Origin of the sequence: Ferruginibacter sp. SUN002, from assembly GCF_050611725.1 — a bacterium.
In the GTDB taxonomy this organism is placed as follows: domain Bacteria; phylum Bacteroidota; class Bacteroidia; order Chitinophagales; family Chitinophagaceae; genus Ferruginibacter.
Window position 1 is genome coordinate 2,333,957 of sequence record NZ_JBODJB010000001.1, and the last position, 230,686, is coordinate 2,564,642.

Annotated in this window: 159 protein-coding genes, 2 tRNA genes, 1 other RNA gene and 1 riboswitch (2 of these 163 cut by a window edge); of the genes, 61 read left to right on the forward strand and 101 right to left on the reverse strand. The window is 37.4% G+C overall.

Annotated elements, in window-relative coordinates:
• A protein-coding gene (locus ACQ33O_RS10295) for a BT_3928 family protein (protein ID WP_430995495.1) crosses the window boundary here: on the reverse strand, positions 1-906 show its 5' portion. Its footprint begins 321 nt before the window's first position; 906 of the gene's 1,227 nt are visible here — the first part of the coding sequence; the start codon lies at positions 904-906; its stop codon lies off the left edge, out of view.
• Positions 907-917: 11 nt separating this feature from the next.
• Positions 918-1,460, reverse strand: a complete 543-nt coding sequence (locus ACQ33O_RS10300) for a DUF1599 domain-containing protein (RefSeq protein ID WP_430995496.1) — start codon at positions 1,458-1,460, stop codon at positions 918-920.
• Between the two features lie 41 nt (positions 1,461-1,501).
• On the opposite strand from ACQ33O_RS10300, the gene folP reads away from it, so the two are divergent.
• A complete protein-coding gene (folP, locus tag ACQ33O_RS10305) occupies positions 1,502-2,323 on the forward strand; it encodes a dihydropteroate synthase (protein WP_430995497.1) in 822 nt (273 codons plus the stop codon).
• A gap of 48 nt (positions 2,324-2,371) precedes the next feature.
• On the opposite strand, the gene ACQ33O_RS10310 is transcribed toward folP, so the two are convergent.
• Positions 2,372-3,400, reverse strand: coding sequence for an FKBP-type peptidyl-prolyl cis-trans isomerase (locus ACQ33O_RS10310; protein ID WP_430995498.1), 1,029 nt, complete (start codon positions 3,398-3,400; stop codon positions 2,372-2,374).
• A 10-nt stretch (positions 3,401-3,410) separates the two neighbouring features.
• Entirely contained in the window at positions 3,411-4,430 is a 1,020-nt protein-coding gene (locus ACQ33O_RS10315) for a DHH family phosphoesterase (protein WP_430995499.1), read from the reverse strand.
• Positions 4,431-4,662: 232 nt separating this feature from the next.
• On the opposite strand from ACQ33O_RS10315, the gene ACQ33O_RS10320 reads away from it, so the two are divergent.
• Complete coding sequence (locus ACQ33O_RS10320) at positions 4,663-5,079, forward strand: nucleoside-diphosphate kinase (protein ID WP_430995500.1); 417 nt, start codon at positions 4,663-4,665, stop codon at positions 5,077-5,079.
• 36 nt (positions 5,080-5,115) lie between these two features.
• Here the strand turns inward: ACQ33O_RS10320 and ACQ33O_RS10325 are convergent, their stop codons facing one another.
• The 9 genes from ACQ33O_RS10325 to ACQ33O_RS10365 form a co-directional block, all read right to left on the reverse strand.
• A complete protein-coding gene (locus tag ACQ33O_RS10325) occupies positions 5,116-5,679 on the reverse strand; it encodes a DUF6804 family protein (protein WP_430995501.1) in 564 nt (187 codons plus the stop codon).
• 131 nt (positions 5,680-5,810) lie between these two features.
• Positions 5,811-7,328 carry a right-handed parallel beta-helix repeat-containing protein gene (locus tag ACQ33O_RS10330; protein ID WP_430995502.1) on the reverse strand — a complete coding sequence of 506 codons (1,518 nt, stop codon included), beginning with the start codon at positions 7,326-7,328 and terminating at the stop codon, positions 5,811-5,813.
• 221 nt (positions 7,329-7,549) lie between these two features.
• Entirely contained in the window at positions 7,550-12,733 is a 5,184-nt protein-coding gene (locus tag ACQ33O_RS10335) for an autotransporter-associated beta strand repeat-containing protein (protein ID WP_430995503.1), read from the reverse strand.
• Between the two features lie 316 nt (positions 12,734-13,049).
• Complete coding sequence (locus ACQ33O_RS10340; RefSeq protein ID WP_430995504.1) at positions 13,050-14,897, reverse strand: UbiD family decarboxylase; 1,848 nt, start codon at positions 14,895-14,897, stop codon at positions 13,050-13,052.
• Between the two features lie 57 nt (positions 14,898-14,954).
• On the reverse strand, positions 14,955-15,860 hold the full coding sequence (locus ACQ33O_RS10345) for an alpha/beta hydrolase (protein WP_430995505.1): 906 nt from the start codon (positions 15,858-15,860) through the stop codon (positions 14,955-14,957).
• A gap of 9 nt (positions 15,861-15,869) precedes the next feature.
• On the reverse strand, positions 15,870-17,528 hold the full coding sequence (locus ACQ33O_RS10350) for a glycoside hydrolase family 43 protein (RefSeq protein ID WP_430995506.1): 1,659 nt from the start codon (positions 17,526-17,528) through the stop codon (positions 15,870-15,872).
• A 5-nt stretch (positions 17,529-17,533) separates the two neighbouring features.
• Positions 17,534-19,207, reverse strand: a complete 1,674-nt coding sequence (locus ACQ33O_RS10355) for a sodium/sugar symporter (RefSeq protein WP_430995507.1) — start codon at positions 19,205-19,207, stop codon at positions 17,534-17,536.
• 24 nt (positions 19,208-19,231) lie between these two features.
• A complete protein-coding gene (gene xylA, locus ACQ33O_RS10360) occupies positions 19,232-20,560 on the reverse strand; it encodes a xylose isomerase (protein ID WP_430995508.1) in 1,329 nt (442 codons plus the stop codon).
• Between the two features lie 11 nt (positions 20,561-20,571).
• Positions 20,572-22,044, reverse strand: coding sequence for a xylulokinase (locus ACQ33O_RS10365; protein WP_430995509.1), 1,473 nt, complete (start codon positions 22,042-22,044; stop codon positions 20,572-20,574).
• 129 nt (positions 22,045-22,173) lie between these two features.
• Between ACQ33O_RS10365 and ACQ33O_RS10370 the strand changes: the two genes are divergently transcribed.
• Positions 22,174-23,025, forward strand: a complete 852-nt coding sequence (locus ACQ33O_RS10370) for an AraC family transcriptional regulator (RefSeq protein WP_430995510.1) — start codon at positions 22,174-22,176, stop codon at positions 23,023-23,025.
• Between the two features lie 48 nt (positions 23,026-23,073).
• Here the strand turns inward: ACQ33O_RS10370 and ACQ33O_RS10375 are convergent, their stop codons facing one another.
• Positions 23,074-24,657, reverse strand: a complete 1,584-nt coding sequence (locus ACQ33O_RS10375) for an MFS transporter (RefSeq protein ID WP_430995511.1) — start codon at positions 24,655-24,657, stop codon at positions 23,074-23,076.
• A 132-nt stretch (positions 24,658-24,789) separates the two neighbouring features.
• Positions 24,790-25,452, reverse strand: a complete 663-nt coding sequence (locus ACQ33O_RS10380; protein ID WP_430995512.1) for a bifunctional 4-hydroxy-2-oxoglutarate aldolase/2-dehydro-3-deoxy-phosphogluconate aldolase — start codon at positions 25,450-25,452, stop codon at positions 24,790-24,792.
• Positions 25,453-25,633: 181 nt separating this feature from the next.
• Between ACQ33O_RS10380 and ACQ33O_RS10385 the strand changes: the two genes are divergently transcribed.
• The 3 genes from ACQ33O_RS10385 (at position 25,634) to ACQ33O_RS10395 (ending at position 28,325) form a co-directional block, all read left to right on the forward strand.
• Positions 25,634-26,659, forward strand: coding sequence for a PfkB family carbohydrate kinase (locus tag ACQ33O_RS10385; RefSeq protein ID WP_430995513.1), 1,026 nt, complete (start codon positions 25,634-25,636; stop codon positions 26,657-26,659).
• A gap of 378 nt (positions 26,660-27,037) precedes the next feature.
• Positions 27,038-27,583, forward strand: a complete 546-nt coding sequence (locus tag ACQ33O_RS10390; RefSeq protein ID WP_430995514.1) for a hypothetical protein — start codon at positions 27,038-27,040, stop codon at positions 27,581-27,583.
• 295 nt (positions 27,584-27,878) lie between these two features.
• Positions 27,879-28,325, forward strand: a complete 447-nt coding sequence (locus ACQ33O_RS10395) for a YhcH/YjgK/YiaL family protein (protein ID WP_430995515.1) — start codon at positions 27,879-27,881, stop codon at positions 28,323-28,325.
• 56 nt (positions 28,326-28,381) lie between these two features.
• On the opposite strand, the gene ACQ33O_RS10400 is transcribed toward ACQ33O_RS10395, so the two are convergent.
• The 19 genes from ACQ33O_RS10400 to ACQ33O_RS10490 form a co-directional block, all read right to left on the reverse strand.
• Positions 28,382-28,873, reverse strand: a complete 492-nt coding sequence (locus tag ACQ33O_RS10400) for a hypothetical protein (protein ID WP_430995516.1) — start codon at positions 28,871-28,873, stop codon at positions 28,382-28,384.
• A gap of 121 nt (positions 28,874-28,994) precedes the next feature.
• Positions 28,995-38,201: a beta strand repeat-containing protein gene (locus ACQ33O_RS10405; RefSeq protein WP_430995517.1), complete on the reverse strand. Its 9,207-nt coding sequence runs from the start codon at positions 38,199-38,201 to the stop codon at positions 28,995-28,997.
• A gap of 358 nt (positions 38,202-38,559) precedes the next feature.
• Positions 38,560-43,536 (reverse strand): beta strand repeat-containing protein, encoded by a 4,977-nt coding sequence (locus ACQ33O_RS10410; protein WP_430995518.1) that lies wholly within the window; start codon positions 43,534-43,536, stop codon positions 38,560-38,562.
• A gap of 308 nt (positions 43,537-43,844) precedes the next feature.
• A complete protein-coding gene (locus ACQ33O_RS10415; RefSeq protein ID WP_430995519.1) occupies positions 43,845-48,779 on the reverse strand; it encodes a gliding motility-associated C-terminal domain-containing protein in 4,935 nt (1,644 codons plus the stop codon).
• Between the two features lie 484 nt (positions 48,780-49,263).
• Positions 49,264-49,527 carry a hypothetical protein gene (locus ACQ33O_RS10420; protein ID WP_430995520.1) on the reverse strand — a complete coding sequence of 88 codons (264 nt, stop codon included), beginning with the start codon at positions 49,525-49,527 and terminating at the stop codon, positions 49,264-49,266.
• A 29-nt stretch (positions 49,528-49,556) separates the two neighbouring features.
• Entirely contained in the window at positions 49,557-59,789 is a 10,233-nt protein-coding gene (locus tag ACQ33O_RS10425; RefSeq protein ID WP_430995521.1) for a sugar-binding protein, read from the reverse strand.
• A gap of 553 nt (positions 59,790-60,342) precedes the next feature.
• Positions 60,343-67,068 carry a sugar-binding protein gene (locus ACQ33O_RS10430; RefSeq protein WP_430995522.1) on the reverse strand — a complete coding sequence of 2,242 codons (6,726 nt, stop codon included), beginning with the start codon at positions 67,066-67,068 and terminating at the stop codon, positions 60,343-60,345.
• A gap of 446 nt (positions 67,069-67,514) precedes the next feature.
• Positions 67,515-68,540: a PorP/SprF family type IX secretion system membrane protein gene (locus tag ACQ33O_RS10435; protein WP_430995523.1), complete on the reverse strand. Its 1,026-nt coding sequence runs from the start codon at positions 68,538-68,540 to the stop codon at positions 67,515-67,517.
• Between the two features lie 113 nt (positions 68,541-68,653).
• A complete protein-coding gene (locus tag ACQ33O_RS10440; protein ID WP_430995524.1) occupies positions 68,654-69,556 on the reverse strand; it encodes a PorP/SprF family type IX secretion system membrane protein in 903 nt (300 codons plus the stop codon).
• A gap of 35 nt (positions 69,557-69,591) precedes the next feature.
• Positions 69,592-74,049, reverse strand: coding sequence for a gliding motility-associated C-terminal domain-containing protein (locus ACQ33O_RS10445; protein ID WP_430995525.1), 4,458 nt, complete (start codon positions 74,047-74,049; stop codon positions 69,592-69,594).
• A 283-nt stretch (positions 74,050-74,332) separates the two neighbouring features.
• Positions 74,333-75,979 carry an endo-1,3-alpha-glucanase family glycosylhydrolase gene (locus ACQ33O_RS10450; protein WP_430995526.1) on the reverse strand — a complete coding sequence of 549 codons (1,647 nt, stop codon included), beginning with the start codon at positions 75,977-75,979 and terminating at the stop codon, positions 74,333-74,335.
• A 113-nt stretch (positions 75,980-76,092) separates the two neighbouring features.
• Positions 76,093-77,265 carry an IPT/TIG domain-containing protein gene (locus ACQ33O_RS10455; protein WP_430995527.1) on the reverse strand — a complete coding sequence of 391 codons (1,173 nt, stop codon included), beginning with the start codon at positions 77,263-77,265 and terminating at the stop codon, positions 76,093-76,095.
• A gap of 70 nt (positions 77,266-77,335) precedes the next feature.
• Positions 77,336-79,441: a glycoside hydrolase family 97 protein gene (locus tag ACQ33O_RS10460; RefSeq protein WP_430995528.1), complete on the reverse strand. Its 2,106-nt coding sequence runs from the start codon at positions 79,439-79,441 to the stop codon at positions 77,336-77,338.
• A 16-nt stretch (positions 79,442-79,457) separates the two neighbouring features.
• On the reverse strand, positions 79,458-80,687 hold the full coding sequence (locus ACQ33O_RS10465) for a glycoside hydrolase family 71/99-like protein (RefSeq protein ID WP_430995529.1): 1,230 nt from the start codon (positions 80,685-80,687) through the stop codon (positions 79,458-79,460).
• 39 nt (positions 80,688-80,726) lie between these two features.
• On the reverse strand, positions 80,727-82,559 hold the full coding sequence (locus ACQ33O_RS10470) for a RagB/SusD family nutrient uptake outer membrane protein (protein ID WP_430995530.1): 1,833 nt from the start codon (positions 82,557-82,559) through the stop codon (positions 80,727-80,729).
• Positions 82,560-82,582: 23 nt separating this feature from the next.
• On the reverse strand, positions 82,583-85,705 hold the full coding sequence (locus tag ACQ33O_RS10475) for a SusC/RagA family TonB-linked outer membrane protein (protein WP_430995531.1): 3,123 nt from the start codon (positions 85,703-85,705) through the stop codon (positions 82,583-82,585).
• Between the two features lie 312 nt (positions 85,706-86,017).
• Positions 86,018-87,676 (reverse strand): DUF6377 domain-containing protein, encoded by a 1,659-nt coding sequence (locus ACQ33O_RS10480; RefSeq protein WP_430995532.1) that lies wholly within the window; start codon positions 87,674-87,676, stop codon positions 86,018-86,020.
• A 426-nt stretch (positions 87,677-88,102) separates the two neighbouring features.
• A complete protein-coding gene (locus ACQ33O_RS10485) occupies positions 88,103-89,206 on the reverse strand; it encodes a hypothetical protein (RefSeq protein WP_430995533.1) in 1,104 nt (367 codons plus the stop codon).
• A gap of 75 nt (positions 89,207-89,281) precedes the next feature.
• Positions 89,282-91,684, reverse strand: coding sequence for a hypothetical protein (locus ACQ33O_RS10490; RefSeq protein WP_430995534.1), 2,403 nt, complete (start codon positions 91,682-91,684; stop codon positions 89,282-89,284).
• A gap of 549 nt (positions 91,685-92,233) precedes the next feature.
• On the opposite strand from ACQ33O_RS10490, the gene ACQ33O_RS10495 reads away from it, so the two are divergent.
• The 5 genes from ACQ33O_RS10495 to ACQ33O_RS10515 all read left to right on the forward strand — a co-directional run bounded on the left by ACQ33O_RS10495 (position 92,234) and on the right by ACQ33O_RS10515 (position 101,637).
• Positions 92,234-93,925, forward strand: a complete 1,692-nt coding sequence (locus ACQ33O_RS10495) for a DUF6377 domain-containing protein (RefSeq protein ID WP_430995535.1) — start codon at positions 92,234-92,236, stop codon at positions 93,923-93,925.
• Positions 93,926-94,382: 457 nt separating this feature from the next.
• Positions 94,383-97,361, forward strand: a complete 2,979-nt coding sequence (locus tag ACQ33O_RS10500) for a SusC/RagA family TonB-linked outer membrane protein (RefSeq protein WP_430995536.1) — start codon at positions 94,383-94,385, stop codon at positions 97,359-97,361.
• A gap of 18 nt (positions 97,362-97,379) precedes the next feature.
• Positions 97,380-98,981: a RagB/SusD family nutrient uptake outer membrane protein gene (locus tag ACQ33O_RS10505; RefSeq protein ID WP_430995537.1), complete on the forward strand. Its 1,602-nt coding sequence runs from the start codon at positions 97,380-97,382 to the stop codon at positions 98,979-98,981.
• A gap of 83 nt (positions 98,982-99,064) precedes the next feature.
• The gene (locus ACQ33O_RS10510; RefSeq protein ID WP_430995538.1) at positions 99,065-100,453 is read left to right on the forward strand and encodes an alpha-amylase family glycosyl hydrolase; all 1,389 of its coding nucleotides are present in this window, start codon (positions 99,065-99,067) and stop codon (positions 100,451-100,453) included.
• 32 nt (positions 100,454-100,485) lie between these two features.
• Positions 100,486-101,637 carry a SusE domain-containing protein gene (locus ACQ33O_RS10515; protein WP_430995539.1) on the forward strand — a complete coding sequence of 384 codons (1,152 nt, stop codon included), beginning with the start codon at positions 100,486-100,488 and terminating at the stop codon, positions 101,635-101,637.
• Between the two features lie 154 nt (positions 101,638-101,791).
• Here ACQ33O_RS10515 and ACQ33O_RS10520 read toward each other — a convergent pair.
• Positions 101,792-101,876 (reverse strand) — tRNA-Ser (locus tag ACQ33O_RS10520).
• 143 nt (positions 101,877-102,019) lie between these two features.
• Here ACQ33O_RS10520 and ACQ33O_RS10525 point away from each other — a divergent pair.
• Together ACQ33O_RS10525 and msrA are read left to right on the forward strand one after the other, a co-directional pair.
• Positions 102,020-102,457, forward strand: coding sequence for a CBS domain-containing protein (locus tag ACQ33O_RS10525; RefSeq protein ID WP_430995540.1), 438 nt, complete (start codon positions 102,020-102,022; stop codon positions 102,455-102,457).
• Complete coding sequence (msrA, locus tag ACQ33O_RS10530; RefSeq protein ID WP_430995541.1) at positions 102,444-102,992, forward strand: peptide-methionine (S)-S-oxide reductase MsrA; 549 nt, start codon at positions 102,444-102,446, stop codon at positions 102,990-102,992. Before ACQ33O_RS10525 ends, msrA begins: the two co-directional genes overlap by 14 nt.
• Before the next feature lie 7 nt (positions 102,993-102,999).
• On the opposite strand, the gene ACQ33O_RS10535 is transcribed toward msrA, so the two are convergent.
• Positions 103,000-104,658, reverse strand: a complete 1,659-nt coding sequence (locus tag ACQ33O_RS10535; protein WP_430995542.1) for an ABC transporter substrate-binding protein — start codon at positions 104,656-104,658, stop codon at positions 103,000-103,002.
• Between the two features lie 48 nt (positions 104,659-104,706).
• Between ACQ33O_RS10535 and ACQ33O_RS10540 the strand changes: the two genes are divergently transcribed.
• Positions 104,707-106,395 carry a M1 family metallopeptidase gene (locus tag ACQ33O_RS10540; RefSeq protein ID WP_430995543.1) on the forward strand — a complete coding sequence of 563 codons (1,689 nt, stop codon included), beginning with the start codon at positions 104,707-104,709 and terminating at the stop codon, positions 106,393-106,395.
• Positions 106,396-106,414: 19 nt separating this feature from the next.
• Positions 106,415-107,929, forward strand: a complete 1,515-nt coding sequence (locus ACQ33O_RS10545; RefSeq protein WP_430995544.1) for a lipopolysaccharide biosynthesis protein — start codon at positions 106,415-106,417, stop codon at positions 107,927-107,929.
• Between the two features lie 29 nt (positions 107,930-107,958).
• On the opposite strand, the gene ACQ33O_RS10550 is transcribed toward ACQ33O_RS10545, so the two are convergent.
• Positions 107,959-108,654, reverse strand: coding sequence for a C40 family peptidase (locus ACQ33O_RS10550; protein WP_430995545.1), 696 nt, complete (start codon positions 108,652-108,654; stop codon positions 107,959-107,961).
• Positions 108,655-108,952: 298 nt separating this feature from the next.
• On the opposite strand from ACQ33O_RS10550, the gene dnaE reads away from it, so the two are divergent.
• Positions 108,953-112,573, forward strand: coding sequence for a DNA polymerase III subunit alpha (gene dnaE / locus ACQ33O_RS10555; protein ID WP_430995546.1), 3,621 nt, complete (start codon positions 108,953-108,955; stop codon positions 112,571-112,573).
• A 98-nt stretch (positions 112,574-112,671) separates the two neighbouring features.
• Here dnaE and ACQ33O_RS10560 read toward each other — a convergent pair whose 3' ends face one another.
• Positions 112,672-112,971, reverse strand: a complete 300-nt coding sequence (locus ACQ33O_RS10560) for a hypothetical protein (RefSeq protein WP_430995547.1) — start codon at positions 112,969-112,971, stop codon at positions 112,672-112,674.
• Between the two features lie 298 nt (positions 112,972-113,269).
• Between ACQ33O_RS10560 and trxA the strand changes: the two genes are divergently transcribed.
• Both trxA and ychF read left to right on the forward strand, forming a co-directional pair.
• Complete coding sequence (trxA, locus tag ACQ33O_RS10565) at positions 113,270-113,587, forward strand: thioredoxin (protein ID WP_430995548.1); 318 nt, start codon at positions 113,270-113,272, stop codon at positions 113,585-113,587.
• 191 nt (positions 113,588-113,778) lie between these two features.
• Positions 113,779-114,879, forward strand: coding sequence for a redox-regulated ATPase YchF (ychF, locus tag ACQ33O_RS10570; RefSeq protein ID WP_430995549.1), 1,101 nt, complete (start codon positions 113,779-113,781; stop codon positions 114,877-114,879).
• A 99-nt stretch (positions 114,880-114,978) separates the two neighbouring features.
• Here the strand turns inward: ychF and ACQ33O_RS10575 are convergent, their stop codons facing one another.
• The gene (locus tag ACQ33O_RS10575; RefSeq protein ID WP_430995550.1) at positions 114,979-115,860 is read right to left on the reverse strand and encodes a DMT family transporter; all 882 of its coding nucleotides are present in this window, start codon (positions 115,858-115,860) and stop codon (positions 114,979-114,981) included.
• 118 nt (positions 115,861-115,978) lie between these two features.
• Here ACQ33O_RS10575 and ACQ33O_RS10580 point away from each other — a divergent pair, with 118 nt between their 5' ends.
• Complete coding sequence (locus ACQ33O_RS10580) at positions 115,979-116,491, forward strand: hypothetical protein (RefSeq protein WP_430995551.1); 513 nt, start codon at positions 115,979-115,981, stop codon at positions 116,489-116,491.
• A gap of 69 nt (positions 116,492-116,560) precedes the next feature.
• Here ACQ33O_RS10580 and ACQ33O_RS10585 read toward each other — a convergent pair whose 3' ends face one another.
• Together ACQ33O_RS10585 and glgB are read right to left on the reverse strand one after the other, a co-directional pair.
• Entirely contained in the window at positions 116,561-117,580 is a 1,020-nt protein-coding gene (locus ACQ33O_RS10585) for a tetratricopeptide repeat protein (protein ID WP_430995552.1), read from the reverse strand.
• Between the two features lie 85 nt (positions 117,581-117,665).
• The gene (gene glgB, locus ACQ33O_RS10590; protein ID WP_430995553.1) at positions 117,666-119,633 is read right to left on the reverse strand and encodes a 1,4-alpha-glucan branching protein GlgB; all 1,968 of its coding nucleotides are present in this window, start codon (positions 119,631-119,633) and stop codon (positions 117,666-117,668) included.
• A 131-nt stretch (positions 119,634-119,764) separates the two neighbouring features.
• Here glgB and ACQ33O_RS10595 point away from each other — a divergent pair, with 131 nt between their 5' ends.
• Positions 119,765-120,493: a pyridoxine 5'-phosphate synthase gene (locus ACQ33O_RS10595; RefSeq protein WP_430995554.1), complete on the forward strand. Its 729-nt coding sequence runs from the start codon at positions 119,765-119,767 to the stop codon at positions 120,491-120,493.
• Here the strand turns inward: ACQ33O_RS10595 and ACQ33O_RS10600 are convergent.
• From ACQ33O_RS10600 to ACQ33O_RS10645, 10 genes are read right to left on the reverse strand one after another with little or no spacing between them, the layout of a single operon-like run.
• On the reverse strand, positions 120,486-121,586 hold the full coding sequence (locus tag ACQ33O_RS10600; protein WP_430995555.1) for a redoxin domain-containing protein: 1,101 nt from the start codon (positions 121,584-121,586) through the stop codon (positions 120,486-120,488). The two genes, ACQ33O_RS10595 and ACQ33O_RS10600, sit on opposite strands and share 8 nt — an antisense overlap.
• A gap of 46 nt (positions 121,587-121,632) precedes the next feature.
• Entirely contained in the window at positions 121,633-122,406 is a 774-nt protein-coding gene (trpA, locus tag ACQ33O_RS10605) for a tryptophan synthase subunit alpha (protein ID WP_430995556.1), read from the reverse strand.
• A gap of 4 nt (positions 122,407-122,410) precedes the next feature.
• Positions 122,411-123,589, reverse strand: a complete 1,179-nt coding sequence (gene trpB / locus ACQ33O_RS10610; protein ID WP_430995557.1) for a tryptophan synthase subunit beta — start codon at positions 123,587-123,589, stop codon at positions 122,411-122,413.
• A gap of 10 nt (positions 123,590-123,599) precedes the next feature.
• On the reverse strand, positions 123,600-124,094 hold the full coding sequence (locus tag ACQ33O_RS10615) for a GNAT family N-acetyltransferase (protein ID WP_430995558.1): 495 nt from the start codon (positions 124,092-124,094) through the stop codon (positions 123,600-123,602).
• A 5-nt stretch (positions 124,095-124,099) separates the two neighbouring features.
• Positions 124,100-124,729, reverse strand: a complete 630-nt coding sequence (locus ACQ33O_RS10620; RefSeq protein WP_430995559.1) for a phosphoribosylanthranilate isomerase — start codon at positions 124,727-124,729, stop codon at positions 124,100-124,102.
• Complete coding sequence (locus ACQ33O_RS10625; protein ID WP_430995560.1) at positions 124,729-125,364, reverse strand: phosphoribosylanthranilate isomerase; 636 nt, start codon at positions 125,362-125,364, stop codon at positions 124,729-124,731. Before ACQ33O_RS10625 ends, ACQ33O_RS10620 begins: the two co-directional genes overlap by 1 nt.
• A complete protein-coding gene (trpC, locus tag ACQ33O_RS10630; protein ID WP_430995561.1) occupies positions 125,364-126,152 on the reverse strand; it encodes an indole-3-glycerol phosphate synthase TrpC in 789 nt (262 codons plus the stop codon). The genes ACQ33O_RS10625 and trpC overlap by 1 nt, the downstream gene beginning before the upstream one ends.
• Before the next feature lie 5 nt (positions 126,153-126,157).
• Complete coding sequence (gene trpD, locus ACQ33O_RS10635) at positions 126,158-127,147, reverse strand: anthranilate phosphoribosyltransferase (protein ID WP_430995562.1); 990 nt, start codon at positions 127,145-127,147, stop codon at positions 126,158-126,160.
• Positions 127,148-127,150: 3 nt separating this feature from the next.
• The gene (locus ACQ33O_RS10640) at positions 127,151-127,732 is read right to left on the reverse strand and encodes an anthranilate synthase component II (RefSeq protein WP_430995563.1); all 582 of its coding nucleotides are present in this window, start codon (positions 127,730-127,732) and stop codon (positions 127,151-127,153) included.
• Between the two features lies 1 nt (position 127,733).
• A complete protein-coding gene (locus ACQ33O_RS10645; protein WP_430995564.1) occupies positions 127,734-129,152 on the reverse strand; it encodes an anthranilate synthase component I family protein in 1,419 nt (472 codons plus the stop codon).
• A 335-nt stretch (positions 129,153-129,487) separates the two neighbouring features.
• Here ACQ33O_RS10645 and ACQ33O_RS10650 point away from each other — a divergent pair, with 335 nt between their 5' ends.
• Together ACQ33O_RS10650 and ACQ33O_RS10655 are read left to right on the forward strand one after the other, a co-directional pair.
• The gene (locus ACQ33O_RS10650; RefSeq protein WP_430995565.1) at positions 129,488-130,117 is read left to right on the forward strand and encodes an NAD(P)-dependent oxidoreductase; all 630 of its coding nucleotides are present in this window, start codon (positions 129,488-129,490) and stop codon (positions 130,115-130,117) included.
• 69 nt (positions 130,118-130,186) lie between these two features.
• Positions 130,187-130,555, forward strand: coding sequence for a hypothetical protein (locus tag ACQ33O_RS10655; protein ID WP_430995566.1), 369 nt, complete (start codon positions 130,187-130,189; stop codon positions 130,553-130,555).
• Positions 130,556-130,608: 53 nt separating this feature from the next.
• Here the strand turns inward: ACQ33O_RS10655 and ACQ33O_RS10660 are convergent, their stop codons facing one another.
• The 4 genes from ACQ33O_RS10660 to ACQ33O_RS10675 form a co-directional block, all read right to left on the reverse strand.
• On the reverse strand, positions 130,609-131,109 hold the full coding sequence (locus tag ACQ33O_RS10660; RefSeq protein ID WP_430995567.1) for an energy transducer TonB: 501 nt from the start codon (positions 131,107-131,109) through the stop codon (positions 130,609-130,611).
• Between the two features lie 3 nt (positions 131,110-131,112).
• Positions 131,113-131,766 (reverse strand): fructose-6-phosphate aldolase, encoded by a 654-nt coding sequence (gene fsa, locus ACQ33O_RS10665; RefSeq protein WP_430995568.1) that lies wholly within the window; start codon positions 131,764-131,766, stop codon positions 131,113-131,115.
• Positions 131,767-131,915: 149 nt separating this feature from the next.
• An RNA gene (gene ffs, locus ACQ33O_RS10670) (signal recognition particle sRNA small type) lies at positions 131,916-132,014 on the reverse strand.
• Positions 132,015-132,120: 106 nt separating this feature from the next.
• Positions 132,121-133,413, reverse strand: a complete 1,293-nt coding sequence (locus ACQ33O_RS10675; RefSeq protein ID WP_430995569.1) for a DUF5103 domain-containing protein — start codon at positions 133,411-133,413, stop codon at positions 132,121-132,123.
• A gap of 105 nt (positions 133,414-133,518) precedes the next feature.
• Here ACQ33O_RS10675 and ACQ33O_RS10680 point away from each other — a divergent pair, with 105 nt between their 5' ends.
• On the forward strand, positions 133,519-134,739 hold the full coding sequence (locus tag ACQ33O_RS10680) for an ABC transporter permease (protein ID WP_430995570.1): 1,221 nt from the start codon (positions 133,519-133,521) through the stop codon (positions 134,737-134,739).
• Between the two features lie 76 nt (positions 134,740-134,815).
• Here ACQ33O_RS10680 and ACQ33O_RS10685 read toward each other — a convergent pair whose 3' ends face one another.
• Positions 134,816-135,691: a TrmH family RNA methyltransferase gene (locus ACQ33O_RS10685; protein ID WP_430995571.1), complete on the reverse strand. Its 876-nt coding sequence runs from the start codon at positions 135,689-135,691 to the stop codon at positions 134,816-134,818.
• Here ACQ33O_RS10685 and ACQ33O_RS10690 point away from each other — a divergent pair.
• Entirely contained in the window at positions 135,639-138,083 is a 2,445-nt protein-coding gene (locus ACQ33O_RS10690; RefSeq protein WP_430995572.1) for a BamA/TamA family outer membrane protein, read from the forward strand. The genes ACQ33O_RS10685 and ACQ33O_RS10690 overlap by 53 nt on opposite strands.
• Here ACQ33O_RS10690 and truB read toward each other — a convergent pair.
• From truB to ACQ33O_RS10720, 6 genes are all read right to left on the reverse strand, one after another.
• On the reverse strand, positions 138,080-138,862 hold the full coding sequence (gene truB, locus ACQ33O_RS10695) for a tRNA pseudouridine(55) synthase TruB (protein ID WP_430995573.1): 783 nt from the start codon (positions 138,860-138,862) through the stop codon (positions 138,080-138,082). The two genes, ACQ33O_RS10690 and truB, sit on opposite strands and share 4 nt — an antisense overlap.
• A 14-nt stretch (positions 138,863-138,876) precedes the next feature.
• Positions 138,877-140,214, reverse strand: a complete 1,338-nt coding sequence (locus ACQ33O_RS10700) for a DUF58 domain-containing protein (RefSeq protein WP_430995574.1) — start codon at positions 140,212-140,214, stop codon at positions 138,877-138,879.
• 10 nt (positions 140,215-140,224) lie between these two features.
• Positions 140,225-141,202 (reverse strand): AAA family ATPase, encoded by a 978-nt coding sequence (locus tag ACQ33O_RS10705; RefSeq protein ID WP_430995575.1) that lies wholly within the window; start codon positions 141,200-141,202, stop codon positions 140,225-140,227.
• 2 nt (positions 141,203-141,204) lie between these two features.
• Positions 141,205-142,338, reverse strand: a complete 1,134-nt coding sequence (locus ACQ33O_RS10710; protein ID WP_430995576.1) for a DUF4350 domain-containing protein — start codon at positions 142,336-142,338, stop codon at positions 141,205-141,207.
• A gap of 81 nt (positions 142,339-142,419) precedes the next feature.
• Positions 142,420-143,196 (reverse strand): hypothetical protein, encoded by a 777-nt coding sequence (locus ACQ33O_RS10715; RefSeq protein ID WP_430995577.1) that lies wholly within the window; start codon positions 143,194-143,196, stop codon positions 142,420-142,422.
• Positions 143,189-144,211: a stage II sporulation protein M gene (locus tag ACQ33O_RS10720; protein WP_430995578.1), complete on the reverse strand. Its 1,023-nt coding sequence runs from the start codon at positions 144,209-144,211 to the stop codon at positions 143,189-143,191. The genes ACQ33O_RS10715 and ACQ33O_RS10720 overlap by 8 nt, the downstream gene beginning before the upstream one ends.
• 115 nt (positions 144,212-144,326) lie before the next feature.
• Between ACQ33O_RS10720 and ACQ33O_RS10725 the strand changes: the two genes are divergently transcribed.
• Entirely contained in the window at positions 144,327-145,109 is a 783-nt protein-coding gene (locus ACQ33O_RS10725) for an RDD family protein (RefSeq protein WP_430995579.1), read from the forward strand.
• Positions 145,110-145,219: 110 nt separating this feature from the next.
• Here the strand turns inward: ACQ33O_RS10725 and ACQ33O_RS10730 are convergent, their stop codons facing one another.
• The 4 genes from ACQ33O_RS10730 to ACQ33O_RS10745 form a co-directional block, all read right to left on the reverse strand.
• Complete coding sequence (locus tag ACQ33O_RS10730; RefSeq protein ID WP_430995580.1) at positions 145,220-147,070, reverse strand: glycoside hydrolase family 13 protein; 1,851 nt, start codon at positions 147,068-147,070, stop codon at positions 145,220-145,222.
• A 7-nt stretch (positions 147,071-147,077) separates the two neighbouring features.
• Positions 147,078-148,409: an MFS transporter gene (locus ACQ33O_RS10735; protein ID WP_430995581.1), complete on the reverse strand. Its 1,332-nt coding sequence runs from the start codon at positions 148,407-148,409 to the stop codon at positions 147,078-147,080.
• A 107-nt stretch (positions 148,410-148,516) separates the two neighbouring features.
• Positions 148,517-149,794 carry a glucose-1-phosphate adenylyltransferase gene (locus ACQ33O_RS10740; RefSeq protein WP_430995582.1) on the reverse strand — a complete coding sequence of 426 codons (1,278 nt, stop codon included), beginning with the start codon at positions 149,792-149,794 and terminating at the stop codon, positions 148,517-148,519.
• A 96-nt stretch (positions 149,795-149,890) separates the two neighbouring features.
• Positions 149,891-151,306: a glycogen synthase gene (locus ACQ33O_RS10745; protein ID WP_430995583.1), complete on the reverse strand. Its 1,416-nt coding sequence runs from the start codon at positions 151,304-151,306 to the stop codon at positions 149,891-149,893.
• 121 nt (positions 151,307-151,427) lie between these two features.
• Here ACQ33O_RS10745 and ACQ33O_RS10750 point away from each other — a divergent pair, with 121 nt between their 5' ends.
• Both ACQ33O_RS10750 and ACQ33O_RS10755 read left to right on the forward strand, forming a co-directional pair.
• Positions 151,428-153,122 (forward strand): MFS transporter, encoded by a 1,695-nt coding sequence (locus ACQ33O_RS10750; protein WP_430995584.1) that lies wholly within the window; start codon positions 151,428-151,430, stop codon positions 153,120-153,122.
• Between the two features lie 47 nt (positions 153,123-153,169).
• Positions 153,170-154,129, forward strand: a complete 960-nt coding sequence (locus tag ACQ33O_RS10755; RefSeq protein WP_430995585.1) for an ROK family protein — start codon at positions 153,170-153,172, stop codon at positions 154,127-154,129.
• Here ACQ33O_RS10755 and ACQ33O_RS10760 read toward each other — a convergent pair whose 3' ends face one another.
• The 6 genes from ACQ33O_RS10760 to ACQ33O_RS10785 all read right to left on the reverse strand — a co-directional run bounded on the left by ACQ33O_RS10760 (position 154,130) and on the right by ACQ33O_RS10785 (position 158,803).
• The gene (locus ACQ33O_RS10760; RefSeq protein WP_430995586.1) at positions 154,130-154,264 is read right to left on the reverse strand and encodes a hypothetical protein; all 135 of its coding nucleotides are present in this window, start codon (positions 154,262-154,264) and stop codon (positions 154,130-154,132) included.
• 163 nt (positions 154,265-154,427) lie between these two features.
• Positions 154,428-155,009: a hypothetical protein gene (locus ACQ33O_RS10765; protein WP_430995587.1), complete on the reverse strand. Its 582-nt coding sequence runs from the start codon at positions 155,007-155,009 to the stop codon at positions 154,428-154,430.
• A 63-nt stretch (positions 155,010-155,072) separates the two neighbouring features.
• Positions 155,073-156,242 carry a hypothetical protein gene (locus tag ACQ33O_RS10770; protein WP_430995588.1) on the reverse strand — a complete coding sequence of 390 codons (1,170 nt, stop codon included), beginning with the start codon at positions 156,240-156,242 and terminating at the stop codon, positions 155,073-155,075.
• Positions 156,243-156,254: 12 nt separating this feature from the next.
• Positions 156,255-157,004, reverse strand: a complete 750-nt coding sequence (locus ACQ33O_RS10775) for a 4-hydroxy-tetrahydrodipicolinate reductase (RefSeq protein ID WP_430995589.1) — start codon at positions 157,002-157,004, stop codon at positions 156,255-156,257.
• A 58-nt stretch (positions 157,005-157,062) separates the two neighbouring features.
• Positions 157,063-157,992, reverse strand: a complete 930-nt coding sequence (lipA, locus tag ACQ33O_RS10780; RefSeq protein WP_430995590.1) for a lipoyl synthase — start codon at positions 157,990-157,992, stop codon at positions 157,063-157,065.
• A gap of 25 nt (positions 157,993-158,017) precedes the next feature.
• Complete coding sequence (locus ACQ33O_RS10785; protein ID WP_430995591.1) at positions 158,018-158,803, reverse strand: hypothetical protein; 786 nt, start codon at positions 158,801-158,803, stop codon at positions 158,018-158,020.
• Positions 158,804-158,945: 142 nt separating this feature from the next.
• Here ACQ33O_RS10785 and ACQ33O_RS10790 point away from each other — a divergent pair, with 142 nt between their 5' ends.
• Complete coding sequence (locus ACQ33O_RS10790; protein ID WP_430995592.1) at positions 158,946-159,350, forward strand: OsmC family protein; 405 nt, start codon at positions 158,946-158,948, stop codon at positions 159,348-159,350.
• Between the two features lie 3 nt (positions 159,351-159,353).
• Here ACQ33O_RS10790 and ACQ33O_RS10795 read toward each other — a convergent pair whose 3' ends face one another.
• The 7 genes from ACQ33O_RS10795 to ACQ33O_RS10825 form a co-directional block, all read right to left on the reverse strand.
• Complete coding sequence (locus ACQ33O_RS10795) at positions 159,354-160,613, reverse strand: DUF2851 family protein (RefSeq protein ID WP_430995593.1); 1,260 nt, start codon at positions 160,611-160,613, stop codon at positions 159,354-159,356.
• Between the two features lie 100 nt (positions 160,614-160,713).
• Positions 160,714-161,277 carry a Maf family nucleotide pyrophosphatase gene (locus ACQ33O_RS10800; protein WP_430995594.1) on the reverse strand — a complete coding sequence of 188 codons (564 nt, stop codon included), beginning with the start codon at positions 161,275-161,277 and terminating at the stop codon, positions 160,714-160,716.
• A gap of 3 nt (positions 161,278-161,280) precedes the next feature.
• Positions 161,281-162,231 carry a geranylgeranylglycerol-phosphate geranylgeranyltransferase gene (locus ACQ33O_RS10805; protein WP_430995595.1) on the reverse strand — a complete coding sequence of 317 codons (951 nt, stop codon included), beginning with the start codon at positions 162,229-162,231 and terminating at the stop codon, positions 161,281-161,283.
• 55 nt (positions 162,232-162,286) lie between these two features.
• Positions 162,287-162,808, reverse strand: a complete 522-nt coding sequence (locus ACQ33O_RS10810; RefSeq protein WP_430995596.1) for a KdsC family phosphatase — start codon at positions 162,806-162,808, stop codon at positions 162,287-162,289.
• Between the two features lie 105 nt (positions 162,809-162,913).
• Positions 162,914-163,153 carry a Fe-S cluster assembly protein IscX gene (iscX, locus tag ACQ33O_RS10815; protein WP_430995597.1) on the reverse strand — a complete coding sequence of 80 codons (240 nt, stop codon included), beginning with the start codon at positions 163,151-163,153 and terminating at the stop codon, positions 162,914-162,916.
• Between the two features lie 142 nt (positions 163,154-163,295).
• Positions 163,296-163,631, reverse strand: coding sequence for a 2Fe-2S iron-sulfur cluster-binding protein (locus ACQ33O_RS10820; protein WP_430995598.1), 336 nt, complete (start codon positions 163,629-163,631; stop codon positions 163,296-163,298).
• A gap of 66 nt (positions 163,632-163,697) precedes the next feature.
• Positions 163,698-164,456, reverse strand: coding sequence for a Rossmann-like and DUF2520 domain-containing protein (locus tag ACQ33O_RS10825; RefSeq protein ID WP_430995599.1), 759 nt, complete (start codon positions 164,454-164,456; stop codon positions 163,698-163,700).
• A 72-nt stretch (positions 164,457-164,528) separates the two neighbouring features.
• Here ACQ33O_RS10825 and ACQ33O_RS10830 point away from each other — a divergent pair, with 72 nt between their 5' ends.
• From ACQ33O_RS10830 to ACQ33O_RS10870, 9 genes are all read left to right on the forward strand, one after another.
• The gene (locus ACQ33O_RS10830) at positions 164,529-165,323 is read left to right on the forward strand and encodes an alpha/beta hydrolase (RefSeq protein WP_430995600.1); all 795 of its coding nucleotides are present in this window, start codon (positions 164,529-164,531) and stop codon (positions 165,321-165,323) included.
• 489 nt (positions 165,324-165,812) lie between these two features.
• Entirely contained in the window at positions 165,813-168,359 is a 2,547-nt protein-coding gene (gene topA, locus ACQ33O_RS10835; RefSeq protein ID WP_430995601.1) for a type I DNA topoisomerase, read from the forward strand.
• 309 nt (positions 168,360-168,668) lie between these two features.
• Positions 168,669-169,559, forward strand: a complete 891-nt coding sequence (locus tag ACQ33O_RS10840) for a glycine-rich domain-containing protein (RefSeq protein ID WP_430995602.1) — start codon at positions 168,669-168,671, stop codon at positions 169,557-169,559.
• A 506-nt stretch (positions 169,560-170,065) separates the two neighbouring features.
• Positions 170,066-170,476 (forward strand): hypothetical protein, encoded by a 411-nt coding sequence (locus ACQ33O_RS10845; protein WP_430995603.1) that lies wholly within the window; start codon positions 170,066-170,068, stop codon positions 170,474-170,476.
• A gap of 55 nt (positions 170,477-170,531) precedes the next feature.
• The gene (locus ACQ33O_RS10850) at positions 170,532-171,674 is read left to right on the forward strand and encodes a hypothetical protein (protein WP_430995604.1); all 1,143 of its coding nucleotides are present in this window, start codon (positions 170,532-170,534) and stop codon (positions 171,672-171,674) included.
• 180 nt (positions 171,675-171,854) lie between these two features.
• Entirely contained in the window at positions 171,855-173,171 is a 1,317-nt protein-coding gene (locus ACQ33O_RS10855; protein ID WP_430995605.1) for a hypothetical protein, read from the forward strand.
• A gap of 93 nt (positions 173,172-173,264) precedes the next feature.
• The gene (locus ACQ33O_RS10860; protein ID WP_430995606.1) at positions 173,265-173,807 is read left to right on the forward strand and encodes a hypothetical protein; all 543 of its coding nucleotides are present in this window, start codon (positions 173,265-173,267) and stop codon (positions 173,805-173,807) included.
• Positions 173,808-173,893: 86 nt separating this feature from the next.
• Positions 173,894-174,763 carry a transglutaminase family protein gene (locus ACQ33O_RS10865; RefSeq protein ID WP_430995607.1) on the forward strand — a complete coding sequence of 290 codons (870 nt, stop codon included), beginning with the start codon at positions 173,894-173,896 and terminating at the stop codon, positions 174,761-174,763.
• Positions 174,760-175,065, forward strand: coding sequence for a DUF952 domain-containing protein (locus ACQ33O_RS10870; RefSeq protein WP_430995608.1), 306 nt, complete (start codon positions 174,760-174,762; stop codon positions 175,063-175,065). The genes ACQ33O_RS10865 and ACQ33O_RS10870 overlap by 4 nt, the downstream gene beginning before the upstream one ends.
• Here the strand turns inward: ACQ33O_RS10870 and ACQ33O_RS10875 are convergent.
• Positions 175,062-175,352: an ArsR/SmtB family transcription factor gene (locus ACQ33O_RS10875; RefSeq protein WP_430995609.1), complete on the reverse strand. Its 291-nt coding sequence runs from the start codon at positions 175,350-175,352 to the stop codon at positions 175,062-175,064. The genes ACQ33O_RS10870 and ACQ33O_RS10875 overlap by 4 nt on opposite strands.
• 68 nt (positions 175,353-175,420) lie before the next feature.
• Between ACQ33O_RS10875 and ACQ33O_RS10880 the strand changes: the two genes are divergently transcribed.
• On the forward strand, positions 175,421-175,933 hold the full coding sequence (locus tag ACQ33O_RS10880) for a methylated-DNA--[protein]-cysteine S-methyltransferase (RefSeq protein ID WP_430995610.1): 513 nt from the start codon (positions 175,421-175,423) through the stop codon (positions 175,931-175,933).
• Here ACQ33O_RS10880 and ACQ33O_RS10885 read toward each other — a convergent pair.
• The 6 genes from ACQ33O_RS10885 to ACQ33O_RS10910 all read right to left on the reverse strand — a co-directional run bounded on the left by ACQ33O_RS10885 (position 175,925) and on the right by ACQ33O_RS10910 (position 188,087).
• Positions 175,925-176,410, reverse strand: coding sequence for a cytidine deaminase (locus ACQ33O_RS10885; protein WP_430995611.1), 486 nt, complete (start codon positions 176,408-176,410; stop codon positions 175,925-175,927). The two genes, ACQ33O_RS10880 and ACQ33O_RS10885, sit on opposite strands and share 9 nt — an antisense overlap.
• 92 nt (positions 176,411-176,502) lie before the next feature.
• Complete coding sequence (lepB, locus tag ACQ33O_RS10890; protein WP_430995612.1) at positions 176,503-178,092, reverse strand: signal peptidase I; 1,590 nt, start codon at positions 178,090-178,092, stop codon at positions 176,503-176,505.
• Between the two features lie 182 nt (positions 178,093-178,274).
• The gene (locus ACQ33O_RS10895) at positions 178,275-179,675 is read right to left on the reverse strand and encodes a T9SS type A sorting domain-containing protein (RefSeq protein WP_430995613.1); all 1,401 of its coding nucleotides are present in this window, start codon (positions 179,673-179,675) and stop codon (positions 178,275-178,277) included.
• A gap of 407 nt (positions 179,676-180,082) precedes the next feature.
• Entirely contained in the window at positions 180,083-184,039 is a 3,957-nt protein-coding gene (locus tag ACQ33O_RS10900; RefSeq protein WP_430995614.1) for a hypothetical protein, read from the reverse strand.
• A gap of 268 nt (positions 184,040-184,307) precedes the next feature.
• Complete coding sequence (locus tag ACQ33O_RS10905) at positions 184,308-186,845, reverse strand: reprolysin-like metallopeptidase (protein WP_430995615.1); 2,538 nt, start codon at positions 186,843-186,845, stop codon at positions 184,308-184,310.
• A 72-nt stretch (positions 186,846-186,917) separates the two neighbouring features.
• On the reverse strand, positions 186,918-188,087 hold the full coding sequence (locus ACQ33O_RS10910) for a sigma-54-dependent transcriptional regulator (RefSeq protein ID WP_430995616.1): 1,170 nt from the start codon (positions 188,085-188,087) through the stop codon (positions 186,918-186,920).
• Between the two features lie 69 nt (positions 188,088-188,156).
• Between ACQ33O_RS10910 and ACQ33O_RS10915 the strand changes: the two genes are divergently transcribed.
• The gene (locus ACQ33O_RS10915) at positions 188,157-188,939 is read left to right on the forward strand and encodes a DUF4846 domain-containing protein (RefSeq protein ID WP_430995617.1); all 783 of its coding nucleotides are present in this window, start codon (positions 188,157-188,159) and stop codon (positions 188,937-188,939) included.
• A 45-nt stretch (positions 188,940-188,984) separates the two neighbouring features.
• On the opposite strand, the gene ACQ33O_RS10920 is transcribed toward ACQ33O_RS10915, so the two are convergent.
• Entirely contained in the window at positions 188,985-190,031 is a 1,047-nt protein-coding gene (locus tag ACQ33O_RS10920) for a pyruvate dehydrogenase complex E1 component subunit beta (RefSeq protein WP_430995618.1), read from the reverse strand.
• A gap of 8 nt (positions 190,032-190,039) precedes the next feature.
• Positions 190,040-191,218: a thiolase family protein gene (locus ACQ33O_RS10925; RefSeq protein WP_430995619.1), complete on the reverse strand. Its 1,179-nt coding sequence runs from the start codon at positions 191,216-191,218 to the stop codon at positions 190,040-190,042.
• Positions 191,219-191,310: 92 nt separating this feature from the next.
• Here ACQ33O_RS10925 and rluF point away from each other — a divergent pair, with 92 nt between their 5' ends.
• Together rluF and ACQ33O_RS10935 are read left to right on the forward strand one after the other, a co-directional pair.
• Positions 191,311-192,057 (forward strand): 23S rRNA pseudouridine(2604) synthase RluF, encoded by a 747-nt coding sequence (gene rluF, locus ACQ33O_RS10930; RefSeq protein ID WP_430995620.1) that lies wholly within the window; start codon positions 191,311-191,313, stop codon positions 192,055-192,057.
• 148 nt (positions 192,058-192,205) lie between these two features.
• Complete coding sequence (locus ACQ33O_RS10935; RefSeq protein ID WP_430995621.1) at positions 192,206-197,044, forward strand: gliding motility-associated C-terminal domain-containing protein; 4,839 nt, start codon at positions 192,206-192,208, stop codon at positions 197,042-197,044.
• On the opposite strand, the gene rlmB is transcribed toward ACQ33O_RS10935, so the two are convergent.
• The 4 genes from rlmB to ACQ33O_RS10955 form a co-directional block, all read right to left on the reverse strand.
• Entirely contained in the window at positions 197,037-197,807 is a 771-nt protein-coding gene (gene rlmB, locus ACQ33O_RS10940; RefSeq protein WP_430995622.1) for a 23S rRNA (guanosine(2251)-2'-O)-methyltransferase RlmB, read from the reverse strand. The genes ACQ33O_RS10935 and rlmB overlap by 8 nt on opposite strands.
• 88 nt (positions 197,808-197,895) lie before the next feature.
• Complete coding sequence (metK, locus tag ACQ33O_RS10945) at positions 197,896-199,149, reverse strand: methionine adenosyltransferase (RefSeq protein WP_430995623.1); 1,254 nt, start codon at positions 199,147-199,149, stop codon at positions 197,896-197,898.
• Between the two features lie 95 nt (positions 199,150-199,244).
• Entirely contained in the window at positions 199,245-200,774 is a 1,530-nt protein-coding gene (locus ACQ33O_RS10950; RefSeq protein ID WP_430995624.1) for a DUF4270 family protein, read from the reverse strand.
• 35 nt (positions 200,775-200,809) lie between these two features.
• The gene (locus tag ACQ33O_RS10955; RefSeq protein WP_430995625.1) at positions 200,810-201,622 is read right to left on the reverse strand and encodes a glycogen/starch synthase; all 813 of its coding nucleotides are present in this window, start codon (positions 201,620-201,622) and stop codon (positions 200,810-200,812) included.
• Between the two features lie 108 nt (positions 201,623-201,730).
• Here ACQ33O_RS10955 and panC point away from each other — a divergent pair, with 108 nt between their 5' ends.
• From panC to ACQ33O_RS11010, 11 genes are all read left to right on the forward strand, one after another.
• Positions 201,731-202,579 (forward strand): pantoate--beta-alanine ligase, encoded by an 849-nt coding sequence (gene panC, locus ACQ33O_RS10960; RefSeq protein ID WP_430995626.1) that lies wholly within the window; start codon positions 201,731-201,733, stop codon positions 202,577-202,579.
• Between the two features lie 18 nt (positions 202,580-202,597).
• On the forward strand, positions 202,598-203,608 hold the full coding sequence (locus tag ACQ33O_RS10965; protein WP_430995627.1) for a lysylphosphatidylglycerol synthase transmembrane domain-containing protein: 1,011 nt from the start codon (positions 202,598-202,600) through the stop codon (positions 203,606-203,608).
• Positions 203,601-204,092, forward strand: coding sequence for a D-glycero-beta-D-manno-heptose 1-phosphate adenylyltransferase (rfaE2, locus tag ACQ33O_RS10970; protein WP_430995628.1), 492 nt, complete (start codon positions 203,601-203,603; stop codon positions 204,090-204,092). Before ACQ33O_RS10965 ends, rfaE2 begins: the two co-directional genes overlap by 8 nt.
• A gap of 62 nt (positions 204,093-204,154) precedes the next feature.
• The gene (ppk1, locus tag ACQ33O_RS10975; RefSeq protein WP_430995629.1) at positions 204,155-206,218 is read left to right on the forward strand and encodes a polyphosphate kinase 1; all 2,064 of its coding nucleotides are present in this window, start codon (positions 204,155-204,157) and stop codon (positions 206,216-206,218) included.
• Positions 206,219-206,307: 89 nt separating this feature from the next.
• The gene (locus ACQ33O_RS10980; RefSeq protein ID WP_430995630.1) at positions 206,308-207,186 is read left to right on the forward strand and encodes an exopolyphosphatase; all 879 of its coding nucleotides are present in this window, start codon (positions 206,308-206,310) and stop codon (positions 207,184-207,186) included.
• Positions 207,187-207,300: 114 nt separating this feature from the next.
• A complete protein-coding gene (gene panB / locus ACQ33O_RS10985; protein WP_430995631.1) occupies positions 207,301-208,116 on the forward strand; it encodes a 3-methyl-2-oxobutanoate hydroxymethyltransferase in 816 nt (271 codons plus the stop codon).
• Positions 208,117-208,231: 115 nt separating this feature from the next.
• Positions 208,232-209,209 (forward strand): biotin synthase BioB, encoded by a 978-nt coding sequence (gene bioB, locus ACQ33O_RS10990; RefSeq protein WP_430995632.1) that lies wholly within the window; start codon positions 208,232-208,234, stop codon positions 209,207-209,209.
• Between the two features lie 76 nt (positions 209,210-209,285).
• Positions 209,286-210,395: an aminotransferase class I/II-fold pyridoxal phosphate-dependent enzyme gene (locus ACQ33O_RS10995; RefSeq protein ID WP_430995633.1), complete on the forward strand. Its 1,110-nt coding sequence runs from the start codon at positions 209,286-209,288 to the stop codon at positions 210,393-210,395.
• Positions 210,392-211,003 (forward strand): dethiobiotin synthase, encoded by a 612-nt coding sequence (gene bioD / locus ACQ33O_RS11000; RefSeq protein ID WP_430995634.1) that lies wholly within the window; start codon positions 210,392-210,394, stop codon positions 211,001-211,003. Before ACQ33O_RS10995 ends, bioD begins: the two co-directional genes overlap by 4 nt.
• A gap of 1 nt (position 211,004) precedes the next feature.
• The gene (bioA, locus tag ACQ33O_RS11005; protein WP_430995635.1) at positions 211,005-212,279 is read left to right on the forward strand and encodes an adenosylmethionine--8-amino-7-oxononanoate transaminase; all 1,275 of its coding nucleotides are present in this window, start codon (positions 211,005-211,007) and stop codon (positions 212,277-212,279) included.
• Between the two features lie 59 nt (positions 212,280-212,338).
• Positions 212,339-212,947: a hypothetical protein gene (locus ACQ33O_RS11010; RefSeq protein ID WP_430995636.1), complete on the forward strand. Its 609-nt coding sequence runs from the start codon at positions 212,339-212,341 to the stop codon at positions 212,945-212,947.
• A 69-nt stretch (positions 212,948-213,016) separates the two neighbouring features.
• Here the strand turns inward: ACQ33O_RS11010 and ACQ33O_RS11015 are convergent, their stop codons facing one another.
• Both ACQ33O_RS11015 and ACQ33O_RS11020 read right to left on the reverse strand, forming a co-directional pair.
• The gene (locus tag ACQ33O_RS11015; protein WP_430995637.1) at positions 213,017-215,365 is read right to left on the reverse strand and encodes a ribonucleoside-diphosphate reductase subunit alpha; all 2,349 of its coding nucleotides are present in this window, start codon (positions 215,363-215,365) and stop codon (positions 213,017-213,019) included.
• Positions 215,366-215,413: 48 nt separating this feature from the next.
• Entirely contained in the window at positions 215,414-216,385 is a 972-nt protein-coding gene (locus ACQ33O_RS11020; RefSeq protein WP_430995638.1) for a ribonucleoside-diphosphate reductase small subunit, read from the reverse strand.
• Between the two features lie 100 nt (positions 216,386-216,485).
• A riboswitch (cobalamin riboswitch) is annotated at positions 216,486-216,687 on the reverse strand.
• A 130-nt stretch (positions 216,688-216,817) separates the two neighbouring features.
• On the opposite strand from ACQ33O_RS11020, the gene amaB reads away from it, so the two are divergent.
• On the forward strand, positions 216,818-218,350 hold the full coding sequence (amaB, locus tag ACQ33O_RS11025; protein ID WP_430995639.1) for an L-piperidine-6-carboxylate dehydrogenase: 1,533 nt from the start codon (positions 216,818-216,820) through the stop codon (positions 218,348-218,350).
• A 226-nt stretch (positions 218,351-218,576) separates the two neighbouring features.
• On the opposite strand, the gene ACQ33O_RS11030 is transcribed toward amaB, so the two are convergent.
• On the reverse strand, positions 218,577-219,059 hold the full coding sequence (locus ACQ33O_RS11030; protein WP_430995640.1) for a VOC family protein: 483 nt from the start codon (positions 219,057-219,059) through the stop codon (positions 218,577-218,579).
• Positions 219,060-219,277: 218 nt separating this feature from the next.
• Here ACQ33O_RS11030 and rocD point away from each other — a divergent pair, with 218 nt between their 5' ends.
• The 8 genes from rocD to ACQ33O_RS11070 all read left to right on the forward strand — a co-directional run bounded on the left by rocD (position 219,278) and on the right by ACQ33O_RS11070 (position 224,127).
• On the forward strand, positions 219,278-220,516 hold the full coding sequence (gene rocD, locus ACQ33O_RS11035; RefSeq protein WP_430995641.1) for an ornithine--oxo-acid transaminase: 1,239 nt from the start codon (positions 219,278-219,280) through the stop codon (positions 220,514-220,516).
• A 25-nt stretch (positions 220,517-220,541) separates the two neighbouring features.
• Entirely contained in the window at positions 220,542-221,510 is a 969-nt protein-coding gene (locus ACQ33O_RS11040) for a tetratricopeptide repeat protein (protein ID WP_430995642.1), read from the forward strand.
• A gap of 14 nt (positions 221,511-221,524) precedes the next feature.
• Complete coding sequence (locus ACQ33O_RS11045) at positions 221,525-222,235, forward strand: VIT1/CCC1 transporter family protein (RefSeq protein ID WP_430995643.1); 711 nt, start codon at positions 221,525-221,527, stop codon at positions 222,233-222,235.
• Between the two features lie 33 nt (positions 222,236-222,268).
• Positions 222,269-222,880 carry a Crp/Fnr family transcriptional regulator gene (locus tag ACQ33O_RS11050; RefSeq protein WP_430995644.1) on the forward strand — a complete coding sequence of 204 codons (612 nt, stop codon included), beginning with the start codon at positions 222,269-222,271 and terminating at the stop codon, positions 222,878-222,880.
• A gap of 62 nt (positions 222,881-222,942) precedes the next feature.
• Entirely contained in the window at positions 222,943-223,152 is a 210-nt protein-coding gene (locus tag ACQ33O_RS11055; protein ID WP_430995645.1) for a YgaP family membrane protein, read from the forward strand.
• Between the two features lie 2 nt (positions 223,153-223,154).
• On the forward strand, positions 223,155-223,616 hold the full coding sequence (locus ACQ33O_RS11060; protein ID WP_430995646.1) for an OsmC family protein: 462 nt from the start codon (positions 223,155-223,157) through the stop codon (positions 223,614-223,616).
• A gap of 2 nt (positions 223,617-223,618) precedes the next feature.
• Positions 223,619-223,801 carry a DUF6132 family protein gene (locus ACQ33O_RS11065; protein WP_430995647.1) on the forward strand — a complete coding sequence of 61 codons (183 nt, stop codon included), beginning with the start codon at positions 223,619-223,621 and terminating at the stop codon, positions 223,799-223,801.
• A gap of 11 nt (positions 223,802-223,812) precedes the next feature.
• A complete protein-coding gene (locus tag ACQ33O_RS11070; protein WP_430995648.1) occupies positions 223,813-224,127 on the forward strand; it encodes a rhodanese-like domain-containing protein in 315 nt (104 codons plus the stop codon).
• Positions 224,128-224,130: 3 nt separating this feature from the next.
• On the opposite strand, the gene ACQ33O_RS11075 is transcribed toward ACQ33O_RS11070, so the two are convergent.
• The 6 genes from ACQ33O_RS11075 to ACQ33O_RS11100 all read right to left on the reverse strand — a co-directional run.
• Entirely contained in the window at positions 224,131-225,015 is an 885-nt protein-coding gene (locus tag ACQ33O_RS11075; RefSeq protein ID WP_430995649.1) for an aldo/keto reductase, read from the reverse strand.
• Positions 225,016-225,113: 98 nt separating this feature from the next.
• On the reverse strand, positions 225,114-225,866 hold the full coding sequence (locus ACQ33O_RS11080; protein ID WP_430995650.1) for a DUF2490 domain-containing protein: 753 nt from the start codon (positions 225,864-225,866) through the stop codon (positions 225,114-225,116).
• Positions 225,867-225,942: 76 nt separating this feature from the next.
• Positions 225,943-227,154, reverse strand: a complete 1,212-nt coding sequence (locus ACQ33O_RS11085; protein ID WP_430995651.1) for a sterol desaturase family protein — start codon at positions 227,152-227,154, stop codon at positions 225,943-225,945.
• A 94-nt stretch (positions 227,155-227,248) separates the two neighbouring features.
• A tRNA-Cys gene (locus tag ACQ33O_RS11090) sits at positions 227,249-227,322 on the reverse strand.
• 78 nt (positions 227,323-227,400) lie between these two features.
• A complete protein-coding gene (locus tag ACQ33O_RS11095; protein WP_430995652.1) occupies positions 227,401-229,986 on the reverse strand; it encodes a TonB-dependent receptor in 2,586 nt (861 codons plus the stop codon).
• Between the two features lie 280 nt (positions 229,987-230,266).
• Positions 230,267-230,686, reverse strand: the 3' portion of a protein-coding gene (locus ACQ33O_RS11100; RefSeq protein ID WP_430995653.1) for a chromate transporter. It continues 753 nt past the right edge of the window; the window shows 420 of its 1,173 coding nt (coding positions 754-1,173); the start codon falls outside the window, past its right edge; the stop codon is at positions 230,267-230,269.

Below are 230,686 nucleotides of genomic sequence, written 5' to 3' on the forward strand. Positions count from 1 at the left end.
GAGAATAGCTTCAGTTGAATCTGCACTTACTTCTTTTCTTTCCACAAAGGTCCAACTACTATCAGGAATTTCATTCATTGAGTATTCTGCCGCATTGCCATCTTTTTCGTATGTAAAAACGGAATTAGTAGTAGTAAAAGTAAAATCGTTTATCAGCGGTATATTATTTTTCCCTTTTTGAATTAGTACTTGTTTACGATCAACATATTCCCAAGTACTATCCGGTAAATTGTTCATGGTAAAATCTTTTTTCTCTGTCCCCTTTTTATAGGTGAAAACAAAATCGTATTTATCCGGTATTGCACCTTCGGGCATTTTACGCAACTTTAAAATATCATTGCCCACTTTAAAAGGAAGACAATCTTTAAGGGGTAAATGTTTTACCACATATACTTGTAAAAATATTGTACCGACAGTAGCAAGCGATACAAGTATCAAAGGAATGGGATCCTTGAAAATAGGGTTAATATATTTTTGCTTAACCAGCAAGAGTATAACCAGCAACAGCAGAATTATATCTTTTGAAAAAGTTTGTATCGGCGTAAGTGGAATGCAATCACCAAAGCAACCACAGGCTCTTATCTTACCACTAAATAAAACATAGCTTGTTAGGAAAGTAAAAAACACGATCAGCAACAATAGTATTGAAAGAGACCACTTCTTTTTCCAGCCTACGAGCAATGCTACACCTACTGCTACCTCCAATGTGATCATAATAACTGAAAACAGATAACTATGTCCATGAAACCAGTTCATCAAAGATGGTAGGTATTTTTCTGCAGCCCATACTTCAAAAAACTCTTCCATTTTGTAGCTTAAACCTAAAGGATCGATCGCTTTTACAAGGCCGGAAAAAATAAATAATCCGCCTACAAGTATTCTGGCAATGTTTACGAGAAATTTCATGTGAAATATTTTTAGTGTTTTCCTTCTTCAATTAATATCAACGCAAACGCTGAATAGTTAATAATATCGAAATAATTTGCATCTATCCCCTCACTCATGAGTGTTTTACCATCGTTTAACAAAATTTGTTTGATGCGTAATAATTTGGCGAGGGTTAGATCAACAAAACTTTCTTGACTCATTTCACGCCATGCTTCGCCGTAATCATGGTTTTTATCCTGCATTAATTTTTTGGCTATACTCACTTTTTCGTTGTAACGTTTCTCCACTTCAGCAACCGGCAGATCTTCTACTTCATCATCGTTAATATCTAACTGAATTAAGCCAATGATGGCATAGTTTAAAATGCCTTTAAATTCACTCAGTATATCATCTCCAATCTTCTGCTCTTTCTTTTCCTGTATGGTACGAATGCGTTTGGCTTTGATATAGATCTGGTCAACAACTGAAATTGTTCGATACACTCTCCAGGAGGTTCCGTAGTCTTTTGTCTTCTTCAAAAAAATATCTTCGCAAGATTGTATTGCCAGATCGTATTGTTCGTTGGTATTCATTCTCTATTTTTGTTATTGTCAAAATTAATTGATTATAGCCGATGTACACACTTAACTGTAAAGGAAAATTATTGGTGATCGACAAACCCCTGATCATGGGTATCATAAATGTTACGCCGGATTCTTTTTACAAAGGCAATATCGATGACGATTTGATATTGATGGCTGAAAAAATGCTTAATTCAGGAGCCAATATACTTGATCTTGGCGGACAAAGTACCCGACCGAAAAGCATCCGTATCTCTGTTGAAGAGGAATTGCAGAGAGTACTACCGGCAATAGAGAATATTCATAAAAACTTCCCGGAGGCTATTATTTCAATTGATACATATTACAGTGATGTTGCAAAGGCTGCTGTAAACGCCGGTGCATCAATAGTGAATGATATCAGTGCAGGCAACATGGATGTCCAGATGATTAAAACCGTAGCCGGTTTAAAAGTTCCTTATATCTGTATGCATATGCAAGGCTCACCTGACACCATGCAAGAGAACCCACAATATAATAATGTAACCAAAGCCGTTACTGAGTTCTTTATAACGAAGATCAACGAGTGTAAAAATGCCGGCATCACAGATATCATCGTTGATCCCGGATTTGGATTTGGTAAAACCGTTGAGCAGAATTATGAGTTACTCAGAAACTTATCTTCCTTAAAAATATTAGATAAGCCAATACTAGCCGGGCTATCACGAAAAAGTATGATCTGGAAAGCATTGCATACAACTGCCGAGAATGCTTTAAACGGCACGATTGCGCTGAATACAATTGCTTTATTAAATGGCGCTTCGATTTTAAGAGTACATGATGTGAAAGAAGCCAAAGATGTAGTTGACATTTTAAACATATATTCTAATGCATAAAAAAACGTCCTGCAAAACAGGACGTTTTTTTTAGAACAATTTCTATTGTTATTTAGCTTTTACAGTGTCGGCTCCACCTTTAGACATTGCTTCTTTCATTTTCTTCTCCATCTCAGCAAATTTTTTCTTTTCTGCTTCTGCCTCTGCGGCTACTTGTGCTGCCGTTAAAACATCCACTACTTCAATTTCAAAAAGCAAATTATCATTTGGTTTTATATCGCCACCACCACGAGATCCGTACGCCAAAACAGACGGAATAAAGAATACTGCTTTACTGCCTTTTTTCAACAAGGTTAAACCGTCTGTCCACCCTTTTATAACACTATTACGTCCTGCTTTTGCAGGATTCATAATAACTTTAAGTGGTTCTTGATGATTAAACGCAGGATCAGTGTTTGAATCGAATGTTTTACCACTTGACATTACCTTTCCGGTATAATTTACTTTTACTACTTTGCTTGTATCAATGAGGTCGCCTGTTCCTTGAGTTAAAATCTGCACATAAGTTCCGGCAGGTGCTTTCTTTGCAGAATCGATCTTATTCTTCAATAAATATTCGGCAATAACTTTATCGTCTTTAACCAATTGAGCGATGGCTTTTACCGAATCTCTTGCTCTTACCATTTCAAACTGAGCTTTACCGGCACTATCGGCCTGACCTCTATCAGTAAACACGTTAACTATTTTATAGCTGGAAATAATGAACGCTCCTTTTTTCATAAATGGCGGAGTATTTCCAATATTGTTTTTAAGGATGCTATCAGTTGGCTGTTTAATGATAACGCTATCGCCGTTTCGTGTTTGTGAAAATATCTTGTAATAAACAGGAGGTATTTGTAATGAATCCATTGGAATAATTTCATGTCCGCCTGTTTCCGATGAAGACAATAATGTATCAAGATTTTTCCCTTTGTATCTTGTTTCAAATTTAATTTCAAGAAAATTTCCGTTTACAACTTTTGCTCCTTTGTTATCAGAAACAATTTTATATAGCAATCCTTCTTTTGTTTTCTTGAAACTTTTACATCCCGATATCAGGACAGTGGCACATGCAAGTGCGTAAAAAATTCTCTTCATTTTTTTATATTTAAAATTGATAATTACTTAATTGATCTTTATTTTCCTTCATTGCTTCTTTAAACTTTGCTACAACAGCCTCCAAAGGTTCTCTACTTTGTCCGCCTGCAGCGTTGAAATGTCCTCCACCGTTGAAATATTTTCTTGCAAAAGTATTTACATCAAAATCGCCTTTGCTTCTGAACGAACTTTTTCTTTCATCACCTCTATCGATAATAATTGCAGCCAACTTAATGCCTTGTATGCTTAAAGGATAGTTTACCAATCCTTCAGTATCACCGGTACGAATATTATATTTAATAAGATCTTGCTGTGGAACCGCTATCAATGCCGTGTTGTATTCGTAAAATACTTCCATCCTATTCAAGAGTACATTCCCGATGAACTTAAATCTGTTCTCTAGAAAATTATCAAATAACTCTTCGTGTACCTTGCTATGATTCAATCCTTTTTCTTTTAAGGTTGCGACCATTCTATGTACACTTGCTGTTGTAGACGGGAACCTGAAAGAACCTGTGTCGGTCATTACTCCTGCGTACAAACATTCAGCAACTTGTACGTTTATTTTATCGGCATTGCCTGAGTTGGTTATAAAGTCATACACCATTTCGCAGGTTGAACTTTTACCCGTATCACTAATACCGTAAGCAAATTTTTCTGATTGAGGTTCCTGATGATGATCGATCAATATTCTTTGCCCAGCAGCGTTGCCGAGTTTTTCTTCCATACGCTTGGTTCTGACAAGTGTATTAAAATCGAGACAAAATATCCAATCAGCCTCATCAATAGCAGCGTTGGCTTTTTCTGTTTGTGCCTCATAATCCAACACAAGTTTAGTATCGGGCATCCAGTTTAAAAAAGCCGCCCAGTTGGTTGGTGATATTACTGTAACAGCATGGCCAAATTGTTTCAGAAAATGATACAGACCCAGCGAAGACCCCATAGCATCTCCATCCGGCTTTTGGTGTGTAGTAATAACAACTTTTTTGGGTTGTGATAATAAAGGGAATATTTCTTCTATTGATTGCATAAAGCGGTCGCAAAAGTAGTTGTAATTGCCCAATTAGCCAATTAATTAGCTATAAGTCGCAAGCTTCAAGCGATAAGTCAATTAACCTTATGCTTCTCCTCTTGTAGCAAATTGCTTAATTCTAATGTTATTCATACAAACTTTAAGGAACAAATCAACAAATTTCATACTTCCTTCTTGAAGCTTGTGGCTTGCAGCTAATTTTCGTATCTTTGCGCCTCAAAAAAAATATATGGGTAATAGAACATTTACAATGATTAAACCGGATGCTACAGAGAAAGGTTATACCGGGGCTATTTTGGCAAAGATCAACGAAGCCGGATTTAGAATTGCGGCAATGAAAATGATACATTTAAGTGAAGCTAAGGCTGGTGAGTTTTATGCTATTCATAAAGAAAGACCATTCTTTGGTGAGTTGGTAGAATTTATGAGCCGTGGGCCTATTACCGCCGCCATTTTGGAAAAAGATAATGCAGTAGAAGATTTCAGAACTTTGATTGGAGCTACAAATCCGGCTCAGGCTGCAGAAGGTACCATTCGTAAATTATATGCAGCCTCAATTGGAGAAAATGCAATCCACGGCAGTGATAGTGATGAAAATGCAATTATTGAAGGAGACTTTTTCTTCAGTAAATTAGAGCAATATTAAAATTTGTATAGAAAGGCTACAGTGATGTAGCCTTTTTTAATCTTCCAATGGCTCATCATGCAGTGCCGTTCTCGTAATTTTTTTCTTTTCTTCCGGAGATAATGTTTTATACCAGCTGTACATAGACCCCAGGTTACTTTTGTACATATATTTTCTAAGTCCTTTTATCATTGAAGGAGGAATACTATACGTAACCGAAGAATCAGTAACCTCATATTCCTTGGTTTTTTTATTCCGTTTTAATGCATTCAATATACCTCTTCCCTTTTTGGGCACTACAAAATAGTTATACAGATCAATGGCTATCCATACCATTAAAACTCCTATCAACATCCACTCAACTAGATCCCAGTTTTGGCCGGTGAATCTGGGTTTTTTAAAAGGATTAAAGATCAAAAGCCCCATAATGGCAATCAAACATGAAAAATATTTATTCTGACGACCTGCAATGAACGCAATTATTATAAAAAGTACAAACGTAATCCTACGTTGCTGTACATAATACATATAACTCATCCCTTCTGTCAGTGCAAATTTGAATAAGATAATGAGAAATATTTTAGCCGCTACGCTTATTTTAAGGTTAATATCTTTATACATGTTGTTAGTTTCGAATGGCAAATGATGATTACATCATTCGTCTAAATTACATCAAAATACTAAAATAACATTATATAAAAAGCCGCTATTTTTCAAGCGGCTTCGGGTTATTAAGGTTGTATTTTAAGGTTTTAATCAACAATTTGAAGATAACCAGGTATTCTGAAAACCTTACCGGTAATTACTGTAAGCGTTGTATTAGGAGCAAGCTTGTAGTATTTATTCAATACACATTCGCCTCCCACTATTGGATCAATAATAATTTGTGAACCTGCTGTTATCACATCCGGAGGGATGGTGCTGTTTAACCAGTTAGCGGCTACATCCCAATTACCATTTCCTGTAAAAGTATAAGTAGTCGATACAGAAGTAACTTTTTCAAAAGGCCCCAGATCCGGAGCAGAACCAGAATACGCCAATCCTACATTTTGCCCACCATCAATAAAATCACTGCCGTTTGCCAATTTACCAAAAACAACATCAGGCAAACTGCCGTCAGCCTTTCTTGGGCCTCTCATACCTATGGTATCTACACTCAAAAAATCTGTAAGATTTGCAGTAAAAGGACTTTGCCAACTGTTATTTTCAACAATGGCTCCTGAAGCAAACTGTACTGTGCCCGTACCGGTACCTGCAGCGTTCAAAGCTATACAGTTTTTTACTGTCATGGTATGTCCGGCAGACAATGCAATTGAATTCATTACAAAATTACTAGCATTGGCATAAGCAAAATTATTATACAATGTCATTGATCCTCTGTTGTTGTTCTGATCAAAGCCCCTTCTTCCATTATAAACTGCAATGCAATGTGTAAGTGTCATATTGTGACTAAGATCTGTTGCATCACTACCTCCCATTTTAAATCCGTTACGATCGCCGTTTGCTCCACTTGTAGCTCCTGATTCAAGATAACCGTTACGTATTGACCAACAACTATCTAATGTTGTAACAATCTCATCAGACGGACGCAAATAACCATCCCACCCATCATCTGAATTTTGCCAAGCCCTGCAACCCCGGAATTTATTACCGGTTCCAACATCTAACTTACATGCAAAACCATCTGCATTTTCACTTGTTGCATCTTTGTTATAATATGAATCGCAGTTTAAGATCAAATTATTATTTGCGCCACCGCTCAATTGCAAACCACTATCATCATTTCTGTAGAATGCACACCATTCGATAGTATTGTAAGATGCATTGGTTTGTAATAACATTCCATTATCACCGGCATTGGTAAAATCTATTCCTTTGATATGCCAGTAACTTGCACTCATACTTAATCCTCTTGATGAAGAATTATTTTGTGTCTGCGTTGCAAAATCAATGATAGCTCTTTCGCCGGGGTAGCTATATAACTTATGTATTTTTGTAGTAGTCCCCGATTTAGATGAACCTATGGAAATGGTAGCAGCAGATGGATATACTCCTCCACGCATATAGATTGTAATACCACTTACCGAACTAGCGGTTGTAGAACTTGTTACTTTTGTCAGCGCTTGAGTAAGCGTTTTAAAAGGTGCTGCTTCTGTACCGGCGTTAGCATCATTACCTGTTGTAGAAACATAATAAGTTTGTGCTTCCAAGTAATCTGGAGTAATAAAACCAATGATCAGAAAGAGAATAAAAGATAAATTTAATTTCATGCAAGCAATCTTTTTCCTGTTAGGAGTATTTTCCTTTTAAAAAGGTTGCCCAAGTTACTCCCAAAATGATGCCCAAACTGCGTTTTAGCGGAAACTATTTACGCAAACGATGTCATTTCTAAACGTTTTGTTAATATCCGCAGTAAATAGGTAATCATTATGAAAGCATAAAAAAAACTGCCACCGAAGTAGCAGTTTTTTCAACGTGTTTATTGCTGATCTTATTGAAGTATGATCTTGTTGATTATTTTTTTGCCTGAAGGGGTTTGAATCTCAACATTGTAAGCGCCTTTTTGTAAAGATGAAGGAAGTGATAAAGCCTCTGTCCATACATTACTTTGTCCGTTCACTTCATTTCTATGTACAAGTTGTCCTGCATGGCTATATAATTTGACAATGTATTTACCGAATGCCTGATTGTTGAACTGAATGTTCATAGTGTTATTTTCAACAACTGTAGGGAAAACTTTAATTGAGTTTGATGTACTAGAAGCTTTTACAACTACAACCTGACTATATGTTACAGCACCTGATTGATCAACCAAAACAATTCGGTAATAATTATCTGTTTTGTTAGGAGCAACATCCAACCAGCTATATGATTCATTCGTTGTATTAGCAACAGCCTGCGTATTTACTTTTGTAAAATGAACTCCATCGGCTGATCTTTCAACTTCAAATGATTTTGCGTTCACTGCATTTTCAATTTTCCATTGTACTGCTATTGCATCAATTTGTTTGGATGCTTTTACATTACTGAATTTTACGGGCAACGTTGTTGATGGCCTCAGCACAACCATGAACCTGTCAGATCTTTTAGATTGAACATCTCCGGTAACTGTAAATTCATAAAAAGTTGAATCTGTATTTCCTATTATGATTGGAGTTTCCGTAACCAGATATTTATCTACCAAAAGAGCTGATGAACTCGGCACAAAATATTTTGACGAAACAACTACTCTGTGATTTCCATTATTTAAGTTAGACAAGTATAACTGAACTGTATCATCAGCATCGATGATCGGTTCTCTATTGGTTGACAACTGATACCCATCTTTCAAAATTCGTATCTCTGCTAAAGCACTACCCACCGGTGAAATATTGTCTTCACCGACAATCACATTTTTATTAAACGCAGGATTAAAATATGAGTTTGCACCTGAAGTATAATTAAATTTATGAGAAGGATTGTCGTAGAACTGAAGATCTACCTGAAGCTTTGCAAAAGGATTTCCCTGTGGCCTGTTACCTGCTACAGGACGGCTCTGAATACCGTTAAGTGTACTTGCTCCGGTTACTTTATCTGACTCATGAAAAACAACTGATGTACCCGGTACCGTATTGTATGTTAAAAAAGCTTCGCTTGATTCAACTGTACCCGGATATGCCCAGGTAGTTGTAGGGCCGTTGTTCACATCATAGCCGGCACCATTCCAATTGAAGAAAATATATTTTCCCGTATTTGAATAATTGGAGAATGCCTTAGGATCCCATAATTTAAAATCTTGTTGTGTAAAGCCTGCAATACTAACACCAGCCATATTGATCTGACAAGGATAAGGATTACCTACAACATTTGTTCTATTGGCAACTATAGTAGATGTAACATCTCCAATATTGATCTTTCCTTTTGGTTCGAGTATTGTACTTGCAGAACTTGCATATTGATCGCCAATTACAAAACCTCTATCTCCTCTTATAAAAATACCCCATGCTAACTGGCTCATCAATGTGGTAGATTTTGTATTAGCAGGATAACTCAATTTTGTACTAGCACCCGTATTGTCAAAATATTCAATTGAATAACCATTGTTACCCAGTCCATGATCAAATCCTTTTGCTGCATCATAAGCACTATTCGGTCCGGTAATATGTGTTCCAAAACCTGGTGATGGGTTCGTGGCATTAGGCGTTGTTCTATCCGGATTAACTTGTCCTTCCTGCCATGCATCATTAATGGTTAATGGATCGCTAGCTTGCAATGGAGCAGTTAAAAATCTCCATGTACGAACCGAACTTGTATTACCAACATACCGCTGTATGATAAATCTACCTGTTGAAGAATAGGTTATGTCAGCATTGGTAGTATTAACTGAAGCCAGATCGGCAGTTGATGTTGCATTTGAAGGCAACAACACATCAGACGAATTTAACTCTAAAGTTCCTGTTGTTAATGTTAGTGTTTTGGTAACCGTTAGGTTAGACGATAAATTAAGTTTTGTTGCTTTAGCATTTTTATTTAACACTAAATAATGAAAGGTTTCCCCTCCATATGCTCCATTAGCATCTCTGGTTCCGCTTGAAGGGGCTGAAATAGCACTTGCAGAAGAGCCCGTAAAAGTAACTGTGTTATTATTTGCATTAAACAATGGTCCTGAATTTCGTGTCCAGTTAGTTGCCACCGAAATATTTCCACCTAATGTTTTAGTTCCTGAGCCTGATAAAACTATATTACCATAGCTCTGTGAAGAATTTAATGTAGCTATGGATTGATTTGATCCGGCATATTCAATCGTACTTGTGCTACCAATAGCATGAGTAGAATAATTTGCAGGAATACTGTTAGTACTGCCAATTTTTAAAGTAGCACCGTTTGATAAAGTAAGCGTACCCCCTGCGCTTGCTCTATCAATAGTATAGGTAGACATATCTAATGTTCCTGAAGAAACTGTTAGATTCCCTGCAACACTGATATTGGCTGTTTGAGTTACTGTTGCTGAACTAGCCGCTTCAAAATTTGTAAGCGTATTTGCGGTACCGTTATTAACCGTTACACCAGAGCCTGGAAATGAAACTGCCCCACCATTTAATTTAATTGTACCCTGATCGTTAATTGTTCCGGTAGTTGCGCTGTAGGATCCTGTAATGGTGTAGGTTTTACTTGCATCTACCAGCAAGACTCCTGTTCCGGAAGTACTTGTAAAATTGGCAATGCTTTGATCCTGGCTGATTTGTAAAGTACCTGTTCCATTTATTTCTACCGAATTGGTAGAAGGTATTGTAGTCCCTCCGGTTTTGTTTAATTGTAATGTACCGGCACTTACTGTTGTAAGCCCTGTATAAGTATTAGCATTTGTTAATGTCAATGTACCGGAACCAATTTTAGTAAGTGTCCCACTTGTACCACTGATTACGGCAGCATAAGCACCAGGACTAGTGTTGTCTCCTCCAATTGTAAGTGTTGCACTACCAAGTACAACATTTCCACCAGTAGTACCCCCGCCGGTTAAAGAACCGATCGCATTATTAAAGCCGTTAATATCCAAAACGGCGCTGGAAACATTTGTCATAATAACAGCTGAATTAGAACCAAATGCATTGGTTGCAACACCCGCTTTTAATGTTCCGGCATTTACTAATGTAACACCGCTATAAGTGTTAGCGCCACTTAAGGTCCAAATTCCGTTTGCAGTTACTTTACGAACCCCACCTGTGCCACTGATCACTCCGCTAATACTTCCACCTGTTGAGTTACCACCTAGGGTAACCAAATAACCAGCTGTAACTACAGCCGATGCATTATTGATTGTAAAATTCCCTGATTGATTTCGGATGGTAGCATCTGCGGCAAGGGTTATTGTACCTCCCCAGGTATTGTTACCGCTCACATTATCTAATGCAGCATTACCGCTAGGGCCCGTTCCGGAAATGGTCAATGCTTCGGCACCAACGGTAATACCTCCTTGTAATTCCAATGAAGCGCCTGATGAAACTGTAACACCACCAGCAGTAGTACCAGTACCTTGTGCATTTCTAACATTTAATACGCCGGCAGACACAACTGTTGCTCCTGTATAGGTATTGGTTCCTGAAACAGTTAAAGTTCCATTACCATCTTTTGTTAAAGTACCGCTTGTGGTAGTAATGGTTCCAGAAATATCAGTATTACCAGCTCCGCCTACTGTTAAATTAATAGCAGTGGCCGTAATAGCATTTGAAGCATTTAAAGTTAGGGTTCCTGCATCTGAATTTATTCTTACAGCATTTGTTGAAAGGGTAATTGTACCTCCCCAAGTGTTGTTACCACTTATATTTCTTAACGAACCTCCGCTGCTTATACCAGCATTATTTAAAGTCAGTGCTTCAGCACCTACCGTAATATTTCCTTGTAATTCAAGAGCAGCTCCAGACGCAACTGTTACGCCTCCTGCAGTTGTACCTGTACCTTGTGCATTTCTAACATTTAATACGCCGGCAGACACAGCTGTTGCTCCGGTATAAGTATTGGTTCCGGAAACAGTTAAAGTTCCATTACCATCTTTTGTCAGAGTACCGCTAGTGGTAGTAATAGTTCCTGAAATATCGGTATTACCAGCTCCGCCTACTGTTAAATTAATAGCAGTGGCCGTAATAGCATTTGAAGCATTTAAAGTTAGGGTTCCTGCATCTGAATTTATTCTTACAGCATTTGTTGAAAGGGTAATTGTACCTCCCCAAGTGTTGTTACCACTTATATTTCTTAAGGAACCTCCGCTGCTTATACCAGCATTATTTAAAGTCAATGCTTCAGCACCTACCGTAATGTTTCCTTGTAATTCAAGAGCAGCCCCGGACGCAACTGTTACACCTCCTGCAGTTGTACCTGTACCCTGTGCATTTTGAATATTTAAAGCACCTGCAGATATTGTAGTTAAACCTGCATAAGTATTTGTACCGCTAAGTGTTAAAGTACCCGTTCCATTCTTTGTAAGAGTTACTACACCAGTACTCGTCTGACTTATTACACCTGAGAATGTAGTACTTGCATTATTACCTCCCACAGTTAGTAAACGTGCTGTGGTTCCAGTAACTGCAACAGTACCGGAGCCTTGCAAGTCACCTACAGTTAAAGGGCCTGCATTAAAATTAAGAGTTGTATTTGCTCCAACATTTAACGAATTAGAGACTGTTTGTGTTGCAGCAGTAGTTTTAGTATTACCGTTACTAACTGTTAAGTTATAATAGTTACCTAAGCCACTAGTTACCGTTTGAGCCCCAGAACCATTATATTCGATTGTTCCGGTTCCAGCAGTAAAAGTATTTAGGTTTGATATTGTGAACGCCCCGGTTAATTGCAAAGTACCGCCGGAGCTCATATCAATAGAACCGGCTCTGTTTCCACTACCTCCAATAGTAACGTTTCCCAAAACTGCAACTACACCCCCACTAGTGAAGGCCAAGGTTCCTGTTTGGTTATTATTACTTGGATTAATTGCCATGGAAAGGCAAGTAGCATTTGAAACATTGACAGTAACGGTGACATTACCATTAATCGTAACAGCATCTGTAGATGTAGGTACAGAAGCTCCACCCCAGGTAGCAGTATTATTCCAGTTTCCGCTGACTGATGCTGTTCTTTGTGCTAAAACATTGGTAGCACTAACCATTAAGAGTAAAAAGGTAATAGAATGTAAAAGAATTTTCATAAAGATTAATAAGGGTTCGTGTAAAATTATACCTTACGTAAAACGTATACAGTTGGTTTTTACTAACATTGGCCAAAAAAAGTGAATAACGTATTTATACAAAGAATATTGAACAACAGATTAAAATTATCAGACAATTAAAATATTATAATATTAACTATCTGTTCTCATGGGGCAATTCAAATCGCAGTAATCAGGAAAGTTTTAATTAGTTTTCATTATAAAAAACCTCAAAACCCTTAGTGGTAGGCACTAATGCTAAGATAAATAATGTTTGGGAATATAACAACAATAAAATGTTAAAAGCGCATTCTCCTTATTTATTGAAGATAAATAAACTTCCTCCTTTATTAAATATTTTTTGAATATATTCTTCTGTTTCAGCACTTTTCTCTACAGGAGGCGCATGATGAGGCTTTATTCTGGCATCAAATATTAGTGATCCGGTGCAGCCCCAATGTTTATTTATACTAAAACTTCCTATCCCATATATATCATGAGACGGGTTGGATCTGGTGAATGTTACCCATAGAAAATTATTCAAATGTGATGCTATGAAACTGGCATCATCACAAATAATGATAATTGGGAACTCATTTAATAAAGAAATGTTTTGGGCAGATGAAAGCTGATCATTCAAAGATTGCATTTCTGTTTCAGCATTTTCATAATTTGTAAATGCTTTAGTTTGCAAAGCAATAATACCTGGTAATATGACAACCGGGTTTTCAAATGTTTTCAAATTTCTGAAGCATTCCGGAATTTCCGTAGATAAATTTCTTACTACATCTCCATATGCTGCAAAAACAACTTTACTCCCACTATTTAGAGATGTTCCGGAATAATCCAATGTATCAATCGTAGTATTGGTATAAAAATGTACATCTCGTGACAGATCGATCCTTTCCAGAATGAATTTTAAATATGATTCAATATTATGGGTAGACACTTGATTGGTTTCATCAGCAGTAATAAATAAAAATTTGGCTAGACTCAATTGCCCTGTTCCCAAAATATGATTTGCAATGGTAAGAATTTCAGCCGGTTGTTTGGTTTGTTGATAGGGTGTGTAACGTTCGCTGCCTATCGCTAACAGTAAAGGATGAACGCCAGCTGCATCTACCGCATGCACTTCTTTCAAACCCGGTATTTCTTTTTGAATAGCTGAGCCTGTAATTTCATGTATCAAATTTCCAAAGCTGGTATCTTCTTGCGGCGGACGACCAACAACCGTAAAAGGCCATATCGCATTTTTCTTTGCAAACACCTTATGTACTCTCATTACAGGGAAAGGATGTTTAAGACTGTAGTAGCCTAAATGGTCTCCAAAGGGCCCTTCAGGCTTATTTTCATCCGGATATACTTCGCCTGTAATAACAAAATCAGCATCAGTACTAATCGCATATCCATCTACGTGAGTATACCTGAATCTTCTTCCACCTAACACTCCAGCAAATGTCATCTCACTGATCCCTTCCGGTAAAGGCATAACAGCTGCAACACTGTGCGATGGCGGTCCGCCGACAAATATGCTGACTTTCAAAGGCAAACCTTTTTTATTTGCTTTAGTTTGATGTACACCTATACCTCTATGCAATTGATAATGCAATCCAACTTCTTTGTTAAGTTCATATTCATTGCCGGAAAGCTGAATGCGATACATTCCAAGATTTGCATTCATGATTCCGGGCTTATCAATATCTTCTGTATATACTTGCGGTAATGTTACAAATGCTCCGCCATCTTTTGACCAATGATGTATTTGTGGCAAATCGGAAATCTGTATTTCTTCAAATAAGACAGGTTTTGAAAAAGGATCTTTTAACGGTAATGCCTTAAGTGCTGCTAATCCTGCAGCAAAATTTTTGATGGGATGTTTGATGGCTTTGATCGGATCATTTCTTAATTCGATCAATTGCTGAACCGATGATAGTGTATCTCTGAAAATAAATTTACTCCTTTCAAGCGTTCCGAAAATATTTGATACTGTTCTGAATTTACTTCCCTTTACATTTTCAAATAAGATTGCCGGCCCACCTGCTTCGTGTACACGTAAATGTATGGCTGCCATTTCAAGATATGGATCTACTTCTTCTTTGATACGAACAAGTTGCCCTGCTCTTTCAAGGTCCAGTAAACATTCTTCCAGAGATTTGTACGCCATTTAGAGTATTTGACTACAAAAGTAAAACACTAAATCGGTAGAATTGTTTTTTAATGATTATTTCAATGTTTTGATCCAGTTGGCTAACCGATCGATCCACTTATCTTTTGTAGTAGTATTCTCCAAACCAAAGCCATGACCACCTGCAGGGTATATGTGCATTTCTGCCTGAACTTTATTTTTTATACAAGCCTGATAAAATCGAATGCTGTTTTCAACCGGAACAGTTGCATCATCACCTGCATGAACAATAAATACGGGCGGGCATTCCTTTGTTACCTTCAATTCATTTGAAAATAATTCAGTCATTTCTTTTTTGGCATCTTTTCCGATCAATCTGTCACGTGAACCCTGATGTGCAATTGAATCAGCAAAACTAATAACGGGATAGATCAATATGGCAAAATCCGGTCTTACAGATATGCTATCATTGATCGTTCTTTCAGCAGTAAAATTAAAATGTGTAGCGGCAGTTGAGGCTAAATGCCCACCTGCAGAAAACCCCATGATACCAACTTGCTTTTTATCCAATTTCCATTCGACAGCATTTTTACGTACAATTCTTATTGCTTGCTGAGCATCTTGCAAAGGGCCAATCGTTTTATCGATCATAATTGTATCGTTAGGCAAACGATATTTCAAGACGAAAGCAGTAATAACCAGTTTGTTCAATTCTTTCGCAACAAAAACGCCTTCATTATCAATTGACAATCGTTGGTATCCGCCACCCGGACAAATGATCACAGACTTCCCATTCGGATGTTTTGGAAAAAAAACTGTTAGTGTTGGCTTAACGACTGTATAAATTCTTCTTGTACCATTGACTAAAATTGTTTTTTCTCCAACAGTAGCTTTTATCGAATTTGGCACAATACTATCATACAAGGGCATCTCCATATTTTTTTGTCCAAGAATATTAGTGGAAATAAACAAGATGAGTATAGAATAAAAATATTTTTTCACTTTTGTGCTCTAATTCTTTGTAATTCTAAACCAGTCAATATCTGCATAGCCTGCATCGTTGGTCTTTTTATCTCTCGTGCAGAAATAACCAATTTTAGCACCTATCCACTTGCCGGGTTCTGCAGTAAAAATATCAGGAATTTGTTTAAATACGGCTCCATCAGTACTATAATAAAGTCTGTATGATGCTCCGCCTGTTATTTTTCTAACTACATCGATCTTAAAATATATATTGTTAGATTGCATCGATTCAATAACATGTGGTACATCTCGAGCACCTTTATCAGCGCTCCGGCAAGTAGAATAACTTAAATAAATACTATCCGATACTTTTGTCAGCGTCAGGAATGTATAATCTAAACCCATTACACCAAAGCCAAATTGCTCTCCATCTATTTTCGGATGAAAAGAAAATTTAGTTGTAGCAGTAAATATTTCTGCAGGAAATTTTTGCAATAAAACATTTGGTAAAAACCAATAATTTTTCATACTGTCCGGCATGGTTGAACTATACAATCGTAATGCTCCATTTGCCTGATTAGTGAATGCCCAGGTTGCCTGTGGATTTGCCTGCCATTGCCATTGCAATCCCAATTTATTATCATTAAATTCATCGCTCTCTTGCGGTGTAACGATCGGATATACTTTTCCAACATTAGGTTTTTGATACTCAAGAACAGGTTCTCCTTTACCATCTATATCTTTATCAACACCAATGACGGGCCAGTCATTGATCCACTTCATCGGTTGCAAATGCACCACTCTTCCATAAGCCTCTTTATCCTGAAAATGTATGAACCAATTCTCTCCTGTTTTTGTATCTACCCATGCGCCTTGATGTGGCCCGTTGATCTTTGTTTTACCCTGATCCATTACAACTTTACGTTCATAAGGTCCATAAATATTTTTACTTCGTAGAACCAATTGCCATCCTGTACCTACCCCGCCGGCAGGTGCAAAAATGTAATAATAACCATTACGTTTATGGAATTTAGGCCCTTCAATCGTTGGATCCGTTTCATGTCCATCATATACCAATACGCCGGCATCGATCGTTTTATCGAACGTTGCATTTAATTGCTTTACAACGATCACCGATTTAATCCCCGCTCTACTTCCTGCATATGCATGTACCAGGTATGCTTTACCGTTATCATCCCATAGAGGACAAGGATCTATCAGTCCTTTACCTGCTTCTACCAATACCGGATCGGTCCATGGCCCTCTTATGTTTTTTGCTTTGGTAAGATAGATACCAAAATCAGGATCGGGATAATAGATATAAAATTCTTTATTGTGATAGCGAATGGCCGGAGCCCAAACGCCATTACCATGTTGTGTTTTTGAAAAATGTTCAAATGGTGGTTGACGCAACAATGCATGACCAATAATCGTCCAGTTTACTAGATCTTTTGAATGCAGGATCGGCAAACCGGGGACTGCATCAAAACTCGAAGCGATCATGTAATAATCATCGCCAACCCGTATAGCATCGGGGTCGCTATAATCTGCATGAATGATGGGATTTTTGAAAGTGCCATCGCCATTGTCCGCTACCCATACTTTCGACACATACAAGGTATCTGATGCAACAATCTTTCTTTGTATCTGTGCATTTACAGAAACAAAAAGAAACAAACCCACAAAATTGATCAATACTACTTTCATAAATTTTACCAGTAAATTGTATACAAGGCCGCTAAAATTCCACAAACAATTAATGCACCTGCTGCAAAACCCGGTGATAGTTTAAACATTTTTCTATCTACTTCCAAACCATGAGGCCGTACACCTTTTCTGTTGTCCCATAAACTGATCAGTACCATCCCAATCACACATATAGCAAATACAAAACCCATTCTATCTAAAAAAGGAATTTCATATACACCTTTATCATTTGCTTTAGAAAATCCGAATTGTGCCAAGAATGAAAGATCCATTATACCCGGCAGAAATTTAAAGAAAAGCGAAAATGCAAATCCACCGATCGTTGCAAACAGTGCAGCGTTGGATGTTGTTTTCTTCCAGAAAAAACCAAGAATAAACATGGCAAAAATACCCGGGGATACAAAGCCGGTATATTCCTGTATGTATTGGAATCCTCCTTTTTTATCGATACCCATTAACGGGGCAATGATGATTGCTATAAGCATAGCCGTTAGTACTGTCCATTTCCCTATATTTACCATCTTCTTCTCATCGGCATCAGGGTTTATTCTTTTCTTATAAATATCTAATGTAAAAATGGTAGAAATGCTGTTTGCTTTACCGGCTAACGATGCAACAATAGCAGCCGTTAAAGCCGCAAAGGCAAGTCCTTTAAGCCCTGCAGGCAATAGGTTTAACAAAACGGGGTAAGCTTTATCGGGATTTAATTCTCCACCTTGTAACATTTCGGTTTGAAAATTCCCTTGCTGATGTAATACATATGCCGCTATACCCGGAAGTACAACAATTACAGGCATCAACAATTTTAAAAATGCGGCAAATAAAATTCCACTTCTTGCAGTTTTTATATCGGCACCTAATGCTCTTTGAGTAATGTATTGGTTGCATCCCCAGTAATTCAGATTTACGATCCACATACCGCCAATCAAAATAGTAAGCCCAGGCAGATCCATATAATTAGGGTTATCTTTTTTAAAAACCATGTGAAAATGATCATCGGCATGTTCCATCAGCAATTTAAATCCATTAACAGTACCTGTCGTTCCAAATTTTTCAGAAACCAGATTCAATGCCAAATAAGTTGTAACCAATCCACCAAGAATTAAAAAGAAAACCTGAATCACATCTGTATAGCCGATCACTTTCATTCCGCCTAATGTGATAACTACAGCAAATGCAGCCAGCACATACATACAAAGTGTTGTATTGATTCCTGATATTGCATTAATGGCTAAAGCACCCAAATATAAAATTGATGTGAGGTTTACCACAACATATAATAATAACCAGAACACAGCCATGATCATTGCCACTGTTCCATTATACCGCTGATTTAAAAATTGTGGCATGGTGTATATTTTATTCTTCAGATAAACAGGAATGAAGAATATTGCAACGATCATCAATGTTGCTGCTGCCATCCACTCATAAGTTGATATAGCCAATCCCATTTTGAAACCACTCCCACTCATACCGATAAATTGCTCCGCAGAAATATTAGAAGCAATTAACGAGGCGCCGATTGCCCACCAGGTAAGTGAACCTTCTGCCAAAAAATAATCATGTGAAGCGGTTACTGTTGCTTTTTTCTTTTTTCTGTATATCCAATAACCGTAACCGGCCACTACAACAAAATAAAAAAGAAATACTAAATAGTCGAATTGGTGCAGGCTTTGCATATCGTTTGTTGTTTTAAATTATCATTAAATATAGCGATTAATAATATTCTCAAGATATTCCTGCTTACCACTGATCAACTCAGGTTCCCCATTTTCAATTGCATATGTTCTCAGATCCTCTAAGGTTAATTTTCCTGCTTTGAAAGCTTTACCTACTGAGCTATCAAAACTTGCATATCGTTCTGCTCGTATTTTTTTGTACTCCGATTTTTGTAGAATATTATCTGCAATGATCAAGGCTCTGGCGAATGTATCCATAGCACCGATATGTGCATGAAACAGATCCGCAGCATCTGTGCTGTTTCTTCTTCTTTTAGCATCAAAATTAATTCCACCCGGAGTTATCCCTCCTGCTTCTACTATGACTAACATCGCTTCTACGATCTCATTGATATTATTCGGAAACTGATCTGTATCCCAGCCATTTTGATAATCTCCTCTATTGGCATCAATACTTCCTAACACGCCTGCATCTGCAGCAACTTGCAATTCATGCTGAAATGTATGACCGGCTAGTGTTGCATGATTCACTTCTATGTTTAATTTAAAATCATCCAACAAATGATATTGCCTTAAAAATCCAATAACAGTAGCACTATCATAATCGTATTGATGTTTACTTGGTTCACAAGGTTTTGGCTCAATGAAGAATGTTCCTTTAAAACCGTTACGTCTTGCATAGTCTTTGGCAGCGTGTAAAAATATTGCAAAATGCTCTTGTTCTTTTTTCATATTGGTATTCAACAAGCTCATATAACCTTCTCTTCCTCCCCAAAAAACATAGTTCTCACCGTTTAAAGCTATCGTAGCATCTAATGCAGATTTTACTTGTGCTGCACCGTGAGTTAACACATGAAAATCCGGATTAGTAGCAGCGCCATTCATATATCTTCTATTAGAAAAGAGGTTTGCTGTTCCCCATAATAATTTTACACCACTTGCATCTTGTTTTTGTTTTAGATAAGCAGTGATCGCTTGTAATCTTTTTTCATTCTCAACAATATCATTTGTATAATCCACTGCATCTACATCATGAAAACAATAGTATGGTAGGCCTAATTTTGTAATGAATTCAAATGCTGCATCAGCTTTGTCTTTTGCTCTTTCAACAGCGTCAGTTTTTACATTCCATGGATATAAATGTGTAGGTTCACCAAAAGGATCTCCACCATTACCAACAAAGGAGTGCCAATATGCACAGGCGAAACGCAAGTACTCTTTCATAGTTTTCCCTGCAACAAGCTTATTCTCATCGTACCAGCGAAATGCAAGCGGATTATCACTTTGTAAACCTTCGTATTTTATTTGACCTATCTCTTTAAAATAAGTCGTGTCGCCTGTTACTACTTTCATTGTCCAATTATTTAATTATTGTTTAAAATTTTGTATAATTTTCTTTCCCATTTATAATATAGCGCATCATATTGATCGTGTTGCGATGGCTCTATCAACTGCAAAGGAGAAATGTTTTCAAAGGCTTGTTTTGGAGAAAATATTTTTTTCCCGATCCCTGCACCAATAGCCGCTCCAACACTTCCATCGCAATCATATATTTCTACGGGCACATCGGTTACATCAGCAAACACCTGTGTAAATACATCACTTAAAAACATATTGGCCCTTCCGGCTTTGATCACTTTCGGATGAATATTGTTTGATCGCATAATATCTAACCCATACCTGAATGCATATGCAATGCCCTCTTGTGTGGCTCTGAAAATTTCCGAAGCATTGTGTTTGTTTACAAATGAAAGATCAATATCAATTAGTTTATTTTTCAATATCCTTTCAGCTCCATTACAAAACGGAAGAATATTCAATCCATTACTGCCGGGTGTTATTGACCTTGCGGCTGTATTCATTTCGTCATAGGTAAGTCCCTTACCAAATCTTTCTTTTATCAAACGATTCATACTACCGCATCCGTTAATACATAACAATGTACCGATACGGGTTTCAACACCATGATTGACATGTGCAAAGCCATTCACTCTTGATGCAGCATCATAACTTAACTGATCACCAACGGCATATATTACTCCGGAAGTGCCGGCAGTAGCAGCTACTTCACCCGGGTTCAACACATTTAATGATAGTGCATTGTTAGGTTGATCTCCAGCTTTGTAATTTACTGTTATCCCTGATCTTAATCCTAATTCGTTGGCCACAGTTGAAGAAAGTGTTCCATGCTCTTCAAAAACATTTCGTACAGACGGAAAAAATGATTTGTCAAAACCAAAGTACTCAATTATATCTTTTGATAGCTCATTGTTCTTAAAATCCCAGAATATTCCTTCTGATAAAGCCGTAACCGTTGTAGTTATTTCTCCTGTTAATTTTGATGAGATATAATCACCCGGCAATAACACCTTATCAATTCTTGAGTATGTCAAAGGTTCATTGTGTTTCACCCAGGCCAGTTTTGATGCAGTAAAGTTTCCGGGAGAGTTCAATAAATGCGTAAGACATTCCTCTTGACCAATATCAGCAAATGCTTTATTGCCAATTTCCACAGCTCTACTATCGCACCAGATAATAGCATCCCTTAAAACTTGTTGATTTTTATCTATCAAAACCAATCCATGCATTTGGTAAGCAATTCCTATTGCACCAATATCATTTGGATGGTACAATTTTGTAGCATTGGCTTTTGTGATAACCGATTTTACATCGTCCCACCACTGCATTGGAGATTGTTCTGCCCATCCAAGTTCAAGAGATTTGATCAATCGTTCATTCTGAGGGTATTGTACGGATACCAATACTTTCTTAGTAACCGCATCTACTACGGATGCTTTAACAGAAGAGGTTCCAATATCTAAACCTAATAGTAACACAGACAATCGTTTTAATAGTACAAATTTTATAGATTCTCCTATGAAATCCTTCTACTTTATTGTTGAAAACTAAAACTATTTTAATATATTTTATACCTTTAGTAAGTTTAATGCTTAAAATAGTTACACATGAAGCCATTTATTGAAAAGCCGCCATTAACAGAAGAGATTTCCTTTCTGGCAAAAACGTACAGAACTCCCAAGTTTGAAATACCCTGGCATCAGCATATTGAATATGAATTGATCTTATTCACAGAAGGCGAAGGCGTCATTTTTATCGGCGACCATGTAGGAGATTTTAAACCGGGAGATATTTATTTTATCGGATCGAACCTGCCGCATACATTTCAAAAAACTACTAAGGACACAATTGTAAATGCCGTAGTTATTCAATTCAGGGATGATTTCTGGGGAAAAGAATTCATTAATTTACCGGAAAGCAAATCAATCAAGAAATTTTTAGAATATTCATTGAAAGGATTAAAAATTACAGGAAAACTAAAAGACACACTTACACCCCTTATCAAAGCATTAGAACACCACAAAGGATTTGTACGAATCATTAAACTATGTGAATGCCTGCAGTTATTATCAGAGAAAAAACAATTTGAAAAACTTTCGACGCAAGGTGTAAAAGATTTTACTTTTAAAAACAAAGAACGCATTGATAAAATATTTCAATACACCTTTGAAAACTTTCAAGAGAGCATTACACTAACTGATATTGCCGCTTATGCAAATATGAGTACCCCTGCATTTTGCAATTACTTTAAGAAATGTGCCAAGAAGCCTTATATCAATTTTTTAAATGAAGTACGTATAGGATATGCATGTACGCAGTTGATGGATACACAAAAAAGCATTGAATCTATTTGTTACGAAAGCGGATATAGCACACTGGCAAATTTCAATAAGCAATTTCAGAAAGTAAAAAGATCTACACCCTCTGTATATAGAAAGACTTTTATGAATAGCTTATAAAAAACTGCCCCGATAAAATCGAGGCAGTTTGTATTTTGAGAGGTTAGTTTATAAGTCTGTAATTGGTTTGTATTTTGGAACCAATGTTTTCATGATCACCCATCCAATTAAGTATACTACAGCACAAATACCGAAAATGATCATATAGCCGGTATTGATACCATTCTCTACTACTACTCCACTTTTTGTCAATGCTTTCAGTAGCTCTTCAACATTGCCAATTTTAGTACCCATTGTTGCACTTTGTTCTGTCAAAAAGGTTTTAGCTGTATCTGCATTTGCCAGTGCAGGATATTTTTCAAGCAATGATTGACCACCAACAGTACTCCAGTTTAATTGAGTAAAATCAAATAATTTACCCGAACCTTTGTTGATCAAGAAAGACCCCAAACCGCCTGCCATACCACCAATTCCGGTAATAGTTGCAATCGCATATTTAGGGAACATATCACCAACAGTTGAAAAAATATTTGCCGACCATGATTGGTGTGCAGCACATGCAATACCAATAACCAAAATAGGTATCCATACAGATATGTGACCTAAAGGTTGAGCTAATAAAGCTAACAGTGGAAAGAATGCAAATATCAACATTGCTCTCATCCTTCCTGCATAAGGATCCATTCCTTTTTTATCAACAAAATAACTTGGTAACCAACCACCAATTAAAGACAAAAGCGTAATAGCATATAATGTAAAAATTTGTGGACGGCTCTCCAAAGAATTCAATCCGTACACCGAGCTCAGGTAAGCCGGCGTCCAAAATAAAAAGAACCACCATACACCATCAGTCAAAAATTTACCAATTACAAATGCCCATGTTTGTTTGTATTTAAATGCCTTACCAATTGTTATTTTCTTACCGGCAGATACATCTGCGGCATTGATAGCAGGATCTTCATCTTGTTGAATATAGGTAAGTTCGGCCGCATTCACTTTAGGATGTACTTCCGGTTTTTTGTAAACCAGTATCCAAAATAGCATCCATACAAAGCCCAGTGCACCAATTATAATGAATGACATTTCCCAACCATACGCTTCCGCAATAACGGGAATGGTTAGAGGTGCAGCCAACGCTCCGATAGTTGCGCCGGCATTAAAAACGCTCGTAGCAAATGCTCTTGCTTTTTTTGGAAAATATTCTGCAGTTGATTTTATGGCAGCAGGAAAGTTACCTGCTTCACCAAGCGCTAATACAATTCTGGCTACTATAAACAATGAAACACTTGTTGAAGTGATCAATGCTATATCGCTTACAGATTTTAAAGCTTCTTTTGCTCCATGAAAACCTACAAACCATTTTCCTGCCAATATACCCGAAGTGGCAATACCACAATAAGCATGTAAGCAAGCACCTATCGACCAAATACCTATTGCCCACAAAAATCCTTTTTTTGTATCCATGTAATCAACAAATCTACCGGCAAGCAACATTGATACAGCATAGGCAATAGAAAATATCGCTGTGATATTTCCATAGTCACTATTATTCCAATGAAACTCAGGAACAATAAAATCTTTCCATGTAAGCGATAGCACTTGTCTATCTAAGTAATTAATTGTTGTAGCAAAAAATAACATTGAACAAATTACCCAACGGTAGTTTGTCATTTTTGTGGTTCCATTTGGCATTTGCTGATCGTTTTTTTAGTTTCAAAAGTTCAATATGTTTAAAAGGTTTCAAAGGTTTAATAGGTTTAATAGGTTAAAGAAGTTTATGAAGTTCGCTCAACTTGTTAAACCTATTAAACGTCTTAAACTTCTTTAACCTTTTACAGCTTTTACAGTTTCCAATACTTCTTTCGTTAATTTCTCGATCGTTGCATAATCCTTCGCTTCCATCAATCCTTTGCTGATCAATTTACTTCCCATACCTACACAAGATACACCTGCTTTAAACCATGCACCGATGTTTTCCTTTGTGGTATTAACACCACCTGTTGGCATGAAGATCAAATTCGGGAACAATTCTTTGATAGCACTCATAAAATCCGGTCCCAAAATATTACCCGGGAATAATTTTACAAATTTTGCACCTAGTGTTTCAGCGGCGATGATCTCAGTCGGAGTCATACAACCCGGCACCCAAAGCATATCATTTTTATCGGCCACTTTTGCAACACTTTCAACCAAACCCGGACAAATTAAATAATCTGTACCGGCATCCACAAAAGCCTGCGCCATTTCACCATTTTTCATAGTTCCTATACCTAAGTACATACCTTTTAACTCTTCTTCACACAATTTCTTCATTGCTTTAAAGTTCGCTAAAGCAGCTTCGCCCCTGTTGGTGTACTCAACCGTACGTACACCGGCACTATATAAAGCTCTTAAAATTTGCAGACTTACTTCAGTATCTTTATTGAAGTATAACGGTAAAACACCCTGATCTTTGATTACTTGTAATAACTCTTCTTTTTTTGCCATGACAATAGAAAGGATTAATCGTTTAAAAATGACAGCAATGTTATCTCAAATACCCTAGATTACGGGATATTTTTACGCAATCGTTATCGTAGTTTTTAGTTGCTATTGTTGAAAATATAAAAGAAATTTGCACTCCAATTTAGTCAATTTTATACACACATTTAAAAAATCTTAAACGATCATGCCAAAAAAAGTCGTAACACTTGGAGAGATCATGCTCCGCTTATCTACTCCTGATTTCAAAAGATTTGTACAAGCTGATACATTTGATATTACATACGGTGGTGGTGAAGCCAACGTTTCTGCTGCAATCTGTAACTACGGAGAGCAAGGTGTTTTTGTAAGTAAAGTACCAAACAATCCAATCGGACAGGCCGCTATCAATCATTTACGCCGTTATGGTGTAGATACACAATTCGTTGCCCGTGGTGGCGACAGACTTGGTATTTACTTCCTTGAAACAGGTGCTTCAATGAGAGCATCTCAGGTTGTTTATGACAGAGCACATGCTTCAATTGCTGAAGTTGATGCTAGCGAATTCGATTGGGATAAAATATTTGATGGTGCTGATTGGTTCCATACAACAGGTATCACGCCAGCTTTAAGTGATAGAGCTGCTGCTTTAACATTAGCTGCTTTAAAAGCTGCAAGAGCAAAAGGCATCACAACTTCTATCGATCTTAACTTCCGTAAAAAATTATGGACTAAAGAAAAAGCTCGTGAAGTAATGACTCAGCTTTGCGAATTTGTTGATGTATGTATCGGTAACGAAGAAGATGCTGATCTATGTCTTGGTTTCAAAGCTGCTAATACAGATGTAACCAAAGGTGAATTGAACCTTGATGGCTTCAAAGATGTATTCCAACAAATGAAAGCGAAATTTGGTTTCAAATTCATCGCATCTTCATTACGTGAAAGCCACAGTGCTTCTGATAACGGATGGAGTGCACTGGTATATGATGGTACAGAATTCTACCACACAAAAGAATACGCTGTGCGTATTGTTGACCGTGTAGGTAGTGGTGATAGCTTTGCAAGCGGTTTGATCTATGGTTTGGTTACAGGTATGAAAATGAGTGACGCTGCTGAATTCGGTGTTGCTGCTTCTGCTTTGAAACACACGATCCCTGGTGATTTGAACCATGCTACACTTGCTGAAGTGAAAGACCTTGTAAAAGGTGATGGTTCCGGCCGTGTTCAACGTTAATATTATTGAACGATAATGTTTCTTATATTGATCCGCCCTGTTAATTCAGGGCGGATTTTTTTACACCCGGTCTGACGGTCTCCGTCTGACCGTAAACTAATTAGTCTCCACGGAAAGTGAATGCATCCTATATTCAAAGACTGCTAATTCTGTTAATTCTGATTCAGACAATTTTGCAACAAACTTCAGTACTACTATTAAGCATCGTTGTGTCACTCACTTGTACGGCATACCGTTATTGAACTTTTATTGGAGTTTTTTATCTGACACTATGATTAAACATTTATGTTGAATATTATTCATAGTGGTTAAATCATTAAATTTGAGTAGATGAAATAAAATTGCCCGATCCTTATGCTGCAATTACAAAAATTCAAAATGAAAAAATTCATTGTATTAATAATTATACCTTTTCTTTTTTCTTGCTCAATTAACTCAAATGAGGATAAAAATAAGGAAGAAAATAAAATTGAAAAGCCTATCGTCGTTAAGAAGAGATTTTTGGCAAGACCCAATTATAAGATGGAATATCCAGACAATTGGACAATCGATTCAACAGACTCAGATTATGACATTGATACCTATTTCAGCTTAAATTCTCCATCAAATGGGGCGTTTGCTTCATTTATGTTCATTAACACTAAAGTAGATGAACAGGAACATTTAGATCTACATATAAAAGAACAATTAAAAGTAACAATGAAAAATGGCACAGTTTCATATTTTGAAAAATGGGGTGATTATATTGGCCATGGCGCAACGATCAGGGGGAAATTGCTTGGAATATTTAAAGGAGACCTAAAGATATTTGTTCATTCTAATGACACAAGTTCATTTTTAATTCTCTCTCAATTAAGTGATGAAGATAAATTAAAAGACGAAGAAGGATTAAAATTGATTGAATCTTCATTTCGAACGAAATAAAAACTTGCATCCAAATGACGAAAAAATTGAATTTTACAAAAGCCGTGGCGCAACCATTGATGATGTTGAAATAAATTGCGACCTTAAGCTATAGATTTACTCAGTTATTAATACAGACTAAACAATTCTTAATAATATTTAAGCCATTGTTAATAACCATTAAGCATTTCTTTATATCGTTTAAACAGTGCTAAGTAACCTTAAATATTTGACAAGCTTCCAAATCCTTTGATTTTCCCTTTCCACCCTATAACTTTGCCCTTCAAACTTTATAAACAACTTAAATTCCAAAACGATGATCGTTGATTCCATCCAAAACGCCGACAAATATTTTTCAATGCATCCAAAATTTGCAAAAGCATTTGAATACATCCGCAGCTTAGATTTTGATAATTTACCTGTAAGTAAATTTGAAGTAGAAGGTAGAGAGATACACGGATTTGTATCAGAAAAAGAAGGTGCTACCAGAGAAACCACCAAATTCGAATCTCATAAGAATTATATCGACATACAGGTTTGTCCTGCCGGCAGCGAAGAATATGGCTGGAAACCTTTACACGATTGTGTTCCATCTATTGATGGTTACTTAACCGAAAAAGATGCTTTCTACTATAAGGAAACTGCAGCGATCAACTTCACCATTAAGAAAGGAGAATTTGCTATTTTCTATCCTGAAGATGTACACTCTGCAGGTGTTGGCGAAGGCATTGTTAAAAAATTAGTATTGAAAGTAAAAATTTAATTCAATTGCCGGTAAGATGGGGATATGAAAATATCCCCCATCTTACCGGTAATTTTTTATTCCGATTTTATTGCTTCTACATCCTTTTCATTGATAAGAAAATAAATACTCCCTTCCCATTTTACATTAGCATCCCATTCAGTATTTTCAGAATAAGGCACTTCAAGTATTGAAGTTTTTTCAAACACATTGCCATTATACTTATGCTGGTAAACCGCAATTTGATACATCCTTAATTTATTCATTTTCGCATCTACTACAGCCTCATCACCTTCGCCATCATACATTGCTGAAGGCCAACCTGAAGAAGAACATTTGCTTTGAACATCTTCAAACTTGCTCAAACCGATCTGTTCTATAATTTCATCTCTTGTTTCGGTAAAATAATTGCTACCTAAAAGATAAATGGCTCTACTTCCCCAACTCTTCACTTTAACCAAAACTTTTTGTTTGTCGGTTGTATCAACCGATACAACTACTGACACATCGGCTTTAGCTATTTGTGTGGCAGATAAAAAAATGAACGACAGAATGATCAATTTTTTCATATAAAATATTTTCAGCAAAGTAATTCTTTTGCATAACGCTTCTTATACCGTTGATTGGGTATTTTTAAAACACAAAGCCCCGACGATTAAGTCGGGGCTTTAATTATTTCTATAAGAATGATCAATAGATCACTTTGATAGTTTCTTTTGTTCTATCAGGCTTCAGCAATTCTAAATGATAGATCCCTTTAGCAGTTACCTGTCCAACCACAAATGATGTATTGGTTCCGGATACTACCTTTTGTTTGGTAAACATCACTTGTCCTATACTGTTATACAAAGTAAACTTATAGGTCCCTTCAGGCATATTTGATAATTGCAATGTTATTATTCCGTCTTTAACCGGATTTTGCTGAAGTGCTACAGCAGGTTGTGCATTTGTCTTTTTAACGTTTACAATACTACTGTACTTCACAACATTTGTATTTGAAACGCTCAAAATACGATAATACGTAACCCCGGTTAGAACAGTTGCGTCTGCAAAGTTGTACTGTCCATTACCATTTGCAGCAAGTGTGGCAGCTTTCACAAAATTTACCCCATCAACAGAACGTTCAACAATGTACTGTTTGATATTGGTTTCGTTTTCTACTTTCCATTCCACGTTAGCAGTACCGTTACTCAACGACGCAGCAACAGTTGTAAACGTAACTGGTACTGTTCCTAATTCAGGCAATTTAAATACAATTTTAAACCTGTTGATATCAACACTTCCTGCATCATTATCAGTTTCAAAATTATGCATAGAAGTACCTTCTGTAGATATCACGTAGGTTTCTTTCAGATATTTATCTATTAAGTAGGCTGTAATTTCAGGTTTGAAATTTTTACCAATAAATTGTAGCTGATAAGTAAAATTATTATCAAGTCTGTTCATTTGCAGGAAGATAGTATCTTCTATAGCAATACTTTCTCTTCTTTCAATAGCTAGTATGCTATCATTTCTCAAAAGACTGATTTTCTCTCTTGTTTGGAATGTCAGCATTTTCTTAGAATCTTCACTACCTACTTCATTGCTATATTGATCTGCATAAAGCGTAGCAACACCATCTGCCAGTATCGGAGTACCTTGCCCGTCTATATATACAAGATTGGTATAGAAAGCCGACACATCTGAAGTTGATCCACTTCCGGTTGGTCTGCTGGCTAGCCCTACAGTTGTGCTGGTTGTTTTTTTGTCAGATTCATGAATGATAAAGCTAGAAGCACCATAAGTATTATCGATCATAAACGCCCCACCTGATTCTATTGTACCATCTGTAGTGTATGAACTGATACCCGTATTATACGGAGCTGTATTTACATAAGGTACATATGTAAACGTATTATTTCCATTGCTGGAGAAAGTAACAAAGCCTCCTACATTTTTACTACCCAATAATTTAGGATCCCATAAATAATATGTTCTGCCGGTACCACCTGCTGACCCCATAATAACTCCGCCATAATCTGCTCCGGCCAAACTAATAGACGAAGGATATGGATTACTTAATAATTGTTTATTGGCTACAATGGATGTGCTTACATCTCCAACATTTATTTTTCCTCTGATACGCAGGTTAGCTCCACCGGTTGTATTGATATAAGCACTTGATACTACTATACTTCTATCACCTCTCACAAATAACATATAAGCTTTGTAATCGGTGATTGCCGTACTACCGTTCAGTGCACTTGGTACCGACCACAATCCCGATCCCGGATTCATTTTATAGATAGACGGATTAGCCGTTGAACCTGCATCAAAACCGGTAGCATTATTCGTACTACCAATACCGTTAGTTATATGTGTCCCGTATGTCGGATTCGGGTTGGTTGAAGCTGTTATATCGGTTGTTGTAGTTGTCGGCACGGCTCCTTCCTGCCATGACGAAGCAATTGACGGAGCATTGGTTGCGCTGATCGGCACACCCATTAAACGCCACCTTCTACCGGAATACGGTGTTTGCATTGGCAAATACCTTTCAATATTAAAACGACCTGTACCATAAGTAATATTGCCGGAAGGGATAGGTGTACGACCGATATAAGCCGTAAAGCTATTATCGGAATGTAATACAATATCAAAATTACCCAAAGCCAATGCTGTACCATCACTTACCGTAGGGCTATTGCCAAGCGTTACCGCTCTGTAAACAGTATCGCTGCCGATCAATGTTTTTGTACCACCATTCTTAAATCCAACATTATAGAAAGCAAATGCCGGAATATTTTGTGCAGCACCTGAACCATTGAAATCAACCGTACTACCTGTAATAGTATAAGCCTGGGTAGGGAAATTAGGGGTAAATGTGGAAGCAATACCTACTGTTCCGGAACTTGGTAATATACGAGCTCCAGTTGAAGATGATGTCAGATTATAATAATTAACTGCACGTACAGTTTGTGCATTTGCTCCTGTTCCATTACCATTTAAGATCACCGTACCACCTGAAAGACTATACGTACCCGTTAGTTCCGGTTGTGTTACGGCATTTTTAGACACCTGTAAACTACCGCCTGTCATTGTTAGATCGCCTCCACCATCCAGTGTATTGGTCTGAGCATTTAACAACCCGTTGCTTATTGTCAATGTTCCTGAAGTAGGAATACTCATGTTTCTGCTCATAGTAACACCGCCACCAACGCCGGTTTTATTAACAGTTACATTGAACAGATCCATCGTTCCACTGCCCGAAATCGTTTGTGGAGATGTTTGTATACCTGTAAGCTTAAGTATACCTGTACTTCCTCCATTATTTGTTAATGTACCATTAATGGTCACATTGCCCTGCACATCATATCCTACCCCATAAGTAGAAGCCAGGTTACTCACATTCGTTAATGATGAACCGGATCTTACTATCAGATCTCCTGCAACTGAAATACCCGCTGCATTAGTATTATCATTGATAAGACCTGTTACGGTTCCCGATCCTGTACCACCTATATCCAGGTTACCCTTTACCGTTATAACAGTATTTCCTGTTAGCTTGGTACTGAACGTTGACGGAGTCCAAGCGCCTGAATTACTTTCGAATATTAAATTCGGATAAACTGCATTACTGCTGGTCAAACTAATTTGTGTACTGGCTCCAGTATACCTTAATATCCAATTGGCTGTAGAAGGCATTGCAGTAGCAATCGTTCCTTCATAATTGTTTTGAAAAACACTGCTGCTTGAACTATTTGTTTTCACAAACGAACCGGAAGCACCTATTGACCATGTTGCTCCTCCACTGAATGAGGTGTTGTTAGACGAATTGGTACTATCTATCAATGTACCTAAAACACTCATGTCTGCGCCTGCTGCACCATTATTAATTGTAAGTGTGGTGGTAGATGGTATTTTTAAAGTACCACCACTTTGTATCACCAACTGATCAACTGTGAATGTAGATGGGTTTAATACCATCGTCGTTCCGCTTTCTATCGAAATATAATCTGAATTGGTAACTGTTGGATAGGTACAAGCGGATCCATACGGCCCACCGACAGCTGTTGCCATTTGCCAATTACTTGCCGATGTCCAGTTACCACCTGCACCGGTGGTTCTGAAATATCGATCTGCATTCAGCGTAAACTGTGCTGCATTCGAATACTTCTCACAACTTGCATCTGTAGTATAGCAATAGAATTGATAATTATTGATATTGGTAAGATCGCCTGTGATAGAAAGTGATATGCCATCTGCCCCGGCAATAGTTGTACCGGCAAATGCACCGGAACCGGCTCCGTTACTAAGTGATGTCCAGCCTGTACCCGTTGTTCCGTTTTGATAATACCAGTTATACAACAAACCCGATGCAGGAGTTGTTGTAACCGACATCGTAACTGAACAAGCATTTACATCCGATGGTGAAGAGATCGTTATTGCTACAGCAGGAGTAAATGAACCGATATTAGTTGTATTCTGCGTTACCGGCTCCGAAGTAATGGTCCATTGTGCAGAATTATAAGTTGCAGTTGGCGACAATACACTTGTCAATCGCTTATAGTTATACCCAACATAATTCGGAGTAACAACCCTGTCAATAACAGTACCGTCTTTCAAAAGTCTGATTTCATCATTATCATTAAAACCATTAGAAGTACCTTGTGCTGTTGCCGTGGCAAGTCCTCCATTTGCACCAGCATAATAAACCTTAATTCCTCCGGGAGCAATTGTTCCTGAGATGTCAACAGATTGCACCGTACCCGATGGACTACCATCATTATACACTTGTATAGTATAGTTATTTGGTGTATTCAGATTAATTGTATTTGATGTACCATTATAAACTTCGATATAATGATTATTACCCGATACAGGATCCGAAATTTCAGTAATGATCAGATCAGTGTATGCACCTGCACCGCTACAGGTACCTGCCTGATTTAATGAAGTAAAGCTGCTTGAAGTTTTATAAGTACAGGAAGCATTATCCGTAATTGCTATAACACCTGTTCCTGCAGCTGAAGGCACTTCTACATTTAATTGTGTACTGCTAACGATTGTATATGTAGCAGTAACACCATTGATCGTTACAGCGGTAGTATTTGAAAATCCGGTACCAACAACATTTATTATAGTACCCGCCGGTCCGGTAGATGGATAAAAATTAGTAACTGAGGCCTGTGGTGTACAAGGTGCGACTATAGCTAAAGTGTAATCCTCAGTTTCTCCATAGGTAGCTGCGCCACAAGGATCGGTCTCATCAGCGTAAGTCAGTCTTACTCTCAACCTAGTATTACCCGTAGTAGCAGTAGATGGTATTGTTATGTTATATGCGCCTGATGCACCATTGTTATTTATCGATACCATTGTCTCCCCTGCGTCAGCAAAATCTCCATCAGCATTCCAGTCTGCCCAAACTCTTATATCGTTATTGGTCCAACTTGCCAAAGGATCTGTTGCTTTACCAACACTTACGCTCAATGAATATGTTTGCCCTTTAATTACACTTGTTGAGGTTGCAGAATAATCAGAATACCCTGTGGTACCAGATGTTATTCCACAAACATAATTAGCCGATGTATTATTGATGGTGTTAAATGTGACATTATAAATAAATTCGTCACAAGCCAATGTAATAGATGGTACGCAATAAGTTTGTACCGTTAAAGTTGCAGCACCAGATGTTTGAATAGCACAATTGTATGAGCTTACAATACACCTGTACTGGTTTGTACTCATTGACAGTATTGGATTGATCACACTCAATGTTGCCGTACCTGTACCGGAGAAATAACCTCCGTCACTGATATTTGTAAAAGCACCTGCTCCCACTTTTTCCTGCCATTGATAAGTAAGCGGTGAACCTGTTGCTGTCACAGTAAATGTAGCAGTTTGACTCACAGAAGTAAGTACATTTGAAGGCGATGTTGTTATGGAAGGCACTGCCGCAATACCAAGCTGAGCTGCACTTGTATAAATAGTGCATCCTCCGCTGATGATCTTACATCTGTAGTAATAAGATGAAACCGAAGAAATTCCGCTTATACTTAATGTACCCGTAGTTGCATTTGTATAAGTAACTCCTGAAGGAGTTGAATTGGCAACATTTGACCATAAGGAACCTACGGCGTTGGTTGCCGCCATTTCCCATTGATAGGTTGGCGAACCCGAAGATGTCGCTGCTGTAAATTGGATCGTTGTACTTACACAACCGGTTTGAGCAGTAGGTTGTGTTGTTACGGTAGGTTGTGTACAACCGGTTCCACAAGTAATATTGATATCATCTAAACGCCAAAGCGTTGTAGATGTTGAAACTTTTTGAAATTGAACCCATACATTCGGATAAGACGAATAACCACCAAAGTTTACTGTGTATTGAGCATATGTATTTCCCGGCACCTGAATATTAGGGCTTGTACCATTTTCATCGTAAATAGCTATGGTAGTAAATGGCCCTGTTTGCGATACAGTAGAAACATTCACATACATAACTTTATCAGAGCTGGTATTAGTTCTACCCAAATAGAAGGTCATGCTTTGTGGATAGGCTGAGGCAGGTAATGTTAATGTTCCGTTAGCAGGCTGAAAAATAGCGGCCGCAGGGCTTGTAACATAATCTGCAGCTGTAGTACTCCTGGCACAATTGGTTGCAAGCCATCCTGCAGGAGGAAATGTTGCACTAGTAAAACTTTCCAATAAACACTTTACTGTTAAAGTAGCAGGTGTAGATGGTGTTGTTACCTGCGTACAGCTGGTAAGACCAGTAAGTATACATTGATAAGTATATCCACTATAACTATTAGGCACACTAGTTAAGTTAAGCGTAGCACTGTTAGAACCGGAGTATACAGCATCATCTACAACATTATTGAACCCACTACCTGTATTTACCTGCCATTGATATCCACCCGAAGCAACATTTGATGCTGTTACAGAAAAAGATGTATTTGAACCGGCCGAGATCGTTACAGATGAAGGAGGAGTAGTAATAGATATTTTTGGATTAACTGTTATTCCAAGACTGGTTGTAGAACTATTACATCCACTCACCGTAGTATACACATTCAAATTTCCCGAAGTGGCCGTTGCGCCGTAATTTATTGTGATAGAATTCGTACTTCCATTGATACTACCTCCCGTTCCGGTATAGGCCCAGGTATAAGTACCTCCTGAATTGTTTACAATGTATGCTACACCACTAATACTTTGACAGGTTGTTGTGGTACTTGTAGAAAAAGATGGAGCAGACGGAATTGGGTTAACCGTTTCCGTTATAGTATTAGAGTTAACCGGATTAGCAGTTAAACATCCTGTACCACCTGTTACAGTCATTCTTGCATATATCTGATCATTATTATTTAATGTATTTGAAGTAAATGTGGCAGTCGGAGCTCCCTGTGATACACCATTCAAAAACCATTCGTAAGTATTTGGGCCAGTTACTGAACCACCACCGAGGTTAGTTGGTGTACCGGGTGTAAAAGTCACAGACGTGCCAAAACAAATAGCGCCGCTCGGCGAAGCAGTTATCGTTACTGCCGGCGTCAGCAATGGATTAACTGTAACTGCTATCGTTCTTGCTGATGCACTTGCTCCGCAACCATTATTGGCATACACTGTCAATGTACCGGATGTTGCATTGCTGGCAAAATCAACTGTTACTGAACGTGTAGTACCACTATTAATTGTTGCATTAGACCCACCAACATAACTCCATGAATAATCTGATGTGGCATCGGCCGCAAACGGCACTTCATAAGCTACACCCGATGTGCCTGCACATAGCGTACTTGTGCTTGTAGTAAACGCTCCCGGTTGTGCAGGAAGTGGATTTACGGTTACAGCATATGTCGCGGCCGTACTTGCTGCACAACCTCCTGTTGCTGCAGTAACTTCTACCTGTCCGCTTGTTGCTGAACTTGAAAAACTATACGTTATTGAATTGCCTGACCCTGATAATGTTGCTCCCGTACCTCCTGTATAACTCCATGCATAGGTTACACCTGCAACATTTGTTACACTGTAAGCAACAGTATTTTGTCCCTGACAAACAGTGGCTGTTCCAGTTAAACCTGTAGGTGTTGAAGCCGGAGCATTCACCGTAATGCTATTGGATGAGGTTGCACTTGCTGCTGTACATGAATTATCGGTATAGTTTACCGTTACTGTTTTACTGCCTGCAGTAGTATATCGAACTGTTACAGTATTATCGCTTGTGCCACCCCCTGATTGTATCGTAGCATCACCGGGAATAGTCCATACATAATTTGATTTACCCGATTGTGTGGTGTAAACAAGATCTGTACCGGTACAACTCGGACTACTTGGCTGTGCAGTAAATGTTGGTGCAACCAAAGTAACTGTAGTAGCTGTAGAAGATGTTGCTGACGCAGCCGGACAACCACCCTTTGTATAATTGATGGTAACCGTTTTACTGCCGGCATCTGTATATTTTAATGTTACAGTACTACTCCCCGTACCAATACCACCCGAAGTTATAGAATAAGTATTCGGTACATTCCAGATAAAATTACTTTCGCCTCCGGATGTAGCAATTGTATAAGTAAGATCTGTATTGGCACAGGCGGCTGCCCCGGGTTGTGCAGAAAATGCCACTGTTGGCCTTGCAGTAACAACAAGCGGATTGGTTAGATTTACTGTAAAATTTGTATTACAGGAACTGTTGGTAATTTTTGTTATCTGCAGCACTTTGCCATTATCGGTGGCATATACCAGGTTTCTTGTTGTAAAACTTGCATTACCCGAAGCATCTGCAGCTATACCGGTTACCTGAGTTGCAGCAACACCATCGATCGTGTAATCAATTGCGTTATTGGTACTATTGGCAACCAGGCCTGTTAAATTGATGGTTGCACCTGCGCCATCACAAACTGTAGCTGCTGCTTGAGATGCAGCTGTTAAAGTTGGGTTAGCACAAGCTGCAACAGGAACAATTTCACCTCCTGCAATTTGAGTAGCGTTACCGGGGTATGTGCCTCCTGAAAAAGTTATTTTAGCAAGTTGTGCGGCAGTTAAAGTACTTCCACAAAAAATTCTACCATTTGTTCCGGCAGCACCATAAGCAGTACCAGTCCAACCGGTTATAGTTAACGTTGCTGATGAAGATGTAAAACTGGCAGGAGCACTACTAAAAGTAAGCGAATGAGAAGATGCAGCTAAAGTAATTGAAGATGAACCGGCAGAAAGATCTAAAGCGCCTACTGTTTCATTGAAGCCACCCGTACTTAACGTACCACCAGCAAATGTAAGACCACCTGCATCAGCTAAAACCCCGGATGCACCAAATGCTAAAGTACCCGCTGAAATGGTAGTACCACCGTTATATGTATTAGCTCCGGACAATGTTAGAACACCGGCACCTGAACCACCTTTCGTTAAGCTTTTGCTGGAACCGCTAATTATTGAACTTATGGTAATACCCCCTGCACCATCAATACTTATTACATTGGTTGTGGTATTGGCCAATGCAATATTCATTGTTTTTCCGGAACCCGTTTCATTATTTTGTAAGGTCATTAGAAAACCACAATTGTTTCTAAGAATTACATTTGAAACACTATTGATCGTTGTGCCATTTAAAGTTAATGTACCAGCTGTGGTGGAAGAATTACCTATTGTGAGGGCCCTTGTTCTTGCTGAAGTAATTTCGATTGAACCTATGGAAAGCTGTAACGTATTCATATTAATCCCGGCAGTAGTAGCTGAACCTGTGTTTTGAAATTGTGCCACACTTGAAGTTGTCCATGCCCCGAATGCTGTACTGGGTGACCAGTTAGCTGCGGTGTACCATGCTGTTGCCGCCGCCCCATTAGCCCAAACTATTTGACCAACAAGATTTTTCGTACCAAAAAATAAAACAAAACAAAATATTAGAAAGTAGAATTTCTTCATAAAATATTATTCTTTCGTGTTTCTTTCACACAACAGGCTTTACGTTAAGGTAAGACGTACATAACAACGAAAAGGTTGTTTATACCAAAGGTTTTCGAAAAAATAAGGATTATGAAATAAAAAGACTGTACGAATTTACAGAAAAAACCGCATCTAAGCAAGTTTATTATTAACAAATCATTAAATTATGTGGATACAAAATGCTTTTTTTACACTAGGGAAAGAAATTTCTGCATTTTTTGCAAAAAATAAAACAAATTGATGATATGAATCCTGCTAAAAACGATTAAATATTCAACTTAATTAACATATCTATGTAATGGAGAACTAACGAAGAAGACTGTACGACGAAAGCTTACTATTTCACCATAATTTTTATAACCGACTTACTGCCGGCGGGTGAAGCTACAGTGAGCAAGTAAACACCGGCATTCAGTTTTTTTCCGGGACGTATAATATGTGCGCCATTGCTGCCAAGATGTTGCACAGTGGTTGAGTAAAGTGATTCGCCTTTTATGGTGGATAGTTCTATCAAATATGCTCCTGCCAGAGCCGTATTCAATTTCAATCCAATAACATTATTGGTAACAGGATTAGGGAACACATATAATTGCGGTGTATTTTTTAACACAGCAATTTTTATAGGATCGCTGTATGCCTTCACTCCTGCTTTACTGGTACTTAATATTCTGTAGTAATAATTTTTACCCGATGCCACATTCCCGTCGATGAAGCTATACGTTACCGGTAGTGTACTGTTGCCACTACTTAATTGCGTTGCTACTTGTTCGTAATGTACACTGTCGGTAGATCTTTCAACAGCATAGTCATACAAATTGTATTCACCGGCTACCGTCCAGGTTATTCCAATATCAGTATTTTGTAGATCAGCTTTCACCTCTGTAAATTTTACAGAAGGTTTAAATACCAGTTTAAATCTTTCTCTATTGTACGATGCCGGGTTGGTATTGAATGAAAAACCCACTCTGACTGTATCTTTTAAACTAACCGGCGTAATGGTATTCAGATAACCATCTTCAAGAAAAGCAGCCAGGTTATTACGATCCATACTATCTGCCTTAATTTCAAAAATATAATTCTTCAGTTGCACGGTAGCAAGATTGAAGAAAATGGTATCGGTACCATCTTTGGGAATAGTTTTTCTTCTTTCAATAGACAATAATTTACCGTCTCTTCTGGAGGAAAAACTTTCATTGAAGTTTGATAGTTTGAGTGCATCTCTCTCATTTACATCATTCGAGTATTCATCGCCGTAAGTAATTAAAATACCGTCGTTTGTTGATATCGTATTGTCGGCATTAACAGCCAACAGGTTTACCCTTGTTCTTGCCGGACGAAACATGGCATTGTTAACATGTGTTGTCTTGGCCGTTTCATCAATAACAATATCTCCTGTAAAATTCACTACAAAAGCAGCTCCTGACTCAATTACACCATTGGCAGAAATAGCACCTGTGTAGGCTGTAACCGGTATGGAGTCAGTAATAATCCTGTCATAACTGCTACCATTATACGAAAAAGTTACCCAGGCACCAACATTGTACGACCCTGTGAGTGCAGGATCCCACAAATAATATGTATCTCCGGTAAATCCACTTGCCAAAGCGATCTGGTGAAAATCGATAGCTGAAGCATACGGATTACCAATAACGGTATTACCCGATGCTGTGATGGTTTGAGGACCTGTTTTAAGGCGACCGCTCGATCGCAAGGTTGTATTGTCTGCAACCAAGTTAGTGCCCTGCGTAAGATCCAAAGCTCTTGACCCTCTTACAAATAACATGTATCCCTGCCTGTCGGTTACTTTAGTTGTATACAGGCTACTGCTTACATTCTGCCATGCTGAACCGGTGTAATATTTTAAAGAAGCATTGCCTGAAGTATTTGCATCATAACCGAATCCTGTAGCGCCTCCACTTATATGCGTTCCGTATCCCGGGTAAGGGTTGTAGGCTGATGCAATAGGCTCTGCTCCCATCGGTGATTTAGGTGTAGCCCCCTCCTGCCATGCTGCATTAATCGATTGCCCTGTAGCAGCCTCTGTCGGTGATGTGAGCAAACGCCATGCTCTATGAGCTGGAATATATCTTTCAATAATAAACTTACCGGTACCGGTATAACCAAAGCTACCGCCTACCTGCCCTACGCTTGCTGTAGCGCCAGATGTAGATTTCAATGTAATGTCAGCGTTATTCAAATTAACAGTGCCCGATGTTGGGGTAAGTGTACCTGTTAGTGAGAAAGATTGTGATATGGTTAAACCGGCAGCGTTGTTCACAATAAAGTTATTCATTGCCGATACGGAACCGCTTCCTGAAAACAGTTGTGCAGCCGACCCATTAAATCTGATCGTACCGTTGTTAGTAAGTGTACTATTATTTTGATAGACCCCTGTTACATTTAAAGTTCCTGTACTGTTTATCGTAACAGAACTTCCCACACCCGTAATAATATTTTTTGCATTAGCCGTTGCCGTTATGATAGGATAAGGCAGCGATCCTCCCAGCAACGGAACAACTACTTTCGATGAAGAATTTGGAACGGTTCCTGTACTCCAGTTTGTTCCGGTAGCCCAATCATCTGAGGTAGTACCGTTCCAGATAATATCGCCGCTATATGTAAGATCCACTTCATCGGCACCAATATCGGGTGCAGATGCGCCACCCCTTACAGAGCCTGTTGGGCCCTGACGGGTATCATTATCAAAATCGACCGTTGTACCACTTATAACAACACCTCTGCTTTCAATATTGCTTACATAACCTCCGGCAATCAATGTTGCGTTGGTAGTATCAATGTGCAAATTACCGGCGGAGGTACTTACAAATGGCACAAACTCTCCAGTATAACTTGAGCTTTCACCGCTAACTGCTGTTTGCCATGCAGCAAAAGTTTTATCTCCTGTTACTAATGTAGCCCCCCATAAACCTAGAGAACTTGCATACGAACAGTTGAGGATATTATTATCTGAAGTAAAACCTGTGGTTGTATTTGTTTTATTAGCAATAGCATAAAAACTTGGCGAGCCTGCTCCTTTGGAACGCTCCATCACCAGTATATTATTTTTTATGATTGCAGAACCGGCTCCACAATTATAATGTAGAGCTGCACCATAGCTATCACTTGCACCTGTACCACCGATATAAATACTATTGTAAATGTAATTTCGAGTGCCCGATATCAATCCTGTATCACGTACACCTTCCATTAAAACGGCATTTGTATTTGAGCTATTGGTAAGGCTGACCATATTGTTGGAAAAATTCCAACTCCCGCCATTGGTTACATATCCAGAAATCAGTCCGCTACTATTAACATTCGTATTTGTAAGATCGTAAATAATATTTTTTGAAACAGTTCCTCCCGAGCCGGAAATAGAGGATGGATATATCCCAATTCCTGCAACCTGCACTGCAGCACTTGAAGTATTATTTGCACGGATTGCGTAAACTGTATCTTGTTCTATTGTATGCGAAGCTCCACTGGATACAATTTTAATTCCGACCACTACACCATTGGTACCGGTATTTGTGGTTGCTGAACTTAGATTATTTATATTATTGTTTTTTACTGTAAAATTTATTGTGTTGGTAGCGCTTTGGGTCCAAATCCCTGTAACCTCTGCAGCTGCCCCTGTAGAGGTTTGCGTAATGTTGGTGATCTTATTACTATTAATTGTATTCTTTGTTGAAGTTGACGAAGAGAAAACACCTCTTATTGTTATATTAGATGGAGAAGAAATATTATTTATTGTATTATTATCTACAGCTAATGAATCCGGAGTACCCTGCACACTGATGCATCTGAGTGCAGTACTTGTTCCACTTGAACTCATCAAGACATTACTGATAGTATTCTTAGAAATGTTTAATACTCCGGCTGTAGGATTTGCTGCCCCGGCATTAATCATTGATGCTGTAATAGAATTTGCATTAATATAAAATTGAATACTGTTTGCAACAGATGTGCTACCAATTGTATTGTTAAGACAATCTACTGTGCCTTGGAAAATCGCCATTCCTCTCGGGCCAATTCCTGTTCCGACAGTTGTAAATGAAACATTCTGCACAACATTGCTGTCAACAATAGTTTTGGTTGTTGTTCCTGCCCATACTGCAATCCCGACAAAATTACCTGAACCATTATAGGTCATTGAACTACCACCTGCATTAGCTGATGTACCACCAACATAATTACCTCTAACAAGATTATTATTACCAATATTCGTTGCTGATACTAAACCTCCGGAAGCTAATAAGCCAGTTACGTTAATGGCAGTAGCTTGTACAGTATTAGTAAGAAGGCTTCTGCCTCCCGTTTGATAAAAACTATTATAAGCTATCACCCAATTAGTCGGGCATCTTAATAAGGCACCTGTTGAGGAAGCTGCATATTTATAATAGTTGTAAATATTATTATAACTGATTGTATCGCCACTGTTGTATTGTCCGGCTGTCTGGAAAGCATCTGCAAATACACCAACCAATGGAAAACTACCTGTAGTGCACTCTCTGATATCATTGTTCGTAACTGCGTTGTTATTGTTCCCAACTGTACCAACTGCAGTAGAAAAAAATACTGTACCACTGGTTACATTCTGGTTGGCACTTCTGAGTGTACAATATCTTACTGCATTTTTGGCTGCCCCGTTTTCAAAAATAACAGCGCAGGGCCTCCATCCTGCAGTAACAGTATTACCTGCTCCAAGCGCTATGACCGGGGTTATATCAACCTGAAATGTAGTTGCGCTCAAAATGGATTGAACTTTTGCATTAGGTCCAAAGTAACCACCGCCGGGGCCAATTCCAACATACATACCAACAGATAATCCTGTAGTACTCCCTACCGTAACAGTTGTTCCCGACGAAGTTGCTCCGGAAGCGGTATATAAGGTTGAATCTGTATTTTCTATTGTAAGATTTTTTGATGAGCCCAAACCTCCTGCCCTGCCATCAAAATAAACATATTGAGCACCATTGAATTTTATTGTTCCGTTAATGTTATTGGAAGTGATTAAAATATTTGTTGCATTTGATGCAGGCCTAAAAGTTACTGTATTTGTAGAATTCCCGCCGAAATTCGGAATAGTAATTGGGAATGTTTCCACAGTAGAAACATAAGTAGACTGAAATTCAAAAATATAAAAACCCGTAATACCACCACAAGAACTAAGGTCAGTTATTACGGCACCAATTGATGCATAGTTACCTGTTGGCCCTATAGTATAAGTAGTATTCGGTGCAGGACAAGCCCCCTTTACCACATTTCCCATAAGACATGAGCATAAAAATAATAACAGGTAAATTTTTTTCATCCTCAAGTGTAAAATATTAGAAGTGATTGAGGTCAGCACTATTTAGACGACCGGAAGACATGAATAGTTGCCTGCTCCAAACCCTTTGCAAGGTACTAAATTTCAGAAGAAATAGATTTAGGTTTAACAATACACAGCAGACTACTTTCCAACGAGTGTTTATAACTCAATTATTATTGTAACTATATAACTCTAGGCATATAATATTGTAGTACAGACATATAGCAAGAAGCATTCTTTCGTTAAACAAAAAAAAACTCCATGAGCAACTTTATTACTACATGGAGTTCACATTAAAAATCAATTAATTATCTTATAACCGAAACTGAGCCGCTTAAAGGTGCTTTACCAGGCGCCAATTTGATGACATAAAAATAAGTACCAACCGGTACAGGTTTTCCTTTGATTGTTCCATCCCATGGGGCAGCCCCATAAGCACCGGCAGGAGTTTCAAAAAGGAATTGTCCATAACGATTGAATATACTAACGGTAGCTCCGGCATAGTCTCCGAGATATTTTATTGTCCATGTATCGTTGATACCGTCTCCATTTGGAGAAAATGCATTCGGTATTTCCACGGTTCTCAAAACGATCACTTCCAGATCATCGGTTGCGGAACAGCCTTCAGGTGAAGTAACTGTCATTCTGTAATTCATATCCTGTGTTGTGTTGATTACAGGATTCTGAACAGCAGCAGAGTTCAGGTTTGTTGCCGGCGACCATAAAATAGTAATATTATCCCCAGTTGCAATACCATTGATCTGAGTGGGTTTACCCTCATCTACTCTAAGGATAGGTCCACCTGCAAAAGCAGTAACATTATTAACGTTAACGGTTATACGCACTTTTTCACTTTCGCAAGAACCTATGGAGGATGTAACAAAATAAGTAGCTACCCCGCCTGTTGTAGTAACAGGGGTTGGTGCTACCGAAGTACCTGTTCCTGAAAAGTCGTACCAGGTAAGATTGGTTCCTGTTGCGGTTAATGGTACTGCATTATCATTCAAACAATATTTTACAGATGCATTGGTAGTCGGCGGATTCGGTGGCCCTGTTATTGTTAGTTGTGCTGTTGTGGTTGCAGCACATTGTCCGGCATTTGGCGTAAATGTATAAGTTGCCGTACCTACAGTAGCTGTGCTTACTGTAGGACTCCAGGTTCCAGAGATACCATTTGTAGAACTAGTTGGCAACACCGGTGGTGTTGATCCTTTACATACCGATGCAAAATTTGCAAATGTTGGTATTGTTGATGGCGAGCTAACGGTTACCTGTAACGTAGTTGATGAAGCACACTGTCCGGCTGTTGGCGTAAACGTATAGGTAGCTGTACCGACAACGGCTGTACTCACGGTAGCAGGATTCCATGTACCCGTAAACCCATTGGTAGAGGTAGTTGGCAGCGTAGGTGGCGCACCATTCACACATACAGCAGGAACTGCTGCAAATGTAGGTGTAGCTGGAGCATTAACTGTAAGTTGTATGGTAGCTGTAGCAGCACATTGTCCGGCATTTGGAGTAAATGTATATGTTGCTGTACCTGCAGTAGCTGTACTCACGGCAGGCGACCAAGTACCGGTAAAACCATTTGTTGATGTAGTTGGCAATATTGGTGCAGTTGCTCCCTGACAAACTGCTGTTAACGGTGCAAACGTAGGTGTAACAGGTGTTGTTATCGTTACCTGTACTGTAGTACTTGCAGTTGCACACTGACCTGCATCTGGTGTAAAAGTATATGTTGCCGTACCCGCTGTAGCAGTATTTATTGTAGCCGGCGACCAGCTTCCTGTAATATTATTGGTTGATATTGTTGGTAATGCAGGCGGTGTTGCTCCTACACATATCGGTGCAATCACAGCAAAAGCCGGGGTAATGGAAGATGCTACTGTTACTTGTAAACTTGTTGTAGTTGCACATTGTCCTGCATTTGGAGTAAAGGTATATGTTGTTGTACCTGCAGTAGCTGTACTAACCGTTGCAGGATTCCATGTACCGGCAATACCATTGGTAGAAGTTGCTGCAAGTGTTGGTGCAGAAGATCCGATACATACAGGAGCAATTGCAGCGAAAGCGGGTATCGTTGGTTCATCAACAGTTATTTGTAAAGTAGTTGTTGTGGCGCATTGTCCTGCTGCCGGCGTAAAGGTATAGGTGGTTGTTCCAACAGTTGCTGTGCTTACTACCGGCGACCAGGTACCTGTTATACCATTCGTAGAACTAGTTGGGAAAGTTGGTGCAGCAGCTCCTTTACACACATGAGGTATTGATGCAAATGCAGGAACTGTTGATGCTGCGGTAACAGTTATTTGCAAAGTAGTAGTTGTAGCACATTGCCCTGCTCCTGGTGTAAAGGTATAAGTTGTTGTTCCAACAGTTGCTGTGCTTACTGCCGGCGACCATGTACCTGTTATACCATTCGTAGAACTAGTAGGAAGTATTGGTGCCGTAGCACCCTGACAAACATTAGGGACAGCTGCAAAGACTGGTACCGTTGAAGGTGAACTAACGGTAATCTGTAACGTAGTTGTTGTAGCACACTGTCCGGTAGTTGGCGTAAAGGTATAAGTAGTTTGTCCAACTGTTGCTGTACTAACTGTTGCCGGGCTCCATGTGCCTGTTATACTATTGGTTGAAGTTGCAGGTAACGTCGGTGCTGTTGCTCCCTGGCAAACTGCTGGTATTGCATTGAATGCCGGAACCGTTGCAGCAGAAATCGTTATTTGTAGCGTTGCTGTTGTTGCACATTGTCCTGCATTTGGTGTAAAGGTATAGGTAGTGGTTCCAACGGTAGCTGTATTTACAGTCGCCGGGCTCCATGTTCCTGGTATACTATTCGTTGAAGTTGCAGGTAGCGATGGCGCAGCAGCTCCGGCACAAAGAGGTCCAATGGCATTAAACGTAGGTGTAACTGATGAGTTAACCGTTACCGTTACCCTTGAACTGGCTTCACAACCGGCTGCAGTTCTTACAAAAAAATAATAATCACCACCGTCACTAGCTGCTGCAGTTTTTGTATATATTTTTTTTGCAACATTATTACTATAAGCATATCCCGGCAGAACAGCTCCTACGGAAGGCCCTTTTCTCCACTCCCACTCATCACCTGTTCCTGCGTCGCCTGTCAGGGTCATGGTTGCTCCAGCACAGTAAGTAGTTGTTCCTGCAATTGGTGGTATTGTAAAATTCCCTCCCTTTGTTAATTTGAAAGAAGATGTCATTCCATCATTACCGCAATCCGCCGCTAAAGGATCAGCAGCATTTCCTGCACGAATCTGATCGGCAGACACTTTGGCCCTGTAATAAGTTGGAGTTGCGCTAGGTATTGCAGATAAAGTTCCAGTTGTTTCAGGCGTGCCGATCTTTGTCCATGGTCCGGTAGGCGAAGTTGAACTCATCCATTGGAAGTAAACAGTACCTGTTGTACTACCGGTAATGGCTAAAGGAAGATTATAAAATGTATTGACCTTTAAATCAACCGGCGAAGTACTACAAACCACCAGTGTATCATTTTTTGTTCCATCCTGATACAAGTTGATCCGTGGATTGCATTTCTTTACAACAATATCGTCAACCATCAAATCATTACCGCTTGCCCCTGATACAAGGTTCACTAGCTGTAATGTATAGGTAGGAGTACCAGTTGCAGGCGTGAGAAATGTAACCGTTGCCTGATACCATTTTGAATTTTCGGGAATAACGCCTGTAGTAACCGACTCAACTTTTGTAGCTCCGTTCATTACAGCAAATTCAATATTGGGCTTTACTTCCGAAGAAGCAGCTAAGGATGCATACCACACGGAGAATTCATATCTTGTTGCATTACAAAGTCCTGTAAGATCGAACTTATAGAATACCTGACCAACACCTCCTATTGCATTAATGAATAATGCCCCACTACCGGCAACGCCTGTATGATCTTTCACCTCCGGTCTATTCTGCCAAAAATTTCCTGCATACGAACTTTGCACAACTGCATACTGACCATCATTTAAACTATTACAGGTTGCTCCTGCATAAGCATAAGCTGCATCTATAAAATTCTCTACTCCTTTATTAGGAATATCTGCATATCCACCATGTCTTGATCCGTCAGGGGTAGGCCCGGTTGGGCAACTATAAGTAAGCCCATTAAAACTTTGCCGCTTTACCTCATCACTGGTTCCCCCTACACTACTACAACATAATTTAGATGTAAGTACAACTGTTTTTTCTGTCCATTGCCCCACTACCCTGTATGTTTCGGTGACACCTACACCTGTTGCCGAAACAATATTTAATGTATCGGAAGTTCTTCCGGTTAGCGGCGATCCGTTCTTATACCAGGTATAAGAAGCACCTTTTGCAGGACCAAGTCCTTGAGCAGTTAATGTCATATCCGTTCCTTCACAAACATTTGTTGAACCTCCCGAAACATTGATTGCTTCTTGTGAACAACCATATACCTTAATATAATCTATCCCTAAAACAACAGGATTAATATCGCTGCCTTTTCTGAAATAAAAACTGAATCCATTGGTTGCATTTCCTAATTGCATTTGTCCTGTAATGATCGCATAAGAACCGTTAGCAGAGATTTTCATTACGTTAGAATTCTGGTTGCCCCAAAAATCAATTCCCCCCGAACCGTTTGTACCTGTCCAGGCCCCACCACCTTGTCCATCATGGGCATTGTTCCCATTTCCTTCCCACACTGTATTGAGCTGACCGTTCCAGTTACACCAGCTGCCGCAGGCCCCCGGCATAGCCATACCAATTACATTCCACACTTTGATCTCGATATTATAAGTATTTCCCGGCACTAGACCATTGACAAAGAATTTACCGTACTCATCATTCTCTCCTTGTTTAGGATTGATAACGATCATTCCATCAGTAGGAATACTTGCATATTGCGGACTAAGTATATTCGGATTGGTTACAATGGCGTATTCTCTTTTTGTATTGTTTACACCTGCTCCTGATGGATTCAGGTTTACATTTGTAAAATTACCTGTTGGAAGATATTGGAATGCGCTTTGATCAATAGAAAACCCTGCAGTATCTGTCTGATTCACATTCCAACGTGTCGGAGCAACACCCCCTCCATTATAAGAAAAATCTATATTTACTACTTCCCTTTGATTACATGGCGTTTGTGCCGACACATTTTGACTGAAGATCAAAATGATGAAAAGATAGAGAGTTGTCTTCGAAAATGACGGAAATAATATTTTATCTAAGAATATTGAGCAGATTTTATTCATATGCAAATTGATCGTTATCATTTTAATTGAAGGACAAATAATAAAAAATATTTGCCCGAATTCTTTAAAAAAAAGCATCGTTAGTCCCGGCAATATGAGATGCTTATCTACATTAAGCTGCTGCTTTTCAAAACGAATAAACATCTTATAACTATCTTTTTAACAGCTCCACCCAAAACCCCTATAGCCAATAGAACTTTTTATAACAGACTTACCGAAACAAAAATACAAAGCAGGCAAAAAGAGCAATTTTATATAGAGAATATATAACAATTAATCTGATAAAAATTTAGACAGCAATCATAAAAACCTGATTACCAAATAAATGAAAACAAATTATAAAATTATATATTCAATCGATTTCCATTAAAATAAACCCTTACCTAATATATGTAACCAGTCAATCCATTACCTAAAACCTAAAAAATGCACCTCAAACGAGGTGCATTTTGTTGATCATGTAATCAATCAGATAATCAGTCTGTTAATTTTCATTCTGTAGTAGCACGGGTTGACGACGATACATTTTTTGTATAACTTTTACAGCTAAAAATGCACCTACAGCAATTAATAATAAACTCATTTTAGGATCCAACGGCACAGCCTGCGGTTCAGCATCGGGATTATCTCCCGGGTTTTGCCCAACTACAATTGCCGGCAATGTCATCAAAAACACAACTATGATTACCGGAAACACTTTTTTTATAAATTTCCCGGCTATTGATCTTAAATGAACTTTTATTCCCATAAATTTTATTATTTACAGATGATCGATTATTAATTAACCAATAATTTTTCTACTTGTCTGCTGCCATTTGGTCTAACAATTTCTAAATGATAGAGTCCTTTACTTAACAACGCAGGCACAGTAAATGTTTGAGTACCGCTACCTCCATTATGTTGTATCATCTCTTTCATCAACTCCTGACCAACGGTATTCAATAGACGAACTCCATATCTACCTTTAATTTCATTATTCAATTGAATACTGAATCTTCCATCAAGTATGAAGGTTGAATTCAACGTAATGCTTGGAGCTGACTGACCGTAAGTTACTTTAACAATGTAAGTGAATCTTACAGTACCTGAAATATCTATTGTTTTAATACGATAGTAATTTACTCCGGCAACCGGTGCAACATCCATAAAGCTGTACACTACCGAACCTCCATTGTTGGTTGTTGCAGGCACTATACCCACTTTAGTGAAGTTGATACCATTTGAAGAACGCTCTACTTCGTATTGTTTAACTCCGTTTTCAACCGGAACTTTCCAATCTACCTGCATTGCTGTATTTTTTTGCGTTGCATTCAAATTGGTGATCGTTACAGGAGTTGTACCTGCTGCTTTGAACACAATTCTGAACCTGTCTGCAAAAGTTGCAGTGTTGTTAGATACCGCATCAAAATCAACATAAGTGGTTGTGCTCAGATCAATTGCTTTGCTGGTTGATAAATATTTATCTTCCAAGAATGCTGTAAGACCTAAAGCATCCATTGATGTTGGAGCAAACGCTAAACGATATTTAGCAGTTTTTAAACCGGACAATTTATAAAAGATAGAATCTTTATCTGTAATAGCTTGTCTTCTTTCTATTGCTAACAATTTAGTGTTTCTCAACATACCAATGCTTTCGCCGAAGTTGCTTGTTTTAACAGCATCGTTTGCATCGATATCGCTATTGAAATTGCTGCTGTATGCTGCAGTTACACCATCAGCATAAACAGGATTGTTGTTTACAATTGGAGAAAGACTTGTTACAAATACACTTGTTCCTCCTTGTGGTCTGAATCCTGTACCGTTAACATTAGCACCATTCGACTTAGCGTCTTCACCAATACGAATTTGTGAAGCACCATTTGATTTTACGATGAACGCCATACCTGATTGTATCTTGGTATTAAATGCACCGTAACTACCAATTGGAGCACCGTTGCGGATACCGCCGTTGAAGTAAACAAACGAACCCAATTTATACAAACCTTCAATGGTTGGATCCCACAATTGAAGTGTATTATCTATACTACCTGATACTACTTCGATATTATCGAAATCAATTTCAGAGGCAAACGGATTACCTACTAAGTTAAATCCATCTACAAGATCGATGAACTGATCTCCTTGGAACAATGGACCGGTGGTTCTTAATTTAGCCGAAGAGTTGGTAACAATATCAGTTGCAGAAACACCTACGGTTCTATCCCCTCTGATATAGATCATCCAAGCTCTGTCGTTATTTAAAATTGGCAAACCAGTAGTAGCTGCAGTAGCTCCTGACCAAGCCGGTGTTGGTCCCGGTACATAGCTTAATAATGACCAGCTCGGTGTAGTTGCATCGTAGCCAGCTGCACCACTTGGGCTAGTTACCAAAGTACCGTAGCCATTATTATTCACTCCACTTTCCTGCCATGATTCATATACAGACTGTGTACTTTGTGTTTGCACAGCAAGCATTCTCCATCCTCTGTAAGCATTTTGTGCTGTGTATCTTTCTACAGTTACATCACCATTTATCTGACCTTCTGAAGGCGCTACTCTTGCAGTTCCATCTTCAGATGATGTTAATGTAAGTAAGCCGTTCGTATTCAGGTTAGCACCTGCATTAACTGTTACTGTACCAGCATTCACAATATTTAAAGTATGTCCAAGATCCACATCACTATTAATTGTGATTGCATGTAGCATATCTGCACCATCAGCAAAGTTTATCGGGCCACCTGAACCACTAAATACCAGTTCAGAAGTTGGTGAACCAACAAAAGTACCATCACCACTTAAGCTTCCTGTTATAGTTAAGGTATGACCATTTAAATCCAAACTAGCTCCTTCAGGAAGTACGAGATCTGTAATCTCAATATCTCCTGCAATTGGTGAAGTTGCACCAACTTCAACCGCCATTGCCACAGGATCTCCAGGCGTTGGTGCTATACCACACTGCCAGTTATCATCGGCATAAAAATCTGATGGATCAACACCTGTGCCAACCCATGTAAAGCCTGTGCAATCTGCTTCAAAAGTAGCAGTAATTGAATGGGCCGCAGTTACATTGGTAAATGTATAAGGGCTGCTGGTTCCTACAGAACTACCATCAACAATTATATCAAGAATATGATATCCTGCATCAGGCGTAATAGTGAAGGTTTTATTTGCTCCACAATTAACTGAACTTGACGACGGCGATATTGTACCATTCGCATTTTGTGTAACAGATATTGTAAATGTTTTAAGTGAGAATGTAGCTGCAATTGTATGAGCCGTTGTTACATTCGTAAATGTATACGTACCCGAAGTAACCGCAGCAGGATTATTTACACCGTCAATTAACACTGTTGCTCTTTGGTAACAAGAGTTAGCCGGCGTGATTGTAAATGCTTGGCTACTGTTGTAATTAACAAGAGTTGCACCATTTGGACTTATACTTCCATTAGCCCCAGCCGATGCTGTAATGGTTACTTGTGTAGCAGCTGTTGCTGTATTTGTTGCGCCTGTTAATAAATAATTACGAGTATCAACGTTCGCATTATCATAACCATATGCAATTACTGTATAACTGTATTGCGTACCCGCAGACAAACCTGTATTATCATTATAAGTAGTACCACTTGTAACAGTTGCAATATAAGTAGTATTTGCTGGAGATGTAAATCCTGTATGGTCACCACCATCAACTATGCCTGTTGTACCAGGAGCTGTTATACCTGATTGTCTTAAAATAACATATCCAACGGCATTTGTACCATCACCAAATGTTGCAGCATCCCAACTTAAATTGATCTGCGAACCTGATACAGGCGTAGCCGTTAGGTTAGCGGTATGAGCTGGCTCATTAGATAATGTTCTGAAAGAATTTTCTGCACTTATACCTGTTACATTAGTACTAATATTTGTTCTTGTTGCAAATGCTTTAAAGTAATAAAGCGTTTGAGGACTAAGACCCGAACGTGTATGACTAAAAGCAACATTTAATGTTGGAGTAATTCCGTTCAGTGTATTTTCTGTGGTAACACCAGATGCTGTACTATAAACAGTACCTGATCCATTGGTTGTTAATGTACCACCGTTTATAGTTGTTACTGTTCCACCTAGACTTGCAGAAGTAGTAGTTCTGTTTGTTGCTACAGGAGAACTGATTACAGGTGGTGTACAAACTGTAAGCGTTGCAGTACCAAAACCAGCCGGGTTTTGATAGTCATCGGCATTTGTTCCGTTCCATCCGGCCGTAGCTTCACGATCGCCGGTAGCATTTTGTTGATCATTTATATTAACATCAAAGCCAATCTGTCTGCCATTGGTAATTGCATTAACTCCTGTTCCCATTGAAGCAAATGGCAGTTTTATTGCTACATAATAGAAATTATTTGTTGCATCAGTTTTAACATAACTACCTCCCGCAGTTATTGCATTAATTCCATCAATAGAACCCACACCATCTGTAGTACGCCATACTATACGTGTTTGAGATTGAGTTGGGTTAGTTGTATAACCACAACAAGCAGTTTTTGTATTGTTAGGATCTACAAATATTTCCACACCATCCTGATGGTAAATCGCATTACCGACATTGCTTCTATTTGCATCTTTAACTTTTACTAAAACATACAAGTTGGTAGCATCAAACATTGCCTGCCATGTAGATCCGGTTTGAATTGTTCCACCAATTGTTGAAGAGATATTATTAGCAGGTGCTTTTGACCATTCCGAAAGAACAATATCTGTGCTTGTATTTGGTGCTGCAGGAGCATCAACTATAATTGCTGTACCGCTACATGCTGATCCTACACTAAATGCTGTAGTTACAGTTCCTGTTGCAGAATATGCAGAACTTCCTGTCGTATTAACTGCTTTCACTCTAAAGTAATAAGTAGTAAGCGGAGATAAAGTTGTAAATGCTGCAGATGCTGTGCTTGAGGATGATATACTTGTCTGCGATGCATTGATCGAACCGAAATTAATATCATCATCTACTTCTACAGTATAAGTAAATGATACAGGACCTTGCACAACTGCATGTGACCAGTTGGCAATAAAGCCAACACCCGTCAAAGATGTTGCACCACCAATTGTTGGTGCATTTGGTAAAGTAGTGAATGTAAGATCTAAACCATCATTTGAACCCTCACCGCTGGTTGCATTTACCATAAAGTGATATAGCGTATTCGCTGTTAATCCAGAAATAGGTCTGGTAACTGATTGAGCAGTGCTTCCAGTTAAAGGAGATTCTACAGCAGCTTGAGCATTACCATAACTAATGGTAGTGCCCCAATTGAAAGTAACCGTAGTAGAAAACCCTTTTGCATTTACTGTTCCATTCAATGTTGCAGTTGAATTAGTGACAGCTGTTGCAGCTGTTGTTATAGCTGTTGGAACAGAACTATAAGGAGCAACAACAATACCTGAACTGGTAAAAGAATTATTGCCGCAAGCACCTTCATTTATAGCATAATTACTATTAACTGTAACAGTCAATGTTTTACTTCCTTCAGAATCATAAAGTGGCGTAAACGAAAATGGCACATCTATCGCTGTTGCAGTATTAGCAGCTATACCACCTGTATAGTTATAGAAGAAATATTGTCCGTTATAAGCCAATCTTATTCTGATGTTTGTTGAATTAGATATAGCAGCATTTCCATTATTTTTTAATTGAATAGTACCTGTAACAGCATTACCCAGTACAAATTCAGGACCTACCGTAACACCAGTTACGTTAAGATCAGGATAAATGGCTGCCGGAATATTTTGAATGTCAAAAAGGAAATGGGCAGTAGTCGCATTTTGCTCACGTGCATAAATTATATTCGTACCACAATTTGTAGCGCCGTTACTCCAAAAATAGTGAGTGCTATTATTATTAGGCGTTTGCCAGCCAGCGCTGTATCTAGCTCCTATTCTATACTGGGTTCCTGACAAATTTATTAGTTGAAATTCCCTTAATCCATCTGAAGTACTCGTTGTAAATGATGGGGCATTATTATTTGCGCCATCACCATAGTAACAGTCATTTGCCATCGTCATATACCTGTTAGTAGCTAAGTTTTTATATCGTTTATTCCCATTGCTTCCGTCCTCAACTATCCAACGAGCACTATTAAGAACTGCACTTCCGGAATCCCATCTTGGACGAGAGGAGTTATCATCCCATAGATATTTACTTCTACCAACCGAATAAATCGTGGAATATGCAGCAACATCAGAGTAAGGGGTACAATTTGCACCGGCATCTGTATCTGTTGTGTATTGGTAATTTGTTAGTGCGGAACCATTAGCAGACCATGCTGAAGTACCTCCTGCATTTATGGCCTTTACTCTGAAATAGTAAGTAGTGTGCGGAGCTAAACCACTTATAGGCGTACTTGTTCCGGTAACACCCGTAACTGTTGTGGTTATCGAACTAAAATCACTATTATCATCTACTTCTACCGTGTAAGAAGTAATTGTTCCGGTGCCGCCAGGTGCAGTCCAATTGGCAGTAAAGCCGGTTTCTGTTGGAGCGTTACCGACCCCCACTACAGGTGCACTTGATACTGTTGTGAAATTAAGTGACGGTGTACCTGAAATCGGGCTACCCGGATTACCATTATTGCTTTTAAGCAAGAAAGTATATACAGTATTCGGAGTTAATCCTGTTAGATCAAGTGCAACACTCGTATTACTTCCCCCTGTTGCAGTTGGATTAGTTGTAGGTGTAGCTCCTGTTACAACACCCCAATCAAATGTATTGGTTGCAGTTGGACCATTGTTAGCATTTACTGTACCATTTATTGTTGCAGTTGTAGTTGTTATGTTTGTTGCCGCAGTTGTTGTTACTGTTGGCAGAATAATAATTGTTTGTACGCCACCTGCGGTTGTAGTACCGGAATAAGAAGGTGTCGGAGTAAATGTAAGATCACCGGTAGTGATTGCAGATACAGCTACTGTGTGATTTGATACTGCACCCGGTTTAATTTTGGCAGTTATCCAGAAATAACCTGTATTACCTGCAGTAATAAGTGGAGGTACAGACAAACTACTAAAGCTATGTGGACCTGCTGCCAAAGAAGTTGTAATTGTTTTCAACAAATTTGTGGTTGCAAAAGTATTGGAAGTTGTATAGTACAATTGGAAGTTTTCAATATCCGTACCATCTGCATCACCGGTTGTTGTAAAGTTAACAGCTGTCAAAGTTGCATTAGTAACGGTAACGCCTGTTTGAAATTTGAATAGAACATTGTTATCACTATTCGTTCCGAGATTACCATCAACTACCTGAGTTCCGTTGTTTGCTAAGGCAACAACCGGTGCCGGTGTCTCTGCAAAAAGGAAAGTCCAAGGAGATACGGTTCCTATATCCGTTGTAGTACCCGTTAAAGCTGTTGCTGAAGGTCCGGCACTTGTGTAGGTACCGGCGGCTGATGTACTTTTTGCGATCAGAGTGCTACCGCTTCCTGAAGGACGGGTAATTGTTACTGTGCTTCCGGTAGTTCCTAAGCCTGCTGAAGAAGATACAGACCAGTATTCTGTTGTACTAAGATTAGCAACACCTGAACCTGCTGTACCTCCTGCATTACCTGTAAAAGCTTCAACAGTCACAATATTGCTTGCAGTTGTATTCGTTGAACTTAATGTTAAAGGAAGATATGTAGATCCTTTACCAATTGGGAACGCATATGAGTTTGTACCTGAAGCAAGTACTGATTTGTAAACAGGTCCGCTGATCATATTTGTAGATGAACCAGTACCGCTGATAGCATTAGTAGCTGTATTGGTTATGTTCAACCTATTAGTAGTTGATGTTGTCAATACACCGCTTGTTAATGTAAGCGTGCCAGGAACATTAATAGATGTTGCAAGTGTTACACCAGTACTATTATTTACTGTTACATTATTAAAAGTTATAGATGACGCTGTTCCACCAATAGTTTGGGCTGATGTACCTAAAAAAGCTACAGTACCACTATTATGTGTAAAGGTAGAACCATTATCAACTGTAAAGTTGCCGGTTGTATTCAATGTTTTGCCAGAGCTTGGCATTATTAATCTACCGCTCGATGTAACGTAAATACCACCACATCTGAACGGAGAAGTTATTCCACTAAGATCTGCATAACCATTAATGCCTGCATCGCCTAAAGTAAGTGTTCCATTAAGTGCCAATGTAGCTGCAAAACTTGAATTTGAAGTTGATCTGCTTAAGAAAACTACATTATTAGGATAGCCTGGCGTTGTTCCAATACCCGAAGAAACGCCGCCTAACCAATAGTTTTTCCCTCCACCAAAGGTTTGATCGGTATAGTAAATATATAAAGTAGAGTTCGGACCATAAATCGGCGCATTAGTTCCCCAGTTCATATTATTATCCTGAATTACTAAGGTTCCTTTTATCAAAACAGTACCAGCATTTGTAACTGTTGCTGTACTATTACCATTACCAACACTTGTACCAATAGTTACATTGTAAAACCTTAACAAATTACCGACATTGACGGTTATATTAAAAGAACCGCTTCCATAATTACCGGTAGTCATAGTACCACCATCAGCATCGGTAAAACCGTTATCGCTAGAAGCAAAGTTACTGGTAGCTCCACCCACAGCAGAAATTGACGCCGCACTTGTTGGTCCTAACTGCCATGTATTACCAATACCAACTCTGAAGATACCGCTTGTTAAAGTCAGTGTTCCTCCGTTTGCTATTACCATACCTGATCTAGCTAATGTTACTGTATTTGTTGTTGTAGTTGTATTTATGGTGAGTTTATAAAATGTTGTTGCCAATACTCCACCTATTATAGTATTATCTTTAAATGTTACTATATCATTGGCAACTGTTCCTGAATTATTAAATGTTCCACTATTATATAACCAACTACCATTCGCTGATATAGTTATACCTGCAGAATTTAAGGTAAATGTACCACCGGAAATGATCAAACTACCTACTGTTGAGTTATTAGAAATTGTTAGTGTATTAGAGTTAACCCTTACTGTACCAGATACGGTCCAACCTGCAGTTGTTGTCATGGCAGATTGAACTATAAAAATATCCGTAGCCGTTGTAAAGTCTGTAGGATGTGCGCCACTTCCTGCAGGATTTGCCCACCATTTGTTTACATCTGTAGGCGTGCCACCTGCCGGATCTGAATAGAAATATCTTACTGTTCCTGTACCCGGAATAATTTCACCGGAAGACAACTGAGTTGTTGATCCGCTATATCCCGTAAAACTTGTTGCTGTTAACTGAGCGCCACTTGCACCACTGCCTGTAGTACCCACCCAAAGCTGGCCGCCCAAAGTGCTGGTACTTCCTCCAGTTCCATTCCAACCTGTAACAGTAAGGTTACCCGTCCACGTTATTGCATTACTTGCAGCAAATTTAAATGTATGAATTCCCGATCCTACATTAATTGTCGAATTAGCCGTAACCGTTAATGTCCCAAATTGAGCACTAAACCCGGCACCCACACCTGAACTGAGCGTACCCCCACTCAATGTTACATTATTGCTGGTATTATTGATCGCATTAGCTACTCCCATTTGTAATACACCGGCGCTAACGGTTGTAAGACCAGTATACGTATTTGCAAAGCCATATGTCCATGTACCTGTTCCATTTTTTGTAACAGTACCAGTTGTTGTACCAATAGCCGCAGTATTAAATAAACCGCTACCTGTTCCGGTTAATACCAGTCCAAATGTATTACCTACTACACCACCACTTAAAGTCATTAAACCTGTACCGGAGGCATCAATTGTACCACCACTTGCAGATAAAGAAATTTGTCTTGTTGTTGAATGTCCTGTACCGGTATATTTAAGAACCCCCGTTGCTCCAATGGATATAGCAGGCGTAGTAGTTCCATTTCCCAAGGAACTTGCGGATCCGCCATTTGCAAGTGTATTGGCAATCAAAGTACCTGCACTAATAATAGTTTGACCAGTATAGGTATTTGCTCCTAATAAAGACCAAGTACCCACTCCTGTTTTTGTTAACGTACTACTTGTTCCTATAATGCCACTAATTACACCTTCCCCTGTACCAGTCAATACCATAGAAGCTGTTCCTGACGTATTTGCAGTAAAAGTTATAGGACCGGTACCAGACGCATCAATGATACAGCCAGTATTTACTGCTATTGCACGTGAGGTAATGCATGTTGGTCCTGTATATTTGAAAGTAAAACCTGCACCAACAGTAAGCGTGCTTGTGCCTTGCAAATTAGCCATAGACAAGGTACCGCCACTTACGTTTATATTACCAAGAATTTGATTTGTACCATTTAATGTAAGTGTACCTGAACCATTTTTTGTAAGAACGATACTACCAGTAGCCAAAATATTTCCCGAAAACGTACTGGTTCCATTACTAATACCACCAATAGTAAACGTAGGTGAATTGGTAGAACTGATCAAACCCGACCCATTTAAACCATCGCACACAAGTCCTTGTTGAAGGCTTAAAGTTTGCCCTGCATCTATTGTAATCATACCATTTGCCTGCATATTGTTATTAGGCGCAGCATATGATGTTGACACCTGTACATTCGCCGGAACAGCCTGACCTGAAGTATTAGTTTGCCAAATGGTTGTTGAAGGTGTAACACCGTTTAATTTTAATGTAGATCCAGAACTGTACGTAAATCCGTTGTTCATGGTACAACCAGCTTTAGCTTCAAACACCCCGCCACTCGATACAACAGAAGATGCACTACCATTATTGGTAATAGCCGCCGACGCAGTAAATGTACCCGATACTAGAATATTTTGAAATGTTGCCGCTACATTTACAGTAAGCTGGGCACCTGCATTAATTGTAGTATTTACCGTTCTCGCAGTAATTGAACTACTAATAGTAACCGGCGAACCTGAAGCAATGGTAACTGTTTCGTTACCTGCAGGTACGCCTGATGGAGACCAGGTTGCAGCATTATTCCAATCACCCCCACCACCGGTGGAAGTTTTTTGTGCAACGACTGTTATTGTAAATAACAAACTAAAAGTCAATAACAAAGCAGTCATTGATAACTTCCTCATTTGTCTAATGGGGGTAAAAAATTTCATAATCGTTAAATTAAAAATTGAAGAAAAGCAAGCTGAAATAACATTTTGAGCTGGACTAGAGCATAATCCAACCAGTAACCTGAAAGGCGAAGCATTATTCATATTCGGCATTTATAGCAGTTAAATCGTTAAAATTTTGGCGTTGTTTTAATAAGGCAAAAAGCAAAATGATCAGAAATGCGAATTATACAACTCATTAATGATCACATCATTTATGTGCCGAAAGTTTCATGGACCTGGTTCTAAATCGTTAAATCTTCACGTAGGATAGTAAGGATAAATCTCTGGGTGCAAGCGAAATTGTGTAATAACGCAATCGATTGCACAAAATACCAATAATGACATCTTATTGAAAAAAAATATTTAAGAAATATAGAAAATATATCTAAAATATCCTTTTATGCATTATAATACACATTGACAATCAATAATTTAAATACACATTATAAAATATATGATATATTGTATCTTTTACACAATACGCTCAATTACAATTAAAAAATATTTAGAGTCGTAGATATCTCAATCAATTCTCAAGTATCAATTGTAAGTTATATTTCACTGACCCTTTAATTTCGAGCTGATAAACCCCACTTGCCAAAGACCTATTCAATTGCAATACCTTGTTTCCGGAATTACCACCTTGATGAACAATTCGATCTGTCATAACTTCCTGTCCGATGCTATTAATAAGCCGAATCTCATAAACGCCTTTTGGTACGTGGTTCATTTGAATATTTACTCTATGATCTACCACCGGGTTTGGTGTTACAATAAAACCCGAAACCATTTTACCAATCATTACACTAACGATCTGACTATATAATTTTTCGCCATTTGTTCCGATACTGATGATACGGTAATAGTTCAATCCAACGTTTGCATTATTATCTAACCATGTATAATTAAGGTGTTGTTGTGCTGATACATTTGTTAAAGTTGTAAAATGGATGCCATCACCAGATCTTTCAATGGCATATTGTTTTACATTGATCTCTTCTGCAACCTCCCATTGTACATTCACAGCCCCTGCAGATTCAGCTGCTTTAATATTCACAAATCTTACAGGTAAAGGGCCTCCTTGCGGCTGTATTTTGAACACGACTTTAAAACGATCTGTTGCTAAACTTGCGTCTTCGTTATTTGTAGAGAAATTATGGCGAGTCAACCCTTCAGTACTTATAGGATAAGTCAGATGTAGGTAATTATCTTCCAGATAGGCTGATAACTGAGGTGCAAATCTTTTTCCAACGAACTGTAATTGATATTGATAATTATAATCCAGTTTATTCATCTGCAAGTAGATGGTATCTTCTGTTGTGATCGTTGCTCTTCTTTCAATAGCAAGAACACTGTCGTTACGCAACAAACTGATCTTTTCTTTAGTTGCAAATGTTTGCAGTTTAGGAGCATCTTGATCGTCGACTTCGTTATGATAATTATCCGAGTACGTTGTTGCTACCCCATCAGCCAGTATTGGGTTTCCGGCATCATCTACATAAGCCAGGTTAGTGTACATTTCTGACACAACAGCCGGAGGAGCTGTTGGTCTGCTTGCCAACCCAACAGTAGTACTTGTAGTTAGCTTATCTGTTTCATGAAAAACTATATTGCCGGCAGATACGGGGTTGATCATAAAAGCACCACCTGACTCTATTCTTGCAGTGTCGCTATAACTACTCATGCCCGGTGCACTGCTGATAGGATAAGGTACAATTGTAAAAACATTTGATCCGTTGCTGCTACAACTCACCCACCCCCCTACATTTTTACTGCCGAGCAATTTCGGGTCCCATAAATAATAAGTAATTCCTGTTGTATTGCCGAAAGTTGCTGCACCGATATAATTTACATTTCGCAAACTGATTGCAGATGCATACGGGTTACTGATCACTTGTTTACCTGTAGAAACACCAACTGTAACCGTTCCTGTATTCACCCTACCTTTGATTCGAAGATTAACCCCACCCGTGGTATTGATATAAGGGCTGCTAACAACAATACTTCTATCCCCTCTCACAAAAAGCATATATGCATTATGGTTAGTGATAGGTATGGTTGTTGCCGTTGGCGCCGACCATAGCCCTGCGGTAAGTTTATAAATAGATGGGCTAGATGTGCTTCCTGCATCAAAACCAATTCCATTATTCACACTACCTATGCCATTAGTAATGTGTGTTCCGTAACCCGGATATGGATTATAAATACTTGTAGCGGTTGTAGCATTGGATGGCGTACTGGTCACTGTCGCATCTTCCTGCCAAGCTGCTTTAATGGTTGGTGCATTATCTGTACTGATCGGCACTCCCATTAAACGCCATCTTCTGCCCGAGTAAGGAGTTTGCATTGGCAGATATCTTTCTACACTAAATTGTCCTCCATTGGAATATGAGAATCCACTTCCTACAATTCCAATACGTGCTGTAGCAGTAGCGGAAGAAACGAGTGTTATTGTTGCGTTATTAATATTAACGGTGCCTGCCGTAGGTGTTAAAGCACCGGTTATTGAAAAACTCCTATCGAATGTTACGCCTAAACCGGATGTATTATTTACATTCAGGTTATTCATTGCCGTTATTGTACCAGTTGAACCAGGGAAACTCTGAGCAACGGTTGTGCTCTTCAAACCAAAATCACCATTATTGATCAATGAGCCTGTACTCGTATATGTTCCATAAATATCAAAAGATGCACCGGTGTTAATGGTGATAGAAGCGTTACCAATGATAGAAATATTTCTGCAAACGGCAGCAACTCCACTAGTCAATATCGGATAGTTTCCAGTTGTACCATAATCCGGCACAACAACATTGTCACTTGTGGTAGGAACAGCTCCGCTACACCAGTTCAAAACATCTGTCCAATTTGTATTTACCCCTAACCAGGTTCCGGAAGTGCTAAGTGAAATTGTTTGCACAGGAGGTATAGATGTGGTTAGATAATGACGTGTTGAGTCATTTGATCCATTCCAGGTAAACGGTACTAACAGGTAAGTATATGAAGTTCCTGCTGTAAGTGATGTGTTTGTATAAGTAACAGTACTGCCACTTGTAATTGTTGTTACCAATGTAGTTCCGACCGGAAGCGACAAGCTACCTGGTGCTGTTGCATTTACAATTCCTGTTGTTGTTGGCGTAGAGCCTTGTCTGCGTAACAAAATATAACCGGTTGCCGAAGCCCCGGTACCGGGGAAGGTAGCAGCATTCCAGTTCAAAGTAACGGAAGTACAAGTTGAAGCAGTTGTTGTAAATGCAGGCTGCACAGTGGGAGGATTCGATAATGTCCAGAATGCTCCTTCAGTACTAATGCCTGTACCCGATCCATTCATTGCATATCCAACGTAATAATAACGAGTTTGTGGTAAAAGTCCTGAGACTGTATGGCTGAAAGGGGTACCTTGAACAGCCGTTCCACTGATGCTACTTGCATTTTGTGATGTTACGCCGGAACTTGTATTCATAGCAGTACCATGTCCTGAAGCAACGAGTGTACCATTTGCTGCATATACATTAGCACCCAGCACTGCAGAATTTTCGGTAATGCTTGTTGCAGTAGGTAAATTAAGATTTGGGACTTGGCAGGTACTTAAACTGGCTGTACCAAATAGGCTTGGATTATTCCATGCATTGGTGTTTGTGGTATACCAACCAGATTGAGATGTACGAGTGCTTCCATTATCATTATCGTTCACTTCAACATCCAGCCCCATTGTTGCCGGTACAGTTCCACCGTTTAATTGAGCCCACGGAAGTGCAACTTCTATTGTATATGAAGTACCGGCAACAGCCGTTTGTTTCCAGTTAATTTTAGGAATCAATGCTGCAAATGCCGCCCCTCCCTGATTACCGACACCATCACTTGAACCATAAACATTATTAGGATCATTATAATTCAAGCGAATTTGAAAATCATTTGATCCATCATAAGTACCACCTTTACTATTATTTGCATCGATATATAATTCTATCCCATCTCTGTCAAAATTTGTAGAACCGGTACTCTGCAAACTTGCATCGGTTACCTGCAAAAGGAAATACAGGGTATCTGAAGTGTACATAGCTTTCCAGGTCATAGTACCATTTGTATTATGAGAGCCTACAACATCTTTAGTAATCGAATTTGTATAAGCATTTGCCCATACTGCGTCTACAGATCCATCCACCACTGGATTTAGCCCGGTGATTGGAATTAACGCCGGAGTACCCGAAGCTCCATTTCCGCTTGAACAATTTGGACCAATAGTAAATGTTGTAGAAACAGCTGCACTGGTACTTGACCAAGCAGATGAGCCTGAAGCATTCACCGCTTTTACTCTGTAGTAGTATGTGGTAACGGAAGGTAGTCCTGTAAAGGCATGTGATAAGGTAGATGAATTAATACCTGTTTGAGTTGTGACTCCTGTAGTAAATGTTATATCTGTAGAAATTTCTACGGTGTAAGTAAACGTTTCTGAACCTTGAGTTGCGGGAGCAGTCCAGTTTGCAGTAAAACCGGAACTGGATGTTGCATTACCCGATCCAACAACAGGTGGATTAGGATGTGTTGTAAAAGTAAGATTACTACCGTTTACGGTTACACTAGAACCATACACCCCCTTTACCCTGAAATTATATAATGTATTAGGTATTAACCCGCTGCCAATATTACCAGATACACTCGTGCTGGTTGCATTAGAAAGCGAAGACGGAGATGATGTTACACTTGTTCCATAACTCGTTGTAGTTCCATATTCAAAAGAAATAGCAGTAGATTGATTGTTAGCGTTAACAGTTCCGTTTAATAATGCAGATGCTGTACCAATTGATGTGGCAGCAACTGTTGTAACTATTGGTGGTGTAGAACCAAGTACAAAAAACCATGGTGAAGGGCCTGTGCCAATACCCGTTGAGCCACTCACTCCATATGTTCCGCCTGTTCCACCTATGCTCACATAAGTTCCTCCCTGTGTGGCGCTCTTTGCCAATATTGAATAAGGCGAAATAGCATCTGTTCTGCTTACTGATATTGAAGAAGCCGCTGTATTAAAATTAGCAGTTGTTGTCAATTGCCAGTATTCAGCAGTACTTATTGCTGAAACAGTTGTATTATCTGCATTACCACCTGTTGATCCAGTAAAGGCTTCTACAGTTAAGGTATTAACCGGTGTATTTGGCGTAATGGCAAAAGGTAAATATTTAGTTCCTTTACCTATCGGAAAAGTATAAGTGGATGTAGTTGAAGGTAGATCCCATTTAACCGGACCATTGATATAATTTGTGCTTGATCCCGTTCCTGTTAAACCACCTGTTGCAGTATTTGTAATATAGAGAATATTAGTTCCTGATGTCTCTACAATTCCGGAAGATAAATTGAAAACGTTAGAGCTTCCTATTGTTACAGGCTTATCCAATCTTACATAAGTTCCGTTACTAACCGTAACATTATTAAACGAAGTTTCGGGTCCGGCTGTAGAAAGATTAATTGTTTGAGGTGAGCCTGAAGTTCCAGAGCCTCCAAATGTTACCGTACCTGAACCATAGTTTACATAAGTGCCTATTGAAGCTCCGGTTCTTAACCAATTGCCTTTTACTAAAATATTTGTGCCGACTAATTTCGATCCATTTTCAATTGTTACCCCGCCACAAGTAAAAGGCGTAGCTTGGGTAATATCAACATTACCGGTTACAGAACTGCTACCAATGGTTAAAGTACCGTTGATGCTCCAGGCTCCGCTTGCTAGATAAACTCCGCAATCATTTGTTGCCGGGTTACCTGCCGCAGTACCTACGTTCATGATAATAACATTATTGGGATAGCCGGGAGTTACACCAATTGTTCCGGGAGCCATTTGAACCCACTCAAGTCCGGGTGTATAAGTTGCATTTGCTCTGTTCATCGACAATGTTGAAGCAGCTCCCCAAATAGGAGAATTAGTAGTGAACATTGTCGTGTTATTGATGCAGGTAAAAGTTCCGTTGATAATACTACCTGAAGCGGCAAGATCAACACTCATGTCTCCATCAGATCCATCTGTAGCAAGATTGTAAAAAGTAACCGGTGCAGTTTTAACCAAATAAGTTGCGCCTCCTGTTTCAAAAAGTCTAACAGTACCCCCATCAGATCCATTGGTACCGGTAGACGCAATATTACCGTTAGCACTACCCGCAATAGACGACCCGGCACTCATGTTAACCGTATTGGCTGAACCAATTTGAAAACGACCTGATGTTAAAAGCAATTCATTCGTAATCGTTATAAGCGATTTCGACAGAGTAACTACATCCGTATTTGTTGTTGTGTTGATATTAAGCTTATAAAAAGTAACAGTTCCTGCACTTGCTGCTATACTACCTCCTGTTCCAAAAGTAACAGTAGAGTTATTGTGTGTGAATGTTGCATCGTTTGTAAAAGTGCCTTTTACTGTAAAATTATGCGGTGTACCTGCTGCCCCAGGCCTGAAAGTTCCACTAGCAATTGTAAGATTTGTAAACGTTGTAGATCCTGTTCCAAAAACTCCATTTGAGTTTGCACCTGTTACATTGAACGTAGCTGTTACACCAGCCGCTGCTTGAAATGTTCCGTTATTAATAAATGGATTTATTGACCCCGTTGCATTGGTTATCGTAAAACTCGTATTTGCCGTAGTTGTACCGCTACTGATTTGTACTCTGGCAAATGTTGGAGAAAGGGTACCATTTATGGATGATGTCCCCGTAAAAAAAAGAGTTCTAGTCGATGCCATTGTAAGGGTGCCCGAATTATATGTAAAAGCTCCGCCATTTACAGTAAGATTACCATTGTTAATATTCAAAGTCCCCCCATCAATTAGCACACTTCCAACACTACTAGCAAAATTCACTACCAACGAGCCACTTGTAATAGAAGCAGCAGTAGCGCTACTCGCTACCGTACCAAAAGTTAAAGTACCGCCGGAAACAGTAAGATTCGTAATTGTAACACCTGTGGTAGCAGTAAGAGTTCCTCCACTATTCATCTGTAAATTATATACCGTCCACCCTCCGGCTGCCATCGTCATTGCTCCCCTGATGATGAATGTATGTGTAGATAAAGCAAAGTCCCCTGCAATTGGTGCCGTCCCGGTTCCATCAGAATTAACTCCCCAATTGGTTAAAGTTTGTACCTGACCTGTAGCTTTAGAATAGAAAATTGTAGCATAACCCTGCCCTGCCACAAAAATTGCCAATATATTCAAAAGCAAGATTTTTATAGCACCGGTTTTTTTCCCCATTTTTAACGCTTCGCTAATGATCATTTTAAATTATTGTTGCAATTGTTTAAAATGATAAAGTTGTGTTTAGTCTTTTGGGATCAAGAAAAAAACAGTTGTTTTTCAGTGTAGAGATAGCAATCATTTGGCAATGTTTTTTAATCGTAATAAACCTGTTTCCAGCACAGAACTCGTCAAAGTAAAAATACCAAGCTAATTTTCCTGCGACAAATTATATTAGAAGCATATAGAAAAATGTAACCAGTTGGGCAGTAATAGAAATATTATATATTGATAATCAATAAATTAAATAGATATTAAAAAATATTGTATATAATGATTTTACCGAAAAAATATTAATGTTTTTGAGTGGATTTTAGTGTAGAATGCAATCGTTGCCGGTAATTATGAATAATCGTAAAATTAAAAACCCTGATCATCTTAGCGCACGACCAGGGCTTTTACAAACTTTATAGATATTTAAATGAAGCTTACCAAACGTTTTTTGGACAGGTATCTGTTGAGTAATTATTCCCGATTATGAAGCCGAGTATTACTTCATGGGTACCATTACTAACTGTATTTATTTTAGTAGTAGAATAATCGTACGAATAAGACAACGTAACTCTGTTAAGCAGGTTCATTCCCGCCATCCCTGCAAAACCATATTTTGCTCTGTAACTGGCTCCTAACCAAAATGTATTTCGATATTGCATTTTTGCATTTACATCTACCTGCACCGGAATACCTCCCAATGACTTAACCATAACCGATGGGATCATATTGATATCTTCACCCAACATAAACCTATACCCTGCTGTAGCAAAAATATGCGGCACCAACTTGCCTTTTTTAACATCAAGTAGTTCGTTGTAATCTATTTTATTTGGTATTAATTGATTGGCAGCGATACCAACAAAATAGTCTGCTGAGTATACCCATAAGCCAACATTCATATCCATTTTTACTTCAGGATCGGTTTGGTTTATGGCAACTGCAGGGTCATTCGGTTGATTAGATCCAAAATTTAGTTTGCTCGGATCGATGCTCAATCTACTTGCACCTAAACCAATTCCGGCAGATAAATTTGTTTTACCATTCAGACCTACATGATATGCATAGGTTGCAAAAGCAGATGTATTTGTAAATGGACCTATTTTATCACTAATCACCTGCAATCCGATTCCATGGTGTGGTGCAGACGCTTCGTAATTATCGTAATAGTCTTTACCTCTCGGGTTCTCTCCCGACATTTCAAACTGTGTTGTTGCATTCGTTTTGTAATCCTTCTTCCCTAACGGTCCGTGTATAGTTAAATAAGTTGTTACGGGAGCATCCTGTAATCCCACCCATTGGTGTCGATGACTGATTTTAACATCAGTATAATTTTCAATACCGGATAATGCCGGATTTAAAATATAGTTATTGAGGATATACTGGGTATAATGCGGCTTCTGTTGAGCAAACGCACAAACCTGCACAAACAGTAAAATAAGAATACATTTAATAAACTTCATTGTACGAAATTAGAATATTAATTAAAAAGCAACTTCACTAGAGACACTTCAAACATGGTCTTCGCTGTATGCTTAACAAATATCAAAAAAGATTTTTAATGAATGTACAGCTATTATTTAAAAAAGTATCGCAAAGATATTTCATGAGCATCGCCCCCATCATCAAAAACACTCAATGGTGTTTTGTAAACATCGTAAGCATAACCAATAGCCAGTTTGTTTTGTATTTTAACACCGGCAAAAGCTGCATAGCTTTGTTTGTAATGATAATTGAACCCTACCCATAAAATGTTCTTGTGTTCTAATCTTACGCCTCCTTCAATATCAACAGGTGCATTAGGCAGATATCTTACCAAGACATTCGGAATTAACACATTGTCTTCATCAGTTCTTGCATAATAATCTGCCGTAAAATTATAGTGTCTGTATTGTTTGCCTTGTGTATTGGTTGTTCCTTTGATAAAATCAAGTTTTGATTGAATCAATTGTTGTACAGAGAAACCGAAGTTAACGGTTGGTGTTTTGTAATAAATACCTGCAGATGCATCTCCTTTGGTAACATTAGCAGGAGCCGACATGATCGGGTCGGTATCATCAAAATAATCAGATTCAGCAAAAGCAGCTTTATCTAATTTTTGTTGAAGTATTTGTCCGCCCAAACCAAACATTAAACGTCTGCCTTCTTTTAAAGGAATACTGTAAGAAAGGTTTATTTGTCCGCCTGTACGGCTGGTAGGTCCTGTTTTATCATCATACAAAGCAACGGCTATACCTACTTTTTTCTTAGCAAAATATTTATCGCCAAACAAAATGGTTGTTTGTGGTCCGCCGTCAATGCCTGCCCACATTTTTCTGTAGGATGCTCCTACCGAAGCCTGATCGGCTGCACCGGCAGCTGCAGGGTTATACAGAAAATTATGCTGTTGGTACTGGCTCATTCTAAAAATCTGTTGTGCATTAACGTTAGCAGCACTAACACTTAAAAACAGCACAGCAATGATTGATTTTAGTTGCATATTATTTATTTTAAAAATAGTCATAAGTGTGTTTATTATCTGATGATAGTTACATTACCCGTTTTAACGGTGGTTTTACCATTCACTGAAGTTGCTTTTATCACATAGTAATATGTCGCATCCGGTACAGGCTTACCTTTAAATTCGCCGGTCCAGTTATTGGTATATTTATTTGATTGATAAACTAACCCACCATATCTATTATAAACAGCTACCTGAACTTTAGCAAAACAACCTTCATCGTTGAATACGATCCACCTATCATTTTTTCCATCGCCGTTCGGAGTGAATCCTCTCATAGGATCTAAACAGTCTACATCAGGCGTTACCGTTAGTGTCATATCATCCGATGCACTACAATTACCCGATTGAACGTTTAATGTATACACATAAGTTCCAACTTCAGTAAGTTGAGCTACTGTTGTTAAACTATTTGTTGGATTAATACCGGTTGCAGGCGACCATGTATAAACGCCCTCACTGTTGCTTGTACCCGTGATCGTTATTGGTTGATTTCTAACTACACTAAGATTAGGTCCTGCACTTACAATCGGCAACTGAATAACCTGAATTTGTAATGTGGTTGTGCTTGCACACTGGCCTTGATTTGGCGTGAATGTATAAGTTGTTGTTTGTGTATTATTCAATGCAGGCGACCATGTACCGCTTATATTATTGGTTGATGTGGTTGGCAATGCATTCAATGTAGCACCGGCACAGATCGGGGCAACTTGTGCAAAGGTTGGTGTCACCGGTTGGTTAACCGCAATTTGCAAGGTTGTTGTAGTAGCACATTGTCCCTGATTGGGTGTAAATGTATATGTAGTCGTTCCCTGATTATTCAATGCAGGCGACCATGTACCGCTAATATTATTGGTTGATGTGGTTGGCAATGCATTTAATGTAGCTCCGGCACAAATCGCCGCAACCGGTGTAAATGTTGGAGTTACCGGTTGGTTAACTGCAATTTGCAGTGTTGTTGTCGTTGCACACTGTCCTTCATTTGGCGTAAAGGTGTAAGTTGTTGTTCCCTGATTATTCAATGCAGGCGACCATGTACCGCTAATATTATTGGTTGATGTGGTAGGCAACGGATTTAAAGTAGCACCGGCACAAATAGCGGCAACAGGTGCGAATGTTGGTGTCACAGGTTGGTTAACCGCAATTTGCAAGGTTGTTGTAGTAGCGCATTGTCCTTGATTTGGTGTAAAGGTATATGTTGTTGTTCCTTGATTGTTCAACGCAGGAGACCAGGTACCTACTATATTATTGGTTGAAGTCGTTGGTAATGCATTCAATGTAGCACCGGCACAAATAGCGGCAACAGGTGCGAATGTTGGTACCGTGTTTGGTGCGGTAACACTTACAACTATTGTTGCTTTTGAACTTTCAGAACAACCTCCTGCAGGTGTTTGGCTAACAAAATAATTTGTTGTGCCAATTGCTGTAGTTACAGGTGTTGGTGCAGCACCAAGCAATACATTATTATTATCGTACCATTTTAAGTTTGTACCAACTGCAGTTAAAGGCACCGCTGTTGCATTCTGACAGTAAGTAATCGGACTGGTAACTGTTGGAGGCGTAGAAGACACATTCACTTTTACGCTGTCGGTAACGATACAAGTATTGTACATTGTAATATCATCAATTGCAAAATCATTTCCAATGTCTGCATTGTTTACAAGATCAATTAAACTGATAGCAGCGGTAGTAACACCTGTCGGTGCAGTCCAAAAGTAGGAAACTTGTTTCCAACCTGCTGCACCAGCCGGTGAAGTAGCGTATGGATTAGCACTGAATCCTGCAGATGTAGTAACCGCAGTGCCATTGATCATTGTTTGAATATTTGCAGAAGTTGCATTATTATTTGCATTACTGAAATAATAAGATAATACATATGAGTTACCAGGAATTACTGTAACATTTTGTGACCACATAACCTGATTAGCAACTCCATTGCTTGGTCCATCTGCAACCATCATTTTACCTGATCCGGTTGTATGATCATTGAATGCCGGTGTAAAGAAATTACACAAGTTATTACTTGCACCTACTATTGCATATATACCATTATGACTTGCACTACCAACTGCAGCAACATCCCCTGCGGCATTGTAAGGTATTTGCCCATTGCCGGTAAGGTTGATATAATCAGATGTGAAGCCTGTAGCTCCTGCTTCAAAATTACCGTTGGTAATCATGTTCACCGAATTATCTAATATTAACGCATTTACATAGTAAGTAGTGTTAACTGATGGAGTAACTGTAGGACTTGCCAATGTAGAAGTAAATCCTGCAGGAGAAGAAGTCCAACTATAACTAAATGCACCTGATGTTGTTAATGTAACTGAATTACCGCCGCAAACAGACGTGTCGGCAATGGTAGATAATGGTTTTAAGATTACAGTTGCACTAGCTATAGTACCATCTGCATCTTTTACACGGAAAATATATTTACCTGCAACTAAATTTTCAAAAAGATTGTTGCTTGAAAAAGCACCTGTTTCTGTGGCATATTGATAAGGAGCAGTACCACCACTTCCTCCTACCGTTACCGAACCAACCGTTCCATTACATTTAGGAGAAACTACTTGTACTATTCTTAAGATCAACGGACCTTGTGCCAATGTAAAGAACCATGGAGAATTATTACCAATAGTTCCTGCATTTGTAACATCATTTGCTCCAACCGTACCACCGATCGCAGTATAGATTCCTGATGCTGTAGTTTGGCTCATTGCAAGCATATTAACGCTACCCAGTGGAGTTGATCTTGATACAGAAACATTAGCTCCGTTAGTAAATGGAGCCGTTGTTGTCATCGACCAATATTCTGTTGTACTTAAAGAAGTAATTGAAGCGTCATGTGTGCCTCCCGAACCTGTATTAAATGCTTGTACAGTTGCTACCGTGGCATTGCTTGCAGGTTTATTAATTGTAAACGGAAGATATGTTGCAGCGCAAGTACCATTTCCAACAGGAAAAACATAATTACCTGCAGTTGCAGCAAGGTTTCTTGCAATTGGCCCGTTAATAAAAGCTGATGCAGAACCACCTGAAATAGCTGATGTAGAAGTATTATTAACTGTAAGGATATTTGATGTAGTTGTACTTACTGCTCCGGATATAAGTGTAAGAATCCCTGTAGTGTTAACTGTAACGGGGCTCAGTAAACTAATGTTCGTATTGATACTAAGGTTATTAAAAGTTTCTGCATTTCCGGCAGGAGCGGTAATTGTATTAGGAGCGCTGCATAATGCTGAACCAGAAAAAACAACTGTTGAAGTGCTATTGATAAAGAAACCTTTAGTATTACCTGATACAGCCTGATTGTTTGTCCAGTTACCATTTACAGTCATTGTAGCTTTGGGTGCAGTAAATCTTGAGTTGGTGTTCAACACAAAACCGCCACAGCTGAATGAAGATACATTACTGAAATCTACCTGTGCATTTGTTGAGTTATTACCAAGCGTAAGTACGCCGTTGATAGCCCACGAACCATTTGGCACCCATCCATTACCGTTATTAAAACCTCCGGCAGAAGTACCGGTATTTGACATGATCACATTATTCGGATAACCCGGAGTAACACCAATTGTACCTGAAGCCATTGAAACCCACTCTTTCCCAGGATTATAGTTGAATGCACTATTGTAAACTATACTAAGTGTTGATGCAGCTCCCCAGATAGGCGAATTTGAATTTCCCAGCTTACCTTGCTGATTAACAATTTTTGCAATACCATTAATAACACTGGTAGAGGTTTTAAGATCTAATACCACATTACCATCAGAACCTCCAAAATCAACATCATTAAATACAACCGTTCCATTTACAGTTGTTGTACCACCGGAATTACCTTTCAATAAAAGCGTTCCTCCATCTGCGTTAGTATGCCCTACCACACCATCAGCACCATTGGCAAAGTTTCCACCATTGCCATTTATTGTAGCTATTTTTGAAATAGCCAGCGTTTGTCCGGTCAATTTCAAAATACCCTTTGTAAAATTAATTGTACCGGTTGCATTATCCTTGCCGATTGTCACCGGAGCAGCGTTTGATGAGTTGGTAATATTAACTACATCAGTGGCATTGGGCGTATTGATTGTAAGCGTATAAATATTGATAGAACCTCCTCCCGATATTGTTGCACCATTCACATTCATCAAAATGGTTGCAGCAGTTCTATCCAATGTTATTCCTGCAGGAATGTTTAATGTACCTCCTATCGTAATAGTAAAAGTATTTCCGCCGGTATAATTCACATCCATAGTACACGTACTTCCCGATGGAATAACCAGATTTTCTGTACCGTTGGGAACATGGTTCAAACTCCAGTTGGCCGCTGTATTCCAATTACCGTTGGCTACATTAAAAGTATTTTGTGCAGATGCTACAATAGAAAATACGGTAGTTATACAGATCAAATAAATTTTAAGTAAAGTCGGACTAGAAAGACCTTTACCCAAAAAAAGAAGGACATTTTTTTTCATATGCAGTTGTTTTATAAAACTAAATTTTCAATAACAGCTTAGGCAATTTTACAATTTGATAAATGCCAAATTTCACTATTAAACCAAGTGTACGAATTTAGCAAAATATGCAGGCCATCAGCAAGTTATATTATTCGATATAGAAAATATTTATCTAAATAAATTCAATTAAAAACACAATAAATTGTATGCCAATTAATTACATACACATTATCAAAATAATTATATACTTATAAGTATAATCCATTTGAAATATCATCACACTAAAACAAGGCTTTTCCCACTATCGCTGTGCTGATTTTTCCTTTTCATTTATTTCCTCATTGTATTGCGTAGAATACATTGGGGGTTTATCTCCGAAAAGATCTTTATGAAAACTGTCGTACTCTGTATCATAGGTATAAGTTATACGATCTGTTCTAAGCGGCTTGTCCGTGATCCATTCAGGTGTAGTAAAGCTTTTCGATACCACCCCATCTCTCATCACCGCAACCTTTACAGGCCCGGGCTGAAGTTTGAATCTGGTAGAAGTTAATCCTGCCGGAACATTTACAGTTTCGCCATTCACCATCAACTGGCCTGCCTGTGGTAAAATTGTAACCACTTCAATTGAATCTTCAAAATTGGTCTGTGTTGTTTTACCTAAATTTTCTGTCTTTATATTATATGGGTCAGGTTTAATATCTTTTTTATATTTTTTAAAAAATGCTATTGCAACATCACGATCTGCATACGGAGATGGTTTTCCCTGCCAAACACTTTTCATGTAAGTAAGTAGCACTGAGAATCCATAGTTATGATTTATTTCCGGAGCGAAGTGATGTCCTTCCGGATAATCATTCCATGTAATGATATTGATCATCGGCGCATCTTCCTTAACGGCAAAATCCAGTTGACGACGGAAAGTTTCAGAAAGCCCTGTGACCATGTATTTTCTTTCAATGCCTTTTTTTCCTGCAATGACTGCTTCTGCTGCAGTGGTTAACATATCCCAAGTACCGGGTTTTAAAACCTTTGAAGTATAGAAGTCGGGAAATGCAGAAACGGTATATTGTCTGCCTCTCTTTTTACTTATTGAAGCGATCTTACTATCTAAGCCTTCAAAGGTATAAGCCTGTGTCCACATCCAAACCGATGGAAAATAATCCAGCAGTTTATGTATTTGAGAATTGCTCACCTTTTCATTAACAGAATACATACAGGCAAATTTTTCTCCAACAGCATCTGCCAGTTTTTTGTATGCTCTTGCGGCGAAATATTCAGCCGGATGTCCTCCCATATTTTCTTCTGATGGTATATCAGCAATTTGTTCGCCGTACCATAAATAAACGATCAATCTTCCATCAGGCGTACGCAACCAGTGTGGATTAGATTTACCAACACTATCCTGAATGGCTTTTACCCTGCTGGCAAATTCAACCAATTTCATATTTTCATCTTTTCCTTCTACTCTTGGATGAGAAAAACAAAAAGTGAATTTAAAATCTATATTCTTTTCGGCAGCTACTTTAAAATAAGCTTGAATGATCTTATCCCAACTTTTATTTTCTAATGTGTAGTAAAATTGAAACCCATCTATTCCACAACGTTTAGCAGCCAACATCTCAAATTCAACTGCATGTTCCAAAGATGAATCTTTCATGTAAGGATCGCTCATTACATTCACTTGTGTTAAACCGCCAATTGGCGCAGATATATTATTTGTAATAGGATAAAATTCAGGGTTACATCCATCTTCCATCGGATGACCATTGTAACTGATGATATGAGTCATACAATGTGCAATGACTAATTTTTTGTCGGTCAACGGCAATTTAAATTCAGGAAGATCGAACAGATCATCCTGCGCTTTTACAGTTGTGAAAAGCGAAAGAAAAGCCACCGTTAGCAGCAAAAATCTCCTTTGCAAAATTTTATTGTAATGTATCATACAGCTACTTTTTAATAAAGTTTAAAGTACCTCAAACAAAAAATCGAATATTAAAAAAGAAAGCCGCCGCTGCAAACAGCAGCAGCTTTCCATTTTTATTAATCAAAAACTAATTAGCGACCTGCTGAACCGTAAGCATACAAGTTTGCTATTTCAGTTGCAGTTAAAGCTCTTTTGAATAATCTTGTATCGTCAACTGAACCACTGAAATCAGATGTTTGCCAACCTGCAGGTGCACCACCTCCATTAGCAAAAACAGATGGAGTACCTGTATAGTTGAATGTACCGAAAGTAACCTGCTGCCTTTGTGTAAGTCCAGCTCCAACGCCACTAGATGTTGTCATTAACTCAAATTGTTCTGAAGCACCAATGGTAGTAGTTGCAATATTTTCTGTTCTTTTTAATACCCCATTGGCATAATATTTCACTTTTTTCGTACCACCAGTTGTGTCATAAACCATTGCAATAAATGCCCATGCTGTAGGAGCTGTTTTGAAATCGGCATAAGTTCCTTCTGCAAATAAATCACCATAAGTAGAATGAGTACCTGTACCATTAACATGAGTTAAAGTACCATCCAAATCTAATGAATCACTTGCACCATGACGGAAAGAGAAAGCAACTAACCCCCAGATATCCTGAGTAGCCGCATTGATTTGCCATAATGAATTCAAGTTATTTGTAGTTGGAAATTTAGCCCAGCTAGTAAATGTAAAACCAGCAGCTAATTTATCAGCAACGTTTAGAGCAGTAATTGTTGGATATACCAAATAGCCATTGGTAAAGCTTGCATAACCACCAATTTGTCCACCAGCAGCATTATTGGTAACAGTACCGCCAGTTGTTGGCACAACACCAGAAATAGCTTCAGCTTTTGTGTTATCAAAAGTCCAGTGAGCAATAAGGTCAGCAGCAGCTACATCATTTGAAGTAGGCAATGCAACTACATCTAAAGTAAATGCCAATGCATTACTTGTACCTGCAGAAGTTACTACAGTTACATTACCTGTTGCAGCACCTGCAGGAACTGTACATGTAATAGAAGTTGCGGTTACTGAACTTGCAGAGGCTGTTACGCTACCAAATTTCACCGTACCACCTGTAAGATTTGTACCGGCAATAACAATTGTTGCACCAACCAAACCATGGTTTGGAGTAAGTGTAGTAATGGTAGGAGCAGTTCCACCGCCGCCACCGCTGCTGCTTTTTTTACAAGACGTGGTCGTTACCACTGTTGCGAATAATCCGCATGCTAATACAAGCATTGCATTTTTCATCTTTTTCATTGTTCGTTAAGTTTAATTTTTAATTAATAAAAGTTTTGGTGTTTTCGTGAATAAAAGAATTTAGAATATTTTATAGTTGAATAATTGAAACTGCCGCTCCTCCGCCCTTTCCGAGGTTTAATGTTAATGTTGACTCTCGTGTAAGATTGATCTTCTTTATAACATATCCTTCCTGATTGTTTAAATAGTCTGTACCGGGAGCATCTGCATAAACTACCGCTGCATATTTTTTATTTTTATCAAGGAACGACAGATCAACATTGATTTCTCTGCTGTTCTCTCCTGTAATAGCTCCGATAAACCAATTGTTTGTGCCTTTTCCCTTACGGGCAATAGCAACATAATCTCCCGGCTCTGCTTCTAATATTTTTGTGTCATCCCAATCTGTCGGTACATCGCTGATGAATTTAAATGCATCCTTATGAGCTTCGTAATTTTCAGGAAGATCTGCCGCCATTTGCAAAGGGCTATATAAAGTAACGTACAAGGCTAACTGCTTACAAAGCGTAGAACGTAAACGTCTTGTTGTATCAGCCGCCGCATAATGATTTAGTTTAAAGATGCCCGGTGTATAATCCATTGCTCCTCCCATTAATCGTGTAAATGGCAATATCGTTTCGTGATTTACAGGATTGCCATGACTGAATGCAAAATATTCATTTCCTCTGCCGGCTTCAGATGCTACCCAGTTCGGATAGGTTCTGTTTAAACCCGTTGGACGTACCGGTTCGTGTGCATCAACCATAATCTGATAGTCAACTGCTTTTTTTGCTACACGTAGATAATGATTGTTCATCCATTGCCCATCATGAAACTCACCACGAGGAACAACTTTACCTACGTAGCCTGTTTTAACTGATTTGTATCCAAATTTTTTCATGAACTTGAAAGCAGTATCCATGGATCTGTCATAAGCTGTTGCAGAACTTGCCGTTTCATTGTGCATAATGATCTGCACTCCTTTTTTAGCTGCATAATTCTGTAATTCCTTTACATTAAAATCGGGATATGGCGTTACAAAATCAAACACCTGCTCTTTCCAGGTGCCGAACCAATCTTCCCAACCAACGTTCCAACCTTCAACTAAAACACCCTGGATTTTATTTGCCGCAGCAAAATCTATATAACGTTTAACATTAGCTGTAGTAGCACTATGTCTGCCATTCGGCACTAACTGACCCTTTGCATTTAAGCTGTCTGCATGATTGGCATAATTCCATCCACCTTTACCCGTCTGCATTTCCCACCATACTCCAACAAATTTCATAGACTTGATCCAAGATGTATTTTTTATAACAGAAGGTTCATTCAAATTCAAGATCATTTTTGAAGCAAGAATATCAGTAGCCTTATCGCTTACAATGATCGTTCTCCATGGTGTATTGAACGGAGCATGTAAGTATGCCTTGTTACCAACAGCATCAGGCACCAAACTTGAACTCAATTGATTCGTATTTTTATCTACATGCAATTGCATTGCAGGATAATTGATTTGTGCAGCTTCGTGGATGTTGATGTACAAACCATCAGCTGTTTTCATCATCAACGGCGTTTGTACCGATGAAAAATCTTTTACCGTACGTACACAAATATCTGTGCTGGATGCAACAATTGATCTGCTATCAACTTCGCTTAGTTTACTTTCCGTGTATTCGTACTCGTTACTATCATAATCGCCGGGAATCCAGAAAGCTTTATGATCACCTGCAAGATTAAATTGCGTTTCTTCATCAGCAACAATAAAATATTTTAAGTTGTTCTGTTTTGGAAACTGGTAACGAAAGCCAACGCCGTCATTGAACACTCTGAAAGCAATATCCAGTAAATAACCTGTCCTCTTTTGTTTAAGATGTACCAGCAATTGTTTGTAATGATTTCTAATCTTGCTTACTTCACCCAAAACAGGTTTCCATATCTCATCAAAAATGCTACTATCAACGCCAACTATTTCAAACGCATTATTTAATGGCGTATGATCCACCAACTTAAATCCCAACGAAGATGGTTGAATGATATCTTTCGAACCATAAGTGACCTGATACACAGGAGTTCCTTCAGTATTGAGATTAAATGTCAATTTTATTTTTTGAAAGTTGATCGTATACTCTTTCTGTGCACATGCTGCATTCAGTATCCAACAAGTGAAAAACAAACTGATATATTGCTTGATAGTCATTAAATAATTATTGCTGTTAGGTGATCGAGTTTAATAATTTCTTTGCCTTTTCCATTTGCAGGGAAACCATGTAATAAAAAACCTGATCTAATTTTTTCTGTTTTTCTGTATCTGTCTTAAATGCTTTTCTTTTTGTATAAAGATTGTTAACCGTTTCAAGATCTGTTTGTGATAAAGACGACACTCCAAGTTTAGTTTGCAAAGAAGTTAAAAATCCGTACCCAAATTCCTGTGTGGGCTCTATCATCGTTCCTTCTCCATAATCATTCCAGGTACATAATTGAATGTAGTTAGACGACGATGCCAATGCTGCGTCTAATGTAGCATTGAAAGTTGCTGTACCGTTATGATCGATCTGCCATCCCAATGCTCCTCCCCATCCACCAGCGGTATAAAAATCTTTAAACCCGGGATACGCAGCTGCGATCTTTTTACCTGTATATCCGTTGTTATAAAAATTATTCAACCCTGTCAAATAATTACTATAAATCCATGCATACTCTCCAGAAGCATTTGAACCTGCTTCGCCTGATTCATACCATAGCGTAAAGAAAGACGGCTTTGGACTTAACACTGAAAAAATACTTGTCCAGTCTGATGGTGTTTGCATTTGTATTGGACCGAAATCAAGCAAGAGTGGCTTGCTGTCAACTTTTTCATAATAAGAAAGACCGAAGAAATTAGATTGCAAATAGTTCATATCATTTTGTGCAACTGCAATTTTATTGGCACCTGCATCAACCAGATTTCTATCTTCATATACGATTGAAAAAGTCAATCCTACTTTTTCAAGCATTGCAACCATTCGTTCTGTATTACGAACCGAAAAAGGATAATCGTACAACAATTGTTTACCCGGCCAATCAATCATCACTCCATCAACACCACTTAACTTCATCAATAAAAGCTGATATTCTATAACATCATAATCACCCGAAGCATAAGGGCCGATCATGGGATAATAATAAGACGCTATTTGTCTTTTACCGCTTCCGTCCGTAACATCCGGATTCTTATTAGCCATTTTCCAATGTTGCCCCCACTGTCCGGAGTTAGACTCCTTTGATTCGAACCAAGGCATCACATGAGAAAATATTCTTTTTGAAACCGTCTTTGCAACATTTGCCGGAGAATAAACCACAACGGTTCCATTGTATAAAGTCTCATCAACAGTTGTACTACTTTTCTTACATCCAACAAAGTATGTAACAACGAATATCAATAACAATAATCTAATATTTTTCATCTGGCAAATCTTACTCATCAAAAACTAAACGTCAATATTTTAATACCCCGGATTTTGATCCGCTGCTGTAATTTTTTTATTAGAACTCAACTCAGTAGATGGAATTGGATAAGTATACATTTTATCTTCCCATGCTGCTATTGCCGTTCCGTCTGATAATGCCTTCACATAATACTCTTGTTCACTTTGGCCGAATCTCCATCTACACACATCATACCACCATTGTCCTTCAGCAAAAAACTCAGCGAATCTTTCATAGGCCAAAGGATTGTTTCTTAAATTAACATCAGCGGTTGAAGCTTTTGTTGCCGCAGTCCATGATGTATAATCAAATGATGACGGGGAATTGATAGGTTGGCCATATGCTCTTCTATGCACTTTGTTTACATATTCCAGAGCAGTAGGCTCATCGCCGGTATTTTTTAAAGCCTCTGCATATAATAAATACACGTCAGCTAAACGCAATAAATAATAGTTAGCACCATCGCAACTATTGTAAGTATAGATTGATTTATCAACAGTAGTATATTTTTTAAAACTCCAGCCATATTGTTGATAGATGTTTCCGATGTTACCACCTGCTCTTGCAACAGGCACTCTGAAAGTACCGGTTTTATCATTCACCGAATCAACCCAAGGTTGTTGAGCACAAACATATAAACGAGGGTCTACACTCTTATCTGCACGTACATCCAAAGATTGTTGTCTGTAAGAAGGTTTCATTATGTACTGAGGATTTGTACGGGAAGATGTACCCGAAAAGCCCGGTGCTTGTACTGTATCAAATAACGGTAACGTAAAACCGAAACGACGAAGGTTTTTATCGTTCACAAAAATATTAACACGAGACATGTCTATGTTGCCACCGCCTGTTTCGTATCCATCCAAACCAAGGATCATTGGTCCCCAGATCAACCCTTGAGAAGTTGTAAGGTCATCCGGACTTGTACCTGAAGAAAATATACCGCTACCACCTGTTCTTCTTTCAACATTTATTTCAAACAATGACTCTTCGTTAAATTCATTTGATTCAGGCAAAGCATTGAATGCATTGCTATATTTCGAGAATGACATTAAAGATTTACCACTGTTATCAATTACATCTTTTAATACAGGTTTTGCCAAATCATACTGACCGGTAAACACATAAGCCTTACCTAGTAACCCTTTAGCAGCCCATTCCGATACTCTTCCTTTGGTCGCTCCTGCTCTATTCACGCCTGCAAGTTTTGAAGCTGCTTGCTTAAGGTCGTCGATAATAAAATCCCATACCTCTTTAACGGTACTTCTTGGCTGGGAAGCTTCTTCGAGATTCAATGCGATCTTTTTGAAAATAGGAACACCTCTTTTATCGCCACCACTTGATGGAGTCATATATGATTCTCCAAAAAGACATTCTAATTGAAAATAATAATAAGCTCTTAAAAAATATGCTTCACCACGAAGTTGATTGATCGCATCAAACTCTGTTGTTTTTGCATAATGACTCTCGTAAAAATCTGCTCTGTCTAAAAACACATTCACATTTTTTACACCTGTATATAAACCTGCCCACAGGCTACTCACATAAGGATTCGGTGTAGTTACATTATGAATGATCAGTTCATTCCAGTCTCTATCATCCTTGTAATCCAAAGTTGCCGCATGTTCTAACGATGCAAAATGTTTTGTTAACAGGTTAAAACCATAGAGGTTAAAACTTTTGCGAAAGTTTGAATAGCCGGGAACCAAAAATGATTCCAGATCTGTTAATGTAGTAGGAGCATTATAAGTATTCAGCTGATCTACCGGCTCGTATCCATTTTCCGGAGCTTTTCTACAAGCAGCAACTGTACTACCTAAAGCAAGTATGAAAATTAGTTTCTTTATCATTGTAATATTTTTTTATTTAAGCTTTATAAAGTGATATCAATACCAAAAGAATAGGTTCTTGCATTCGGATAGCGTGCAACCCTGTCAATACCTCTTCGATAAATATCACCACCTATTTCAGGATCGATACCGCTATAACTTGTTATTGCAAATACATTATTACCCATAACAAAAAGGCGTGTATTCTTTAATTTGAATTTCTTTGTAATGCTTTCTGGCAATGTGTAACCTATCTGAATGTTTTTAAGTTTCAGATAACTGCCATTTTCAACGAAATAGCTGCTTGCTTTTGAATAGTTTCCGTTCGGGTCTCTTTCAAAATCACCTCCATCGATACCACCAATACGTGGTTGATCTGTTAGTCCATTATCTCCAAGGAATGATGCACCAAAAACTTTATCTGTTACATTACCACCATCGTAGATTGACATGGTATATGGCGCAACACCATTATAAATATCTACTCCCATTACACCATTAAACAATAATGACATATCAAATTGCTTGTACCCTAAACCGGCAGTAAGCCCGTAAGTAAATTTAGGGTAAGGGTTACCGATAGCAACTTTGTCATCATCATTTAAAACACCATTACCATCCGTATCCTGGAAATGCAGATCACCAGCCTGAGCTCTTGGCTGTGTTGCATGATATGCAGCAGCTTCTGCATCTGTTTGGAAAATACCTAAAGATTTATATCCATAAAATTGACCAAAAGGCAAACCTGTAGCAGTATAAGTTAATGGCTGATTCACCCATAAACTGTTATTGGTTGCAGGATAGTTGCTATTAGCACCCAACGGAGTGATTGGCTTATTACTAATACCATCAAGATTAACCACTTTGTTTTTATTGATTGAACCGGTGAAGCTCAAATTGTAACTTAGTTTTTTATATTTATTTCTATACCCTACTAAGATATCTACGCCTGAGTTTTTAACGTTACCTATGTTATAGAGTATTGCAGAAGATAATTCATTACCCAACTCATCATAACGTGGAGGAATACCTACACTTGGAGGAACAGGCACCCAATAAAGCATATCTTCTGTATATTTTCTATACCAATCAAGTGAGAAATATAGTTTACCTCCAAATGCATCAGCATCTAAACCAATATTCGTTTCATTTAAAGTTTCCCATTTAACATCTTCATTGGCAATTAACTCTTGTGTATATCCTGCCAATGACACTCCATTGTTATCGAAGTTTTGATAACCTGCTCTTGCAAAAGTTGTAACGTATCCGTAAGGTGGTATCTGGCTGTTACCAAACGAACCATACCCTGCTCTCAACTTAAATTGTCCGAAAACTGGGAACATTTTTTTGAAGAATCTTTCTTTATCTAATTTCCATGCAACTGATGCCGATGGGAACAAGCCATGCTGGTTTGTTGGACCGAATGTTGTATAGTTGGCATCGTCACGTAAAGTAAAAGTTGCAATTAATTTTTTATCGAAATCATAATTCACTCTACCGAAATATGAACGTACCAAACCATTCGGATCATAACCACCATTTACAGTAAATGTAGAGCCAGATGTAGGAATATATCCGTAAGAAGTACCTGCAACTGAAGTTACATTGGTTGTTAAACTTTGAGTAGAATTTGTATAATTTTCATAACCTGCTAAAAGGTTGATTGTATGAACACCATTATAAGTGTGATCATAGGCTAAGATAAACGCATTCAATAATTGTTCGTATTTACCTTGAGATCTGTATAAACTGTTAATGGTTAATGGCGTAACTGCAGTGTTGTATTTATCTCGGTAAATATTGTTTTCGTATCCTGAGTAGGTATAACCAACAGTTGCTTTAAATGTCATGTACTTTGGAGGCAACTTAATTTCTACATAGGCATTACCTTGAAAACTGTATTCAGGAAAAGCAAACTTTGCAGTTTTAATTTGGGCCATCAGGTTTACACCTTGATATCCTGCAGGAAAATCTCCCCAAGGAAACTCTACATTATTACTATATGCCTGACCGGTAGGTGCTGTTCTGAACGGTGTAATAACGGTAGATGTTTTTACAGGCGTAGTACTTCTATGCCATGCATTGATCTGTTCACCAATTTTAATTTTATCAGATATTTTTACGTCGGTGTTAATTCTTACAGCTCCATAATCTGAACTATTATCTAAGAAAATACCTTTTTGTTTGTTATAAACGCCTGAAACAAAATAATCAACTGTAGATGTTTTACCTGATAATGACAGGTTGTAGTTTTGTTCAACACCATTGCTATATAATGCTTTTACCCAATCATAATCTGGGTAGCCGGCAATAGCAGCATCGTTAAACGGATTTGCGTAATAAGGATCTTTTGTTAAGGTTTTAAATTTCAGGAAATCTGCTTTATTTAAAAGCGTATATACCAATGGTTTGGTAATACCATAACGAGCATTAAAATTAATCGTTGGTTTAACACCACTTGCCCCACGCTTTGTTGTGATGATGATTACACCACCAGCTGCCGAAGCACCATAAATTGCAGCAGCACTGGCATCTTTTAAAATGTCGATGGTTGCAATATCATTATTGTTGATATTAGCACCGCCTTTATTTTTTTGTATCACCCCATCAATTACGTATAGAGGTTCAGGCTGACTTAATGAAGAAACCCCACGAACAATGATTTGTGCAGAATTTCCACCGGGCTCAGCAGATTCTTTCACCACGTCAACGCCGGCTACCCTGCCCTGCAATGCTTCCGCTACGTTTTGGCTTGGTAAGTTTTTAATATCATCACCTTTTACAGATGAAATGGCTCCGGTAACGTCTTTTCTATTTTTTGACCCATACCCAACCACAACAATAGAATCTAGCGTACCTATTAAAAGCTGTAATTCAACCTCTATTGAGTTTTTACCCACTATGGATACCTCTTTTGCAGCATACCCGGTAAAGGAAATTACTACTGCTTTGGCATCTGCCGGAACTGACAATGTGAACTCCCCCTTTTCATTTGTTTTAACACCGGGATTTTTATCTCCCTTCAGAATAACACTAGCACCGTTCAAAGGAACGCTCTTGTCGTTGAGCACCTTACCCGTTATAGTTCGTTGTGAGAAAACATTGTTTACAATGAGCAGGAGAATTGCAAGGAACAAAGTTTTGGTCAATCGTTTTTGTAAAATCATGGAAACGTAGTTTGATATTTTAAATTACCCCAATAAAGATTAGCGGAAAACAAGCAAATCGATACAAAGGCGGTTAGCGTAAACCTGATGCATTTGTAGCGGAAATTTGGCAGTAAAATCGTTAATATTTATATGGAAGTCAAAGTAAATGTACAAATCACCTGAAAACAATTTATATAGCCGAAATATCAATAATAATCAAAAAAAAAGCTATAATTGAATTATAGCTTTTTGATTATCAATGATATATAACAAATTGGAATTTATTTATATATATAAATTTGTTTCGTGATTTATTGGGGGATATATCTTTTAAATCGTTGTGATCGTTTCAATCTGCATTATTTTAACCTCAAATTCCTCATTTGGAACGATGGATTTGTTCTTGATCTTGGTCTTGTAAGTATTGATTGTATTCACAGAATATTCAAGAATCTGGGCAATTTTTCCGATATCGTGTATGCCCATACGTATGAGAGCAAAAATCCTAAGATCAGTGTTCAGTATTTCATCGTCTTTTAACTGTATCCTGTCCTCCGGCTTGAATAATGTATTGAACTCTTTTACAAAATGAGGGAATAGTCTTAAAAAGGCTTTATCAAAGTTCTTTAACAGGTCTTCTTTTTCTTTACGAAGATTGATATTGTTTACCAGAAACTTAATTTCATCGATCTTTCTGTCTACCAATTTTTGTTCAACTGAACGCTTGAACCTTTCAATTCGATTAAAGAATTCAGAATTAGCATTAAAGAAATACCCGATATATTCTTCTTTGATCTTATTAGCTTCTGATAACTTGTTATTCAGCTCAGATAGCTTATTATTGGTTTCGGCTAGCTGTTGGTTGATCTCATGTTCTTTTTGACTGGCTTCTGAGATTATTTTTTGAGCTTGTTTTAGCTTTGCAACTTGTTTATACACCGTATAGGCAAGGAAAATAACGGCTATCAATAGAATGGTCATCACAAACGAATAACCGATCAGTATCTTTTTTTGCGATTCAACCTGACTGATTTTTTCAGCTTCGATCAACGGAAGAATGGCAATTAACTGAACCTTACGTTGTCGGGCACCGTAAAATGCAGCATCTTTAATAGCATATTCAATAAACTTGGATGCATTTTTAATATCTCCTTTTTTATAAAGTAGCTGTGCCAGGTTATACATGGCTGATGTTTCTTTTGTAGAAGATTTAATATCTGCTATGGCGGCATCTATCAGCAATGCAATGGCAGAGTCAATGCTACCCTTTTGAATATAGATATCACTTAAAGTAGACGCAACCAGTGCCAGCTCGTGATCAGTTAGGCCCCCTTTTTTAAGCATCGACTGAAAATTGGCTTTTGCCTGAAGCATATTACCCAATCTGATATCTTTCAAACCTGTATAGTATGAATATGAAAATGATGGGATCGGAAAAAGCTTTAGCGCTGAATCGAGACATACACCACCTGCTTTATTATACAACGGAGCATAGTAATTATCTCTTGCATAATCAGCTAGATCGTAATAATACCTTGCTCTTAGCGAATAGTATTCCGCTTTTATTTTATCGCTAACATTGCCTAATGCAAACGACTGCAAGGAATCTGCCGATTCTTTGAATAAGCCGGAAGAAAGCAATGTGAAATTTAAAATGATACTTGAATGCGCAATTCTTTCAGGATCATTTATTTTGTAGGCAATTTTCTGACACTTAACTGCATACTCATAAGCAGAATCATATTTAAAAACTTTATAGTACTCGTATAATTGGTTGCTTAATTCGTATTGAGTCAACAAATCGTTTGGCGAAACAAGATGCATTCTTTTTTGCAAACTATCAATAGTCTTTTCAATTGCTTTGTCATAGCTGCCGGCATCCTCCATTATGTTGTTCAACTCATCGAAATTATATACTTCGGAAGATTGAGAAAAACCCTTTAGAGAGAATATCAAAATTAGGGAGACAGATGTAAAAAATTTAATCATAGCAATAAGTAAAGGTTACGTTACACACTTAGCATTATCAAAAATGCACAATGAGTTTTCGGCGGCAAATTATCTAAAATAAAAATAAATCAACTGTAAGTTAGTAAATATTTTTTAATGAATTGGAAACAGATTCAATATATATATATATAACAAATTTAAAAGAGATTTCGAATTTAAAAGAGCTGATCATATTTTCAATAATAGAATTTAATCTATTGAAAATCAAAATAAAATAAAATACATATTTACATAAAATACAATAGAACCAAAAAGAGTCGCTGAATTTTATTTATTAAAAATATTGGGTTCTTTTTATAAAATTGAGATACCGGAGCACTATATATTTGTCTATATATTTAAGGGTTAATCAAAAAAGCCCCCGACAAATCGGGGGCTTTTTAAATAATGTAAAATGATCTTTTTTTAATTTCCTGCTGAACCTCTTGTCCAAAGATCTGAAATTTCAGTTTGCGAAAGAGCTTTATTAAATAACCTTGTATCATCAATTGCAGCACCGGAAGGAAGGCTTGTATTTTGCCATGCAGAAGAGCTTGTACCACCGGAAGGGAACACAGCCGGGCTGCCAGAATAATTGAATGTACCAAAGGTAACTTGTTGTCTTCCTGTTCCGCCAAAACTTGAAGTAGCAATCAATTCAAATTGCTCATTTGCCGGTATAACGGCAGTTGAAATTGTCTTTGCTCCTTTGTACACTCCATTACAATAGTATTTAATTTGTTTGGTACCACCTGTTGTATCATACACCATTGCTAAAAATGCCCAGGCAGTTGGAGCGGTTTTAAAGTCAGCTGCTGTTCCTTCACGAAATGCATCGCCGTATGTTGAATGTACACCTGAACCATTTACATGCGATATTGTACCATCAAGATCTAATGAGTCATTCGCAAAATGACGGAAAGTATACGCAACCAAACCCCAAATATCATTTATGTTTCCATTGATCTGCCATAAAGAAGTAAGATTGGTAGCAGTTGGCACTTTTGCCCATGTTGTAAAAGTAAAACCTGCAGCTAAAGCATCAGGTTTATTGATATTCGTAATGGTTGGGTAAACCAGATAACCATTATTGAAACTGGCATAGCCCCCTATCTGTCCGCCACTTGCGTTGTTTGTAACTGTACCTCCTGTAGTTGGTAAAACACCAGAAATAGCCTCCGCTTTAGTGTTATCAAAAGTCCAGTGTGCAATCAGGTTGGCAGCAGCAACTGTATTAGAACTTGGTGTCGGAGGTGTTGATGAAGTACCGGTACATATATTATACCATTGAGTGCCTCTGAATATTTCAACACAGGTAGCCGTGGTATTAAAGATCATCATCCCTGCCGTAGGATTAACAATCAAATCTCTTTGAGCCGAAGTCATACGGGGAGGAATAAACGCTTTTGTTGTAGAACTGAGCTCAAGTACACTGGAAGTGTTTGGGGTATTTGTACCAATACCTACCTGAGCAAATACCAACGAACTTAAGACGCTGCAAAAGAAGGAAGTAAAAATTAATTTTTTCATGATGGCAAATTTTGTTTAGTGTTTGGTAAAATCTTATATAAATATACTTATATATTGAGTTAAGTAAAGAATTAGTTAGTGGTTGATGACAACTTTTTTACCTGCATTCACCATTATGAAACTACTTGCATCAACCGTCAAACTCCTGATCGTCGGGTCAGAATTGATCACCACATAAGCGCCACTTATAACAACATCTGTATTACTATCAGGCAAAACACCACAACTCCAGTTTCCCGGCGTTTCCCATGAGGTATTTATACCTCCTATCCAACGATTTACAAATCTTAATGTAAATGCATTGCTATTATTTCCATCTACCACACAACGATACCGATATGCATTCATAGAGGAAGGAAGTGCATTCAATTGTAAAGCCATGGTATTAGTCCCGGCATAATTTGCATTATTTGTAATATTGGCAAACCCTGTGCCTGCATCTACCTGCCACTGGTAATTTGTACCAATGAGGTTAGATGTTAGTATCGTACTAACACCTGAGCAAAGTTGATAAAAAAAGCCGCTACGTGATGCTGTTGAATAAGCTGTAGTTACATTTATGTTTCCGGTTTGTCCGTTGGCAACGATAGCTGTAATAACTGAATCGGAAATAACCGTAAACGATGATACGGCTACTCCTCCAAGACTTACTGCCGATGCGCCTGTAAAATTTTTACCCAATATTGTAACCGTTGAGCCCGTTAATCCATACGTTGGCGAAAAAGAATTGATAAAAGGCGGCTGAGTTACACTTACATTCGTAAAAATTCCGTTTGCAATGTTACCATCGTTATGTGAGGTAACAGCCATACCTACATAAATAGTAGCTGACATCTCAATTGAGATCGTTCCCAATTGTGTCCACGTATTTCCATCTGAAGAATAATACCCGGTAATTACATTTCCTGCTCGTACCAATTTCAACCAATATGGTGTCGCAAAAGTGTTGCCGCCGTTATTGGTAGTTACTCCTGCCACAGTACTTCGATATTGAAAGTTGATCCCATTTGATGGTGTGATAACAATCGTTGCATTTTTTGCCGTTGCACCAAGACCATCTCTTATCATCAATCCTGCTTTGGCCCAAACATTAGTGTTATCAATTGAAAGAACTTTGGCAATAATGGTAACATCGCCGGTTATAGGCTGATATGCATATTGAAATGCATCTGTTGTACCATATATATCTGCTCCCGAGCCGCTCACTTTGAATGTATCAAGATTATAGCCTGCAGATCCTGCGGCAGCTCCTACATGTGTGCTATCCCACGGATCGGGCAATGGTGGCGGCGGTGTATACGTTGTTCCAAGCAACAAAGCCTCAGCTGCACCCATTTGCAATGACACCATATAATAAAATGCCTGATCCAGTCTTGCCTGCTCTGTTGCATTACCGCTATAAAGTTTTCGTTGATCGTACAATGTATCTACTAATTCAAGATCATGCTGATTCAAACCACTTACACCTAATTTAGTTTGTATAGATGTAAGGAAGCTGTAACCAAATTCAACAGTAGGTTCAATCATGGTTCCTTCTCCATAATCATTCCAAGTATTTAATTGTATGTATGGAAGATTTTTTGATAACGCAAGATCAAGTGTTGCATTGAATGTTGCTGTGCCGTTATGTGCAATCTCCCAGTTGATGCCATCGGCAGCTCCCCCTTGCGTATAATAATCCTTAAAGCCGGGATATGCCGAACCAATTTTTGATGGAAATGAATTGTTGTTATAAAAATTATTTAATCCGGTTAAGTAATCACTGTAGATCCATGCAAAATAACCACTTGCATTTGTTCCGGCATTATAATTATACCACAAGGGAAAGAATGATGGTTTGGGACTTAGATCACTGAACACATTTGTCCAGTTTGATTCGCCTGACAATCCTTGCGGACCAAAATCTAGCAACAAAGGTTTGTTATTATATTTTTCATAATTAGATTGTGAAAAATAATTTGTTTGCATATACGCCATATCAGCTTTCGCTGTAGCAATTTTATCTGTTGCATTATTCAATGTTGCATCTTCATAAACAATTGAATAATTCAATCCAACTTTTTGAAGTAATGCAATTAGTTTTTCTGAATTCGCTTTGTTCTTTGGGTAATCGAATTTATTTTGTGTACCATACCAATCGATCATTATCCCATCTATACCGGCTAATTTTATCAATAGCAGCTGGTACTCTACAACATCAGGATTACCGGAAGCATAAGGACCGATCTTAGGATAATACCATGCAGCAATATCACGTTGGCCGTTTGGCAATATGTTATCGGGATTTTTAGACACCATTTTCCAGTGATATCCCCAGGTTCCACCATTAGAAGATTTAGTTTCGAACCATGGCATAACATGTACAAATACTTTTTTTGTGTTTGATTTTGTTACAGGCACGGGGGCATAAACTGTTTGAGCATTAATAGAATTAAAAACAATAAAATGAAGAAAAAGAATTAACAGAAATTTTTTCATAACAGCATTCACACAATCTTAGCAACTATTCTTTACCGAAGTTATATCAGCTTGAAAAGAAGCTGTATCAAAATAACCAAACAATTCAGGCAGGGACAATTATTATCAATCTTGTATAAATAATATTTCCAAAAAATTATAAAAATTTGATTTTTGATACTGACTATCAAAATCTTACAGATAAATTATAAAAAAAACTATATAACTGAATTAATCTTCCTCAAATACAAAAAGTATTTTTTAAAACACGAAAGACAATTGATATAAACATCAATCCGATTTTAAAATGAATGCACCTAACTGATCAAAAAAAAAGATTTTGGAAATATTGGTTGAACAAAAAATTGATAACAAATAAACATATTAGCATAGTAACGGCATAGCATGTTGCGTCAATTCATACGCATTGTTCTTAAAAATTATTCCCCAATGTTTATTATGGTACTTAAAGTTATAATGTATTAGTTCGGGTGATTTTTGGTTATTTTGCAACTAAATTTTCTGCCATATTTTTTTAGATACCCCTCACCGTATTATAATAAAGATTGTATGACTAAACATATAGTAACCTCTTTCCTACTTCTAATAGCTTCGTTTTATAGTTTTTCTCAATCTACCCAACCATATAATTTAAAAGAGTTAGATATTGCCATTGCTGATGCCGACAAATATGATCAGAAATTTTTAAACTCGATCGACAGTTTAAAATCGAGACTAAAACTTACTTCTACTAATGACTTGATAACCCAGTATGATCTGAGCAACCAGATATACAATTACTATAAAGTTTTCAAATATGATTCGGCATATGACTATGCGTTTAAATGTCAAAAAATTGCCTACCAATCAAACGATCCAGAAAAAATAGCCGTTTCAAGTATTCAGTTAAATTTTACTTTACTTTCATCAGGCTTATTTAAAGAAGCATCTGACTCACTGGCCCATATTGATATAAGTAGGGTAAACGATAATATTAAAGCAGAATATTACACCGTTAAAGCAAGATATTATTATGACCTTGCAGACTATACACAAGACAATTACTTCTCTCCTACATATACAAAAACGGGCACGATATTTTTAGATTCTGCCTTAGCATTGTATTCACCAAAATCTTTTTCATACCTGTACTACTCAGGATTAAAAGAATTCCGTTTAACCAATTTAGGCAAGGCCGAAGAATATTTTACAAAATTAATTTCGAATGGAGGCCTTACTCAGCATGAGTTTGCGCTTACAACCTCAACACTTAGTGCAGTTATTTATTTTCAAAAGGGAAGTATTGATTCTGTTATTTCATTATTGATAGATGCTGCCATTGCGGACATCAAAACTTCTACAAAAGAAACTTCGGCCATGTATAATCTGGCACAATATCTTTTTAAAAAAGATCAAATAAAAAGCGCATCGAAATATATTGATTATGCGATGAAGGATGCAGATTTTTATGGTGCCCGTCAACGCAAGGTTCAGTTGATAACAGTTTTACCTTTAATTGAAGCCGAGAAAATCAATCAGGTAGAGTCACAGAAAAAAATCCTTATCGCCTACTCTATTGTAATGACGATCTTATTATTGGCTGTTATTTTTCTTGCTTATACTGTTTACAAACAAGTTGCAAAATTAAAATTAGCGCAAAAAATAATTTCCGAAGCAAGTCAAAAAGAACATGAGATCAATGAACAGTTGAACGAAACAAATCTTAAGCTGCAGGAAATGCATGTAAAAGAGCAAAAAATAAATGAAGCATTAACTGAAAGCAATAACAAACTATCCGAATCAAATAAAATTAAGGAAGAATACATAGGTTACTTCTTTAATGCCAACTCCGAATTTTATAATAGAATCGAACGCTTTAAGAGAACTGTTGATCAAAAGCTACGTGACAGAAAATTTGATGAAGTGAAGCATCTCGTAAACCAGATCAATGTTAAAGATGAAAAAGAAGAAGCTTTGAGAAATTTCGACAAAGCATTTTTAAAATTATTTCCAAATTTCGTTGATCAGTTTAATTTACTGTTCAATCCGGAAGACAGGATCATTTTACCCAATCGTGAAATATTGAACACAGATCTGAGAATCTATGCGTTGATCAGATTAGGAGTAAAAGACATTAATAAGATATCTGAGATACTGGAATACTCTGCTAATACCATTCACAATTACAAAAGCCGGATAAAGATCAAATCCATCGTTCCAAATGATGAATTCCTACAACGGATCATGAATATAGAGTCTTAGTAATCATGACAAAAAGTCTACACAACAAATGCCGGTGATACTGCTTTATTTTAAAGATTCTTTACCCACACCGGAGTATTTAATCCTTCGCTTATCGGTTCTACTAAAAAAAATCACTTTTCAGTAGCAATTAATTTTCCTTTTATTTTATATGCAAAATATTTTAATATATTTTTATTGTATTGAATATCATTCAATTGAATATTTATATTTTATAAAACCAGAGGTTTTTTCTGTACTATGAATATATAATTTGCTATGCCCTTTACAGTAGGATAAATTTGTTGAGTAAATAAATTAAGCAAATACTTCGGAAGATAATCTGAGAAGATTCATCACTTCATCTTGTCAGTTTTCTTAGATTATTTACAATGCCTGTTTAACTAATTAATTAACGATTGCCAGAAACAGCCTCAGTTAAACTGAGACTAAAAATCTATTCTAATCTTGTCATATTATGTTCTTATCCCAAACCAAAAAGCTGCTGACCCTTTTCACGATCCTTTGTGTACATGTAATTACAGCAACTGCACAACAAACCCCATTGAAAGTCAGCGGAACGGTAAAAAATGAAAAAAATGAAGCCGTTCAAGGTGCTACTATTGAAGAATCGGTCAACAAGAAAAAAACACTAACAGATAGTAAAGGAAACTTTACGATTGAGACAACCGATAAAGGGGTGATCAGCATTTCATATGTGGGTTATGAAACCATACGCACTAATGCAAAACCTAAACTTGTTATTGAATTAAAACCTTCATCCAATGTATTGGGAGATGTTGTGGTGATCGGTTACGGTACTCAAAAAAAGAAAGAATTAACAGGTGCCATTGCTACCGTAACTGCAAAAGATTTTCAAAAAGGGAATATTGTAAGCCCTGAACAATTGATAGCAGGTAAAGTAGCAGGCGTTTCTGTTACATCAAACAGTGGCTCTCCTGGTTCGGGTAGTACCATCCGTATCCGTGGCGGTGCTTCATTAAATGCAAGTAATGATCCATTGATTGTTGTAGATGGTGTACCATTAAGCGGTAATAATATTTATGGTGCTGCAAATAGTTTGGCACTCATCAATCCAAATGATATTGAGTCATTCACTGTACTGAAAGATGCAGCCTCTACAGCCATTTACGGTTCAAGGGCTTCAAACGGTGTTATTTTAATTACAACAAAAAAAGGTGCTTCGGGCAAACCAGTCTTTACTTTTACAACACAAGTATCGGTATCGAAGATCAGAAAATATGTAGATGTAATGTCTGCCAACGAATTTAGGAACTATGTTGATTCATTAGGGACTGAAATGTATGATGATGTTCATACATTTAAATCTTTACTCGGTACTGCAAATACCGATTGGCAAAAAGAAATATATCAAACTGCACTAGGAACGGATAATTATTTAGGCATTGCAGGTTCTATAAAAAAACTGAATTTGCCATATCGTGTTACGCTAGGTTATTACAGACAAGATGGTATTCTTAAAACAGATAACCTTCAACGTATTACTGCAGGTATTAGTACTTCGCCAAAATTCTTTGATAACCACTTAAGAGTAGATATTAATCTTAAAGGTGCTGCAACCAATACTCGTTTTGCAAATAATGCCGCTATCAGTTCATCGGTATATTTCGATCCTACACAACCGGTTCATGTACCTACTGATATTGATAATTATTATGGTGGTTATTTCGAGTGGACCTCTTATGTTCCGGAAGATGGCAATTATACTTTGAATAAACTTGCACCAAAAAATCCGGTTGCTTTATTGTATCTCTATAAAAACACCAGTACAGTGCAAAGAAGTTTCGGCAATATTCAGTTTGATTACAAATTTCATTTTCTACCTGAATTAAGAGCCAATCTGAATCTTGGTTATGATGTGGCTAAAGGTAGTGGAACTATATTGGTACCAAGATATGCAGCTCAAAACTTTTTAGAAGCAGGACAACGTAATAAATATTCGAATCACATCAATAATAAAGTCGGTGAATTCTATTTGAATTATACAAAAAATCTAAACTCGATCAAAAGTAATATCAATGTAACAGCAGGTACAGGTTATTACAATAATCTTTCTATCAATGATAGCTATTACAGTTACAGATACAATGGAGATTCTATTCCGGGCACACTCAATCCGAATGATAAGCCCGAGAATACACTCATCTCCTACTACGGCCGTTTGATCTATACATATAACACAAAATATATTTTAGCAGCTTCAATACGTACAGATGGTTCTTCAAGATTTGCTAAAGAAAACCGTTGGGGCACATTCCCTTCTATTGCATTAACATGGAGACTTAACCAGGAGAAATTCTTCAGTGGTGCTAAAAAATTATCTGACCTCAAACTTCGTTTAAGCTATGGCGTTACCGGACAGCAGGATGGCATTCCTAATTATGGTTACCAATCAGTTTATACATTAGGGCAAAACACTTCACTTGTACAATTTGGAGATACCTATTATCAAATGGGCACTCCCAATGCATATGATAAGTCGATCAAGTGGGAACAAACAAGCGCATTCAACATTGGGATCGATTTTGGATTTCTTAATAATAAAATATCCGGAAAAGTAGATTTTTATAAAAGAAGAACAACCGATTTGTTGAATTTCATTCCACTTCCTGCAGGATCTAATTTTACAACCTTTATCACAACGAATATTGGAACGATGGATAATCAGGGGGTTGAGTTAACCCTGAACTATACCCCTGTAAAAACAAAGGACATTGTATGGGACCTTAGTTTAAATGCAGGATACAATAAAAATAAAATAGTCAAACTAACGGCAACGAGTGATTCATCTTACCCGGGCACACAGAAATCAAACGGCATACAAATAAACAGCGTCGGATATGCACCGGAATCATTCTATGTTTATCATCAGCAATATGATGCAAAAACTGGCAAGCCTATTGAAGGTGTTTACAGAGATATCAATGAAGATGGAATTATAAATGAAAAAGACCTCTATCGTTATCAATCATCCGTTCCGAAATATGTACTTGGGTTCACAACAGAAGTGAGTTATAAAAAATGGAGTTTGAATACAGTATTAAGAGCCAATATCGACAATTATGTTTACAATGGCATCAGTACAAGTGCCATCAAAGCAGCCATTTTTAATCCTTTAGGCTTTGTTCAAAACAGTTTGAAGGATGTTACCTACACAAGCTTTCAAAACGGACAAAACTTATCTGACTATTACATAGAAAATGCCTCTTTCTTAAAAATGGATAATATTCAGATAGGATACAATTTTGGAAAAGTATTCAACAACAAAGCAGATCTTAAAATAAATGCCAACTGTCAGAATGTTTTTACCATTACAAAATATACAGGATTAGATCCGGAGATATTCGGTGGTACCGATTATGTTCTATATCCGAGACCAAGAATATTTGTATTAGGGCTGGCACTTCAATTTTAATTATTTAATTATTGTTTTATGAAAATGCGTTATATATATATTTCAACAATGCTTGTTGCAACAGTGTTTACATCTTGTCATAAGGATCTTGACCTTGCTCCTGCTAATTCAACTAATGCCGAAGCTCAATACAGTACGGCGCTGGGTTATAAGCAAGCATTGGCAAAGGTTTACGGAAGCTACTCTTTAATCAGCAGTACAGGTGTAGGCAATTCAGATGTGTATCAACCGGGCTTGGGTGGCGATCAAGCCCCTACCGATTTCATTCGTGGCTACTGGAATATGCAGGAGTTGACAACTGATGAAGCTGTTTGTGCATGGAACGATCCGAATCTTCAAAGCTATCATAATTTTAGCTGGACATCGAGCAATCCGCTCATAACGGCAGTGTATGCCCGCTGTTTATTTCAGATAACAGTCTGTAACGAATTCATTCGTGAATCATCTGATGCAAAAATTGCCGCAAGAGGTTTCACCGGTGCAGAAGCTACAGATATAAAACATTACAGAGCAGAGGCAAGATTTTTAAGAGCCTATCAGTACTGGGTACTAGCCGATTTGTTTGGCAACCCACCTTTTGTAACTGAAAAAGATCCTATCGGAAAATATATTCCACCGCAAATAAAAAGAGCTGATCTTTTCAATTACATAGAAACTGAATTAAAAGAAATAGATCCGGAACTTGTTGCTCCAAGATCTAATGAATATGCAAGAGCCGATCAAGCTGCAGCCTGGGCTTTGCTTGCAAGATTGTATTTAAATGCAGAGACTTATATCGGCACCCCTAAATATACCGAAGCAATTACTTACGCATCAAAAGTGATTGGCGCCGGTTATACACTACTGGATAATTACAGTAATTTATTCAAAAGCGATAATAATCTTAACAACAACGAAGTAATACTAGCTATTGCTTATGATGCCGAAAGATCTCAAAACTATGGTGGAACAACTTTCCTTATCAACTCTGCACATGCAAACAATGATCTGACCGACCTAAATGATTTTGGTATACCTAAAGGTGGGTGGTTAGGAAACCGTGCTACTAAAAATTTGCCAATGACTTTTGGAGACTACACAGGTAATACAGATAAAAGAGCTCTTTTTAAAAGCAGCGGTAATATTGAAGTTGGAAGTGTTTTGAATTTTTCTAACGGATTAGAAGTACACAAGTTCAGCAATATCACTTCCGATGGATTGATACCAAGTTCTCCAAATGGTGTTCTGGCAAATACAGATTTTCCTTTATTCAGATTAGCTGAAATGTACCTCACGTATATTGAAGCGGTAAAACGTGGCGGAACAGGAGGTAATACAATTACTGCATTAAGCTATTTCAATGGGCTTAGATATAGAGCATATGGTAATACTTCAGGCAATGTGGGAAGCAATTATACATTAGACGATATACTAAATGAAAGACAGCGAGAACTATATTGGGAATGTTTTAGAAGGACTGATCTAATCCGTTTCGGCAAGTTTACCAGCAGCACTTATTTATGGCCATGGAAAGGAAGTGTAGCCGATGGTACAGGTGTAGATGATCATTATAAACTATTCCCAATACCTTCAGCAGACAGAATATCGAACACAAATCTTAAACAAAACGACGGATATTAATTTTATCATAAAAAATTGATTTTCAAATAAATAAAATTATAATTTGAAATTTTATTGAATATAATTCAGCTCACATCAACTATATGAAAAAAAATCTTTTATACGCCCTTTTACTGCTATTATCGGCTTGCAATAAGTTCCCCGATTTTCCGGAAGACCCCGTAAAACCGGGCACCGATAATGAGAAGCCATTACCGGCTCAATACGGCACTCCCTTTGCCAATGTTCCGGATCCGAGAGACGCTGTGATCTATGAAGTAAACATGAGAGCCTTTAGTTCAACAGGTAATTTCAACGGAGTAAAAGCCCGGTTAGATGAAATAAAAGCATTAGGCGTAAATGTGCTTTATTTGATGCCGATACATCCTATCGGTGTTTTAAAAACAGTAAACTCTCCCTATTGTGTAAAAAATTATGAGGGCATTAATAGCGCTTTTGGCAATTTAGATGATCTGCGTACACTTGTTGCAGAAGCTCATAACAGAGACATGGCAGTTATCTTCGATTGGGTAGCCGATCATACTGCATGGGATCATCCATGGATCGCTAACAAAGCATGGTATAAACAAAACTCTGCAGGTGAGATCATTTCTCCGCCAAATACCAATTGGACAGATGTGGCTCAACTCAACTATGGCAATGCCACAATGAGACTGGCTATGATCAGAGAAATGAAATACTGGATATTCAATGCTAATATCGATGGTTACCGTTGCGATGCAGCTGACTTTGTTCCGGTCGATTTCTGGCAACAAGCTAATGACTCATTGAATAACATAACTACACATAAATTATTATTGTTTGCCGAAGGAACAAGAGACGATCACTATACCGCTAAATTTCAAATGAGGTACGGTATGGAGTTTTATTACACCTTGAAAGATGATGTTTTTGCCAATGGTGAAACAGTAAAATTGATAGACAACCTAAATGCATCTGAATATGCAAGTGCTATCCCGAATGTTTCTCAGGTGGTAAGATATATTACCAATCATGATGTAAACCTTGCTGAAGGTGTGCCACAGGATTTCTTCGGAGGAATTAAAGGATCTATTGCAACATTTATGGTGGCCGCATACATGAAAGGTGTTCCAATGTTTTATAACGGACAGGAAGTTGCCTGTCCTACCAAACTGGATTATTTCAATACCAGCACTCCTATTAACTGGAGTATTAATGCAAGCACATTATCAGAATATAAAAAGATAATGGCTTTTAGAAAAACGAACGAAGCGTTGAGAAGAGGAACACTTACTTCTTACAGTAGCAATGATGTTTGTGCATTTACAAAAATATCTGGAGCACAAAAAGTTTTGGTATTGGTGAATCTTCGAAACAGTACGATCAACTATTCGGTACCGGCAGCCCTTCAAAACACATCATGGCAAGATGCTTTTGATAACACGGCAACAACTGTTGGCACAAGCGTTTCGTTGCAACCTTACAGTTATCTTGTTTTAAAAGTAAATTGATCAGACTGATCATAAAAAATATAATCTCTTTTATGAAAAAAATATTTAACCGTTTTTTCGTTGTTTCATGTACGTTAGTGCTGTTGGCATCTTGTAAAAAAGAAGGAGCAAAAGATCTTGTAGATGGTAGTTTTCCTGACAATGCATTATCTAGTTCAACAAATACTATTGTTTTGTCACAGGCTAGTGAATCGGCTGTGGCAGCCACTTTCAACTGGCTGGCTTCAAGTTACGGACCATATGCGCTGGTAGGTACATATACATTACAAATTGATATAGGTACTGATGGATGGGCTACTCCGCTGGAATTTACTTTAACCAGAGATTCACTTGAAAAGAAAGTGATCGGCAAGGTTTTGAATGACTTCTTGACCGCTAAAGGCTTTACCGCCGGTACTCCAAGCACATTCTTAGCACGAGTGAAATCGGATATTTCTCAATACAACGGATCTGCTTCTTCAATAGAAACAGTATATTCTAATACACTCACAATTACCGCTACAACATACGCAACAACTTTGCCTCCAAGTAATGGTTATTTATATGTTGTAGGAGGTTATCAATCATGGGATCCTTCTTCTGCACCAAAGATCAATGAAGCTAAGCCGAAAAAATTCGAAGGTTTTATCAATTTCCCGGCAAGCAGCAGCGACTTCTATTTCAAATACACAAGTGCGCCTGATTGGGATCATACTAATTATGGCAACAGCAGCACTAATGGCATCTTTACTATTTATGTAAATCCTATAACGCCAGATCCACCGGCAATGGCTGTTCCTTCAGCTGGATATTATTATCTAACTGCTAACATCGACCCAGCTGTTAAAGCATGGACCGCCACCAAAACAACTTGGTCGATCATTGGTGACGCTACTGCAGGTGGCAATGCCTCAGGATGGAATACCGATATTCCAATGACATACGATGCAGGTACAAAAAAATGGACTGTTACCGCAAATATGTCGGCAACAGGTTCCTTCAAATTCAGAGCAAATAATGCATGGGTTTTAGATTTTGGTATTGCTGCTGGTGCACCTGCTGGAAAACTGTCTTGGTCAGACAATCCGCTTTTAGGGTACGATGCGTCGATTAACAATCTTACCGTTGCGGAAGATGGCAATTACACGATCACACTTGATCTGAGTAATTCTGGCAACTACACCTATACGGCGATAAAGAATTAATTAAAAAGCGATTTAAATTTTTAGACCATCTATATACAAGCAATCAAGGTCGGCTATTTTTATAGCTGGCCATTTTTATGGATTTCCGGTCAAAAATCTTCTTAAAAACAAAATAGCCTGAAAATACTTGATTTACAGGCTATTAATTATTCAGCGGAGAGAGAGGGATTCGAACCCCCGGACCTGTTACAGTCAACGGTTTTCAAGACCGTCGCAATCGACCACTCTGCCATCTCTCCGCGGCAAAAGTACGTTGCGGATAAATCAATTCCAAAAAACTAGCAAAAAACAAGCTGATTTTTTCAAATTTGTCTATTTCTTCCCTCCATTCCTTGCTTTTTTACTTAAAAGTTGTATTTTACAAGAACCTAAAAACTGCCATATGAACAAAAAAGTTTCCGACGTACTTTCAAGAAAAGGAATCAGTTTAATTTCTGTTACCCCCGATACATTGGTTTATGATGCCCTCAAGATCATGTCTGACAAAAACATAGGTGCTGTAATGGTTTTATCAGGAGATGAATATGTGGGGATAGTAACCGAAAGGCATTATGCCCGTAAAGTAGTTTTAAATCACAAAGCTTCTACCAATACTGCAGTGTCGGAGATCATGGCAACAGATTTTCCTGTTGTTACTCCTTCCGATAAAGTTGACCATTGTATGGAGTTGATGTCTGATAGAAATATTCGTTACTTACCCGTATTTGAAAATGGAAAAGTGCTCGGAATTCTATCTATCAACGATCTAGTAAAAGAAGTGATTCTCTCACAACAGGAAACCATCAGCCATCTAACCAATTATTTACATGCCGGACAATAATTTATCGGTTGCCACATTGGGCAATGGTTGTTTTTGGTGCACCGAAGCTGTCTTTCAACAATTAAATGGCGTTACAAAAGTTGTGAGTGGCTATAGTGGCGGCAGTGTCGAAAATCCCACTTATAAGCAGGTATGTACCGGCACTACCGGTCATGCAGAATGTTTGCAAATAACATACGATCCTTCTGTTATCAGCTTTGAGGAATTGCTGGAAGTATTTTGGAAAACACACGACCCTACTACATTAAATCGTCAGGGCAATGATGTGGGTACACAATACCGCAGTGTGGTTTTCTATCATAATGATGAACAGAAAGTAAAAACGGAACAATACATTGCACAATTAACAGCCAATCATACATACAGCGATCCTATTGTTACTACATTAGAGAAATACACAATTTTTTATCCTGCGGAAGATTATCATCAAAACTATTTCAATCTAAATGGTGATGAAGTCCCCTATTGTCGTTTTGTAGTAAGACCAAAGGTGGAGAAATTTCAAAAAATGTTTAAGGATAAGATCAAGCACTAATTAGCCACTACTCTTTTTTAACGTTTCGAAGCTCCAGTAAGTTTAAACTGTTAGGATGAAAATTTTTGACATTGGTTTGGGCAAGGTGAATGACCATATCATACCACAGCGGTACTACCGGTGCATTTTCAATAACCATTCTATCCATTTGCTGATATAATTTGTATCGAAGAGAATCGTTCCTTTCAGCAATAGATCTTTCATACAATTCATCGTAGGTTTTATTATTGAACCTTGTATAATTTGGCGGAGCCGGATTCTTACTATAAAAAAGACTTAGATAATTTTCTGCATCCGGATAATCAGCTATCCAGCTCCCTCTAAAGAATAAGGCCTGCTGCTTAGACGTTTGTTGTAATAACAAGCTTTTCTGTATTGTTTCCACTTGTATTTTAATCCCTATGTGCTGCAACTCATTTGCAATATAACTGCCGAGATCAGCGTATATGGGAATGGTCAATAACTTAATCACAGGCAGGTCTTTCCCATCAGGAAAACCGGCTTCTTTCAATAGCTGCTTTGCTCTCGCTACATCATAACTATATCCAACAAACGAAGGATCAAATGAAGGAATGCCCTTAGGGACAAATCCATTTTCTGCTGAAGTACCGATAGAATTACGCAGGTAAAGGATCATCTTCCTTCTATCAAAACCATAATTAATGGCTTGTCTTATTTTTTGTAAACGCAAAGGAGAGTTTTTCACCAATACATTATTGGTATCTACCAACATCCCTAAATATTCAATATTGAGATAAGGAGATTTTTTAAAGTTGATCTTACCGCTCCACTCCTTTTTAAGATTCCCGGTTTTCGTAAGAATTTCATCTTTAAAAGATGCATCCAGGTCATTGATAAAATCCAGTCTGTGTTGTTGAAACTCTAAGAACTCTGTTGCCTTACTATCAAAAAAAGAAACCTTTATCCCATCTAGATATGGTAGTCGATTACCTTGCTCATCTTTTTCAAAATAATTGTCATTCTTCTTTAAAACCAATGCCTGTCCTTCTTCCCAAGCTACAAACTGAAACGGGCCGGTACCAACCGGGTGGCGGCGAAAATCATTCCCGTATTTTTCTACTGCCTCCTTTGGAACAATAGAACAATACTGCATACTCAAAATACCCAGCACAGGATAAAATGGTTTGATCAATTTCAATTGAAAGGTAGAATCGTTTAAAGCTGTAAATGCATTTATCGTATCCACTCTGTTATTAAATATCCAAGCACCCGGACTTGCAACAGACTTATCAATAATTCTTTTAAAACTATATACGACATCATTCGCATTCAGCAACCTGCCTTTTCCGCTAGCAAAACAAGGATCGTTATGAAAACTCACATCAGTTCTTAAATGAAAAACAATAGAGAGATTATCTTCACTGATGGCCCAGCTTTTTGCAAGTGAAGGCACAAGTTGTAAGCTACTATCAATCTCTAGCAAAGTATTGTATAACTGATGTACGGGCCATACAATAGCCTGATTTTTTGCAAAGGCAGGATCTAAAGAGGCAATGCCGGATTGTTCGTTGTAATGAAATATCTTTTTATCGGGATGTTGATGGGTTTTGCAGGAACTAAAGAATGAAAAGTGAAAAATAAAAAATAAAAAGTATAGCAGTCGGTAGCTACGGTTTATTATGATATTATTATATGAATGGTTCATTAAATACAATAAAAGAAAACTAAATTAGCATATAATAAACAAACAGTAATGAAACATTTATTAAGAGGCCTACTTGTTTTTCATTTTTCATTTTTCACTTTTCATTATTCCAATGCTCAATTTACTCATGCTGATACATTACGTGGAACTAATGGACCGGGAAGAGATTGGTGGGATGTGTTGAGCTATAATGTGAATGTAGAATTTAATTTGGAGGATAGTACTATAAGTGGATACAATAACATTGAGTTCAGAGTTTTAAAAAACAAAGGATATATACAGATTGATTTGCAATCTCCCTTAATGATTGATAGTGTACAACACAGTTTTCCTTCATCCGTAAATAAACCGGGTATGACAAAAATTTATGGAACAGCGATGTATTATAAGGGTGATATTAAAAATGACGGGAATGCATATTTTATAAACATTGGCACACATAAACCGAAAACTACTGAATACCTAACTATTTACTATCACGGCAAACCACGTATTGCTATTCACCCACCATGGGATGGCGGCCTCATTTGGAAAAGAGACAAGAACAATAACCCTTGGATCAGTGTTGCCTGCCAAGGTTTAGGTGCCAGCGCATGGTATCCTTGTAAAGATTATCAGGGAGATGAACCCGATAAAGGCGCTTCATTTACTACTACACTACCCGATTCTTTAACCGTTGTTTCTAACGGCAGACTTATCGGTAAAAGAAGCAGAGAAGGTATTACTACTACAACATGGGAAGTAAAAAATCCGATCAACAGTTACAACCTCGTGCCATACATCGGCAAGTATGTACACTTTGGCGAAACATACAAAGGCCTGAAAGGCAATCTGGATATGGATTACTGGGTATTAGATTATAATCTTGAAAAAGCCAAAGAACATTTTAAAGATGCCAAAAGAATGATGAAAGCATTTGAATACTGGTTTGGCCCCTATCCCTTTTATGAAGATGGCTATAAGTTAATAGATGCTCCCCACCTCGGCATGGAACACCAAAGCGGTATTGCTTACGGCAATGCATACCTGAACGGCTATCATGGTCAAGACCTGAGTAACAGTGGTTGGGGGCTTAAATGGGATTTTATTATTATACATGAAAGCGGCCATGAATGGTTTGGCAACAATATCACCACAAAAGATATTGCTGACATGTGGGTGCATGAAAGTTTTACCAACTACAGTGAGACTTTGTTCACTGAATATTATTACGGCAAAGAAGCAGCCAATACTTATGTGCAAGGCACAAGAGCCAATATTGAAAATAAGAATCCGATCATATCATCTTACGGAGTTAACAAAGAATCGGAAACAACAGATATGTATTACAAGGGGGCTAACATGATTCATACCATCCGACAGATCATCAACAACGATTCATTATTTAGGAAGATATTGACTGGAATGAATAAAACCTTCTATCATAAAACGGTTACTACAAAAGAAATAGAAAATTATATCAGCAAACAATCAAAGATCAATTTCAGTAAGGTATTTGACCAGTATTTAAGAAATATTGAGATACCTATTTTGGAATATAAAATTGATGGTTATAAACTTCAATACCGATGGACGAATTGCGTCAAAGGATTCAACATGCCGTTGAAGATAAATTTCAAAACCAGTCAATGGATCAAACCTACTGAAACATGGAAAACATTGAAGTCATATCCCGAAGGTGATCCTAACTTTGCTGTAGATAAAAATTTCTACATCAATACAAAAAAGGTAGAGTAATTTAGCAGCAAAGAAATCTATGTCGCAAATAAGAAAGCAAAGTATCATTTCCTCCGTTGTGGTGTATATAGGCTTTGCGTTGGGTTTTGTCAATACCTACTTATTTGCACGTGAAGGCGGATTTACAAAAGAGCAATACGGACTCACTGCTATATTCATTGCCATTGCCAGCTTAATGTCAACCATTGCAGGATTTGGCATGACGGCATACATTGGAAAGTTTTACCCATACTACAAAGACAATTTACCCTCAAAGAAAAATGATATGCTTACCTGGGCATTATTGGTTTCATTGATTGGCTTTTGTTTTGTTGCATTTGGCGGATATTATTTTCAAGATCTCATCATCAGAAAATTCGGCGGCAACTCTCCGGAATTAGTAAAATACTATCATTGGGTATTCCCATTCGGACTTGGGTTAACTCTTTTTGCCATCGTTGAAACTTACGCATGGCAGGTTAAAGAATCTGTATTCTCCAATTTTTTGAGAGAAGTGTTTTTCAGATTACTTACAACTATTTTAATCATACTCACCATAATTGGTGTGCTGACAGATTTTGACATCTTTGTTAAAATATATGCTTTTACATATCTAGCCACAGCATTGACCCTTATCAGCTATCTGGTTATTAAGGGGCACTTGCATCTAAGCTTTAAGGTTAGTATAGTAAGCAGAAAATTCTTCAAAAAAATAATGGCTTTGGTGTTATTCTTTTTTGGTGGCAATGTGGTCTATATGATCTCTACGGTTTTTGATTCGTTTTTAATTGCATCAGTATTAGAAGATGGACTTGCAGCCGTTGCAATTTTTACCTTAGCTCAAAATATTGCCAGTTTGGTACAAGCTCCTCAAAGAGGTGTTATCTCTTCTTCTATAGCTGCTTTATCGCAAGCATGGAAAGATAAGGACTATGGCAGAATACAACGTATCTACCAAAGATCATCCATCAACCAATTACTCTTTGCGGTTGGAATGTTTGCTTTGATATGGTTAAACTTTACAGATGGTGTTTTTACATTTCATTTACAAGAAGGCTATCTCAAAGCAAAATGGATATTCTTTTTTATTGGCCTCATGCGTATTGTAGATATGGGTACCGGCGTAAACGCACAGATACTTGCTACTTCATCTTTCTGGAAATTTGAATTTGTTACAGGACTTATTTTAGTAGGCATTACTTTACCGCTCGATTACGTTCTTACCAAATACTATTACGGCATAACCGGACCGGCAATTGCCAACCTTATTTCATTCACCATTTACAATGCGATCCGCTATTGGTTTTTGAAGAAAAAATTCAATCTCGATCCATTCAACAAAGCAACGCTTTACACACTTGTACTGGGGGTTACAACTTTTTATATCTGCCACTTTTTGTTCAATCAATACCAGGGTTTTGTATGGATCGTTATCAGAAGCACTTGTTTTGTTGCTATTTATGCGTCAGGTATATTTTTATTAAAGCTATCTGCAGATATTATCCCGGTATTGCATACCATTCAAAAACGTTTGGGCATAAAAAAAGGAGATTAATATCTCCTTTCAAAATTTCATTGTAAATTCTATTCTTCGGTTTTCTCTGCAGTAGCTTTGATCCTTCCCCCGGAAATGAAACGACTATTGTAATAGTTCTCATTTAAACTACTGATCGTAACACCATCTGATGTACTGCTATGTACAAAATAATTATTCCCAAGATAAACACCTACATGGCTTACACCACCTCTTGTGTTAAAGAAAACAAGATCACCTTCTTTTAGATCAGCTCTCTCAATTTTTTCGCTGGCCGCATACTGGTCTCTTGCTGTACGAGGAACTGTAACTGAATAAACATTATTCATCAAACCACCGGAGAAAGCACTACAATCAACACCGGCTTTTGTACTTCCCCCATAACGGTAACGGGTAGCCCACCATTCATCTATGTATGCATACAATTTGCTATTAGTAAGCGATTCCACTTCAACATCCAGCATCATTGCATACTTAAATTGCCATGCTGCACAATCTTCTAGTTTTCTGCCTGGGGCTTCTATCTTCGCAGGCGTTTCAATAACTTTTGCAACTGTGATTTTTTCAGCTACAGGCTCACTTACCGATCCACCTCCATCAGGAACAAGTTCAATATCTTCAATAAACCTGAGGGCAACTTTGCTGGTAGTTTTCTGGTTTAGCTTTTCCAGATTGATATTCGTCTGCGACTTTGCAGTTGTAGAAACTGCAAAACAAATGCCTAATGAAATAAATAAGTTTTTCATACGTAAAATTTGGGTTTACACGTAAGTACAACTTAATCTTTTGTTATCTGCGCCACTATTTCTCCTGATCCGTAAATACTCGTCTAATCCGTTCTAAAAGTCCTGTAATACAAACAATTATAAAAAATTTGTTTCAAACAAGCTGCAAAGGTAGTGCCGAAATATTGCAAAACCAACACAATAATGTTAACAGATTGGCAATCATTGTACTAATTCTGTGGAAAACCCAATTATTTAATGCGTCAATTGTAAACGATATTTGTAAAACTATGGTCGATGGTCCATAGACCATAGTTTTATGAAATTTTCACACTTACACGTTCACACACAATTTTCCTTACTGGATGGAGCTGCTTCCATCAAGAATCTATATAAAAAAGCCATTGCAGATGGGATGCCGGCACTGGCTATTAGCGATCATGGCAACATGTTTGGTGCTTTTGAATTTGTAAAAGAAGCATACAACCACAAAAATGAAGATGGAACACTTAAGATTAAGCCCATCGTAGGTTGCGAATTTTATATCACTACCGACAGAACAAGAAATAAATTCAGTAAAGACGAAAAAGACCCCCGCCATCACCAGATATTATTAGCAAAAAATGCCACCGGTTATAAGAATTTGGTAAAGCTTACCTCTCTTGGATACATTGAAGGCATGTACAGCAAGTACCCTCGTATCGATAAAGAACTCATTCACAAATATCACGAAGGATTAATAGCAACCACATGTTGCTTGGGTGCGTTAGTGCCACAAACTATTTTGAAAAAAGGTGAAGCCGAAGGTGAAAACGAATTCAAATGGTGGTTGAATATTTTTCAGGACGATTATTATGTGGAGTTACAACGCCATGGTATGGCCGAGCAAGACAAGGTGAATGAAATTCTTTTAAAGTATGCAAAGAAATACAATGTAAAAGTTATTGCAAGCAATGATAGTCATTATGTAGATCAAAAAGATTTTAATGCTCACGATATTCTTCTTTGCATCAACACCGGCGAAAAACAGGCCACCCCTGCCCTACGTGAATTTAGCGATGATGACATTTTAACTAAAGGCAAAAGATTTGCTTTTCCGAACGATCAATTCTATTTTAAAAAGACCGAAGAAATGACAAAGGTCTTTGAAGACCTGCCTGAAGCAATAGACAATACAAATGAAATAGTTTCGAAAGTAGATCTATTGGATCTTAAAAGAGATATTCTGTTACCACACTTTGTTGTGCCGGCAAATTTCAAAACACAGGACGAATATTTAGAAAGCATTACATGGGCAGGAGCAAAAGATCGTTATAAAATACTTACCCCTGAAGCAGAAGAACGTATTAGTTTTGAATTAGGTGTTATTCGTGAAATGGGATTCGCCGGCTATTTCTTAATTGTAAGCGATTTTATCAGAGCCGGCAGAGAGATGGGGGTATTTGTCGGCCCCGGTCGTGGATCTGCGGCAGGTAGCGTGGTAGCATATTGTATTGGTATTACCAACATCGATCCTATTAAGTACAATTTGCTTTTCGAGAGATTCTTAAATCCGGAGCGTAAGAGTATGCCCGATATTGATACGGATTTTGATGATGATGGTCGTCAGAAAGTGATCAATTATGTGGTAGAGAAATATGGTAAAAATCAGGTAGCGCAAATTATTACCTATGGTACAATGGCTGCTAAAAGTAGCATTGCCGATGTTGCAAGAGTAATGGATCTTCCTTTACCTGAGAGTCGGGCATTGACAAAACTCGTTCCTGAAAAACCGGGCATCAGTTTAAAACGTTTGCTGCATGCGCCTTATACAAGCAAAGAAGCGAAGGATGGCGAAAAAAGTTTAGAGGAAAAAGAAGCTTTGGTTGCCGAAGATCTTGAAAATGTAAGACGGTTAAGAGAAATTCATAGCGGCACCGACCTACAAGGTATTATCCTGCAAAATGCAGAAATACTGGAAGGCTCAGTTCGTAATACCGGTATCCATGCAGCAGGTATCATCATTGCACCAAAAGATCTTACAGAACTTATTCCTGTTGCAACTTCAAAAGAAAGTGAACTTTGGTTAACGCAGATAGAAGGAAGCACTATTGAAGAAGCCGGTGTAATCAAAATGGACTTTCTTGGCTTAAAGACCCTAAGTATTTTAAAAACCGCTCTTGAACTTGTAAAAGCTAATCATGGCGTATCCATAGATATTGATAGCATTCCTTTGGATGATGAAAAAACATACGCCCTTTATCAGCATGGAGATACCAATGCAACTTTCCAGTTTGAAAGTGCCGGCATGCAAAAATATTTACGAGAATTAAAACCCGATAAATTCGACGATCTTATTGCAATGAATGCCTTGTACCGTCCGGGCCCTATTGCATACATTCCTGAATACATTGACAGAAAGCATGGTAAAAAACAGGTAGAGTTCGATCTGCCTGATATGGAAGAACATCTGAAAGAAACATACGGCATTACCGTTTATCAGGAACAGGTAATGTTACTCTCACAAAAACTTGCCGGCTTCAGTAAAGGTGATGCGGATGTATTGCGTAAAGCGATGGGTAAAAAACAAATTGCCGTCCTCAATAAGATGAAGGTGAAATTTGTTGAAGGAGCTAACGCCAAAGGGCACCCGAAAGATAAGCTGGAAAAGATCTGGACAGACTGGGAAGCATTTGCACAATATGCGTTCAATAAATCTCACTCAACATGCTACGCTTTTGTTGCTTATCAAACTGCTTATTTAAAAGCTCATTATCCAAGTGAGTATATGGCTGCTGTACTGAATCATGCAGGCAGTATTGACAAGATCACTTTCTTCATGGAAGAATGTAAACGCATGGGACTAAAAGTACTCGGGCCGGATATTAACGAATCGCAGAACGGCTTTGCCGTAAACCAAAAAGGTGAGATCCGTTTTGGGTTCAGCGGATTAAAAGGTGTTGGCGAAAAAGCAATTGAAGATATTATTGAAGAAAGAAACAAAGGTGGTCAGTTTAAATCCATTTTTGATCTTGCTAAACGAGTGAATCAACGTTCGGTAAATAAAAAATCTTTGGAAAGTCTTGCTTATAGTGGTGCTTTTGATTGCTTTAAGGATATCACAAGAGCGCAATATTTTTATCAGGCTCCCGGCGATGTGTCGGGGTTAGAAAAGATCATCAAATTCGGATCTGTATTTCAATCGCAGGCAACACAATCTACCAACACGTTATTTGGCGATATGGTAATGCCGGAAATTGAACCACCTAAATTGTCTATTTGTGAACCATGGGCTTTAATAGAACAACTCGATTATGAGAAAGAAGTAACAGGTATGTATATCAGCGGCCATCCGTTGGATAATTACAAATTTGAAATGAAGTATTACAACATTACGCCACTTGCGGAGTATGTTGAATTCAAATCAATTGTAAATACATTACCCAATAAAGGCAAACAATTCAGAGTAGCCGGACTTGTAGTAGATGCACAACATCGCCTTACAAAAACAGGAAAGAATTTCGGAATATTAACCATTGAAGATTATAGCGGTAAAAGTGAATTCATGCTTTGGAGTGAAGACTATGTGAAATACACGAATTATTTAGAAAAAGGCATGATCGTTTTGGTTGAAGGAGGCTTTAAAGCAAGATATAATAGCGACGAATATCAATTCAGTCTATCAAAAATCCATTTGCTGGAAACTGTAAAACCTGCGCTTACCAAACAGGTAACTATTACTGTAGAGCCACAATTCATCAACGAAGATTTTATCAATTTCATTGAAAAAAACATTCAAGACAATCCGGGCAAGACCATGCTAAAATTCAACATCATTGATGTACGACATAATTTCAAAGTAGGCATGAATACTTTTGAAAAGAATTTTACTATGAATGATGATATGGCTCTCTTCTTAAATGAGAATAAAGATATTGATGTAAGTGTGGTAACTGCTTAATTTGAAGATTTGGAAATTTGAAGATTTGGAAATGTGCTGGTATTTTAACAGTTACTTTTCATCTTCAAATCGTAAAATTTCCAAATCTTCAAATCTGTTTATTCAATTAAAAATATCTCCCTCTTTCCTCCTTCTATACAATCCATATACCCCTTCATAATATCTTTCAGCTCATCACTCATTGTAGCAGAACGAAGGTCTTTGAAAAAAGCACCAATATCTTCCGATTCAGATTCAAATACAACTGTCCAGTAAGTACTAACAACATCTGTCATTACTTTGGCATTTTTCATTCCACCCTGCATCTTTTCAAAATGCGGAATAGCTGCCTTAAATATTTTTACCAGGTCTTTTGCTTTACCCGGTTTTGCCTGAAATGTTTCTCTTATTAAATACATAGCAATAATTTTTAGCTAAGAAAGATAGTGCAAAAATTAATGAAATACAATACCTGATGATGTGTTAATGTGAGGATATATCAATGTGTTAATGAAGCCAGTAGCTTCAAATTAAAAAGAAGCCGCAGTAAAGAATTACACTTCGACCTTAAAATCAGCACATCAGCATATCGGCACATTATTCAGCGTCACATTGACTTAAACCATGTCATTCACACATTGTGGATATGTCAATAGTGCATATTATCGGCTTTGGTCGTAAATTTGTCCTCTTCTTCTAAATTTTAAACTAAATAATATGGCACACGAATTCACAGATGCAAACTTTCAGGAAAAAGTAATAGCTGCAGATAAACTTTCAGTAATCGATTTTTGGGCAGAATGGTGCGGTCCTTGCCGTGCAATTGGGCCGGTAATTGAAGAATTATCAAAAGAATACGAAGGAAAAGTAAACGTAGGTAAGGTAAATGTTGATCACAATCCGCAAGTATCTATGAACTATGGTATTACAAGTATCCCTGCTATCCTTTTTGTAAAAGGCGGACAGGTTGTTGATAAATTGGTTGGAGCTCAACCAAAAGCAAATTTTGTAAAAAAGATTGAACAACATAAATAGTTTGGTTTTACTTAATTTAAAAGGGCTGTTTCGTTTCGGAACGGCCCTTTTTTTATGAGTTTCTAGTTTTTAGTTCTTAGTTGAATGCTTTTACGTTTTTAGCTTATTCTAACTACTTGAGGGCTCTTAACTAAGAACTAAAAACTACAAACTAAACCCTTACCTTTGCAACCTCAAAAAAAATAACACAAATGGCTTTAAAAGCAGGGATCGTAGGTCTACCTAACGTAGGGAAATCAACTTTATTTAACGCAGTTAGTAATAGCGCAAAAGCACAGGCAAGCAATTATCGTTTTTGCACCATCGAACCAAATGTTGGTTTGGTAAATGTACCCGACCCTCGTTTGGATAAATTAGCAGAATTAGTTGTTCCAGAACGCACCGTTCCTACCCAAATAGAAATTGTAGATATTGCCGGCTTGGTACGTGGTGCCAGTAAAGGTGAAGGATTGGGCAATAAATTCCTTGCCAATATTCGTGAGGTTGATGCCATTATTCATGTGATACGTTGTTTTGAAGATGAAAATATTTTAAGAGATGAAGGAGCTATTAATCCTGTAAGTGATAAAGAGATCATTGAAACAGAATTGCAATTGAAAGACCTCGAAAGTGTTGAGAAAAAAATCCAACGTACAGAAAAACTCATCAAGAACGGAGATGCTAAAATGAAAGCAGAACTGGAAGTTTTAACCCGTTGTAAAGATCAATTAAACCAGGGCAAAAATATTCTTGCATTAAAATTAAGTAAAGAAGAAAAAGTTGCTATTGAAGATATTTTCTTATTGACTGACAAACCGATCTTATACGTTGCCAATGTTGATGAAGCAAGCATGCATACAGGCAATAAATTTTCCGAAGCATTGACAGAAGCCGTAAAAGCTGAAGGCAATGAGGTAATTGTAATGACTAATGCTATTGAAGCACAAATTGCAGAATTCGAAAACCCGGAAGACAAAGCAATGTTTATGGAAGAATATAAAATGGTAGAACCTGCATTAGACAGACTTATACATTCAACCTATAAACTCCTGAACCTATCTACTTATTTCACAGCAGGTGTACAGGAAGTAAGGGCATGGACCATTCATCAAGGATGGAAAGCTCCGCAAGCTGCAAGTGTTATACATACCGATTTTGAAAAAGGATTTATTAAAGCAGAAGTAATTGCTTACAATGATTTCATTTCTTATAAATCTGAAGCCGCATGTAGAGAGAATGGTAAATTAAGAATAGAAGGAAAAGAATATGTGGTGAATGACGGAGATGTGATGCACTTTAGATTTAATGTGTAACGACGGTCGGCAGACGACTGACCACGGATCATAGATAATTGACTGTGTGTCTATAGCCAGTCGTCTGTGGTCGATTTCTCCTCCCCCTTTATAAGCCTATTATTCCTTCTTTTGCACTATATACAATCCAAGAATAACTAATGCTACCCCAATAAATGTGTGTATACTAATCGGTTCTTTCAGCATGATTGCAGCTATGGCAAACCCGAATATCGGGCAGAGAAATAACCAGAAAGATGCTTTTACAGGATCGTCCTTCAGTAAGTATAGCCACAACTGTACAGCACCTATAGACACCGGAATGGCCAGCCACAACATGCCTCCAATGGAGTTTACATCGTACACATTCTTGTTGGCATCATAAAAGATGAATAATAAAGGAAGCAATAATATGCCGCCTATCAACGTCTGCCAGCCATTGATAACAAGAATATGTAACCCATTCCATTTATTATTGGAGAAATAGACGGCGCCTGCAGAATAGGCCAACATACTGGTAAGTAGCAAGATCAACCCTAACGGCGTAGCATAACTACTTTTAAGCAAGGGCCAAGCTGCTATTAAAATACCCGCTGTACATAATAATAAACTAACAATCGTATTTTTTTTGATTTTTTGTTTCAACCAAATAGCAGTGATGATACTTATTATAACAGGATTAGTACCTACAGACAAAGTACCGAGGCCGGCTGAAACATTCATCATTGCAATTACATAGAGACCGAGATAAATACTGATATTAAAGGTGCCGTAGATCATTAATTGTTTCCATTCCATCTGTCGTGGCAATCTTTCTTTTAAAATCACATGTGAAATAAGCAGCATGATTAACGATGCAATAAAAAAACGGGTAACTGCAATTACAAATGGCTGTGCAGCAATCAACGCAATTTTTGTGGCCGCAGAAGCCGAAGCCCACAGAATGGCAAATACTATTCCCGCTAAAATAAATTTTAACCTGTACCCTCCGGCATCTTTCATAAATACAAAATTAAAGAAGATAAGAAGGAATATTTTGAAAAATTAAACGATCGACAAATACCCAACCCAAGGTATATTTATAACCCATCATTATTTTATCTTTATAAAAAGATATTCGATGTTGAATAAAATATTAGATAACTTGAAAATTCATGCACTTGCTATTATGTGCTTAAGTGCTGCATTCTTTTTCTGGAAAGATTATTTTCAAAATCCAAGACAGTTAGTTACAAAAGATAAATTAGCATACGTTACGGGCACCCTTAGCTCTGCAGGAAATGAAATATATCTACCCTCGGGTAGTAGTGGCGGGCATTATGTAATTATAAAAGAAGCCAACCGAACTTTTATTCCAAATGGTATTAAATGGGGAGATTTTGTTGATGAAGTACCAACCGGTGCAACTATAACAATGTCTTATAGTCCGGAAGAGAATCTGATGGTGGCAAAAAAGGGTGTTACTGTTTTCTCCTTAAAATATAAAGACAAAGAATATATTTCCGATGCAGATACATTAAAATGGTACAATGATGCTATTTTGAAAAAACGCAATATTGCCATTTATCTTACGCTTGGGGGCATTGCCGCATTTGTATTAGTATGGTGGATAAAAAGACGTTTCTTTAAATAAGAAATCCCGGTGTTGAGAACAACCCGGGATTCAATCATCATGTATTTATTTAGTTAAACAAGAAACTTTTTATAAACCAGCGCTCATATTCTTTTGACGCATTCCGGCAAGTGTAGGATCTAATTCAATAGCTCTGTCACACATTTGAGCGCCTCTATCCTTTTCTCCCAGTTTTTGGAAACATAAACCTGCTTGCCATAAAGCTTTACCATCTCTCATATCCATTTCCATCAACTTCTGACAATATTCTAAAGATTTATTATACTGCTTTGCTTTATAGTAAGCATCTGCCATATCTCTTAACATATCTTTATTTCCCGGCTTCTTAGCGATCAACTCCAATAATAATTTTTCGCCTTTTTCAAATTCATTGCTATAGATATAAGCGAAACCAAGGTTTTCTTTAAAGTCTGCACTTTGATTGTATCCATTTTCTGCAGCTTTATTAAAATAGATCACAGCATTTTTAAAATCATCATTATTATAACTCAATAGCCCCAATTCATAAGCCCAGGCATTTTTTGCCGGATCTGCTTCTACAGCTTGTTTGTAAAAGGGAACTGCTTTTTTATATTCTTCCATTTCCAGATAGCTTCTGCCAATTGTATAAATGGCCTGAGCATCTTTTGGATTTTTTGCTAAATAAGCTTGTAATGTAGAAACAGCCGTAGGATAATCTTCCTGCTCGTAACTGCTCAACCCAATGATCTTTTCCGCAGCAGGATAGTTCTTGCATTTTTGTGCATATTCTATCGCTTTAGAAAATTGTCTGTATGAATAAAATAACTCTGTAAGTTGTTGAATGGCAATATTATTATTGGGATCTAATTCATTCACCTTTGTAAAGGCATATTTTGCTGCATCCGTTCTACGCATTTCTAAATTTACAAATCCGTTTTCCAGATAAGCGTCTACAAATTTGGGATTGAACTCAACTGCTTTGTCGAACAGCTTGGAAGCCACCTGATAACGCTTGGCGTTTTTCTCTAAAATAGCTTTGTCGAAATAAACTCTTGCACTGTCTAAGTTTTCTGCGAAGGTACTGAATGCCATGGCACAGCATACCATTGTGGTAATGAGGAATTTCATTCTACTGGATTTTAGTTTATATAGGTGTTTTGTACGGATGTTTTGCAATAACTGTACCAAAATTGGTAAACCGGATTAAAGCCAATTATCGCAATACTATACAAGCTAACGCCGGAAGGTGCAGATTTATTTCGTAGAGGTCAGATTTTTTTTCTACACAATTTATTTCGGGGGCAGGATTGAAAACATCTCCAGTGCCCCAATACTTTTTACCATCACTATTGAAGATCTCTTTCCAACTTGATTTTCCGTAAACTTTTACTTTCCAGTCTCTACGAACTACAGGCGTCATATTGAGTATTACCAGCACATCATCATTTCGATCTTTTCCAATGCGTTTATAAGCAAGAATGCCTTCTTTTCGCTGGTTGGTTTCAACCCATTCAAAGCCACCTGGTGCAAATTGTAATTGATGCAAGGCCGGTTCTGATGCATATAATTTATTAAGGTCTCTTACACAATCTTTCATTAGCTGATGGCAATCGAATTGCAGCAGATCCCAACGCAGTTCTGTTTTATAATTCCATTCATCTGTTTGGGCAAATTCATCTCCCATGAATAATAATTTCCCTCCCGGATGAGTGAACATATAACTGTACATTAAACGAAGGTTTGCAAACTTCTGCCATTCATCTCCCGGCATTTTAAATATCATCGGACTCTTACCATGTACAATTTCATCATGACTTAGAGGAAGCATAAAATTCTCGTCATAATAATACATCATACTGAATGTAAACTTATCCTGATTGAATTGACGGAAATACGGATCCATTTTGAAGTAATCCAATGTATCATGCATCCAGCCCATCATCCATTTCATACCAAAGCCAAGCCCATCGGCAAATGTAGGTCTTGATACGCCGGGCCAGTCTGTGGCTTCTTCCGCAATGGTTTGTACATCTGGAAAATCTCTATAGATCATTTCATTCAATTCTTTTATGAATGCAATGGCTTCTAAATTACCATTGCCACCAAATTCATTTGGCTCCCATTCTCCTTCTTCTCTTGAATAATTTAATTTCAACATAGAACTTACTGCATCTACTCTTATACCATCAATGTGAAATTTATCGAACCAAAAACGAGCACTGCTGATCAAAAAAGATTTCACTTCCCCTCTTTTGTAATTGAAAATATATGAGTTCCAATCCGGATGAAATCCTTTTCGCATATCGGCATACTCGTATGTATGTGTTCCATCAAACATAAACAAGCCGTGAGCATCGTAAGGAAAATGCGATGGCACCCAATCGAGTATTACGCCGATACCAGCATTGTGAAAGGCATCTACCATTGCCATAAAATCTTCCGGCGAACCAAATCGTGAAGTAGGAGCAAAAAAACCTGTACCCTGATAACCCCAACTACCATCGAACGGATGTTCCATTACCGGCATAAATTCAACATGCGTAAAAGCCATCTCTTTTACATAAGGCACTAACCTTTCTGTAATTTGCTGATAGGTATTATAGGTTTCTTCATCATTTTTATCAGGACGCATCCAACTTGCCAGATGCACTTCATATACGCTCCAGGCTGCATCCAATGCATTGTGTGCTTTGCGTTTTTGCATCCAATCCTTATCTTTCCAATCGTACTGCATTTTCCATGATATAGAAGCAGTTAGAGGCCTCTTCTCCCAAAAATTTGCAAATGGATCACCTTTATCCAAAACCGCACCCTGATAACCTTTTATATGATATTTATAAACCTCCCCTTTTTTAAAATGCGGTATAAAGCCCTCCCAAATACCGGAATTATCCAATCGTACATACAAAGGATGTGTACCATTCTGCCAATCATTAAAATTTCCCTTTACTGATACCTCCGTTGCATTGGGAGCCCATACTGCAAAATAATAACCCGGCGTATCCAAAACAATTGTTTCGTGATTACCGAATTTTGTATAGGCATTATACATGGTCCCGTTCTGATAATTACGTATATCCTCATCCGTTAGTAACGAATAGTTCCATACTGGCTTGGTACTGTCAACAAAATGTATCTCTTCGTATTTTTTTACGGTTTGTGGAGTATTATGGGCAGACATCGGGAGGTAACTTGTTTATGAGCGGTTAGTAAAAGTATCTATGTAAATTTAGTAATTGTAAGGCAAGAAAAGAGAAATATTTAGCTTAAAGAGAAAATATCTTCAGTAATTGTAACTTTGCACCATCAACTATGACCAAACTCTCAGTAAACATAAATAAGATAGCGACTTTGCGTAACAGCCGGGGTGGTAATAATCCTGATCTGGTAAAGACTGCATTGGATATTGAACGCTTTGGAGCGGAAGGCATTACTGTGCACCCGAGACCGGATGAACGGCATATCCGTTATGCAGATGTATACGCACTAAAAAAAGTGATCGCTACTGAATTCAATATTGAAGGAAACTGTACGGAGCAATCTTTTGTAGATCTGGTTTTGGCAAACAAACCTGCACAAGTCACGCTTGTTCCCGATGCTGTCGGTCAACTCACTTCTAATCATGGATGGAATACAATTGAGTATAAGGATTATCTGACTGACATGATCAAGGTGTTTAAAAAAGCCGGCATCAGGGTTTCTATATTTGTTGACCCTGTGGTTGAAATGGTTGAAGGCGCTAAAGCCACCGGTACCGATAGAATTGAATTGTATACAGAAGGCTATGCTAAGGAATATGCAATGGGCAATAAGCAACAGGCAATAACTCCTTATAAAGCTGCAGCAAAAAAAGCCAATGAATTAGGTTTAGGTATCAATGCAGGGCATGATCTTGACCTGAATAACTTAAAGTATTTTGCAGAAAATATTCCCGGATTACTTGAAGTATCTATTGGTCATGCATTAATATGCGATGCTATTTATTTAGGTTTAGAAAATACAGTGCAGTTGTACAAAAGACAGTTGCAATCATCTATTTGATCAGCTTGCTTAGATATTTTTCAAGCTTAGGTCCTCTTAAATTTTTACCAACAATTTTACCTTCCCTATCAATCAAAATATTTTGAGGTATTTGATATACTTGATTCTTTACGGCAACTGCATTTTGCCAGCCTTGTAGATCGCTTACATGTGGCCAGGTAAGTTTATCCATTTGAATGGCATCAACCCATGCTTGCTTTCCTTTATCTAATGACACACCTAATACTGTAAAATTTTTATCATGAAATTTATTATAGGCAGCCACTACATTTGGATTCTCTATACGACATGGTCTGCACCAACTTGCCCAGAAATCGATCAACACATATTTACCTTTGAATGAAGAAAGTGAGATTTGATTGCCTGCTGTATCGGCTTGCGAAAAGTCATCCAAAACAGCACCAAAACCTTCTTTCTTTCTTGCTTCTATTAATTGAACAATATAGTTACCCATTGGACTTATTTTCTGATTTGAGTCCAATGCATTGTATAACTCTTCCGTTTTATCGTATACATCACCTATTTGATTGTAATGAATAATTGCCAAAGGTGCAACAAAAGATTTGGGATGTTTGGCCGGATAGCCGGCAGTAAGCTCTATTGCTTTAGTTTCAACGAATTCGTCGTACGGTGCATTTTCGTTGAAAACTTGCTGATATGGCTGTAAAGATTGAAGATAGGCCTGATACTCATTATGAGATTTAGACCCGGTAACGTTTACATAGTTGAGCGAATCCTTATGTCCGGTAAATTTAACAACGCTATTATCAAGTAAAAGCGTAACGGTAGTTTTTTGATTATCTAACCAAAGTAACTTGAAATCAGGAAAACCAATTTTTCCTTTCAATGTAAATTTACCTTTTTTAAAGGTTGTTTCCTGTTCCAACACACCGGTACTACCATTTAATATACCCGCCTTAGTGCCATCCGGATAACCTGCTACAGTACCATATATAAGATATTCATCAGCAGCTTTTTTAATGGCAACAGTGGTCTTTGAGGACTGAGTTTTTTTAATTGCAGGTTTTTTAGTTGTTTTCTGTGCAAAAACCAATGCAGGCAATAATACAAAAACAAGCAAAATTTTCTTCATCAGGTATCTATTGAATATGCAATTTAATTCATTTAATGCGAATGTATTATTGCAGTACTTTATTTAGGAAATCTTTAGTAACTAAATCTACATTCGAGGCTGCATTTAAAGCCTGAATATAGGCACTGCCAATAATAGCTCCGTTGGTATGCTTACAGGCTGCCTGAAAAGTTGCCTTATCTTTAATACCAAACCCTACCAATATCGGATTCTTCAAATCCATTTGTTGCAGCCTGTTAAAATAAGCTTCCTGATTACCAATAGCTTTATTGTTACCGGTAGTAGAAGATGACGAGACTGCATAAATAAACCCTGAGCTAAGTGTATCGATCTTTCTTATTCTTTCTTCGCTGGTTTCGGGAGTAACCAAAAAGATAAATTTTAAATTATGCTTTTCGAAAAGCTGTTTATATATGGTCTCATATTCATACATTGGCAAATCGGGCAAAATAATTCCGTCTACACCAACTGATTCTGCTGCTGCACAAAAATTTTCAATACCAAATTGCAACACAGGATTCATATAACCCATTAATATCAATGGAGTATCAAAACCATTCTTACGAACATCTTTAAGTTGATTGAACAGCACTTGCATTGTCATCCCATTTTCTATAGCAACAGATCCGCTATGTTGAATTACGGGGCCATCGGCTAATGGATCGCTATAAGGCATTCCAATTTCAACGAGATCAGCCCCATGTTGTTGCAATGCATTTAATACCTGCAAGGTTGAGTCTAATTTCGGATAACCTGCCGTGCAATAAACATTTAAAACGTTCTGTTTTTTTTCGGAAAATAATTTATCTATTCTGTTCATACTTTTAATCTAAATGCTTCATATAAGTTGCAAGATCCTTATCTCCTCTTCCGCTCAGACAAACCACCACAACTTCATCTTTTTTAAATTTAATTTTATTTAGCCCATACAAAGCATGAGCACTTTCTAATGCAGGAATAATACCTTCCAGTTTACATAATTCAAAAGCTGATTGCAAAGCCTCTTTATCAGTTGCACTTAAGAATATTCCTCTGCCACTTTTATACAAATGAGCATGCAATGGCCCAATACCGGGATAATCTAATCCTGCTGAAATACTATGAGGCTCTACAACCTGTCCGTCTGCCGTTTGCATTAACAAACTTTTGCTGCCATGTAAAATTCCGGGTTTGCCTAACTGTGTTGTCGCAGCAGTCATGCCACTATCAATACCGCAACCTGCCGCTTCAACTGCTACTAATTTTACAGATGCTTCATCTAAAAAATGATAGAACGCACCGGCTGCATTACTACCACCTCCTACACAAGCAAAAACATAATTCGGATTTTGTGAACCTGTTTTATCAAATAATTGTTTTTTTATTTCTTCACTGATCACAGATTGAAATCTTGCAACCATATCAGGATAAGGATGTGGCCCCACAACACTACCAATAATATAATGCGTATCAACCGGATTATTGATCCAATCTCTGATGGCTTCATTAGTAGCATCTTTCAACGTTTTGCTACCACTGGTTGCTGGAATAACTGTTGCACCCAACATTTTCATTCTTGCAACATTCGGCGCTTGTCTTTCAATATCTTTTTCACCCATGTAAACAATACACTCCAATCCTTTCAAGGCACAAACTGTTGCTGTTGCTACTCCATGCTGACCGGCACCTGTTTCTGCAATGATCCTTTTTTTACCCAACTTTATTGCCAACAAAATTTGCCCGATGGTGTTGTTTATTTTATGTGCCCCTGTATGACAAAGATCTTCTCTCTTTAAATAAATTTTAGCACCATATTTTTCGCTCAATCTTTCTGCTAAAAATAGTGGAGTTGGTCTACCGACATAATCTGTCAGCAATTGCTGAAATTCTTTTTGAAAACTGTCTTCATAAATTATTTTCAAATAATTATCCTGCAATTCTTTCACATTCGGGTACAGCATTTCAGGGATGAATGCTCCTCCAAAATCTCCATAATACCCATGTTCGTTTACACTGAAACTCATTTTATATTTTTTATTTTAGAATCAACTCTAATAATTTTAAATCCAACCATCTATCAAACTTATACCCTACTTCTTTTAAATGTGCCGCTTCTTTGAACCCAAGTTTTTTATGCAACTCAATGCTAATTTCATTATCGGCATCTATACCTGCGATAATGCTGTGCAGATTTAATTCTTTTGCAGCATCTATAGTCTTTTGTAATAACAATTTACCGGTTCCTTTTCCTCTGCAAAATCTGTCTACATAAACAGAGTTTTCTACCGTAAATCTATATCCGACCCATGTCCTGAAAGTGCCGATAGAAGCAAATCCAACAATTTTATGATTATCTACTGCGACAAAAACAGGAAAACCTTGTTCTTGTTTTGTAGCAAACCATTGTTTCCGCATTTCAAGTGTGTGAGGTTCATAATCCCACACAGCCGTAGTGTTTACAATGATGTCATTGTAAATCACCAGCATTGCCGGCAGATCACTTTCTGTTGCTGTTCGAATGGTTATCATAAATACTATTTCATCCCTTGCTTAAATTGCAATACCAGTGCCATATCCTTTACACCAGGTTCTTTTTCCAATTTACTATTCACATCTACACCAAAATAATCAGGGTGTTTAAATGATTTTAATTTTGCAGTATCATCAACACCAATTCCTCCGCTGATAAAAAATGGTTTTTCGATCTTTGCTTTACTCAAAATCTTCCAGTCAAATTGCTCACCGGTTCCGCCTGCCAAACCTTTAGTTGACTTTGTATCAAATAAATAATAATCACATACTGCATCGTATGGCGCCACCAATGCATCAATATCCTTTACAGAATTGTCAATACTAAATGCTTTTATGACTTCTACTTCTTCTGAAAGATCTTCACACATTTCTGCAGACTCCTGTCCATGCAACTGTACCACATCCAAACCGTAATTATCAATAGCGTCTAACACATCGATCATTTCCGGGTTCACAAATACACCAACTATTTTAAAATCAAAATCGCTGTTCTTTATCGCTTTAGGATCAAGCTTATCTTCAACATATCTTGGCGAACTTTTTTCGAAGATCAATCCTGCAAAATCAATTTCCAAACCATCTAACTGTTGCAATTGTTTTAATTGCGTAATACCACAGACTTTAATATTCATTATTCCTTATTTAATTGTTCCGTAAATTTTTTTATCAATGCCATATCTTTCACCCCTGTTGCGATTTCAAATTTCGTATTGATATCAACCGCAAATAGCGCTTTTGCTTCAGGTGTTTCTTTAAAAGCTCTTAGTTTGTCAGCATCACCCGGCTCAATACCGCCACTTAAAAAATATGGCTTGCCTACTTGTGTTCCTTTTAATTGTGCCCAATCGAATTTCTTTCCTGTTCCTCCATAACCGGCCCCTTCTGTATCAAACATGAACATATCGCAAACGTTCATATATTCCTGAATTCTATACCCTATATTATCCGTTTCGCTCAAACGAAAAGCCTTTACAACAGAAATATAGTCTGCGATCTTTTCGCAATATTTAGGAGTTTCGTCGCCATGCAATTGTACCATATGCAATCTGCATTCGTCTACCATTTGCAAAACCTCTTCAGTAGAGGCATTTACAAAAACCCCCACTTTATTCATATTGTTTTCCTTTTTTATCTGATTGGTCGTCATATGTCGTAAAACATATCTCGGCGACTTCGGATAAAAAATGAACCCGGCAAAGGTAGCACCTACCTCCGGCAATTCTTGCAACTGCTCAGCATCGGTGATACCACAAACTTTTACTCTCATTAGCTTTTTGCATTTAATTTGTTTACAAATTCGGCAAAAGCAATCGTTGGGTTTTGTGCTTTCATAAAATTCTCGCCGATCAAAAACCCTTTAAAACCGGCACTTTTAAAAATATCAATAGTGGCTACGTCGCTGATGCCACTTTCGGCAACTTTAATTTTATCCGCTGGAATTTTTTTACTCAATTCCAACGAACGGTTAATATCAACTGTAAACGTTTTAAGGTCTCGATTGTTTACTCCTACTATTTCTGTTTCATCGCAAATATGTTGCAACTCTTCTTCATTATGAATTTCAAGCAATACTTCCAATCCAAGACTTTTAGCAAACAAAGCCAGTTCTTTTACTCTTTCGGGAGTTAGACAGGCAGCAATCAATAAGATCACATCTGCACCAATTGATTTAGCTTCTATTATCTGGTATTCATCAATGATAAAATCTTTACGCAGAATGGGAATATTATTGATTCTTGCTCTTAACAGATCATTAGATGAACCTCCAAAGAAAATCTCATCTGTTAAAACAGATAAACAACTTGCGCCATGTTTAGTGTATGCTCCTGTAACATCTAAAACATCTGCAGTCGCATTAATAACACCTTTAGAAGGAGATTGTCTTTTAAATTCAGCTATAATGCCAGTTTTAGTATCGTCCAATAGAAATTGCTTCAATGAAAAGCAGTTACGTTTATATAATGCAGCAGTTCGTAATTGCTCTTCATTTGCTAACAATTTCCGTTCCGCAACTTCAACTTTTTTTTGTTCAATTATTTTATCTAAAATATTCATCCTGCTTATAAAGATTTTAATTTTTCCAATACATTCAAAGCCTTGCCACTTTCTAAACTATCGACAGCCAATTGATAGCATTCTTCATACGAAGCATATTTGCCCGTGCATTGTAATGCCATTGCTGAATTAGCCAATACTACTGCATTCTGCGACCATGTCCCTTCGCCTTTTAAGATCGTCATAAATATTTTCGCCGCTTCTTCAACAGAATTTCCTCCATGTATATCTTCTGCTTTCACCGTACGTTTTCCCAACATTTCAGGCGTCATCACTTTTTCACCAGCGTTGGTGATCACTTTTGTATCACCGGTTAAAGAGATCTCATCATATCCATCAAGACTATGAATAATGGTAAAGTTCTTATCTGTTTGTTGCAAGAGATAATTATATATCCTTGCCATTTCCAGATTGTATACGCCAACCAATTGATGCTTCGGAAATGCAGGATTCACCATTGGTCCTAGCATATTAAAGAAAGTACGAACGCCTAAATTTTTTCTGATCGGTCCAACAACTTTTAATGCCGGGTGAAATAATGGTGCATGTAGAAAACAAATATTTGCTTCTTCAATTTCCTTTTTTAATTGCTTCTCATCATTTTTAAATGTATAGCCCAATTGCTCCATCACATTACTGCTGCCACTGATAGAAGATGCACCATAATTACCGTGCTTGGCTACTTTATTGCCTGTGCCTGCCACAATAAAGCAACTTAGGGTTGAAATATTGAATGTGTCTTTTCCATCTCCACCTGTACCAACAATATCAATCAAATCAGATTGACCAAGATCAATCCGTACACAAAGATCAAGTAAAGCATCTCTAAATCCTTTCAATTCATCAATCGTAATGCTCCGCATAAGGTACACCGTTATAAAAGCAGCTATTTCACTTTCATTATATATCCCTTTTGATATATTCAACAATACCTCCTTTGCCTGCTCTGTTGAGAGGCTTTTGTATTCAAATAAACGTTGTAATATCTTTTTCATCGGCTATTTTTTCAACCAGTTTCTTAATAATTTTTCTCCATCCGGCGTTAACACACTTTCCGGATGAAATTGCACGCCCTGCACATCGTATTTTTTATGCTGCAATCCCATGATATAACCATTTTCACTTCTTGCAGTCACTTCCAATTCCTCAGGGAAATTCTCATCACTTACAATCCAACTATGGTAGCGCCCTACTTCGATTGTATCGGGCAACTCTGAAAATACATTATTACCAAAATTTGAATTCCTGTGGGTTATATTTATAGGTGTTGCAACGCCATGATACACAGTACTCAAATTTTCCAATTTACCGCCAAAAGCCTCACCTATTGCCTGATGCCCCAAACACACACCCAGTATAGATTTTGTTGGTGCATATTCTTTTATCAATGGCAACAATAAACCTGCTTCTTCAGGAATGCCCGGGCCGGGAGATAAAATGATTTTGTCGTAGTCCTTCACTTTTTCTAATGCGATCTTATCATTCCTGTGTACTTCCACTTTTTCATGCATGATTTTTTCAACCAGGTGCACCAGGTTGTACGTGAACGAATCATAATTATCAAATACCAATATTTTCATCTTAGATAGTTTGTGCTAATACGATAGCCTGTTTTAACGCATTTAATTTATTATTCACTTCTTGCAACTCACTTTCCGGTTTGCTTAACGCTACTACTCCAGCTCCTGCCTGACGGATCAATGTATTATTCTTACTTAAAAAAGTTCGGATCATAATGGCATGATTACAACTTCCATTGAAACCTATGAAACCAATTGCTCCACCATAATAGCTTCTATCTGTTGGTTCAAATTCATTGATCAATTGCATTGCCTTAAATTTTGGAGCACCACTCAATGTACCCGCCGGAAAACTTACTGCCAATAATTTGAAGGGATTTGTTTCTGCCTGAACATTGCCTCTTACCTCACTTACTAAATGTATTACATGAGAATAATAGGTTGTTTTTTTATACTGCGTTACTTCCACATGATCGCACATTCTGCTCAGGTCATTTCTGGCCAGATCTACCAGCATTACATGCTCTGCATTTTCTTTTTCATCTGCTTCTAACTGTATTGCCAGTTCCTGATCTGCTTCATCATTACCTGTACGTTTGAATGTACCTGCGATCGGATGTACAATGGCTTTGCCATTTTCAACGATCAACTGACTTTCTGGTGACGAGCCAATTAATTTATAATCGCCATAATCAAAATAAAATAAATATGGACTTGGGTTGATATTCCTTAATGCTCTGTAAACATTGAATTCATCCCCTTTGAATTTTTGTTCAAATTTTCTACTCAATACAATTTGAAAAACATCACCTCTGTAACAACTGGCAATTCCTTTTTTTACAATATCCAAATATTCATGATCTGTCAGATTAGATGTTTCATCACCAATAGCTTCAAATGGAAAAACGGGAACATCTTTACTTTTAATTAAACTCTCAACAGCATCAATATTACTATCCAATCCAGGAATTATATTTTCACAAAGAAATAATTCATCTTTAAAATGATTGATAGCGATCACATATTGGTACAACCGATATCGCATTAATGGTATCTCAGTAGTTTGTTGTTTATTTGCTGCAGTAAGATTGATCGTATCAAAGAATTGAACTGCATCATAAGTAGAATAACCAAATAAGCCTTGTGCTACATTAACCGGCTTTTTTGTATCACCTATTAATTCAAAGCGTTGCATGAAACTCCATAAATGTTCCGGCACATCAGCAGGATTTGTGATAGCTATTTTCTCAGGAACCTGTCCCGGTAATTTATATTCTAATTCTTTTGCATTACTTATTTCAATTCCGGCAATGGCATTGATACCGATAAAAGAGCAACTATTTTCTCCTGCATGAAAATCTGTGCTTTCCAGCAAGATAGTATCTCTGAATTTATCACGTAAGCGTAGATAAATGCCAACAGGTGTATACACATCTGCCAACATTTTTTTAGAAACCGTTTGTATTTGTATTTTTTTCATTTTACCCCAAACCCCTAAAGGGGCTTTGCCTTAAATTCAAAAACAATCTTTATTTACACAAATCGTCTTTAAACTTAAGAGATTAAAAATTATATTTCACTCTGCCTTTTCTCCCCTTTAGGGGATGGGGGCAAAATTAAAAAGCCCCAACACATTGTGTCGGGGCTTAAGAGTATATTCAATACAAATCAATAGCATAGCGACACAAGTATTACCTGTATTGCCACCACCAATTGTTTGTATTTGTATTAATCAATTTCATTCGTATTGCAAATATGAGTGTGAATTTCTAAATAACCAAAAATTATTTTCAGTACCTTCAATCAAAAAACAGTATGCAAGTGGTAGTTTTTGGGGCAACCGGACAGGTTGGTAAACAATTAGTTAAACAGGCACTCTATAAAGGTTACGCTGTAAAAGCTTTTGGCAGAAATGTATTTACAACAGATCTTCCAAAAGACGACAATCTTGAATTGATTCAAGGTGCGTTATTCGATGAAAAAGATGTTTATAATGCACTAAAAGGTTGCAATGTAGTTTTATCGGCTTTAGGTGGCGCTTTTGATGGCACTGATGTAACAAGAAGCCTTGGAATCAAAAATATCATCAAACAAATGCAAAAAGTCGGCTTAAAACGCATCATTGCCGTTGGCGGGATGGGTATTTTAAATGCTGAAGATGGCACATTGTTAATAGATGGGGAAGATTATCCTCAGCAATACATTCCTGTTGGAAGAGAACACTTAAAAGCGTATGAAGCATTGAAGGCCTCTAATCTTGACTGGACATTTGTATGCTGCCCGGATATCATTGACGCTGAAGCCACCGGCGAATTCATTACGAAAGCAGACTACCCACCTGTTCCTAATAAATACCAGATCAATACAGGTAACCTTGCTTTATTTATGTTGAACGAAGCTATTAAGAATGAATTTGTACAACACAGGGTTGGCATCAGTAATTAATTTTTGAATGTTTTAACATTCAAACACAACCATGGCATCATTTTTTCAATCTTGGTATAAAATTATATTTTGAAGAAATTATTACTCCTTAGTTTTATTCTTATCTCAGTTGTTGCAAAGGCACAAAAGATTGACAGCATCTATGTCAATCTTTATACCGACAGCTTAAAGAAAGGCACACTTAATTATATCAATGTAGATGGATTGCTTTCGAACGGAAGATATTTGCCATTAGATAGCACAGACATTATTTTTACAGCATCCGCAGGAAAATTTCAGGGTAATTGCTTGTGGTTAGATGGCAATTTTGCAGAAGAAAAAGTTTCTTTTAAAGTTGTTTTGAAAAGCAACCCTTCATTACACAAAGAGTTTGATATCTATATTAAGAAAAAACCGGATGATGAAAAATTAAAAACAGTAAATGAAATTTTACGATAAAAAAAGCCTGATTAAAAATCAGGCTTTCTTTTTATTTAAATGCATTAGAATTACTATTCAGAAACAGTAAAGGTTATCTTTTGCCTTCTATAGGAATTTACGATTCTACCATTTTGTTGAGCCGGCACCCATTTAGGACCTTTTTTTATAACCCTTATAGCTTCTTCGCAAGTACCATAACCGGCGTCGGTATCGCATTCAATTTCACTTATAGTGCCATCTTTAGCAACGATGAATTTTACTACGGCTGTATATCTTCCTACAGGCGCCCCATTATTTTTTGCTAATGCTGTATCTAAATTTCTTTGAAGATATTTTTTCCATGCTACATCACCACCGGGAAAACTTGGCTCTATCTCTACTGCAACAAACACTTTGTAAAGATCCTCATCGCTTGCCGGATATGGAACAGGCGCCTCATCCGTCATCGGCAGAGGTGGTGGAGCTGATATATCACCTTCATTTGAGTTTTCTTTAGTCCCGATGGCGCCCTCTTGTGCAAACAAGTTAGAAGCAATAAAAAAACAAGCAACCGTAAAAATGTGCTTTATCATAAATTATGCAAACTTCTTAGCGTCTTCTAAAAATTGAGCAAGACCAATATCAGTTAAAGGATGTTTTAATAATCCTAATATAGAAGACAACGGGCAAGTACAAACGTCGGCTCCTGCTTCAGCACATTTAATGATATGATTTGGATTACGGATAGATGCCGCTAAAATTTCTGTTTTATATCCCTGAATAGAAAAAATCTGACGCATTTGATGGATCAGATCCATTCCATCCCAACCACTGTCATCTACTCTACCAATGAATGGAGAAACATAGGTAGCGCCTGCTTTTGCAGCAAGTATTGCTTGACCTGCCGAGAACACCAATGTGCAGTTTGTTTTGATACCGTTATCAGTAAACCATTTAATTGCTTTGATACCGTCTTTGATCAACGGTACTTTTACAATGATGTTTGGATGGATGGCTGCTAATTTTTTACCTTCTGCAATAATGCCGTCAAAATCTGTAGAAATAACTTCTGCACTGATATCACCATCCACCATTTCGCAAATAGTTTTGTAATGATTGATCACTGCTTCTTCTCCTTTAATACCTTCTTTAGCCATTAAAGACGGATTGGTTGTTACACCATCCAAGATTCCTAAGTCATTTGCTTCTTTGATCTGTGCAAGATTTGCTGTGTCGATAAAAAATTTCATATACCCCTATCCCCTAAAGGGGGATTAGCTTTTTAATTGTTAATTAAATTATTTCAGCAAAAGTAAAATAATTAGAAGAGTAAAATTAATTTTTATTTATTCGGAAGAAAAGGCTGTAAATACTCCCCTTTAGGGGTTGGGGGCATAAAAAATGGCAAGTTACTTACATCGCACCGCTCAACCACCTACCCTTGCTACCTTCCGGTCCTGGGGGAGTTCAGCAGGAGCTGGTCGTATAAGACTTGCCGGCGCAAAGGTAGGGAAGAATCGATAAAGTAAAAAGAGAATTTAATAGTTAATAGTTCTTAGTTCTTAGTTCTTAGTTATGGGCTCTTTTCAACTAGAAATTAAGAACTAAAAACTAAACCCCGGCCTATCCGATCGGGTACTTATCTTACTTACACCAATAAGCTGATCGTTTCTATCAGTGAATGATTTATAGTAAATTAAGATCGTATAGATGTTTTGAGTTTCCCAATAATTTCCATCCAGTTCGGTTTTTAGTTCGGTATTTTTTTTATCTACCTGTACATACCCATAATTATAATAGCCTTGTTTCAGCAACATACTATTTTCATAGTATCCCTTTTCTGCATTGTAGATCATTTTCGTACTGTCGGTTAATTTATAATCAGTCAGTTGCCCTATAATATAAACATCTTTATTGGTATATGGGGTTCCATTTGGTGTGGTAAATTTGAAATGCACTCTTGCATAATCTCCCTGCCAATAAGGATTGATGCTTTCGTAGGTCATGACCTGATATTGCCCGTCAAAATCGGGATAGTAGATATAACGTTGAGCACTTCTGTCTACATCAGTCTTAACAAATATATCTGTACTTGTTTTTTTCTTATCGGCGCTATCTATTCGTTCACTTAATAACCGTAAGCTTCTCAGGTCGAGCCAGCGCCATTCTTTTCCTCCGGGGAAAACAAAACTATTTTCCGTATTATACTCCAGCGTTGCACCACGTACAAATGTGGGCAATACATTTGCCTGAGCATTATCCCATCTATAATTTTGCAACACAACCACTTTAATATTTTGTGTGGCATCAAATGCATTTAGCCCGCTGATATTTACCGAGAACTTTATGCGTTGATGTGTGTTGAAATTTTGTGGCGTGAACGGTTGCATTACCTGCCCGACAATAGCACATTTAGAATCAAGCACCAACAAACGTTTTGTAAGAACAAGTTTTGAAGTGTCGCCATCTAAAAAAACTTTCAATAAATAATTACCGCTACGAGTTGGCACCGAATTGGTTTCGGGCAAAATTGCCTGATAATGCGTATAGCGTGTATAAGCAATAGATGAATAACGATAATTGCTGATCCGCATTTGCGTAAAGCCTTTCATATAATCAAAAGGACTTAAGTTAACCGGCTGCCAATTATAATCGCACAACTGATAGGCATAATAGTAGCTTTTCACATTACCGTCAAGATCATCGAAATGCAACTCCAATCGGTCGGCACTATTCAGTTTATAAACAGGCAATGTGAGCTGATCGCCATATATATGCAACCTGGGAGTTTTAATATTAGCTGCGGTAAACTCCTCTCCGTTTATCTGAGCAACAGTATTGGAAAAATTGAGTGCAAGTATTGAAAAGATATAATATACAAATACAATCCGTTTCATCAAGTTGAATTAAAATGATTTAGCTTTGAAATCTGATTACAAGATAATTAAATAATCTGCCTGGTAATCAGATATTCGTGTTATACTTGACAAAATTTATGCCGATTGAATATATCTGCCTTTATAGCTAGAAGAATTGCGTTTAATCAACAAAAAACCTTTTCACGTTTTATCATACGGTTGGCTATTGGAGCAACAGCCATCAGTGTAGCTGTAATGATCATAGCTTTAAGTTTTGTGAACGGTTTTCAGCAGGTTATCAGCAACAAAGTGTTCAGTTTTTGGGGACATATACATGTTCAGCAGGATCTTGACGAAAGAGCTAATGGAGCAGAAGAATATGTGATCACAAAAAATGACACCGTAGAACAGGTCATAAAAAAAATGCCGGGAGTTGTATCGTTTGAATCTTTTGCTACGAAATCGGTTATACTTACTTATGGATCCGATATAGAAAGTGTTACATTTAAAGGCATCGATTCTTCCGTTAATAAAGCCCGACTTGATCCATTTTTAGTTGAGGGAAAATGGATATCATTTAAAGACAGTAGCGAAATTAATGTATCGGCATATATAGCAAAGCAACTGAATGCAAAAACAAATGATACGGTAAAGGGTTTCTTTATTCAGGAAGACGGCACTAAGAGAGCAAGAAAATTAAGGATTGCCGGTATTTTTAAAACATCTATTGAAGATTACGATAAACTTTTCGCTATTTGCGACATCAATCTTATTAGAAGATTACAGAACTGGAATCAAGATCAGATAGGTGCTTATGAAGTATTTTTAACCGATTATACAAAAACAGATACAATTGCAAAATTAATTGAAAGCAAAACTCCACAAGGCTGGCACAGTAAAACCATCAAAGAAATATATCCAAATATATTCGACTGGCTTGCTTTGCAAGGAAAGATAAAATATGTACTCATAGTTATTATGCTGATCATAGCTGCAGTAAACCTTATTACCTGTCTGCTCATCATCGTACTGGAAAGAACAAAGATGACCGGTGTATTAAAAGCTGTTGGTGCTAACAACTGGGCCATTCAAAAAATATTTTTATACAACACAGGACTGATAGCAATTACAGGCATCATCATTGGAACAATACTTGGATTGGCAGTTTGTTTGCTTCAGCAAAAAACAGGATTTATCAAATTAGATGAAGAAGCTTATTTTATGAGTGAGGCAAGTGCACAGATCATTTGGTGGCAGGTAGCATTGGTAGATCTGATAGCTTTTGTAATATGCTTTCTTACACTTATCATTCCTACATTACTGGTAAAAAAGATCAATATTGTTAAGGCTATACAATTCCGATAATGGCAGAGTGCTGATTTTTACGATCTTTAAGATTTACGCAGAAAATTATCCTGATTAAAAAATCTGTATTCCATTTTCAGCAGATATGTGATAGAATAATACCAGTGGCAACCGCTGCATTCAATGACTCTGCATTCCCTTTTCTTGGTATTGTAATTTTCTCATCAGCCAATTTTAACAATGCATCACTAATTCCTTTTGATTCATTTCCAATAATAATGACCCCTTCTTTTATCTTCTCTACTGTTGTGATATCTGCACCGTTGAGTGCGGCTGCGTAAACTTTTACTTTACTGTTTTTTGACAACCACTCTGCAAGATCAGTATAAATAATATTCACTCTTGCAATACTCCCCATTGTACTCTGTACTACTTTAGGATTATACATCTCTGCAGTACCGTTAGCACAAATAATATTTTCAATACCAAACCAATCTGCAATCCGAATAATAGTACCGAGATTGCCGGGATCCTGAATTGTATCCAACATCAGGTTTAACTTGCCCGAAATATCAATTGTTGACCGCTCTTTCTGCTCAAATATTGCCAATACTTCATTTGGTGTACTTAAAGCCGATATCTTCTCTAATTCAAAATCGGCGATTATTTGTGGAGTTTTAGCAAAATACTCCGATACCAGTTTCTCGTTGCTTTCAAGCCATTTTTGAGTACATAAAATGTCTTTGCACAAAAAAACTCCGGTTTGCAGTAATTCTGCTACCACCTTAGTACCTTCGCCAATAAATACACCGTCTGTATCTCTTGATTTTTTCTGGTGTAAACTTTGAATATATTTGGTATATGTTTTGCTTAGCATAGCAGATTTAAAATAATTAATGCCCGACAATATTACCTCAATATTAAAAACAATCATCAGCCCCTGGAAATTTATTTTTCTTTTGGCAATAATTGTCTCTTCCTGCAGCAGGTCGAAGAATTTTCCGAAAGGCAAATATTTTGTTTTTAGAAACAAGATCGTCATTCAATCCGACAGTCTTTCAAAAAGTGAAAAAGCATCTCTTGTTTCACGTTTAAACACTCAATTCGACGATAGTTCTACTGTTACCATTAAAGACCAATACCTTATTGTACATAAGATAATGAACCCGCCTGTGTACGATACGGTTTACTCCGACAGGACGGCTCGTAATATGCAGGCATCCTTGTTGCACGTGGGGTATTACAAAGCCAACGTTACCTACTCAATGGATTCGTCTATTAAAGTGCGGCATATTCCGAGTTTTAAACTTGGACGAGGATGGTTCCCGTATTATAAATCTGTTGAACATAGAATAACCACTACCTATACGGTGGATCCGAAAAACCCTACACGGATCGATACAATGAGCTATAGGTTAAAAAGACCTGATCTTCAAAAGTTAGCCGACTCAACAATAAAACAATCTTTTATTGTAAAAAATGACCCTGTAAGTAAAGCAAATATTTCAGCCGATAAAGCAAGGTTGGTTGATCTGTTTAGAAATAACGGCTATTACAAATTTACCTCTGATGATTTGCAAATGATTGGAGATACTACCATTGCCGCTTTAACAACAATCAGTGACGATCCTTTTGAAAACCTACGACTACTTGCAGAGGCTCAACGCAAACGCAATAAACCAACCATAAAACTAGCACTCGTATTGAGTCCCGGAGCAGATACAAACAGATTGAAAAAATACTACATCAATAACGTATACATATACCCTGATTATTCTGTATTAGGTGAAGAAAGCCGAAGACGTACAGTTGAAGACACAACAGATGGTTATTATATACGGCACAGAAAAGATCTGTTTGATTTCGAATTTCTAAAGAGTAAAATGGCACTTAGAAAAGGTGATGTTTATAAAGAGGAAAATTATTCGAAAACAATCTCTAATCTTACTAAGACGGGCATATGGTCTAGTATTAGTATTCAACCGCAGGAAACTAAGGACAGTTCAGGAAAACTGGATATGTATGTCCGCTTAATCCCAGTCAGGAAATATGGATTTGAAGCAAATATTGAAGCCAGCTACTCAACCAACAACAACTATTCCTTAGGCAACCTGTTAGGGCTTTCAGGCAACGTTTCATTACAGGAAAGAAACAAAAAGAAAAAAGGGATCAAAACAACGACTGCACTGAGAGCCGGAGTTGAATTTAATGTAAGTAAAAATAAAAGCACGAACAGCCTGATAAACTCAAACGATGTGGGACTCAGCAGAACGATCTCCAACCCTAAATTGGTTTGGCCATATACAACAAAAAATAAGTGGCTATTAAAAACATTAAAACCACAAAATAAAACAGCACAACAGTCTTTCATCAATGCCAGTCTTTCTTATACGAACAGAATTGACCTTTTTAACCTTCAGTCTGTAGGATTGGTTGCAGGATATAGTTGGACGGGACCAAAAAATGGCAACTGGACCCTAAAACCTTTGAATGTAGAATTTTCAAGATTGTACAATCAATCTCAGGCTTTTGAAGATACACTGAAAAGATATCCCTTCCTAAGATATTCATTTAATACTGCAATGGTACTTGGAAGCAGTGCAAGCTATAGTTACAATTTCAAAGGCAAAAAAGTCGGTCGGGATAATACAATTAAATTCAACCTTGAAGAGTCTGGTTACCCGGCATTAATTCCACTACCGGTATTGATTCCCGTAGCGGATCTTGGTTTATTTAAAAGTTATATTCGCCGGTTTGCAAAATTTGATATAGATCTTACAATGACTACAACCTACTCTAAAAGATCCAGTTTTGTAAAGCACATATTTCTTGGCATCGGCGTACCGTTTGGAGATGTAGATAAAACGCTTCCGTTCTTCAAACAATACTTCTTAGGCGGCGCTAACAGTATGAGGGGCTGGCCGATACGTGGTATTGGCCCTGGTAAAGTTTCATTGAAACCTTATGGAACCAGTTCTTTCAATGACAGAACTGGTGATCTGAAATTTGAAGCCAACTTAGAACACAGGCATATCATCGCTTCTATCATACCGAATTCAATTGTTTTAAAAGGTGCACTCTTTGCCGATATTGGTAATATCTGGAATATGAATTATACGAAAACTGATGGCAGTCTTGACAGTGCTCAAATATCTTCATTCAAAAATTTTTATAAACAGTTAGGGGTAGCTGCCGGTTACGGATTCAGATTGGATTTTAATTATTTTCTGATCCGTTTTGATCTAGGTTTTAGAATCAAACGACCCGACCTTGAAACATGCGATGGCTGGAGGCTTCCATCAATGGGTTTTGACAATGTGTTAAGAAAACTGTTTTCTCGTAAGGAAAAAGAATGGAGGTATAACAACATGAACTTTACTATTGGCATTGGCGTTCCTTTTTAATGGGCAGATTTTATATGCGTTTCGAAAGCTTCCATTGTCATTGCTTCTTCTGTTGTAAACTCACCAATTTTCGTTCGACGCAAACTACTTAGATAGCCGCCGCAACCTAAAGCTTTACCAAAGTCATTAGCCAAACTACGTATATACGTTCCTGTTGAACATACCACACGAAACTCTACAACAGGCATTGCAATATTTGTGATCTCAAATGCATGAATGGTGATTCTTCTTGCTTTTAACTCTACCTCCTCACCCCTTCTGGCCAATTCGTATAATGCAACGCCATCTTTTTTAATGGCAGAAAATATTGGCGGAAACTGATCTATCTCACCAACAAATTCTTTTGTTGCACCATATATCTGTTCATTTGTAATTGCCGAGTGATCTTTTTCTTGTTCAGGTCTGCTTTCCAGATCATAAGTTGGTGTAACTGCACCCAGTGTTATTGATCCGGTATATTCTTTTTGCTGAGCCATATATTCATTGATCTTCTTTGTAAATTTACCGGTACATACAATTAGTAACCCTGTTGCCAATGGATCTAAAGTTCCTGCATGACCAATTTTTTTTATCTGAATAAGACTACGCAACTTTCTTACAACATCAAAAGATGTCCAATGTAATGGCTTATCGATAAGGATCACTTTTCCATCCACGTACGGTTGTTGTATTACAGGATCAATAGGAATTCGTTCTTTTCGTTCCTGTTTAATAGGTGTTTCCCCTGCTTCTATCAGTTGATTGGTAAATCTTTGTCGGTATGTTTGTTTACGAGCCAATTTATATATTTTAGTTATACTGCTTGCCTTGCCTTCAATTCAAGATATTTATTAATTGCATTGATGGTCAAACTTTCAGGTGTTGTTAAAATGGAAAGTATTCCGTGTTTCAGTAATTCCTTTACGATCAATCGCTTTTCAAATGCAAATTTTTCTGCGATTGTTTTGATATATACTTGTTCTATATCTTCAGCACCGGCAGATGATAATGCTTTTAATTCCGTATTCTCAAAAAATACAACAAGGAGTAAATGATGTTTAGCAATAGATCTCAAATATCCCAATTGCCTTTTTAAACCTGATAAGGATTCGAAATTAGTAAATAAAACCAGCAAACTTCTTTGCTTGATCCTGCTTCGGATCTGCATATACAATAATTCATAATCACTTTCCAGAAATCCGGTTTCTTCTTTATACAATAATTCTGAAATATGACTTAACTGAACAGGTTTTCTATCGGCAGCAAGCACTGTTCCCATTTTATTCGCAAAAGATATCAAACCCACTTTATCCTGCTTCTGTAAACAAACATTACTTAAAACCAATGTACTATTGATGGCATAGTCCAGTAAACTTAATTCTCCGAAAGGCATTTTCATCAAACGACCTTTATCAATGATACAATAAACCTGTTGACTTTTTTCATCGGTATAATTATTTACCATTAATGCCCCTTTACGAGCCGTTGCCTTCCAGTTTACCGTACGTACATCATCTCCTCTTACATAATCTTTGATCTGCTCAAACTCCATGCTATGGCCAATTTTACGCATACGTTTATTACCATGCTCAGACTGGATAGTTGTTTGTGATATCAGTTCATGCTTACGCAATTGCAGAAACGACGGATAAACCTGCACAGTTATTGCTGCTCCAATATCATGCCGCCGCATCAGTAAACCTAACAGTGATCTTACATAAATGATAATATTTCCAAAATGATATTCTCCTCTTTCGGTCGGACGGATAGTATAAATTATATTCTTTTGCTGACCGGAAGATAGCGACTGTTTCAAAACAAAGTCTCTTTTTTGAAACTGCACCGGCAGTTCATCGATGATCTCTGTCATGATATCAAAACGCATGTTATTTGTGATCTGCAAAACAACTTTGTTTTCCTCCCCATTACTTAAACGGTCAGCAATCATTCTTTTTGCAGATGGCCCCTTGCTCAATAAAAACAAAAAGACATAATCGATAATTATCAATGCCAGTAAAACATACCAGATAGTTACAACCAGCGAAAACAAAATTGGAAAGAAAAAAGAAAATACAAACAATACAATACAAAGACCTACTGCGATATAAAATCGTGTAGAAAAAAACAGGTTGCCTATGTATTGTCTGATCATGTGTATTTAATTATCTGGGAACTTCAAGAGATTTTAAAATATTATCAATCAGATCATCTGGCGTAACACCCTCCATTTCTTTTTCAGGAGTAAGAATAATACGATGTCTTAAAACCGGATTTACAACTTCAATAATATCTTCAGGTGTAACAAAATCTCTTCCTTTAATAGCGGCGTTGGCCTTTGAAGCTTTTAAAATAGCCAATGAAGCTCTTGGCGACGCACCAAGAAACAAGGCAGGGTTATTACGTGTTTCACTAACGATCTTGGCTATAAACTCAATCAGACGAGGTTCAACAACAATTGATTGGATCAGTGTTCTGTATTGTTGTATTTCTATAGCAGAGAGTATTTTATTTGCATCAGCCAACAATTGCGTTTGTGCTTTGCCGTTTTGGTTAGCAAGAATGCTGATTTCTTCAGATAAAGTAGGATACTGAACATCTATCTTAAAAATAAAACGATCCAATTGAGCTTCCGGTAATCTATAAGTTCCTTCCTGCTCTACAGGGTTTTGTGTAGCGAGTATTACAAACGGAAATCTCATTTCATGTGTAACCCCATCAACAGTGATCTGTCTTTCTTCCATAACCTCGAATAACGCAGCCTGTGTTTTAGCTGGGGCTCTGTTGATCTCATCAATTAAGACTATATTACTGAAAACAGGACCTTTCTTAAAATTAAAATCTCCTTCTCTGGGATTGAAGACAGATGTACCGATCACATCACTCGGCATTAGATCCGGCGTAAACTGGATTCTGGAAAAATCGACATCGATCACTTTAGCCATTAATTTAGCCGTAAGCGTTTTAGCTACACCAGGCACTCCTTCAATCAGAATATGCCCATCACTCAATAAACCAATCATTAACAGGTCGAGCATTTTATGCTGTCCAACAATCACTTTACCTATTTCTTCACGTATGGCGTCCATGGAACGGTTAAGGCCTGAAAGGTCAATACGTTGTTGAAAAATATTTTCTTCCATTATTATTTAGTTTTATTAAAATTTTCAATTTGATGATTCAATGTCAATAACTGCTTATCAGTTACATCATAATTATCCTGTATATTCCTGATAGTTGTAAACAGTTGTTTTACCTTCTCAATCGGCACATTCGATTTTCTACTCAATGTAGCAATAAAAATATCATTTACATGATTGGTATTTAAATAATAACTCGATCGTATATGGTCGAAAAAATGAGCAATGACCTTGTCTGCAATGTTTCGATTATTATGTTGTTGCAGATATAACCTACCAACCGTTTCTGTAAACGCTACCGTAGTATTTTTGTTGGGCTCTGTTACTTCTATAATGCGTTGCCGTCTTTTTCCACCAAAGAAAATATACACAAACAACAATAAAAGCGTAAGCCAAAATGCCCATTTTAAAGATGGGTATTTAAGCAAAAAATCTAAACTGCTACCTTCGGAATTACCTTCATCATCTTCCGATCTTTTGCCATTATAAAAATCATCCCAAAAAACCTGTTCGGGCATCAGTTTAGTATATGCAAAAACTTGTTGCAGGTATTTATAATTATTATTCTGAAGCAAAAAATAATTACTGAAAACAGCCGGTTCTGTATGCAAAAAAAATCGGCCTTTACCATGCAACATTGTTATGAAATTTGGCTGAATGATCTGATTAAATCCTAAAACTTGAGTATTCAATGAATCGTAACTTACAAATCTGTTAATGAACGGAAAGAAAAAATAACCATAACGATTTACATCATTATACAATACCGGAGAAAGTGACACACTGGCATTGGTTAGCAATTCCGGCATCAGCATTGAAAAGTCGCTCGTGGACGAGGTCTTGCATCTCAAAGAATCAAGTAGTTTATCATCTATCTGACCCGAGGCAATGAATACAGAATTCCCTGATGCTACAAACTGTAGCATTGATCTCAGGTCGGCTTCAGTTAGAAATAAATCTTTGCAGATACTGATATACAAAGCACCTGTATCTGAAGTACCTCGCCATAGTGTTGCAAAGTTTTCATCCTTGACAAAAATCGTATTGTGCGGATAAATATTTTCCATTTGCTGAAAAGCCACATATGTCCCAAACGGCAACTTATCGTCTTTACTAAATGTAGTTTCAAACGATGGCATATCCGGCCCCTTTTTCCTGCAAGACGAAAAGGACATTGCTGCCACTGCTAATAAAAAAACATATCGTAAAAGTTGATTCACTTATAACTGGTTATAGAATTGTTTAAAAGCTGCTTCTAATTTTGAAAAAATCACTTCATCAATATCGAACTCGCCATAACAGACATACTCGTAGTTTAATGTAAGGTTTGCAAAACTGCTCTTGTAAGGCTTTCCGGCTAGTTCTCTAACATATTGGTAATTGGTTTTATCAGCAGAAAAAACAACTACTCCTTTTTCAACCAATAGCTGCAAAGATTTCAAATACAAATACCTGACAGCATTTTTGTAATTTTTTTCTGCAATAGCTTGCCCGATCAATTTATCATAATCGGCCGTCATGGAAAGATCTTCTTCATCGGCCATTATAGCTACAGGGCTTCTAGCTGTTCGTCTTTGAAAGAACCCTTTAGTGAAAAAAAGTTTGTACAATATCACTAATACAAATACCCCTGCCAAGCTCCAAAAAACATATTTGGTTATTTTAGAAAGAAAAAACAACTCAAGCCAGTTCTTTTCTCTTGGCTTAGAATTTACGGCAGCTTTTTTTTCTTTTGCTTGCAAGCTTCGGAGCAAGCTGTCCATTTCCCTCACATAAGCAAAGCTTTTGGAATTTTTGTAAGCATTTAATGAATCAACTGAAATGTGTTTTGTACTATAATGTAGCCCCGTATCTGAGGTCATGGCAATATATTCGTTGTTATATTCGGTGTATTCATTCACTTCATATACACTATCAACAAAATCATTCTGAGCTATTGTATAGGAACAACTAAACAACATTACATAAAGAGATATAAGCTGCTTCAATTTAGGCATTAAGAGTTGGCGGCTTTTTAGAAAAGTTACCACTTATGATCTGATAACCTTTTTTATGTAAACGGATAGGGAGAATAACAAAATACCAGACAATAAAACTGAGTGATAAAAAGAGAATGATACCACTGGCCCAAACGGGCAATCCTATATTACTGTTTTTATCATAAGTGTTACTCATAAGATGAGTAACATAACTTTCAAAAAAGGCAGCGATTATAAAAATCGGCACAAGTACTATCATTATTTTAAGTGCATCTTTTACTCCATGTTTAAAAGATATTAATCTCTTAAAAGTACCCGGAAACAAAATGCTGTTTGCAATTACAAAACCTGCTGTTGATGCAATAACCAATGACAATATTTCCAATGTACCATGTACCCATATTACCATAACGGACTCAATTCCCAGCCCCTTTGAAAAAAACATATATTGAAAACAACCAAGCATTAAACCATTTTGCCACATACTCATTAATGTACCGACTCCGCAAAGTATACCACCAATAGCCATCATAAAGGCAACAAAAATATTGTTAAGTCCTATTTGAATAAACATTGCAAAAGGATTATCGCTTTTATAAACGCCAAAAGGATCTCCATTTTTAATGTTTTCTTCCGTCATATTCACGTATCCGTCTCCAAGAATACCTCGTATAAAACCGGGTTCATACATTGAACCGAATACGGCTATGGCAACAAATAAAAGAAAGACAAGAAAAGTAAACAGCAATATGCGGTGATATTTTTTAAAAAGCAAAGGCAATTCAAACCTCCAAAAAATAAAAAAACGATTGTACTTTTCTTTTTTATTTTTATAGATACTGAGATAAATGGAAGCTGCTATAGCATTGATCCAACGGGTTACTTTACTTTGAGGGTAAAATGTTTTCGAATATGAGAGATCGTCTACAAGGGTAATGAAGCGTTCGGCAGTTTCGTCCGGATTGGTAGTTTCGGAATGCTGGTATTCATTCCATTTATCTACGTTCTTTTTAATAAACATTGCCTCACGCATGATACAAATTTAATGATTGCAGGTTGAAAATTACACAATCGATCAATTAGTTGGCATAAGATTTCTTAAAGAAAATCACAAATCTGTAATCGGCAATCAGTAATTTGCAAATAATATGTCGCTCATACAAATAGCCACTCCTTTTAATATTGATATTGAGTTTGAAGTTGCAGAATTTCATAAGCGATTTTTTGCCTATCTCATTGACATCATCTTGATGGTCATTTACCTGATAAGCATGATCTATCTGTTTGTAGGAGACTATCGGCTTAGGTTTGGTGAAGCCAGTATTGGATTTGTCATATTAGCGGTTTTTATTCCGTTGATATTTTATACATTACTTTCGGAGTTGTGGCTGAACGGACAAACAGTGGGTAAGAAAATATTCAAAATAAAAGTAGTTAGCCTCGATGGAGGGGAGCCTACCCTCAGCCAATATCTTTTAAGATGGTTCTTACGATTTTATGAATGGGGCTTTATCGTTTTCTTTTTGTTCTGGGGTAATGGAAAAATGGGCTTTTTAATACTTTTTTTGGGAGGCATTGTATCTATCATCATCATTTCTATTTCAAAAAGAAATCAGCGACTTGGCGATATTGTTGCCGGCACTGTTGTGGTGAACACTACATCTAAGTTTACAGTGAATGATACGATATTCATGCATGTTGCAGATACTAACTACAAAGTAAAGTTTCCTCAGGTTATGAGATTGAGCGACAGGGATATCAACACGATCAAAAATGTTTTAACTCAGGTTCAAAAAACGAATGATCATCAAATGTGCAACAGAGTGGCCAACAAAGTAAAAGAAGTATTAGGTATCAACACTGATATGTTTGCCGTTGATTTTCTAGAAAAGATCATGGCAGACTATAATTATTTGGCAACGAGAGAGTAACTGATTTGATAATTTGAAGATTTGGAAATTTGGTTATAAGAGCGCACTTTTTCAAATTTTGAAATTTTCACATCAACACATCTTCAAATTTCCAAATCTTCAAATCGGATTTATTTCTGCAGTTCCAACACCACCGCCTGATAAGAACCAAGTTTGAAATCTTTTAACTCAGTTTTTTTCTTCGTATAGACATCCAGCACTTGAGTAAACCCTGTAGTGCGTTCTTTATATTTATCTACCGAAATATTTTTTTCTTCTTTTGATGTATTCATCACTATCATTACGGTTTGTTTTGCATCATACCTGAAATAAACATACACTCCATCTTCAGGCAAATACTGCATGAATTTCCCTGTTTGCAAAGCTGAAGATGTTAAGCGATAATTGGCCAGCGTTGCAATGTATTGCCAAACGGTTTGTTCTAATTGATTTCTGCCTTGAATTGTAAACTTGTTAACCGAATCCTGTTTCCAACCACCGATAAAATCTTTACGAACATACCCGTCATTAGGTGAAGTAAATCCTTTCATTGCTATCTCATCGCCATAATACAATTGAGGAATACCCCGACAAGTAAGTAACCATGCCAATGAAGATTTGTATTTATTTACATCTTCACCAATCGTAGAGAAGAAACGTGAGATATCATGATTATCTAAAAATATTACCTGGCGGGTTGGATCTTTGTAAACAAAATCCTGAGCTAGCGTGGTATATAATTTATTTACACCATCGTTCCATCCAAAATCTCTTGTCATTGCATCTTGTATTGCCCAGAATGTTTGAAAATCTGTTGTAGCCTGCAAATTCGATTTGTAAGGAATATTATAAGTGTTCTGACAGAAATAACTTTGATTAATAACACCATGCACCCATGTTTCGCCGAATAAAGTGATCTTAGGGTATTCATCCATTAGTGCCTGGTTACATTTATTCATAAAGGCCAGATCATTATAAGCATAAGTGTCAATTCTCCATCCGTCGATACCAAATTCTTCCACACACCATAATGCATGTTGAATAAGAAAATTTACAACATAGGGATTGTTCTCGTTAAGATCGGGCATTTGTGTGGTGAACCAACCATCACTCATGATCTTTCTTTGTGATGGCACCGCATAGGGATCAAATAATGTTTGATCTTTGTAAGAAGTGTTAGTGTAAGTATCCCATTGGTTCAACCAATTTTTCATTGGCAGATCCTGAACTGTAAAATGATACAATCCTACATGATTGTAAACAGCATCCTGTATGATCTTCATGCCACGTTTATGTGTTGCATCTACCAAGTCATGATATGCTTTGGCTCCTCCTAATCTTGGATCAATGGTGTAATGATCGGTAAATGCATAGCCATGTTCTGTACGGTTAGGCATATCATTTTCAAGAACCGGATTTAACCAAAGTGTAGTAACACCCAAGTCCTCCAGATAATCAAGATGATTGGTAATACCCTGTAGATCACCACCATGGCGATTGAATACCGTATCTCTGTTCAAAGTTTGATCCCTCATCCCTTCTATCCTGTCATTTGATTCATCACCGTTGCTGAACCTGTCCGGCATGATCAAGTACATAAAGTCTTTTGATGTAACTCCTTGGGCATACTCCTTACCGTTACCCTTACGCTTAGGTTTCAATTCGAAATCAATATCAAAAGAGCTGAACTCTTTATTGACTTTTATTTTAACTATGCCCGGCTTTGCTGTTGGTGCAATACTAATATCTAAAAAAACATAGTTAGTATTTTCAACCTTATTGGTTTTAAGCAACTTTACGCCGGGGTAATTGATCGAAAAACCTTTGCCTGCATTGGAAATGGCATCGCCATGGATCATGATCTGAACTTTGTTCCATTTCATCCCCGTCCACCAGTTGGTTGGATAACAAGTATAGCCCGTTTGTGCAAATGAGCAATAAGTAATTAGCAATAGACAATTAGTAATAAGAAATTTTTTCATATAGTAATTATTTTTTTTCTGGAGATGAACCATCTCCTTTGATTAAAAAATAGCACAGTAGTGCCGCAATGACCATCAAGACTCCACCTATTTCAACAGCCAATAAACGATCATTGTGCAAAATATTTTTCATTACCCAGCCAAACCCGAGCGAAGCAATAATTTCAGGTAATACAATAAAGAAATTAAAAATGCCCATATATACTCCTACCTTTTCTTTCGGCAAAACTCCACTAAGCATCGCATATGGCATAGACAAAATACTTGCCCAGGCAATACCAACACCAACCATGCTGCCATACAACATATATTTATTTTTGACAAATGCCACGCTGATCAAACCAATAGCACCACACAAAAGACAAATAGTATGTGTTAGTTTACGACCAAATTTATTGGCAATTGAAGGCAATACAAATGCAAACAAGAATGTAACCACATTATAAAATGCCAAAGTAAGTCCGCCAAAATTTGTTCCTTGCCCATATAAAGGATCCGTTTCACTGGTGGCTCCAAACACATTACGGGCTACTGCCGTATTATAATAGAACCACATCAAAAACAAACCCGGCCAAGTAAAAAACTGCACCAAAGCCAATGCCTTCATTCGTTTAGGCATATGCGTTATAGAATGTAGAATTTCTTTCAATCCACCTATAAAGCCATTACCTGATTCATTTGCATGCTCATTCTCATTAGGCGGATATTCATTTGACGTAATCACAGTATATAATACTGCTACTAGAAACATAAAACCACCTATATAAAACGACCACTTCACATTGTCGGGAATTACGCCACTGGCTGCAGTGGAACTCATATCAAAAACATTGGTCATCAACCATGGTAATGCAGACGCAATACTTCCTCCCAAACCTATCATCAAGCTTTGCATTACAAACCCCGATGTACTTTGTTTATCAGACAATTTATCAGTTACAAATGCACGAAAAGGTTCCATTGCCACATTGCCAAACACATCCATTATCCATAAGAGCCCTGCAGCCATCCACAACACCGAACTATGTGGCATAATAAATAGTGCAATAGAACTCATAATGGCACCTATTAAAAAATACGGACGTCTTCTACCCCAACGAGGATGCCAGGTACGGTCACTCATGTAACCAATAATTGGCTGAACGAGTAAACCTGTAAGTGGGGCTGCTAAAAATAAGAATGGGATTTTATCTGCATCAGCATGCAAATGTTCATAAATCGGTCCCATATTGGCACGCTGTAAATCCCATCCAAACTGAATGCCGAAGAAACCGACACTCATATTGATGATCTCCAATAAGGTTAATTTGGGTTTTTGAGTAACACCTAATTCTGACATGGCAATGGCTTTAAATTATCGTTATTTGTGTACAAAATACACATTTTATTTTAAATACAAAAAAACATCCTCGTTGGGAGGATGTTTTAACATAGTTAAGCTATTATTTAAATAACAAATCCGTTCTCAATGATAGCATCTTTTTTAATTACCACAATACCATCTTTAATGGTATACAAAGCATGATCTCCGGGAGTCAAATGTGTTCCACCATTGATGCGTACATCATTACCAATTCTACAATGTTTATCAACGATCACATTATGAAGGAAACAACGTTCGCCGATACCTACTTTAGGAATACCTCTTTCTTCGGCATGTTGTATTTCTTCCAGCGTTTCATAATAATCACTACCCATCATATAACAGTTGGTGATAGTAGTTCCTTTACCGATACGGGTACGAATACCAATTACACTGTCTTCAATTCTCGATGCATGAATGATACAACCATCGGCGATCAATGTTCTTTCTAATGTTGTTCCGCTGATCTTTGCCGGTGGCAACATACGTGAACGACTATAGATCGTTTTTGATTTGTCGAATAAATTGAAATGAGGAATATCTTTTGTTAAAGCAAGATTTGCTTCAAAGAAAGAATAGATATTTCCGATATCCGTCCAGTAACCATCGTATTGAAAACTTAATACTTTGTATTTGCTAATAGAGTCAGGCATAATTTCTTTACCAAAGTCTGTAGCCTTTGCATGCTCTTCATCTAACAAATGAAATAATAATTTTCTGCTGAATACATAGATACCCATTGAGGCCAGATAGTTTCTTCCTGCACTTTTCATTGCATCTCCTGTATCGCTTGTCCAATCGGGCAATAATTCTGCAGCAGGTTTTTCTATGAATGAGGTGATCTGTCCTTTATCGTTAGATTTAAGAATACCGAATTCTGTAGCTTCTCTTGCAGTAACCGGAATGGTTGCAATGGTAATATCTGCATTTTGCTTTTGGTGATTATCAATCATCTCCGCAAAATCCATTTGATATAATTGATCGCCTGATAAGATCAATACATAATCATAATCATAACTGCGTATATGCCTTAACGATTGTCTCACCGCATCAGCAGTTCCCTGAAACCATTTCGGATTATCAGGTGTTTGTTCTGCTGCCAGAATATCTACAAAACCACTACTGAAAATGCTGAACTGATAGGTATTTTTTATGTGCTTATTTAAAGAAGCAGAGTTGAATTGAGTCAGTACCAAAATTCTATTGATACCTGAATTGATACAGTTGGAAATAGGAATATCTACCAATCGGTACTTTCCGGCAATAGGAACGGCCGGTTTACTTCTGCTAGCTGTTAAAGGATAAAGCCTTGAACCGGCCCCACCACCTAAAACGATTGATATTACTGATTTTCCTGTCATACTGCTATAGAGTTTTTTTGGGTTAACTTGAATGCTTGTTATTCGTTTAAAATTAGTACATAAAATTTATCGGATAAAATATTTTACGTAATTCTCTTATAATTGTTTGTAAAGCTCAATATAAGTGCCTGCGCTTTTCTCCCAACTGTTGTCCAGTTGCATGATGGTAGCACGGACAGCATCCATCTTTTTGGGGTCTTTGTACAATTCCAATGCCCTGTAAACAGAATATGTAATATCACCAACAGTTGCATTGTTGAATTTGATGCCATAGCCTCCCGGCTCTCCATAATCGATCACCGTATCTCTCAGTCCGCCTGTGTTGCGTACAATGGGCACTGTACCGTAACGCATGGCATACATTTGATTCAGGCCGCAAGGCTCTACCCTGCTGGGCATCAATAGAAAATCGGCACCGGCATACATTTGATGACTAAGCTTTTCGTTATACCCTATCCTTGAGTTATAATAACCTGTAAGGGTATGTGTCATTCCCGCCAATTGCTCTTCTACCCAGCTTTCGCCGCTACCAAGTATGAGAAAATTCATCCTTCCTTCCATATGATAAATTGAGTCGCCAATCACCGCCGGCAAAAGATCCGCAGCTTTCTCATGCACCAACCTGCCAATGAAAATTATTAACGGTTTAGTAATATCCAATCCAAACTGGTCGCACAATATTTTCTTATTGGCAAACTTGCCTTCATCTGCATCTTCAAGGCTAAAATTAATATCGAGATAAGTATCCGTTGCAGGATCCCATACTGCATCGTCAATACCATTGAGGATACCCACACATTTTCCTTTTTCATATTCAAATAAGGCTTCCAGCCCATTCGACATGTATTTCAATTCATCTAAATAGCTATTGCTTACTGTAGTTACTTTATCTGCACATTTCACACCGCATGCCAATGGGTTGATAGTGTTCTCCCATTCCAACAAACCACCTTTCCAGCTATCCCATGCAGGAATAAAATTGGCTTTATCCCAACCGATCCATCCCTGATATTGACCATTGTGTATGGTTAGTACTGTTTTAATATGATCGAGCTGTTGGTAATCATAACAGTGCTTCATCATGAATGGAATTAACGCAGTATGATAATCATGCACATGCACAACATCAGGTTGATGCTGCCATTTGCTCAACCAATCAACAACCGAAATTTGAAAGGCAACAAATCTTTCTACATCATCGCCATACCCGTAAATGCCTTCTCTATCAAGCAACCCATAAATATCAACCAGATAAAGATCGAAGCCCAGTACATTTGTTTTTTCCTTGATGATGGTGTAGTTGATGAAGCCGGCACTACCCATGTGAAAGCCACCTTTATGCACAACATCAAAACTATTTGCCCCCAAAAATTTGGTGCGATACATTGGCATAACCACTTTGGCAATATGACCGAGTTGATTTTGATATTTCGGCAATGCACCTACTACATCACCCAACCCGCCTGCTTTTGCAACGGGATAACACTCTGCACTTACATGTAATATTTCCATTAAGATTGATAAATTTTATGTGCTGGTAAATTAATAAGGATTTGGTTACCAACAAGTATTAATGTTGTAAATTTTCCTGTTTGGTCAAATTATTTTACTTTCACGACCTAAACGATCAAATATGTCAAATGAACACAAAGACCTTTTAACCGGTGCTGATAAACCTACGCAAATTCCTACTAATTACGGAGCTTTGGGAACCCTGGTGACCGTATTTTTTTTCTGGGGATTTATTGCAGCGGGCAATAGTATTTTTATCCCTTTTTGTAAACATTATTTTAAACTTGATCAATTTCAAAGCCAGTTAATTGACTTTGCATTTTATACAGCCTACTATGTTGGAGCTTTAGGCTTATTCGCTTATGGTGCATTTGGTGGCAAAGATCTTGTTGGTAAGTGGGGCTATAAAAAAAGTATCGTTTACGGACTTCTCTTTTCTGCATTAGGTGCTGCTGCTATGATCATTGCTGTAAATGCAAATGCTTTTGCGGGTATGCTAGTAGGTTTATTCATTGTGGCATTAGGTTTTTCATTGCAACAAACTTCCGCACAGCCTTTCTCTATTTCATTAGGAGACCCTTCTACCGGTACAAGCCGTGTGAACTTAGGCGGCGCAATCAATTCATTTGGTACAACGATCGGTCCTATTATTGTAGGTATTGCATTATTTGGCACAACTGCTGCAATTACTGATGAACAGATCGCTGCATTGAGCTTAAGTAAAGTGATCATCCTCTATTCATGCGTTGGTGCCTTGTTCATTGGGGCTGCAGCTTTATTCTATTTTTCTAAAAAAGTGCCGGCGGGTGTGATGGAAGAAAAAACAGAAAAAGCAAATAAGGCTTTAAACACGCTATTGATCATGACAGGTTTATTGATCATTATGCTGGTGCCGGTTTTCAACAGCTATAAAACAGATTTGACCAATGCCGGCGATGCTGAAAAACATGCAATGGAAATATACCGTATGAAATGGTTGTTAGGTGCATTGGCTATTGTTGTTATCGGTTTATTGGGAGCCAACCTCAGTGCATCAAAAAAAGCAGATGGATGGGGTGCTATGAAATACCCACAATTAGTGTTAGGAATGCTTGCCATTTTTGTTTACGTAGGGGTGGAAGTTGCGATCGGAAGCAATCTGAGCGAATTGTTGAAACAACCGGCTTTTGGCAATTTCCAATCATCTGAAGCAGCACCATATATTTCTATGTATTGGGGTAGTTTGATGATCGGTCGTTGGGCCGGTGCCGTTAGTGCATTCAACCTGAGCAAACAATCAAAAGCTATTTTACAATTTATTGCCCCACTGATAGCATTCGCAATCATCATTGGTGTGAATACAATTTTTGGATATGATATGACAGCACTCTACTATTACATTATTTGTGTACTCGTTCAAATAGCTGCTTCTTTTTTAAGCAAGGACAATCCATCCAAAACTTTATTGATATTTGGGTTGCTCGGCGTTGTTGCAATGATCGTTGGATTACTTACTACCGGCACTGTTGCTGTTTATGCTTTCCTAAGCGGAGGCCTATTCTGTTCAATCATGTGGCCATGTATTTTTGCATTGTCGATTGCAGGACTTGGAAAATATACCACACAGGGTTCGGCATTTTTAATTATGATGATCCTTGGCGGAGGTATCATTCCTCCTATCCAGGGAAAATTAGCTGATGTGATCGGCATCCATCAATCTTATTTTATTCCTGTGATCTGTTTTGCATATTTAGCTTTTTTCGCATTTGCGGTAAAAGGTATTTTACGTAAACAAGGTGTTAGCTTTGATACTGCAACAGCCGGTGGAGGACATTAAAAATTTAAAACAGTAATTTTAAATCTTATTCATATATAATAAACAAGATGAGCAAAAAATATGCAGTTGGTATCGATATTGGCGGTACTACTACCAAATTTGGAATTGTAAATAAAGCCGGAGAAATTCTGAAACAAGATAGAATACCATCCAACGTTCACGAAAACGTGGAAGATTTTATTGATGAATTATACAGCAAACTAATGCCGATGATCAATGAAGTTGGTGGTATTGAACATTTCATTGGTATTGGCATGGGTGCCCCTAACGCAAATTTTTATTCCGGCACCATTGAATTTGCTCCGAATCTAAAATGGAAAGGAATCATTCCGATCGCTGATCTGATGTCGAAAAAATTCGATCTTACTACTAAACTTACCAATGATGCAAATGCAGCTGCTGTTGGAGAAATGACCTACGGTTGTGCAAAAGGAATGAAACATTTTATTACCATTACGTTAGGTACGGGTGTAGGCAGTGGTATTGTCGTAGACGGAAAAATATTATTAGGTCACGACGGATTTGCCGGTGAGTTAGGCCACACCGTTATACGTCATGGAGGCAGACTACATAAAGGCACGGGAATACGTGGAAGTTTAGAAGCATATGCTTCTGCTACTGGTGTGAGGGAAACAGCGATCGAATTTTTAACCGAAAATCCTGAGCAGGAAAGTCTGCTTAGGGATTACACCATAAATGATCTCACAAGCGAAACGGTATATAACTGTGCCATGCAAGGCGATAATATTGCGAATCATATTTTTGAATTTACAGGACAGATCCTTGGTGAATCATTGGCAAATTTCATCATGTTCTCTTCTCCCGAAGCCATCGTATTATTTGGCGGACTGACCAAGGCCGGCAATCTTTTAATGAATCCAACAAGAAAGAGTATGGAAGCTAATTTGCTGCCCATCTTCCAAAACAAAGTGAAATTAATTTTCAGTGAACTGAAAGAAGCTGACGCAGCGATATTAGGTGCAAGTGCTTTGGTATGGAATCAGTAATTAAGATGCAATAAAATCTTTCAATCGTTGAAACTCTCTTTTATCAGGAGACTCGAAAAGGTTTCTGAAAATGTCAGCAGCAATTTTTTTTATGCTGTGAAGAGATAAGCCGGGTTGTGTAGTTTTCGTTTGCATAGGATTAAATTTTATAATACAAAGCTACATAGCCAAAAGCCCTTATACAAGAGGGCTTTTTCTGAATTATTGTATCAGTATTATCCGTAATATCTGGTAGATATTACCAATTTCTTAAACGTATTAACCAAATTTCACAAGCGTTTTCCCGAAGGGAAAATACTCAACAATTGTCCATTTGATTGAAAATTACAGGATTATCTATAAACTTACTACAACCAAAGAATTCCTGTGAATCGCATTCGATGGCGTACAATACGTTATCCTTAAAATAGAATATCAATTGAAATCCGCTGGTACCATCATATAAGCTTACTATCGAATAACCCTTTCTTTTATCTGGATTTGGGTTAATGGTGAGATAACTACCTTCTAATTTCTTGATCAGATCATACTTATTATCCCCGATCTTTATTCCACTCTTGGTTTTGATCTTGCTGTCATCACAATATATACTGGCAAGTTCTGTTGTTAGTTTTGTAGACATGTAATCAAGATAGCTATTAATAACAAGCCTTACCGTAAACCCTTTATAGGTTGTATATACAGTATCAGATACTGAAGTATTCTCTCCTTTAAGCTGTGTTAAAGTAATTTTGTTATCAAGATATTTATTGACAGAATCAATAGGAAACAATAATTTCAAATCTCCAAACTTAACGGAAGAAATGGTTGGACTGTTTTGTGCTTTAGTACAAAAAGAAAAGAGTAAAGCGACGAAAAGAGTTAGGTTGAATTTATACATAACTAATTAATTTATTGATCCATCTTTACAAACAATATCAATTGGCATATGTTTATAGTTTTTTCAAAGTACTTCTTTTTTCTGTTTCATTAAACCAATCATCATTAAGATACTCGTTAGTAATATTATCTGAATAATAAGGGATTTATTCATTAGACTAGTTTGTTGAGATATCGGAATCGATAAAAAAAGTAAAACAGTAATTAAACCCCTTGGCGCAATAAACAACAATGTATCAACATTCAACTTAAGTAATTTTAAGAATATCCATCGCAATATGAATATGGCTAATGTAATAGCAATTGCCCAAAGAATGGTTTCCGAGTTTAAAATTTCTTTAGTTTCAATTAAAAACCCAAATAATAAAAAAAATAATGCCCTAATAACAAAAGCGACTTCTGTAGTTAAGTCTTTGAATTTCCTCACCTCATTATCAAAAAAAATTGGGTGCAGTTTTTTAATGAACGTATAATTCCTGAGTTCATCCAAATTACCAAGAAATAAGCCAAATAAGAGTATAAAGATTAAAGCGGGCAAATGATATAATTTTGAAATAGCATATATCAAAATTATCATTAAAATAATAGGCGCATATTTTACATGATGTTTGATTTTGTTGAGAAAAATTGCTAGGATCAAAGTTGCAACAAATGAAACAATCAAAATAATTAATAGTTGTAACAAAAAATACCAAACTGTTGTTGTCCCGATATTATCGTTTAAAGTAATAAAATTAAAAAAAACGACTCCGAAAATATCAGATAAACTACTCTCATAAGTTACAAATGATTTGCTTTTTTTTGCTAAATTTTTAGCACTTGGAATAGCTATTGCACTACTGATTATTGCAACAGGAATAGCATTTGTCAAAGCAATTTTCAGAGATAAATTACCAAAATATTGAAACAATAACGCTAAACCAAAACTCAAGAAAAGCATCGGAAGTAATGCTAGTAAAGAAGCTTTCATTAACAATGGAAATCTCGACTTATTAAGCTCTAGTTCGAGCGAACCTTCTAATACGATTAATATCAATCCTACAGTCCCCAAAATAGGTAAAACGGGGCTAAGGTTGGGAATATTTATATTTGAAAATCCGCTAAAAAGCCTAACTACATATCCAATAATTAAAAAGAAAATAACAGCGGGAATCTTTGTCTTGTAAGAAATAATATCAAAAAAATACGCAACTAATAACAAAGCGCATACTGTAATTATTATAATCAAGGTCATTCACTCAAATTGTTAATTATTAAAATAAGGCAATAAAATGTCTTCAAAATTATACAACCCATTTCTTTTTCCGGTTAAGTTTTGTGCAACAAACATTACTCCATTCCCAAATGCTTCCCTTGATATTGATTCATGAATCAATCTGACTGTTTGATACGGGAAACCAAATATCAACTCATGCTTACCTACAATTCCTCCTGCTCTAACAGAATTAATGCTAGATTTATTCAAATCCAAGGCTTCTGCTATTTTAATAGCCGTGCCAGACACCCCGTCTTTTCCCTTAAAATGCTCTTCAATAATTTCTATATCTACCCAAGGGGCTATCTTTTTTAAAAACTTGGCGGCAAAAAGCAAATAGTTTACGCCTAATGTAATATTAGGAGACCAAAACACCACATTAGTCTCTGAAAGTTCTTTCAAAAAATTTATTTCTTCCGTTTGATAATGAGAAATTGCGGAAATTATTTTTATGTTTTTAGCACTTGCTATTTTACCATATGAATAAATTCCAGTGTTCGAAGAAAAATCTATAATGATGTCAACGGGATGAATCTCAAGTAATTCTTCTATTGAAATAGTTTCAAGCGAATAAATGAGCCCAGGTTCATTTGAAGAAATACCCAAAAATTCGGATACATTTCTTTTATCTAAAGCTATTTTTTGCCTCAATACCCACTCAAGACAAAACTCTTTATTTTGCATTATTACAGAAGCTACAGCTTTGCCGGTTTTACCGAATCCAATAAGTCCTACTTTCATTTTTCTAGCGTTTAATAAATATTAAAATTAAAAACAGCTAGAGTTAGGTATAATAAGGTTACAATTTCGTTGTATTACATTCGTCTATCCACTTTGCTCTTCCCCATCCCGGAATAACATGTTTTTCACTATGATAAGATGAACGAACCAATGGGCCGCTTTCTACATAATCAAAACCAATATTATAACCTATTTCACGTAGCTCTTTAAATTCATCTGGATGTACAAACCGATGTACAGGTAAATGCTTTTTTGTTGGTTGTAAATACTGACCGATGGTCACTACATCTACTTTACTATCTCTCAGGTCATGCAGTGTTTGTACCACTTCTTCTTTTGTTTCACCCAAACCAAGCATGATACCGCTTTTAGTACGCATACCGCCTGCTTTTAAAATACGCAGGGTTTCCATGCTACGCCAGTACTTTGCCTGAATACGCACTTGCTTTGTTAAGCGTTCAACTGTTTCAATATTGTGCGATACTACTTCAGGTGCTGCATCGATGATGCGTTGTATATTTTCTGCTTCAGCTTTAAAATCGGGAATCAATGTTTCTAAAGTAGTATCCGGATTCAATGATTTGATCGCCTTGATAGTATTATACCAAATGATACTACCACCATCTTTGATCTCATCTCTGTCAACCGAAGTAACAACCGCATGTTTTACTTTCATTAAATTGATCGCTTCAGCAACACGTTGCGGCTCATCCCAATCAACAGGAAGCGGTCTGCCGGTAGCTACATTACAAAATCCGCAACTACGTGTACAGATATTGCCCAATATCATAAAAGTTGCCGTGCCTTCGCCCCAACACTCTCCCATATTAGGACAGTTGCCACTTTCACAGATCGTATGCAGTTTATGTGTATCTACTAAGTTACGTACGTGCTTATACTCCTCACCAATCGGAAGCCTAACTCTAAGCCAATCCGGCTTTTTAGGTCTCTGCTCTACCACTCCATCTACCACAGGTAATTCTATCATTCTTTTCTTTATTAATTATTATCGTTTATTTTCTTCTACCAAACATAATGGTAACATACGCACTGAAGAAAAACTGCTTTTGTTTTACATATACCATCTGCGCCAACTTCTTGCTGTAAAAATCTGCTGTTAATCCAACTTCTACTGCATTCACCATTTCGTTGTATTTACCATAATCGAATCTAACACCGCCTTTTACATAAGCTCCCGGATTTACTTTGATTTCACCCCAGCCTTTCCCAAAATCTGCTCCACCAATTATCCTGTTAAAATCTAAGAATATTGAACTATCCGGTGAATCGTATTTTACAAATTTTGTAGTGGCCGATGTTTCCAACACTTGCACATAATAAGGTCGTAAAAGACCCAACTGTAATCCTCCGCCAAAATTGCCTGTAACGGAAACGCCGTTTTTATTGCTCTTGTTACCTAGCAGTATTTGCTGCTGTACTCCTAATTTAAGATTGTATACATAATTTTCTTTGGCGTACACATAAGGAGCTGTTGAAAGTTGATCATTACTCAATTTCTCTTCCTTTGGATGTTGACGTTCAGAAAACTCAAATTGAAAAAGTGTTGCTTTTTTTACAGACTTGGCCCTACCAACTTCAATAAAAGCTCCATAACCATCCGTGTTTAGCTTAAAGCCAAAAACGGTATGCTTATGATAGGCAATCACTCCTTCTTCATCTTGCTTGATCAACGCATTGATTCGCTGACGCCTTTCTTCTTTACGTTCTTTTTTTGTCTTTTGCGACATTGCCGCTATACAAGGCAGAACAAAAAGAAAAAATAAGAATAATTTACGCATGGGTGCTGTTTGTACCGTTTAGACTTCTACAATTTCAAGTCCTGTTTAGTTCGGTATTACCATTTCTAATTTTCGAAAATACTTCGAATTTTTCTCAAATTGAATTGGTATTACTTCTGTAAATTTATGCAAAAATAGTACAATGACGGCAACCATTCAATATGAAGGAAATTTAAGATGTTCTGCAAAGCATTTGCAAAGTGGTACATCAATCGAAACTGATGCCCCTACTGATAATCGTGGTAAAGGTGAGCGTTTTTCTCCTACCGACCTGGTTTGCACTGCCCTAGGCACTTGTATGCTTACTACAATGGCTATAAAAGCTACGGATATGGGCATTGAATTAAAGGATACCAGTGTTGATGTCAAAAAACATATGGTTGCCGACCCTCGTAGAATTGGCAAAATTGATGCAGTGGTAACGTTCCCGACCGCACTCGGTTTAGATGAAAAAGATCGTATCATTTTACAAAGAACTGCCGATCATTGTCCTGTGGTAAAAAGTTTGCACCCGGATATTGAATTGAATATTGAGTATAAGTGGTGATTGTTATACGATCTTCAGCAATTTATTTCCAATTGTACATTCCAAACATTTCTTCTTGTTGCAATATTCATTCTTTAACTGAATGAGTGCCTGAGAATCGAATGCATTTTTATTACTTACACCCAATGCCATATAACCGGCTGTAATAGAATTTTTCTCTGTTGCAATTTGTTCTAACCAAAGCAAAGCTTTGTCTTTATAAACAGATTCATTGTGATAATGTCCATAGGTAAATAATATCGGCACAATAGTATTGATCAGAATATTATTCATCATCTGTGTACCCAACTTTTTTTCTTTGTAAGAAGATACTTCATCAAAGAGATAATGATAATGCCAATAATCGTTGGCAGTAACATCGAGTAAAGCAGCAACCTGCTTATATGATCCCATTTCTTTTACAAACGAAAACAGATGTTTACTTTTATGTATAAGCATAGCCAGTTGCGCTAAACGAACCGTAGGAAAATTCGAAGGTCGCATTCTTAAAAAATGTAAAGGCACATTTGAAGGAGCCAATTTGTATTTTTTTGCAAGAAAGTTATATTCCTTTTTCAACATGGTCGGATAACTTTCGTTAAACTCGGTTTTTAATAACCCTGCCTGACCAAATAACAACGCTTCTATTCGATGTATCTGATCTTTATTTTTTGCCAATATATTGATCGGTATTGACCGAGCCATTTGTTCGAAAGCCTCCGCATTAATTTTCACCCCGAAGTTCTTTGCTATCAACCACCAAAAAATTTCTTCCCAATGAAAATTGCGTTGTGCTGCATATTGAAGAATCATAGCTGACCGCTGTTGCAATCGTTCCACAAGTAGTCTCTCTTTCCATATACTCCAAACGATCGGCTCTATCAGATGAATACTTTTTTCACAAGCGATGAAAGTATCGGCCTTCATCAACTCGTCGTATTTTTTCAACAACAACTTAGATACTTTGTCATGCAATGCTACAACAGGAAAAGGTTGAGGCAATGCCTGATCATTATTCCATACAACATGCAAAACAATATTTTTATAATTGTCATCCCCTGTATGATGGTGCTTATCCCAATCTGAAGTATTAATATGTAGTTCAATATTACCTGCCCATACAGTATTTTTTATTTTAATCTTGGCATTTAAAAAATCAGGGCCCTGATTGGTATTAAATGTCCCCGGATGAATGATCTCTAACGATTCATCATCGCTTGTAGTTAAAGTACTTTTATTGAAGTATTGAAATTGCCAGATGTACTGTAGTAATCTTTCTGTCATAATTAATTGATAGAAATATCACAGTAAAGGTTGCATGGTTGATTTGAAGATAGCAGAACTTTTAGTAAGGTAGAAGCTTTTAAATATTGAGATCAGCAAATTACCAAATCTTCAAATTGGCTAACTCCTGTACCACCCTGCTAACAGGTAGCCCCATCACATTATAAAAATTGCCTTTGATGGACTGTATGCCTACAACACCGATCCATTCCTGAATGGCGTAGGCGCCGGCTTTGTCGTAAGGTTTATACTTATCTACGTAGAAAATTATTTGTTCATTGGTGAGTTCATGAAAACTCACTTCGGTTGTATCTGAAAATAAAATTTCTTTTTTACCTGAGATGATCACTACTCCTGTTACAACTTTATGTGTTTGCCCCGAAAGTCTGCTTAAAATATCAATAGCATCTTCCCTGTCTTTAGGTTTACCGATTATTTCATTGTTCAAAACAACAATAGTATCGGCTGCTAAAATTGTTTTAGAAACCACAAGGGTTTCTAAAACCGCCAATGCTTTATTTCTTGCAATATGTATGGCAACCTGTTCAACAGAAAGATCAGACGGATAAGATTCATCTGTTTCTTTTACGATTACTTCAAAAGAAACTTCAGCCCATTCCAACAACTGTTTTCTCCGTGGCGATTGTGAAGCTAAAATGATCATGTACTACGTATTGATTTTAAGAAAGAACATAGAAAGAATTCCGGTAAGCATTACAACTTTGATAAGACTGCTGAGTTTATGATAATCTGCAGCTACTTGTGCGGTGCGTAGTTTTGTATAAATAAATATCAAAGGAATGATCACCATCAATAAACAATATACAGCGCTGATCCACCAGCCCAATTGTATCACATAAAATTGTACAACTGCCAGAGCTCCGGCTAAAACGATCAGCCATACAGCTACAAATACTTTTGATGAAGGCACTCCCCAAACAATAGGCATGGTAGTACAACCATACTTAGCATCACCTTCCATATCTTCCATATCTTTTATCACTTCTCTGACCAGCGAAATAATGAAAGCAAAGCCTCCATACAAAATAGCATATTTAAAAATGCTTTGCATTTGTGGGAAATAAGTATTGAATAAAGTTGCGAAAGTATATTTGTTCTCTGCTGCAACATAAAGCACCAGTACAGTCCATGCAGTTAAAAGAGAAATGATAATATTACCTGTTAACAGTTTTTTCTTGAACGTAGTAGAATAAAACCAAAGTAAAATTGAACAGATAATATTTGCAATAAGTACCAACCAATTTGTTTTAAGCGAAACATAAAAACTGATCGCTATGCCGGCAGTGGTTACAATTAAATGCCAGAGAATAGCCCACCTTCTGTTGATGATCTTTTCAACAACCATTTTTTGGGGCTTATTGATCTGATCGATATTGATATCAAAATAATCATTGATGATATACCCTCCTGCAGCGATCAATACTGAGGCAAGAACGATCAGCACAAAAATAAAACTGTTGATGGTATGGGATAATAAGTAATATTCGGCAGGGAGTCTGGGAACGATTATACAATAATAAAAAAGCACTTGTGTAAGCACAATAAAAGCCAGATTCGGCCAACGGATCAAACGAAAAAATGCGATTGCTAATTTCATGCTTATTGTTCTCTGCTACGAAAATACAGATTGCATGAGTAATATCCTTAAAAGATTATCGAGAAGCTACTGTTGTATCCAGATCCCAGTGATTGTTCAGCTTCAACACTTTCTCTATTACATCTCTGCCACAACCTGAACCACCTGCTATGGGTGAAATGTATTTAGATATATCTTTTATTTCTGCCACAGCATCTGCCGGACAACAAGGCAATCCCACTAATTGCATACAAGTGTAATCGGGAATATCATCTCCCATATATAAAGTTTCTGACAATTGTAAATTATTGTCTGCTACATACTGCAGCAATTTTTCTTTCTTTTGATGAACGCCTAGAAAAACATCAGTAATACCAAGTTTGTTCAACCTGAACCTAACGGCCTCGGATAAACCACCCGAAATGATCACCACTTTGTAGCCTTTCTTTACAGCTAACTGCAACGCATAACCATCTTTACTATTCATATTACGAGCCAGCTCGCCGCCTTCAAGCACCAATAAAGTATCGGTTGCCAATACGCCGTCTACATCGAATATGAAAGTTTTTATTGATTTGAAATGTTCGAGGATGTTCATTTGTTTCAATTTGCAGATGTGCTAATGTGCTGATGATGGGCCCTTTTAAACATTGTGATCTATGCATTTTTCATTAGCATATCAGCACATTGTTACATGAGCACATCATTTTTGATTATCCCTCCACTCATACACCCAGGTACTCTGAATCATTTCCAGATGCCCCTCATTACTTTCCTCTGCCTTACCTGCAAAATTAGGTATCTCCATTATCCATTTATGCAGATCTGTGAAACGGATACGATATATTTTTCCTTCACCGAAATCATCGCCAAATCTTTCATACAATTTCATGGCAATGTCTTCGTAGTCTTTCCAGTGAATGGGTGGTTCAAAGTGGGTCATAACTAATGTGCTGATTTGTTGATATGCTGATGTGCTAATTTTATGATTTAAATAGTTTTACTAATAACAAAATTATAATGATTGACAAAAGTACTAAGGCTTCATTAGCATATCAGCAAATTAGCACATCAGCACATCAATATTATTCTCCTAAAAATTGAGTTTGATCCGGCAATGTTACTGTAATATTTCCATCTCCATCTTGCAACACACACTGGCAACCCAATCTGGAATTAAGGCGTGGGTTAATGGCTCTGTCAATAAAATCTTCTTCCTTATCACTCAGCTCTTCTAAAAAATCTTCCCCGGCATTTACATATAAATGACAAGTACTACAAGCACAAACACCGCCGCAGTTATGATGAAGATCTATATCATTTTTTAATGCCACCTCAAGTATCGACTGACCGGCTTCTATACCTTCCAATGTAACCGATGCCACCCCCTTCTGCTCAAAATTAAACGTAATATTATACATGTTTTATAAAATTCGAAGTGCAAACCTACTGTAGAATTGCCAATTAATGAAAAGTTGTTTGTCTTATCAACTGTTTTCAATGATACTATCCGTGAGTTTTAGGTAGATATTTCTAAGTGCAGGATAGGTATTCAGCATTTTAAGATGCTTGTCAATGGTTACAAAATCGTTCCTCATGGCAGGGCCGGTCTGTAATTCTCCGGCCGATTTTTTTTCTATCCGAAGAGCCGTTTCAGCAATGATCGGATACAACATTGTAAAATCCACTCTTTCCTTTTTACAAAATGCTTCGGTTAACGCATACAAATGATTGGTAAAGTTGCATACTACCACGGCAGCCAGGTGCAAATGCACTCGTTGATCATCATCTGCAAAGGATACGATCGGCGATAAAGTTTGAGCAAATTCCGTTACATACCTTATCACTTCTTTAGTATTACCATCGATCAATAAAGGCACCGTAGGAATTACATCCATTTCTTTGCGTAAACTTTGCAGCGGATATAATACGCCGTAATTAGCCGAAAGTTTCTCCAGTACATTTTTACTTACCGAACCTGCAGTATGTACTACTATCTTATTACCGAAATTAAACCCAACGGGGAAATCATATAAAGCAGTATCGGATATTGCAATAATATACATATCGGCTGTTGTATCGGGCTGAACATCATACGAGCCCGACTTACAACCCAAAGTAGCCGCCAGAGTTTCTGCATAAACAATATTTCTGCCAATTACCTGAATGATATCATGACCGGCATTTTTAATGATTTTCCCCAAAACAGTTGCCACATTTCCCGAGCCAATAATTACTATCCGCATTTTATTATCTTTGTTTTTATGAAGATAAGGCAAAGATTGATACTTGCTTTCTACCAGAAGAAAATTAAGATAGTGTCTTTTTTTTCCAAGAAGCAAGCCGCACATGAGGCATTTAAATTATTTTGTACGCCCTTTTTTACCAATGTGGTAAGCAAACCGCTGATCTACCTGCAGGCTAAACCGGTTAAATTCTTATCGCATGGAAGAAAAGTAAAAGGCTATCGCTGGCAGCAATCATCCACCAATAAAAAAGTGATGATCATTCACGGCTTTGCATCAGCCTCCTATAAATTTGAGAAGTACATTATATCATTGATGAACAAAGGCTACGAAGTACTCGCCTTTGATGCTCCTGCACATGGTAAAAGCCAAGGTAAAACGGTAAATGTTATTCAGTACAAGAATATGATCGAAAAAGCAGTAGCTAAGTTCGGCCCAGTAGATATGTATATTGCCCATTCTTTTGGCGGATTAGCCCTTAGCCTTGCACTCGAAAATATGCCACACGATGAAAACACTAAAGTTACTTTAATAGCCCCTTTGACCGAAACCAGTACTACAATGGATAAGTTTCTTGAAAAATTGGGCATTAAAGATGAAGAGATCAGATCGGAAATGGATAGCATTGTTCTACACATGAGCCACCAAACTACAGAATGGTTCTCAATAAAAAGAGCAATGAGAAATATTACTGCAAAAGTTTTATGGATACATGACGAAGACGATGACATTACTCCCCTATCGGATGCGAAACTGGTACAGGAAAAGCAATTTGAAAATATTACTTTTCATATTACCAAAGAACTTGGGCATCATCAAATTTACCAAGACAACGAAGTAAGAGAAATGGTAATTAATTTTTTATAACTTTTCTTTTGGCGCATTTCTTTATTTAGTTAGTGCATTTATCTTACTTTTTTTGCAGAAAAAAAGTAAGCCCCGAAATAATCGGGGCATGCAAAAAAGCCGCCCGAAATCGATTACGCTCCGAATTTGGGTTTGTACTCCGATTAAGCTTTTGCACTACTGTAAACTCAACATTTGTAATTCTACATCAAGTTATTTTTTCAAAGTATTCTGATCGATTTTTCATAAAAAATTTTGATTTTTCAATTTTAAACTAATATTGCAGTAGTTTTTACTTTGCAACAAGCTTACTGTTTGATGCAATAAGAACCGCTAAAACCCTTGAGTATGTTGCATTTAGCACAATCGTACAAGAGGTATTATCCCTTTCTTTCACTGAAAGAAAGGGATAATTGAACCAGTTCGCAAGAATGATGACCGGAGTTGCAGAAGCCCGGACCAAAAAAAATAGGAAAACAACAATATCCATTCATTGACCAAAGAGGAAATATGGCGAAAAATTTATTGATAGTAGAAAGTCCGGCGAAAGCAAAAACGATCGAGGGAATTCTTGGAAAAGATTTTGAAGTAAAAAGTTGCTTTGGGCATATCCGTGATCTGGAAAAAAATGATATGGGTATCGACATCGCAAACAACTTCAACCCTAAATATATTATATCACCCGAAAAAACAAAAGTTGTAGCCGACTTAAGAGCTCTTGCAAAAAAAAGCGATGAAGTTTGGTTGGCATCGGATGAGGACCGTGAGGGAGAAAGTATCAGCTGGCATTTAGCTGAGGTGTTGAAATTAGATCCAAAAACAACCAAGCGCATTGTGTTCCATGAGATCACAAAACCTGCCATTCAAAAAGCAGTACAAAATCCACGTACTATAGATATGAACCTGGTAGATGCTCAACAAGCTCGTAGAGTGTTGGACAGAATTGTAGGTTTTGAACTAAGCCCTGTATTGTGGAGAAAGATCGGCATGAAAGGCGGACTAAGTGCCGGCCGTGTACAAAGCGTAGCTGTTAAATTAATAGTTGAAAAAGAAAGAGAGATCAACCAGTTCACTCCTGTAAGCAGCTTTAAAGTAGAAGCATCTTTGGCTGCAACAGATATTAATAATAGAACTGTTTCTTTTAAAGCAGAAGGTGCAAAATACAGTCAGGCAGATGATGCGGAGAAATTCTTACAATCATGCGTTGGCGCAAAATATACTGTAAAAGATATTCAGGTTAAACCCGGCAAACGTACACCCGCTGCACCTTTCACCACTTCTACACTTCAACAGGAAGCCAGTAGAAAATTAGGTTATGGTGTAAGTAAAACCATGTTGCTTGCGCAAAAACTATACGAAAGCGGTAAGATAACGTATATGCGTACTGATAGTGTAAACCTTGGCGAAACTGCCATGGATGCCATCAAAGCAGAGATCGCAAAAAGTTATGGTAATAATTATATACAAGTAAGAAAATATAAGAACAAGAACGAAGGTGCACAAGAGGCGCATGAAGCCATTCGTCCTACGTATATGGAGAACAGCACCGTGAACGATCCTGAGTTGGCTCGTTTGTATGAACTGATCTGGAAACGTACCATCGCCTCTCAAATGAGTGATGCAGAACTGGAAAAGACAATCGCTAAAATAAATATCAGCACCAATAACGAAGAACTAACGGCTACGGGTGAGGTTATTAAATTCGACGGATTCTTAAAAGTTTACATGGAGAGTACCGACGATGAAGATACTGAAGAAGGCGATGACAGTCGTTTACCGAATTTAACTCCGGGACAAACACTCGATTTCAACCAAATGACCGCCACCGAACGCTTTACCAAACACTCGGCAAGATACACGGAAGCCTCGCTGGTAAAGAAGTTGGAAGAATTGGGCATTGGCCGTCCGAGTACCTACGCACCTACTATTTCTACCATTATCAAACGTACTTACGTTGAGAAAAAAGATAAGGAAGGCGTTAAAAGAGATTTTAGAATTCTAAAATTGAAGAACGATACCATTCAAAAAATTACAGATTCGGAAAATACAGGTGCAGAAAAATCGAAGCTCTTCCCTACCGATCTTGGTTTGGTGGTAACAGATTTTTTAAGTCTGCATTTTAAAGATGTAATGGATTATTCTTTTACAGCCAACATAGAAAAAGAGTTTGATGATATTGCCGAAGGCAAAATTGTTTGGAACAAAATGGTAAAAGATTTCTACGGTCCTTTTCATACCGGTGTAGAGCATACGCTTGAAACTGCCGAACGTGCCGTAGGCGAACGTGTGTTGGGTGTGAGTGAAGATGGCAAACCCATCATTGCACGTATGGGTCGCTATGGCCCGATGGTACAGATAGGTGCACAGGCAACGGGTGATGAAGAGAAACCAAAATTTGCGAAGCTTAAGAATACACAGAGTATTGAAACCATTACGATGGAAGAGGCATTGGAGTTGTTTAAACTCGGTGCTCCCCTTGGTGAGTTTGAAGGACAGGAAATAACGGTGAACATTGGACGCTTTGGTCCTTATGTAAAATTTGGTGATCAGTTTGTGTCTATTCCGAAAGGCGTAGAGCCTTCTACGGTTGATCTTGACCGTGCAATAGAATTGATACAAGCTAAAAGAATTGAAGATGCTCCGGTGGCACAGTACGATGAAAAGCCGGTAACAAAAGGCAAGGGCCGTTTTGGTCCGTTCATTAAATGGAACGATATGTTCATTAATGTACCTGCCCGTTATAATTTTGATAACCTTACGCAAGCCGATATCAACCAACTGATAGAAGCCAAACTGGTGAAAGAAGCCAACCGTTTCATTCAACAATGGCCCGAAGAAAAGATCGCTATTGAGAACGGCCGTTGGGGACCTGAAGTGGTGTACAATAAAAAACGCCTGCGTTTACCGAAAGGAAAATATACTGCTGATGAGTTGGTTACAATTAGCTTAGATGAAGTAAAAGCTATCATTGTTGCACAAGACCCAAAAGCGTTTGATAAAAAAGCCCCCGCCAAGAAAAAAGCGGCTACTAAAAAAGCAGCCCCGAAGAAAAAATAGCTTTGAAACAAACCTCTGCATATTGAGAACCCACCTTTGGTGGGTTTTTTATTTGTATGATACCGGCATTGGAGCTTTGATCATCATCGTTGCGTCGCACACTTGTACGGTATACCGTTATTGAGCTTTTATTCCCAGCAACATCTCCCCCCCTGGCCTAAGTTGAGCCGAGGACGTAGCGGCCTACAAATAATACTATCTCTTTTATAATTGTCGCAACGCACCGTGCCGGAGACATTGCCCGGAATATATCTCCGGGTGAGTAACGATTTCTGCAGTTATTTAACTAGTTTTATTAAAACTACACACATGAAAAAAATTAGCCTTACCGCATTTGCATTTTTATTTTGTATTTATTCCAATGCACAAAATGTAGGTATTGGTGTACCTGCACCCCAAGAAAAATTAGATGTAAACGGAAATATAAATTTAAATGGAGATATTAAAGTAAGTGGTGCTGCCGGTTCAGCTAATCAGGTATTAATGAAAGATGCTACCAATACACTTGCATGGGGCGATCTTTCTGAATATAAAAATTTACGATTTTTTGATTGTGCCGGTATAGCTAGTGCTGCAGGAGCGTCAAATTGCAACAATACATGGACAGTACCCGCCGGCGTTACTAAAGTATATGTAGAAGTATGGGGCGGCGGAGGTGGTGGCGGATTTGGTACAGGTGGTAGTGGTGCTGGTTATATTGTCGGTAAATTTGTGGTAACCCCGTCTAGTTCAATAACAATTACTGTTGGAGCCGGTGGTAACTACGGAACAGAGACCACCAATGGAATAATAGGAGGAATTTCGTCTGTTACGTACGGGGCTATTGTACTAACTGCCACGGGTGGTGAAGGCGGTGTACGTAGCCAGGCTGCAGCATTTAACCCGCCGGCCGGGGGTAGTTTTAATGCATCCGGTCTTACAAACTATATTGGCTACTATGGAACTCCCGGGCAGGTTACTACCTATGCATTTAACCAGATCAATGCTACCGAATTTGCAAGTACCACCTATTTCGGAAACGGAGGTGATGCTGCTATGTCTCCTAATTCCGGCGGCAAAGGTGGGTACAGATTGTTCAGTACACCAATTTACAAAGATGTGAACGCTTCTACAAATGCCGTTAACCCCGGTGGTGGCGGTGGTGCTGATGGCGGCTATGGTTATTATGGTCGTGGTGGCAGGGTAATTATTCACTGGTAGTTTTTTACTACTTATGACATCTCTATCATCAAATATAAAAGCTACGCTTTCCTGAGTTTATAACTCATGGCATATCACAAACAATCGCATCAGTTCCCATAGTTGTAGCACTCCGTCTTGTACTAAATTGGCTATAAAAAACTATCTGTAGCGTTAACAAAGCCCCTATAGTCTCTAACATATTTATCTTTGGCAGTAACAATAATCTCGATGCCTACTATAAATATTGCTTCGGTTTTTCTGCAAACAATCTACAAAATTGTAAATACATAGAAAAAGAATATCTTTTACATAAAACTGAGTAGCCTTTTCATGATGGCATGTAGCAGCAATACCGCTTATAGCCTTGTAGCTAAAGTCATCTTACAAAAAATAGCATATGCAATAAATACCCATTACAGGGTATCTGTAAACCACTCAATAATGCTAAATTTACGAAGCAAAAGTTAAAATAAGCTCCCGGCTATAAATCAAATAGAATTGAACAGAAAAAATAATTATCAAACATGAAAAAAACTATATTACTTTTATCATGCATCGTATTATATTTTGTTTCGTTTGGCCAATCTTATAAATCCGAATTAAAAAAATTAAATGCGTACCTTAAGGTTTTTAATCCTGAAACGTACAGAGATATTGAAGTAAAAGACAGTATGGTAAATTTCAAGTTTCAGTATTATACTCAGATATACACATCAAGTATAAGCATTAGAGACCTTAAACAAAATACAACCGTTTTAAAAGGAAGTACTTTAGGCGAAGACGAAATTAAAATAAAGTGTAAAGGAGAAAATAAATGCTTTTATTCAAATTTCAGTAACGATTATACAGATCATTTCAGGTTCTTTAGCTCAACAGTAAAAGATCTTACAGAAATAGAACGCTTAGTAAACAAATTTGTAAAATCGCTTAAATAAACCCAATTTATAATAACCCCTTAATGGAAATCATCAACCAGTTAAATCAAGAAAAATGAAAAAAACAATATTTGTACTCCTAAGCTTTCTTAGCATTTGCTTGGCACCGGCTTTTGCTAAAGCCCAACAAAAAGTAAGTGTAACTTTTAAGTTTGTAACGATCAATACCATAAGCGGATATGATCACGTATCTAAACTATTAGTTTATTGCGATGATGATAAGATCGGCGAAAGTTCACAAAAATTACAATCAGTAGCCAATAGCATAACAGTTAAGGTTCCAAAAGGAAACCATACTGTTAAAGCTGAGTTGTGGGCTTTATACAAAGGCACATGGGAAGTAAGAACCCTTGCAAACAATTACAGTTTCGATTTTGAATATACCAAAACAGGTAATTGGAAAGTGAACAACACCATCGATCTGACATTTGACATTAACGACGAAGTGGTAAATGTTACTGAAAAAATACCGGTTACTTCAGATGATGATGAGGAAGTTGCCGAATCAAACACAAAATCGAAAGGAAGCTATGCAACTGAATTAGCCAAGATCAATAAATTTTTAAAAACTTTCGATGATGGATATTATGGTTACCTCGAAATTATTGATGGCTATTTGTATGATAGATTTAAGTCGGGTAAATACAGTAAATCAGAAATAAAATATTTAGGCACTGCATATGAAGACACTTACAAAAGAAAAGTAGTTATACCATGTACCAGTTCAAAAGAGTGTGTGTACTCTACCTATACTGATTCTTATCACAAAACTGTTACTTTCTCTCAATCAACAGATTTCAACACATCCGAACTTATTACATTACTTAATAATTTGCTGGATGCATATAAAGGTGTTAAATCTTCAAAAGGCAATGACAACGATGATAGAGAAGAGAATGCAAAGAGCAGACAAAAAACTGTAAAAACAACAAAACCACCCCCTCCTCCTCCTGTGGAAGAACCGGCAAGCGGTATAGGCTTTAAGAAAGGCGATAAAATAAAGATCGTAGATATCTATTCTTACGACAAACATTATGACACTAAGAGCAAATACATTGGTAAAACAGGAACCATTATTACTATTGATTATGATGATTGGGACGAATCTTATTTTGGAAAAGTAAAATTGAGTACAGGCGAAACCGTTGAGTTCAATGATTTTCTACCTGAATTAGTTAAAGGTGCAAAAGGCAATTAAATTGTTATCATAATTTATAATAAAATTGGGTGCAAGTATTAGCTTGTACCCAATTTCATTTTATAAGTATTAAAGAAATACCAAAGCAATAATGTATAAAACCTTATTTTTGATTTTTATTTTACCTCGATCAAACTTTAAACTCATTTTTCAGTCATACACCAATAACCAAAACTGATTATGAGATCATCTGTACACTTTTTTTATTCCCTTGTAATTTTTCTCTTTTCTTTTTGCAATAAAAGCATAGCACAATTTCGTCCGGCCGATGAGCCGGCCCCCAAAGTAATGATCGCCGACGGTGAGAATGCACTGGAAATTACACCGTTGCACTCATTATTTAATAGTGTGTTGATAGAACCGATCAACCGCACAACCAACAAAGGACTGTCTACATCATTCTATTTATCCGATACATCTTTTTGGGCATTTTATACCAACTCAAGTGTTCGATTAACCATTAATGGTAACGGCAATATTGTAACGCATACACCATTATTTGTAAATAATGCTGTTGAAGACAATAGCTCTGCTTTAAGAGTAAATGGGATCGTTAAAATTGATTCTGCGGTGTACATCCCCGGCGATACTAATTCCTTTATTTCTATCAACCATAGAGTAAAAAATATCTATGAAGATGCTGAAGATAGTATTTCGCCATATACCTGCACACCAACTCATTGGGCCGATGGAACAAATCTTCCTGTATTCAGACTAAGACATCCTAAAAGCGTTTCAAATATGGTCAATAATCATATAAGTGCCGCTAGAGATTTCATGATCCTACCTTATGAATTTGGGACTGCTATTGAATTTAACGGCATCGTTGAATGTTGGGTTGGCGAATGGTCGGTACACAAAGGCATTAATTATTATGATGTAGAGGGCAAAGGTAATGGCTGGGGCGGTGTAAGTTGGGTAGGCGATGATATTGATGGAGGTGGTGTACGAACCACTGCAAGAAATAATTTACAAGAAGGAGGCAATGTTGTTTATGGTGAAATTTCGGTTGAAAAATTCGGAGGTACTTCAAATGGCGATCTGAGATTACGTTTACCATCTACCAATAATACATTCAACTTTGTGTATGGACCAAGAGGCAGTGAAAATATTATTGCAAAAGTTTCCAATCAAGGCCTGATCATTCCACTGATACCATCTCTTGATTCTGTTACGGCTCCTGAAAAAGCTCAACTTAGTTTTGACACTAGCGACAATCATTTAAAAATATACAATGGTACAGAGTGGGTTAACTTATCAAAGAATGAATTGGTAACAGGTAGTTATATTACATCTTCTAATGGCCTGGATACTGTTTACACAATCCCTCACCAACTAAACAGCGTTCCATCATATTTCAATGTATTAGCCACCAGTGAGCATGCCGCCGGCATCAACTATGTAACTGCAGATGCTACTTCCATTACAATACATTATACAACCCCACCCCCCTCCGGCACATCCAATCTTTCATGGAATTGGCAAATAAAGAAATAAACATGGTCTTAGTAAATGTTTTGCCTTGTAACCTGTAAGCGAAAAAGCAGTTGCTTTATCTTTACAACATAAAATAAATTTCAATATACTCATATGAAAAAAACAATGCTGAGCCTATTGGCTATTTCCGTGGTAATGATATCGTGCAATACTGCCAAAACCTATTTTACAAGCGATATACGTACAGCTGTTGAAAACAATCACCAACAATTGGAAAAAATTCAGTTTTATGCTGATCGTGATATTATTTTAACAAGAGAATTAACTACCGACGAGACCAAAGTAAGTTCAGGAAAAGTAAAATTTGAAAATGGGCATTATACTCAGATCATCAAATTAAAAAAGAACACTCCCGGTGTTTGTACGGTGGTAAAAAATAATATTGTTGGTATATCCTTTGAACTTGGCAATAATAAACATCTTATATTCAGCAAACCCAAAAATGCAAAAACAGACGAGCCATATCGTTTACAGATAAGTAGCTGGTTAAAAGAAACTGCCATTGTTGAATACGAAGGAAAGAAATTTCAGGTGCAAGCAGATGGTGCCAATGCCGGCATTAAGATCAAAACAAGTCTTTTAAAGAAAGAAAAAACGGAAGAACGAGAAATGAAAGGCAGAACGATCCAAGATTAAGGGTAAAGAAAGTTTATCACATTGGTGGAAAATTATTGCTTTATAATTCAAAGTTGTTTGACGAAATTCATTTAAAATTATTCCTTTTGTTAGAAAACAAAGAAATATCGGCCTTATTTCATTTGATAGATGATCCCGATGAGGAAGTCTACAATACCGTAAGCGACAAACTGATCTCATTTGGGAAAGACATCATTCCTAACCTTGAAGACCTTTGGGAAAACACAGGCAACGAAGAAATACAAGAACGAATAGAATCCCTTATTCATAAACTTCATTTTAAAGATCTTACTGCAGATTTTGAGAACTGGAAGAACGGCGATTGCAATTTGTTAGATGGCGCTTTATTAGTAGCAAGATACCATTACCCTGAAATGCAGACCAGTCTTGTATTGCAGGAGATAGAAAAATTGCGTAGGAATATCTGGCTGGAGCTCAATCGCTATCTTACGCCGCTCGAGCAAATAACGGTTTTTACAAGCATCTTCTACAATTATTATAAACAACAAGGTATTGAGATCGCTTACACACATCCTGAAGATTTTCTGATCAACAAAACACTGGAAACTAAAAAAGGGAATGTCATCAGTAACGGTATCGTATACCTTATTTTATGCGATTTGTTAGACATTCCCGTAAAAGCCATTAATATTCCACGTCAGTTCATTTTGGCGCATTTCGATCCGCAATATGAGATCATGAATCCGATCTCACACAATTCGGAAAAAATATTATTTTATATCGATCCTTTAAACGGACAAGTATATTCGCACAAAGATGTTGAAAATTATTTCAAAAGAATATCCGTACCTCCTACAACATCTTACTTTAAACCATTGAGTAATAAACGCATCATTCAATTTTTACTCGAAGAACTTAGTAAATGTTTCGATAATGACCGCAATCGTTATAAAATGAATGAATTATTATTACTTGTAAATTTATTAGAAGAATGATCTATCACGTGGTTACCGACGACGAATGGCAAAGTGCTGTTGCACAAGGATTTTACGAATCTCCATCTCTGGCAATAGAAGGCTTTATACATACCTGCACAATGGAACAATTAAAAGGGGTACTGGAAAGGTATTATAAAAACAAGACAAATCTTTTACTACTTTATATTGATGAGACAAAGCTTGATGCTGAATTGAAATATGAGTTATCACCTTCTATTCAGGAACATTTTCCTCATATCTACGGACAATTAAATATTGATGCAGTTATTAAAGTAACACCTATAGAACAGGCGCTTTAAACAATAGAGAATTTTTCGAGGAAGACACTCACTCTTTTAAAATTATCTTTATTTAAAGTAATGATCTGATTACGGCCTTTCTTTTTACAATCGATCAACGTACTTTCACTTAATAGTTTGATGTGGTGAGAGCAGGTTGGTTGAGACAATCCTGTTAAGCTCTGTACATCACTACAGCACATTTCACCTTTGGCGTGAATTTCCTGAAGAATAGAAAGCCTGCACGGATCAGCAATGGCATTCATTGCCTTTTCAATAAACTTAATATCGCTTTTATGAGTAGTCATTCAAAGCTGTAAAGAAATTGTATTTTTTTTACAGGTCAAAATAAATCTCAGTAATTTTATATTCATCAATGCAAGATTATTCTACATATTACGCTTCTCCCCTAGGTGTACTTGAAATAAGGTCTGATGGCACCTCAATTACAGCGATACTATTTACCAATACCGAAAAGGGAAACAAGGTAGATGAATCCACAATTCAGCTCAATACCTCAGATGTTGAAGTATTAAAGTTGTGCATTACTCAGTTAGATGAATATTTTTCAGGGAAAAGAAAAGTGTTTGATTTTCCAATAGATCAGAAAGGTACAGATTTTCAAAAAGAAGTATGGCAAAAGCTTACTAGTATCCCTTACGGAAATACTATCAGTTATTTGGATCTAAGTAAAAAGATAGGCAACCCTAAAGCAATAAGAGCAGTTGGTACAGCAAACGGAAGCAACCATATAGCCATTGCTGTTCCATGCCACAGGGTGATAGGCAGCAATGGTGAGTTAACCGGATATGCCGGAGATCTGTGGCGTAAAAAATGGCTGCTGGAGCATGAAGGAAAATTTGAGAACGGATTGCAGACCTTATTTTAGATCATCACCACCGAAAGACAATGGCAGTAATTGACTTGCCTGTTCTATAACAAAAACCTCTCCGTCCATTCCACTTAAAATAAGTCTCATCGGACTTTTAGTACGATTCTCATATTCTACCAAGGCTTGTCTACACATACCACATGGCGAAACAGGCTTGTTACTTTCACCGTTAATATTATGATAGGCAATGGCCATTGTATCAATCGCTACATTCGGAAACAGTGTTCCCAATGCCGAGAGTAATGCTCTTTCTGCACAAATACCTACCGGATAAGAAGCATTCTCCTGATTTGTTCCGGTCACTATTTCTCCATTTGTAAGTTTAGCGACAGCGCTTACATGAAAGTTGGAATATGGCGCATAGGCAATTTTCGTTATCTCTCTTGCTTTTAATAAAAGCGCTGCATCCGACTTCGAAAGTTGTGCTTCAGAGTCATACACTTCAAACACAAATTGATTTACTTTCTTTTCCATGAAAAATTTATTTAGATAAAAAATCCTCTCAACATTTCTGTTGAGAGGACATCCATTATTATAAAGTTACATATTAAACTTAAAAAGTCAAATTATTTTATCCAATTGAAAATACGCTTCCAACGAGGCCCCTTTTCCCAACTGAACCATATCAAAGATGCTTTACCTACAATATGATCTTCAGGTACAAATCCCCAAAAACGGCTATCCTGCGATTTGTGACGGTTATCACCCATCATCCAGTAATAATCCATTTTAAATGTATAACGATCAGCTTGTTTGCCGTTGATAAAAACTTTACCGTCACGTTCTTCCCATTGATTACCCTCATAAACACTTATTACTCTTTTATAAAGATTAATGTTATATGCATCGAGGTTTATTGAAGCTCCTTTTTTGGGTACCCACAAACCTGCTCCGCCAAAATTATCGGTTGTCCAGCCATTTGTGATCCCTGTGTAACAGAATGGATATGTTCTGTGGTTATTATCCTCAGGAATACGGGTAATAGATTCAACTCCCGGTATTTTTTTCAATAATGCCACTTCGTTATTACTAAGATTAAGGATGTATTCATTTGCAACGGCGCTAGTATTATAATCATTAGCTCCCGATTCTTTTTCTGTTGTATTGATATGGATACCTGCTTCTGTTAATGTTGCTTCATCAAGCATTGTTTTAGATCTTACAACATAAAAAGTTGTAGTGTTTGTAAATTCAGATGGCTTTCCATTAATATACAAAGTTCCGTCTACCACTTTCAAAACATCACCTGCAACGGCAACACAACGTTTCACATAATTTTCTCTTTTATCAACGGGTCTTGTTATAATTGTATAATTATTTTCCATGTATGCCCTTGCCTTCTCTCTACTTAAGCCTGCTAACTGTAAAGAGTCAGTCATAGTACCTTCCGCTCTCATTTGTGTAAAGTATTCAACTTCAGCACCTCTTAACATATCATAATATGGTTGTTCTGAGTCGAATTCTCTCGTAAGTGTATCTCCACCCGGGAAATTAAATACCACTACGTCATTGCGTTTTACAGGAGAGGCAAACCATCTTGTATAAGGAATGTGCACCCAGTCTAAGTATGCTTTGCTATTAACTACCGGCAATGTATGATGTACAAATGGCATTGCTATTGGTGTGTTGGGAATTCTGGGGCCGTAAGCCGATTTACTCACAAAAAGAAAATCATTGATCAATAAGGTTTTCTCCATTGAGCTAGTTGGGATCGTATATGCTTCAAACACAAAAGTTCTGATCAATGTTGCTGCCACTACAGCAAAAGCGGCAGCATCTATCCATTCTCTTGCTGCTGATTTTTTGTAATTTTTCACAACGATCTCTCCTGCAAATTTTTCATTCTTGCTAAAACCCAAATATGGAAAATAAACAAATGGCAATAACACTGTAGCTGCATGATGCCAAAAACCGAATCTTCCGAAATGCTCTACAAATTTGATACAGATCCATATTGTTATGAATTGACCGGCAATTGGTATCAATTGTAAAAAGAACCAAAACTTATTCAATTTGATCTTATCAACTATACACCAGGTATTATATAAAGGAATAAAAGCTTTCCATCCTTCAATGCCCGCTTTTTTAAACATTCCATACATGCCTATATGCCAACCTAGTGCTGCTAAAATAAAAATGATCAACCCTATACTCATACTAAAAATTTAATTGTGCCAAAAGTACCATATTAAACGGAAACGATAGTTACCAGTGTAAAATTGTTTAAAAATGTTTAACAACAGCAACCGTTCATAATAAAAAAGTCCCGACCGCATAAGGAATGCAATCGGGACAATCAAAACCCTGAAAACCTAGTTTATAAGGGCAATTTGTTTTATTAGTTAACTACTACTCTTTTCGTAACCACTCTTACGTCGCTTTGATTTGTTAACCTGATAAAATAAACGCCTTTTTGTAATCCTTTAATATCCAGAGAACCATTATTCAGGTTAGAATAGTTTCTTACTATTCTTCCGGATACATCAGTAATGTTTATGCTTGATTGAGATGGAATATCAGTTATAACAATTTTAGAAGCGCCATTGCTTGGGTTAGGATAAACTGTAAAGTCAGCCGTTGTTCCAAACCCTTTTACAACTTTAATATCGCTAAAACGGAATGAACCATCGTTTTCAACAGTTTTAACTCTATATTCAGTGAATGTAGTTGATGTATTATTATCGATATAGCTATATACGCTACCGTTAGCATTGTTCTTTGCAGATACAGATGCAATCGTTACAAAATCGTTACCAACTTTTTTCTGAATTTCAAATCTGTTTACATTGCTTTCAGTAGCTGTTTTCCAGTTTAAAGTAACTGCACTGTTTTTACGAACGGTACTGAAATCGGCAAGTAATACCGGTAATAATCCACAACCATTGTCCATTCTTGTAATAACAGTGTTAGTTAAACCTGTAGCAGAAACTACTGCGAATAGAGCTCTTTGAGCAGTTGGGTTAGTTGAATTACCATCATAATTTTGAGCTCCTGATTGGTAAGGTGCGCCTGCTTGTGCAGCCCAAGCTACATCATCAGAAACCAACACATCTGTATTAATATCAAGAATACCGTCTCCATTATCTCTGTACACATCGTAAGTACCAGTTAATCCAGGAGCAGGAGTTACAGTTGTAATAACCAAACTATATTTTCTTGGATTCTGACAAAGAATAGAACCTACAGCCTGAGGATCATTTGCTATAAAAGTAAGACCAGTGTTAACGCAGTGTACCACATTATCCGGGTTAGCTTGAGATGACCAAACATCTGCAGTAAATGATTGAGCAGTACTGCAACCACCTGTTGGAGTCAACAAAGAAACTCCTGTAATGATGTATTTGTCAAAAGCTGCACCCTCAATTCTAGTAAGTGTTAATCCTGCATATTGAACTGTTACGCCATTATCAGTAGGATAACCATTGAATAATGCAGCAATCGGAGCTGCACGTTGATCAATAACAATATTAGCGGCAGTAGCTGCCAGATCGGAAGCTTTAGGCGCTTTGCTATAATTAAAATTAGCATAGGTGCTTGTTGGCCAAATGTGGATGTTAACCCATTTGTTACCACCATTGTGTGTTAAATCAAAACTTAGATCAACATTAATAAGACATCCTCCGCCTTGAGGTATAGAGGAATTAAGTTTAACACCGACATTTGTTACGGTACATTGTGCTTTTACGTTAGTAAAAGAAATCACAAAGAGGCTGGCTAGCAGCAGTAAGTAAGATTTCATTTTTTTTTGTTTAGAGGTTAAAAGGGAAAAACAGGGTTGTTTTAAATTCGAAAAAGAGGTACTGATATTCTTATATTGAATATTAATTGTAGAGGTAAAATTTGTCTTCATCTTCAGGTTTGTTTAAATGACAGAATAAGGGTATAAGTCTGAAGGATGATGGAGGATAAACATACCGGAGGATCAAAAATACCGGCGAGGAAAGTTCATAGGGATTAGAGGGAAAAAAGAGACCAAAACCGTTTTACAATAAAATCAGCTTTCGTACGTCAATAACGTAAAGCTATAATTTTTATTGTTTTTTTGGTAAAAAAAAATTTAATTTTTTTTAAAATAATATGCAAACCATTTATAATCATTAACATAGGCTTCAAAAAAAAATCTTCATTTTATTAACAAGTATAAGCTTACTGCTTAATTATTTTCAAATTTGTTCTTTTGTTAGCCGGATTGATTATTTCTACTAAATATGTCCCTTTAGAATAATTGCTATCAAAAGTAACGCTATGATTGTAGGTTCCTCCGGTATAACTTAACGACTTGTCATACATTATTTGACCAACTGTATTCATAACACGAACCTGGTATTTACCATTCGTTACATTCGTCAATCTGATCACAACATCGCTGTTATGTGTGATCAATGATGGCGAAACAGTTATAGACGACTCTATTTTTCCCGTCTGTACTTTTACAACAGAGCTGTATAATACTGCTCCATTTTTAGAAATACTTCGAATACGATAAAAATTCACCCCGTTCAATGGAGCGTTATCTAAATGACTATAATTATTTGCTACAGTATTATTTATCGCCGTATATGTAGAAATTTTATTAAAATGAACACCATCGGCAGAACGCTCCACCTCATATTGTTTAATTTCAGATTCATTTTCCATACTCCATTCTACCGCTATTCCTTTGTTCAATTCGAAGGCTTTTACCGCTTTAAATTTAACAGGAAGTATAACGAGTGATGGTTTATATACAATTTTAAACCTGTCAGGGTTTTTAGATTCAAGCGAATTATTATCTATTTGAAAAACATATAAAGTCGTATCATTTTTACCCAGTGTCAACGGCGTCAACGTTTGAAAGAATTTATCTTCTAAGTATGCATCAAGCGAACTTCCAAAGTTTTGGGCAACAAATTCAAACGCATAAGTTTTAGTATCCATGTTTCTTATTTGCAAGAAAGTGGTATCGGTATTTATAATTGTTTCTCTTTTTTCAATCGATAACAAACTGGCATCTCTTAAAATACTCACGGTTTCTTTAGAGTTGAATGAAATTAGCTTAGGTGCATCTTCTGTTGTTACTGCATTTGAATAAGCAGGATAGTAAGTACTTACAACACCATCTGCTAAAATAGTTGATCCATTATCCAGTGCATACAGATTTGTATATAGCTTTGACAATTCTGCAATTCCTGTAGGCCTGTTTGCAATAGGACGACTTGCTATACCCAAAACCCTGCTTGTGTCGATCTTATCTGTTTCATGAAAAGTTATGCTATTTGAACCACCATCGGAAATTACAACAAATGCTGCCCCCGATTCAATTGTTCCATCATCAAGTCCACTAACGTTTGCGGTTACTGTATAACTGCTCGGACTACCAACGCCGTCATTTGACACAGTAATAAACCTACCTACATTGTACGAACCTGAAGTTTTAGGATCCCAGTAATAGAAAGAACGACCGGCTATATTTGGCGTACTATCGTTAAAGATGATATTATCAAAGCTTATTGCAGAAGCATAAGGGTTACCAATCACTTGTTTACCTGTTACTAATGGTTTGGTAACATTACCTGTATTCAGTTTACCTTTTACAGCCAATGTTGCCGGTTTAGCCGCCACGTATTGATTGCTAATGAGAATACTTCTATCACCTCTTACAAAGATCATATAGCCTTCTCTATCGGTAATACTACCGGTTAATGTTGAATTCGGTGCAACCCATGTTGGTGTAGCTCCGGGGCTCATATAATAAATAGATGGACTTGCAGTGGAACCAATATCAAAACCATTAGCAACAGCAGCTGCAGTGTTACCATTTGTAATCTGTGTTCCGTAACCGGGTCTTGGATTTACGGGGCTATTAACGTTACTGTTAGATGCTCCTTCCTGCCAAGAAGCATTAATACTTGGTGCTCCGGTAGATTGTATCGGTGTAGTTAACAAACGCCATCTACGAGAAACAGACGAGTTACTCATTGGCAGATAACGCTCCAAAATAACTTTTCCGCTAATACTATTGCCAGAGTTAGCGCCATTGTTTGTAATGTCTGCTACCCTTGCAGTTCCTGAAGCTGTAGATTTCAAAGCTATATTATCACCGGTATTTAAAGTAGCATTATTTACATTACCGAAAGCTAAATGATCGGTAAGAGACAATGTATCATTTGCTGCTGATGAAACGTTCACCCCTGATGCATTAGAAACAATTAACCCTCTGATCGATCTGTTTACAAACCAACCACCGCTAATACTTTGAGCCGAACCACTACCATTTAATTCTATTACTCCTCCCTGTGCATCAAATGTACCACTATTACTAACGGTACCGCTTATTCGAAGTTTCGCTTTATTAGAAAATGTTACTGCTGATGTACTCGCAAGTGTTATATTATGCACTTCGGCAGTACCTGTAGTAACTATCGGATACTTACTTAATCCGGCAGGTAAAATAGCATCTGTGATGGTTGTTGGTACACCACCACACCAGTTTGCAGCATCGTACCAATCGTTGGTATAACCCAACCATGTACCAATTGCATTTACTGTAATAGTACCGGTTGCATTTACAGCTGCACATGCACCACCTGTTGTTGTAACAGTGTAATTATAAACACCGGCTACTGTAGGTGTACCGCTGATGGTATAAACACCTGCAGCATATGAACCCGTTACACCGCTTGGCAAACCCGTTACACTTGCGCCGCCAGCTGTACCCCCAATAGAATATGTGATGGGGGTAATTGCAGTATTAGCGCATGGCGTTTGTGTTGATGTTGATCCTGTTGATGTAAGCGTTACACTTGGCTGTCCTACAGTTATAGAACCGCTGGCAGTAGCAGTACCACAAGTACCTCCGGAAGTTGTAACTGTATAGTTATAAGTACCGGCAACGGTTGGTGTACCACTAATTGTAAAAACGCCTGCAGCAAACGAACCCGTCACCCCTGTTGGCAAACCCGTTACACCGGCACCTGTTGCAGTACCACTTATAGAATACGTAATTGATGTGATGGCTGTATTTCTACAAGGTGTTTGTGAAGTTGTTGCCCCTGCTGATGTTAAACTAACAGTAGGTTGATTAACAGTAATGGTTCCACCTAAACTTACCGGACAACTTCCACCCGTTGTTGTAACTGTATAATTATAGGTACCACCAACAGTAGGTGTACCGGTGATTGAATACACACCTGCATTATAAGACCCTATTACACCGGTTGGCAATCCGGTTACAGACGCTCCTGTACCTGTACCACCAACTGAATATGTTATTGGCGTGATGCCTGTATTGATACAAAGTGATTGTGTAGTAGTAGCTGCTGCAGAGGTACGTGTTAGCGTAGACATACCGTTTACAGTAACTGAAGTGGAAGTCGTTGCAATTAAATCTCCATCATCACTCGATACTATATTTAAATTGACCGTATAAGTACCTGGTGTAGCTATTGATAAATTAGTACTGGAAGAAGTTGTTGACGTTTGATTATTTTGTGAAAATGTACCCGATGTACAAGACCATACATATTTAAATACAAACGAAGAGGTCTTAGATGGTGTACCGGTAAGACTAATTGCTGTACCGCTACATACCGGAGAGTTCGAAGTAATCGAAAACTGAGGCAACCCACCTATGCCGTTAAATTGAGCAAAAGAAAAGGATGCGTTGTTTGAGTTACTATTAGAAACCGCAATTGTGATAGAACCAACGATCAATCGTTTAGATGCGTTACCATTAGTAGGTTGCAATCCTGGTGCTCCACCATAAACATTGAATGTAGTACCTGCAGAAAAAATAAGGTCGCTATTATTTGTCCAATAAATTTGGCCATTAGGTCCATTTATAATTACTGCTGTAAAATTGGCCAATGTTACATTACTACTGACGTTCAATGTACCGTTTATTGTAAGAATACCGGATTGACCGGTTATGGTAGTTGCATCTATTGTAGATCCTGAAGCAACAGTATAATCAGCAAAAGCTGATGCGGATAAAATAAATATAGAACAGAAAAGGGTAAATGATCTACTTTTCCATCTTCGTATGAATGAAGCAGAGTAAGATAACTTACGTTTTTTCTCAGTAGCGGCGCTAAGCATGAGATCGTGAGGTAAAAATGTTTTCATTCTTTTAGGTTTAGGGGGCAACCAATTAAAATACAAAATTGATTTGCACGGGCTAAATCATAAGAATTGGAAAAAAGAAACTCAACACTAGGTTGAATCAGTACTTAAAAAATGGAATATAATCGTAGTGTGGGTATTTTGGATAGGAATTGGCTTTCGGCCACTTATAGGGTTGGTCAAAGGTATGTTATATTGGCGACTAATGCAAGTTTTATATAAATCAAATTATTTTAAATTTATATTTATTTGGAAATCAATATTAAAAACATTACATATTCCTTACTATTACCTTTTCGATTGTTACAGCCGCTTCTGTAGTGATCTTAAGTAAATAAACACCGCTTGGATATTTTGAAAAATCTAGTGTTTCTATGGCACCAATTTGCACTGTCGCTACACTTTTTTTAAACAATAGTTTGCCGGTTGCATCAAATATTTGATAGAAAGTCTTACCGGTTGAAATATTGCTCTTTATTTTCATCTCTCCGGCAGTTGGATTGGGATATATTGACCAGCTTTTGTGAACGATAGCGAAGGTGTCCGAAACAGTTGATGAAAATCCATCTAATCCATTCGTATCGATCTTTCGAATTCGATAAAAATTTATTCCTGCTAACGGAAATGAATCAACGAAATTGTATTGCTGTACCGTATTAGGAAGATCAGTGGCATCAATGTTGCCAATCTTCGTAAAACTAATACCATCACTACCTCTTTGAATTTCGTAAAAATCTGTATTTGTTTCATTCACTGTCCAATGTAAACTGCTGGTATTTTCATTAGTTTTTTCAACAGATAGATCCACCCAAAAAACAGGAGGCGTAAAAACAATATTAAAATTATTGTTTGATATATCGTAATAAATATTCCCTACTGCCATGATCCGTATTCTTGCGGAAGAAGTAGTCACATTGGGTACTACAATGACTTCGGAGCCATCATTAGCAGTAGTAGCCAATAAAGTGATCGGAAAGGTAATGCCCCCATCAGTAGAAAGCTGTATCATCACATTGGCTGTGTTTATTGGTGATAGATTAGTATTTGCTACATCCCAGGTTATTGTCTGACTTTGATTACCATTCCAGTTTATACCTGCACTGGTTGGATAAGTTACTTGAAACGGGCCATTACCATTCACCGTTACCGCCATGTCATCTGAATTTACTCCCCCACCTCCTGTTCTGTTATCCCTTACCGTTAGTCTGAAATTCATTGTACGTGCTATTGCCGGCAACAACTCTCCTTTTGTTGTTGTATTGTTCAACACATCGTTATATTTCGGGAAATATCTTTTTGCGCTATCAACCGGCGGAAAACTTCTAAATAACGGTGCATGAATACCGGAAGGGCTATTCCATGTTGAAGCTGGCGCCCCTACATCAATTTGTTCCCAACAATAAGTCAGTTGATCGTTTATATCATTATCTGTAGCAGTTCCACTTAAAATAAAAGGTGTTGATTTTGGTATGATATAATCTGCCCCTGCATTTACTACAGGTAAAGAGTTGCCTGTAGTGGTCTTTGTTGCACAAGCATTTGCAGTACCGTTTACAGAATAAGCTACAATCTGTTCAAAACTAACAGCATGAAATTGAGCATCCGAATTATCTTGCAAATTATCGGAACTGCAAAGAACCGGACTGGCAGAATATCCCATGATCGTTGATCCGCTACCCGGCTCTGCATTGGTTGTAGCACTCCACTGTCCTTGTGCTCCGCAGAGATCCAGGTTAGAATTAAAACTATGATCTGCGTTGAACTGATGTCCTATTTCATGACAAACATAGTCTATCACAAAAGGGTCGCCTACCGGATCAGCTGTACCGGTACACCCTTCTGCTTTATGCCCATTCACACATACTACACCTACGCTTGCATAACCACCAGCACCTGTGCTGAATGTATGACCAATGTCATAATTGACACTCCCTATATTTGAATTGATCACCGATTGACTTTCGTCAAGCAATATAGACGGATCGTTATTCCCTGTAAAAGGGTCTGTACCTGCCGTAACAAAAATGATAGAACTTTCAGCGGCAACTAAATTAAAATGAATCGATAATTCTTTCTCGTATATCTGATTCATGCGACTAACTGTTGTAGTAATTGCTGCCAATGTGAGCGGAATTGTAGGAGTGAGAGGATCACAAACAGCAATGGCATATTCATGTGTGCATGCTATTGCAAGATCATATGTTCTTAACTGTGTCCCTACCGATCCGAGTACTGTTTCGCCTGTTATCGGCCTATTTGCTTTTTCGGTCAGCTTTTTTGGGAGGAGTTCTTGAAACGCTTCTTTTTTTTTAAAATCTTTTTTGAAATAGGAAATGTAATTCGTTTTACTTCCTTTGGAATATGGGTCTATGAAAATTGTGTTTGCAGTACCGGTTAATATCATTGCATGAAATCCAAGCGGTGTCCAATCAATACTTACAGTTGCAGATTTATCATCCACTCCTTGTCCTGTATAAGTTTTAATTTCAGGAAATTTTGCAGCCAACGCCGGATCCATTGTCTGACTTTCCCAAATGTAAAACTTGGCTGATTTACCATCGGGCATTGGCAATATAATAACAGGAGCATTTATTCTTTCAACAAGATCTTTTTCTAGCGGAACAGCTTTTAAAAACCGTATAAGCGCAAGTGTATCTAAAAAAACCGTTCTGTATTTTTCAGGTTTTACGATCGCTTTTATTTGCTGTTGTCTAAAAGATTTCTCCGGTTTATCGGTAAAAAAATTTGTTTGTGCTTTGGAGACAAATACAAAAAACAACAATAAAACAACCGTTACAATTTTCTTCATGCTTGTGATATTTTACCGGATACAGATAGTTGCAGTTAACATACCCTTACAAAAAAGTCGACTTAAAATATCTTAATGCTGCCCTCGAGGCAAAACAAAACTTTCTACATCATTCAGTGTAATCGTTTTTCCGGATAATATAATGAGGCGTTCCACAACGTTTCTCAGTTCTCGAATATTCCCCGTCCAATTATGCTTGGTCAGTAATTCAATGGCATCTTTTTCAATTATCTTTTTTGATTGACCATATTCCGAAGCAATGATATCAAGATAATATTCTACTAACAACGGCACATCTTCTCTTCGATCGTTTAATGAGGGCACATGAATGATGATCACACCAAGACGGTGATACAGATCGAGTCGGAAATTCTTTTCATCTACTTCTTTTAATAAGTCTTTATTTGTTGCTGCAATTACTCTAACGTCTACGCTTATATCTTTATCGGCTCCTACTCTTGTAATTTTTCCTTCTTGTAAAGCACGTAATACTTTCGCCTGTGCATTTAAACTCATATCACCGATCTCATCCAAAAATAAAGTACCACCATTTGCTTGTTCAAATTTTCCAATACGTTGTTTGATGGCAGATGTGAAAGAGCCTTTTTCATGACCGAATAATTCACTTTCGATCAATTCACTTGGTATAGCGGCACAATTCACTTCAACGATAGGGCCTTTATTCCGATTACTTTTTTCGTGTATCCATCTTGCAACAAGTTCTTTTCCTACACCATTTTCACCGGTGATCAAAACTCTTGCATCTGTAGGACCAACTTTTTCAATTGTATCTTTTATTTTTTGAATGGCCGGGCTGCTACCTACCATATCCTGTACTTTACCAAACTTACGTTTAAGCACTTTGGTTTCTGTAACCAGTGTTTGCTTTTCTAAAGCATTGCGTAAAGTGATGAGCATTCTATTTAGATCCGGCGGCTTGCTGATATAATCAAACGCACCTTTTTTAACGGCTTCTACTGCTGTTTCAATATTTCCATGACCACTGATAATTATGATAGGCACATCCGGATTTACCTGCTTAGCTTTTTCTAAAAATTCAATCCCATCCATTTTAGGCATTTTCACATCGCACAACACAACATCATAAGAAGCACTGCTAAATTTTTTTAAGCCCTCATCTCCATCTGCGGCTTCATCAATTTTGTACCCTTCGTAACTAAGAATTTCTGCTAAAGTCTTACGTATCGCTTTTTCGTCATCTATTATTAATATGTTCGGCATAATTGTTTAACAAAATTTTTTTATGAATTCTCTGTAGTTTAACATCTACTAATTCAAAAATAATGATTTATGTACTCTAAAACACTCCTTATTTGTACAACGCTCCTTTCTTTTTCCTGTAATAGCAACTCCGAGGCTAAAAATATTGATAAAACGTTGAAAAAAGAGGAGGAAATTCTTTCAAAATACTACCCATCAATCGGTGCCATTCCCCTACCACAAAATTATACCAGATCCGATACAAGTTCGGGCACTTTTGCATACTGGTTACGAAACATTCATTTAAAAAAAGACAAAACAGTGTATCAATATAATGGCAAAAGAAAATGGAATCAGTCGGCACAATTCGCAGTACTTGATATATCAGTTGGAGATAAAGATCTTCAGCAATGTGCAGATGCTGTAATGAGATTGAGAGCAGAATACCTTTACAGTAACAAGAAATTTGCTGCAATCACTTTTAAAGATAATAACGGCACTGCTTACAAATTTACAGAGCCATTTACAAGAGAGCATTTTAATAAATATCTTGAAAGAGTTTTTGGTATGTGCGGTTCAGCATCATTATCAAAAGAATTGAAATCAATACCAGTGAGTGATATTCAAGCCGGAGATGTATTCATACGTGGCGGCTTTCCGGGACATGCAGTACTTGTTGTGGATGTTGCTAAAAATGATAAGGGGCAAAAAGTTTATATGCTGGCGCAAAGCTATATGCCAGCACAGGATATTCATATTTTAAATAATCCTGCTGATGATGATCTATCGCCTTGGTATGAAGTAAATGATGATGATCAAATTCAAACGCCTGAATACGTATTCACTAACAAAGAACTAAAAAGATGGCAATAAAAAACCTTCCATTCGGAAGGTTTTAAAACACATATTTAAATCAGTTTATTTTTTTAAGTACATCACTTCTTTTACCACTTTTACTGTTTTTGGCACACTTGGCAAATAAGCAGCAACTAAATTTGGCGCATAGTGCATCGGAGCATCGGCACTCACTACTCTACGAACCGGAGCATCTAAATAATCAAATCCTTCCTTTTGTATACGGTAAGCTATTTCAGAAGATACAGAAGCAAACGGCCATTGCTCTTCTACAATTACCAAACGATTTGTTTTTTTAACGCTTTCCAAAATAGTCACCCAATCCAAAGGACGGATAGTAGCCAGATCGATCACTTCCGCTTCGATACCTTCTTTAGCTAATTCTTCAGCAGCACCAAGGGCAATTTTCATCATTTTATTAAAAGAAACGATGGTAACATCTTTACCTTCTCTTTTCACAAAAGCTTTTCCTATTGGTAAAATATATTCTTCTTCAGGAACTTCTCCTTTATCGCCATATGCAACTTCACACTCCATGAACATAACCGGATCATCATCACGGATAGCGGCTTTCAATAAACCTTTAGCCTCATATGGAGTAGCTACACTGATAACTTTTAAACCAGGAATATTTGCGTACATAGATTCAAAAGCGGTAGAGTGCTGAGCACCTAACTGACCGGCTGATCCATTTGGGCCTCTGAAAACGATCGGACAACCAACTTGTCCGCCACTCATTGCCAACATCTTAGAAGCGGTATTTAAAATTTGATCTAAAGGCAACACGGCAAAATTCCAAGTCATGAACTCTACGATCGGACGCAAACCGTTTTGTGCTGCCCCAACCGCAATACCTGCAAAACCCAACTCAGCAATCGGTGTATCGATCACTCTTTTTTCGCCAAACTCATCCAACATCCCCTGACTCACTTTATAGGCTCCGTTATATTCGGCAACCTCTTCACCCATTAAAAAAACTTTATCATCCCTTCTCATTTCTTCCTGCATGGCTTCTCTAAGGGCTTCTCTTAACGCAATTTGACGCATAATTTCTTGGTTTATTGATTGATTTTGGTGTGCAAATTTATTCCTTCGCAGCCATACAAACAAATCATTGCCTATACATTTTTGATAACGATTGCACTAGCTCCCCCTCCTCCATTACAGATGGCAGCAGCGCCATATTTTCCGTTATTTTGTTTCAATACATTTATAAGTGTTACAATGATTCTTGCACCACTACAACCTAATGGATGGCCTAAACTTACTGCACCTCCGTTCACATTAACTTTGTCAGGATCCAATTTTAATTTTTGAATATTTGCTATACCAACAACACTAAAAGCCTCATTCAATTCTACAAAATCGAGATCATCCATGTGCAACCCGGCTTTATATACTGCCTTAGGTAAAGCCATTGCAGGAGTTGTTGTAAACCATTCCGGAGCTTGTTCCGCATCGGCGTAAGAAATAATTATAGCTATTGGTTTAAGCCCCAAAGCATCAGCTTTTTCCTTACTCATTAGTAAAAGCGCCGCTGCACCATCATTCATTGTACTTGCATTAGCTGCCGTAACTGTACCGTCTTTTATAAATGCCCCCTTTAATTCTGGTATCTTATCAAACTTAACATTAAAGGGCTCTTCATCTTTTGAAAACAAAATTGGCTCCCCTTTTTTTTGAGGGATGGCTACAGGTATGATCTCATCAACAAATCTTCCATCATTTACGGCCGCTTGACTCCTTTTATAACTTTCAATGGCAAAAGCATCCTGTTCACCTCTGCTGATATTACATTCCTTTGCACATAACTCAGCTGCGTTGCCCATTGCATAATTATTATAAACATCTGTCAGCCCGTCCTTTGCAAGACCATCTTCAAAAACAACATTACCATACTTATTACCCCAACGCATATTCGAAGAATAGAACGGCACATTACTCATACTTTCCATTCCACCTGCAATAACAACATCTGCATCTCCTAATAAAATGCTTTGTGCTGCCTGAGTAATGGCTTTCATTCCGCTGGCACAAACTTTATTAACGGTTGTACAATTCACATGATCGGGCAATCCGGCAAATTTCGATGCTTGTCTTGCAGGCGCCTGTCCTAATCCTGCTTGTAACACTGCTCCCATTAATACATCCTGCACCTCTTCAGGTTTTATACCGGCCTTTTCAACCGCACCTTTAATAGCAATAGCTCCTAATTGTGTAGCAGAAAAATCTTTCAGCGATCCGCCAAAACTACCAATGGGTGTACGAACTGCAGATATTATATAAACTTCTTTCATATGGAATCATTATTTAGTCTATAAAGGTAATTTTTTGTTAGCATTATGTGTTCAATTTAGAAAGTCAATTGTATTAATTTTGAAGTTTGAACATGGACAAAAGTTTAAATAAATACATCAGCGAAACAGGTTTCTGCTCCAGAAGAGAAGCGGATAAATATATTGAACAAGGTAGGGTTACAATCAATGATAATATTGCCAGCAAGGGAAATCGGGTAATGCCGGGTGATATTGTTGAAGTAGATGGAGAATCTTTAAAAAAGAAAGATAAAACAGTATATATTGCCCTTAATAAACCTGTAGGAATTACATGCACTACCGATCTGAAAGATAAAACCAATATCATTTCCTTTATCAATTATAAAAGCAGGATTTTCCCTATAGGGAGATTAGACAAACCTTCGGAGGGACTCATTTTTTTGACCAATGATGGAGATATCGTCAACAAAATATTAAGGGCAGGCAACAATCACGAAAAAGAATACATCATTACTACAGATAAACCCATAACCGGAGATTTTATTTCCAAAATGAGTAATGGGGTTAAGATATTGGGCACCATAACAAAAAAGTGCTTTGTAAAGCAGGAGGGCAAAAATCGCTTTAGGATAATATTGGTTCAAGGTTTAAACAGGCAGATAAGAAGAATGTGTGAAGCATTGGGATACAATGTAGTAACATTGAAAAGAGTCAGGATAATGAATATCACTTTATCGGGTTTACAACCGGGGAAGTGGAGGTATTTTACTACCGAAGAAGTTAAACAGCTGGAAGTACTAATAGCTAAATCGAGCAAAACCGAAGAAGCATCCGGTGATACGTTTGAGATAGGAGAATAACAATATTGTATTAAATACATTAAATGACAATATTTTTTGCATTTTCACTATCTTTATACTGCATTTTTTAAAATATTGAACTTTGTGATCTTGGAGTTATAATGTAGGCAAATGATATTTTTAAACTGATTATTACACCTTTTTCTATATGAGGATATTGGGATCCATTTTATTTTTTCTCTTTTGTCTTTTTACCACAACGGTTACTGCTCAAACAGTTATCAATCGAGGTGACCTAGCGATCGTAGCTGTAAACGCCAATCTACCTGCCCCTAATTCCAGTCGTGATGAAATAAGCTTTGTTTGTTTTAAAGATATTACCTCCGGCACCCAGCTACAATTGATTGATGCCGGATATGAGAACTGTGTTGCCGGACGTTGGAGCGGTGGTCAGGAAGGCGGTGCCTTATTAACAAGAACAGGTGGTACAATACCGGCAGGAACCGTTATTACTTTTAGAACAACGACCCCTTATGTCTTTCTTTCTCCGGACAATGGCTGGTCTGTTACTGACTTATTTGTACATCCAACTAATAACAATTATTCTTTACTGGCTTCGAATTTTAATATAAACCAAACGGGAGATCAAATATATATGGCTCAGGGTGGAACCTGGACCGAACAAACTGGTAGTCTCTGTACAATTAACGGAACCCGTACCTCTCCAAATGCATCATTTCCGGGAAATGGGGGTAGAATATTATTTGGATTTTCTACAAGTAGTTCATGGTCTTCGTTTCAACAGTCATCAACAGAATCAGGTTTATTCCCGGGATTAGGTTGCTTTAGCATGGCTCCAACAAGCGGTACTGCTTACAATAAATACACAGGACCACTTACTCCAGCAACACAAACCACCTGGATCACCAGGATCAGTGATGTTAATAATTGGTCGAGCTATGGAAGTAGTGCTACTTATACAGCTTCCGGCACCAATTATGCCGGGGGATTTTCTATGACGGTACTCCCTGGAGGAGATATTCCTACAGCAGCATGGTCAACTCCTACTCCCATGTGCTCTACGGCAGCTAGCATTGACTTATCTACTTATATAACCGGAACTACCGGAGGAACATTTAGTGGAACAGGTGTTACTGGCAATATCTTCAATCCTTCGGGCTTAAATGGCAACTATGACATTGTCTATACAATTGTTTATAAGACATGTCCCATTAGCCAAACGAATACTATAACGGTTAATGCTACTCCGACCCAACCAACATTAAATATTACTTCTCCTACTTGTTCAACACCAACAGGGACCGTATCAGTCAGTAGTTCAACAGCAGGATTGACTTTTAGTAATGATGGGGTAACCTATACGAATACAACAGGTGTTTTTGCAGGCATAGCGGCCGGTGCAGCATATAGTATTACAGCCAAAAGTGCAGCAGGATGTATTTCTACTGCTGCAACAGGAACCATGCCGACAGCCCCAAGCGCTCCAACTCAACCAACGGTAAGCGTTACTCCTCCAGATTGTACAACACCTACGGGAACTATAACGGTTACAAGTACACTGACAGGTTTAACATTCAGTAGCGACGGAGCGACTTACACAAACACTACCGGAATATTTTCAAGTATTGCCGGCGGGGCTTCTTATAGTATTACTGCAAAAAATGCGGCAGGTTGTGTATCCCCAGCTGCAACAGGAACAATGCCAACTGCTCCAAGTGCTCCAACTCAACCAACAGTGAGTACAACTCCTCCTGATTGTACAACCCCTACAGGAACAATAACAGTTACCAGTACACTAACAGGCCTAACTTTCAGTAATGATGGAGTGACTTATACAAACACTTCGGGAATGTTTTCAGGCATTGCTGCAGGTGCCTCCTATAGCATCACTGCTAAAAATGCGGCAGGATGTGTATCTCCGGCTGCAACAGGAACAATGGCTGCAGCGCCAAGCAACCCTGCACAACCTACCGTTAATGTTACAGGCCCTACATGTACCGTAACTACAGGAACTGTTACGGTTACAAGTAGTACTAGCGGACTAACCTTCAGTAATGATGGAGTGACCTATACAAATACAACTGGTATTTTTTCGGGTATCCCTGCAGGTACTTCTTACAGCATTACTGCTAAAAACGCGGCAGGATGTGTATCATCAGCAGCAACAGGAACAATGACTGCAGCGCCGGGTGCCCCAGCCACTCCTCAATTAGATATTTTTGGGCCGGCAACTTGTACTAATCCAACAGGAACAATTAATGTTAAAAACCCTGTAGTTGGATTAACCTATAGTAACGACGGGATAAACTATACAAATACTACAGGCATATTTACAGGCATAGCCGCCGGATCAGCTTACAGTATTACTGCAAAAAATGCAGCAGGGTGTGTTTCACTTCCAAATTCCGGCAACATGACAGCTGCCCCTGGAGAGCCTGATCAACCAACTCTTAGTATCACCCCCCCAACTTGTACAACACCAACGGGCACCATAACAGTAACGAATACACTAACGGGTTTAACATATAGTATTGATGGAATAAATTATACAAATACAACAGGCATTTTCCCGGGAATAGTCGGCGGAACTACTTACAGCATCACTGCTAAAATTGGGACTGACTGTATTTCTCCTGCAGCAACAGGAACAATGGCGGCAATACCAACTACTCCATCGCAACCAACTGTCAGCATTACAGATCCTACGTGCTCTACCCCAACCGGAACCATAACTGTAACAAGTTCGTTAGCCGGCTTAACTTTTAGCAGTGATGGAATTAATTATACAAATACTACAGGTATTTTCTCAGGTATTCCTGCAGGAGCGGCCTATAGTATTACGGCGAAAAATGCAACAGGATGTATTTCAACGCCTACTACCGGAACAATGACAACGGCCCCGAGTACACCTACCCAACCAACGTTGAACATTACTCCACCAACTTGTACCATATCTACCGGAACTATAACAGTAACGAGTACACTAACAGGTTTAACATTCAGCATCGACGGAATCAATTATACTAACACAACCGGAATTTTTAATACCGTAGCCGCAGGTACCACGTACAGTATAACAGCTAAAAATACTACAGGATGCATTTCTGCTGCAGCAACCGGAACAATGCCTCCGGCTCCTGCCATTCCAACAGCACCAACTGTAGTTACTACGCCTCCAACATGTACAATATCCAAAGGAACGATAACAGTAACAAGCAGTTTGACCGGACTTACATTCAGTATCGATGGCATTAACTATACAAATACCACAGGCATTTTCAATAATCTTGCAGGTGGTGTGGCATATAGTATTACTGCTAAAAATGCAGATGGATGTATCTCTTCGGCAACTACCAACACAATGGCAGCCGCACCTGCTGTTCCTGCACAACCAACAGTAAGCACAACTCCTCCAACATGTACAATACCAACAGGTACTATCACGGTGACAAGTACACTAACAGGACTATCATTCAGCAATGATGGCGTGACCTATACCAACACAAGCGGAATTTTTTCCGGCATTGCTGCCAATTCCAACTATAGCATTACAGCGAAAAATGCAGCAGGATGTATTTCTATTGCGACTACTGGAACAATGGATCCTGCTCCGGCAACTCCATTACAACCAACAGTAAGCAATACACCACCAACATGTTCAACACCTACCGGAACTATAACTGTAACAAGTACGCTAACTGGATTAACGTTCAGTAACGACGGTATCACCTATACAAACACTACGGGCATTTTCCCTAATATAGCAGGAGGCACATCATTCAGTATTACTGCTAAAAATGCTACAGGATGTATATCTCCTGCAGCAACAGGAACGATGGCAGCTACTCCTAACATACCTGTACAACCCGTTTTAAATATCACAGCACCTACTTGTGCTGTTTCAAATGGTGCAGTTACTGTTACCGGATCTTTGACAGGCTTAACATTTAGTAGTGATGGAATAAATTATACCAATACAACTGGCGTATTCTCACCTATTGCGGCAGGTGCAGCATATAGTATTACATCAAAAAATGCTGCAGGTTGTGTATCCATTCCTACAACAGGAACAATGGCTGCGATACCTACTTCACCAGCAACACCGATAGTAACAGTGACCGATCCAACTTGTATTACACCTACAGCCACTATTACAGTTACAAATTCTACAGCAGGATTACTTTTTAGTATTGACGGAATCAATTACACAAATACAAATGGTATTTTTTCGGGTATTGCTCCGGGAACAAATTATAGTATTACGTCAAAAAATGCTGCTAGATGCGTTTCAAGTCCTGCTACCGGAACCATTGGTTCATTACCAACATTAACGGCACCGGTATTATCCGTTGTAAATGATTGCGGCAAATCAATCATTACAGCAACAGGTTTTTCCGGCACATTGGTATGGAGTGACGGAGGTACAGGAAACCCACGTACATTCTTAACCGCTACAGGGCCGATCACTGCTACACAAACAAGCGGTACCTGTAGCAGCCCGGCAAGTAATGCAGTTAGCACCGCCCCTGCAGTAGGCCTTGGGCCAAATTTAGGCAACGATGTATTTCTTTGTCCGGGAGAAAAAGTTGTGTTAAACCCTGGAAGCTTTGATCAATATACTTGGCAAGACAATAGTATAGGAAAAACTTTTACTGTTACTCAAAGTGGTATCTATAAAGTAACGGTAAGGAATAACTCCAGTTCATGTATTGGAAAAGATTCCGTTAAAGTAACTTATTTTGTTGCTTGTAATGATATTTATTTCCCAACCGCATTTACTCCTAATGGAGATGGACTGAATGATAAATTCGGACCATCCGGGAATTTAAATGTGGTTACCAATTACCAACTATCTATTTATAACAGATATGGAGAATTGGTATTCCGCAGTAAAAATCCTTTTGAAAAATGGGACGGCTCCCACCTAGGTATTATGGCCAATACCGGCAACTTTGTATGGCATGCAGAATTTCTGTTTAACGGGAAAGCCAGAGTACACAAGGGGAATTTAGCAATTATCAGGTAAGAGACCGCTGTTTTGAAACTTCGTATAAAATAATGCCCGTTGCTACTGAAACATTCAATGATTCAAAATCTCCTGTCATGGGTATTTGAAATTGTTCGTCGCAAATTTTCATTACAGCAGGATATATCCCATGTTCTTCTCCTCCCATAACAATTGCACACGGTTCTTTTAATTCGATATCGTATAGTTTTTTCTCAGCAGTCATCTCACTTGCAAAAACCTTGATACCATTCAGATGTAATTCGTCAATGGCTTTCATTAGACTGTTAACACGACATACTGCAATTTGTTCTAATGCCCCTGCTGAAGTAAGTATCGCATCTTCATTTAAAGCCCCTACACCTTTTTCAGGAATGATGATGGCATTCACTCCAAAACAAAAAGCACTACGTGCTATACCACCAATGTTTCTAATATCGGTAATACCATCTAATAACAAAAACAACGGCACTTCGCCTTTTTCCACTACAAAAGAAATAACATCTTGTAAATTTTGATATTGTACTTTGCTGATAACAGCAATACATCCTTCGTGATTACTAACATTGAAACTATTAAGTTTTTCAACAGGGACCTTACTGATCGGAACAAGATTCTTTTCTGCCAGTTTTTTTATTTCGTCTATCACTTCCCCATGCACAGTACCCTGCAGGTAGATACGTTCTAATTGTTTACCTGTATTCATAGCATTGATCACAGCTGTTCGTCCGATGATCAATGTATTTTTTTTTGGCCTTTGTTGTTGCTGGCGAAATTTTTTCATGGATCAAATTTAGTTTTAATTCAGAATAATAAAAAACCATCCCCAACAAGTTGGAGATGGTTTTTTAAATGTATCTATGGAAGATATATTATTTTAATCCAAAAGCTTTTTTCACTTTTGGAACATAATCTAATTTTTCCCAAGTAAATAGTTCTACTTTAACTTTTTTCACTTTACCATCAGGACTAGTGAAAGTTTTTTCAACTACTTCATTCTTTCTACCCATATGACCGTAAGCTGCAGTTTCGCTGTAGATCGGTGTACGTAATTTCAAACGTTGTTCAATGAAGTAAGGACGCATATCAAAAACGCTTTCAACGATCTTACTGATCTGTCCGTCGTTCAATCCAACTTTTGCAGTACCATAAGTATTTACGTTAATAGATGTTGGTTGAGCAACACCAATTGCATAAGATACCTGTACCAATACTTCATCAGCAACACCAGCAGCTACAAGGTTTTTAGCGATGTGACGAGTAGCATAAGCAGCACTTCTATCAACTTTACTTGGATCTTTACCACTGAAAGCACCACCACCATGAGCACCTTTACCACCATAAGTATCTACAATGATCTTACGGCCTGTTAAGCCTGTATCTCCGTGAGGACCACCAATTACAAACTTACCTGTAGGGTTGATATGATATTTGATATTTGCATTGAAAAGCTTAGCATATTTTTTATACTTCGCTTTTACTCTTGGAATCAAAATTTCGATGATATCTTTTTTGATTTTAGCTAACATTTTTGCTTCACTATCGAAATCATCATGCTGTGTAGAAACAACGATCGCATCAATACGAACCGGTTGATTGTTATCATCATACTCTAAAGTAACCTGACTTTTAGCATCAGGACGTAAGTATTTGATCTGCTTATTCTCTCTGCGTAGTGCAGCTAATTCAATTAATATTTTATGAGCAAGATCCAAAGCTAAAGGCATATAATCATCTGTTTCGTTACTTGCATAACCAAACATCATACCTTGGTCACCGGCACCTTGTTCTTCTTTTTTCTTTCTATCCACACCTTGGTTGATATCAGCAGACTGTTCGTGAATAGCAGAAAGGATACCACAAGATTTTGCTTCAAACATGTATTCGCTTTTTGTATATCCGATCTTTTGGATAACACCACGAGCAATATCCTGTACATCCAAATAAGCTTTACTTTTTACTTCCCCTGCAAGTACCACCTGACCGGTAGTTACCAGAGTTTCACAAGCAACTTTACTTTGAGGATCGAACGCTAAAAAATTATCAATTAAAGCATCGCTGATCTGGTCAGCTACTTTATCCGGATGTCCTTCACTTACGGACTCTGATGTAAATAAATAAGGCATGTAAATAAATTTTTGAGGTGCAAAGATAAGATTAGTAGAGTATTTATAAGCATAAAGTCCTGAGATATTTCAGGACTTTACTAATATTTTGTCAACTATATTTTGGAATAGATAATCCTTAATCGAGGTTTATAATTAGGGTTTTTATCACTTCCTATTTTTACCCTACCATAGGCAAGACTATTATTAAATGGATAGATATATCCATAATAATCTGTAGAAAAAGGAGCATATAACCGCAGTTTATAATTTTCGGTGCTTTTAACAATCATATTCTGTACATACCTCGACAGATTGAAGTTGTAATAAGTGATATTTTTTCCAGAAAGAACATCAAATCTGGTTCTTGCATAACCGCCGAAGTAGCTAAAATCAATCCCATTCGAAGGTAAAAAATATCCTAGGGTACTATTATCGGGATCATAACTTGAGGTTGGTGCCAGATCGTAGTAAAGTGGCTTGAACACGGTACTAGTTCCGGTTGGTGCTAAGTCAACATATAAATAGCTCGGCGAAATAAGTATATCATCCAGTAGGCCTTGCGGTCCAGTCGTAGGCACCTGTTCAACAATCAACTCTGCCCTATGTATAATACATTTTGGGAAACCAGTAAGGCCCGGTATCTCAAAATTAGCATACGACCCAGGTGTGGATTGAATATATAAAGCATCTGACGAACTCGTCCAATTTGATATATCAGTACCACTTCTATCTCTTTGTAAATAATTAGCATGTGCCGCAAGGCTCACCCCCGTTCCTGATAAATAACTAACCGGAAAACTTGAATAAACGGTATCAACATTATTATTTCTTCGTTTGCGGTAATGCACTTCCAAACGGGTGGTAGCATCCGTAAGACTTACGTAATATAGAGCGTTGCCGGTTGTTGAAGTAGATCGTATTTCAAATCCTTTATAAAATTTCTTGAATGCAGAATCTGAATAAAAAGCATTGTTGCCTGCAGTAGCGGTTGAGTCTCTACCAAACAGTTCATTTATGAAAGTAGTAGCATAAGTGCTCGATATTTTTATCCTGATCTGATTTTGTACTGAGTCAGTATGATTGGCTAAGAAAGTGAAATTTCTTGCTGCCCTTGGATCGAATGTTGTTTCACCAATTTTTTTAGATGAAAGAACGTTTGGTTGAAAATTTAATTTATAAGAAGAGTCAACAAAATTTGTAACCCCATTATCCATTTGATACAACTCAAAAGTTTGCGGCAATGTACTATCGCCATACAAACCCTTATAAGAAAGGCAAAGTACAATCGAATCTATTCCTACATTAGGATTTCCGGTTATAGTATCTCCAGCATTTCCAAAATAATAAGGGAAGAAAGAGGGTTTTAATTCAAGAAATAAGTTAGCAGTTGTTTTACCAAATAAGGGATCGTAATTGATGTTACCTACTATATGATTGGCTGTTCTGGCAACCCTTGTTGAATCATCGGTAAACAGACCTTGTGTAGTAGTAATATCTAAAGTAGTATCAAAAGTATGAATATTATCTACATTAGGGATCAGATCACTACCAATGGAAGTAGTATCCACTTTGGTGCATCCCGTAATACCGATCGATAAAAAAATAACTGAAGATATAAGTAGCGCTAAAAAATTTCTTTGCACAAAAACGTATTTAAAAAATTCGGGTTAGTATAATCCTATTTGGCAAGGTCGGTATATAATTGCAAATAGTCTGTTAAATCACTTTCAGCGTTAAATGGCAAAGTTTTCTTACCTTTTATTTTACTGAATTCTTCAACCAGTTTCTTATCAGTTTTAGGTGCCCCAAAGCTCACTGCATCTGCAAAAGCTGCCCCTCCTCTGAATAAAGCAACATTGTTATTGTCTTTAAAGTGTTCAAGCTCCTTTTTGGTAACATTATCATTAATAGTTGCCAACTTTAAGAAATCGGCTCCCATTTTCTCTTTGAAAGTATTTTCACCAATCGTATAGATAACCTTGCAATTATTGAACACCGGCTCTTTCTTATATGCTGTTTTAATGAACATCGGTATCAAACCTGTCATCCAACCGCTACAATGAATGATATCCGGAGGCCATCCGAATTTTTTTACCGTTTCAAGTGCCCCCTTACAGAACAGAACGGTTCTTAAACCATTGTCGTCGAACCATTTTTCATTTTCGTCGTGGAAAATAGTTTTGCGTTTAAAAAAGTCTTCATTGTCTAAAAAATAAACCTGTAGTCTGGCATTAGGTAAAGACGCAACCTTTATCACTAAAGGATAATCATCTCCATCAACAGTTACATTGATTCCTGATAGCCTTACCACTTCGTGCAAGCGATGCCTTCTTTCATTGATAACACCAAAACGTGGCATTATACACCTGATTTCCATGCCACTGTCGTTTGCTTTTACAGCCAGTTTATTGATTATCTCTGCAAACTCTGTCAGCTCTAAATATGGCGACATCTCATTTGCAATGAATAAAATTCTTTTCTTTGTTGACATTTGTACTTGGTTAAGTGGTTCCTTAGACCTTTTAAGGGTGTGCAAAATTATGAAAAAAAATCGGGAAATTGAGAAACCATCGGTATTTGGACATTAATACATCGAAAAATGATCATATTAAGAAAGGTTGAAGACATCAGGGAATTTCTGGAAAAAAGGAAGAAAAGTGGCCAAAACACCGCATTCATACCTACTATGGGAGCATTACATGCCGGGCATATTTCACTATTGAATTCGGCTAAAAGCGAGGGCCATTATACAATATGCAGCATTTTTGTGAACCCCACTCAGTTCAATAATCAGCAGGATTTTGCAAAATACCCTAAGACCATTGAGCAGGATATTTATGCATTGGAGCATGCCGGTTGCGATCTTTTATTCTTACCAAGTACTGAAGAAATGTATCCGAACGGGCAAAAATCGACTTTACAATACGATCTGGGATACCTTGAAACCATTTTAGAAGGCAAATACCGGCCAGGGCATTTTCAAGGGGTTTGTCAGATCGTACACCGATTATTGGATATTGTGCCAACCGACTATTTATATCTTGGACAGAAAGACTATCAGCAGTGTATGGTGGTTCAAAAATTGATAGAACTGCTGGACATAAAAACAACACTTGTTATTTGCCCCACACAAAGAGAAGCATCGGGCTTGGCAATGAGCAGTAGAAATATGCGGTTGAACGATACGGAAAAAAAGCAGGCTGCAAAAATTTATGAAACATTATCTCACATAAAAAAAGCATTAAAAGCCGGTGAACTTAATGAGATAAAAGAAACAGCAACACAAAAATTAATCGATGCAGGCTTTACGGTAGACTATGTAGAAATTGCTGAAAGCAGTTCGTTAAAAATAATAAATAACTGGGATGGGCACATGCCTTTAGTTGCACTTGTTGCTGCTTATTTAAATGAAGTACGTTTAATTGATAATTTGTTAATTACAAATTGATTATTTTGTAGCCGATTTATGAACAAAAAAATATTATCCATATTACAATATGTAATTTTTTTTTCAATTGGGGTCTTCCTTGTCTGGTGGAGTATACATAGGATGGATGATAAAAACTGGGAAGATTGTAAAAAAGCATTTTCATCTGCAAGATATTCTTTATTTATACCGGTGTTCCTGATTCTTACCATTAGCCATATCAGCAGGGCAATACGTTGGAAAATACTGATGAAACCTATGGGCTATAAACCCCGACTATTGAATACATTTTGTGCGGTAATGGTTGGTTACCTTGCAAATCTTGCAATACCAAGGCTTGGTGAGGTTTTAAAATGCACCATTCTTGGAAAATATGAAAAAGTACCGCCTGATAAACTTGTAGGAACAATTGTTGTTGAAAGAGCAGTTGATCTACTTTCACTCATCATCGTTTTTCTCATTGCATTGATCACACAGGCCGGAGTAATTGGCGGTTATGCAAAAGAAACGATCGGAAAATATTTTTTATCGGGTAGCAAACAGGTAATGTTTGTAAAGTTAATCCTCATTATTGGAGTTCTGGCAATGTTGTATGTTGCTTTCAAAATCATTTTCAAAAAATTCAGCCATTACTCATTCATTGCAAAACTTAAAGATATTTTTAAAGGTGTTGCAACAGGTCTTGCATCTATCAAAAATCTTGAAAACAAAAAAGCATTTATTTTTCACAGTGTATTGATATGGTGCTGTTATGTTGGTGGCACTTATTTAGGTTTCTTTGCCACAAAAGGCACAGAACATCTCACATTTGCAGCAGCTTTTCCGGTGCTGGCTTTTGCAAGTATAGGTATGATCATCACACCCGGAGGTATTGGCACCTACCCTATTTTTATTATGGAGGTAATGACTTTGTACAATATTGAAGAAGGTATCGGTTTTGCCAATGGCAATCTTCAATGGGTAGCACAATTTCTAATTGTTTTGGTAGTAGGATTTATTTCACTACTACTACTTCCCTACATCAATAAAAAAAATAAAGAACATGCGTAACGCAAATTCCATTATACAAAAAATATCAACCTTAGAAAAAATCCAGTTACAGGTAAATCGGTGGAAATTGCTTGGCAAGAAGATCGTTTTTACCAATGGCGTATTTGATATTTTGCATGAAGGACATATTGCATCGTTGAGCAGTGCTGCATCTTTTGGAGATGTGCTGATTGTGGGTGTAAATGCAGACAGCTCTGTAAAAAGACTGAAAGGCGATTCAAGACCCATCAATAATCAGGATGCCAGAGCATTGCTATTGGCATCATTGGTGATTACCGATGCAGTGATCATATTTGAAGAAGACACACCTTTGAATCTAATACAACACATCATGCCGGATGTATTAGTAAAAGGCGGCGATTATACCATTGAACAGATTGTTGGTGCAAAAGAAGTTACGGCCAATGGCGGTGAAGTAAAAATTGTACCGCTAGTAGAAGGCATTTCTACTACAGCCATCATTCAAAAGATCGCTACTTCATAAAAACTTAACATTACAAACAATTTTTTTGTAACATCTTTACGCATAAATCGGTTTTATCATTTATGCATCGAGCTACCATTGCCAGAGATATCAGCTGGCTTTCTTTTAACGGACGTGTATTGCAGGAAGCAGCAGATGAGACTGTACCCTTACGTGAACGCATTCGTTTTCTTGCAATTTTTTCCAATAATTTGGATGAGTTCTTCAGGGTTCGTGTAGCTACGCTTAAGCGAATGATTGAAGTTGGCAAGAAAGGCAATATGCATTTGGAAACTGCACCCGAAATTATTCTCGAAGAAATTCAGGACAAGGTGATGGAGCAGCAAAAAGAATTTGACCGCATTTGGAACGAGATCATCAGAGAGTTAAAAAAACAAAAAATATTTTTACTCACCGAAAATAAATTAAGCAGAGAGCAACAAAAATTTGTTACCAATTATTTTAACGATGAAATAAGAAGTAGCGTTGTTCCGCTCATGATAGAAAGTCTGCAGGCCTTCCCTACTTTGAATGACAAATCGATCTATCTGGCTTGTAAATTATCAAAAAGCAATAGATCTATTCCGCAAAGATTTGCATTGGTAGCAGTGCCTGCAAGACGCTTACCGAGATTCATCATTTTACCTTCGAAGCAAAACGACAAACATATCATCTTACTGGAAGATATCATCCGCTTTTGTTTACCGCAGATATTTTCTTTTTTCGGGTATGATGTTTTTTCTTCACACATTATTAAAGTAACTAGAGATGCAGAGATCGATATCGATAACGACATTTCTACTTCGCTGATTCAGAAAATTGAGAAAGGGTTGAAAAGCAGAAAAAAAGGCAAACCTGTTCGTTTTGTCTTTGATAAAGAGATTGATGCTTCACTCTTAACCTATCTTGTGAAGAGATTAGGGTTAACTCAAAAAGATAATCTTATTGCCGGAGGCAGAATTCACAACTTCAAAGACTTTATCAATTTTCCTGAATCTGTTTTTACGCTAAAAAATCTTCGAAAAAAACCATTTATTCACCCACAATTAAAAAATATTTCGCAGGTTACAAAAGCAGTTTTACAAAAAGATATTTTACTCAACTTTCCTTACCATTCGTTCGACAGTGTAATAGATCTTTTAAGAGAAGCAGCCATCGACCCTGAGGTACAAAGTATAAAAATCACTGCTTATCGATTGGCCGATCGTTCCAAAATAATCAATGCCCTGACCAATGCTGTAAGAAATGGCAAACAGGTTACGGTTGTATTGGAATTAAGAGCAAGATTTGACGAGGAAGCTAATCTGGAATGGAAAGAAGAACTGGAAGAAGCCGGTGTAAAAGTATTACTTGGTGTACACAATATGAAAGTGCATGCAAAACTATGTTTGATCAAAAAAGTGCACAATAAACATACCATTCACTACGGTTTTGTAAGTACCGGAAATTTGAATGAAAGCACTGCAAAAATATATGCCGATCATTGCTTGCTTACCTCCGACCGCAATATCATGGCAGATGTAAACCGAATATTTCATTATTTGGAACAACCTAAAACCAGATCTAAGTTTTTGAACGCCTGCAAAACATTAATGGTTAGCCCTGTTAACATGCGTAAACAATTGATCGCTTTAATTAACAAAGAAATCAAAAATGCAAAGGCCAAGCAGCTAGCCAGAATTACACTCAAAGCCAATTCTCTAAGCGATGAACTATTGATCGGTAAACTTACAGAAGCTGCAAAGGCAGGCGTTGAAATAAAAATGATCATACGTGGTATTTACTGCATGTTCACTGAGAATAAGAAATTCAAAATTCCCGTACAGGCAGTTAGCATAGTAGATGAGTACCTGGAACATGCAAGAGCGATGGTTTTCTTCAATGGCGGGAAAGAAAAAGTATACATTTCTTCCGCCGACTGGATGGTTCGAAACATCGACCATCGTATAGAAGCTGCCTGCCCTATTACAGATAAAGATATTCAGCAAGAAATAAAAGACATTCTCCAAATACAATTGTCAGACAATATCAAGGCCCGTAAACTGGATAACGAACTCAGCAATCAGTACGTTAATCCAAGAAACACAAAGAAGATCCGCAGTCAGGTTGAAACATACAATTATCTCTTTCGGAAATTATCCACATAAATCAGTTGTTAGTTCTTAGTTGATAGTTCATAGTATATTACACTACTATCTTTGTAGTATTCCACGTAACAAATAAATGATCTACTATTTTGAAATTAGCGGCAATAGATATTGGCAGTAATGCGGCAAGGCTTTTGATTAGCGAAGCAATCACAGATGAAGCAGGTATAGTTCATTTCAATAAACTGAATTTAATACGAGTTCCATTACGATTAGGTTTTGATGTTTTTGAAAACACTTCTATTTCAAAAACAAAAATGGCGATGCTTTTCCAAACCATGAAGGCATTTAAACATCTATGCAATGCTTACGAAGTAGAACATATTAAAGCGTGTGCTACAAGCGCAATGAGAGATGCAAAAAATTCTATCGATATTATCCGTAAAGTAAAATTAGAAACCGGTATCGAAATCGAAGTGATCAGTGGCGACTACGAAGCAGGATTGATCTACGAAAACCATGTTGCCGAAAACATGGATAAAGATCACAGTTATTTATACATTGATGTTGGCGGGGGGAGTACAGAGCTTAGTTTTTTTAGTAACGGCATTCTCACTTATAAAAAATCATTTAACATCGGCACCATTCGTTTATTAAAAAACATGGTAATAGAAAGTCAATGGGATGAGATGAAAGAAACATTAAAAGCTGTTACAAAAGGCCATAAAGAAGTAGTAGCGATTGGTAGTGGAGGCAATATTAACAAGGTTTTCAGTATGAGTAAAAGAAAAGATGGCAAGCCTTTACCACTTGATCTTTTAAAAGATTATTTTAAAGAATTAAGCGCCTTTAGCGTAGAAGAAAGAATTGATATTTACAATTTACGTGCAGATAGAGCTGATGTAATTGTTCCTGCTCTTCAAATTTATATCAATGCAATGCGTTGGGCGGGTGCGGAAGAAATTTATGTGCCGAAAATTGGCTTGGCAGATGGGCTAATACAACATTTATATGAAGAGGTAAGATAAAGGGATTTTGAATTTTGAAATCCAAATTTCTTTTCTACATTTACATAGCAATTACGGGATTTGTTTTATTCTAACGCAGAGTCAATTCCTATCTAACTACTCAAACTTTTAACGATGAGTCCCGAAAAAGAAATAAAAAAAGTTACCACCAACACCATTCAAAAGATGAAAGCCAATGGAGAAAAGATCTCTATGCTTACGGCTTATGATTATTCTTTCGCAAAATTATTTGACGAAGCAGGTATTGATATCATCTTAGTTGGAGATAGTGCCAGTAACGTCATGGCTGGCCACACTACTACCCTACCTATTACGTTAGACCAAATGATCTATCATGCACAAAGTGTGGTAAGAGCAAGAGAAAGATGCTTGGTGGTGATCGATATTCCCTTCGGTTATTATCAATCGAATTCGGAGATCGCTTTAGCATCTGCCATTAAAATAATGAAAGAAAGTGGTGGGCATACAGTGAAACTGGAAGGTGGCGAAGAGATCATTGACTCTGTAAAGAAAATTGTAAGTGCCGGCATTCCTGTAATGGGGCATTTGGGCTTAACGCCACAATCCATTAATAAATTCGGGACTTATGTTGTAAGAGCAACCGGAGAAGAAGAAGCAGATAAATTAAGAAAAGATGCATTATTGTTACAACAGGCAGGTTGCTTTGCAATTGTGCTGGAAAAGATACCGGCAGCTTTGGCTAAAGAAGTAAGCGAAAGTCTTACCATACCTACCATTGGTATAGGTGCCGGTGGCGATTGCGACGGACAGGTGCTTGTAATGCATGATATGTTAGGCATCAATACAGATTTTAAACCAAGATTTTTACGCCGTTATTTAAATCTTGATGAACAGATCAAAGGAGCTGTTCAACAGTACGTAACAGATATAAAAAGCAGAGATTTCCCTAATCAGGACGAACAATATTAGATTGTCGATAAAGGGTTGTCGTTTATCATTAAACGATTAAAACCATTAAACAACCCTATATTTCCGCCGAATGGCAGTAAACTTTTATATTTGTAAAAAATATTACTTTTATCACATGGCAATAACAATAAGAAACGACTGGACCTTAGACGAAATAAAAGAAATATACTACAGACCGTTGCTCGACCTGATCTTTGAAGCAGCATCAGTACATCGTCAGAATAAAGCTTACAGTGAGGTGCAGATAAGCAGCCTCATCTCTATAAAAACAGGTGGCTGCAAAGAAGATTGTGCATACTGCCCTCAAGCAGCCCGTTATCAAACAGATATAGAAGTTGAACCGTTAATGACGGTAGAAAAAGTGAAGGCAAGAGCTGAGGTAGCCAAAGCAAACGGCGCTTCAAGACTTTGCATGGGTGCAGCCTGGAGAGAAGTAAGAGATAACAGAGATTTTGATCGTGTATTGGAAATGGTTTCTGAAGTAAATGAAATGGGTTTAGAAGTTTGTTGCACATTAGGCATGCTTACTTATGAACAAGCTGAAAGATTGAAAGAAGCAGGTTGTTTTGCTTACAATCATAACATTGATACCAGCAGCGATAAATACGGAGATATTATTACCACAAGAACTTTTGATGACCGTATCAACACATTGAACAATGTACGTAAAGCAAAACTGAGTGTATGTTGTGGCGGTATTGTTGGTTTGGGGGAAACAGATGATGACAGAGTAAAAATGTTACATACCTTATCTACTATGGAGGTACACCCTGACTCAGTACCCATCAATCGTTTGGTTCCGGTAGAAGGCACTCCTTTACAAGACAATCAGATTGTGCCAATAGATGAAATATTAAGAATGATAGCAACAGCAAGGATCATTATGCCGAGAAGCGTTGTACGTTTATCTGCCGGTAGAAATGAAATGAGTGTTGCCGAACAAGCACTTTGTTTTATGGCCGGTGCTAATTCAATTTTTGCAGGAGAAAAATTATTAACTACACCCAATCCGGACTTTGATACAGATATGCAAATGTTTAAAATGTTAGGATTAACTGCCCGTAAGCCTTTTAAAGAAGCTGTCGCCAACTAAGGTAGTTGACCTTCTTTGTAATCAAATGAGTTTAATAAAGGTCGATCACCTTTAAAACTTTTCAAATTGCGATATTGTGAATGCAAATCAACATTTTGATACCATCTTGCAGCAACGGTTAGACGAAAAAGAGTCTGAAGGCTTGTTACGTAAGTTGGTTGACAAAACTAGCTATATTGATTTTTGTTCCAATGATTATTTAGGTTTTTCCCAAAAGATATTACACAACACCAACCCACTACCCTCCGGTGCAACTGGCAGCCGTTTGGTTACAGGAAACTCTGCATTAGCGGAAGCCACAGAAAAGATCATTGCTCATTTTCATCATGCAGAAGCCGCACTGGTCTTCAATGCAGGTTATATGGCTAATGTAGGATTGTTTTCTTGTATTGCTTCCAAAGGTGATACCATTATTTCAGATGAATATATTCATGCAAGCATTATCGATGGCATCAGATTAAATTATGCCAACAGATATAAGTTCAAGCATAATAATTTAGAAGATTTAGAAAAAAAATTACAAGTAGCTACCGGACAAATATTTGTTGCAGTGGAATCTATTTATTCGATGGGCGGAGACGAAGCTCCACTTGAGGCCATCGTTGAATTGTGTAAAAAACATTCAGCCTTATTGATCGTTGATGAAGCACACGCCATTGGTGTATTTGGCAACAAAGGCGAAGGATTGGTTTGTAAATACAATTTACAAAATTACGTATATGCCTGCATTTATACTTTTGGCAAAGCACTTGGCCTGCATGGTGCGGTAGTTACCGGATCAAATACATTACGAAACTATTTGATCAACAATGCTCGTTCATTTATTTATGCAACAGCCTTGCCTCCACATACCTATTTGCAAATTCAGGAAGCATATACGCTATTACCATTGGCAGATAGAAATGCATTGTACGAATTGATCAGTTATTTTAGAGATGCAGTGAAGAGCATTAAAGATGTTACATTTACCGATAGTCATTCTCCTATACAGGCGGCTATCATTGGCGATAATTTCAAAGCAAAAGCGTTGACAGAAAAATTAGCTGCCAAAAACATTTATGCAAAAGCAATATTATCTCCTACCGTTCCGGTTGGCACAGAGCGATTAAGAATTTGTTTGCATACATTTAATACAAAAGAACAAATTGATGCATTAGTAAATGAAATAAAAAAGATAAGCGCATGAGTATAGTTATAGCAGGCATACACACCAATATCGGCAAAACAATTTGTTCTGCGGTCGTGTGTCAGGCACTGGGTTATGATTACTGGAAGCCTGTACAAGCCGGGGATCTGGAAAATTCAGATAGTATTTTTATTAAAAGAGTAGTGAGCAATCCTTCCTGTATAATTCATCCAGAGGCCTATCGCTTAAGTATTCCTGCATCACCTCACTATGCTGCTGAAGTTGACGGAGTAACCATTACCAAAGCGAATATCAAATTACCAATATCAGATAATAACATTGTAATAGAAACAGCCGGCGGCATTATGAGCCCTTTGGCGTACAACTATATAAATATTGATTTAATAGAACAACTCAGTTTACCGGTAATACTCGTTTCAAATAGTTACTTAGGAAGTATCAATCATACTCTATTAAGTATTGCTGTATTAAAACAAAGAAAGATACGTTTAAAGGGAATTGTTTTTTCCGGAGAAAGCAATCCATCTACTGAAAGTTTTATTAAACAATATACGGGCCTCCCAATATTGTTTTCGATCCCTGCATTGGCTGAAGTAAATGCAACATCAATTGATAACTTTGTAAAACAAGTCTCAATAAAAATTTAGTATGCCGAAAGATGACAATGCAATATGGTATCCTTTTACACAAATGAAAACAGCTGACGCTCCCATTCACATTGACAGCGCAAAGAATTGTACATTATATGCCAAAGATGGCAAACAATACATCGATGCTATCTCTTCCTGGTGGGTAAATATACACGGACATAGCAATCCAATTATTGCAAAAGCAATAGCAACTCAGGCAAAAAAATTAGAACATGTAATATTTGCAGGCTTTACACATACGCCGGCTATTGACCTTTCTAAAAATTTACTTAGCATCTTACCCAATCATTTTAAAAAAATATTCTTTTCAGATAATGGATCTACTGCTGTTGAAGTTGCTTTAAAAATGGCACTTCAATATTGGCACAATCAAGATATCAAAAACAAAATAAATATAATTGCATTTGAAGGTGCATATCATGGTGACACTTTCGGCGCAATGAGTATTGCAGAAAGAAATGAATTCAATGCTGCTTTCAGCAAACATTTGTTTAAGGTTTCACATATCCCTGTTCCAACAAAAGAAAACATCAAAGATGTAACTGAAAAATTTACTGCTTTAATCGATAAAGGAAATGTGGCTGCTTTTATTTTCGAACCATTAGTACAGGGCACGGCTGGAATGAAAATGTATAGTCCTAAACATTTGGAGGTTCTATTATCTATTGCAAAGAAAAAAAACACGCTAACCATTGCTGATGAAGTAATGACAGGCTTTGGAAGAACAGGCAAAAATTTCGCTATCGAATATATAAAAAACAAACCGGATATTATTTGTTTATCGAAAGGTATAACAGGTGGCTTTATGCCTTTAGGTATAACAGCCTGTAACAATAAAATTTTCGATGCCTTTTATGCGAATGATAAAACAAAAACTTTTTATCACGGACATTCTTACACAGGCAACCCTCTTTCCTGTGCTGCAGCTAATGCAAGCATTGAAATACTTAAAAGTAAAAATTGCCAGGATCAGATCGTAATGATTACTGAACAGCATAATAAATTTGCTGAATCCATTTCATCACATGAGTTTGTAAAAGAGGTTCGCAAACAAGGTACTATTTTAGCAATTGAATTAAATACAAAACAGAGCACCTCCTATTTTAATTCGATCAGGGACATGGCTTATAAGTTCTATTTATCAAATGGAGTACTATTGCGACCACTTGGCAATATCGTCTACATTATGCCGCCATACTGTATTACAAAGAAAGAATTAAACAAGGTCTATACAACTATAGACCAGTCTTTAACCTACCTACAAACGATTTAAACCATTAAACGTTAAACGATAAATCCTATAAACGGTTTTCGTACCTTTACACAACAATTATGGAAAATATTTTTGAAACAGTAGTGAAAGACAATAAGCTGCATGCAAAGTGGCTTAATACGCTTTCGATGATGGAGAATGCAGGTGCTAAAAAGATCAAAAAATGTGAGCACCCTATTTTAGCAACCGAAATGATTTTAAAGCATTCGGCTGAAGAAGCAAGACATGCTTATTATTTGAAAAAACAAATTCAGAAGATAGATAAAGGCAGCTGCCCTACTTACGAAAAACAATACCTACTGGCTCCTAAAATGAGCTTCTATTATATTCATGAACTAGACATTAAAGTTTGTCGTTTTCTGAAAGACACTTTTGGTTATTCAGGAAATGACCTAAAGTATGCTGCTTACCTTTTGGTAACCTACGCTATAGAAGTAAGGGCTGATGAATTATATCCAAAGTATCAGGATGTATTGACTGAAGCAAAAAGTTCAGTCAATGTAAAAAGTATCATTGCTGAAGAGATCAATCACTTGGCAGAGATGAAACACCAGTTAAAAGAGTTTTCTCCTGAGTGGGAAAAGCTTTGCAGCACTGTTGTTGAGGTGGAAGAAAAATTATTCAATGTTTGGATCAATGCGGTGGAGAAAGAGATTTTAGCAAACTAATATTATGCAATCAAATAAAAGAGGCTTCAACAGTAGTGTTGAAGCCTCTTTAGTTACAGTCAATCTATTTTACGAACCACAACTCAAACACTCATCCTTATTATCCAATGAGCAGGTGATCTGTGCCACTTGTTCTTCTTTTGTTTGATTTAATACAGCAGCATCTACGGTAAATTTAATGGCATCTGCAGCGGCTTTTGTACGTAAATAATACATACCCGTTTTTAACCCTTTCTTCCATGTGTAGAAATGCATTGATGACAATTTTGCGAAATTTGCATCAGCTACAAACAAATTCAATGATTGTGATTGACAGATGAATGCACCTCTATCAGCAGCCATATCAATGATATTTCGTTGCTTGATCTCCCAAACTGTTTTGTAAATTTCTTTTAACTCAGTTGGTATCTCATCAATATTTTGAACGGAACCATTGGCTGCAATAATGCGTTGTTTCATATGATCGCTCCACAAACCTAAGCCCATCAAGTCTTTCAGCAAATGTTTGTTTACTACAACAAACTCTCCACTCAATACACGACGGTTATAAATATTTGAAGTGTATGGCTCAAAACATTCATTGTTACCTAAAATTTGTGATGTAGAGGCTGTTGGCATAGGTGCTAACAATAAAGAGTTACGTACACCATGCTCCATGATTGATTTGCGTAATGCATCCCAATCATAACGATCACTTGGTTGTACATTCCACATATCAAATTGCAAAATACCCTGACTTAAAGGAGACCCTTTAAATGTTTCGTAAGCGCCAACTTCTTTTGCAACATTGTTTGATGCAACCAAAGCACCATAATAAATTGTTTCAAAAATGTTCTTGTTCAGCATTTTTGCCATATCACTTTCAAATGGCAAACCTAATAGCATGAACACATCAGCCAAACCTTGTACACCTAAACCGATTGGGCGGTGACGGAAGTTGCTCAGCTTCGTTTCAGGAATAGGGTAATAATTATTATCAATTACTTTGTTTAGATTTTTAGTAACTATCTGTGTGATCTCTAATAATTTTTCGAAATTGAAAGTCTTGCCCTCAACAAAACGAGGTAAAGAAAGTGACGCCAGATTACAAACCGCTGTTTCATTTTCATCACTGTATTCGATGATCTCTGTACAAAGATTGCTGCAGCGTATCGTACCTAAATTCTTTTGATTACTCTTTTCATTTGCAGCGTCTTTATATAAAATGTACGGTGTCCCCGTTTCTATTTGCGATTCTAAAATTGCATTCCACAAGTCACGTGCAGGAACAGTTTTCTTTGCTTTACCTTCTGCTTCATATTGTTCATACAATGCTTCGAAAGCCTTGCCATGGCTAGTGTGTAAGCCATGAGCTTCATTCGGACAGAATAAGCTCCAGTCTCCATTCTCTTCTACCCTTTTCATAAATAGATCAGGTATCCAAAGCGCTAAGAACAGATCTCTTGCTCTCATTTCTTCTTTACCATGGTTTTTTCTCAGATCTAAAAATTCAAACACATCTGCATGCCATGGTTCTAAATAAACAGAGAATGCTCCTTTCCGTTTTCCTCCGCCCTGATCTACATAACGTGCTGTATCATTGAATACCCTCAACATTGGAATGATTCCGTTACTTGTACCGTTTGTTCCTTTTATATAACTACCGGTAGCTCTGATATTATGAATGTTTAAACCAATTCCTCCTGCAGATTGAGAAATCATAGCACAATTCTTCAACGTATCATAAATACCTGCAATGCTATCATCTTTCATACTCAGCAAAAAGCAACTGCTCATTTGCGGTTTTGGTGTACCGGCATTGAATAAAGTTGGAGTTGCATGAATGAACCATTTTTCACTCATCAAATTATAAGTTTCAATCGCAGCATCAATATCTGTTTTATGAATTCCCAATGCAACTCTCATAAACAAGTGTTGCGGACGTTCCACTATTTTACCATTTACTTTTAATAAGTAAGATTTTTCCAATGTTTTAAATCCGAAGAAATCAAAATGATAATCTCTTTCATAAATGATCGACGCATTCAATACATCAGCATGTTCCTGAATGATCGCATATACATCATCTGCAATTAAAGGCGCAGGCGCATTTGTTTTATCATCAATATAGTTATACAACAAGCTTGCCGTTTCCGAAAAGGATTTCAATGTATTCTTGTGCAAATTAGAAACAGCTATACGTGCCGCCAGTACTGCAAAATCAGGATGTTTGGTGGTAAAAGATGCAGAAGTTTCTGCTGCCAAATTATCTAATTCTGTAGTGGTAACATTATTGTAAATACCGGCTATCACCTTCTTAGCAATTTCGATCACATCGTCGTTCTTTAATTGCAAACCGTAACTCAACTTCATTACTCTCGAAGTGATTTTATCAAAGTGTACGGCCTCACTTTTACCGTTGCGTTTTATTACTTTCATGTGTTAGAGAATTTAGGTAGTAAGTATATAAAGGGTTATTATTAATTCTTAAAAATCTTCATCCATTGTAAATGCTTTCGAACTGCTGTCATTCATCACTCCAGCTTTTTGGTATTCTCCTACTCTTTTTTCAAAGAAATTGGTTTTACCCTGCAGAGAGATCAATTCCATAAAATCAAAAGGATTAGTTGCGTTATAGATCTTATCACAATGCAAAGCCACCAATAATCTGTCAGCGACAAATTCAATGTACTGACACATTAATGTTGCATTCATACCAATCAATCCTACCGGTAATGCACTGCTTACAAATTCTTTCTCAATGGTTACCGCATCTCTGATGATCTGAGTAACTGTTTCTTTAGGCAATTGATTTTTTACATGATCTGTATACAACAAGCAAGCAAAATCACAATGCAATCCTTCGTCTCTGCTGATCAATTCATTGGCAAAACTTAAACCCGGCATCAAGCCACGTTTTTTCAACCAGAAAATTGAACAGAAACTGCCGCTGAAGAATATTCCTTCCACAGCAGCAAAAGCGATCAATCTTTCAGCAAAGCTTCCTTTATCGATCCAACGCAATGCCCATTCTGCTTTTTTCTTTACACAATCAATTGTGTCAATTGCTCTAAGTAATCTGTCTTTTTCAATTGGATCTTTGATATAAGTATCGATTAACAATGAATATGCTTCGCTGTGAATATTTTCTATCATCACCTGAAAACCATACATACAACGGGCTTCAGGATATTGCACTTCTTGTAAAAAATTAACCGCCAAATTTTCATTTACAATTCCATCACTTGCTGCAAAAAAAGCTAATACATGTTTGATGAAATACTTTTCGTCTTCCGTCAATTTATTAGCCCAATCCTGCAGGTCGGCAGTAAGGTCAATTTCTTCTGCAGTCCAAAAACTTGCTTCTGCTTGTTTGTACATTTTCCATATATCCTGATGGGTGATCGGGAAAAGCACAAAGCGGTCTTTGTTATCCTGTAAAATTGGTTCGTTCTGCATACTTATTTATTTGAGAACCAACGACAAAAAAGCAGTGTAAAAAGAAGAGCAAAATGTCTACTTTATTTACTGTTACTTTTCCGCCGAAAGTATAGTTTTTGTTATGTCATTATCAAAGGCAGGTCTTCTGGCTCGTCCTGTTTTTGCTGCCTTCCCGTCCCGCCATGGGCGGGATAGTGGCTTGAGGTGCAAAAATTTTTATTAGAACTTACAGCTACGGGGATAGCTCCTGATTGGAACAGGATTCCCTTTTAATCTTGTGTCTATAAATAGAACTGAGAACCTCAATAACAGTGCAATAATACGCCTGCTCGTAACATTAATTTAATAATGTTTTTCACAAATTGTTTACAAGTTTTAAAAGCGTTAACAGGTAAGGATTTAGCATTTTTTAAGTTCGAAAAATTAGGTACATTACAGAAAAAACAGGCTATGTCAACTATGAATTTTCTTTCTGCTCTATCAGTTGAAACTAAGAATAAAGGAGTATCCAACGGACTCCAGTGGCTAAAATCAAAGGGAGATATATTCGATTCTTTTTCTCCTGTAGACGGGGCTTTGATTGCATCTGTTATAGGTGCAGATAAAAAAGCATACGAAGATATCGTAAGTACCGCTAAAGCTGCATTTGTTGAATGGCAATTATGGCCTGCACCAAAACGTGGAGAAATAGTAAGACAAATAGGCGAAAAATTAAGAGAAAACAAACATGCACTCGGTCAACTAGTGAGTTATGAAATGGGGAAGAGTTTGCAGGAGGGTTTAGGTGAAGTACAGGAAATGATCGATATCTGTGATTTTGCAGTTGGCTTATCTCGTCAATTACATGGTTTAACCATGCATAGTGAAAGGCCGGGACATAGAATGTATGAACAATATCATCCTTTAGGTATTGTAGGCATTATTTCAGCTTTTAATTTCCCTGTTGCAGTTTGGTGTTGGAATACTGCCTTGGCATGGGTTTGCGGCAATGTATGTATTTGGAAACCAAGTGAAAAAACACCATTGACAGCAATTGCTTGCATGAATATCACTGCCGACGTTTTCAAAAAAAATGATGTCCCAAAAGGTGTAAACAATTTAATTATTGGTGGCAGAGATGTTGGCGAATGGATGAGCAACGATACAGACATAGCATTGATCTCAGCAACAGGTAGCACAAGAATGGGCAAGGCCGTAGCCGTAGCCGTAGCCTCTAGGCTTGGAAAAAGTTTGTTGGAATTAGGCGGTAATAACGCCATCATCATTTCTGAAAATGCTGATCTGGATATGGCATTGATCGGCGCTGCGTTTGGCGCTGTTGGTACAGCCGGACAAAGATGCACATCAACAAGAAGATTAATTATTCATGAAAAGATTTATAATAAGTTCAGAGATAAATTAGTGCATGCATACAAGCAATTAAAAATTGGCAATCCTTTGAATGAAAAAAATCATGTTGGTCCGTTGATCGATAAAGATGCAGTAAAAATGTATTTAGATGCTATAGAGAAATGTAAAGCAGAGGGCGGCAAATTTATTGTTGAAGGAGGCGTGTTAAAAGGCAAAGGTTATGAAAGCGGTTGTTATGTAAAACCTTGTATTGCCGAAGTGAAGAATCATTTTAAAATTGTACAGCATGAAACCTTCGCTCCTATTTTATATTTGATAAAATATAAAAATTTGGATGAAGCGATTGCTTTGCAAAATGATGTACCGCAAGGTTTATCATCTGCTATCATGACAAATAATTTAAGAGAAGCAGAACGATTCTTATCTCATGCAGGAAGCGATTGTGGTATTGCGAATGTAAATATCGGAACCTCCGGAGCTGAGATCGGTGGCGCATTTGGCGGCGAAAAAGAAACAGGTGGTGGTAGAGAAAGTGGCAGCGATGCATGGAAGGTTTATATGCGTAGGCAAACAAATACAATCAACTATACTGACAAATTACCATTGGCACAAGGAATAAAATTCGACCTGTAGAACCAATAAAAGCTTTTTGTTACTCCTCCCTAAACTAACTATTTACGGAGTTAATCCTTTTGGCAAGAATGAAATGAAATAATAGCGAGAAGAAAAAAGCTACTAAAAAAATGATTGACATTTTCATCGTATACAATTTTAGCATGACGAAATAAAGCAGTCAGACAGGTCTCGAAACGAGTAGTTAACATCTCAAAGCGCTCTTTAAAATTCTATTAAACTGGCATTACAACTCTTTTAATAGTCCATCAATATCTAAATGCTCAGTGATCATTTGCAAATTTCCTGCGGCATCAAGAGGCCATTCACTATTTGGCTTATCCCAGTAAAGTTCAACACCGTTCCCATCAGGATCATTTAAGTAAATGGCCTCTGAAACACCATGATCAGCGGCTCCGGTTAAAGGATGCTTTATTTCGATCAAACGTTGCACAATCACGGCCAGATCTTTTCTTGTAGGATATAAAATTGCTGTATGGTACAATCCTACTCCATTGGTCGATGCTGGTCCGGCTCCCTTACTATGCCAGGTATTCAAACCAATATGATGATGATAACCTCCTGCACTAATAAAAACAGCACTATCGCCGTAATAATGCATTACCTGAAAGCCTAAGATATCTCTGTAAAATTTCAGAGAACGTTCAATATCAGCCACTTTTAAATGCACATGCCCTATACGGGTTTGAGCAGGAATTGTATATGTCATATATTTTTTTTAAATTGCAGTCAAATTTACAATTATCTCATCTAACAGATACATATCGTATTTTCTCAGCAGCAATCTTGATCTGCTGAATCACTAAGTTCAAAACATAGGCACTCTCTGCTTTTGCAGGGAGACACACTACTTTTCACATTACTGACATTAACAAGTCATTCAATCTTCGGCCTGTTAAACGTTTCAAACTTTTTAAACTTACAATAATGCAATCAACAATCACACTATCTAAAAATACTCAACAATATATTGATCTTGAAGAAAAATACGGTGCACACAATTACCATCCATTGCCTGTTGTACTCAATAAAGGCGAAGGAGTTTTTGTTTATGACGTAGATGGCAAAAGATACTACGATTTCTTAAGTGGCTACTCTGCAGTCAATCAAGGGCATTGCCATCCGAAGATCATTGCCGCTTTAATCGAACAGGCCGGAAAACTAACGTTAACGAGCAGGGCTTTTCACAGTAACTTATTGGGTGAATATGAAAAATACATTACCAACTATTTTGGATATGACAAAGTATTGCCAATGAATACCGGCGTAGAAGCTGTTGAAACAGCATTGAAACTGAGTCGTAAGTGGGGATACGAAGTAAAAGGTGTTGCAGAAGACAAAGCCGTAATTGTTGTATGTGAAGGAAATTTTCACGGACGGACAACAGGTGTAATTGCTTTCAGTAATGATCCAAGTGCTAAAAATAATTTCGGTCCATACTCACCAGGCTATGTGACCATTCCGCATAATGATCTTGTCTCATTAGAAAAAGTATTGCAGGATAAAAATGTTGTAGCCTTTTTATTCGAACCAATTCAAGGTGAAGCCGGTGTTGTTGTTCCCAATGAAGGGTATTTTAAAGGCATCAGAAATCTATGTACAGAATACAATGTATTAATGGTGGCAGATGAAATACAAACCGGCTTAGCCCGTACAGGAAAAATGCTTGCATGCGATCATGAAAATGTTCGTCCGGATGTGTTGATATTAGGCAAAGCATTAAGTGGCGGCACGTTACCTGTAAGTGCAGTATTAGCAGACGATGAAATAATGATGACCATCAAACCCGGAGAACACGGCAGTACCTACGGTGGAAATCCGTTGGCATGTGCTGTTGCGATTACGGCATTGCAAGTTTTAAAAGATGAAAAGATGATGGAGAATGCAGAAGCAATGGGTGAACTATTACGCAATGAATTGAAAAAACTGAACTCCCCTTTTATCGATATAGTACGAGGCAAAGGACTTTTAAATGCTATTGTAATTAAACACAGTAATCCTGATGCTGCATGGGAATTATGTCTTGCATTGAAAGAAAACGGTTTACTGGCCAAACCAACTCATGGAGACAAAATACGCTTTGCTCCTCCTTTGTTGATCACACAAAGCCAAATACAGGAATGCGTAGCTATTATCAGTAAGAGTTTATTACATTTACAAGGTTAAAATTTTACGTCATAAAAAAAACCATATGAAAAATATTGCGACACTTGTCACAGTTTTTTTAACTACAATTTCATTTGCTGCTTTTTCACAAATAGGAGCTCTTAACGATCTAAAAATTGATAGTGTTCAGATGCTAAGAACAAGTGCACAACTTGCCTGTAAGTGTATCGATAGTATTAATATAAATGAGAAAGGGAATAAAGAAATTTCAGAAGGGATCAAAAATTGTATCGACAATCAAACGGGTGCCTATCAGTTGATCAGTAAGTTAATGAGCGCCTCGGCTAATAATTCAGACAAAGCAATAACTATCAACTACAACATAGATAAAGAATCTAATGAATATAAGCGATATTATTTTCAGATAGAGCACTGGCTAATGGACAGTTGTGCTTCATTGAAACTTGCCGTTGCATCTAACAATGACGGCTCTGAATTTTCCTATTCAAACGATCCAAAAGCAGCATCAGAATATAACGATGGCGTTGACTACATGCAAAAAGAAAAATACAAAGAAGCATTAGCACATTTCGAAAAGGCAGTAAAGATCGATGATAAATTTGCATTCGCATGGGACAATATCGGTCTTTGTAACAGAAGACTTGGAAAACTTGATGATGCGTTGAAGGCATATAATAAATCTCTTCAAATATCTCCGCTTGGCAAAACCCCTTTGCAAAACATTCCTGTTGTGTATGAATTTAAAAAAGATTACGACAAAGCATTGAAAGGTTATAGCGATATGCTATCGGTGTACCCAACTGATCCGGAAAGCTACTATGGTATGGGACGAATTTATCTGCTTTACAAAGAAGATTTTGAAAATGGATTACAAAATATGTGCAAGGCATACAATCTTTATATTGAACAAAACTCACCCTATCGTGTAGATGCAGAGAAAAACATACAATACATATATGGTAAAATGAAAGCAGCGGGCAATGAAGATCGTTTCAACAAAATACTTAAAGAAAACAACATTACCCCACAATAACTGAACCCAACTTTATGGAAACCCATTTACATCATGAACATACCGAAACTCATCTGAAAAGCTCAGCAGCATTGAGAGATATTGTGATAGGTATGAGTGATGGGCTTACTGTACCTTTCGCATTAGCAGCCGGATTAAGTGGTGCCGTTAGCAGCAGTAATATTATTGTTATCGCCGGTATCGCTGAAATTGCAGCCGGTAGTATCGCCATGGGGCTTGGAGGATACTTGTCAGGGAAAACAGAACAAGATCATTACCGCAGTGAAGTTTCAAGAGAGTATAGCGAAATTGAAAATTTAAGACATAAAGAGATAGAAGAGACTAAAGAGTTTTTTGCAAGTATCGGCTTAAGTCCGGAATTACAACAACAAGCCACAGAGGAAATTGCACAGGACAAAGACCGCTGGGTAGATTTTATGATGAAATATGAATTAGGCTTAGATAAACCCGATCCTAAACGAGCTACTAAAAGCGCACTGAACATTGGGCTTTCCTATGTTGCCGGTGGCATCATACCATTAAGTCCGTATTTTTTTATTAGTGATTCTACTGAGGCATTAAAAATATCTGTTGTTGCTACATTGATCTGCCTATTTATATTCGGATATTTTAAAAGTAAGATAACCGGAGTAAACCCTTTGCTCGGAGCATTAAGAGTTACACTGATTGGCGCAATGGCCGCTGCTGCCGCATTTGGAGTGGCTAAATTATTTGAAGGAAATTAGAATCAGTTATGCTAACAAACCAAAATAAACAGTATGCCTGCAAATGAAAATTTATTTCATACTTTATTAAATAAAGAGGTTTACCAATCCGGACAAATAAAAAAATTCTCAAAAGGAACTGTTATAATAAATTTTCTTTCTTACATAAAATCGATCCCTATTGTACTTTCCGGTAATCTCAAAGTAATAAAGACTGATGCTGATGGCCAAGAAATTTTGTTATACTATATAAAACCCGGCGAAAGCTGTATCATGTCTATTTTGGCCGGCATTCATAATGACACTAGCAAAATCAAAGCTACTGTAGAAGAGGATGTGGAATTACTTTTAATCCCCGTAGATAAAGTGAGTGCCTGGATAAAAGAATTTCCTGAATGGACGGATTTTATTTTCAACTTATATCAAAAACGTTTTGAAGAGTTATTGGATGTAGTAACGGCAGTTGCTTTTCAAAAATTAGATGCCCGTTTATTGCATCTACTTCAACAAAAATCTTCTTTGTTTCAATCAAAACAAATAAGTGTTACCCATCTTCAACTTGCAGAAGAATTAGGCACTACCAGAGAAGCCGTTAGTCGTGTTTTGAAACAAATGGAAAAAGACAAGCTGATCAATCTCTCCCGAAATAAAATTTCTCTTCTGTAACATACATCACACTACACGGATTTTTGACATTGTAATTTTGTTTTATCATTAAAACATTTACAATGAAAAAGAATATGGGCACCGTAGACAAAGCAATCAGACTGATTGTAGCTGCTATTTTATCATCACTTTATTTTACTGATATTATTCAGGGCAAATTAGGTGTAACGGCAATTGTATTTTCAGTAATTCTTCTATTAACAAGCTTTATTAGCTTCTGCCCTGTTTATACATTATTTGGAATGAATACTTGCAAAACTAAAACAACCTAAATATGGCACAACACAAAATCGAAACCCAATGGATGGGAAAAATGCAATTCAATGCTCTGGTAAACGGACATACTATAATAATGGATGCACCTGAAAGAGTTGGTGGAGAAGATAACGGATCGATCCCTAAACCCTTTGTACTTACTGCTCTTTCCGGTTGTACTGGAATGGACATAGTGGCTATTCTTCGTAAAGCGCAAAAAGAAGTAAAAGACCTGAATATTAAAGTATCCGGAGAGTTAAGTAAGCAAGCTCCAATAGAATATATTTCAATTCATGTCATTTATGAGTTTATGGGAGAAGAACCAAATAAAGAAGTGGCGCTGAATGCAGTTATGGATTCTCAGGAAAAGTACTGCGGTGTAAGTCATATGCTCAAAAAAGCGATGCCGGTAACCTGGGAAGTTCATTATAATGGGAAGCAAATTTTCAACAACAAACCTGCGGAACTTTTAGTAGCATAAGTATGATAAGATTAAAAAAACACCAACTTTATTTAGCAGGAATGCTAATAGGTGGTTTATCAGGATATACCTACTGGTATTTCGTTGGGTGTACTTCAGGCTCCTGTCCGATTACTTCAAACCCGGTAAAATCAACATTATACGGAGCAACTCTTGGAGGGTTATCAATTTCTTTATTAAAATAAAATAAATTAAAATGTTCGATACAATAAAAACACTTTTTGGCTTGGGCCAATCAACCGATTACAATCAATTATTAAAGCAAGGAGCCGTTATCATTGATGTACGGTCAAAAGGAGAATATGCAGGGGGCCATATTAATGGTTCCATCAATATTCCATTAGACCAATTATCAGGTAATCTTGGGAAAATAAAAAACAAAAATCAAGTGATCATAACCTGCTGTGCATCCGGTATGAGAAGCGCATCAGCAAGAAACATACTGAAAGCAAATGGATACACAGAAGTGTACAATGGCGGCGGATGGATTAGTCTCGAAAATAAATTATAAAGACTATCCTCTTGCTACATTGTAAAGATCGTACCAGTCTTGACGATCCAGATCGATAGAAAATGCATTGGCAATATTGCGAATGCGTTTTTCATCGGTAGTACCGATCAGTGGTAACGCTCCCAGTTTAACCAACCATGCTACAGCAATAGATTCAATATCTGCATTATATTTCGGAGAAAGTTCTTCCAGTTTTGCTCTAACCCATAATGGCACTCTATCTGTGCTATCCGCAATTTTACCCTCGGCCAAAGGTGCCGTTGCTAAAGGACGCATATACTTTTGTTTGATATAGTCTATCTGACCATTATCCAAAGCTTGCGTATTTAATAAGTTCAGTTCAATATGATTGGTTACAATCGGAGATTTTAAATAAGAGCTTAGTAGTTGATGTTGAAAAACTGAAAAATTCACCACACCAATATTCCTGATCTTACCGGAGTCTTTTAATTTCTGCAAAGTCAATGCAGTTGCTTCCAGATCAGAAATAGGATCAAGATTATTTAATAAAAAAACATCGATATAATCTGTACGAAAATTCTTTAATGAATTGTCCAAACTCTTAATGATATGCTCACTTGATGTATCGTAATGTTTTATACGAATATCCGGTTTACTTGTATGCGGTATTTTTTCGCCGCATTTTGTAAACAAAACAAGATCTTCTCTCTTGATGCTTTTACTTGCAATTACTTTCCCAAATAATTCTTCACATTGATAACCACCATAAGTATCTGCATGATCAAAAGTATTGATCCCTAATTCCAAACAAAGATTGATGATAGACTCCATTTTATCAGCAGACAATTCTTTCTCTGTCCATCTGTAAAAACCATAAATAGCTTCAGAAACTTTCGGGCCGGAATCACTTAAATATATTTTATTCATTTCTCTTATTTTTCTTGTAATATAAAGATAACACTGTTTTAAATGGATTTTTAAAAAGACCGATAATAAATTTAACCTAAATTTTAAATGTAAATCTACTACTTCGTCTTTTTTCTTAAATCGAGGTTATGGAAATAAAACAACCGAGCTACGCTATTACTTTTATACTTGTTACCTGCAGGCAATTGTTGAAAAAGATTCATATATCCAAACTGCAGGTTATCATGTTTATTTAAATGATATGCAAACCCTGCAAAAAACCTGTTTTGATCGAAATAATTATAAACGATCTGCTTGCCAAAGTTTACATGTATTTCATTATTCAAAACAAAAGAGAACGTATTTGGCTGAAACTTATTTTTGCTTAAGGGAAATTGCGCCAAAATATTATACCGCAGTCTCCAATTAAAATTATAGCCATCTGCCAACTCAGTATTATTCAAAATGTTTCGTCTATATCTTTCTTCCAATCGAAACCACTGCATTAACCGCAATTTCGGATATTTCGTATGCCATTGAATCTGTTGCCATGGACGGTGCTCAGGCTGAGCAATTGTCCTGGCTCCTTCGGGATAGCTAGTTATATAAGCATAGCCTGCAGTTAGCTTAGCCTCTTCTGTTAAATAGTACGTCAGTCCTACCCTTGCAATAGACTGAGAAAAATTATCTACAAAATCTTCTTTAGTACGCAATTGCAAATCTGTCCATACACCCCACTTATTACTCAATCTTGTTTGGTTCAAATAACCTAACCAAATTTGATTGTCCTTTGTTGTTGCTTTTGTTTGAGCTAAGCTGTTATTTATCGTTCCGACAAATAATATCAGCAATAAAAAGTTGATTGTTTTCATAGCCAAATTTACATTGAAATAATAACTCCCGAACTCAAGCCATAACATTTCCTTTCCGTTTTTTTATGCCAACGCATTAATAAACATAATCCAGATATTTATTCTTAGCATCTCGGTAATAAATGATCAAAGCTACAGAGGCCACAGAAAGCAGCAAGAGTTTAGCTATCAAATATTCAGGAAAGAAAAACATAACGGAAACAAGGAGAAACGCTCGAAAAAGTTCTACCCTAAACACCCAAATTTTCTGTTCCATAATTGCACCGCAATTAATTAAGGTTACTATTACAAAAAGGGCATACATGGTTTTAAATAAAGTTGAGAATGTATGATCCAATGCAATGAATCCGAAAAGCGATGCCAATAGAAATAAGACTTGAAAGATCACGTATTTGTTCAACGGTTCATCTATTTTATCGGGAGCTTGTTTTACTCTAAAGAGTTTCTCTGCCTCGGCTCTTAAAGCAAGGTCAATTTTTTCGGGTTTACCAAAAACCACTTTCAATTTTTCCTTGAACGTTTTTTTTGTTCTTACAGCTAATATCATTTCAATAGCAAAATGAAAATGCTGCCATAAAAAACTGTATGATTTTAATGGTTTTGTTAACCCATAAACAATTTCTTCTTTGTCTTCTTCTTTTTGAAAAGTACCTAAGAGCTTATCCCAAATGATCAATACATCTCCATAATTTTTATCTAAATACTTTTCATTGCTTGCATGATGTACTCTATGATGCGATGGTGTAACTAAAATATATTCCAGTATTCCCAATTTACCGATCACCCTTGTATGAATGAAGAATGGATACAACCCATGTATCAACAACATACTTGTTATCATCTCTGCAGGAAAACCAATTAAAGGTAAAACAGCCCAAAAACAAGTACGAACCACAGCCTGAAGGACAGTTACTCTTGCAGAAACCGTATAATTGAAATCTTCACTTTGATGATGCACTTCATGCACCATCCACAATAAATTAATTTCATGTGCCAACCTATGATACCAATACCAGATAAAATCCGTCAGTAAAAAAATTAATATCCACCATGCAACATTTGATTTGATATGAAACAATCCGTATCTTTTTTGAATAGTATCATAAACGAAAAAGAAAAAGCCAGCGATCAAAACATCCAACAAACGTTCTGCAATACCAATACTAATGTTGGCAATAGAATTATGTAATTGAAAATAATCGTAGCCTTTTTTCTTAGCTACAAAATATTCCAATAGCATAAAGCCAACAAAAAGAGGGATTGCTAAAGCCAAATAATTGAAATGCATAAAAACGTTTGAAGTTGGAAGTTGGATGTTGGAAGTTGGAAGTTAAAAAGAGTTCAACTTCCAACATTCAACTTTAAACTTGTTAAACTAAAAGACGCCTCGGTTGGATTCGAACCAACGTTGAAGATTTTGCAGATCTTAGCCTTAAATCCGCTCGGCCACGAGGCTGTTTGGTTGTAAGTTGGAAGTTAGAGGTTAGAGGCTATGTACGCTCAACATCCAACTTCCAACATCCAACTTGTTATTTTAATAAGTATACCTTAAAGTAACACCATAAGTTCTTTGATCTCCAAGAACTGCACCTATCTGTCCGGCATTACCACCGGCAATTAATAATTGTTCGTAATAATTTTTATTGAACAAATTACGTCCCCAGATATAAGCTGATAAACCGTTAGTTCCTTTAAAACCAATTCTTCCATTCACTAAAGAATAACCATCAACATTCAAATAAGGAGATGGAGTTGCGGCCGAAGAAAAAGAACTACGGAAGAAACTTTCCACTGCTACAAAGAAATTACTTGGTTTACCCAAGAATGCAACCGGTGTTGTGAATTCGCCACCCAATGATCCGGACCATTTAGAAATACCCGGAAGAGTAGCTCCTGAAATATCTAAAAATGCAGAATCCAAATTACCTACTACAGTTTTTAAACCTGTTTTTTCCAATGGTAAAGGAGCATTTGTAAATTTAACATATTCGGCATCGGTATAAGATAAAGCTCCGGTAAATGAGAAATGCTTATTTGCTTTGTAACTTGCATCTAACTCAAAGCCTTTTACATTTACTTTTTCAGCATTTGCTATATAACCACGGTTAACACCCAATTGAGCTGACTGCACATTTGTTTGATAGTTCTTAATATCTGTATTATGGAAGGTTAAGTTCAAAATCAAATTATCAACTAATGTGGTCTTAACACCTAACTGAATACTCTTAACATCTTCCGGTTTAATAACCGCAACACTACTGTCTGGTCTGCCATTAGAAAGATTTGGTAAACCTGCCACATTAACCCCTACTGGTTTAAAGCTGGTAGAGTAAGTTGCAAAAGCATTGATACGTTTGCTAGGTTTGTAAGCAAGCGTTAACTGATAAGTAAAGTTATTTTCACTTGCATATGCTGTATATGCCTGATTTGTATACACACCATTTTTAAATCCTTGCAATGTTGTTTTTTGTGCAGTTGTACCGGCATAAGTAGCCGTATCTAAGCCCCCGTATGTAGTACGTTTGTAATTCACGTCTTTTTCATCATAGTTGTAACGTACACCTGGTAATACATGGAATTTATCTGTTAATTTCCAATCTACGTTAGCAAATATTGCAGCACTTTTTGATTTGATCGAAGCATTTGTTCTGATACCATAACCATCTAACAATCCTGGTGTCTTCCATAAACTACTTGTTGTATTTTGAGAAAAACGCCATTGATCTTTTCCCGACTCTTCGGTACCGGTAATTTTAACTTCCTGATCAATATAGAATACCCCAAATACTCCACTTACACTAGGAGAGAAATCACCTGCATAACGGAATTCTTGTGACCAGTTTTTATGCTTAGCAGGGTTTTGTGATTTTGCTAAGGCCTGCAAACCGGTAAAGTCTCTATCATTCGACGGATCCCAATTCCAGTAACGCCAAGCCGTAGTCGAAGTTAGTGTGCCCGAACCTATTTTACTATCAACATTCAATGATACACCACCAAGATCAGTATTTGAATTCCAAGGCACATCATGATCAATTTTACGATCAAAAGCATTGGTGCTTGGTAATTGATAGTTTAGTGCAGTAATGATCGAATCAAACTGACGGTAACCGGGGCGTTTTGTTGGAGCTACCCCTGCTACTACCTGAGCATAACCATCCGGACGCTGACGAGAATTGTCTCCACCTAATGTTATAGATGTTTTGTCAGACACTTTATACAATAACTGACCACGGAAACCGAGATTATTGATATCATTAGTCCGTTTTAATGTACGTACATTCTCTATCAAACCATCACGTTGTGTGCCAGAAAAAGAAAAACGTCCTGCAAGTCTTTTGCTTATCGGGCCTGTTATTGATGTTTTCGCCTGAACGTAGCCAAAGTTGCCATAACTTACTTCTAAAGTACCACCCGGCCTAAAATTTGGTTTACGTGATGTTATACTGATAGCACCTGCAGTTGTATTCTTACCATACAATGTTCCTTGCGGACCACGTAGAACTTCAATTTGATCAACATCAATAAAATCGAATGTGGCCGCGGCCGGACGGGCATAATATACACCGTCTACATAAATGCCTACGCCCGGATCAAGACCATCATTGGTCAATCCAAATGGAGAACCAAGTCCACGAATATTAACACCAGTATTACGTGGGTTAGATGTGTACAATTGAACTGATGGTATCAATTCTTTTACACGGTTAACGTTAAACGCACCGGCTTCTTCAGCCTGTTTCCCTGCTATTACAGTAATTGGAATGGGTACATCTTGTAAAACCTCTCTACGACGTCTGGATGTAATCACCACCGTATCCGTTTGGAACAACGCTTTCAATTGTATTACTACATTACTAATACCAACTGTATCTTTTATAATGAATAACAAAGGAGCATAGCCCACTGAAGTTATATTCAATTTAATCGGGAATGGCTGACTTACTTTAACCGAAAAATTACCGTCAGCATCGGCTTTCGTTCCTGCAGATGAGCCTTTGACAGTAATGGAAGCAGAAGGCACTCCTTCAAACTTCTCTCCAACAATACGACCGCTTATCTGCACCTGAGCCGATGCAAACAGCGGTATTAAAAATGCAAAAAATAAAATACTTCTTTTCATAATTGTGTTTTGATGATAAAAGTCTATTGTTTTAGTAGACTAAAAAATTAAAAAATATTTGTAAGATTGAATTACTCTATAAAAAGTCTATTATTTTGATAGACTAATTATTCAAAAAAATAGTTAATAGGAAAATAAAGTGTTAGAACAACATCGTTGTTTAGTAGATAGAACAAACATTTTAAAGTATTGATGTGTCATAATTTTTAATTTGTGTGCAAAGATAAGGGCATTTTTATTAGTCTACCAAATTAATAGACTTATTTTTTTTAAAATTATTTTAAAACAATTCCTTTAGTATAATGCCAAGCAACGCAGCGGCAATTATTATATAAGGTTCTTTAATTTTATTGTAATAGATCAACAAAAGGCCGGTAACAACAGCTATTACAGCGGTCGGAACATCTACAATACTTCTTGTAGCAATCACAATAACAGCACCCAACAACGCTCCTACTACTGCCGCTGTAATACCATCAACAAAAGCTTTTACTGATGTATTAGCAGCTATCTTTTTAAAATATGGTGCAGGTAATACTGTAAAAAGATAACAAGGCAAGAATGTTGCCAGTGCTGCTACCAATGCACCGGGGAAGCCAGCTATCAAATAGCCGATAAAGCCAACAGTAATTACTACAGGACCGGGAGTGATCATAGCCACAGCTACAGCGTCTAAAAACTCATGCTCTTTTAACCATTG

Coding starts and splice junctions, on each gene's coding strand:
- ACQ33O_RS10515 (WP_430995539.1), top strand. CDS start 100,486: ATGAAAAAAATATTTAACCGTTTTTTCGTTGTTTCATGTACGTTAGTG.
- ACQ33O_RS10870 (WP_430995608.1), top strand. CDS start 174,760: ATGATCTATCACGTGGTTACCGACGACGAATGGCAAAGTGCTGTTGCA.
- ACQ33O_RS10660 (WP_430995567.1), bottom strand. CDS start 131,109: ATGATAAAGCACATTTTTACGGTTGCTTGTTTTTTTATTGCTTCTAAC.
- ACQ33O_RS10300 (WP_430995496.1), bottom strand. CDS start 1,460: ATGAATACCAACGAACAATACGATCTGGCAATACAATCTTGCGAAGAT.
- rocD (WP_430995641.1), top strand. CDS start 219,278: ATGCAATCAACAATCACACTATCTAAAAATACTCAACAATATATTGAT.
- ACQ33O_RS11075 (WP_430995649.1), bottom strand. CDS start 225,015: ATGAATAAAATATATTTAAGTGATTCCGGCCCGAAAGTTTCTGAAGCT.
- ACQ33O_RS10860 (WP_430995606.1), top strand. CDS start 173,265: ATGAAAAAAACAATGCTGAGCCTATTGGCTATTTCCGTGGTAATGATA.
- ACQ33O_RS11030 (WP_430995640.1), bottom strand. CDS start 219,059: ATGACATATACAATTCCTGCTCAAACCCGTATAGGGCATGTGCATTTA.
- ACQ33O_RS10465 (WP_430995529.1), bottom strand. CDS start 80,687: ATGAAAAATATTAGATTATTGTTATTGATATTCGTTGTTACATACTTT.
- ACQ33O_RS10390 (WP_430995514.1), top strand. CDS start 27,038: ATGAAAAAATTCATTGTATTAATAATTATACCTTTTCTTTTTTCTTGC.
- ACQ33O_RS10575 (WP_430995550.1), bottom strand. CDS start 115,860: ATGAAAGATGCCGGAGGGTACAGGTTAAAATTTATTTTAGCGGGAATA.
- ACQ33O_RS10785 (WP_430995591.1), bottom strand. CDS start 158,803: ATGCGTAAATTATTCTTATTTTTTCTTTTTGTTCTGCCTTGTATAGCG.
- ACQ33O_RS11010 (WP_430995636.1), top strand. CDS start 212,339: ATGGAAAATATTTTTGAAACAGTAGTGAAAGACAATAAGCTGCATGCA.
- bioD (WP_430995634.1), top strand. CDS start 210,392: ATGAGTATAGTTATAGCAGGCATACACACCAATATCGGCAAAACAATT.
- ACQ33O_RS10315 (WP_430995499.1), bottom strand. CDS start 4,430: ATGCAATCAATAGAAGAAATATTCCCTTTATTATCACAACCCAAAAAA.
- ACQ33O_RS10965 (WP_430995627.1), top strand. CDS start 202,598: ATGAACAAAAAAATATTATCCATATTACAATATGTAATTTTTTTTTCA.
- dnaE (WP_430995546.1), top strand. CDS start 108,953: ATGAAATTTTCACACTTACACGTTCACACACAATTTTCCTTACTGGAT.
- bioB (WP_430995632.1), top strand. CDS start 208,232: ATGGCAATAACAATAAGAAACGACTGGACCTTAGACGAAATAAAAGAA.
- ACQ33O_RS10500 (WP_430995536.1), top strand. CDS start 94,383: ATGTTCTTATCCCAAACCAAAAAGCTGCTGACCCTTTTCACGATCCTT.
- ACQ33O_RS10535 (WP_430995542.1), bottom strand. CDS start 104,658: ATGAACCATTCATATAATAATATCATAATAAACCGTAGCTACCGACTG.
- ACQ33O_RS10775 (WP_430995589.1), bottom strand. CDS start 157,004: ATGAAAGTAGGACTTATTGGATTCGGTAAAACCGGCAAAGCTGTAGCT.
- ACQ33O_RS10885 (WP_430995611.1), bottom strand. CDS start 176,410: ATGGAAAAGAAAGTAAATCAATTTGTGTTTGAAGTGTATGACTCTGAA.
- ACQ33O_RS10585 (WP_430995552.1), bottom strand. CDS start 117,580: ATGAAATTCCTCATTACCACAATGGTATGCTGTGCCATGGCATTCAGT.
- ACQ33O_RS10715 (WP_430995577.1), bottom strand. CDS start 143,196: ATGCCTAAATTGAAGCAGCTTATATCTCTTTATGTAATGTTGTTTAGT.
- trpA (WP_430995556.1), bottom strand. CDS start 122,406: ATGAACAGAATAGATAAATTATTTTCCGAAAAAAAACAGAACGTTTTA.
- ACQ33O_RS10900 (WP_430995614.1), bottom strand. CDS start 184,039: ATGAAAACATTTTTACCTCACGATCTCATGCTTAGCGCCGCTACTGAG.
- ACQ33O_RS10370 (WP_430995510.1), top strand. CDS start 22,174: ATGAAGCCATTTATTGAAAAGCCGCCATTAACAGAAGAGATTTCCTTT.
- ACQ33O_RS10905 (WP_430995615.1), bottom strand. CDS start 186,845: ATGAAGAAAATTGTAACGGTTGTTTTATTGTTGTTTTTTGTATTTGTC.
- topA (WP_430995601.1), top strand. CDS start 165,813: ATGGCGAAAAATTTATTGATAGTAGAAAGTCCGGCGAAAGCAAAAACG.
- ACQ33O_RS11060 (WP_430995646.1), top strand. CDS start 223,155: ATGGCACAACACAAAATCGAAACCCAATGGATGGGAAAAATGCAATTC.
- ACQ33O_RS10600 (WP_430995555.1), bottom strand. CDS start 121,586: ATGAAGAAAATTTTGCTTGTTTTTGTATTATTGCCTGCATTGGTTTTT.
- ACQ33O_RS10430 (WP_430995522.1), bottom strand. CDS start 67,068: ATGATCATTAGCGAAGCGTTAAAAATGGGGAAAAAAACCGGTGCTATA.
- ACQ33O_RS11055 (WP_430995645.1), top strand. CDS start 222,943: ATGAAAAAGAATATGGGCACCGTAGACAAAGCAATCAGACTGATTGTA.
- ACQ33O_RS10645 (WP_430995564.1), bottom strand. CDS start 129,152: ATGAAAAAAATACAAATACAAACGGTTTCTAAAAAAATGTTGGCAGAT.
- ACQ33O_RS10405 (WP_430995517.1), bottom strand. CDS start 38,201: ATGAAGAAATTCTACTTTCTAATATTTTGTTTTGTTTTATTTTTTGGT.
- ACQ33O_RS10580 (WP_430995551.1), top strand. CDS start 115,979: ATGTTGAATAAAATATTAGATAACTTGAAAATTCATGCACTTGCTATT.
- ACQ33O_RS10935 (WP_430995621.1), top strand. CDS start 192,206: ATGAGGATATTGGGATCCATTTTATTTTTTCTCTTTTGTCTTTTTACC.
- ACQ33O_RS11065 (WP_430995647.1), top strand. CDS start 223,619: ATGATAAGATTAAAAAAACACCAACTTTATTTAGCAGGAATGCTAATA.
- ACQ33O_RS10395 (WP_430995515.1), top strand. CDS start 27,879: ATGATCGTTGATTCCATCCAAAACGCCGACAAATATTTTTCAATGCAT.
- rlmB (WP_430995622.1), bottom strand. CDS start 197,807: ATGAAAAAATTTCGCCAGCAACAACAAAGGCCAAAAAAAAATACATTG.
- ACQ33O_RS10915 (WP_430995617.1), top strand. CDS start 188,157: ATGTACTCTAAAACACTCCTTATTTGTACAACGCTCCTTTCTTTTTCC.
- ACQ33O_RS10410 (WP_430995518.1), bottom strand. CDS start 43,536: ATGAAAAAAATTTACCTGTTATTATTTTTATGCTCATGTCTTATGGGA.
- ACQ33O_RS10720 (WP_430995578.1), bottom strand. CDS start 144,211: ATGCGTGAGGCAATGTTTATTAAAAAGAACGTAGATAAATGGAATGAA.
- ACQ33O_RS10810 (WP_430995596.1), bottom strand. CDS start 162,808: ATGAACATCCTCGAACATTTCAAATCAATAAAAACTTTCATATTCGAT.
- ACQ33O_RS10320 (WP_430995500.1), top strand. CDS start 4,663: ATGGGTAATAGAACATTTACAATGATTAAACCGGATGCTACAGAGAAA.
- ACQ33O_RS10820 (WP_430995598.1), bottom strand. CDS start 163,631: ATGTATAATATTACGTTTAATTTTGAGCAGAAGGGGGTGGCATCGGTT.
- ACQ33O_RS10750 (WP_430995584.1), top strand. CDS start 151,428: ATGTCAAATGAACACAAAGACCTTTTAACCGGTGCTGATAAACCTACG.
- ACQ33O_RS10880 (WP_430995610.1), top strand. CDS start 175,421: ATGCAAGATTATTCTACATATTACGCTTCTCCCCTAGGTGTACTTGAA.
- ACQ33O_RS10795 (WP_430995593.1), bottom strand. CDS start 160,613: ATGACAGAAAGATTACTACAGTACATCTGGCAATTTCAATACTTCAAT.
- ACQ33O_RS10700 (WP_430995574.1), bottom strand. CDS start 140,214: ATGATCAGACAATACATAGGCAACCTGTTTTTTTCTACACGATTTTAT.
- ACQ33O_RS11015 (WP_430995637.1), bottom strand. CDS start 215,365: ATGAAAGTAATAAAACGCAACGGTAAAAGTGAGGCCGTACACTTTGAT.
- ACQ33O_RS10440 (WP_430995524.1), bottom strand. CDS start 69,556: ATGCAACTAAAATCAATCATTGCTGTGCTGTTTTTAAGTGTTAGTGCT.
- ACQ33O_RS10470 (WP_430995530.1), bottom strand. CDS start 82,559: ATGATAAAGAAACTAATTTTCATACTTGCTTTAGGTAGTACAGTTGCT.
- panB (WP_430995631.1), top strand. CDS start 207,301: ATGAGTCCCGAAAAAGAAATAAAAAAAGTTACCACCAACACCATTCAA.
- ACQ33O_RS10350 (WP_430995506.1), bottom strand. CDS start 17,528: ATGAAAGTAGTATTGATCAATTTTGTGGGTTTGTTTCTTTTTGTTTCT.
- ACQ33O_RS10490 (WP_430995534.1), bottom strand. CDS start 91,684: ATGAAAAAATTTCTGTTAATTCTTTTTCTTCATTTTATTGTTTTTAAT.
- ACQ33O_RS10335 (WP_430995503.1), bottom strand. CDS start 12,733: ATGAAAATTCTTTTACATTCTATTACCTTTTTACTCTTAATGGTTAGT.
- ACQ33O_RS10745 (WP_430995583.1), bottom strand. CDS start 151,306: ATGGAAATATTACATGTAAGTGCAGAGTGTTATCCCGTTGCAAAAGCA.
- ACQ33O_RS10495 (WP_430995535.1), top strand. CDS start 92,234: ATGACTAAACATATAGTAACCTCTTTCCTACTTCTAATAGCTTCGTTT.
- ACQ33O_RS10845 (WP_430995603.1), top strand. CDS start 170,066: ATGAAAAAAACTATATTACTTTTATCATGCATCGTATTATATTTTGTT.
- metK (WP_430995623.1), bottom strand. CDS start 199,149: ATGCCTTATTTATTTACATCAGAGTCCGTAAGTGAAGGACATCCGGAT.
- trxA (WP_430995548.1), top strand. CDS start 113,270: ATGGCACACGAATTCACAGATGCAAACTTTCAGGAAAAAGTAATAGCT.
- ACQ33O_RS10640 (WP_430995563.1), bottom strand. CDS start 127,732: ATGAAAATATTGGTATTTGATAATTATGATTCGTTCACGTACAACCTG.
- ACQ33O_RS11070 (WP_430995648.1), top strand. CDS start 223,813: ATGTTCGATACAATAAAAACACTTTTTGGCTTGGGCCAATCAACCGAT.
- ACQ33O_RS10615 (WP_430995558.1), bottom strand. CDS start 124,094: ATGATAACCATTCGAACAGCAACAGAAAGTGATCTGCCGGCAATGCTG.
- ACQ33O_RS10425 (WP_430995521.1), bottom strand. CDS start 59,789: ATGAGGAAGTTATCAATGACTGCTTTGTTATTGACTTTTAGTTTGTTA.
- ACQ33O_RS10510 (WP_430995538.1), top strand. CDS start 99,065: ATGAAAAAAAATCTTTTATACGCCCTTTTACTGCTATTATCGGCTTGC.
- ACQ33O_RS11085 (WP_430995651.1), bottom strand. CDS start 227,154: ATGCATTTCAATTATTTGGCTTTAGCAATCCCTCTTTTTGTTGGCTTT.
- ACQ33O_RS10480 (WP_430995532.1), bottom strand. CDS start 87,676: ATGATTAAATTTTTTACATCTGTCTCCCTAATTTTGATATTCTCTCTA.
- ACQ33O_RS10475 (WP_430995531.1), bottom strand. CDS start 85,705: ATGATTTTACAAAAACGATTGACCAAAACTTTGTTCCTTGCAATTCTC.
- ACQ33O_RS10385 (WP_430995513.1), top strand. CDS start 25,634: ATGCCAAAAAAAGTCGTAACACTTGGAGAGATCATGCTCCGCTTATCT.
- ACQ33O_RS10825 (WP_430995599.1), bottom strand. CDS start 164,456: ATGCGGATAGTAATTATTGGCTCGGGAAATGTGGCAACTGTTTTGGGG.
- ychF (WP_430995549.1), top strand. CDS start 113,779: ATGGCTTTAAAAGCAGGGATCGTAGGTCTACCTAACGTAGGGAAATCA.
- ACQ33O_RS10840 (WP_430995602.1), top strand. CDS start 168,669: ATGAAAAAAATTAGCCTTACCGCATTTGCATTTTTATTTTGTATTTAT.
- ACQ33O_RS11040 (WP_430995642.1), top strand. CDS start 220,542: ATGAAAAATATTGCGACACTTGTCACAGTTTTTTTAACTACAATTTCA.
- ACQ33O_RS10545 (WP_430995544.1), top strand. CDS start 106,415: ATGTCGCAAATAAGAAAGCAAAGTATCATTTCCTCCGTTGTGGTGTAT.
- lepB (WP_430995612.1), bottom strand. CDS start 178,092: ATGAGTATAGGGTTGATCATTTTTATTTTAGCAGCACTAGGTTGGCAT.
- fsa (WP_430995568.1), bottom strand. CDS start 131,766: ATGAAATTTTTTATCGACACAGCAAATCTTGCACAGATCAAAGAAGCA.
- ACQ33O_RS10740 (WP_430995582.1), bottom strand. CDS start 149,794: ATGACAGGAAAATCAGTAATATCAATCGTTTTAGGTGGTGGGGCCGGT.
- ACQ33O_RS10725 (WP_430995579.1), top strand. CDS start 144,327: ATGTCGCTCATACAAATAGCCACTCCTTTTAATATTGATATTGAGTTT.
- ACQ33O_RS10595 (WP_430995554.1), top strand. CDS start 119,765: ATGACCAAACTCTCAGTAAACATAAATAAGATAGCGACTTTGCGTAAC.
- folP (WP_430995497.1), top strand. CDS start 1,502: ATGTACACACTTAACTGTAAAGGAAAATTATTGGTGATCGACAAACCC.
- ACQ33O_RS10800 (WP_430995594.1), bottom strand. CDS start 161,277: ATGATCATTTTAGCTTCACAATCGCCACGGAGAAAACAGTTGTTGGAA.
- msrA (WP_430995541.1), top strand. CDS start 102,444: ATGCCGGACAATAATTTATCGGTTGCCACATTGGGCAATGGTTGTTTT.
- rluF (WP_430995620.1), top strand. CDS start 191,311: ATGGACAAAAGTTTAAATAAATACATCAGCGAAACAGGTTTCTGCTCC.
- ACQ33O_RS11080 (WP_430995650.1), bottom strand. CDS start 225,866: ATGAAAACAATCAACTTTTTATTGCTGATATTATTTGTCGGAACGATA.
- trpD (WP_430995562.1), bottom strand. CDS start 127,147: ATGAAAAAGATATTACAACGTTTATTTGAATACAAAAGCCTCTCAACA.
- ACQ33O_RS10450 (WP_430995526.1), bottom strand. CDS start 75,979: ATGATACATTACAATAAAATTTTGCAAAGGAGATTTTTGCTGCTAACG.
- ACQ33O_RS10710 (WP_430995576.1), bottom strand. CDS start 142,338: ATGCCATCGTTTGAAACTACATTTAGTAAAGACGATAAGTTGCCGTTT.
- ACQ33O_RS10505 (WP_430995537.1), top strand. CDS start 97,380: ATGAAAATGCGTTATATATATATTTCAACAATGCTTGTTGCAACAGTG.
- ACQ33O_RS10925 (WP_430995619.1), bottom strand. CDS start 191,218: ATGAAAGAAGTTTATATAATATCTGCAGTTCGTACACCCATTGGTAGT.
- lipA (WP_430995590.1), bottom strand. CDS start 157,992: ATGATAGAATTACCTGTGGTAGATGGAGTGGTAGAGCAGAGACCTAAA.
- ACQ33O_RS11050 (WP_430995644.1), top strand. CDS start 222,269: ATGCCTGCAAATGAAAATTTATTTCATACTTTATTAAATAAAGAGGTT.
- ACQ33O_RS10650 (WP_430995565.1), top strand. CDS start 129,488: ATGCAAGTGGTAGTTTTTGGGGCAACCGGACAGGTTGGTAAACAATTA.
- ACQ33O_RS10400 (WP_430995516.1), bottom strand. CDS start 28,873: ATGAAAAAATTGATCATTCTGTCGTTCATTTTTTTATCTGCCACACAA.
- ACQ33O_RS10760 (WP_430995586.1), bottom strand. CDS start 154,264: ATGCAAACGAAAACTACACAACCCGGCTTATCTCTTCACAGCATAAAA.
- panC (WP_430995626.1), top strand. CDS start 201,731: ATGATCATATTAAGAAAGGTTGAAGACATCAGGGAATTTCTGGAAAAA.
- ACQ33O_RS11020 (WP_430995638.1), bottom strand. CDS start 216,385: ATGCAGAACGAACCAATTTTACAGGATAACAAAGACCGCTTTGTGCTT.
- ACQ33O_RS10330 (WP_430995502.1), bottom strand. CDS start 7,328: ATGAAATTAAATTTATCTTTTATTCTCTTTCTGATCATTGGTTTTATT.
- amaB (WP_430995639.1), top strand. CDS start 216,818: ATGTCAACTATGAATTTTCTTTCTGCTCTATCAGTTGAAACTAAGAAT.
- ACQ33O_RS10910 (WP_430995616.1), bottom strand. CDS start 188,087: ATGCCGAACATATTAATAATAGATGACGAAAAAGCGATACGTAAGACT.
- ACQ33O_RS11095 (WP_430995652.1), bottom strand. CDS start 229,986: ATGAAAAGAAGTATTTTATTTTTTGCATTTTTAATACCGCTGTTTGCA.
- ACQ33O_RS10765 (WP_430995587.1), bottom strand. CDS start 155,009: ATGTATAAATTCAACCTAACTCTTTTCGTCGCTTTACTCTTTTCTTTT.
- ACQ33O_RS10485 (WP_430995533.1), bottom strand. CDS start 89,206: ATGAAAAAATTAATTTTTACTTCCTTCTTTTGCAGCGTCTTAAGTTCG.
- ACQ33O_RS10455 (WP_430995527.1), bottom strand. CDS start 77,265: ATGAAAAAGATGAAAAATGCAATGCTTGTATTAGCATGCGGATTATTC.
- ACQ33O_RS10375 (WP_430995511.1), bottom strand. CDS start 24,657: ATGCCAAATGGAACCACAAAAATGACAAACTACCGTTGGGTAATTTGT.
- ACQ33O_RS10560 (WP_430995547.1), bottom strand. CDS start 112,971: ATGTATTTAATAAGAGAAACATTTCAGGCAAAACCGGGTAAAGCAAAA.
- ACQ33O_RS10380 (WP_430995512.1), bottom strand. CDS start 25,452: ATGGCAAAAAAAGAAGAGTTATTACAAGTAATCAAAGATCAGGGTGTT.
- trpB (WP_430995557.1), bottom strand. CDS start 123,589: ATGAGTTTCAGTGTAAACGAACATGGGTATTATGGAGATTTTGGAGGA.
- ACQ33O_RS10445 (WP_430995525.1), bottom strand. CDS start 74,049: ATGAAAAAAAATGTCCTTCTTTTTTTGGGTAAAGGTCTTTCTAGTCCG.
- ACQ33O_RS10770 (WP_430995588.1), bottom strand. CDS start 156,242: ATGACCTTGATTATAATAATTACAGTATGCGCTTTGTTATTAGTTGCG.
- ACQ33O_RS10420 (WP_430995520.1), bottom strand. CDS start 49,527: ATGGGAATAAAAGTTCATTTAAGATCAATAGCCGGGAAATTTATAAAA.
- ACQ33O_RS10525 (WP_430995540.1), top strand. CDS start 102,020: ATGAACAAAAAAGTTTCCGACGTACTTTCAAGAAAAGGAATCAGTTTA.
- ACQ33O_RS10540 (WP_430995543.1), top strand. CDS start 104,707: ATGAAACATTTATTAAGAGGCCTACTTGTTTTTCATTTTTCATTTTTC.
- ACQ33O_RS10895 (WP_430995613.1), bottom strand. CDS start 179,675: ATGAAATCTTACTTACTGCTGCTAGCCAGCCTCTTTGTGATTTCTTTT.
- ACQ33O_RS10310 (WP_430995498.1), bottom strand. CDS start 3,400: ATGAAGAGAATTTTTTACGCACTTGCATGTGCCACTGTCCTGATATCG.
- ACQ33O_RS10705 (WP_430995575.1), bottom strand. CDS start 141,202: ATGGAAGAAAATATTTTTCAACAACGTATTGACCTTTCAGGCCTTAAC.
- ACQ33O_RS10850 (WP_430995604.1), top strand. CDS start 170,532: ATGAAAAAAACAATATTTGTACTCCTAAGCTTTCTTAGCATTTGCTTG.
- ACQ33O_RS10620 (WP_430995559.1), bottom strand. CDS start 124,729: ATGAATATTAAAGTCTGTGGTATTACGCAATTAAAACAATTGCAACAG.
- ACQ33O_RS10340 (WP_430995504.1), bottom strand. CDS start 14,897: ATGGCGTACAAATCTCTGGAAGAATGTTTACTGGACCTTGAAAGAGCA.
- ACQ33O_RS10735 (WP_430995581.1), bottom strand. CDS start 148,409: ATGTCAGAATTAGGTGTTACTCAAAAACCCAAATTAACCTTATTGGAG.
- ACQ33O_RS10550 (WP_430995545.1), bottom strand. CDS start 108,654: ATGAAAAACTTATTTATTTCATTAGGCATTTGTTTTGCAGTTTCTACA.
- ACQ33O_RS10875 (WP_430995609.1), bottom strand. CDS start 175,352: ATGACTACTCATAAAAGCGATATTAAGTTTATTGAAAAGGCAATGAAT.
- ACQ33O_RS10625 (WP_430995560.1), bottom strand. CDS start 125,364: ATGAGAGTAAAAGTTTGTGGTATCACCGATGCTGAGCAGTTGCAAGAA.
- ACQ33O_RS11045 (WP_430995643.1), top strand. CDS start 221,525: ATGGAAACCCATTTACATCATGAACATACCGAAACTCATCTGAAAAGC.
- ACQ33O_RS10805 (WP_430995595.1), bottom strand. CDS start 162,231: ATGAAATTAGCAATCGCATTTTTTCGTTTGATCCGTTGGCCGAATCTG.
- ACQ33O_RS10730 (WP_430995580.1), bottom strand. CDS start 147,070: ATGAAAAAATTTCTTATTACTAATTGTCTATTGCTAATTACTTATTGC.
- bioA (WP_430995635.1), top strand. CDS start 211,005: ATGCCGAAAGATGACAATGCAATATGGTATCCTTTTACACAAATGAAA.
- ppk1 (WP_430995629.1), top strand. CDS start 204,155: ATGCATCGAGCTACCATTGCCAGAGATATCAGCTGGCTTTCTTTTAAC.
- rfaE2 (WP_430995628.1), top strand. CDS start 203,601: ATGCGTAACGCAAATTCCATTATACAAAAAATATCAACCTTAGAAAAA.
- ACQ33O_RS10415 (WP_430995519.1), bottom strand. CDS start 48,779: ATGAATAAAATCTGCTCAATATTCTTAGATAAAATATTATTTCCGTCA.
- ACQ33O_RS10675 (WP_430995569.1), bottom strand. CDS start 133,413: ATGAAACGGATTGTATTTGTATATTATATCTTTTCAATACTTGCACTC.
- xylA (WP_430995508.1), bottom strand. CDS start 20,560: ATGAAAGTAGTAACAGGCGACACGACTTATTTTAAAGAGATAGGTCAA.
- ACQ33O_RS10755 (WP_430995585.1), top strand. CDS start 153,170: ATGAGCAAAAAATATGCAGTTGGTATCGATATTGGCGGTACTACTACC.
- ACQ33O_RS10460 (WP_430995528.1), bottom strand. CDS start 79,441: ATGACTATCAAGCAATATATCAGTTTGTTTTTCACTTGTTGGATACTG.
- trpC (WP_430995561.1), bottom strand. CDS start 126,152: ATGAATATTTTAGATAAAATAATTGAACAAAAAAAAGTTGAAGTTGCG.
- iscX (WP_430995597.1), bottom strand. CDS start 163,153: ATGACCCACTTTGAACCACCCATTCACTGGAAAGACTACGAAGACATT.
- ACQ33O_RS10325 (WP_430995501.1), bottom strand. CDS start 5,679: ATGTATAAAGATATTAACCTTAAAATAAGCGTAGCGGCTAAAATATTT.
- ACQ33O_RS10435 (WP_430995523.1), bottom strand. CDS start 68,540: ATGAAGTTTATTAAATGTATTCTTATTTTACTGTTTGTGCAGGTTTGT.
- ACQ33O_RS10790 (WP_430995592.1), top strand. CDS start 158,946: ATGACGGCAACCATTCAATATGAAGGAAATTTAAGATGTTCTGCAAAG.
- ACQ33O_RS10355 (WP_430995507.1), bottom strand. CDS start 19,207: ATGCAAAGCCTGCACCAATTCGACTATTTAGTATTTCTTTTTTATTTT.
- ACQ33O_RS10955 (WP_430995625.1), bottom strand. CDS start 201,622: ATGTCAACAAAGAAAAGAATTTTATTCATTGCAAATGAGATGTCGCCA.
- ACQ33O_RS10855 (WP_430995605.1), top strand. CDS start 171,855: ATGAGATCATCTGTACACTTTTTTTATTCCCTTGTAATTTTTCTCTTT.
- glgB (WP_430995553.1), bottom strand. CDS start 119,633: ATGTCTGCCCATAATACTCCACAAACCGTAAAAAAATACGAAGAGATA.